Source organism: Streptomyces fractus, from assembly GCF_049844455.1.
In the GTDB taxonomy this organism is placed as follows: Bacteria; Actinomycetota; Actinomycetes; order Streptomycetales; family Streptomycetaceae; genus Streptomyces; species Streptomyces fractus.
The window spans coordinates 1,762,769-1,992,713 of the sequence record NZ_JBMYHI010000002.1 but is presented as its reverse complement, the minus strand read 5'-3'; the positions used below and the strand labels follow the sequence as shown (position 1 = coordinate 1,992,713).

Sequence of the window (229,945 nt, the reverse complement as noted above, 5' to 3'; positions counted from 1 at the left end):
GCCCTCGCGGGCAAGGAGAAGTGGCCCGGCATGTACTACTGGGCCTACCTGGCGATGCGCATCGCAGGAGTCGACGGCATGCGGAAGGCCGCCGACGCCAAGGACTTCACCGGCGAGGACTTCGTCAAGGCCGGCGAACGCCTCAAGGAACTCGTCGCCCTTCAGCCGTTCCAGAAGGGCTTCCTCGGCGCGGCGTACTCCACACCCAACGGCGAGGCCGCCACCATGGGCAACGGCAAGGCCGCGATGGAGCTGATGGGCCAGTGGGCGCCGGTCACCCAGGCCGACGCGGGCAAGGGCATCGGAAAGGACCTCGGGTTCTTCACGTTCCCGACGGTCGCCGGCGGCAAGGGCGCGGGCACCGACATCTTCGGCGGAGGCGGCGGTTACGCCGTGCGCAAGGGCGCGCCCAAGGCGGCCGTCGACTTCCTGAAGTTCTTCATGTCACCCGAGTCCGACAAGCTCCTCGTGAAAAAGGCCGACATGATGCCGGCCTTCAAGGGCGCCATCGGCACCCTCACCGACCCCAACCTCAAGCTCGTCTCCGCCGCCCTGGACAAGGCGACCGGCTTCCAGCTCTACCTCGACCAGGCCTACCCGCCCGCCGTCGGCCAGGAGATCAACGACTCGGTCGCCGCGCTCATCGCCGGCGCCAAGTCGCCCGAGCAGGTGTCCCGTTCCATCACCCAGGTCGCCAAGAGCCAGTAACCGACGATGACTTCCACTCAGATCAACGAAGCGCGGCCCGCTCCCGCAGAGGACCAGGCCGCCCCGGCACCGAACCGGCGCCCCCTGGCGCGCCGGGCCAGGGACTGGCTCACCGCCTTCTCGTTCACCGTGCCCGCCCTCATCCTCTTCGCGCTGTTCGTTCTCACCCCGATCCTCTACGCCCTGTACGTCAGCTTCTTCAACTGGGGTGGATTCGGGGCGCCTTCGGACTTCGCCGGCACCGACAACTACACCCGCCTCCTCGGCGACCCGGTCTTCCTCGGCGACCTCTGGCGCGGACTGCTCCTGGTGGTGTTCTCCATCGCCCTCCAGCTGCCGTTCGCGCTCGCCATGGCCGTCCTGCTCAACCAGAAACTGCGCGGCCGCGCCGTCTACCGGATGCTGTTCTTCGCCCCGTACGTTCTGTCCGAGGTCATCACCGGCGTCCTGTTCTCCATGATCTTCGCGCCGGACGAGGGGCTCGCCGACAAGGTGCTCGGCTCGATCGGCCTCGACAGCCTCGGCGGACTCTGGTTCGCCGACCAGGACTGGGTGCTGCCCACCCTGTTCCTCGTCATGATGTGGAAGTACTTCGGCTTCCACATGATGCTGTACCTCGCCGGACTCCAGGGCATCCCCGCCGAGCTGCACGAGGCCGCCCGCATCGACGGGGCGAACGCCTGGCAGCGCTTCCGCAGCGTGACGCTGCCGCTGCTCGGACCCACCATCCGCATCAGCGCCTTCCTGTCCGTGATCGGCGCCATCCAGCTCTTCGACCTGGTGTGGGTCACCACCCAGGGCGGCCCCGACCACCACTCCGAGACGATGGCCGTCTCCCTCTTCCAGTTCGGCTTCAAGCGCTACCAGATCGGCTACGCCAGCGCGATCAGCATCGCCATGTTCCTCATCAGCCTCGTCTTCGCCATCGCCTACCAGCGGTACGTGCTGCGCCGCGACACCGAAGGAGCCCTCACCAACATGCGAGCCACCCGATGAGCGCCCTGAGCCACACCGCGCGCCGACGCCTGCGCTCCACACCGCTGTACGTCATCGTGTGGCTGGTCGGCATCGTCATGGTCACCCCGCTCCTGTACGCGCTGGTGTCCGGGTTCAAGTCCACCGACCAGCTGTCCCGGAACGCCTTCGGGCTCCCGTCGCCCTGGATCGTGTCCAACTACACGGACATCCTGGCCTCCGGATCGTTCTGGCGGATGCTCGGCTCATCGACCCTCATCGCGGTCGGCACCACCGTCCTCACCGTCGGCGCGGCCGCGCTCGCCTCCTTCGCGCTGGCCCGATTCGCTTTCAAGGGAAGGGAGTTGATGTTCACTCTCTTCACCGTCGGCCTGATGTTTCCGTTCGCCGTGGCGATCCTGCCGCTGTTCGTCCTGCTGCGCACCTTCGGGCTCCTCGACAACCCGCTGGGCGTGATCCTTCCGCAGGCCGCGTTCGGGCTCCCCATGACCATCGTCATCCTGCGCGGGTTCTTCCGGCAGATCCCCGGCGAACTGGAGGAGGCCGCCACCCTCGACGGCTGCTCCCCGTTCGGCTTCTTCTGGCGGATCCTGCTGCCCATGGCGCGCCCGGCGCTCGGCACCGTCTCCGTCCTCGCCATCGTCACCAGCTGGAACAACTTCCTGCTGCCGCTGCTCGTGTTCAGCGAACCCGACTGGTGGACGATCCCCGTCGGCGTCCAGCAGTTCCAGGGCCAGTACGCCGCCGACATCGCCCGCGTCTTCGCGTACCTCGTGCTCGCGATGGTGCCCGCGCTCGCCTTCTACGCGGTCGCCGAGCGGCAGCTGATCGGCGGCATCACGATGGGCGCGACGAAGGGCTGACCACCCTGCCCGCCAACGACCGCAACGTGTCACGCACTTGAGGAGATCCATGGCTCAGCCCTGGCAGGACACCACCCTGCCCGCCCACACCCGGGCGGCGGACCTGCTCGCCCGGATGACCGCCGAGGAGAAGACGGCCCAGCTGTCCAGCGTGTGGCTGGGCGCCGACATCGAGACCGACACCGCCGCCGTCGCACCCGGACAGCACGCGTACGCCGCCGGGAGCGCCGCCCTCGACGCCCTCCTGCCGCACGGTCTCGGCCACCTCACCCGCCCCTTCGGCACCGTCCCCGTCGAACCCACTGAAGGCGCCGCCCGCCTCGCCGAACTCCAGCGCACGGTCCGCGCGGCCAACCGGTTCGGCCTGCCGGCGCTCGCCCACGAGGAGTGCCTCACCGGCTTCGCCACCTGGCAGGCCACCATCTTCCCGACCCCGCTCGCCTGGGGCGCCACCTTCGACCCGGCTCTGGTGACCGAGATGGCGCGGGCCATCGGTGCGTCGATGCGTGCGGTCGGCATCCACCAGGGGCTCGCCCCCGTCCTCGACGTCGTACGCGACCCGCGCTGGGGCCGCACCGAGGAGTCCATCGGCGAGGACCCCTACCTCGTCGGCACCATCGGATCGGCGTACGTGCGCGGTCTGGAGGCCGCCGGGATCGTCGCCACCCTCAAGCACTTCGCCGGGTACTCGGCGTCGCGGGCCGCACGCAACCACGCGCCCGCGCCGCTCGGGCCGCGCGAGCTGGCGGATGTCATCCTGCCGCCGTTCGAGCTGGCGCTGCGCGAGGGCGGCGCGCGCTCCGTGATGGCCGCGTACAACGACATCGACGGGCTGCCCGCCCACGCCCACCCGGGTCTGCTCACCCAACTCCTGCGCGAGGACTGGGGGTTCGCGGGAACCGTGGTCGCGGACTACTTCGGCGTCGCGTTCCTGGAGTCCGCCCACAAGGTCGCAGCGTCCGCGGCGGAGGCGGGCCGCCTCGCGCTCGCGGCGGGCGTCGACGTGGAACTCCCCGCCGCCCGCTGCTTCACCGACCTCCCGGAGGACCTCCTCGACCGGGCGGCGCTGCGCGTCCTCGCTCAGAAGTGCGAACTGGGCCTGCTCGACGCCGACTGGGAGCCGGTGGCCGGTGATGACACCATCGACCTGAACCCGCCGCACCTGCGGGAGTTGGCCGCCAAGGTGGCCGAGGAATCCGTCGTACTGCTCGCCAACGAGGCGGGGCTGCTGCCCCTGCCGGACGCCGACGGCCTGCGCCTGGCCCTCGTCGGGCCCCTCGCCGACGAGCAGGCCGCCATGCTCGGCTGCTACACGTTCCCCCGGCACGTCGGCGTCAACCACCCCGAACTGCCCGCGGGTGTCGACGTACCGACCCTCGCGGAGGCGCTGCGCGCGGAGCTGCCGGGCGCCCGGTTCGTCGCGGACCCGGCGGACGCGGATGTGTGCCTGGCCGTGGTCGGTGACCGCTCGGGCCTGTTCGGACGCGGCTCGTCCGGCGAGGGCTGCGACGCCGTGGACCTTGAACTGCCGTACGGGCAAGGCGAGTTGCTCGACGCCGCACTCGCCTCCGGGACGCCGACCGTCATCGTCGTGCTCAGCGGGCGGCCCTACGCGCTCGGCCGCTGGGCCGACCGGGCCGCCGCCGTCGTCCAGGCATTCTTCCCCGGGCAGGAGGGCGGCGCGGCGGTCGCCGGAGTGCTGTCCGGCCGGGTCGATCCGTCCGGGCGGCTGCCCATCGGCGTGCCCCGGGGGGACGGCGGCCAGCCCGCCCCGTATCTCGCGCCGCCGCTCGGCCGGCTCGGCGGGCCCAGCAACGTCGACCCCACGGCCCTCTACCCCTTCGGTCACGGCCTCTCGTACACGACGTTCGCCTGGGACGCCCCGCAGTGCGACACCCCCGAGTTCGGCACCGATGGCGAGGTGTCGCTGAGGCTCACCGTCCGCAACACCGGCGAGCGCCCCGGCACCGAGGTCGTCCAGCTCTACCTGCACGACCCGGTCGGCACCGTCGCCCGCCCCGAGGCGCGGCTCGTCGGCTACGCCCGGGTGCCGCTCGACCCCGGCGCCCGCGCCGAGGTCCACGCCACGTTCCCCGCCGACCTCGCCGCGTACACCGGCGCCGACGGCCGCCGCGTCGTCGAACCCGGCGCCCTCGAACTCCGCGTCGCCGCGTCCAGCGAACACGTCCATCACACGGTGCCGCTCACCCTGATGGGGCCGGTGCGCGAGGTCGGACACGACCGCCGGATGCGGTGCGAGCTGCGCGTGAAGTGACACCACCAGCGCATCCGGCTACTTCAGCGCATCCAGCTTCTCCGGCACCGCCCGCTACCTCCAACTATCCGCCAATGAACGACAGTTGAGGAGACCCGCTATGCGTACGAACCGGATCAGATCCGCCGCCCTCGCCGCCACCGCGACGGCCCTGCTGCTCGGCGGCCTGTCCGCCGCGCCCGCCACCGCCGACCCGGACCACGCCGGCAAGGACGCCGGCAAGAAGGCGTCCGCCACCCTGAACGACCTCGCCCGCACCCACGGCCGCTACTTCGGCTCCGCCGTCGACAACCCCGAGCTCGACGACGCTCCGTACGCCGACCTCCTCGGCAAGGAGTTCGGCCAGACCACGCCCGGCAACGGCATGAAGTGGTACGCCACCGAACCGCAGCGGGACGTCTTCGACTTCACCGCCGGCGACGAGATCGTGAACTACGCCCGCGCCCACCACCTCAAGGTCCGCGGCCACACCCTCGTATGGCACAGCCAGCTGCCCGACTGGCTGAGCTCCGGCACCTGGAGCGCCGGCGAACTCCGCTCGATCCTCAAGAACCACATCACCACCGAGGTGAAGCACTACAAGGGCAAGGTCTTCGCCTGGGACGTCGCCAACGAGATCATGAACGAGGACGGCACGTACCGCGAGAACATCTTCTACAAGACCCTCGGCCCCGGCTACATCGCCGACGCCCTGCGCTGGGCCCACGCCGCCGACCCCAAGGTCAAGCTGTACCTCAACGACTACAACGTCGAGGGCACGGGCCCGAAGGCCGACGCGTACTACACGCTGATCAAGCGGCTCAAGGCCGACGGCGTCCCCATCGACGGCTTCGGCATGCAGGCCCACCTCGCGCTCCAGTACGGCTTCCCGAACCAGATGCGGCAGAACATCCAGCGCTTCGCCGACCTCGGCCTCGACGTCGCCATCACCGAACTCGACATCCGCATGCAGCTCCCCGCCGACCAGGCCAAACTCGCCGAACAGGCCGACTGGTACGGGTAGGTGACCGACGCCTGCCTCGCCGTGAGGCGCTGCGTCGGCATCACGCTGTGGGGCTACTCCGACCGGCACTCGTGGATCCCCGCGGTCTTCGACGGCGAGGGAGCCGCCCTGCCCTGGGACGAGAACCTCCGGCACAAGCCCGCGTACGACGCGATCCGCGAGGCCCTGACCGACTGACGGGTCAGCCCTCGGCCCGCACGCCGAGGCGCGCCTGCTCCTCCTCGACGATCCGGCGCGCGATCTCCGCGTCGGACACGTCGACGGCGTCCGGCGTCGCCTCGGCCATCGAGCTGCGCCGGGCGTACGCGTCGAACAGGCGCGACTTGTTGGCGAGTATCTTCACCAGCCGCTCGTCGACCCCGCCGGTGGCCAGGAGGCGGTGCACGCGCACCGATCTGACCTGGCCCATGCGGTGCGCCCGCGCCACGGCCTGATGCTCCAGGGTCGGCTTGATCTGCGGCTCGCACAGGATCACGACCGACGCGGCCTGGATGTTGAGCCCGACGCCCCCGGCCTGGATCTGGGACACGAGGACGGCGGGCCCGGCCGTGTCCGCGAACTCGTCGACGAGCAGTTGTCTGCGCGCGGGCGGCACACTGCCGGTGAGCGGGCCGAACACCGGGCCGCCGACGGGCGGTTCGGTGTCGAGGGCGCCTCGGACCGCGCCGAGCACGTCGCGGAAGTTGGAGAACACGACGACTTTCTGGCCCGACTCGGCGGCCTCCCGGACCAGCTCGCGCAGCCGCTCCAGCTTGGCGGACTCCGCCGGGCGCGCGTAGGCCGCCCGGCGCATCGCCATGAAGTTCCCTGAGGCGACGGCCTCCCGATAGGCGGCCCCGTCCGCCTCGCTCAACTCCTCCCATTCGTCGGTGTGTTGGAGGCTGGGGAGCTCGGCGAGCACGTCGTCCTGGTTGCGTCGCAGATAGACCGGGGCGACCGCCGTGCGGAAGGCGACGGACCCGGCGAGGCCGTCCTCCTTGTCGAGCCGGTCTGCGAGCGAGGGGTCCAGCACGCGCACGAGGTTGCGGAACTCGCCGACGCGGTTCTCCATCGGCGTGCCGGTCATGAACAGGACCCGCTCGCAGTGGGCCGCCCACTCGGCCACCGCCTGCGAGCGCAGCGTCTCCGGGTTCTTCACCGCGTGCGCCTCGTCGACGACGAGCATCCCCACCTCGCCGCCACCGGGCGCGGGCAGCCCGCGCAGCGCGTCGTACGTCGTGACGGCGACACCGCCGCGGCCCTTCCAGTCCGCGAATGCCTCGGCGCGGTCCGGTCCGTGCACCGGGAGGACGCGCAGCGCGCTGCGGGCCTCGATCTCCCGCGTCCAGTTCACGAGGACGCTCGCCGGGCAGACGACCAGGAAGTGGCTCTGCCCCTCGGCTGCCAGGTGGGTCAGCGCGGCGATGGCCTGGACCGTCTTGCCGAGCCCCATCTCGTCGCCGAGCAGCGCGCGGCGCCGCGCGAGCGCGAAGCGGGCGCCGAACGACTGGTAGCCGCGCAGCGACACCCGAAGCCGTGACTCGTCGAGCTGCTGGGTCCGCACCTGCTCGGCGATGTCGGCGGGCAGGAAGCCCTCCGCGGCGTCCTTGTCGGGCGCAAGGCCCGCGATCTCGCCGAGGACGCTGTAGTACTCGGCGGAGCGCACCTCGAAGTCGACCCAGGCCGCCACGTCGCTCGCGGGGCCGCGCAGCAGGTCGACGGAGGCCTGCGCCAGCAGCGCGTGCGTCCCCGCGCGCTCGGCCTCGGCGACGAGTGCCCGAACCTGCTCGGCCGCGTCGAGGGCGCGGGCCCGACGGGTCCGGCCGGCGAACAGCATCCGCAGCCGCCCGGCGGCGGGCCGCGCCTCGTCGAGCAGCGGCCCGAGCCGCCGGTCAAGCCCGGTCGCGGTGTCGACCGCGTGCCGCGCGTCGGGGCCCGCTTCCACCAGCACGTGCAGCGCCGTGACCAGTGCGGTCGTCCGGGGCTCCGGCGCGTCCACGTCGAGCGGCACCGCCGCCGTCTGCCGCACGCGCTCGGCGAGCCGGCCCGCGGCGGCCAGCAGCTGCGTGGCGGTCTGGGGACCCACCCCGTGGATCTGGTGCAGCCGGGCGGGCCCCGCGTCGAGGACCTGCCGGACCGTGCGCAGCCCGTCCCGCTCCACGAGCCCGACGCGCACCCGCCCGTCCGTCGCCTCCTGCAACCGCGCCACCGGCATCGTGTCGAGGACCTGCGCCACCGACTCGTCGAGCAGCGGCGCGAGCGCCTCCCGCACGGTCCGCACGGCCCGCGCGTGGTCGTCGAGCAGGGCCCGCACTGCCGCATGGAGGCGTGCGCCGTCGGCGACCGCCTCCCGCTCACTGCGTCCCATCGGGCCTGCCCTCCTCTTGGCGCGTCCGGCTCCGGCCGGTTCCTGCATCTTCGCATCGGGGTGTGACAGAGAGCATGGCGTCCGGCAACGGGGTCGCGGTCCCGGGGCTCCGCCCCGGACCCCGCTGCTCAATCGCCGCAGGGGCTTCAAAAGACGGCAACCTTCCCCGTCCCCGCGGCAACAGCACACCAACACGTGCCGCCCGGCACGGATTTCCCCCACCACTCACGGAGTGCAAGCGCATGAGCGACACCCGCAGCAAACCCCGGCACCGCAGGCGTAGAACCCTCCTCGTCGCGGGGGCGCCGCTCGCCGTCGCCGCCGCTGCCGCCCTCGCCTACGGCGGCGGGGTGTTCGGCGCGGACGGCGGGGACACGGCGAGCGCCGCCACCGGCGCCACGGCCGCCGCTTGGGCCGACGACACCGCCGACGGCTTCGCCTCGGTCAACTCCCAAGGACAGAACGGGACATACGGCGGCCGCGGCGGCGAGACGGTCACCGTGAAGACCCTCGCCGACCTGGAGAAGTACGCGACCGCGAGCAAGCCCTACGTCATCGTGGTCGCCGGCGCGATCACGATGGACCCCGTCGGCAAGGAGATCAAGGTCGCCTCCGACAAGACGATCGTGGGCGCGGGGACGGCCGGGCAGATCGTCGGCGGCGGCTTCTTCCTCGGCACCGGTATCCACAACGTCATCATCCGCAACCTGACGATCCGGGACTCCTACCAGGGGACCTGGAACGACAAGGAGCACGACTTCGACGCGATCCAGATGGACGGCGCGCACCACGTGTGGATCGACCACAACGACCTGCGCAGGATGGCCGACGGGCTGATCGACGTCCGCAAGGACTCGACCGACATCACCGTCTCCTGGAACAAGCTGAGCGACGACAACAAGGCCTTCGGCATCGGCTGGACGGAGAACGTCGTCACCGACATCACCATCCACCACAACTGGATCCGCGAGACCGAACAGCGCAACCCCTCCACCGACAACGCCGCTCACGCGCACCTCTACAACAACTACCTCCAGGACGACCCGGGCACCGACATCACGTCCTCGTACGGGAACTACTCGCGCGGCAAGACGAAGATGGTCCTGGAGAACAGCTACTTCCAGGGCGTCAACAACCCCGTCATCAAGGACGCCACCGCCACGCTCGTGCAGCGCGGCAGCGTCTTCTCCGGCACCAGCGGACGCAACGAGAGCGGCGGCACCGCCTTCACCCCGTCCGACTTCTACGCCTACTCGCTGGACAAGGCGGCGGATGTGCCGGCGCTGCTCAAGTCCGGTGCCGGGCCGAGGAGTTCGATCGGCGTCAGTGCCACCACGAAGGCCGCCGCCGTGACCACCCTCACCGTCGCCGCCGACGGCAGCGCCCAGTACAAGACGGTGCAGGCCGCCGTCGACGCCGTGCCCGCCAACAACACCGCGCGCGTGGACATCAAGGTCGCGCCCGGCACGTACCGCGGCACGGTGACCGTCCCGGCGAACAAGCCGCACGTGACGATCGTCGGCACCGGATCGAGCCGCAAGTCCACCGTCCTCGTCGAGGGACACGCCGCCGGCTCGAAGAAGCCGGACGGATCGACGTACGGCACCTCGGGCAGCGCCACCGTCACCGTCCTCGCCACCGACACCCAACTGCGCAACCTGAGCGTCACCAACGACTACGACGAGAGCAAGGACACCTCCATCGCCGCGCAGGCGGTCGCGCTGCGCACCGGCGCCGACAAGGTCTTCCTCGACTCGGTCATCACCAGCGGCGACCAGGACACACTGCTGCTCGACGGCGCGGGCAAGCGCGTCTACATGAAGAACTCGTACGTCGTCGGCAACGTCGACTTCATCTTCGGCGGCGCCACCGCCGTGATCGACCAGTCCGTCATCACCCTGAAGAAGCGGTGGGACGGCACGTCGGCCGGCTACGTCATGGCGCCCAGCACCGCCGCAGGACAGAAGGGTCTGCTCGTCAACCGGACCACCATCAGCGGCGACGTCACCGCCGGCAGCTACCATCTCGGCCGCAACTGGCACGCGGGCGGCGACGCCTCCCTCGACCCGCAGGCCACCGTCCGCGATTCCACGCTCGGCGCCGGGATCAAGGCGAAGCCGTGGACGGACATGGGCGGCTTCTCCTGGAAGGACGACCGGTTCGCCGAGTACAAGAACACCGGCGCCGGATCCGGCCCCGCGAGCGCCGACCGGCCGCAACTGAGCGACTCCCAGGCCGCGTCGCAGGAGGTCACGGACTGGCTGGGCGACTGGACACCCAGCGCCGGGTGAGCCCGTGAGACGCGATCCCGACTCCCGGGTCACGGGCGGGACGTCGTGCCGTCAGGGGGTGACCGCCGCTGCCCGCTGCGCCAGGGCTTCGTTCATGGCGCGGAACTGGGGGAGCGTCGTGGACTTCAGCATGCCTTGAGCGAAGGGCACGGCGACGCCCGTGAAGCGTTCGTTCTGAGTCAGACGGACGCGATGGGGGCCGAGCTCCTCGATGGTGAAACGGTGCTCGCCGTCCGCTATCCAGCCCGGCCCCATCTTGCCCAGCCAGCGCAGTTCCTTGCCCGGTACGAAGTCCAGCACCTCTGGGGTGAAGGTCGAGTCACCGCTGGAGGCGTGCATGACGATGCTCAGGCGCGCGCCCTTGTCGATACGGCCCCCGGGCGACGTCACCTCCGCAGAGGTCATGAACGGGTTCCATCGCGCATACGCGGGGAGGTCCGTCAGAACCTGCCAGACCTGCTCGGGCGTCGCCTCGATCTCCACCGAGGCGGTCAGCCGCACCGGATGGAGGTTGGACCACGTCGTGTACCCGGCGAGAAGGGCGACGAGGACGGCGAGGGACGCGAGTATCCGGCGCCTGCGGCGGCGCGGGCGGCCGGGCACGGGGCGTGGCCGGGGCGCGGTGTCGATCGGTGTGCACGGTGCGGTGCTGGTCATCGTGGCTCCTCTTGCGTGCAGGCGACATGACGTGCAGGCGACGTGGGAACGGGATGTCAGGGGTGCGCGGACCGGATCAGGCGGCCGCGCCGCTCAGCGTGCTGTCGACGAGACGGTCGACGTACGCCGCGTCGATGGGTCGGCCGGTGATGACCAGCCGGTAGTAGAGGGCGCCGGCGAGCTGGTCGAACAGGACTTCAGGGTCGACGTCCGCGCGCAACTCGCCCTGGTCGCGGGCCTCTTCGAGCAGGGTCAGGGCCAGCGCGTTGCGCCGTTGGAACATGGCGTGGACGGCCTCGCCGACGTCCGCGTGGCGCGCGGCCGCGGCGGCGACCTCGGCGACGAGGCCCGCGGAGGTGTCCCCGGACGTCGTGGCGCGGCCGGCCCGTCGCATCCGGTCGAGGCCGGCGGTGATCTCGTTGAGGTAGCCGACGAGGTCGGCGCGCACGTCACCGCTGTACGCCACCGGTACGTCGTCCTGGATCCGGGCGACCACGGCGACGATCAGGTGGTCCTTGGAGGGCCACCTCCGGTACAGCGTGGTCTTGGCGACCTCTGCCCGCGCGGCGACCTCGTCGACGGAGAAGCGGTCGTATCCGCGATCGAGCAGCAGCTCCAGCGCCGCTTCGACGATGCTCTCGTCCGCCTTCTCGCTGCGCGGCCGGCCGCGCCGTACTGCCCGTTCCATGGGATCCTCTTTTCGCTACGACCGTTGCGTAATAGACGATACGGGGAGTCCCCGCATTACGCAACTGTCGTAGCGAAAGTCGGGCGGGTCCCGGGCCGGGCCCGCGAGGCGTCAGCGCGCCGCGTACAACTCCTCGACCTCCCGCGCGTACGCCTCCATGACCGCCGCCCTGCGCACCTTCAGGGACGGGGTGAGCAGGCCCTGCACGGCGCCGAACTCGTGCGGCAGGATGCGGAACGCACGGATCGACTCGGCGCGTGAGACGCGGGAGTTGGCACGTGACACCGCGCGTTGGATGTGGCCGTTGAGCTCCTCGTCCGCGACCGCCTGCGCAGGGGCGCTGGGGGCGCGGCCCTTGAGGACGTGCCAGCTCGCCAGGGCGTCCGGGTCGATGGTGATCAGCGCGGTGACGTAGGGGCGGTTGTCACCGATCACGAGGCAGTCGGAGATCAGCGGATGGGCGCGCAGCTCCTCCTCCAGGGTCTGCGGGGAGACGCTCTTGCCGCCGCTGGTGATGATGATGTCCTTCTTGCGGCCGGTGATCACCACATAGCCGTCGGCGTCGAGGCGGCCGAGGTCGCCGGTGGCGAACCAGCCGTCGCGCAGCGCCGCTTCGTTGGCCTTCCGGTTGTTGAGGTAGCCCGCGAAGACGACGTCGCCCGCCACCCAGATCTCGCCGTCGTCCGCGATGTACACGGCGTTGCCCGGCATCGGCTTGCCGACGGTGCCGTGCCGCACCGCGCCGAGGGGCTGCACGGTGACCGCGGCCGTCGTCTCGGTGAGGCCGTAGCCGTTGTACACGGTGACGCCGCAGCCCTGGAAGAAGAGGCCGAGGTCGCGGGAGAGCGGCGAGCCGCCCGACACCGCGTTGCGGACCCGGCCGCCGAGCACCGCCCGCACCTTCGCGTACACCAGGCGGTCGTACACCTTGTGCATGAGCCGCAGGCGCGGGCCGGGGCCCGCGCCCTCGCCCGCCGCGTGGCGCTGCTCCGAGGCCGCGTACCGGACCGCGGTGCGCACGGCCCGCTCGAACAGGGCGGTGTGGCCGCCGTCCTGGGCGTTGATCCGCGCCTTGGCGAAGACCCGCTCGAAAATGTACGGGACCGCGTACAGGAGCGTCGGCCGGAAGGCGGCGAGCGCGGGGAGCAGCGCGCTGGGCGAGACGTCGGGCTGGTGCGCGGTGTTGATCCTGCCGCGCACCGAACTGACCACGACCATCAGGCCGTAGCAGTGCGCGAGCGGCAAGAACGCGAGCAGGGACTGCTGTTCGCCGGGCGGCGTCAGCACGTCCGCCCAGCCGACCAGGAGGTTGTCCGACTCGGAGGCCAGGTTGCCGTGCGTGATGACGCAGCCCTTGGGGCGGCCCGTCGTGCCGGACGTGTAGCAGATCACGGCGGTGTCGCGCGGGTCCACCGAGGCCCGCAACTGGTGCACATCCTCGTCCCGCACCGCGGCGCCCGCCTCGACGAGCAGGTCGAGGCCGCCCGAGTCCAGCTCCCACAGGCGGGTCAGGTCGGTGCGCGCGCCGTAGGCCGCGGCCACCGTCATCGCGTTGTGCTCGTTCTCGACGACGACACCCACGGCGTCCGTGTCGTACAGGATCCACCGCACCTGCTCCGCCGACGAGGTCGGATAGACCGGCACCACCTCGGCGCCCACGGTCCACAGCGCGTACGCGATGAGCGTCCACTCGTAGCGGGTGCGCGACATCACGATCACCCGGTCGCCCATGCCGACCCCGCCGGCGAGGAAGCCGCGGGCCACGGCCAGCACGTCGTCACGGAACCGCGACGTGCTGACCTCCAGCGCCGGACGGCCGTCCTGGAGCAGTGTGAACTGCGTGAGGTGCGGGTCCTCCAGTGCCGCGCCGAAGACCGAGTCGGCAAGGCCGCCCGACACCAACGGCTGTGCCAGGCGGGGCGATGCGTATTGCCGCATGTGTCCGCTCATCGCTCCCTCTGGTAGACAAACCGGGTTGACGTTTCAACCTGAATGCGTCGGAACGGCAAGCTACATCCAAGGGGAACTTTTCGCCCCGGTGTTGCATAACGAATCGGCAGTCACCGGCGACGCTCGGTGACCCGCCGGCACGGCGTGGCGTTCTGGGCCGATGAACGGTGCGGAGATCGCCGTCCAAGCAGCGGCTGAGCTGGGCCTGTTCGTGTCGCCGGCATATCGCTCAGCCGCGACCGGGGCCCGCTGCGGCGGCGTGAGCCGTGGGCGGGCGCGTACGTCTACAGCGACCGGCTCGACGAGTAACTGCGGGACGTACTCGGCCGGTTCGCCCCGGCGCCCACCACGACCGCCCGGAGGCCATCGTGGGCGCGGCGGTGGCGGTGTTCGGGCAGGCGCAGGGCTGACCGGGCGAGGGGCGGTGCGTCCTCGGTGGCGGTGGTGCTTCCGATACGCTGCTGGCTCCCAATGGCATGTACACCTAGAGGAGCTATGTCCTTGAAGCGGCGGCGCCTGACCCTGGCCGGACTGACGATGGTGCTGGTGGTCGCGCTCGCGGCCTGCGGTGGTGGAACCGACAAGTCGGCCTCGGCGCACGGCGGCGGATCCACCGACAGCCGGTCGGTCGAGCAGCACGACGACAAGGTGACCGGGGTGCGCGACGGGGTGCGGCACGTGGTCCGCCGCACGACCCGCGCCACCCGGCCGCACCTGGTGAGGAAGTGCGACACCGACACCCGGAGGGTCCGGCACACCAAGCGCAGCAGCGGACGCACCAAGACGTACTACACGACCAAGAAGGTCCGCGACTGCCACAAGGTGCGCAAGGGCACCGAGCGGTACACGCGGGTCCTCCGGGCCGAGCGCTGGTGCGTCCGCCTCGACGACGTCAACGGCAAGCGCACCGTGGACGACCAGTGGTTCCGGGTCAACTCCACGGTCTACGGCAGGGTGCAGGGAGAGGACGACCGGGCGAAGGTCACCATCGAGCCGCTCCGCAAGGGCTGCTGAGCCCGGACCGGGCCAGGTGTCCGGACCGGGTCACGTGGCGGCGACCTCCGGGATGCGCTCCTTCACCAGCGCGTAGAGGACGACCGCCACGGCCATCACCCCGGCCGCGGTGAACACGCCCGCGGCCCAACTGCCCGTCGCGTCGCGCAGCACACCGCTGACGACGGGGCTGGCCACCGCGCCGATCTCCGCGACCAGGTTGAACAGGCCGAACAGCGAACCGCGGTCCTTCTCGGGCGCGAGGTCGCCGAGCAGGCTGTGCACGATCGGCTGGAGCGCGTTGAAGAACAGGCCGGAGCAGAACAGGATCAGGCCGAGCAGCAGCAGCGAGGGATCGCCGTTCAGGACGCTCGCGCCGAACGCCACCGCGAGTACGGTGTGCACCGCCGCGCAGATCACGGCGAGGGGCTTGCGGCCCTTGCCCGCGCGCACCCGCCGGTCCGCGATCCAGCCGCCGACCGGGAAGCCGATGATGCCCGCGCCCGCGTTGAACGCCGCGGTGAGCGCCGCCGCGCCGAGGCTGCTGTGCGCGGCCTCCGCGACGATCTGCACCGACCAGAACGAGAAGAACCACAGGTTCCACATCACGGCGATGAAGCCGATGTAGATCAACCACACGTTGCGGTTGAGGAGTTGGGAGCTGCGGCCGGTGCGGACGATGCCGCGGATGACGATCGTCACCATCACGAGGAACAGCACCCCGGAACCGACGGCCGTCAGCCAGTCCGGCCAGCTGAACTCGTCGGCGAGCAGGAACAGTCCGAGGATCGCGAGCGCCGCGGGGATCGAGTAGCCGATGAGGCGCAGCGTGGGCGGGCCGAGCCGCAGCGGCCTGTCGCCGCGCCCCCGGAAGAACGTCCACGTCGCCGCGGCCACGAGCAGGGACACGACCCCGAACACGTACAGCGGCATGCTCCACGCCCGGTCGCCCATGCCGAGCGTGCCGCCCCAGTCGATCAGGTGCGGGGTGGCGACGATGCCGACGGTCAGGCCGATGGACAGGCCGGACAGGACGACGCCGAGGCCGATGGTGCGGCGGGCCGCGGGCGTGTGATTGATGACCAGGACACGGTCGTTGGAGTAGAAGACGCCCTCGCCGAGACCGGTGAGCACGCGCGCCACGACGAAGCCGATGAGCCCGCCGGTCAGGCCCGACACGAGCGTCAGCAGGCCCGCCCACAGCAGCGAGACGACGAGCATCTCGCGGTGGCCGTAGCGGTCGCCGAGCCGGCCGCCCGCGTACTGCGTGAGCATGTAACCGGTGAAGAACATCGAGCCGATGAGCCCGCCGAGCGTCGCCGGGTTCGAGGCGTCGCCGATGAAGCCCGCCTTGTTCTCGATCATCCAGGCGACGACCGGCCCGGTGACGGTGCGGTCCGCGTAGCTGATCAGCCAGCCCGCGAGCAGGAAACCCCACAGGTGGGTGTAGTGCCCCGAGAAGAGCGCGCGGCCCTTGGTCTCGGTGGCGGTACGTGGTGGTGCGCCGGATTCCGACACTGGGTCCCCCTGGATACTGGATAGTCGGCAGCGGGAAAGCGCTTGCTAAGATCGCAGAGGCATGACGGCAGGTCAACGGGTCAGGGGCACCCAGTTGAGTTCACCGACGAGCGGCCAGCACGGCGGTGAGGCCCTCCCGAAGATCCTCGACGAAATACTCGGGTACTTCGAGAGCCGGAAAATGCCCTCCCTTTTCCGGCAGCGTCCACCGGACGATCTGCCGGTACCGTTCCCGCGCCCAGGGCCGCGGACACTTCTCGACGTCGCGGGGGTACATGGTCAGCGCGGACGGGACGTCGACCCGGAGTTCGGGGTCCAGCGCGTTGTGGCTCTCGTAGTAGATGCGGGCCGCCGACGCGCCGGTCCGCGTCAGCCAGTACAGGGTGACGTCGTCGAGGACCCTGTCCATCGGGATCGCCTCGAACGGGCTGTCCTCGGTGTCCGTCCATTCGGCGAACTTGTCGAGGATCCAGGCGAGAAGCCCGACCGGTGAGTCGACGAGCGAGTAGCCGATGGTCTGCGGCCGGGACGCCTGCACCTTCGCGTACGCCGCGCGCCGGAGCCAGAAGTCGCGGGTGTCCTCGGCCCATGCGCGCTCGACGGCCGTCAGGCCGTCCGTGCTCAACCCGGGCGGGCCCTCCGCGAACGTGGTGTGGATGCCGAGAACGTGCGCCGGGAACCTGCCGCCGAGGACCGTGGTGATGTTTCCGCCCCAGTCGCCGCCGTGGGCCAGGAACCTGTCGTAGCCGAGCCGGCCCATCAGCTCCACCCAGGCGGCCGCGATCTTCTCGGTTCCCCACCCGGTGGTGGCGGGCCTGTCGCTGTAACCGAAACCCGGCAGCGAGGGCGCCACGACGTGGAACGCCGGCGCGTCCGGGTCCTTCGGATCCGCCAACTCCTCGACGACGTCGACGAATCGGGCGACGCTGTCCGGCCAGCCGTGCGTCATGAGCAGGGGAGTGGCGTCCGCGCGCGTGGACCGACGGTGCAGGAAGTGGATGCCCAGACCGTCGATGGTCGTGCGGAACTGGCCGATCCCGTTGAGGCGCTCCTCGAACGCCCGCCAGTCGTACCCGGTGCGCCAGTGGTGCACGACATCGACGAGGTCGGCGAGCGGGACGCCCTGTTCCCATCGGCGGGGGCCCGGCCCGGCGCCACGGACCGTCTCGGCCTCCGGCAGCCGCGCCGTGGCCAGTCGTGCGCGCAGGTCGTCGAGCTCGGCGTCGGGCGCGTGGGCTTCGAATGCTCGCACGTCACTGGCGGGGCGGGGCATGAGACCTCCTGGCCACGATGGAACCGTCTAAGACGGTTCTAACAGTCCCCCGATCCGCGTCGCAACCCCCTAAGGTGGTTCCATGCGTGCTCGGTTCCCTGAATTCCGCCTCGGCAAGGTGCTGGCGACCAGCTTCACGGCGACCCTGACGGAACGTCAGGGCGAGCCTGTGGAGCGGATTCCCGTGCCCCACCGGCTCGTCGACTGGCTGGCGGTGAGCGGCCTCGCGGTGGATTCCTGCACCCTTGCCGAGCTCGACCTCGCCCGGGAGCTGAGGGAGGCGATCCACGCCGCCGCGACGGCGGCCGCGATCCGGGACCGCCTCCCCACGGCCGCGGTGCAGGTCATCAACGACCGCAGCGTTCACGGCCGGGCCGCGGCTGTCCTGACGCGCGCGGGGGAGCGGCGGTGGCGGCTCGGCGCGGAGTCCTGCGTGGAGGACGCGCTGAGCGTGATCGCCGCGGACGCGATCGGCGTGATCGCGGGCGAGCGGGACGGGAGGCTGGCCCTGTGCGCGTCGCCGACGTGCCGGGCCGCCTTCTTCGACACCAGCCAGAGCCGCACCCGTAAATGGTGCGACATGAACACCTGCGGGAACCGCCAGAAGAAGGCGCGCTTCCTCGCCAACCAGAGCGGAAGGCCCGGGTCGGCGAAGTGAGCGGCGCGTCGCTGAGTGGGGCGGATCAAGCTTCGGGTTCCGGCAGGCGTGGTTCTGGCTGCGGGGTAGAACCGGAGGCGTCAACCCCGCAGACGGAACCGGAGGCGCCGACCGCGCAGACGGAACCGGAGGCGCCGACCGCGCAGACGGAGCCGGCGGCTCGAACCGCCCGGCCAGAAGCGCAATCCCCCACCGCCCGGCCAGAACCGGAAGCACGAACCGCCCAGCCGGCTGGGCGGTTCACATCTCCGGTTCTGGCCGGGCGGTCACGCCTCCAGTTGGCGGGGCCGTCCCGCTCCCACGCCCGCGAGGCCCATCGGTACGCACAGCACCGCGAGCATCACCAGCGGTACCGTCCAGCCGCCCGTCGCGTCGTGCAGCGCGCCGAGCAGGAACGGGCCCGCCGCGGCGAGCAGATAGCCCACGCTCTGCGCCATGCCCGACATCTCCGCGGCGCGCGCCGCGTCGGGGGAGCGCAGCACGATCACGGCGAGCGCCGTGCTGATCAGCAGGCCGCAGCCGAAGCCCTGCATCAGCATCCACACGTACGCCCCGCCGACCGGCGCCGCGAGCAGGCCGAGCACGGAGCCGAGGACCAGCAGCGTGCCGGTGAGGGCGAGGGCGACCTGGTTCGACGACCTGCCGACGAGCGCCGTGAAGGCGAGCGAACCTGCGATGCCCGCGAGGCTCATCACGGACAGCATCCACCCCGCCTGCGTACCGTCCATGCCCTCGCTGGTGAGCATCGCCGGGATCCACGCGGCGCACGCGTAGTACTGGAGCGACTGGAGCCCCATGAGGAGCGTGATCTTCCAGGCGAGCGGTGAACGGCGCAGCGGTGTACGGGAGTCGGCGGCGCCGGGGGTCGTCGACGGCGGTGCGTCGGAGCGGCGCAGCTGGGGCACCCACAGGGCGAACGCGAGCGCGGACAGCACCGCCCAGACGCCGATCGCGCCGCGCCAGCCGAGCCCGAGCGCGTCCCCGAGCGGCACGGTCACCCCGGCCGCGAGCGCGGCGCCGCAGAACAGGGCCACCGAGTACAGGCCCATCATCAGCCCGGTGCGGTGCTCGAAGTTGCGCTTGATGACACTCGGCACGAGGACGTTCGAGAGGGATATCGCCGCGCCGACGAGCACGGTCCCCGCGAACAGCGCGGGCAGGCCGGGCGCGAGGCGCAGCGCGATGCCCGCCGTCAGGAGCGCCATCATCGCGCCGAGCGCCCGCGTCATGCCGATGCGCCGCGAGAGCTTCGCCGCGAACGGGGCGAGGAGGCCGAAACAGAGGATCGGCAGCGTGGTGAGCAGGCCCGCGAGCGAGCCGCTGAGCCCGGTGGAGCGGCGGATCGTGTCCAGCTCCGGCGACACGGACACGACGCCGGGCCGCAGGTTCATGGCGATGAGGAGGACGCCGGCGGCGAGCAGCGGGCCGGCGCCCCCGACTCCGCCCCGGACCCCGCCCCTCGAACGCAGGGGAGTCTCGGGAGTCTCGACTGGGGTGGCTGTGGATGCTGGATCACTCTGCGGCATGCGACCCAACGTAACATCCCATGTTTCGACATTGGAGGCCCGCAAAACGGGACAGACTGGGCAATACATGGCCTCACGTTCCACTCAGACATGGGATATTTTGAGTACGCAGCAGCCCGACCACCCGCACCAGAAAGGCCGCCCGTGCCCGAACCAGCCACCCTGGTCCAGCGCACCATCCGCCGGATCGAGGGCCGCATCGAGACCGGCGAGTGGTCCGTCGGCGACCGCATCCCGGCGGAGGGCCGGCTCGTCGAGGAGCTCGGCGTGGGCCGCAACACGGTGCGGGAGGCCGTCCGCGCCCTGTGCCACACCGGCCTCCTCGAGGCGCGGCGCGGCGACGGGACGTACGTGCGCGCCGCGAGCGACCTCAACGCGGCGCTCCAACGCCGCCTGCGCCGCGCCGAGTTGAAGCACATCCTCCAGGTCCGCCTCGCCATCGAACGCGAGGCGGCGCCCGCCGCCGCGGCGCACCGCGGCGAGGCCGACCTCGCCCGCATCCTGACCGCGCTGCTCGCCCGGCACCGCGCCGAGGAGAGCGGCGACCCCGCCGCGTACGTCGAGAAGGACGTGGAGTTCCACCGGGCCGTCGTCGCCGCGAGCGGCAATCCGCTCATGACCGAGCTGTACGAGAGCATCGTCGAATCGGTGCGCGACAGCATCGCCTCGCTGCGCCCGAACTGGACGCCGGAGCTGCCCGGCGCGAGCTCCCACGACGACCTGGCGGACGCCATCGCGCGCAGCGACCCCGAGGCGGCGGCCGAGGCGGCCTGGGCGCACACGCGGACCGTGGAGGCGGCGATGGAGCGGATGACGGCCGACGAGCGGGCGGAGGCGGCGGGCGGACGGCCCGAGGTGGTCGGTGGACGGTGAACCACCGTGGCCCCAGGGGGAATTGACCGCTCGTCGCCCCCTGTCGGTGCCACCGCCGCGCGCTCTACCCTGACGAGAGCCTCAACGGCCCTTGAGGGGGAGTCGCATGAGCGATGACAGCGAGCGCATCCGGGACGACGGACGCCGCCCCGACCCCCCGGGCTCCGGTGAACGCCTCGCCGACTGGGCGGACGGCCGGCTCGGGATCTACCAACTCGCCAAGTCCCAGATGCGCAAGGTCTTTCCGGACCACTGGTCCTTCATGCTCGGTGAGATCTGCCTCTACAGCTTCATCATCCTCATCCTCACCGGCGTCTACCTGACCCTGTTCTTCGACCCCAGCACCCAGGAGGTCGTCTACAACGGCACGTACGTACCGCTCAAGGGCATCACGATGACCCAGGCGTACGAGTCGACGCTGCGCATCAGCTTCGAGGTGCGCGGCGGACTGCTGATCCGTCAGATCCACCACTGGGCGGCGCTCGTCTTCGTCGCCGGCATGACGGTGCACATGATGCGCGTCTTCTTCACCGGCGCGTTCCGCAAGCCGCGCGAGCTCAACTGGGTGTTCGGCTGGACGCTGTTGTTCCTCGGCATCGTCACCGGCCTGACCGGCTACTCGCTCCCCGACGACCTGCTGTCCGGCACCGGCCTGAAGTTCGCGCAGGGCGCCGTGCTCTCCGTGCCGATCGTGGGCACGTACCTCGCGATGTTCCTGTTCGGCGGCGAGTTCCCCGGTGACGACTTCATCGCCCGGCTCTATCCGATCCACATCCTGCTGCTGCCGGGCATCATGCTGGGCCTGGTGGCGCTCCATCTGATCCTGGTCTTCTACCACAAGCACACCCAGTTCGCGGGCCCCGGCCGCAGCGAGAAGAAGGTCACAGGGGCTCCTTTCTTCCCCATCTACGTGGCGAAGGCGGGCGGCTTCTTCTTCCTCGTCTTCGGGGTGCTCGCGGTCCTCGGCGCGGTGGCGACCATCAACCCGGTGTGGGCCTTCGGCCCCTACAGAACGGATCTCGTCACGACGGGCGCGCAGCCCGACTGGTACCTCGGCTTCTCCGAGGGGCTGATCCGTGTGATGCCCTCGTGGGAGATCAACGCCTGGGGTCACACGCTGCAACTGGGCGTCTTCATCCCGTTCACGCTGTTCCCGCTGATCCTGTCCTTCATGGCGGTGTATCCGTTCCTGGAGTCGTGGATCACGGGCGACAAGCGCGAGCACCACACGGCGGACCGCCCGCGCAACAAGCCGGCCAGGACCGGTATCGGCGTGGCCTGGCTGACGCTGTACGCGGTGCTGCTGATCGGCGGCGGCAACGACATCGTCGCGACGAAACTGCACTTGTCGATCAACGCCATCACCTGGTTCGTGCGCATCAGCTTCTTCGTCGCGCCGGTCCTCGCATACGTCGTCACGCAGCGGATCTGTCTGGGCTTGCAGCACCGCGACCGTGACAAGGCGCTGCACGGCCGCGAGTCCGGCACGATCAGGCGGCTGCCGCACGGCGAGTTCATCGAGGTCCACGAGCCGCTCACGCGCGCCGAGCTGTACACCCTGAACCAGCACGAGCAGCCTCGCGCCTACGAGTTGGGGCCGCGGTTCGACAAGAACGGGGTGGAGCGGAAGTTCACCGTCCGGCAGCGGATGCGGGCCCGGCTCGCCAAGGCGATGTTCGGCCCCGGCACGTACGTGCCGAAGGCGACGCCCGAGGAGTACCGGGCGCTGCACTCGGGGTGGCACGAGTCGGAGCGGGTGGACTAGCGGGTGGACTGAGCGGACGGATCGAGCGGACGGGGCGGCGCCGGGTTTCGGCGTCGCCCCGCCGTGTGTCAGCTCACGCGCACCGTGAACGCCTTGTCCGTCGGCAGCGCCGCCGTGCGGACCGTCGTCACGTGCGTCTTCTCGTCGTACGACCATGAACTCCCGTCCAGCGGACGGCCGTTCACCGTCACCCGGTCGGGGGCCGTGCCGCCGTGCACCGTGAACGTGTACGCGCGCTCGCCCACCTTGCCCGCGTAACTGCCCTTGCTCGCACCGACGTTGATGATCGATCCGTGCTTGCCGGTGTCCACGGTCACGCGCTGCGTGGCCGACGCGCCCTCCTTGAACTTGCGGGTCACCCCGTCGTCCTCGTACAGGGTGTACGCGCTGTGGCCGGGCTCCGACGCGTAGACGTCATAGCCGAGTTGTCCCTTGTCGCGGTTCTTCCACGACGTGGTGCCCTTGGGCCACATCGGCACGATCGCCCCGGACTTCACGAAGAGCGGGAGCGTGTCGATCGGGGCGTGATAGCCGTCGATCGTGGTCGGGCCCTTGTACTGCTTGCCCGTCCAGTAGTCCGTCCACGTGCCCTTCGGCAGGTAGATGCCGTCGCGGGTGTCGGAGTCCTTGTAGACCGGAGCGACGAGGAAGTCGTCGCCCGCCAGGTACTCGTACTTGGCCTGCGCGCCGAGGGTGGCCGGATCCTTCGGGTACTCCAGCCACAGCGGCCGTACGCCGCCGACGCCGGTGTCCGAGGCCTGCTTGGCCAGCGTGTAGAGATACGGCATCAGGCGCTCGCGCAGCTGAAGATACTTGCGGTTGATGGACGTGTACGGCTCGCCGTCCACCCACGGCTGCTGGTTGATCTTCTCGCCGGTGGTGATGTCGCGGGCCCAGCCGTCCATCGTCATGACGGCCGGGAGGAACGTCTTGGCCTGGAGATCACGCGCGTACATCTTCGCGTCGTGGGAGTAGATCGAGCCGATGTCACCCGTGTTGTACGCGATGCCGGACATCGTCGCGCCCGCGTACGTCGGGATCTGCCAGCGGATGAAGTCCCAGGACAGCTTCTGGTCGCCCGACCAGAGCACCGCGCAGCGCTGGGCGCCCGCCCAGGACACCGGCATCCAGACGAAGCCGCGGGCGTCGCTGTTGTCCTCGATGCCGGCCTTCGCCTTGTCGCAGGCGTCGAGCGCCATGCCGTAGCCGTTGCCGACCCAGGCGACATCGAGCTTGGCGACGCGCTGGCCGGCCTTCACCTGGTCGGCGAGCTTGTCGATGCCGTCCTGCGTCCACAGTCCCAGTTGGGCATTGTGGTCCTGGAGGCCCTTGGCGGTCTCGGCGAGGTTCTCGTAACCGCAGCCGTAACCGTCGTTGACGAGCATCCAGCCGAGCGGCATCTGGTTGTTCACATACCCGTCGGCGACCTTCAGGGAGTCGAGGGTGTGGCGCTCGCCCTGGTTGGCGTTGTGCAAGTAGCAGTCGGCGTCGCCGGGTTCGAGGCCGTAGACCGGCGGCATGAACGGCTTGCCGACCAGGTTCGTGTACTCGCCGATGACCTGCTTGGCGTCGCCGACGAAGTAGTAGGCGTCCAGGCGGCGTTCCTGCTGGCCGGTGTGGACCGAGGGCCCGAAGTCGTAGACACCGGGGGCGAAGGTGTTCCGGTAGACGCCGTAGCCGGCCGAAGAGAGGTAGAACGGCTGGGAGTTGGGATATCCGCCCTCGTTCCAGTCGGTGTTGTTGGCGACGTACACCGTCTTGTCGCGGTGGGAGAACGAGCCGTTCTGCTCGCCGCCGCCGAAGAACTGCTCGTCGGCGCCACGCTCAAGACTCTGCCGCATCCCGCCGGTTGACCAGCGCAGCGGCCGGTCCTCCTGCCAGATCCGGGTCTTGTTGTCCGCCTTGTAGAGGCCGAAGCGGAGCGGCTTCTTGTAGACGCGCAGGACGGCGTCGGCGGACCGGATGCCGTAGTAGGCGCCAGCGTCGAAGGACGTCGTGTGCGGGTCGGCGGCGGGCTGCTCGCGCACGATCTGTGTGCCCGCCGGATCGCTGAAGTCGCCCGACGGGTCGGCCTGAAGCCGGAGCCCGCCGCCCTTAAGGAAGTCGGCCTTCGCCTTCAGGTCACCGGCGGCGATGGCGTAGCTGCCGTCGTCGCCCTTGAAGGAGGTGAGGTTCCCGGCGTCCGTCGTCTCCGGCAAATAGGCCTTGCCGACGAAGGAGTTGTCGTGCACGTCGTAGGGGACGACCACCACGTGGTACGTGCCGTCCGCCCGCGGGATCACGGTCGCCTCGGGGTCGGCGGTGCCCGCGCTCGACGCCACCTGCTTGCCCGCGTCGTCGTAGACGTACATGTCGAAGTCGTCCTTGGGCTGCTTCGCCCACTCGACCGAGACCGGAACCCCGCCCTCGGGGTTGTCGCTCCAATACCCGTCGGGCACCGACACCTTGAGGTCGAAGCGGTCGCAGGTCTTCCCGTCCGGGTCGTCCGCCGCCGACGGACACTTCTTCGGGTCGTCGACCGTGCCGGACGGATAGGTGGGGCTCTGCCAGGTGACGCTCTTGTGGTCGGCGTCGAGCACGCCGCCGCCCGGGGTGGCCGCGCCCGCGTCGTGCGCGGGAGCGGCGAGGAGCGCCGCCGCGAGCGCCGCGGTGGTCCACGCGGCCAGGGCGCGGGCTCTTCGGTGTGGTTGCCGTTGGTGCAGTCTTCGCATGAGGTGCGTCTCCGCTCAGAACGACCAGTCATTGTTTACTTGTGCGTGAAACTCCTTGCGCGCGTGCAGGATTGCGCACAGAGTCAGGGATGAAGATCCCGCTCGCACAGGTTCATGTCAACAGGAGGCACCGCCGCGTGACCGCCCACCCGTCCGGCTACCGCCCCACCCGCACCGCACTCGCCGCCCTCCTGCTCCTCGGCGGCGCCGGCCTCGCCGCCCCGCCCGTGGCGGCCGCGCAGCGACCCGCGTCCGACTACGCCGACGTCCTCGACCTGCACGGCACCCCGAAGGCCGCGCTGCCGGGTGACGCCGAGGACAACAACCCCATCAGCACGTTCTCGGACCGTGGCGCCTGGCACTCCTACGCCCTGCCGAAGGCAGGGGACCGTGCCGCGTACGGCGGGTTCAGCGGGCCGATGTACATCGCGCAGGAGTATCCGTGGTGGCTGAGCAAGTCGTTCAGCCGGATGCGGCTCACCGAGGGCGGTCGCACGCTCGACCTCGCCGCCGGGGGAACGCCCCGCTTCACCTCGCGGCCGGGGCGGCTGCACCAGTCGTACGACCTCGGGCGCGGCCTCACCCTCACCCTTGAGCTGCGGTTCGCCACCGACCGGACGGCGTTGGTGCGCGCGGAGGTGCGCAACACCGGCTCGGCCGCCCGCACGCTCGGCGCCGACTGGACCGGCAGCCTCCTGCGGCCGGAGAAGGCGCCCATGCACGACGCGCCCTCCCTGAAGCCCACCGGGCACGGCGTCGGCGTCGACTTCGCGAAGGTGCGCGAGAAGTGGGACTACCTCACCGACGGCACCGAACGCTTCGAGGTCACGCACAAGGACCCGGTGCGGACGACCGTCGACGGCGACGCGTACCGGACCGAGGCCGCCTCGCCGGTCACCCTCGCGCCCGGCGCCGCGCACCACTTCGACTGGACCGAGTCCTACACGTTCACCGACGCCGAGCGCGCCCGCGAGGCCCGGCGGGCGCGCGCCGTCCTGGCCGCCCCCGACGCGTACGCCGCCGCCGGTGACTCCCGGTGGCACGGCTACGTCGCCGGGGTCACGCGTGGGGTGCCCGCCGAGCGGCGCCGCACCGCCGTCAAGTCCCTGGAGACCCTCGTCACCAACTGGCGCTCCGCGGTCGGGCAGATCAAGCACGACGGCGTGACGCCCTCCATCTCGTACAAGTGGTTCACCGGTGGGCTGTGGGCGTGGGACAGCTGGAAGCAGGCCGTGGGCACCGCCCGCTTCGATCCCGCGCTGGCCGAGTCGCAGATCCGGTCCATGTTCGACTGGCAGATCACCCGCGACTCGAAGACCCGCCCGCAGGACGCCGGGATGGTCCCCGACGCCGTCTTCTACAACGACCCCGCGCGCGGCGGCGGCAACTGGAACGAGCGCAACTCCAAGCCTCCGATGGCGAGTTGGTCCGTGTGGGAGGTGTACCGCAAGAACGGCGACCGGTCGTTCCTGCGCGAGATGTACCCGAAGCTCGCCGCCTACCAGGCCTGGTGGTAACGCAACCGGGACCACGACCACGACGGCCTCGCCGAGTACGGCGCCACTGTGGATCCCGCCAACGACTCGACCGAGGAGCGCCGCCTCGCCGCCGCCTGGGAGAGCGGCCTCGACAACGCGCCGCGCTTCGACGCGAAACTCGGCACCTCTGTCGTCGCCAACCGCGCCGCCGACGGAACGCTGCTCGGCTACTCGCTGAATCAGGAGTCCGTCGACCTCAACGCCTATCTCGCCCAGGACCAGGGCTACTTGGCGCGCATCGCCGACGCCATCGGGCGCCCCGGCGAGGCCGCGAAGTGGCGGAGGAAGTCCGAGGCGACGAACGCCGCCGTGCGCTCCAAGATGTACGACCCGGCCGACGGCTGGTTCCACGACATCGCCCTGAAGAACGGCGCGCCGCTCACCGACCGCGGCCGCGGCATCGAGGGCGTCGTGCCGCTGTGGACCGGCGCGGCGACGAAGGAGCAGGCCGCACACGTTCGTCAACGGCTGGTGGATCCGGGGGAGTTCGCCACGCACGTGCCGTTCCCGACCGTGTCGAAGGCGTCCCCGTACTTCGAGTCGACGGCCTACTGGCGCGGACCCGTCTGGTTCGACCACGCGTACGCCGCGCTGAGCGGGCTGCGCCGCTACGGCTACACCAAGGACGCGAACGACCTCACCGGCAAGCTCCTCGCCAACTCCAAGGGGCTCACCGGTGACCGGCCGATCCAGGAGAACTACGACCCGCTGACCGGCGCCCCGCTCAACTCGCCGAACTTCAGCTGGTCGGCGGCGTCACTTCTGCCGATCCTGTCCGGCGAGCAGTGAGCCGCGAGGCCGTCAGGACGCCGCGTACGTCCAGAAGTCCCGCATGATCTGCGGCGGTGTCGGCCCGGCCATGCCGAGTTGGGTCATCAGGATCGACACCGTCCCGGTCGACGGGGTGAGGTGGGCGGACGTGCCGGTGCCACCCACCCAGCCGTAGCGGCCCGGCACGTTGTACGGGTGGGTGCGGGTGACGTCGACGGAGCCGCCGAAGCCCCAGCCCTCGCCCTCCGTGAACAGGCCGCTCGCCGCGCGCTGTTCGGCGGTCAGGTGGTCCGTGGTCATCAGCCGCACCGAGTCGGCGGACAGCACGGACCCGCCGCCGGCGAGCAGCATGCGGGCGAACGCCAGCCAGTCGTCGGCCGTGGAGGCGAGGCCGCCCGCTCCCGACGGGAACGCGGGCAGGCTGCTCCAGTCACCGTCCGGGGCGTCGACGAGTTCGGCGCCGCCGTCCGGCGTGGGTACGTAAGCGCTGGTGAAGCGGTCGCGCTTGGCGGCGGGGACCTCGAAGCCGGTGTCCACCATGCCGAGCGGCTCGAAGATCCGCTCGGCGAGGAAGTCGGGCAGCGAGTCGCTCGTCATCCGCGAGATGAGCACGCCCTGGATGTCCGAGCACGCGTTGTAGAGCCAGGCCTCGCCGGGCTGGTACAGGAGCGGCACCCCGGCGAGCGAGGCCAGCCAGGTGTCCGGCTCGGGCACCCGCTGCGGGTGGTTCGGGTCCATCAGCGCGAACAGGGGCTGCATGGCCGGGAGCGAGAAGTCCGAGGCGAAGCCCCAGCCGGCCCGGAAGGTGAGGAGGTCCTCCACCGTGATCGGCCGGGCAGCCGGGACGACGTCCTCGATCGGGCCCGCCGGATCGCGCACCACGTTCGGCGCGGCGAGTTCGGGCAGCCAGTGCGAGATCGGCGAGTCCAGGGCGATGCGGCCCTCGTCGACGAGCGTCATGAGGGCCGCCGCCACGATCGGCTTGGTGATCGACGCGATGCGGAAGATGGAGTCGCGGGCCATCGGCGTCCCACCGTCGGTGTCGGTGTGGCCGACGGCCGCCACCTCGACCCGGTCGCCGCGGGCCACGAGCCCGACGGCCCCCGGCACGGGTCCCTTCGACACGTGCGGGGCCAGGACGTCGGTCAGGCCGGTGTTCTCGGTCATCGGGCGGTCCTCCAATGGTTACTACGGGTGCGGTGGCGTCGTCCGCGTGAGCGTACAGAGGTGGACCGCCCGGGCCGGCTCAACTCATCGGCTCCCCGTCCCAGAGCGTGTCGTGCGCGCGGTGCGCGTCGGTGAGCCCGTTCGTGAAGAAGCGCTCGTAGTACTCGCCCTCCACGTGGTGCGCCTGGAGCCAGACCCCCGGCACATGGATGGCGTCCGTGTGCGCGGGGAAGCGGCGGTGCGTGGCCAGGATGTACGTACAGATGTCGCGGGCGCAGTCGATGACGCGCTCGTCGTACTCGCTGGCCTCGGCGAGATAGCGCTGCCCGTAGTCCTCCTTGTAGATACGGGCGAAGACGTCCTTGTCGCCGTAGGTGCCGCCGGTGCCGAACTTGGCGTTGACGATCGCGTCGACGGCGTCCGACATCGAGGCGTGCGTGGGCGGGCAGGCGGCGGCGATCAGCGGTTCGCCGGTCGCCGGGTCGGCCAGGCCCACCGGGTGCGAGCGCAGGTTGGCGTACTTGGGCAGCGGGACGTGCCAGCGCCACAGGTCGGCGAGGCGCCAGCGCGGCGTGACGAACGTGAAGCCGAGCATCCGCCCGTACGTCTTGGTGAACTTGGGGTCGCCGAGCGCGATGGGCGGGTTGAGCGACGCGTGGATCCAGGCGCCGAGGCCCATCGCCTCCGCCGTCAGCATCACCGTCTGGAGCAGGAGATCCGCCTCGATCTGCGTGCGCATCGGGCCGAGCGCGCCCAGCGGCAGCTTCAGGTCCTTGTTGAGGAACCCGTTGTCGATCCACTTCTTGACGCCCGCCGGACGGTAGAGGTTCCGGTCGTCGACCAGGGTCGGCCGGGCGCCGTCCGGCTGTGTGAGCAGGTACATCAGGGCGTTGATGTACTGGTGCGAGAGGTCGACGACCGGGAACAGGACGGTCGTGCCCGGCAGGTTGGACAGGAAGCGGTTCGAGTCCAGATAGGCCGGGAAGTCGCGCAGGCCCTCGGCGACGTCCAGGCGGTGGTCGAGGACCTTCACCTTCGCCTGCCGGGCCCGCTCCACCAGAGCCTGCGCGGTGAACGGCTCGTGCGGCGCGGCGGGCAGCTTGCGCAGGAAGTACGTACCGCTGTCGTTGATCAGGAAGAAGTACGTGCCCTGCGCGTTGTCGGGGCTGCCCGCCGTGCGGCCCGTCATCGTCAGGTTCGGCTTGGACATGATCGGTTTGCCGTCGCGCGGGTCCTCGAAGGGGCGGTCCGGCATCGTCAGGCCCGTCGAGCCGGTCACCGCGATCAGCAGCGCCTCCTCCAGCTCGCTGAGCGGCTGCGGCTCGTGCTTGGAGCTGTAGCTCATGGATCCGGCCGGCACCGACGCGCCGCGGGAGACCCGGTGGGTGCGGCGGCGCCAGACCGTCTTCAGGAACGGGCGGGCGAGCAGGTCGTCGAGGCCCTTGTGGCCCGAGGAGGTGTCAGCCATGCTCGCCGCCGTTCTCGGCCGGTGTCACGGGCCGCCAGGGCGCGAACGCGCTCGCGTCGCGCGGCAGCAGGCTCGCGAGGTCCGGGCAGTGCCGCATGATGACGGACTTCATGCCGCCCTTCTCCACCCAGTCGATGCCGAGCGGCGTGTAGATCTCCGGGCGGTAGTCGACGGTGAGGAAGCGGTCGCTCTGCAACCGCCGCGTCGCCATCAGGATGAAGATGCGGAACGCGGTGTCCGAGAAGCCGAAGCCGGTCGGCGGGTTCTCCGCGAACAGGCCGACGACCGTGTCGATCTCGTCGACGTTCCGGTACACCTCCTTGAGGCGCGACAGCGTCTCCGGCTCCTGCGTGAGGTCCTCGAAGCGGCGGATGCGCTCCTTGTGCAGGCCCGCACGGAAGTCGTTGTAGCGGGGCACGCCGCGCCTTCGGGTGCGCACCAGGTCGACCACCGACAGGTCGATGATCTCGCCATCGCGCTGGAAGTGCGTGAGCGACTGCGGGTAGTTGTGCAGCGTGATCGCGCCCGGGTGCGCGATACCGAACGAGTAGAGGGTGTCCGCCAGGCCCGTCTTGCGGATCTGGCTCTCGGCCGCCGCGCCCTGGATGTCGTTGAAGCCGAGCGTTTCGAGGCGCTGCCCGAAGCGGTGCTCGCGCAGCTCGTAGTCGTCGGGGATCAGCGGGTGCATGCGGTAGACCGTGACGAAGTCCTCGGTCAGCGAGTACGGGGCGCCGTGGTGGTCCGGCATCGTCTTCGGGATGCCCGTCAGGGAGTGCGATTCGAGCAGCCACAGGCCCAGCTGGTTCAGCCAATTCCGGGGCGGGCCCTCCCAGTTGGTGCGCAGGCCGATGTCGATGGCCTTCGTCGCGAGGATCGCCGGCGTCCACTCCACCGTGTGGATCTTCGCGATCAGCGCGGACACCACGAGCCGCGCCGTGTGGTAGATCCGCTCCTCGCTCATCGACGGGTACTCCGCGCGCAGCGCGTCGCACACCGCGTTGTGCTCGCGCGCGAACAGGGTGTGCATCGCGCTGAGGCCCATCCACCAGTTGTCCTTGAAGCCGGTGATCGGGATGCCGGTCCGGTCGATCGGGATGTGCCCGCCGTCCAGCAACAGGCGTGCCCCGCCCTCGGGTTCACGCAACTGTCGCGCGGTCTGCTCGTCGCCGCCGTACACCTCGGAGCCGTCCCACCAGTGCGAGGCCGTGTTGCCGAACAGGATCGGCGGCCGGTCGCCGGGCAGCTCGATGCCCTCGTTCTCGGCGAACCGCATCACGCTCTCCTGGGGCCCGCCGGGCGTGTTGACCCACGATCCGCCGCCCGGCGGCAGCGGCACCTCGACAGCCTTGTCGCCTGCCTTGTAGCGGCGGTGGTTGACCCAGTCGTGCACCTGGAACTGGATCCAGGCCGCCGCCAGGATGTTCAGCGAGGTCGCCGGGACGAAGCTGTCGCGGGCCAGCAGGCTGCGGCTGACCGTCACCGGGTTCGGGGTGTCGAAGAGGTCGGGCCGGTACACGGGCGTGAGATTGCGGCCGAACGCGGCGCCCACCGCGCCCATCTTCGGCTCGGACAGATCGTTGTACGTGCCGTCGTAGGAACGCTCCGTGCGCAACCGCTCGTCGACCGGGACCGGCACCGGCTCGGCCTTCGGCGGTGCCTCGTGGACGTCCGCGTCGATCAGGTTGAGGCGGCGCAGCACCTTCCGCAGGAACACCAGGTTGAGCAGGCTCAGCTCCAACGGCAGCCGGTGCCACGGGACATACCGGTTCAGGAGGCGGAAGGCGAAGCCGACGGGCGCGCCGGCGACCCGGTTCCTGAGCGGCTCGTGCGGGGTGAAGCGGGTGCCGTGCCGCTGCGCGCTGCTCGCCTGGTACGCCGCCTTGCGGGCCCGGTTGAGGTTGCCCAGCGGCCTGAACTCCTCGGTCGTGTACCAGGGGTTGAAGGAGAGCTCCTCGACCCGCCGGGCCGCCGACCCTGCCTCGGCCGTCGTGATGTCCTGCCTCGGAACGGTCAGCCGGGCCACGGGGATCGGAGGCGTGATCGCCTCCTTCCACTCCACGGAGCCGTCCTCGACGGGGGTGCGCCGCTCGTCGACGTAGCGCTGCACGCACAGGTCGAAGGCGACGTCGTCGCGGGAGAGCCGGCGGCCGAGCTCCCGGTGCAGGAAGTTCGGGTCGCGGCGGTCGGGGCGCGGCTCGGGCCCGCCGCCCACGGCGGGCCGCAGCAGGAAGCGGACCGGCCCCGCCTCGCTCCACAGCATCGCGCCGCGACTCCAATAAGTCTCGCGGGCAAGGCTGTTGACGGTGTGTCGGGTCGCGGCCTGGACGTTCTGGCGCATCCGGTTCGCGGTGCCGAGGCCGACGGCGAGCGGCAGCTTCACGAACAGACCGAACGCCTTCTGCAACGGATTACGGGCCCCGGCCATCGCCTTGGCGAACGCCACGAACTCGCGGGCGTCGCGGGCGTGCGACACCGGGAAGCCGGTCGCGAGCAGGTCGTGGCTCTGCTCAGCGGACACCCTTACGCGCACGGCGATCCCGTGCAGGTCGGGCGCCCCGTCGGGGCCGCGCATGCCGCTCGCGTTGGAGATCCGTACGGTCGCCGGATAGTCGGCACCGGGCTGGGCGAAGTCGCCGCGCAGCGCGGCCGGAAGGTCGTCGTTGAACCGCAGGCGGGCGTTCTCCACGCCGAGCGCGGCCTTCGCGTGGAAGGCCCGCTCGAAGCCCTGGGCGCCACTGGCCCGCCGGTTCGCGACCTGAACCTTCATGATCTCTCGCGCGAGGCGTTCGAACACGAGGCGCTCGGCCTCGGGACTGCCGCCCTCGTACCGCTCGTACTGCGCAGGCTTGTACGAAGCCTGCTCGTACTGTGGCTGACGTGCGTTCTCGGCCATCGGTTGCCGTCCCTGTCGGAGATACGTGGAGAAGGTTCCTGGAGCGGGGGCGTAGTGGGGCACAGAAGGGAGGGCAGCGACCGTATCGGCGCCGTCGGACCTGCCGCAGCGACCGTTCCCGCCATGTACGCGCGCGCGAACTCCCGTACGCACACCGGGGTTTGCGCCTGTCAGCGCCCGGCCGTCGCCGGGCGGGCGCACCGCCCGTCGCCCGCCCCTCTCCCGCCCCACCCGCGGGCCGCGCTCATGGCCGATCGACGACGCCTTGACGCTGCCGTGCGCCGGTGGTGTGCTGCACAGCCCGCGCTACGGGAGGTCCCATGCGGCAGACGATCGTGCACGGACCCGCCTTCGCCGACCTGCGCCCCCTGAAGGAGGCCACGTTCGTCGAACCGGGCAGGACCACCTTTCCCGTCCACCCCGAACTGCCGCGCCTGCTCAGGGAGGACAAGGAACACCCTGATCCGGCGGGCGTGCTCCCACACACGATGGCGACCCTGTCCGCGTACGCGTACGCCGGTGTCGAGGAGGGAGGCGACGCGGAGACCGTCGCGATGATGGCGACACGGCTCGGTCTGGAACGCAACCGGTGCCGCGTCTTCGAACAGCGCGTCGACGCGCTGTACATCGCCTCCGCGGCCTACCTGATCCAGGACGAGGACCGCAGGACCGCGATCCTCTGCTACCGGGGCACGCAGCCCGAGGACATCATCAGCATCCTCACCGACGCCGACGTCCGCCCCGAGACCCTCGCCGTCGACCTGGACGGCACCGACTACGCGGTGCACGCGGGCTTCTACCGCAACATGCGCGCCACCCGCTATCTGATCCTCCAGGCCCTGGAGCGCGCGGTGCGCGGCGAGTCCATCGACCCGGACGAGCCGGGCACCCGCGGCCCCGGCCTCGAAGCGCTCTACATCACCGGGCACAGCCTGGGCGCGGCCATGGCGGCCCTGATGGCGGTCACCCTCGTCCACGAGCCCCGCTACGCCCACATCGCCCGCCGGCTGCGCGCCGTCTACACGTTCGGGCAGCCCATGATCGGCGGCCCCGACCTGGCGAAGGCCTGCGTGGACACCGTCGACAGCAACGGCACCCACCTGCTGCGCGACCGCCTCCTGCGCTACATCTACGACCGCGACGTGGTGCCCGCGCTGCCGCCGCGGCCCGTCGGCCCCTACGCCCCGTTCGGCCGCGAGTTCCACTTCCGCAGGCCGCGCAGCGCGGTCGACGCGATGTTCACGGCGGCGGCCGACGCCGCGGCCGAGGCGGCATCCTTCCCCGGCGACCTCCTCACCGGCGCGAACCCCTTACGGAGGCTGCGCCGCGTGGGCGCGATACCGGGCCGCGCCCGTGAGGAGGGCTGGGTCGAGCGGGTGGAACCCGCCCTGCCCTACCCCCAGATGGACAGCCTCGCGGGCCTGGCGGTCGTGGCCCCGCTCGCCTTCTTCGCGGCACGCCTCGCCCTGACACGGACGCTCCCGTTCAAGTACTCCTTCGATGATCACGGTCCGGCGCACTACGTCAACGCGCTTGCTCCGCAAGGGGTGTTGAGCGAGTACGGGGATGTGCGGTAGGCCCTTCCGGCAGGCTCCGGCGTCGACTCGTCGGCGTCAACTCGTCGTCGTCACACCGCCGTCGGCCACGCGTCCCGCCACGGTGCCGCCTCCTCGTAGGCCGCGCACACGTCCAGGAGTGCGCCGTCCGCGAGGTGTCGGCCGATCAGCTGCACGCCGACCGGGAGGCCGGCGCGTGTGCGGCCCGCCGGGAGCGAGGCGGCGGGCTGGCCGGTGAGGTTGGCGAGCGGGGTGAACGACGTCCAGTGGTCCGTGGTCACCATCCGGCCGTCGATCAGCTCGGGGCCCTGTACGCCGACGGGGAACGCGGCGACGGAGGTGGTCGGCGTGAGGATCAGGTCGTACGTCGCCATCAGCCGGGCCATCTGGTTGGCGACCGCCTTGCGCACCAGGTTGGCGTCGGTGAACTGCTCGGCCGTCCACGGGGTGCGCAGGAGCGCCGCCAGGTGCGGGGACATGGCGGGTCCGAGCCGGTCGGCCATGGCCCGCATGCCCGTCAGGTCGGTCTCCGCGGCGACGATCGCCCCGAACGCCGCGCTATAGTCGGGGAGTTGGAGGTCGATCCGGTCGACCTCGGCGCCCAGGTCCTTCTCGAAGACCCGCGCCGCCTCGTCCGTCACCCGGCGCACCTCGGGGTCGACGGCGACGCGGCCGAGGTCCGGGCTGTAGGCGATGCGCAGCGGTCCGGTCGGCCGGCGCACGGTCCAGTCCACGTCGGCGCACGGGATCGAGTGCCGGTCGCGAGGGTCGGGCCCGGTGAGCACGGAGAGCATCAGGGCGGCGTCGGCGACGGTGCGGGTCAGCGGGCCGATGTGCTCGACCGACTCCCAGCCGGAGACGCCCGGATGGCGTTCGTCGCGGCAGCCCGGATACACCGGCACCCGCCCCATCGACGCCTTGAACCCGAAGATCCCGCACAGCGCGGCCGGTACGCGCACGGAGCCGCCGCCGTCGCTGCCGAGCGCCACCGGGCCGAGCCCTGCCGCGACGGCCGCCGCCGAACCGGCACTGGAACCGCCCGGGGTCAGGGCGAGGTCCCACGGGTTGCGGGTCGGCGGGAACAGCGGGTTGTGGCCGGTCGCGCTGTAGCCGAACTCGGTGGCGTTGGTCTTGCCGAGGACGACGGCGCCCGCCGCGACGGACCGCTCCACCACGATGTCGTCCTCGTCCGGCACGAAGTCCGCGTACGCGTGCGAGCCCGACGTCGTCCGGATGCCCTTCGTGGAGATCAGGTCCTTGACGCCGAGCGGGACACCGGCGAGCGGACCCGTCTCACGGCCCGCCACGATGTCGTCCGCGATCCGCCGGGCGGCGGCGCGGGCCAGGTCAGGCGTGGGCGTGCAGAACGCGCCCAGCTCCCCGTCCACGGTCTCCATCCGGTCGAGCACCGCGTCCGTGACCTCGACCGGGGACAGCTCCCGCGAGCGGATCAGCGCCGCGGTCTCGGTGGCGGACAGGCGGCAGAGCTCGCCGGCGTCGGTGGGGTTCACGTAAGGCCCTTCTCTGGTGTTGCGGTGCGGACGGTGGTGGTGCCGGCCGCGTCGACGGCGGGTCCGGCCGAGGTGTGCCGCGGTGTCGTGCGCCGCTCGACCAGCACGTGGACGCCCGCCGCGACCACTATGCCGAACAGCGGATCGACGGAGCCGGGCAGGAGGTAGTGCGCGAGGCCCGCGACGAGCGCCCCGGCCGCCCACGCGCCGAGCGCGCCCCACCGGTAGTCGCGGGCGACGGGCGCCCGGCCCCTGCGGCGCAGGTACTGGTCCGCGATGAGCACGGCGCCGATCGGCGGCACGAACACGCCGAGCAGGTTCAGCCAGTCGACGAAGTGGCCCCACACGCCGCTCAGCGCGAACAGCAGCCCCACCAGGCCGAGTCCGAGGGCGAGCGGGCGCATCTTCGCGGGGGTGAGCGCGGACCAGCCGACGGCGCCGTTGTAGAGGCAGTGCGAGGCGACGGAGCCGAGGTTGACGAAGACGAACAGCACCGCGAGCGCCGTGAGCAGCGGCCCGTGCCCGGTGAGCAGCGGCAGGAAGCCCCCGCCGTCGGCCGCGGGGTCCGCGGACCCGCCGATCGCGACGACGACGCCGCCGAGCGCGTACGCGACGAAATTGGCGAACGGGAAGGCGAAGGCCGTGGCGACGACCGCGCTGCGTCCGCTCCTGGACCAGCGGGTGAAGTCGGCCGTCATGGTGCCCGAGTCGGCGAACCCGGCGATGACGATGGCGACGGCCCCGCCGAACCCGAGGGTGCCGCCCGTGCCTTGGTAGGTGAGCGCGTCGGAGGGGGAGGTGTGGCCCGTGCCGTAGCCGATGGCTACCGCCGCGAGGATCACGAACAGGGGTGTCGCGACGGCGCCGACGAGGGCGAGGGCGCGGATCCCGGCGACGGTGAGCAGCGTGTAGACCGCGCAGCCGAGGAGCGCGCCCCACATGGGCGTCCAGCCGAGCGTGTCCTGGAGGGTCGTCCCGGTGAGGCCGACCTGGAAGCTGAACCAGCCGATGACGACGGTCGCGAGCAGCCCGGCCGCGGCGATCCTGCCGCGGCGCCCGAAGGTGTCGGCGGCCTGGAGCGCGAAGTTCTCGCCGGTGCGGCCCGCGTAGTGGCTCAGCGCGCCGACGTAGCCGAACAGGACGAGGTTGCCGGCGAGGATCGCGAGGAGGCCCTCGACGAGGCCGAGGTTGTAGACGATCACGCCGCCGAAGACGGCGTTGCCGAGGTTCATCGGGAAGCCGAACCACACGGCGGCCACCGACGGGAGGCTCTTGCGGGCGGTGGGCGGGACTGGTGCGTGTTCGTACTCTTCAGCGCTGGCCATGTGCCGCTCCGTGAGGGTGAGGAGGACCGGTTGGTATACCGCAAACGCGAGTGAAGGTAGAAGCCGCTTGTTACGCGGGAGGGCGCCCCGCGTTTCCGCTGGAGCGCCCCCCGTTGCCACCGTGTAAAGGATCAGCGCATGTCGGCGGGGCGCTCGGTGCCGCCGAACGGGAAGCGGCGCCGGAAGGCGTCGGCCGCGTCCTCCAGGGTCACGAACGACACGCCCTCGTGCCCGGAGACGTACTCGATGAAGCGCTCCAGCATCAGCAGGACGTTGGGGCGGCCCGAGACGTCCGGGTGGAGCGTGATGGGCAGCACGGCGTAGTCCAACTCACGGTGCACCCAGTCGAATTGGTCGCGCCAGTCCTGCTCCAGGGCGCGCGGCGAGACGTATCCGTGGCTGTTGTGGGCGTGCTTGTTGAACATCATGGGCGGCAGGTCGTCCACGTACCAGTTGCCGCAGAACTCGACGAGGTCGACCTCGCTGCCGTGCACGAGCGGCTTCATCCAGTCCTTGGCGTCGCCCGTGTAGTCGATCTTCGTCCAGGAGTCGCCGACGCGGGCGTAGAACGGCGTGAAGTCCCGGTAGTTCTGCGAATGGTCGTAGGAAAAGCCGTACTTGTGGAGCAGGGCCGCCGTCGACTCCGACATCTCCCACCAGGGCGCTACGTAGCCCTTGGGGCCGCGGCCGGTGAACTCCTCGATCAGCTCGACCGACTTGGCGAGGACGTCCTCCTCCTGCTGCGGCGACATCTCGATCGGGTTCTCGTGCGAGTAGCCGTGCGCGCCGATCTCGTGGCCCGCCTCCACGACCATCCGGGTCTGCTCGGGGAACGTCTCGATGGAGTGGCCGGGGATGAACCACGAGGTGCGGATCCCGTACCGCTCGAAGAGCTTGAGCAGGCGCGGGGTGCCTATCTCGCCGGCGAAGACGCCGCGCTGGATGTCGTTGGGGGAGTCCTGGCCGCCGTAGCTGCCGAGCCAGCCGGCGACCGCGTCGACGTCGACGCCGAGGGCGATCTGGATGTCCTTGGGCATGGGTGAACTGCTCCTTGCTAGCCGGGGATTCGGGCGGTGAGTTCGGCGGTGGCCGCGGCGAGGGACTGCCGGTCGGTGTCCGTCCAGTCGCGCTCGCGCGTGCTGTGCACGGAGATCCAGCCGGTGAGCGCGCCGCCGCTCTGCACGGGCGACAACATCTGGGCGCGTACTCCGTACACGTCCTTCAGCGCCTCCGGCGGGTGCGGGGCGTCGCGGAAGTGCGGCTGCACCAGCGGGCGGCGCTCGGCCTCGAGCCACTCGACGGTGCCCAGGCGGCGCTGGTCGAGGGAGGCGTCGCGGCGGATGGAGCGGATGCCGGGGGCCAGCGCCTCGCCCGCGGTGAGGTCGACGTGCAGGCCGTGTCCGGGCAGGTCGACGCGGAACGTCGTGCGGTCGGCGCCGGTCGCCTTCAGCAGCTTCTCCAAGGTGCCCTGGACGTCGGCGCGCAGGCTGCCGTCGCGCAGGAGCTGCCCGTGCCCGGACCACGACGGGCGCGCCCCGGCCAGGTCGAGCGCCCGCCACAGCGTGGCGCTCACGCTGTCGAACACCGGTATGTCCAGGGCCCGTTCGGGCCGCTCCGCCTCGAAGGCGCCGTACACGTTCGTGCAGACGACGGCGACGGCCTGCGCGCCGTCGGTGGCCGCGGCCTCGATCTGGCGGGCCACGTCGGCGGGCGCGATCCGGGCGAAGGCCTCGTTGTCGTCCTCGCCGAAGGGCTCCGCGAGCACGCACTCCAGGCCCTCCTTCGCGTACGTCGACACGATCGCGTCGGCGACGTCCCGGGTGTACGGCAGCGCGAGGCCGAGCCTGTCCACCCCGTAGGCGGCGCAGGCGTCGAGCAGCGCGAGCGTCGACGTGGTCGCCGGGATACCGGTCTCCGCGGTGAGCGCGGCGGCCAGGGCGCGGTCTCGTTCGACGCCGAGCCAGGACCCCGACGTCCCGTTCCACACCAGGACGTCGACCTTGGCGTCGGCGAGCTGCCGGGCCGCCGCCAGCATCGGCTCGGGGGCGAACTGGGCGTCGCTGCCCGTGTCGAGCGCGATCCGGGTGACCGGCACGCGCGCGAAGTGCGCGGTGGCCAGCCCCGGCCCCGCGCCCTGGAGCAGCCCGTACGTCACGGGTTCCAGGCAGGTGTTGGAGGACGGCGTGAGCATCCCCACGCGCAGCGGACGGTGATCGCTCGGCCGTTGGTTCTCACTCATCGGACGACGAGCCTCCTCGAGTAGTCGATGACCAGGGACGCGGCGGTGAACAGCAGCGCCGCGCCGACGAAGTACAGCAGCGCCCACGTGTAGGAGCCGGTGCCACCGACGATGAAGCCGACGGCGATGGGCGTGACGATCCCGGCGATGTTGCCGGACAGGTTCATGGCGGCGCCGACCACCCCCGCGTTGGCGCGCCCGCCGAGCGTGGAGGGCAGCGCCCAGTACAGGCCCGCCCAGCGCAGGAAGAACAGCACGACGGAGAGCAGCGCGACGGCCGTCATCGCGTCCGGCACCAGGACGACACCGAGCAGCCCCGCTGTCACGGCCGCGCCCGCGATCCCCATCAGGGTGCGCAGCACGGTGTTGGCGGCGGTGCCGCGCGAGCGCCAGTGGTCGGCGAGCCAGCCGCCGATCAGCTCGCCGACGAACCCGGCGCCGAAGATGACCAGCGTCGACCAGCCGATGGAGTCGATGTCGAAGCCCTTGGTCTCGGACAGGTACAGCGGGCCCCAGGTGAGCAGCCCGTAGAAGACGCCGTTGAAGCCCATCCAGCCCAGGCACATGCCCCAGAACGAGCGGTACTTGACGTAGTCGAGCAGCTTCGCGGGCCGGTCCTCGCCCGGCGCGGCCGCGTCCTCCTCGGCGTGCGCCTCCTCGATGTACGCGGCCTCGGCCTCGTTCACGCCCGGGTGCTCGCGCGGGGTGTCGCGCAGATAGCGCAGGGCCAGGAAGCCGACGGCCACGGTCACCGCGCCGGCGACGACGAAGCTGATCCGCCAGCTGCCCGTCCAGGCGATGAGGCCCGAGATGGCGATGCCGCCGAGCGCGGAGCCGAGCGGAGCGCCGCCGTCCATGAGGACCGCGCCGCGCCCGCGCTCCTTCGCGGGCAGCCAGTGCGCGTTGAGCTTGCCGCCGGCCGGCATCACCGGGGCCTCGACGGCGCCGAGCGCGAGCCGGGCCGCGAGCAGCGAGCCGACGCCGGTGGCCGCCGCCGTCGCACCGGTCGCGAGGCCCCAGCCGACGCAGGCGCCGCCCGCCATCCGGCGCGGCCCGAACCGGTCGATCAGCCGGCCGCCGGGGATCTGCATCAGCGCGTACGTCCAGAAGAACGCGCTCAGCACGAAGCCGGTGACCTCCTTCGACAGGTGCAGGTCGCGGGTGATCAGAGGCAGCGCCACGGACACGGAGCCGCGGTCGACGTAGTTGAGCGTGACGATGCCGAGGAGGAGCAGGAAGACCCTCCAACGCGTACGGCTGGGCGGCGACTTGATGCTTCTCGCGTCCGGGGCGGAGTCGGTGACGACCCGCTGCGGATGGGCTGACTGCATGGCAAACCCTCTGTTGACTGGACCCGAAGGCCCCCGGTCCGGACAGGTGGGCACGCTTGTGACGTGCAGTGCACGAGCTATGGCATACCAAAGAATGCGGATGGGGCACCGCCTCGTCAAGGCGTTGGTATACCGTGAGCGGTAATTGACGGGGAGGAAACATGGCACAGGCGGGGGCCGGCGAGGCGGGCTGGCTGCGCGATCAGGTCTGCGAGGGCATCAGGGACCGGATCATCTCCGGCCAACTGAGGCCAGGCGACCGGCTGTTGGAGCGGGACGTCGCCGAGGAGTTCGGGGTGTCCCGGATCCCGGTCCGCGAGGCCATCAGAGTGCTGCTCAGCGAGGGCTTCCTCGAAGCGGTCTCCGCCCGCAAGATCGTCGTCAAGCAGCTCGCGTTCCAGGACGTGCTCGACCTCTTCGACCTGCGCGAGGCCCTGGAGGTGCTCGCCGTGCGGCGCGCCACCGAGCGCGCGCAGAAACCACAGATCGCCGCCCTGGGCCGGCTCCTCACCAGCGCCGAGCGGGCCACCCGCACCGGGAAGCCCGCCCGCATCTCCCGCGCCAACACCGACTTCCACCACCACATCGTGGAGATCGCGGGCAACACCCTCCTCGCCACGACGCTCCAGCCGCTGGAGGGCCGGATGCGGTGGCTGTTCCAGCAGGTCGACGATCCGCACGCGGTGTGGGCCGAACACCGCGCCCTGTACGAGGCCATCGAGACCGGCGACGCGGACCTCGCGGCCGACCGCGCGCTGCACCACGTACGGCACTACCGGGAGGTGGCGATCCGGGTGCTGTTCGGGGCGCAGGCCACGGACGGTCGGGAGGAGCACAGCGGGGCCGGCCGGAAACCCTGACAAATGTCATGGGCGGGACGTGGACCGGCTCACTGCCGCCCGGGGTGGCCGGGCGCCGACCATGAAGACCATGGACACCATCCAGGCACGCACCGCCCAGGCCCTCCGCCCCGTCAAGCGGCTGGTCGCCTCGTACCTCGCGCTCAGTGCCGCGACCCTCGTGGCCGTGGTCCTGCTGCGCCACCACGCATCGGTCGTCGACGACGCCGTGTGGACGCGCACCGTGATCGTCGTCGGGAGCGCGCTGCTCACCTACCGCTTCGCCGCCCGCGCCGCCCAGGGCTCGCGCGGCGCCTACCGCCGGCTGCGCGTCGTCACGGCCGTGATGACACTGGCCATCGCCGTCATCGTGGTGCTGCCCGGCGTCTTCCCCGTCTGGCTGCGCGTCGAGCAGAGCGCGTGCGGGCTGCTGCTGCTCGCCGTCGTCGTCGCGATCAACGGCCGCGTCATCCGTTCCCTGTTCCGCCCCGTATGACGGCGCCGCAGGTCGCGGCCGGTGTTAGCGTGCCCGCCATGGAGACGCGGGGCACGCCGACGCCGGGCCGCGATCCCTTGCGCTGGTCCGAGGGCTGGCGGCGGATGGGGCTCGCCGCCGGGATGCTCGCGTACCCCGCCGTCGCCGCGGTCGGCGTCGCCCAGTACAGCTCCGGCACCGGCCGGCTCGTCGGACTCGGGCTCGTGGCCGCGTTCTGCGTCTGCTACGTCCTGGCGACCATCGACGTGGAGCGCGCCGGTCAAGGGCTGCGCCGGACGCTGCCGTTCGCGGTCCTCACCGTCCTCTTCCTCGCCGCGCTGCCCTTCGCCCACGAGTACGCGTTCTTCCTGTGCACCGTGATCGTCTCCTTCGCCGCGCTGCGCTGGCGCCGGTACGCGGGCGTCCTGATCTGCGGCGGCGCGCTCGCCGCACTCGTCGTGCCGTGGGCGGTGCGGCCCTGGCACACCGGGCCCGCCTGGTCGGAGGCCGTCGCCCTCGTCTTCACCGCCCTGACGGTGTACGCGTTCGGGGAGATCGCCACGTCCCATCGCGCGCTCGTCGAGGCGCGCGCCGAGGTCACCCGGCTCGCCCAGCAGGGCGAACGCGACAGGATCGCCCGCGACCTGCACGACGTGCTCGGCCACTCGCTCACCGTCATCACCGTCAAGAGCGGCCTCGCCCGCAAGCTGGCCGCGGTCGGCTCGGAGCGGGCCGTCGACGAGATCACCGAGGTCGAGCAGCTGTCCCGGCAGGCACTCGCCGACGTACGGGCCGCCGTGTCCGGCTACCGCGAGGTCACGCTCGCCGGTGAACTCGCCCGCGGGCGCGAGCTCCTGCGGGCGTCCGCGATCACGGCGGAGCTGCCCACGACGACCGACGCCGTCGGCGCCGACCACCAGCAACTCTTCGGCTGGGCCGTGCGCGAGGGCCTCACCAACGTCGTCCGGCACGCCCGCGCGAGCCGCTGCACCGTCACCCTGACCGCGACGTCCGTCGAGATCCGCGACGACGGGCACGGCGGAACTGCCGCCGCGGGCAACGGCCTGACCGGCCTGCGCGAACGGGCCGCCGCCACGGGCGCCACGGTGACCGCGGGACCCGTACGACCGCGCGGCTGGAGCCTGCGCGTGACGGTCCCGCCCGGCCCGTCCGCCGGCAGCACGCCCCCCGACACCCCCAGAAGGAACGCCGCATGACGACCGGCCCGATCCGGCTGCTGCTCGCCGACGACCAGGACCTGATCCGCGGCGCCCTGTCCGCGCTGCTCGACCTGGAGGACGACTTCGAGGTCGTCGCCGCCGTCGACAGCGGCGACCAGGTCCTCGCAGCGGCGCGCGCCCACCGGCCCGATGTCGCCCTGCTCGACATCGAGATGCCGGGCAAGGACGGGATCACGGCGGCGGCCGAGCTGCGGGACGGGCTGCCCGAGTGCCGCGTCGTCATCCTCACGACCTTCGGACGCGCCGGCTATCTGCGCCGCGCGATGGCCGCGGGGGCGGTCGGCTTCGTGGTCAAGGACGCGCCGCCGGAGGCGCTCGCCGACGCCGTCCGCCGCGTGATGCGCGGCGACCGCGTCGTCGACCCGGACCTCGCCGCGGCCACCCTGGCGGCGGGCGACTCCCCGCTCACCGCCCGGGAGCGCGACGTCCTGGAGGCGGCGCGGGCCGGAGGCTCGGTCGCGGACATCGCGGGGGCCCTGCACCTCTCGGAGGGCACCGTGCGGAACTACCTCTCCTCGGTCATCGCGAAGACCGGCACCCGCAACCGCATGGAGGCCCTCCGCACGGCCGACGAGCGCGGCTGGCTGTAACACCGGCCGCCGGCACTACGCCATCTGCCGCCGTACCAGCTCGTGCAGCCGCTCGGCCGGCATCACGATGACCCGGTCCGCGTCCATCACGGTCGACAGCCGGTGCGCGATGACGACCGGCGACGCCCGGAGGGCCTCCGCACAGCCGACGACCGCGGCTGGCTGTGACGCCGGCCGTCGGCGCTACGCCATCTGTCGCCGCACCAGTTCGTGCAGCCGTCCGCCCGTGTCCGCCAACAGTTCCGCGGGTGAGCCTTGTTGGACGACCCGTCCGGCCGACATCACGATGACCCGGTCCGCGTCCATCACCGTCGACAGCCGGTGCGCGATGACGACCCGTGACGCCCGGAGGGCCTTCGTGCTGTCGATGACGATGCGCTGGGTCTCGTTGTCGAGCGCGCTCGTCGCCTCGTCGAAGAAGAGGATGCGCGGGCGGCGGATCAGGGCCTGCGCGATCATCAGGCGCTGGCGCTGGCCGCCGGAGACCGCGCCGCCGCCCGAGATCATCGTGTGCAGGCCCATCGGCATCCGCTTGATGTCCTCGGCGAGGCCCGCCATCTCGGCCGCCGCCATCGCCTCCTCCTGCGTGAACGACTCGGCGCCGCAGATGCAGTCGAGGATCGACCCGCTCAGCGGCTGGGCGTTCTGCAGGACGACGCCGCACTGGCGCCGCACGGCCGCCTGGTCGAGTGCCGAGAGGTCCTGGCCGTCGTACAGGACGCTGCCGGAGGCCGGTGCGTCGAAGCCGATCAGCAGGCGAAGCAGCGTGGACTTGCCGCAGCCGCTCTCGCCGACCACCGCCACGAACTCGCCCGGCCGGACGGACACGTTGACGTCGTCGAGGACCAGCGGGCCGTCGTCCGAGTAGCGGAAGGAGACGCCGCGAGCCTCCAGCGCGCCGGTCAGCTCGCCCGGCTGCGTCGCCGCCTGGCGGACCTCGGGCTTCTCGTCGAGCACCGGCTTGATCTGCTCGAACATGGGCAGGACCGCCGCCGCCGAGATCAGCGCGCCGGTCAGCTGCGTGACGGAGGTCAGGAGCATCGTCACCGACGTGTTGAAGGTGAGGAAGGACGCTGCCGACATGCTGCCGCGGGCCGGCCCCGCGAGCAGCATGAACATCACGAGCGAACAGAGCGGGAGGTAGACCGAGTTGAGGACCGTCGTCGCGTTCTTGATGCGGCCCGCCCTGCGCTGAAGCTCCCGCGTGCGCGCGAACTCCTTGGCCCACGCCGCGTACGCGAAGCTCTCCGCGCCGGCGACCCGCAGCTTCGGCAGCCCGCGCAGGGTCTGGAACGCCTGGTTGTTGAGCTTGTTGCCGAGCTTCACCAGGCGCCGCTGCCAGCGCAGTTCGAGCAGGCCGAGGGTGAGGAAGACGGCCGCGACGAGGACCAGCATGCCGAGCGCCGCCATCGCCAGCGGGACGCTGTAGAGGAGGAGCATGACGAGGTTCATCGCGCCGACCGTCGTCGACTGGACGACGACCGGGCCGACGCCGGACAGCAGGCGCCGGATCGAGCTGATGCCCATCGCCGCGCTCGCCAGCTCGCCCGTCGAACGGGACGCGAAGAAGCGGGTCGGCAGCCTCAACAGCCGGTCCCAGACGGCCGGTTGGAGGACGCTCTCCACTCTGCCCTCGATGCGCAGCACCGTGAGGTTCTGCAACAGCATGAACGCCGCCGTCACGACACTGGTGACCACGACCGCCGCCGACACCTGCGCGATGAGGCTGGTCTGCGCGTTGGGGACATAGGTGCCGAGGACCTGGCCCGTCGCGACGGGGACGAGCGCGCCGAGGACGACCGTGACCAGGCCCGCGAGGAGCAGCCTGCGGATGTCCGTCGTCATCGACTGCATGCTGAAGCGCATGAGCCGCAGCGGAGTGAGATCCCCGTCGGGGAGCGGGCGGTAGAGCATGATCGCCCGCTCTTCGAAGTCGCCCGCGTTGTCCTCGTCGACGCGCGTACGCCGGTCGCCTGCCGGGTTCACCGTCTCGTAGCCGCCGCGCCGCCACAGCAGCGCGACCGGCGCCCCGGACGAGGCCCGGTAGCCGACCAGCGGGCCCGCGTCGCGGCGCCACCAGTCGCCCGCGAGCCGGACCGGGCGGGTGCGAAGACGGGAGGCCGTGGCGAGTTGCTCGACCGGGTCGAGGCGGTCGCTGACCGCGCCCACGTGATCGGGGTCGACGAGCCGGATGCCCGCCGCGTCCGCGACGACCTTGCAGGCCGCGTACGTGGCGTCGGCGCCCGTGTCGGCGGAGCCCCGGCGCCCGCGCTTGGTGCCCATGGAGGCCAGCAGCGTGCGGTCGGCCTGCTCGCGGACGGCCTCGCCCGCCCGGATACCGGCAGCGGCGCGGTCCTCGTGGGCGCTCTCCAGGCGCTCGATCCAGCGGTCGAGCGTGGAGAGCAGGCGCCACTGCTGGTTGACCATGCGCTGCCACAGGCCGGTGTCGATCAGCAGATCGGCCGCCGCGTCCGCCGCGTAGGCGGACCCGTACTGCACGCTGCCGGGGGCGAGTTGGGGCCACAGCACGTCGTCGTCGCCGACGAGGGAGTCCTCCTGCGCGTCCACGGTGCGCCCGTCCAGCGGCGCCTCGAACAGGATCCGCTGCCCGCGGCCGACGCCGAGCGCGAAGGCCTCCTCAAGGAGGCTCCACCCGTACGAACCGTCGGGGGCCGGCGGTGCGTACGGCAGCTCGCGCAGCGGGATGCGACGCACCGTGCAGCCGTCCAACGGCCGTCCCACGAGCGTGTGTTGAGTGCCCTCGACCGGACCGAGCAGCAGCGTGCCCGGCTCCAGGCGGCCCAGGAAGTGCCAGTGCCCCTGGCTGTGCGCGTCGACCGCGAACAGGTCGAGCGCGCCGCCCGCGACGAGCCACAGCACGTGCGGGCCCTCCAGCGGAAGGCTGCGCAGATCCGTGCAGTCGACCGGCGCGCCGAGCCCGCCGAACGCGGCGACGACCTGGTCCCCGGTGGTGAACTCCGGTTGTGTGTACGTCACGTCGGCTCTCAGTGCTCCTTGACCAGCTCTGCGTACGGCCCGCCGGCCCGCACCAGATGCTCGTGGCGGCCACGCTCGACGACCTGCCCGTGGTCCAGGACCACGATCTCGTCGCTGTCCCGCACGGTGCTGAGGCGGTGCGCGATGACGACGCAGGCGCAGCCGCGCCGCCGGATGTTGTCCATGACCGTCTGCTCGGTCTCCGCGTCGAGCGCGCTGGTGACCTCGTCGAGCACGAGGATCGACGGGCGGCGCACCAGCGCACGCGCGATCTCCAGGCGCTGGCGCTGCCCGCCGGAGAAGTTCCGGCCGTCCTGCTCGACCCGGCCGCGCACGCCGCCGGGACGGCGCGCCACCACGTCGTACAGGCACGCGTCGCGCAGCGCCTCCTCCACGGCCTCGTCGGAGATCGACGGGTCCCACAGCGCGACGTTGTCGCGGACCGTGCCCTCGAACAGGAACACGTCCTGGTCGACGAAGGAGACGGAGGCCGCGAGGGCGCCGCGCGGGATGTCGTCCAGGCGCCGGTCGTCGATGCGGATGACGCCCTCCCACGGCGCGTACAGGCCGGAGATCAGGCGGGAGACCGTGGACTTGCCGCTGCCGGAACCGCCCACCAGGGCGACCTGCTGGCCGGGCCCCACCGTCAGCGAGAAGCCGGACAGGAGCGGCTTGTCGAGCGGGCTGTAGCCGAACGTGATGCCGTCCAGCTCGATGTGGCCGCGCAGCCGGCGCGTGCTCTGCACCTGCTCCGGGCGCGCGTACAACTGGTCGACGGGGAAGTTCTCGACGTCCTTGAGGCGTGCCACGTCGGCGGCGAAGTCCTGGATGCGGCCCGCGACACCGTTCAGCCGGGTGAGCGGCGCGGTGAAGCGGGTCACGAGCGCCTGAAAGGCGACAAGGAGACCCACCGACAAATGGCCCTCGACCGCGCGCATGCCGCCGATCCACAGGATCAGCGCGCTGTTCAGCGTCGCGAGGGTCGGCGCGACGATGCCGAGCCACGCGCTCGGCACCCCGAGCTTCTGCTGCTCCTCAAGCGTCGTCGCGTGCTGGCCCGCCCACCGCCGGAAGTAGCCGTTCTCGCCGCCGGTCGCCTTCATCGTCTCGATGAGCTGGAGGCCCGTGTACGAGGTGTTCGTGAGCCGCGCCGTGTCCGCCCGCAGCTTCTGCGTGCCCGTCGCCCGCAGCCGCACGACCACCCGCATCGCCACCACGTTGAGCAGCGCGATCCCCACGCCGACCGCCGTGAGCTGCGGATCGTAGGAGTACAGCAGCGCCGCGTACAGCAGCACCACGATCCCGTCGACGCCCGCCGCCGTCAGGTCGCGGGCCAGGGTCTCGGCGACCGCGTCGTTCGACTGGAGGCGCTGCACCAGGTCGGCCGGGCTGCGCTGCGAGAAGAACGTGACGGGCAGCCGCAGCAGATGTCCGAAGAAGCGGGCGCTGCTCAGCGTCGAGGAGATGATGCGGCCGCGCAGCAGATTCGTCTGCTGCAACCACGTGAGCACGGCGGTCAGCGCCACCATCGCGCCCATCGACGTGAACAGCGCGCCGAGCAGCGAGGTCTGGTCGCCGATGAGGAACAGGTCGATGTACGTCTTGCTGAGCGCGGGCACCGCCGCGCCCACGCCGACGAGCAGCAGGCTCGCGAGCAGCGCCACGAGCATCGTGCCGGTGGTGCCGCGAAGCCGTGCGGGCATCGCCGTCATGATGCCCGGCTTGCGCCCGCCCGTACGGAAGTCGTCGCCCGGCTCCAGGACGAGGACGACACCCGTGAAGCTGGTGTCGAAGTCCTCCATCGGCACGAAGCGGCGGCCCTTGTCGGGGTCGTTGATGTGCACGCCGCGCCGCCCGAAGCGGCGCCCCATGCCGTCGTAGACGACGTAGTGGTTGAACTCCCAGAACAGGATCGCCGGGCCCTGCACCTCGGCGAGCGCGGCCGGCTCCATCTGCATGCCCTTGGCGGTCATGCCGTAACTGCGGGCCGCCTTGAGCAGGTTCGAGGCGCGCGAGCCGTCCCGCGAGACGCCGCACGCGATGCGCAGCTCCTCCAGCGGGATGTGCCGGCCGTGGTACGCGAGGATCATCGCGAGCGCCGCGGCGCCGCACTCGACGGCCTCCATCTGGAGGACCGTGGGCGTGCGCACCTTCCTGCGGCGCTTGGCCGGCGGGGGAGCGGGGCGCGCGCGGCGGCGGTCCGGGCGGTGTCCTGCGGGCGGGAGGGAGGTCGTGGTCACGGCTTCAGCCAATCGATCGGGCGCTGATCGGCGAGGTGTACGGAGCCGGAGGCGAGGGTCATGGAGGTGAGCGGATAGGGCGGCCCGCCGTCCGACGACCAGGCGTATCCGGACTTGGTGTCGGCCTTGGTGAGCTTGACGAGGACCGGGACCCGGGCCCCGCCCTTCGTGAAGCCGCCCGCCAGCGAGCTGTCCCCGATGAAGTCGGTGACCTGCCGCTTCGTCTGGGCGGCGCGGCCGACGGCCTGCACCTTCCCGCGCAGCACGCCGTACTGCTGCGCCTGCGGCACGTTCAGGTCGACGTCGGCGCCCGCGTCCACGTTCCCCGCGCTGGTGGCGGGCACGTACAGCATCGCGAGCAGCGGATCGTGGACCGAACCGGTCTTCTCGACCGTCGCCACGTCGGAGCCGGTCGTGACGACCGAGCCGATCCGTGCGACGAGCGCCGTGACCCGGCCCGCGTCGATGGCCCGAACGGCCCGGTTGCCTCGCGAGGTCTGCACCTTGAGGATCGGCGCGCCCGCGCGCACCCGCTGGCCCTCCTTCACGTACAGGCCGGTGACCTGCCCGGTGACGGGGGTCTGGAGGACGTAGCTGCCCTGTGCGTACGTGAGGATGCCGTCCGCCTTGAGCGTCGAGGTCACCGAACCGGTGACGGCCCAGACGCAGGCGGCGACCATCACGACGACGGTGACGGCGAGTACGAGCAGTCCCTGCGGTCGCGCGAGGCGCACCGGCAGATCGAGCTCCTCCGGCGACTGCAGCTTTGAGAGGGCCTGTTGGCGGAACTGCACGGAGTCTTTCCCTTACGTAGCTTCCTTGCCGGGCAGGACCGAAAGGCTTCGGTGCCCGGACGCCCCGAAAGCCCCGGGACGCGTGGTCCCGAGGCTTGGGGTGCGCCACCCGTCAGGAGGTGGCGCGGCGATCCCGTGGGATCGGATCCGACTCAGAGGCCGGAGGTCAGGCCACCGACGAGGCCGGTCACGGCGCCGGTGTTCAGGCCGGTGAGGCCCTCGACCGTGTTGGTCACGGAGGAGACGGTGCCCGAAACCGGGGCGATGCCGTCAACGGTGCCCTGAACCTGGCCGACGAGGCCGCCGACGAGGCCGCCGGAGACGTTGTCGAGCTCGGCGTCGGAGATCTCAACGGTCTCGATGTGGTTGCTCATAATGAGCCGCCCTTCTTGGGTATGTCCGGGTATTTCAAAATTCGCGGGGCGCGCTGGAAATCGGTGGCTGCGAATCCCTGCGGCCGTCATGCGATGCGGAGGATCAAAGCATGTTGACGCGTCGCACAGCTAATCGGATCGGGTCCATTCATAGGGGATCCGCGAGCTCAATTACCGTCATGTGCCGGGGTGTTCACAGCCGGGTGGCATGTCCTTCACATTCTTCACGGAGAGGTTTGTGAACTCGCTGTGTCCCAGGGCAGCAAAGGGGGACAGGACCGCATCAATGACGTGCGGTGCTTGTATGAGGCAATGTTTTTTTGCGAAGCTCCGTGACTGCCCTGCGCATTCGGTGTGCAGGTTTCTGGCACGCGACCGCCGCGGCGGCCAGGATCACCGGCGGCACGAATCCCCACGGCGCGGCGGCCTCCCGCACCCCGACGGCGCAGGCCGCGCCGCCGACCACGGCCGACAACCGGCCGGTCACCCACAGTTACTCCCGGCCCCGCCCCGACCCGTCGGCCACCCCGGTCACGAGTGTCGTGAGCGTCCCCGTGAAATACGTGGTGGGCGCGGTCCCGGCCCCCGCCGCGACCATCGCCGCGGACTGCCCGCCCATCGCGAGCGCGGCCACCACGAGCAGCACGGTCCGCCACACCCCGGACGGTTCCCCGCCGAGCAGGCCGCCCGCCACGGCGAGGAAGCCCAGCAGGACGCACTGCGCGGCGAGGCAGGCGACGACACGGCCCGGCCACCCGTTCGTCCGCGCCTCACGAACTCCCCGGCACGCGAGGGCGGTTGTCGCCGCCCCCACCGCGTACCCGCCGAGCGCGTACAGCGGCGCGGTCACGTCGTGCCCCAGGCCCTGGCCCGCCGAGATGCCGAGCAGTACGAGGTTGCCGGTCATCACGCCCGCGAACACGGTGCCGAGCGCCGTGAACGCGAGCGCGTCCACGGCCCCGGAGGCCCCGGCGAGCAGAACGAGGGACATTTGGGCGCGTTTGTTCATGCCTGAGAAGGTAGGCGCGGAACCGGCTCCGAAACGCTCAGCCGTCGGTGCGTCGCTCAGGCGCGGTCCTGGCGGGTTCCAGGTCCAGTGGTGTGAAGTCGAAGCCCTCCCACAGCAGGCGCGAGGTCTCCTCCGGGTACGGTGCCGTGCGCGAGGGTGCGTCGAAGACCCGCGTCGTCCGCTCGCCGACGGTGAACGGCGCCCACCCCGGATTCCCGTCCTTCGCGAACGCGGTCCACGCCGCGCCCATCTCCGCCGACAACGCCACGGCCTCGTCCGGGAGTTCGGGGCCGAGGAAGAGCCGGGCGAACTCGTTGTCGAGCGTCCCGAAGACCAGCGGCACGTCCAGGGCGTGGCTCGCCCCCATGGAGCCGCCGGCGCCGGGCGCCTGCCAGCACAGTTCGTACGCGTACGCGGTCCCGCCGCCCGCCACGTGGGCCTCGGCCAGGCGCAGCGTCGGGATCCGGAACAGCCAGTCGGACTGGACGAGTTCGTGCAGCCGGGTCGCGTCCGCGGACGGGTAAGCGGCCCGGTAGTCGGCCTCGGCGGCAGGGCCCGGACCGAACCGGGACAGCGCGTCGGACGCCTCCTCCTCGGTCGTCTTCCCGTAGCGGCCGGCCATGATGGTGAACAGTCGGAACTCGTCCCGGTTGTGCCCGACGAGCAGCTCGACGTCGCGCGCCGCGCCGCCCGCGAGCGCCTCCCACGGGGTGACCGGCAGCACCTCGCCGTCGACCACCGGTGAGAACGGCGTGGAGGTGTGGGCGACGCGGCCCCAGCGGTCCGCGTGCGCGGGCAGCTCGCGGATCAGGTCGTCGGTGGCGTCGCGCAGCGCCTTCGGCGCGCACGCGGCGAGTTCGGCGGCCCCCGCGCCCGGCACCCCGAGCCGCTCCCCGATCCGCGCGCCGATGTCCCGCGCGAGGTCGAGCGAGAAGAACGTGCCCGGCACGCTCTGCGCCACCGCGCGCCGCACCAGGCCCGCCGCCGACGGCATCGCGAGCAGCGCCGCCACCGAGCCCGCGCCCGCCGACTCCCCGAACACGGTGACCCGGTCCGGGTCGCCGCCGAACGCCGCGATGTTCTCCCGCACCCAGCGCAGCGCCGCCGCCTGGTCGAGCAGACCCCGGTTGGCGGGCGCGCCGTCGAAGACGCCGAACCCCTCGGCGCCGACCCGGTAGTTGAGGGTCACGACGACCACGCCGCGGGCGGCGAGGGCGGTGCCGTCGTAGGGCGGCCCGTCCGTGGAGCCGCTGAGGTACGCCCCTCCGTACACATAGACGAGGACCGGCAGGCCCGCGGCGCCTAGGTCGGGGGACCACACGTTGACGGTCAGCCAGTCGTCGCCCTCGGGGACCGCCCGGCCGGTGAGCCCGCCCACGAGGGACTGCGGTGGCGGCGGCCCGAAGGCGAACGCGTCCCGCACCCCGTCCCACGGCAGCGCCGGCTGCGGGGCCGCCAAGTGCAGGGCGCCGACCGGGGGTTGGGCGTAGGGGATGCCGCGGAAGACGCTCAGTGCGCCCTCCGTGAGCCCGCGGACGCGGCCCGACGCGGTGCGTATCGGAGCGGTGGGGGTGGCCTCGGTCATGCGTGTCCTCCCTGGTGGCTCGCCTGGTGCCGCCCGGGGCGTCGAAGCGCTTCGACGCACTTCTGGACAGGCACCCTGCGCAAATCATAGGGTCGGCATGCCGAACGACGGGCGGCTCCCGCCGACGCCGGCGCTGGACCCGCCCACCCTTCGGACCTGGCTCAGGAGAACAACATGGTCACCCTCGCAGAGGTCGCCAGGCACGCCGGAGTCTCCGCGAGCACCGTGAGCTACGTCCTCAGCGGCAAGCGGTCCATCTCGGCGGCCACCCGCGAGCGCGTCGAGACCAGCGTGCGCACGCTCGGCTACCACCCCAACGCAGGGGCCCGAGCCCTCGCCAGCAGCAAGTCCAACATCATCGCCCTGATGGTGCCGCTGCGCACCGACATGTACGTACCCGTGATCATGGAGATCGCGACGGCGGTCGCCACCGCGGCCCGCAGCCACGGCTACGACATCCTGCTGCTCACCGGCGAGGAGGGCCCCGAGGCCGTGCGCCGCATCGAGGGCAGCGCCCTCGCCGACGCCGTGATCGTCATGGACGTCGAGCTGGACGACGAGCGGCTTCCGCTGCTGCGCACCGCGAGCCGCCCCGCCGTCCTCATCGGCCTGCCCGCCGACACCACCGGACTCAACTGCGTGGACCTGGACTTCGCCGCCGCGGGCGCCGCGTGCGCCGAGCACCTCGCGGGCCTCGGGCACCGCGAGGTCGCCGTCATCGGAGAGGCCGCCGCCGTCTACGAGCGCCGCACCGGCTTCGCCGAGCGCACGCTGACGGGAGTGCGCGAGCGCAGCGCCGAACTCGGCCTGCGGCTCCTGCACCGCCCCTGCGAGGGCAGTTACGCCGCGGTGTCGGCAACGTTGTCGCGGATCTTCGACGAGCGCCCCGGCACCAGCGCGTTCGTCGTGCAGAACGAGGCGGCCATCGACCCGCTGCTCGCCCTGCTCCGCCAGTCCGGCCGCGCGGTCCCCGAGGACGTGTCGGTCGTCGCGGTCTGCCCCGAGCAGCTCGCCCGGCATGCGTCGGTGCCGCTCACCTCGGTCGCCGTGCCCGCGCAGGAGATGGGGCGGCGCGCGGTGGAGCAGGTCGTCGCGCAGATCGAGGGCCGCGGTGCGGCCGAGGAAGTCGTGCTGCTCGCGCCCGAGTTGACGATCAGGGAGAGCGCGGCGCAGGCGCCGCCCGCCGCATAGGATCGCCGTATCCGGTCCTGAAGCGTCAGAAAGCGAGCGTGCCCGTGCACCCGACGTACGTCCTCGTCCATGGAGCGTTCGCCAACTCCTTCTCCTTCGCGCCGCTCCAGGCGGAGCTCGGCCTGCTCGGCCACCGCTCGGCCGCCGTCGACCTGCCGGGACACGGCTTCGCGGCGACCTACCCGGCCGCGTACCAGGCCCCGCAGGACCCGGAGGGCCTCGCCTCGGCACCCGGCGCCATCAGGGGAGTCACCCTCGCCGACAACGCCGCGCACGTGATCGGCGCCCTGGAGCGGGCCAAGGAGAACGGGCCCGTCGTGCTCGTCTCGCACAGCCGCGGCGGCGTCACCGCCACGGCCGCCGCCAACCGGCGCCCCGACCTGATCGACCACATCGTCTACGTCGGTGCCTGGTGCCCGGTCGACCTCAGCGTGGGCGACTACCACGAGGAACCGGAGATGGCCTCGGTCGACATCGCCGCGCTCGGCCTCGCGATGGCGGGCGACCCGGCCGAACTGGGGCTGCTTCGCGTCAACTTCCGCACCGCGGACGAAAAGGCGCTCGACGCGTTCAGGTCGGCCTTCTTCGCCGACGGCACCGAGGACGAGTTCCGTACGTTCCTCAACACCTTCCAGCCGGACGAGAACCTCGACGTCGGCACCGGGGACGACCGCGCGCAGGCCGCCACGTGGGGCCGCATCCCGAAGACGTACGTACGCCTCACCCGTGACGCGAGCCTGCCGCCCGCCCTCCAGGACCGGCTGATCCGCGAGGGCGACGCGCTGACCCCGGACAACCCGTTCCGCGTCCGCAGCCTCGACAGCTCCCACCTGAAGTGGCTCGTAGACCCGGCGCCGGCGGCGCGGGTGCTTGCGGAGATCGCCGAGCTCACGGACGGGCCGGGTCGGGACTGACCGGTGCCTGGACTGACCGGTTACGGGGTAACTACCTGACAGGCAGCGTGAGTTCGTGCGCCTCGCCCGCCGACAGACGCAGGCGCCCGGCGTTGCCCGCGGGTGTCTTGAGGTCGACGTCCGTGTCCCGGTCCGGCCGGACGAGCGCCGTGCACGTGCCGCCGCCCCACCGCAGATCCACCCCCGCCCCGAACCGGGTGCGCAGGCCCCGCACCGTTCCCCGCCGCCAGTCGGCGGGGAGCGCGGGCAGCAGGACCAGGCGGTCGGGCGTGGATTGCAGGAGTGCCTCCGTGACGAGGGCGGGCAGGGTGTGCGCGGCGTCCGCGTTGTAGACGTCGCGGCGCGGATAGTGCGCGCTCATCAGCGAGGCGTGGAAATGGTCGCCGTTCAGGACGTGCCGCAGGCAGTCGGCGACGCGCGGCGCGTCCCGCAGCCGGGCCGCGATCAGGGCGTGGTGCAGGTGTCCGTGCGCCGAGTCGTTCTCGGCGCCGCGCAGTTCGAGCGCGCGCCGCGCCGCCTTCGCCAGGTCCGGGGTGTCGTACGGGGTGATGTCGTGGTGCGGCCACACCGGGTACAGGTGGCTGAGGTGCCGGTGGTCGTAGGAGTCGTCGAGCCCCGGCCACGCCCACTCGGCCAGCGCCCCGTCCTCGTTGACCCGGTAGTCGGGGAGCCGGCCGGCCAGCGCGGCCCAGCGGTCGCCGTCGGGGCCCGGGTGCCAGGCGGCGGCGGTGCGCAGCGCGTGCCGGGCGGCCGCGATGTCCATGGTGGCGTTGACGGTGCCCCAGCTCGCGTTCGCGGGACGGTTCTCCGGTGAGTAGGACGGCACGATCGCGATCCGCCCGTCGGGTCCGGTGCGCGTGAGGAAGTCCTCGTAGAACACGGCGAGTTCGGTGACGGCGGCCGCGAGCCACGCGGGTCGCTCACCTCGTGCCTCGGCCTGTTCGAGCAGGGGTGTGAGCAGCCAGTCGGCGCCCGCGGTCCACAGGTGCATCGGGTAGGCGCACTGATAGTGGTACGCGTGTCCCGACTCGCCGTCGGTGTGTGCGGGCGCGACGATGCCGCGGGCGCCGAAGACGAGCCGCGCGTTGTCCCGCCAATGCGCCAACTGGCCCCGAATGAGGGCGCCTTGGGCGTCGATGGTCTCGGGCAGGTCGCAGGTGACCGCCGACGCCGTCTGGAGGTTCAGGTTCGCGTCCGTGGTGAACGCGCCGGACCATGCCGTGTTCCACTCGCCGGTCCACAGCCCGGTCAGCCGGGGCGGCAGGGCTCCCGACGAGCTGAGCAGGTGGTAACGGCCGGCCGCGAACAGCCGCTCAAGGAGGGCCGGGCTGGACGGTCTGTCCAGCAACTCGGTGCCGGTCAGGCCGCGTTGGTGACGTGGGGCGTCGAGGTCGAAGGTGACACGTTCGTAAGCGGGGCGGTGCAGGGCCTCGTGGCGGGCGAGGAGGGTGTCGTACGTGGCATCGACGGAGCCGCCCGGATCCATCAGGTCCGCGAGCGCGCCCGCCTCGTGCGCGGCGTCCAGCTCCCCGACATGTCTGCGCACCCGTGTCAGGAGCAGCAGTTCGTTCGCGCCCTCGACGCGCAGGCCCGCGCCGCTCACCGAGGTGCGTCCGCCGCGCACCAGTGCGAGCGTCACACCGGTGAAGCCGAGGTCGCTGTCCGGGTAGCGGCAGCGCAGTGTGAGCCGGGCGCCGTACGGGGTCAGGACGACGCCGCGGCCGATGCCGAGCCCGGCGGGGGCGCCGCTGAGGTGCGGGTCGAGGGACACTTCGCCGTCGGGCCCGGCCCCGGTCACGTGCTGCACGACCACGTCGTCCGCGCGCGACACGAACACCCGGGAACGCCAGCCGCCGCACCGCGCCTCCACCACCCCCGTCGCGAAGTCGACCGCACGCCGGTAGCCGCGCCCCGCGGAGCCTCCCCGCACGAAGCGCACCTGGAACGCCGGATGGAAAGCGCGCACCCACCGCAGCGGCCGCCCGTCCGTGAACCGCTCCGCGGCCGTCACGTCACCGGTGAGCAACGCGTCCTGAAGCAGCGGGAGTTGGTGGGCGAGTTCGGGCGGCCCCGGCTGCGGGCCGCCGTCCGGGCGGACCAGGCTGTGATGGGTGACGATGACCCGGTCGTCGTCCGGGTCCCCGAAGACCAGGGCGCCGTGCCGCCCGTTCCCGCTGAGATAGCCGTCCTCCCACCGACCGGCGGGCGCGGTCTCCCAGGTGCCGTGGGGGTGCTCGGCGGTCATCCCTTCACGGCCCCCGTGAGCATGCCCTTCTTGAAGTGGCGCTGGACGAAGGGGGAGGCGAACGCGACGGGGATCAGGGCGAGCACCATCACGGCCATCTGGAGGCCCAGCGTGGACAGTTGGCCGGTGCGGACCGCCTGCTGCAATCCCGTAGGTGCCTCGGTGTTCTTCTGGACGAGCTGGATGAGCACGTTCTGAAGCGGCATCATCTTCTGGTCGCTCAGGTAGATGGAGGCGTTGAACCAGGCGCTCCAGTACCCCACCGCGTAGAACAGCGAGATGACGGCGAGCACCGCCCGGGACAGCGGCATGATGATGGTCAGCAGGATGCGCAGATCGCTCGCCCCGTCGATGCGCGCCGACTCGGTGAGTTCGGGGGAGATCCCCATGAAGAATCCGCGCAGCACAAGGATGTTGAAGACGCTCACCGCGCTCGGCAGGATCAGCGAGAAGTACGTGTCGGTCAGGCCGAGTGACTGCACCAGAAGATAGGTGGGGATGAGCCCGGCCCCGAAGAACATGGTCGCCATCAGGGCCATCAGCAGGAACCGGTGCCCGAGGCTCCCCGGGCGGGACAGGCCGTAGGCGGCGAGCACCGACACCGCCATCGAGAACACCGTGCCGACGAGCGTGACCCCGAGCGACACCATGATGGCCCGGCTGACCTGGCCGCCGCTCAGCAGCTCCGTGTAGTTGACGAAGGTGATGCCGTCGGGGAACACGACGAGCCCGCCGGCCCGGTCGATCACCGGTTTCGGGGAGAGGCTCGTGACGATCACGATCCACAGCGGGGCGAGCACCCCGAGGCAGCACAGGACGAGGAAGCCGCCCTTGACGGAGAGCCCCGTCCTGCTGGGCGCCTCCTCCCACGCGGGGCGCGGCGGGGCCTGGAGACTGCGGACGAGCTGGGTGTTGAGGCTCATTTCTGGTACACCCCCTGCTCGCCGAGCAGGTGCGCGAACTTGTTCGCGCCCAGCACGAGACACACGCCGATGGCGCCCTTGATCAGCCCGACCGCGGCCGCGTAACTGAAGTCGCCGTTCTGGATGCCGACGTTCCACACGTACGTGTCGAGGACCTCGCTGGCGCCCGCGCCGACCGCGTAGCGCTGGAGCAGGAACTGTTCGAAGCCGACGCTGAGCGCGTCGCCGACCCGCAGCACCAGCAGCAGCGCGATCACCGGGCGCAGCGCCGGCAGCGTCACGTGCCACATGCGGCGCCAGCGGCCCGCGCCGTCCATGGCCGCGGCCTCGTACAGGTCGGTGGAGACGGCCGCGAGCGCCGCGAGGAAGACGATGATCCCCCAGCCCGCGTCCTTCCACACGGACTGCGCGGTCACCAGGAACTTGAACAGGGACGCGTTCGTCATCAGGTCGAAGGCGCCCCACCCGTGCTTCTCCATGGTCTGCGCGATGATGCCCGCGCCACCGAAGACCTGCTGGAAGACGGTGACGACGAGGACCCATGAGAAGAAGTGCGGCAAATACATGATCGCCTGCGCCACCGCCCGCACCCGCGGCCGGATCACGCTGTTGATGAGCAGCGCGAGCGCGATGGGGATCGGGAAGAACAGCACCAGTTGGAGCAGGAACAGCACGATGGTGTTCTTCGCCGCACCCCAGAACAGCGGGTCGCTCAGCATCCGCGAGAACTGCTCGACGCCGACCCATGGGCTGTGGAAGATCGCCGTGATGCCGTTGCTCGACACGTACGGGTCGTAGTCCTGGAACGCGACGACGTTGCCGAGCAGCGGGACGTAGTTGAAGAGCACGAGCAGGCCGATGGCCGGCAAGGTCATCAGGATGAGTGCGCGGTCCCGGCGCAGCCGGACCCGCCACGGGATCCTGCCTGCCGCGCGCTTTTTGGGAGCGGCCTTCGGGGCGAGGACGGCCGTCGGCTCCTCGACGGCCGCCACCGGCCGTGTCCCGTCGGGCCGGCTCCCGGCCGTGAGAGACATCAGTTGCCGCTGCCGTTCTTCTCGATGAGCTTCTTGTACCAGTCGCGCGCCTTGTCGCCGCCGGAGGACTTCCAGGTGGAGATCGCCTGCTGCACGTCGGACAGCTTCTTGTTGCCGCGTACGTAGTCGATCTCCAGCTGCTCGAACTGGCTCCAGAGATTGGCGAAGCGCGTCGGCTCGACGATGTTCATGGCGTACGTCGACGTCTTCTTGGTGAAGGCGCCCATCCGCTGCTCGAACTCGACCTGCTTGCGGGCGATGGCCGGGTAGTCGGGGTGGGCGAAGTAGGGGGCCGGCGCGGCCAGCATCACCCAGGCGTTGATGACTTCCTGGTTGCCCTGGTCGGTCTTGACGGGGGCGCCGTCCTTGACCTTGTAATGGGTGCCCTCGACGCCGTAGTCGACGAGCATCCGCTCCTTGGTGTCGGGCGGCGCGGCCGCGAAGTTGGCGGCGGCCAGCGCGTTCTCGACGGTCTCCTTCGAGGCACCCTTGCGGATCAGCGACCAAACGGTGGCGGGCGAGGACGCCCACAACCGCGGGTCGCCGCCGTCGGGGCCGAAGATGTCCATGGCGTCCATCTCGAAGTCCGGGTTCGACTTGGCCTGTTCGGCGGTCTTGCCGTACCAGGCGGACATGTCGTTGTTGTAGACCAGGATCTGGCCCGCGCCGAACCGCTGCCCGGCGTCGCCCGTGCGCGCCTTGTCGTCGGGGTGCACGACGCCCGCGTCGAAGAGCTTGCGGGTCCACTCCAGGGCCTCGAGGTACTCGGGCTGCTCGACGCGGTACGTCAGCTTGCCGTCGTCGCCGATGTGCCAGCCGAGCGGTCCTGAGGGGCGGACACCGAAGACGTTGAAGCCCGTCCAGGACATGTCGCCGCAGGCGTACACCTTGGCCTTGGCGCTGGTCGCCTCCTTGGCCCAACTCAGGAACTCCGACGCCGACTTGGGGACGTCGTAGCCCTTCTTCTCGAAGATGTCCTTGCGGTAGTACGGCGGGTTGAACGTCGCCCGCGCGGACGGCATCGGGATGCCGCGCAGCGCGCCGCCGAAGATGCTCATGCGCCAGGAGTCGGAGGGGATCGCCGCGAGGTTCGGGTACTTCTTGACCTTGTCACCGGCCAGGTAGGGGCCGAGGTCCATGAACTTCGCGGTGACCGCGTTCGCGATCTTGCCGACGAGCTCCCAGCCCGGCACGACCACCATGTCCGGTATGGAGCTGGAGGCGAGGACGGCGCCGAGCTTCTGGCCGTAGGTGTTGCCGTCCTGGTTCTGCCAGGTGACCTTGGTGCCCGCCGCCTTGTCGAGCGCCGTGTAGTAGAGGCAGTCCGCCTTCGGCGCGGAGCCCCAGAACGGCGACATGATCTTCAAAGGGGCGCCGGTGCCGAGCGCCTTCGGGACCGAGGCGGCGAGGGACGCGAGTTCGACCTTGCCGGTGTAGCCCGCCGCCGAACCGTTCTTGGAGGCGAGGTCCGGCTGCGCGAACTTGCTGGCCACATACGTGGGCAGCAGCTTGTCGGCGTTCTTCCCGGAGGTGGTGCCCTCCCGGTCCTTGTTCTCCGTCCCGCCGCACGCGGTGAGCAGCGGCATCCCGCCCGCGACCGCGACGGCCGCCACGGCGCTCGAGGCGAGGAAGGTTCTCCGGCTGGGGGCGGAGGCGGAGGGCGAGTCAGGCGTCATTGCGGCAACCCTTCGAGGGAACGCGTCGCGCATTTGTCGAAGCGCTTCGATGTTGCAGCGAGGTTAAGGGAGCGCTCCCACCGTCACAAGACCGCTGCGTCACTTTCCTGAACGCGCTTTCTCTGCCGCCTACTTGACACCCGCTCATGCCAGTACTCAGCATCGAAGCGCTTCGAATACGATCCGACCCACTTCGCCAAGGGACGCGCACATGACGGAAAGACCCCTGCTCGGCGCCGACTCCGCCACCCCCGACGGCAAGCGCGTCGACGACCTCGTCGCCCGGCTCACGCTCGACGAACGCATCGCCCTGCTCCACCAGTTCGCGCCCGCCGCCCCGCACCTCGGCCTCGCCGCGTTCCGCACCGGTCAAGAGGCGCTGCACGGCGTCGCGTGGATGGGGGAGGCCACCGTCTTCCCGCAGGCGGTCGGCCTCGGCGCCACCTGGAACGACGAGCTGGTGCGCCGGATCGGCGACGCCGTCTCCGCCGAGGCCCGCGCGATGCGTCGGCGCGACGACCGCGTCGGCCTCAACGTGTGGGCGCCGGTGGTCAATCTGCTGCGCAACCCCCTGTGGGGTCGCAATGAAGAGGGCTACTCCGAGGACCCCCACCTCACCGCCGCGATCGCCACCGCCTACACCCGCGGCCTGCGCGGCGACCACCCGGCGTACTGGCGCACCGCCCCCGTCCTCAAGCACTGGCTCGCCCACAACAACGAGACGGACCGGGACACCTCCAACGCCTCCGTGCGCCCGCGGGTGCTGCACGAGTACGACCTCCGGGCGTTCAAGCGGCCCGTCGAGGCCGGCGCGGTGGCCGGTGTCATGCCCGCCTACAACCTCGTCAACGGCCGCCCGAACCACGTATCGCCGTATCTCCGCGAGGAGTTGAGAACCTGGACCGACCAGGCGCTCCTCGTCTGCTCCGACGCCGGCGCGCCCAGCAACCTCGTCGACTCCGAGCACTACTTCGACACGCACGAGGAGGCTGTCGCCGCCGCCCTGCGTGCCGGAGTCGACAGCTTCACCGACCACGGCACCGACTCCTCGACGATCGTGGGGCGGCTGCGGCGGGCGTACGACCAGGGGTTGATCTCCGAGTCCGACATCGACGCCGCCGTGCGCAGGCAGCTGGACGTGCGGGCCCGGCTCGGCGAGTTCGCCGACACCGACCCCTTCGCCGACGTGCGGGACTTCGACACCGACGCCCATCGCGCGCTCGCCCAGGAGGCCGCCGAGCAGGCGATCGTGCTGCTCAAGAACGACGGCCTGCTGCCGCTCGCCGGGGACACCCGGATCGCGGTCGTCGGCCCGCTCGCCGACGAGTGCAGGACGGACTGGTACAGCGGCACCCTCATCCGCCGCTCGACACCCCTCGACGGGCTGCGGGAGCGGTTCGGCGCGGAGCGTGTCACGTACGCGGAGGGCGCGGACCGGGTGCGGCTGCGGTGCGCCGAGGGGTGGGTGTGCGTTCCCGACGCAGGGCACGAGGCGGCGCCCGGTGTGTCCGGCGCGGCCCTCGATCCCGCCCTGATCACCGGCCGCACCGACCTGCCGCCGCTGCATGTCTCGTCGTCCGCCGACGGTACCGAACTCGCCCTGGCCGACTGGGGATCCGGCGTCCTCACCTTCCGCGCGCCCGACGGCCGCTACCTCTCGGTCGCCGACGACGGATACGTACGGGCCTCCGCCGAGCAGCCCGGCGGCTGGGTCGTCCAGGAGACGTACACACTCGAACCGCACGGGAACGGTCACCTCCTCAGGCACGCGGGGACGGGTCGCTACGTGTCGGTCGCCGCCGACGGCCTGAAGGTTGCCGACCGGGGCACGGTGTTCGAGGTCGAGGTCGTGGAGCGCGGCACCGACGCCGTGGCCGGGGTGGCCGCGGGCGCGGACGTCGTGCTCGTCCTCGCGGGCAACGACCCGCACATCAACGGGCGCGAGACCGAGGACCGTACGACTCTTGAACTCCCGCCGCACCAGGACGAGTTGTGGCGCACGGCCCGGGCCGCCAACCCGCGCACGGCCCTCGTGCTGGTCTCCTCGTACCCGTACGCCGTCCCCGAAGCGCACACCGAACTGCCCGCCCTGCTGTGGACCGCGCACGGCGGCCAGGCCGCGGGCCGCGCCCTCGCCCGCGTCCTCGCCGGCGACGTCAGCCCGGCGGGACGGCTCCCGCAGACCTGGTACGCGGCCGACACCGACCTGCCCGGCCTCCTCGACTACGACATCATCGGCTCGCGTCAGACGTACCTCTACTTCCAAGGTGCCCCGCTCTACCCGTTCGGACACGGCCTGTCCTACGCGCCGTTCACCTACGACGCGCTGTTCGTCTCCCGCCCGGACGACGCGACGGTGGAGGTCACCTTCACCGTCACGAACACGGGCCCGCGCACGGCCGACGAGGTGCCGCAGCTGTATCTGCGCGCGGTGGACGCCTCCGTGCCGCGCCCGCGCCGCCAACTCGTCGGGCACCGCCGCGTCACCCTCGGCGCGGGGGAGTCGGAGCGCGTCACCTTCGTCGTCCCGGTCGCCGAGTTCGGCCACTGGGACGTCGCGCGCGGCCGCTGGAGCGTCGCCGACGGACCGTACGAGCTGCTCGTCGGCGCCTCCAGTGCGGACATCCGCCTCGCCGAGACCCTGCGCGTGGGCGGCGACGGTCCCGCGCCGCGCTCCGTCCTCACCGAAGGGCTGGACGCGACGACGTACGACGAGCAGAGCGGCGGCATCGAGATCGTCGACCGCACGAAAACCCGCGGCGACGCCGTCACCGGCGAGGGCGAACTCCTCTACAAAGACTGCGACTTCGGGACCGATGGTGTCTCGGCCGTGCGCCTCGACGTCGCGGGCGAGGGACTCGTGGACGTGGCGGACGGGTGTCGCGTCGAGGTGCCGGCGACCGGCGGACCGTACGACTACGTCACGGTCGCCGCCCCCTTCACCGGCACGGGAGTGGGTGATCTGCGCGTCCGGCTGCACGGCGGTGTCCGCCTGGCGCGCATGACCTTCGTCCCACGGGGGACTGGTGCATGACGGTACGGGGGCCGGGGTGACACCACATCCCACGCACGAGTAAGGTGAGCCTTACCTAAGTTTGGAGTGGAGATGGTCAACCCAGTGGCGCACCAGGAGCTCACCACCGCCGAGCGGGCGCGGACGATCCTCGCCGCGGCCGACACCTTGACCCTGACCCTGACCACCACGACCGAGGCCCGGCTGCGGCTCGACTGCGTGGGGCTCTACGCCGTGGACGCCGCGTCCCGGCTCATCCTGCTCGACCCCGAGGACCCGCGGCTGACCGCGGCGCTCGCCACGGCGCCGCACTCGGGCCTCGCCGCGTACGCGGAGTTCACGGACGTGGCCCCCGTCGTCGTACGCGACCGGGTGCGGGCCCGCCTCGCCTTCAGCGGACGCCTCGGGAACGCGGGCCCCGACACCCTGCTGTTCCGTCCGGCGCGGGCCGCCTTCGCCGAGGACGACACGGTGCGCGTCCTGGATGTGACGGAACTCGCCGCGGCGGCGCCCGACCCGCTGGCCGGGGTCGAGGCGGAACTGCTCTCGCACCTCGACACCGGCCACGCGGACCTGCTCGTCGAACTAGCGGAAACGGTCGGCGGGTTGGACCTGTCGGACGTGGCGGACATCCGTCCCGTACGCCTCGACCGCAGGGGCCTCGTCCTGCGCCTCGAACGCGCCGCCGAGGAGTACGAGGATGCCCGCATCGCCTTCCACAGCCACGCGATCGGCCCCCACGAAGTGGGCCACCGCATCCAGGAACTCCTCGACTTCGCGGCGACCCGCTCCCACCGCTGAACGGAGGCGCCATGCAGCGCGGCAACATCACCCCCACCCGCGTCAGGCCCTCGGGCCTGCCTTCAACTCCCGTCTGCGCCGCGGGGCGTGGCACGCTCCGCGTCGCCGCCCTGCGGGCGACGACGGGAGCTTGAAGGCAGGCCCGACTCGGCTCGCCCCCTGCGCCTCCACGTCCTGCGCAGCGAACGCCTCTCGCCCCACTTCGTCCGCGCCACCCTCGGCGGCGGCGACATCGCGCACTTCCGGCCGATGGGGCACGATCAGTGGTTCCGCCTCTTCCTCCCGGCGGGCCCCGACGCGGTCGCCTCGCTCGGCCGGATCCCGGACCGGCTGGGCAGGCTCAGCTACCTGAAACTCCTCGGCGGCCCCAAGGGCACCCGCCCCGTCCTGCGCAACTACACGGTCCGCGCCCATCGGGCCGCACGGCGGCGCGGCCACGGCCGGCCCCGCCGAGACCTGGGCGCGCACCTGTGCACCCGGCGACACGGTCGTCCTCCTCGACGAAGGAACCGCTTTCAACCTGCCCGAGCGCGCCGGCCAAGTCGTCCTGGCCGCCGACGAGTCGGGCCTGGCCGCCGGGCTTGGTCGGCACTGGGTGGCTCAGGGTGTACCGAAGGGACGCGTCATGTTCTGCGGCTACTGGAAACGCTGACCGCCTGCGCCTGGTGGGCGCGTTGCAACTCCTCCAGGGCCGCCGAGACCGGGGCGGGTCTCCGGTCGGACGTGATGAGGCGCCGGTAGCGGTCGCGCAGCGCCTGGTACGCGGCGGCGGGGAACACTCGGCGCAGCACGGGGACGGCCACCTTCGCGACACCGTGCAGCGGGTGGTGGTGGACGTCGGATGCGGTCCGCTGCCGCTCGGCCGTCTCGGGTTTCGCGTCGGCCGGCACGGAGAGTTTCACCCCGGACAGGCGTGGCGAGCTGAGCCAGCCGCCCACGTTCAGGCGCAGGCACACGTGCCAGGCGCCGGGTTCCAGCGGCCCGGATATCTCGTCGACGCCGGCGGGGTCGATGGTGCACTCCGTCACCCAGTGCATCTCCCACAGGTCGGGGTCCGCCTCGTGCGGGGTGGGCCGGAGCTCGGAGGTCCCGGTGGTCACGACGAGTTCGGTGCCGCCCGCCTTGTGGTGCACGAGGCCCTGCGCCTTGGCGTGCTTGAGCGGCTGGGTGAAGTCGAGCGCGGGGGCGATCCCCGGCAGATCGTCGAGCGGAGCGGGCGGCTGCCAGATCCACCGCACCCGCTTCTTGCCGGACGGCGCCTCGTGCACCGCGCGGCGGAACAGGAGCGGGGTGCTCTCGCCCGTCTCCGGGTCGGTCCGCACCAGCGATGTGCGCGTGCGGACGTGGAGCGCCTCGTCCCGCCACGTCGCTTCCTGGACCTTCGGCAGATGCCCCACCTCGCTCTCGTACCGGGTGTAGGCGTGGATGCCCTCGTGGTCGCCGGAACGGCACAGCCGGGAGAGCGGGCGCAGACGCTCCGGCAGATGACGGTCGACGGCGTCCGGCAGGTCGGCGGCGAGCGCGATGACCTCCTGCCGCCAGGCCGCGCGACGCTCCTCGTCCTGACCGAGGAAACCCCTCCCGGTGAGCCGCTTCAGCGCCTTGCTGCCATACCAGTTGGCGGTGAACCGGTGCCGCAGGTCGTCGTCCGACACATGCGTGTCCGGGGCGTGCAGCAGCGCGATGATGCGCCGCACCGAGCCGATGTACGGGGCGGGCTCGATGGGGGTGTAGCTGATGTTGTGCTTGCCGTTGCGGTGCCGCACCCAGTGGTAGGTCGTGTAGTCCGGCACGGTGCTGACCTGCTTGGCCAGGAGGTAGGCCCGCAGCGTGAACAGATGGTCCTCGAGCCGTACCCGGCCCTCCTCGAAGCGCAGCCCGTGGTCGAGGAGGAACTGCCGACGGAACAGCTTGTGCACGGTCATGCTGCCCAGCAGCACCGGGTTCTCGCGCACCGACCCCCGCTCGAGCGGCCTCGCGAACGGGGCGCGCGGGGCGCCGCGTCCGTGTCCCGCCATGCGCCCGATCACGATGTCGGCGTCGGTTTCCTCGGCGCGGGCGTAGAGCCGCTCCAGCGCCTGCGGTGAGAGCCAGTCGTCATCGTCGACGAAGTGCACGTACTCGCCCCGGGCGCGGTCGACTCCGGTGTTGCGGGGGCGTCCGGGCCAGCCCGAGTTGGTCATCGGGACGACGTGCATGTTGTCCTCGTCGGCCAATTCCCTTTCCAGGAAAGCGACCGTGTCGTCCGTTGATCCGTCGTCGACGTAGAGAACTTCGAAGTCCGTGCGGGGCATGGACTGTTTCCGCAGTGCGGTGAGGCCCACCATGACGTCTTCGCCAGTGTTGTGGGTCGGAATGATAACCGTGACTTTTATGGGGGTCATGTAGGTGTGTCAATCCGTGCGCTCGGACCAGTTCCGAGGAGAGGGCTCGTGACCTAGCGGCGTTTACATCCTTCACGGGAAACGCTCTCCCATGGTCACTCGACGGTACGAATATCGCACGGAATGCGAAGGGTCACTGTTTCGAGTGACGCGGGCCGGGCCGTACCGGGGTTCCGGTCCGTTTCTGCGACGGTGTCGGCCATGGCTTCTCTGTACCGGACACTGCTGAACGGCCTCTCCCGGACCGGGGCCCAGATCATCGACCTCGCTCCCGGAGCTGCGGTCCTTGTGCACCGACGGCACGGGAGGTGGACCAGCACCGGCCTGGGCGGCGGCGTCCATCTCGTCGTGGACCAGCGGAAGTCGGGCATGGCGGAGCGGGACTTCCAGAAGGCGGCGTCCGACTATCTCTGCGGCCGCCACGTCGCCGAGATGCTCGACCACTACGGGGTGAACTGCGTATTCGACGTGGGCGCGAACGTCGGACAGTACGGAAAGCGTCTCAGGCAGTTCGGATACAAAGGCCGCATTGTATCGTTCGAACCCGTTCCGCGCTTCCTGGAGAAATTGCGGAAGCGTGCCGAAGGCGACCCGGACTGGCACGTCTTCCCCTGCGGACTCGGCCGTTCGGACGAACTCCGTCCCATGCACGTCGAATGGAACACCATGAACTCGCTGCTTTCCCCGAGCGACTACGGGAACGCGGCGTACAAGCGGTTCACGAAGGGCCGCACGGAGGACATCCAGGTCTGTCGCCTCGACGGCGTCATGGACCAGGCCCTCGTCGGCATCCAGGACCCCCGCCCCTACCTCAAGATGGACACGCAGGGCTACGACCTGGAGGTGTTCGCCGGGGCGGGGGAGCGCGTCGGCGATTTCGTGGGCCTGCAGTCGGAGGTCGCGCTCCTGCGGCTCTACGAGGGCAGCCCGCGCATGGAGGAGGCCCTCGCCGAGTACGAGGGCCACGGCTTCGAGGTCACCGGCATGTACCCGGTGACCCGCGAGAAGAGCACCGGCCGGGTGCTCGAGTTCGACTGCGTGATGATGCGCGCGGGAGCGGCCCCCGTGCCCGCCCCGGGGGAGCGGGGGCGGGCGGAAGCCGCCGGACAGGGATCCGGCGGCTGAACCGCCCTCAGCGATCGAGCTCCCGGTGCGCGCTCTCCGGGAGCCGCAGATACACGACCGAGGACACGAGGCACAGCACGGCGACGTACCACGGGAAGAGCCCGCTGTGCCCGAGATCCTTGAACAGCGTGCCCATGTACGGGGCCGTGCCCCCGAACAGAGCCACCGTCAGCGAATAGGGGAACCCGATCCCGGCCGCCCGCACCCGCGCCGGGAACACCTCCGCGTTGACCGCGGCCGAGATCGACGTGAAGCCGGTGAGTAGCACCATGCCGGCGCACTGCGCGAATAGCAGCGAGGCGAAGGAGCCCGTCAGCGAGTGCAGCAACGGCACGCTCAGCAGCGCGAATCCGAGCCCGAAGAACAACAGCAGCGGCTTGCGCCCGAACCGGTCGGACAGCATCCCGCCGACCGGCTGCAACAGCGCGAAGAACGCCAGCGAGATCGTTCCCACGGTCAGCGCCTGCGACTTGTCGATGTCGGTGTTCAGCTCCGCGTACGTCGGCAGGTAAGAGGTCCACGTGTAGTACGCCAGAGTGCCGCCGGCCGTGATGCCGCAGATGAGCAGCGACTGGCGCGGGTACTGGCGCAGCGCGTCGAACAGCCCCGGCCGCTCGTGCGCCTCGCTCCGCGTCTCCTGCGCGCCCTGCCGGATCCAGAACCCGACGAGGCTGAGCACCGCGCCCGCGAGGAACGGCACCCGCCACCCCCAGCCGTCCATCTGCCCCTCGGCGAGCGTGGCCACGAGCACCGCGGCGACGCCCGACGCGATCAACTGCCCGATGGACGTGGACACATACTGGAACGACGAGAACAGTCCGCGCCGCCCCGGCCCCGCGGACTCCACGAGAAACGTCGTCGACGCCGCGAACTCCCCGCCCACGGACAGCCCTTGGAGCAGCCGGGCGAGCACCAGCACGATCGGCGCGAGCACCCCCACCGACGCGTACGTCGGCGTGATCCCGACCAGCAGACTGCTCCCGCCCATCAGCAGAATGGTCACGGTGAGCGCGGCCCGCCGCCCCCGCCGGTCGGCGACGGCCCCCATCAACAGCCCACCCACGGGCCGCATGAAGAACCCCACCGCGAACACGGCGAAAGTGGCGAGCAACGGAACGAGCGAGTTGTCGGCGCCCTTCGGAAACACCTGATCGGCGATGTAGGTCGCCAGGAACGTGTACGCGTACCAGTCGTACCACTCGACGGCGTTGCCGACGGAGGCGGCCATCAGCTGTCGGACGGGGTGCCGGGGCGGCGCCGAGGTCTTGATCGTCTCTGTCATGATCCTGACGCTAACCCGGTAAATCCCCTGCTCACACGCGGTTTGACGGAGTCGAAACATTCCCGTCAACCGGGCCGTCCCACAGCGGACGACCGGACGTGCCGTTTGGTGCGGCCGTAGATCAAAACCACAATCACGGGCGCTGAGTCAGCAAAAAGTCAGCAAGAGCCCGAGGTCAGTACATTGCCTTCCATCCCCAAGCAGCTCGCTCGCGGCATGGGCACCTTCGCCAAGCCGTGCAGCTGCAGCTGCAGCCAGCCCACCCGCTGCCCGCACCCGTACTGGCCGTGACCACCGCCGCGGGTGCCGTCGAGGTCACCGCCCCGCGCGTGAGCGACAAGCGCGTCGATGCGGCCATCGGTGAACGCCAGCGGTTCTCCTCGAAGATCCTGCCGCCCTGGTGCCGCAAGTCCCCGAAGATCAGCGAGGTGCTGCCCCTGCTCTACCTGCACGGACTTTCCTCCGGCGACTTCGTGCCCGCGATGGAACAGTTCCTCGGCTCGACGGCCGGCCTGTCGCCGGCGACGGTGACCCGGCTGACCAAGCAGTGGCAGGCCGATCACGCCGCCTTCCAGGAGCGTGACCTGTCGGACGCGGCATGACGGACCCCGAACTCGTCGTAGGGGGCAGGGCGATGGGCCTGTGGAAGGCCCTGTCCGACGTGTTTCCGCAGGCCAGGCACCAGAGGTGCTGGGTCCACAAGGCCCGAAGTATGACGAATGTACCGCCGAAGTCCGCGCAGCCCGGCGCGAAGAAGGCGATGCAGGAGATCTACACCGCAGAGGACCGCAAGCACGCAGAGAAGGCGATCGCCGCGTTCACGAAGACCTACGGCGCGAAGTGGCCCAAGGCCGTCCGGAAGATCACCGACGACTCCGAGGGACTCCTGGCGTTCTACGACTTCCCGGCCGAACATTGGATCCACCTGCGGACGACCAACCCGATCGAGTCGACCTTCAGCTCGGTGAGACTCGGACGAAGGTCACTCGCGGCGCGGGCGGCCCGGCCGTTCGAGAACGGCATCCTCGTCGAGCAAGAACAGGCCACGGCAGCCTGGCTGCTCCTGCCTGTCACATCGCGAAGGGAAGAGAAGGACCAGTCAGTGCCCGAACCCACCGCACTTCTCACCGAGTTCATCCACGTCTACGAGCAGGCGACCAACAGTCACGACGTCACCCAGCTCGTCCCGCTGATCGCTCCAGAGGCCGTCTACTGGTTCTCCGAAGGGTCGCACCATGGCAGCGAAGCCGTCCTCTCCGCCATCGCCAAGACCTTCGCCACCATCCGCGACGAGATCTATCAGATAGACGACCTGGAGTGGATCGCTCACAGCGATGACTACGCGGTATGCCGCTACCGGTTCACTTGGACCGGGTCCGTCGACGGCCAACCGCGATCAGGAAGCGGCCGCGGCACCAACGTGCTCGTCAACAACGCCGGGACCTGGCAGATGCTCCACGAACACCTCAGCGCGTAACCAGGAGGCAGCGCCGATCCACAGGAACTGACAATTGCTCCGCCGGTCCCCCGGCGGCCTCGAGGGCCTCGTCGAGATCGTCGACGCCCCGCGCCCCGATAGTTTCGCCAACGCTGCAACGTCTCATGCCCCCCCCGACAGGACGAGAGCACCGCACCCATTAGGTCGTCGCATGGCTCGACGAAAAGAGCGAAGCGTCGGCCGACCTCGTCCCACGGCCCGAGCCCGCGCAAGGATCGCAGCACGGGGGCGGTGCTCATGTCCGTCCGTCTATCGCCGCAGTGTGCGGCGAAGGACGGCGCGGTGAACTGTCCTCCACGAACTGGTGGTTCGGGGGAGGCACGGATTCGGGATCGGCGATGCCCCAAGACCCCCGGCGCCGGCTCCTACCGGCTCAGCAAGTGGAACAGGGTCGCTGAGCCCTCGTGGCGCAGGTTGTAGCAGCGCGCCGTCTCAAGACCGAAGGTGAACCGGCGCTCGTGGCTGGACAGTCGGGGAAACTATTGCCTGGCGTGGATCTCGGGTGGGTCCGTGGGCGAGGTTCTCGTCTGCGCGTCGAGTGCGTCGAACTCGGCGATGAACTGGTCCCGTAGGGCGGTCTTGTCGGTGTCGGGCAGCCAGCAGGCGTCGACGCCGGCGAGTGCCCGGGCGCGCAGCCTCGGCAGACTCATGCCCAGGTCGTCGGCGGCGATCCGGTATTCGTCGGTGAGTGTGGTCGGGAACAGGCCCGGGTCGTCGTCGGCGAGGATCACGTTCAGTCCGGCGTCGACCATCGCCGCGATCGATGCCCGGCGCCAGGGGCGCCAGGACCGGCGTGAGGTGGTGAAGGCGACGACGAACGGCACCCGTTGGTCGCGGCAGCGGGCCACGACGTCGTCGTCCTCGAGTACGTAGTAGCCGTGATCGATGCGGTCGCAGCCGAGCAGGTCCAGGCAGGTGGTGGTGTTGGCTGCCACCGGGGCGTGTTCGGAGGCGTGCGCGGTGCGGTGCAGGCCTGCTTGTCCTGCGAGTTGGAAGGCATCCTTGAAGCGCTCCGGGGGGCCGGCTGTCTCCAAGTTGTCCAGGCCGATTCCGGCGACGTATTCGTGTGGGTGGTCCACGACCTCGCGTACCCATGCCAGGGCCTGTTCGGCGGTGGTGCTGCGGTCGACGGCGGCGATGAGGCGGCCGCTCATGCCGAAGTCGCGTTCGGCGAGCCGGATGCCCTCGGCGTACGCCTCGACCGCGCCCCGGTAGCCGAGCGAGCTCAGGTGTGAGGGCACCCGGTCGAAGGACACCTCCAGGTGCCGTACGGAGCTGGTGTGGTGGGCCGCCTCGAAGGCCTCGTAGGCGATGCGGGTCAGGTCGTCGGCGTCGCGCAGGGCCTCGACGACCCACTTCGACACCTGGAACAGGGGGTAGGACACTTCGGGTTCGTCGGCGGCGCGTCCACGGGGTACGGGGATGCGGGTGTTCTCGTAGAGTTTCGGGTCCGGCGGCAGGGAGTTGACGTCGCGGAAGATGGTCTCGGGGGCCGCGGGCAGGTCGAGCCCGCTTCGCCGGGCCAGGTCGGCGAAGGTCTTGGCCCGTACGGTGCCGATCAGGTGGCAGTGCAGGTCGGTCTTCGGCATCTGGCGCAGATAGCGGTCGCGTTCGATGAGCGTGGTCATGGTGTCCAAGCGCGGGTCAGGTGGAGGATGGGGGCTGCGGGGGTGCGGCCGGGCCGTCGGCTTTCCGGCCTGCGGCCGACGGTTACTTGGCGCTGACTTCGCGGGTGAACCGCTGGACCCACGCATCGCGGTGCTTCACGATCGGGCGGGGGTCCAGAGTGCGGAAGCCTGCGCCGACCGGGTCGGTCGCGGCTTTCCCGGCGACCTTGCCGAGTACCGAGGGGACCGTGGCGTGCGGGTTCACGGGCAGGTCGCCGATGACGTCCGCTGCCCGGGTCTGCGCCTTGGTGGACAGGTAGTAGTCGATGAAGGCGTTCGCGGCCTTCTGGTTCTGGGCGTCCTTGGGAATCATCAAACGGTTGGTCGCCATGTACTTGCCCTTGGCGGGTGGCACCCAGCTCACCGGTGCACCGGACTTGATGAGCGGGGTGGCGAACGCGCTGATCGCCGGGGCGGCGACGATCTCGCCCTGGGTGAGCAGGTTGGTCACCTCGGTCGAGGACGAGTAGAACTGCAGGGTGTGCGGGGCCCAGGCGCCGAGCTTCTTGTACGCGGTGTCGATGTCGTCGGGGCCGCTGCCGTACGTCGCGCCGATTCCGGAGGCAGTGAGCTGTCCCGAGGTGACCGAGATGTCGGGCAGGGCGGTCTTCTTGGCGTACTTCGTGTCCGCGTACACGGACCAGTCGGCGGCGGTCTTGGCGTCGAGCTTGTCGGTCCGGTAAAGGGTGCCGTTGAGCTGGTAGGTGTACGCGGGGCCGTCGTAGGCCTTGTCGACGGCGAAGCCGCGGAGCTTGGCCATGTTCGGCACGTTCTTGGCGCTGACCTTCTGGAAGAGGCCCTTCGACTGGCCCAGCGCGGCGTAGTAGTCGGACAGGACCATGACGTCCACGTCCGACTGGCCGCCGGCCTGTTCCAGGCGGGTCAGGCGGGTGGAGTTGGTGCCCGTGTCGAGTTCGACCTTGTAGCCCGTCTTCTTCTCGAAGGGCTGGATGACGGACTTCTTCAGCTCCTGCGATCCGAAGGGGAAGGTGCTGACGACGAGGGTCTTGCTGTCTTTCTTGCTGCCGGTGGCGGAGCAGCCGGCCATGGTCATGCACAGCGCGGTGGCGACGACGGCCACCGTGGCGCGACGGCGCCGAGGGACGGTACGCACGAAGGGATCCTTCCGAAGGGGCGAGGGGCGAGGGGCGAGGGGTGACGCCGAGCGGGAAAGAGGGGGGGCGGACGCCGGTTCAGCCGGCCAGGTCGACCACGTGTTCCGGCCGGGCGGACACTGTGACCTCGTCGCCCGGGCGCCAGTCGGCCCGGTCGTGGTTCGCGCGCACGGTCGCGATGAGGGTGACGTCGTCCTCACCGCCGCGCGCGGACACGGTGACGTGCCGGTCCACGCCGCGGTAGGCGATGTTGGTGACCGTGGCGGGCAGCGTCAGCCGGGCGCCGTCCGGTGCGGGCCCCTGAAGGACCTCCAGGTGCTCCGGGCGCACGGTAAGGACGGCGTCGCCGTCGGCGTCCACCGGACCGCCCGCCGCGCGGGCCGGGACGAAGTTCTCGTAGCCCAGGAACTCGGCGACGAAGCGGTTGGCGGGCCGCGGAAAGACGTCGGCTGGTGCGCCGCTCTGCATGACGTGCCCGGAACGCATCAGGACCATCACGTCGGACATCTCCAGCGCCTCGTCCTGGTCGTGGGTCACCAGGACCACGGTCAGGCCGGTTTCGGCCTGGATCCGGCGGATCTCGGCGCGCATCTGCACCCGCAGCCGCGCGTCCAGGTTCGACAACGGCTCGTCGAGCAGCAGCAGGGAGGGACGGATGGCCACGGCGCGGGCGAGCGCCACCCGCTGCTGCTGGCCGCCCGAGAGCTTGCGGGGTCGCTGCGCGGCGAGATGGCCGAGGCCCACGAGGTCCAGCGCCTCGGCCACCCGGCGTTGGCGCTCGTCAGCCGGGACCTTGCGGAGCTTCAGCCCGTAGCCGACGTTGTCCGCCACGCTCATGTGCGGGAAGAGGGCGTACGACTGGAAGACCATGCCGAGGTTGCGCTTGTCCGGCGTCAGCCGGGTGGCGTCCTTCCCTGCGATGCGGATGGTGCCCGTGGTGGGCATGGTGTAGCCGGCGAGCATCCGCAGGGTGGTCGTCTTGCCGCAGCCGCTCGGCCCGAGCAGCGTGGTGATCTTCCCTTCCGGGATGTCCAGGGTGAGCGACCCGACGGCGGTGAAGTCCCCGAAAGTCCGCGTGACGTCGATGAATTGGGCGGCGGCGGTCATCAGTTGATCCCCCCGAAGATCTTGGTGAAGCCGACGGTGCGTTCGGCGACGACGGCGACGACGATGGTGGCGGCCAGCACGAGTGTGGACATGGCGGCGATGAGTGGGTCGTAGGACTGCTGTACGTAGTCGAGCATCGTGACCGGAAGCGTCCCGGAGTCCCGGCTCTGGAGCAGCAAAGACAGCGGCACGTTGTTGAACGAGGTGATGAAGCCGAGCAGCCCCGCCGACATCACGCCGGGCCTCAGCAGCGGCAGCGTGACCGTGCGAAACGCCCGCCACGGACTGGCACCCAGCCCGCGCGCCGCCTCCTCAAGAGCGGGGTCCGCCAGGTTGAGGGCGGCTCCCGTGACACGCACCGCGTAGGGCATCAGCAAAACGGCGTGCCCGATCAGGAGGGCGACGAACGCGGTCTGCCCGAGCCCGATCATCAGCTGCTGGTACAGGGCGAGACCGATGACCAGTTCCGGGACCACCAGAGGGGACAGGAACAGCCCTTGCAGCAGGGATCGACCGGGTATCACCCCGCGCTGCAGGCCGAGGGCGACCGGGACACCGAGGGCCAGGGCCAGCGCGGTGGCGGCGCAGGCCAACAGGAGGCTGGTGACAAGCGCGCTGGTGAACGGCTGATAGGCGGCCGCCTTGCCGAACCAGTGGAGCGAGAACCCCTCGGGTGGGAACGTCAGGGTGCTGCTGGAGGTGAACGCGCTCGCCACGACGAACAGGATCGGCACCAGCATGATCACGTAGCCGAGGACGGCGAGCGCGGCGGCTATCGGACGTGCCTTCATGACACCCGTCCCTTCGCCCGTGCCACAGCCGATCCGAGCCCGGAGACGGCGAAGACGAGCACAGTCATCACGAGCGCCGTCGCGGAGGCCGCGGCCCAGTCGACGGTGACGTTGGCGTAGACGAACAGCTGAGTGGCGAGCAGCTGCTGCGACGACCCGCCCAGGAGATAGGGCGTGGTGTACGCGGTGATGCTCCCTGCGAACACCAGGGTGGCGGCGACGGCGATGCCCGGCAGCGACAGCGGGACCATCACGGTCCACAGCGTGCGCAGCCGGCCGGCGCCAAGACCTCGGGCGGCGTCGTCGAGTCCCCGGTCCACCTGGGCGACGGCCGAGTAGCAGGAGACGATGGCGAGCGGCAGGAAGAGCTGGACCAGGCCGAGCACGACGGCCAGCGGCGTGTACAGCAACTGCGGGGCCTGCTGCGCCAGTCCGAGGCCGGTGATGAGGCGGCCCAGCACGCCGTGGGTACCGAGAATCACCAGCCAGCCGAAGGTGCGCACGACATTGCTCAGCAGCAGCGGGAACACCGCCAGGGCCAGCCACACGCCCGCCCAGCGGGAGGTCGAGCGAACCAGCAGCGTGGCGATGGGGAACGCGATCACGACGCACAGGACGGTCACGATCAGCCCGAAGGCCAGCGTGCGCCAGATGACCTGGAGGTCGTAGCCGTCGGTGAGCATCTGCGCCAGACGGCGGAACACTTCGGGCGGACTGACCCCCGGTGGCGCGAAGAGCATCGCGACGGACGGCACCGCGAAGCCGAGCACCATCAGGAGCAGCCCGGGCAGCAGCAACAGCACGCCTGCTCGGGGCCTGTGGAACATAAGTGGAGTTCGATTCCTTTGACGGAGAGTGAGGGATACCCTCATGACAACCGGTTGCGGCAACCGGTTGCAGGCAACGTAGGCGACGAAGGGTCACCGTTGCTAGCCCGGAGGTGACGTTGATGTAAAAACTGTTACCTCAGGGGCCGCAGGCGTTCCGCGGGGATCGCGGACCGTGGACGGGCCGGTGGTGACCTTTCGCGGACGAGCTCCGGCCAGTTCCGGAGAACAGACGAGCTCCGGCCAGTTCCGGAGAACAGGAGTAGCGGTGAAACCCACAGGGGGCGCGAGCCCGGTGCCGACGCTCGGCGACGTGGCACGGCGCGCCGGAGTGGCCAAGTCGACGGCGTCACGCGCCCTGAGCCGGCCGCACCTCGTCGCCCAGGCGACCATCGACCGGGTCCATGACGCGGCTCAGGCGCTGGGCTTCGAACCCAGCTGGGTGGCGCGGGCGTTGGCACACGGTCGCACCGGCCTCATCGCGCTCGTGGTGCCCGACCTGGAGAACGGCTTCTTCACTCCGATCATCAACGGCGCGCAGGCCCGCGCGGCCGAGGCGGGTGTCCAACTCACGGTGGTGGTCCAACAGGCCGACGACCACGAAGCGTTCGCCCGGCTGGCCCGGCAGGTCGACGGATTCCTCGTCACCGCCCCGCGCGGCGGTGACGAGGACCTGCGGACCGTGGCCCGGCTCGCCCCCACGCTCCTCATCGACCGAGAGGTCCCCGGCCTGCCGTCCGTATCCGCCGATACCGCCCGCGCCTTCGGCCGGGTCATCGACCACCTCGCCCAGGCCGGCCACCGGCACATTGCGTACCTCGGCGGCCCGCACGGCTCCTGGCAGAGCCTGCGCCGCCACGAGGCGGTCCGTGAGGCTGCGGTCGGGCGCAGCGAACTGACCGTGCTCGGTCCGGTGCCGGCCACCTTCACCGCCGGAGTACACAGCGCGGAGTCCGTGCTCGGCAGCGGGGTCACCGCGGTGGTCCCCTACGCCACCTCGGTCGGGCTGGGGCTGCTGACGGCACTTGAGCGCCGAGGCGTACGAGTGCCGGACGACATGCTGATCAGCGCGGAACGCTCCGTTCTCGACGCACTCGGCATGAGCGGGGTGCCCTCGATCGACGTCGACGGCGAAGAACTCGGCAGGGTGGCGGCAGGGCAACTGGTGGAACAGATAGAAGGACGCGGGAGCGCCGACGGGATGGTAGCCGTGACACGCCTCGAGGTCGCGGTGCAGTTGCCCCGGGGGTGACATACCGGCCGTGGCCGGGCGGCGGGTCGAGTCGACCGCTACGCCTCCGGCAGGAGCAAGCAGAACGCGATTAAGGTCCTGGTGATCACTGATACCCAGGGGCAGTTGTTGTTCGGAGGCGCCCTGCGGCCTGGTAGTTGCCCCGACACCAGGCAGGCCTGCAACGCAGGGCTTGTGGAACTGCTCGACCAACGCCGTGACCTGCAGATCCTGGCCGATGCCGGTTACCAGGCGCTGGGCGCTCAGACCGGCCGGGGGCCCCGGAGTGTTCCCTGTTTGTCCGGTTTGATCATGTGGTGCCGTGCAGAGTGAGGATGGCGGCGGGGTCGGTGTGGGCGCGGCGTGCGCTGGCGGTGTTGATCCAGCTGACCGCGCGCAGGGCGCTGCGGACGGTGTCTCCCAGGGGGCCACTATTGCGGGGGAGTTGCGGGTTCGGATCTTGCGGGCGTCCTCGCCGAAGACGACGTCCCTGATCCAGTGGACGGAGTTCTCGATCTTCCAGTGATCACGGGCCCCCGCGTCGGCGATTTGCTCCAGTAGGGGCTGGAACTCGGGAATCTCGTTGGTCCTGGCCCCGACCTCGCGGGCCGCCGCTGTCAGTGTGTCGTGGTGGCGCACGGCGGACCGCAGGTAGGCCTGGCTGCCACCGGGGCGCTTGGTTCCGCGCAAGCACTTGCCGTCCGCGTCGAAGCGTCGGCGGCGCTGACGTGGGGCGGTTGCGGGGCCGCGGCGCGGTGAGCGCGGCCCCGCTCGCGTTCGGGCAGCCTGTGGGGCGTCAGCGCGCTCGGCTCGTCTGCGGTGTTCCGCGCCAGGGCGGCCAGGCGCTGGTCGCCGGCTCGAGTGAGTTCGCCAGGATCGACGTCGGCATGGGCGTCACGCAGTTCTCTGGGGGCGGCGTCTGGCCCATTCGCAGATCGTCACAAGGGAGTCGTGGCCCGGCGTGCTCGGTGGCGCACACCGCGTGGATCACGCCGGTCCGTCACCTCGGCCGGGACACAAAGAAGTCCCATGGGTACTGCGGATTCCGCGGGTGTGGAGGGCGCGGTCAGGCAAGGCGCGCACAGGGTTTGCCAAGGGCATGGGAGAGGATGGAGCGACGTGCACGGCGTCCTTGCTGGTCTTGAGTGTGAAGAGCTCGATGATCTCCAAGTACCCCGCACATGCCGGGTCCGGTCGACACTTCGATGAGCCGGACCGCAGTGGAGCGGGAGCGGGAGCTGGAGGGCACTCGAGCCGCGCCGATCAGCAGCTGAGGAAGGACAGAAGGGACAGCCATGGGTGAGTCCGAGCTTTGGGCGATGGTGCATGAGGAGAGAGCGGCGCTGGCGGAGGACCTGGCGGGGCTGAACCAAACGCAGTGGGATACGGGATCGCTGTGCACTGAATTCACGGTCCGCGAGGTCGTCGCGCATCTGACGTCAGGGGCGAGCCTGGGGCCTGTGCGCTGGATGGCGGGCGTGATCCGGTGCCGCTTCGATTTCGACGCCATGGTCGCCTACCGGCTCGCTGAGCAGCTCGGCGCTGACCACGGCGAGACGCTCGAGCGGTTTCGCTGCTCGGTCACCAGCAAGACCAAGGCACCGATTCCTGTCGTCGCGGCGCTGGGCGAGGTGATCGTGCACGGTGAGGATATCCGGCGACCGTTGCGGATCCAGCGCAACTACCCGATCGCGACGCTGATGTACGTCGCCCAGTACCTCCAACGCTCCAACATGACGGTGCCGAGCAAGCGACGGACGCGAGGGTTGCGTCTGTCTGCGACCGACGGTCCGTTTTCCGCAGGCTCGCAGGACGGTGCGCCTGTCAGGGGCAGTACGCTCGCCTTGATCATGGCGATGGCGGGACGGTCGGCCTATGGTGCAGAGTTGGCAGGCGACGGAGCGGGGACCATCGCGGGGTCAGCCTGAGGAACGCTCCTGCTGGTCATGCTGCGCGCGAGCTCCTTTCGATGACGGACGAGTCCTGGCCCGCCGATACGCGTGCCCACGGTGGTATGCAGCCCCATACCCTCCACATCGGCCGCCACCTTGGACCCAGTCTCCTGGGTGGCACAGCATCACATGATGCAACCGGACAACCAGGGAACGCTCCGGGGCCCTGCCAGGCCGGCGGCCAGGTGATGACGCCGCCGCACCGCCAGTTCAAGAGCATGCTCTGCTGACGCGGAAGCGCCCCCGCGCCGGGGCGAATTCGAGGGGGCGTCGAGCATCTGTCCAAAAACTACTCGCCACCACACGTCAGTGATCACGTGTTGCGAGACAGTGCGCTGCAACGGACCGACCAGACCGGGAACGGCGTTGACGAACTCGGACATCGTGTCGCTGCGTTGGCCAGTGTCACCGCGCTCGGGGTTGCTGTATACGAGGCTCTACGTCGGTGAGTAGATGGGGCATTGCTGGTGTCCGAGCCGTTTGTCCGCCTGGACACCAGCAATACACGCGGTGCCGAATTACCGGTCGAGCGCGTACATGCAGCTCTTGAAGACCTGGTCAGCCGGCATCCCGAAGTTCAGACCGGCCTGCACGCAACGTCGGTAGTCATCGCCATCGGACGGCTTCGAGGCGACGTGACCGGTTGCCGCGTGAGCCTGGGCGATCGCAGGCGAAGCGATGGAGAGAGCGGCTGCGGCCACGGCAAGGCCGGCAGCACGTAGAACGTGACGACGCATTCGGATGCTCCTTTCAGCGGGGGAATTGCTCACCACTTCGCAATGAAGTGGGAGCGGTCCCATCAACCCTTCATCAGTTCCCGCCCGCTGTCTCGTCAGGGAATTCATCCGAGGGACCCTGCCCTGGGGTACGAAGTCGCCAACTGAAGTAGCTCCACTCGCCTTCGGGCGGGAGGAGCGCTTCGTCATGCCCGGCTATCCGTCGAGAAACTCGGCGTCATGGGCTTGGGCGATGACGCCGATTCGGTGCGCCAAGTCGATGTCGGCGTGGTGTCGGCCAAGCTGTGCTGCAACCGTGCCGTTAGCAGTGGTGCAGGCCGGGAATAGTGCCCCCACACCTGCGGGGACGGTCCGGGGAACGTGTCGTCCGTCCGCGGGGCGGTGACGTGCTCCCCGCCCCGCGGGTAAGCCGTACGGGCCGCCCCGGAATCGCTAGGTTCGCCAAGCCTGGCGTCGAGTAGGACGAAACCTCTGCAGTCTTGCCTTGCCGCACCTGCAACCTCGACCCGGCAGGAGAATGTGTCCTGGCGCTGTCCGCGCGCCCGTTTCAGAGAACCAGTCGTACCACTCGACAGCATTGCCGACGGAGGCGGCCATCAGCTGTCGAACGGGGTGCCGGGGCGGCGCCGAGGTCCTGATCGTCTCTGCCATGATCCTGACGGTGGGTCAGAGCCCTTGTGCGGTCAGGCCACGTCCTTTCGCGTGGCCGCAACATAGCCGACGAAACCGAGGATGGCGATCAGCCAGTACAGGCTGACGGGGCCGGTGCCCAGGCCCAGGCCGCCGTGGGCGGTCGAGGTCGCCATCCAGTCCGCGACCGACGCGCCGAGCGGCCGCGTCACGATGTAGGCGAACCAGAACGCGGGAATGGCGCCCAGGCCGAGCTTCCAGTGGCCGAGAGCCGGCACGGCCATCGCGACGGCGAAAAGGACGATCGAACCGACGTAGCCGAGCCCCAGAGTTCCGGCCGTCATATCTCCGGCCGCGGTGCCGAGCGCGAAAGTCGCAAGAACGGTCGCCCAATAGAATCCCTCGCGGCGACGCGTGCGAATGCTGTGAATGGACAGCGTTTTCTCGGACGCGTACCAGAGGCAGAGAATTGCGGCCAGGATGACCAGGAATGCGGGGGCCGACTCGACGTAGGGGACGCCGAGGCCGACGTGCAGCACGTCGGCCGCCATGGTGCCGAAGACGCTCACCATCACGATCGTGGTCCAGTAGATCCAGGCGACGTAGCGGCGGACCGTGAACTGTACGACGATCATGACCAGGAGGGCCGCGCCCGCGAGGCAGACGGCGATCATCGGGTCGAGTATGTGGGCCAGATAATCCGAGAGTGTTTCGCCCATTCCGGTGGTCAGCAATTTGATGATCCAGAAGTAGACCGTCACTTCCGGAACCTTGCTCAGCGCATTTCGTGCAGGGGCCGATATCGGCAGGTCCTGCTGCAGTTGGCCTGTCGTCATGGTCGGTAGGATGGCATGGCGAGTTCGATTCTCGCCAATCAGGATTCGGGTGCCTGAGGAGGGTAAGAATTCAGTGTGAATTCAGGCGGTCAATGTGCGGGAAAATTCCATTTCGGCGCGGTTGACCGTCGTGGTACGGGGCGTGCGGCGGGCGTGATCGTCCGGGTTCGGCAAAGCGGCTGGACAGGCGCGCTCGCGTGCGCATTTACTCGGCGGCGGGACCGTTGACGGGTGGGTGGGGGCAGTGGAGCGGTATGAGATCGAGACGTTTCTGGCCCTGGCCGAGGAGTTGCACTTCACACGCACCGCCGAGCGTCTCCTCGTGTCGCCCGGCCGGGTCAGCCAGACCATCAAGCAGCTGGAACGCCGCATCGGCGGTGCGCTGTTCGACCGCGGCAACCGTCGAGTGGTGCTCACCCCGGTCGGCGAGCAGCTGCACGCCGAACTGCGCCCCGCCTACGAGCAGTTGCAGCAGGCCGTCGCCAACGCCTCGGCGGCCTGCCGGGGGATCGGCGGTGTGCTGCGTGTCGGGTTCACCGCTCCGTGGTCCGGGGCACTCCTCGTCGAGGCCGCGGACGCCTTCTCCGCCCTCCATCCCCGGTGTGGCGTGGAACTGCGGGGGGTGACGTACAACATCGCCGTCGCGGCGCTTCGGGACGAGGAAGTCGACCTGCTGGTCGCCGAGTTGCCCGTCGAGGATCCCGGTATCACGGTGGGGCCGCTGCTGTTCTCCGAGCGGCGCGCCCTGGTGGTGCCCGTCGCGCACGCGTTGGCGGCACGGGACACGGTGTCACTGGAGGACCTCGCCGCCCTGCCGCTGGTCACGGCGACAGGCGTGTCCCGGGCCTGGAGTGAGGCATTCTTCCCTCGCCGTACTCCCGCGGGGCGACGCATCGAGCACGGGCCGAGCGCGGTCGACTGGGAGGGGGTGCTCTCACTGGTCGGCGCGGGCCGCGGGGCCACGGTCGCCACCGTCAGGGCGGGGGAGTACTTCGGCCGACCCGAGCTGGTGTTCGTCCCGTTCGACGGCGCGCCGCCCGTCGAGTACGTGCTGATGTGGCGGGGTGCGGGGGACTCGGCCGTACTCCGGGCGTTCGTCGGCGCGGTCACCGCCGCGGCGACGCTGCCGCGGCTCGGTGATGCGGCAGCGTCAGCGTCGCCGCGGCGGTGACGGCGAGACCGGCCGCCGCGACCAGCATGCTCCACCGCATACCCGCCGCGAAGGCGCCCGCCCCCGCGAGCAGCGCGCCGAAGACCGCCACCGCGATCGCCCCGCCGATCTGGCGGCCCGTGTTGAGGACGGCGGAGGCGGTGCCGGCCCGGTCGGCGGGGACGGCGTCGAGGAGCATCGCGGTCAGGGCCGGGACGGCGAGCGCGCCGCCGAGGCCCACCGGCACCATGAGCGCCGCCACCGTCCACACACCGGTGTGCGGGCCGACGGTGAGGAGCGCCAACAGGCCCGCGGTTCCGGTCAGTTGGCCCGCCAGGATGGGGACGCGTGGTCCGAACCGCGCGGCGAGGCGCGCCGAGGCGAGGTTCACCACCGCGACCAGGGCCGTCATCGGAATGAACAGGACACCCGTGTGCAGGGCCGACTGCCCGCGCTGCTCCTGGAAGTAGAGGCTGAAGACGAACACCCCTCCGTAGTAGGCGGCGTTGAGCATGAAACCGACCAGCAGGGACACCGCCACCACCCGTGAGCGGAACAGCGGCAGGGGCAGCATGGGGTGGGCGCCCCTGGCCTGCGCGAGCAGGAAGACCGCGGCCGCCGCCACGGCCACGAGCAGCGACGCCACGACGAGCGGCCGGCCGAAGCCCTGGTCGCCGCCCTCGATCACCCCGAACGTCAGTGAGCCCATCGCGGCGACCGCCGTGATCTGCCCGACCGGGTCGAGGCGGGCGGGCCGCCGCGGGGAGGCCGGGACCCGGGTCAGCAGAGCCAGCGCCAACAGGGCCGCGGGCAGGTTGACGTAGAAGATCCACCGCCAGCCGACGGTCGCGGTGAGCGCCCCGCCGAGGACCGGTCCCGCCGCCACCGCGATGGCGCCGCCCACGGTCCAGACGGCGATCGCCCGGGCCCGCCTCGCCTGGTCGGGGAAGCCCTGGCGGACCAGGGCGAGCGAGGCGGGCATCATGACGGCCGCGGCGCCGCCCTGCACCAGGCGTGCCACGACCAGCACGCCGAGGTTCGGCGCGAGGCCGCAGGCGGCGGAGGCCAGGGCGAACAGGACGAGGCCGCCGCCGTACGCACGGCGCGCGCCGATGCGGTCGGAGAGGGCGCCCGCGGAGAGCATCAGCGCGGCGAAGAGCAGCGCGTATCCGTCGACCACCCACTGCAGGCCGGAGATGCCGCCGCCGAGGCTGCGGCCGATGTCGGGCAGGGCCACGGTGACGATCAGCGCGTCCAGCGAGATGAGGAAGAAGCCGAGCAGGGCGGCGCCGAGGACGACGCGGGAGCCGCCGGCCGGTGTCACCGGGGGAGCGGCTGCGGCCTCGGAAGCGGCAGCGGACGTGGGCGTGGGTTTCACCAGGGCACTCCTGAGGCGGGTTCGGTCGAGGCGCGTGTCAGCCGGCGGCCTGTGCGGAGAGGTCCTTGTTGCCGTCGCCCCACGTCGCCGTCATCACCACGGAGTTGATCAGCCAGCGGGCGCCGGCGCGGGTCAGTTCCCAGCGGTAGTCGCCGCCGAGCGTCCACAGCGGGGACCCGTGCGGGGTGGCGAGCCGATGGGTGGCCTGGAAGGAGGCCGTGCACACGGCGCGGTCGCCGTCCACCTGGACCAGCTGGTTGGCGATCAGGTGCTGGGTGGCGTCGTACCCGCCGAGCGTCGCCGACCAGGCGTCGACGATCTGGTCGGGGGTGAGCTGGACGGGTTCGCCGCCGCCCAGGCTCGTGTAGTCGAGGAGCACCTTGTCGGCGAACAGGCCGCGCAGCAGCCCCCATTCGCGGCGGTCCGCGTGCACGGCCATCCTGGTGCAGGTCTCGGCGATCGCGAGCTTGGTCTCGGACAGGTCGGACATGTCTTGCTCCTTGGGCTCGGAGGCGTCAGAGGGTGCGGGCGAAGTGCTCGGCGGTCGCGTCGGCGGCGAAGTCGACCTGGGGCGCCTGGTCGTAGAAGTCGAACTGGGTGCCCTCGGTCCACAGGAAGTCCCCCGGGCCCGCGAGCTGTTCGTGGAAGCGGCGCGCACCGTCCGGGATGGCGGCGTCCTCGCTGTGTACGAGCAATGTCGGAACGGTCACCCGCGGGGCGAGCGCGACGGCGTCCAGGTCCAGCCACTCGGTCCAGGCCATGACGGCGAACCGGTTGGGCCACCGCTCGATCCCGCCGCGCTCCGGGTTCAGGTAGAAGTCGATGTCGAACGGCATGGCCGCGTCCGGGTCGCTGCCGCTCACCACGGGCACGTAGGCGACCTCGCCACGCTCCTCGTACGCGCGCCGGGCCCCGGCGGCCGCCGCCTTCTTCGCCGCGATGCCCTCCGGACCGCCGTAGTTCTCCTCGCAGATGCGCCGGTCGTGGAGCCACGGTGCCACCAGGGCGAGCGAGCGGGCCCTGGGGTCCCCGGCGGCGAAGGCGCTCGCGTACATCGCGCCCGCGCAGACTCCGAGGACGCCCAACGGCCCCTCGGCCACGGCCGGGTGGCCGCTCAGGAAGTCGGCCGCCGCGCGCAGGTCCTGGACCTTCAGTGCGGCGGACTCGACGTCGCGGGGCTCACCGGAGGACGCCCCGTATCCGGTGAAGTCGAAGGAGAGGGCCGCGAAGCCGCGGCGGGCGAGTTCCTCGGCGTAGCGGTCGGCCATCTGCTCCTTGACGCTGGTCCAGGTGCCGGCGACCAGGACGCCGGGTGGTGGCGCGGCGTCGCCGTCGCCGGTGGACGGAGCGTCGGGCAGAAAGAGGTGTCCTGCGAGCTTGGCCGAATCGCGGGTGAAGCCGACCTGTTCGCGGCGGGGCATGGCGGGGCTCCTCGGGTGTCGGGGCGGGGAGGCGGTGGCCTCCTGCCCCGACACGCTGGCAGCCTCCGCCGGACGCCAACAATGATCGATCCCTAAAGGCACGTTGAGCGTGGCTAACGATGCCCCGCGGATCACCCGCGCGCGTAGGCGATCACGGCCGTCGTCACCAGGCACGGGGCCGGTGGGACCATCTCGACGCGGAGGGTCTTCCGTGTCGTGTCGTAGTCGATGCCCTCGGACTCGAACGTGCCCTTGCAGACGCTGCGTTGGGGAATGGCGAAGGCGGTGGTCACGTGGGCGGTGACCGGGGCGCCGTCGAGGGGGCGGTCGAGGGCGATGTCGAGGACCTCCTTGGTCGCCGCGTCGGACGAGCAGAGGAGATGGGTGGCGTCGGTGAAGTCGCAGCCCTGGATGTTCGTGACCGGTTTGTCGAGCGATATCCGGCCGGATTGCGGGAGATCGGAACCGGGTCCGGGCGCGGAGGGGTTCAGGACCGGCGTGGGGAAGACCTGGAGGGTGTCCCCCGTGCCCCATTCGCCGGACACCAGCCACTGACCGTCGGGCGAGACGGAGGCGAACGAGTTGTTGAGCAGTTCGCCCGGGTCCAGGGCGTGTTCGTAGGTGGTGCGCTTGCCCGACGGGGACGTCGCCGCGAACATCTTCGACGTCGCCGAGTCGCCGCCCTGGTACGCGTCGAAGGTGTAGCCCTGCGCCACGTCCGGGTCGCCCACGTGCGTCCAGCCCGCGACGCGCAGGGACAGCGGGATCGAGCCGAGGCCCCGGTACAGGAGCGTCCCGTCGGCGCGGGACGCCAGACCCTGGCTGCCCGTCAGCGAGTTCACGTGCGAGGTGCCGGTCTCGGTCCAGGTGGGGGCGGCCGACGCCGTGGTCGCGCCGAGCGTCAGAGCGCCCAGGGCGGTGGCGAGGGTCAGCGCGGAGCGTCTTTTGTGCCGTTTCTTGTGCCGGGTCATGGGATCACCCTGCCCCACGACCGGTGCGCGCAGGGGATGTTCGGACAGGGTGGCGGATTGTCGCCGTACGGCCGCGCCCAGAGATGTAAAGGGTTGTAAAGGCGCCGTATAGGTGGAGTGGCCGCAAAGCCCCTGCAATGCCCGGTCATTACCTGCCTGACGTTGCGTCATCACGCTGCGTGGCGGAATGAACTCCTCCTGGGTGTGACGCGTCTTACCCAAAACGAGACCGAGAAATTCGCTGGAGGTGTGACGTCGGAGAGTCACCATGCGCTTGACTTGGCGAACCCCCAACTAGGAGAGCTCATGCGACCGTTCGCACTGAACTATGCCCGCCCCACGCGAGAGGCAGAGGTCAGAGCGCCGTATATGTACGACGCGACACTGCAGTTGAACGTGCTGGCCGACGGCGCAGTGGCGGCACGTGACTACGCAGTGTTGCGGGAGTTCGCGGCCACCACCTCCACCGCGGGCTCGAAAACCCATTTCGACGACTGAACGGCCCTGCGGAAATGACCGTGCTGATCCTGACGAGTGAACAGGATGTGACGGCCGACATGGCCGTCGTCGAATTGAACGCCAATGGAATCCCCGTCCTGCGCCTCGACCCCGCCGAACTCCCGGGCGGCGTCGGTGTGTCGGGCGAGTTCGCGCACGGCGCGTTCCACGGCCATCTCTCGGTCGGTGGGCGGGTCGTCAGCATGAGCGGCCTGCGCTCGATCTGGGTGCGCCGCCCCGGCGTGCCCGCCGCCCGCGCGGAAGCCGCGTCGTCCTGGCTCACCGAGGAGGCCTCGCAGTCCCTGTACGGGATGCTGCGGTGCACCGAGGCGCGCTGGATGAACCACCCCGACTCCGCCCGCCAGGCCCGCTACAAGCCGTGGCAGTTATGGCTGGCGCGCGCCTGCGGCCTCCCCGTGCCCGCCACGCTGATCACCACCTTCCCGCGCGCCGCCCGTGAGTTCGCCGAGCGGTACCCCGACCTGATCGTGAAGCCGGTCTCCGGGAAGCACCCCGACGAGGCCGGGCTCGCCGTGCCGACCACGCGCGTGCGCCCGGGCGAGGACTACCAGGACGTCGCGAACGGGCCGACGTTGTTGCAGCGCCGGGTGCGCAGGGCCGCGGACATCCGCCTGACCTGCGTGGGCGACCGGCTGTTCGCGGCACGCGCGTCGAGCTCGCCGGAGGCCGAGGAGGCGCCGCACAGCGACGAGGCGACCGTGGACGACGTCCGCTTCGACGCCGCCGCGGGCCCCTGGCGCCCGATACCCGTGCCCCGGCGCGTCGCGGACGCGGTGCGGGCCTATCTGACCCGCGCCCAACTGGCGTACGGGGCATTCGACTTCGCCGAGGACGCCGACGGCATCTGGTGGTTCCTTGAGTGCAACCAGTCCGGCCAGTTCGGCTTCATCGAGATCGAGACGGGGCAGCCCATCGGCCGCGCCGTCGCCCAGTGGCTCGCGGGCGGCCCCTTCGGGCCCGTCACCGCGGCCGGCGAGGACGGCCGCTGCGCCCTCGGCGGCGCGGGGTGTGGCTGACACGACCCCGCAGTGATCTTTACGGGGCGGTGGCCTGGGGGTACGACAGGAGTGGCCGACCGCCCACCGGGCCGGCCGCCCGCCAGCGCCGAGGGAGCCGCACCGTATGACCGACGCCACCGCAGTCACCAGGCAGGGAACCGTGCGCGGCCGCATCGAGGACGGGATCGCCGCCTTCCTCGGAGTGCCGTACGCCGCCGCCCCGTTCGGCCCGCGCCGCTTCGCCGCGCCCGAACCCGCCGAACCGTGGACCGGGGAACGCGACGCCACCGAGTACGGGCCGACCGCGCCCAAGGCCCCGTACGCCCCGCCGTTCGACGCGCTGATCCCGGAGACCAGCCAGGACGGCGAGGACTGCCTCAACCTGAACATCTGGACCCCGGAGCCGGGCCCGGGCGCCGGCCTCCCCGTCATGGTGTGGCTGCACGGCGGGTCCTTCTCCAACGGCTCCGCGAACTCCTCCGGCTACCGCGGCGACGCCTTCGCCCGCGACGGAGTCGTCTTCGTCGGCGTCAACTACCGCCTCGGCGTGGACGGGTTCCTGCACCTGCCGGGGGCGCCCGACAACCGGGGACTGCTCGACATGATCGCCGCGCTGGAATGGGTGCGCGACAACATCGCGGCGTTCGGCGGGGACCCGGACCGGGTGACCGTGTTCGGAGAGTCGGCGGGCGGCGTGGCGATCGGCCGGCTGCTCGTCGAGCCGCGCGCCCGCGGCCTGTTCCGGCGCGCCATCCTGCAGAGCGGGGCCTGCCACCACTTCGTGCGGCCCGACACCGCGCGCCGCATCGGGGAGCGGCTGGCGGAGCGGCTCGGGGTGGCGCACACCGCGGAGGCCTTCGCGGCGGTGCCGCTGCCGGAGCTGGTGGCGGCGCAGGGCGCGTTGTCGGACGAGTTCCGGCGGCGGCCCGACCCGGCGGTCTGGGGCGACGCGGCGCTGAACGGGATGGTCTTCGAGCCGGTCGCGGACGAGCGCACGCTGCCGGGTCCCGACCTGGGCGTGGACATCCTCGTCGGCAGCAACCGGGAGGAGAACCGGCTCTACATGGTGCCGACCGGGCGCTTCACCACCATCAGCGAGGAGCGGCTCAAGCGGGGCGCCGAGGCCTTCGGCGCCGACCTCGCGGGGTACCGGGCGAGCCGGCCGGACGCGAGCCCCGGCGAACTTCTCGACGCCGTCGTCACCGACTGGTTCTGGCGGATCCCCGCGGTGCGGCTCGCCGAGTCCGTGCCCGGCTCGCACGTCTACGAGTTCGCCTGGCGGTCCTCGCAGTTCGGCGGCGAGCTCGGCGCCTGCCACGCCCTGGAGCTCGGCTTCGTCTTCGACCGCGTCGACGACCCGGACTACGCGGCGCTCGCGGGCAAGGACGCCCCGGCGGACCTGGCGCGCGCGATGCACGGCGCGTGGGTCGCGTTCGCCGCGTCCGGGGACCCGGGCTGGGCCGCGTACGACCCGGAGGGGAAGAGGTCGACCATGGTGTTCGACACGGGCGCCTGCCGCGTCGAGGACGACCCGCGGGCGGCGGAACGGGGGCTGTGGGAGGGGGTGCGCTGAGGCTGGAAGCGCCGGTGGGGCGGCGCGGTACTGTGCGTGGGTGACGACGCATTCGAACATCCCCGCAGGCTGGTACCCGGACCCGCAGGGAACGCCCCAGTCCCTGCGGTGGTGGGACGGCGCCCAGTGGACCGAGCACACGCACGCCGCCCCGGCACAGGCCCAGCCACAGGCCCCGGCGCAGGCAGCGGGCCAGGTGCCGCAGCAGCAGGCTCCCGCGCAGCAGCACGCGCAGGGCGGCGGCACGCTGTTCACCGAGCCGGTCCTCGTGGTGAACCAGAAGGCCAAGCTGATCGAGCTGACGAACGAGTACAGCGTCATGGATCAGCACGGCAACCAGCTGGGCTCCGTCGTCCAGGTCGGCCAGAGCGCCATGAAGAAGGCGCTGCGCTTCGTCGCCAGCGTCGACCAGTACATGACGCATCGGCTGGAGATCCGCGACGCGTACGGGCAGCCGCACCTGGTGCTCACGCGGCCGGCCAAGTTCATCAAGTCGAAGGTGCTCGTGGAGCGCCCCGACGGCTCGCCGGTCGGCGAGATCGTCCAGCAGAACGCCATCGGGAAGATCAACTTCGCGATGACCGCGAACGGGCAGCAGGTCGGTGCGATCAAGGCGGAGAACTGGCGGGCCTGGAACTTCGCGATCGTCGACCACGCGAACCACGAGGTCGCACGGATCACGAAGACGTGGGAGGGGCTCGCCAAGACGATGTTCACGACCGCGGACAACTATGTGCTGCAGGTGCACTATCAGTTGCCGGAACCGTTGCTGAGCCTGGTCGTGGCGACGGCGCTCACGGTGGACACGGCGTTGAAGCAGGACTCCCGCGGGTTGGGGTGACCGGTCCGCGTTGCGGTCCTACGGGGTCGCGGTCACGGGGCTCTGCCCCGGACCCCGCGCCTCAATCGCCGGCGGGGCTTGATACTGAGTGTGGGTCAGCAACACCACGCCGCCCGTTGCCAGGATCGCGCCCACCGCCGCGAGGCTCCAGCCCGCCGCGCCGCCCTGAAGGCGCTCGCCCAGCAGCGCCAGGCCGATGACCGATGCCGCCACCGGGTTCGCCAGGGTCACCATCGCGAGCGGTGCGCCGAGGCCGCCTTGGTAGGCCGTCTGCGAGAGCAGCAGGCCGCCCGCCGCGAACGCCGCGACCAGCATGGCCACCGCGATCACCCGCACGTCCAGGAGCGGACCCGTGCGGTCGGTGACCGCCACCGTCACGGTCTGCGTGAGCGCGGACGCGACGCCCGACGCGACCCCGGACGCGGTGGCGTGCCGCAGGCCCGGCTTCGCGCCGCGCCGTGAGAGCACGCCGATCAGCGCCGCCGTCACCCCGGCCACGCCGAGCGCCTCGGGCAGCGAGAGCGTGTCGTCGGGGGCGGGGCCCGACGCCGTCACGAGCAGCGCGGCGAGGCCCGCGAGCGTGAGCGCGGTGCCCCGCCACTCGCCCGCCGTGACATGCCGTCCGGCCACCCGCGCCCCCAGCGGCACCGCCGCGACGAGGGTGAGCGCGCCGAGCGGCTGGACGAGGGTGAGCGGACCGTACTTGAGCGCGGCGACGTGCAGCAGCGCGGCCGAGGCGTTCAGCCCGACCGACCACCACCAGGTGCCCGTCCCGAGCAGCCGCAGCACGCCCGCCCCGGACCTGGCGGCGAGGCGTTCCTGGGCCACGGCCGCGGCGGCGTAGGCGACGGCGGAGACGAGGGAGAGTGCGACGGCGAGGAGCGTGGCGGTCATCGTGCCGCTCCGGTCGCGAGGCTCGCGGCGGGCTCCGGGGCGTTCGCCGCCGAGGTGGAGGCCGGAGCGGGGATCACCTCGACGGGTACGTGTGTCGGCGTCGCCGAGCCGAGGACATCGGCGGCCGTGAGCGCGTCGGGCGGCGTACGGAACATGGTCGGCGTCGGCGTCCACGGCGTCGGCGTGCGGCGGGACTCCACGATGTGCGGCGCGGTCGCGGGCACCGGGAACAGGTGGCGCCAGAAGCCGGTCGCGTCGACCGCGCGCGGCAGCCGGATCACCGCGAGCGCGGCGCCGAGCAGCAGCGCCGCCACGATCGTGTCGAGCCAGTAGTGGTTGGCGGTGCCCACGATCACGAGCAGCGTGAACAGCGGGTGCAGCAGCCACAGCCAGCGCCACCGCGAGCGGGTCGCGGCGACCAGGCCGATCGCGACCATCAGGGCCCAGCCGAAGTGCAGCGAGGGCATCGCGGCGAACTGGTTGGCCATGGTGTCCGTGGCGGGCTTGGCGGCGTAGACCGAGGGGCCGTAGACCTGCGCCGTGTCGACGAGGTGCGCGGCGCCCAGCATCCGCGGCGGGGCCAGCGGGAACGTCAGATGCAGCACGAGGGCCGCCGCGGTCAGGGCGGCGAGCACGCGCCGCGTCCACAGGTAGTGGCGCGGGCGGCGCAGGTAGAGGAAGACCAGCAGCGCGATCGTCGCCGGGAAGTGCACGGACGCGTAATAGACGTTCGCGGCGTGCACCAGGGTGTCGCTGCTCAGCAGGACGTCCTGCACCGCGCCCTCGCCGGGCAGGTGCACGGCACGCTCGAAGCTCCACACGTGGTCGGCGTTGTGGAAGGCCTCGGCGGTGTGGCCGTTGGCCAGCTGCCGCCCGAGCTTGTAGACGAGGAAAAGTCCCACGATCAGCAAGAGCTCGCGTATCAGGGGTGGCCGGACGGCGTGCTGTTCCGGTTCCCGCATGTTCCCGTTCATCGATACGCCAGTGTACCGATACGATGGCGTACCGGTACACTGGCGTATCGATAGGCCGGTGTGATCTCATCGACACTGCCGCCGACCCGAGGAGTGAGGGCCATGACGACGCGAGAGAAGCCCACCGAGGCCGCGCCCACCGCCTCGCGCCGCTCGAAGATCAGCCCCGAGCGGGCCCAGGAGTTCTTCGACGTGGTCCTCGATCAGCTGCGGGAGCAGGGGTACGGGTCTGTCACCATGGAGGGTGTCGCCGCGCAGGCCTGTTGCAGCAAGTCCACGCTGTACCGGCAGTGGAAGACGAAGCCGCAGCTCGTGGCCGCGGCGCTGCGGGCCGGACGCTGCACCAAGTTCTTCACGGCCGACACGGGTACGCTCGCGGGGGACCTCGTGACCGCCGCGCGCAACGCGGCGTCGCAGGCCAAGCCGGACACGGTGCTCGTGCAGGCCCTCGGGCACGCCGCCCTCCAGGACGACGAGCTGAAGGGCGCCCTGCGCGAGGCGCTGATCGAGCCGGAGCTCGCGTCGATCGACGCGATGGTGAAGCGGGCGGTGGCGCGCGGCGAGATCGCCGCGGACCATCCCGCGCTGCCCTACCTGGCCGCGCAGCTCTTCGGAGTCATGCGCAGCCGGCCGATCCTGGAAGGGCGCGAGGCCGACGCGGACTACCTGGTCCGCTTCGTCGAGAGCGTGCTGGTTCCCGGACTCGGCCTGACCCGGGAGGGTCGGGCCACCTGAACGGTTGGCCGCCGGTCGCAGGGATGACCGACCGGTGGCCTGCCCGCGCCGCACCGTGGGGACGGGGGCGGCGCGCACCCCGGCCGGGCGGGTTCCTCCTTGAGCGGAGGGGGACCCGCCCGGCCGTATTACTGCTCAGACGTTCTTGCCCGCGTCGCCGTCGCCGGTGACCGAGGCCTTCTTGATGCCCTTGAGGATCTTGTCGATGGCCCCGGCGTCCGGGCCCTTCGCCTTGTCCGCGGCGGTGCGCGGCATGTCGACGCCGGCGCGCAGCACGACGAGCTTGTCCGGGTTGGCGGGCGAGGGGAAGGCGGCCGACTCCACCCACGCGTCGACGCCCGACTTCGTCTCGACGCTCCAGCGGATCCGGTAGCCCTTCTGTCCGGCGACCGTGACCGCCTTCGCGAACAGCTGCTTGTGTCCCGTGATCCCCTGGTAGATCTTGCCGCCGTAGGACGACTTCGCGTTCTTGGCGATGTCCTCCTTCGCCGCCGCCTTCGCCGTCTTCGCGTCGAGCTTGAGGCGCTTCGCCGACGAGGTGGAGGCGCCGCCCTTGACGCAGACGTCGTCCTTCGAGTTGGGGCAGGGGTACGGGCCGACCGTGATGCCGGCGACGCCCGCGCCGTCGGTGCCGGTCCAGTTCTTGATGACCGGGATCGCGACCCCGTTGGCGACGTCGGTGGCGTACCCCTTGTCGAGCGGCGCGCGCGGGGTGGCACCCGGCGCGTCGGGGGTGGGGCTCTCGCCGTCGCCGCCGCCGGGGCCGCCGGGCTTCTCGGGGTTCGCCTCCTTCGGGCTCTGCGACCGCGAGCCCGCCTTGTCGTTCTTGCCGTCGCCGCCACCGCCCGACGTGAGCGCGTAGACACCCGTGCCGATCCCCGCGAGCACCACGACCGCGATCCCCGCGGCGATCGCGATCCGGCCCCGGCCGCGCGACGTCGGCGGCAACTGGCCAGGATGGCCGGGGTAGTTGGGATATGCCGGATTCGTGCCACCGGGTGAGGCCTGCTGCTGCGGGAACTGTGCCGGGGGCTGGGGCGGTGCCTGCGGCTGCGGTGCCTGCGGCGGGGTGGTGGTGGCGGGGCGGGTCTGGTCGGTCCAGCGCGCGCCGTCCCACCAGCGTTCGGTGCGCGGGCCGTTGGGTATCTGCCCCGGGTCGGGATACCAGCCTGCGGGAGTCTGCGACGTCATGGACGGAACAGTATGAGGCCCGCCTGAAAAGGGGATGAGAGGGTCCGCCCCGCGGTCGGGATCGTTACCCGGCGGCCCCGGGCGACCGCCGGCGAACCCCCATCTCCGACCAAATGGCACCGGCTGCCGAGACGCCCCACGAAGGCGGGGCCTCGCGGACTAGTCTCGTGACCAGTACGCCGATCGCCCCATGTGACCGGCTGCGACCGGACACCGGGACACCACCGGGAACGACAACGGGAGGCTGCGGGATGACCCAGGGACGGCACGCCGACGCCGCGCCCTCTGGCCCTCACCTGTGGGAGAGAGAGTCCGAACTCGACGTCGCGGCGCGCGCTCGACGATCTGTACGGCGGCTCCGCGGCCGCCGGCAGCCTCGTCGTCTACAAGGGCGAGGCAGGCCTCGGCAAGACCGCACTGCTCGCCCACGTGCGCGAGATGGCGGCGGGCCGGGCCACCGTGTGGTCGGCCCGGGGCGGCGAGACCGTCACGTCCGTCCCCTTCAACGTCGTACGCCAACTCCTGCAGCCCGCCCTCGTGGCGCTCTCCAAGGAAGAGGCCCGCGAATACTTCGGCGACTGGTACGACATCGCGGGCCCCGCCCTCGGCATCGCCGAGCCCACCGGGCGCCAGGCCGACCCGCACGGTGTGCGCGACGGCCTCGTCGTCGCGGCGTCCCGACTGGCCCGCCTGCACTGGCCGTTGGTGCTCCTCATCGACGACGCGCACTGGGCCGACCTGGAGACCCTGGAGTGGCTCGCCTCGTTCGCCGAGCGCCTCGACGACCTGCCGGTGCTCGTCGTCGTCGCGCAGCGCGAGGCCGCGGACGGGCGCGCGGCCGCCTGCCTGGACGCGGTGGCCGCCGCCGCCCGCCCCGGCGCCACCAAGCTGCGCGCCCTGACCCCCGACGCCACCGCGAGCCTCACCCGCGCCACGGTCGGCGGGCACGCCGACGACCCGTTCTGCCGCGAGGTGTGGGCGGTCACCGGCGGAAACCCGTACGAGACCGTCGAGTTGCTGGCCAAGGTCCAGGACAGCGCGATCCAGCCCGACGAGAGGGCGGCCGTCGAACTGCGGGCGCTGAACCGGTCCGCCCGCGGCCGCGGCCTGGTCACCCGGCTCGAAGGGCTCGGCACCGACGCGACCCGGTTCGCCTGGGCCGCCGCCATCCTCGGCACCCGCATCGAACCGGGCCTCGCCGCCCTGCTCGCCGGCATGAACCCCGAGCAGGCTGGACGCTGCGCCGAGCACCTGCGCGCGGCCCGCATCCTGACCGACACGGTTTCCCCCGGGTCGGGGTACGGAGCCACCGACACCCTGGAGTTCGTCCACCCGCTGATCGCGTCCGCCGTGTACGACGCGATCCCCCCGGCCACCCGCACCGCCATGCACGGCCAGGCCGCGTGGGCGGTCACCGCCTCCGGGCACGGCCCCGCCGCGGCCTCCCGGCATCTCCTCGAGGTGCACCCGGACGACGACCCCGAACTCGTCGAGCAGCTGCGTGCCGCCTCCCGCGAGCACCTCGCCGTCGGTGCCCCCTCGGCGGCCCGTCGCTGCCTGGAGCGCGCACTCCAGGAGCCGCCGCTGCCCGAGATACGGCCGCACGTGCTGTACGAGTTGGGCTGCGCCACGCTCCTCACCTCGCCGTCCACCACCGTCGCGCACCTGCGCTCCGCTCTCGACTCCGCCCCCGGCCTCTTCGGCGAGCAGCGCGTCGACGCGGTGTGCCGCCTCGCCCAAGCCCTCGTCCACACCAACCAGTTGGACGACGCGCTCGCCGCCATCGACACCGAGATCGGCCAGTTGGACGAGGGGCCCCACCGGCTGCGCCTGCGGGCCACCCGCCTCTTCTGGGAGTGCATCTACGCCGGGGAGCACGATCCGCAGGACCGTTCCCGCACCCTTGCCGAACTCGCCGGCCGGGTCACCGGGCGCGACAACCCCGAGCGCGTCCTGCTGATCCTGCGCGCTTTCGACATGATGAACCGCGGTGAGAACGCCGAGGAGGTCGCAGAGTACTGCGACCGCTCCCTGGTCAATGGACGCCTCGCCCCCGGCCTCGGCTGGACCGACCCCGAGTGGGGCTTCGAGATCCTGATCGCGCTCGGCCTGTCGTACCTCTTCTCCGACCGGCTCGACCGCGCCGAGAGCCTGTTCACCGAGAGCATGCGGGCCTACGAGACCGCCGGCTGGAGCGGCGGCCACCTCTCCCTCGCGCACGCCTTCGTCGGCTACGTCCACCGCAGGCGCGGCCGGCTCAACGACGCGGAGGCGTTCCTGCGCGAGGCGCTGCGCCTGGCCGACCGGGTGGGCCACGGACTGCCCATGCACTGGGACGCGGCCGCCATGCTCATCGATACGCTCCTCGCCCGCGGCAAGCCCGACGAAGCGCTCCGGATCGCCGACCTGTACGGCTTCGCCGCGCCCTACCCGTCGATGATCCTGCTGCCCGACGCACACTCGGTGCGCGGCCGTCTGCTGCTCGCCGTCGGCCGCACCGAAGAGGGCATCAACGAACTGGAGACCGGCGGCAAGGTCGCCCTCGCCCGCGGCGGGCACAACACCATCGTCGCGTCGTGGGCCGGCGACCTGGCCCTCGCCCTCGCCGACACCGACCCGCGGCGCGCCGCCGAACTCGTCGCCCAGGCCCGCGTCCAGGCCGAGCGGTTCGGCACGGACACCGCGATCGGTGAGGCGCTGCGGTGCGCTGCCGCGCTGGCCACCGGGCGGGAGCAGCTCACCTTGTACGCGAAGGCGGTCACGTACCTCGAAGCGTCTCCCTGTGCGTACGAACACGCCCGGGCGCGCGTCGAGTACGGGATCGCCGCGCGGTCGCTGTCCGAGCTCAACCGCGGGCTTCAGTTGGCCCGTTCGTGCGGGGCGGACGCGTTGACGGCGCGGGCGCGGGAGGTGCTGGAGACGGGACGGGGTCTGCGCTGACCCGCCCCGTCTCGCTCCGGCTCGGTGGCAGTCCTACAGCCCGAACGGCCCGAGGATCCGGTCGAGTTCGGCGTCGAGGCGGTCCTGGATCTCTCGGTCGTACGTCTCCGCGTGGGCGAGCGTCGGCTGCTCGCCGTCGAAGAACCCGGCGGTGGCCTCGCCGCCCAACTCGCCGACGGCCAGGGCGAGTACGCCTGGCGCGCCGTCCTCGACGGTGTTCAGCGGGCCGACCCCGGCCTCGCGGACCATCGCCGTGTCCATGTACGTCGCCGGGTGGATGACGTTGACGTTGACGCCCGTGCCGGACAACTGGCGGGCCAGGGAGAAGGTGTGGGCGGCGAGGGCGAACTTGGAGCGGCAGTACGCCTCGGTGCCGCTGTAGTGGTCGGCGAGGTCCAAGTCGTCGAAGTCGAGCGGGGACTGGCCGAGCGAGCCGCAATTCACCACGCGCGACGGGGAGTTGTCGCGCAGCGTCGGCAGCAGGGCGCGGGTGAGGGCGACCGGGGCGAGCAGGTTCACGGCGAAGCGCAACTCGTGCCCGTCGGCGCCGAGTTCGCGGCCCGTGCCGGGGGCCCCGGTGCCGACGCCGGCGTTGTTGACGAGGACGTCGAGCTCCGGGTGGGCGGCGGCGACGCGGGCGCCGAGGTCGCGGACCCGCTCCAGGGAGGCGAGGTCGGCGACGAAGCCCTCGGCGCGCCCGCCGGTGGCCCGCAGCTCCTCGACGAGCGCATCCGTGCGTTTCTCGTCACGGCCGTGGGCGAGCACGACGTGCCCGCCGCGGACGAGCTCGAAGGCGAGGTACCGGCCGAGGCCGGAGGTGGCACCGGTGATCAGGATTGTGGCCATGCCTCCAGGCTAGGCGCCGGGTGCCGCGCGTGACGTGACCCCCCTGAACGTAGGCCTGCCAGGGTTACGCCAGGCCCTCCTCGGCGAGCACCCGCTGGGCGACGCCGAAGGCGGAGTTGGCGGCGGGCACACCCACGTACACGGCGCACTGCTGCACCACGGCGCCGATCTCGTCCGGGGTCAGGCCGTTGCGCAGGGCGGCGCGGACGTGCATGCCGAACTCGTCGAGGTGGCCGTGGGCGACGAGCGCGGTCATCGTGATCATGCTGCGCTCGCGGCGGGTGAGCGTCGGGTCGGTCCAGATCTCGCCCCACGCGTAGCGCGAGATGAAATCCTGGAACCGGGCCGTGAACGGCGTCTGCCGCGCCTGCGCCCGGTCGACGTGTGCGTCCCCGAGTACCTCGCGGCGCACCTCCATGCCGCGCTTCGCCGCCTGCCCGAGGTGGGTGCGCAGCAGCCCGACGACCGCCTCCGGCCGTTCGGCGGGGGCGAGGTGCGAGGCGCCCGCGAGTTCGACGAGCTCGGCGTCCGGCACGGCGTCGGCGATCTCGCGCAGGTGCGCGGGCGGGGTGGCGGGGTCCTCGCGGCCGGCGACGAGGAGGGTGGGCACGGTGATGTCGGCGAGCCGGTCCCTGAGGTCGAACGCGGCGAGGGCGTCGCAGCAGGCGGCGTAGCCCGCGGGGGCGGCGTCCCGGTTGTCCTGCACGAGGCGTTCCACGGTGAACCCGGGGGTGAACCAGCGGGACGGTGCGGTCTCGGCGACGCCCGCGGTGCCCTCCTTGCGGACGAGGGCGGCCCGGTCCTCCCAGTTCTTGGCGCCGCCGAAGTGGGCGGAGGAGCAGATGACGGCGAGGCGGGTGAGGCGTTCCGGGTGGTGCACGGCGAGGTGCAGGCCGACGGCGCCGCCGAGGGAGACGCCGGCGTAGGCGAACCGGTCGATGCCGAGGTCGTCGGCGAGCGCGAGCACGAGCTCGGCCAGGTCTCCGACGGTGGCGCCGGGTTCGATCAGGCCGGCGTCCGAACCGCCGTGGCCGGGGAGATCCCACCGTACGACGCGGTGGGCGGCGGACAGTTCGGGCGCGACGTCGTCCCACAGGGCGAGGCTCGTCCCGAGGGAGGGCCCGAGGATCAACGGGGGAGCGGTGGGCGCGCCCTCGGCGTGGTGGTGGAGACGGTGTGCGGTCATGGGGGGCTCCCGGTGGTTCGGGGTCGACGGATGTGCGGGTGCGGTCTCGCGGTTCCGGCGGAGGCGGCGCTGCGGCCACCCGCCCGCTCCGGCCACGCGCGCGCCCCTGGGGAGGCGGGGCTTGGGGTGCCGTCGGGTTCGGGTGGTGCGTGGTTGGGTGCGCAGTTCCCCGCGCCCCTGGGGGAGCGGGGTTGGGGGTGCCGTTCGGTTCGGGTGGTGCGGGGTTGGGCGCGCAGTTCCCCGCGCCCCTGGGGGAGCGGGGTTTGAGGCGCCGTTCGGTTCGGGTCGTGCGGGGTTGGGGGTGCCGTTCGGTTGCGGCGTCCGGGGTTGGGGGCGCCCCGCCGTGTGTAGTGGCGCGTACTCTCATGCGCCCGCAGGGATTTCGGGAAGGGGTGGGGTGGGGGACATGTCATGTGCGCGTGAGCGCCCGATCCACCAGCGCGCCCGCCGCCCCGGTGTACCGCGACGGATCGGCCAGTTCGGCCACGTCCACGTCGGCGTCCGCCAGGAGCGGCTCGGCCGCGAGGACGTCCGCGAGGGGGCGGCCCTCTTCGCGAGCCCGCCGCGAGGCGGACGCGAGGAGGTCCTTCGCGGGGCCCCGCCCGAGCAGCACCGAAAGCTCCGCCGAGAGCCGCTCCGAGACGATCGCGCCACCGGTCGCCGACAGGTGCGCGCGCATCACATCCGCCCGCACCACCAACCCGCCGACCAAAGCGGCAGCGTCCCGCGCCGCACCCCCCACCACCCGCAACAGCTCACGCAGCGTCGTCCATTCGGCATGCCACGCGCCCGCGGGACGTTCGTCCTCCGCGGGCAGCGACGCGTACAGCGTCGCGGCGAGCGCGGGCGCGCGGCGGGCCGCGGCGGCGATGAGGGTGGAGCGGACCGGGTTGGCCTTGTGCGGCATCGCGGACGAGCCGCCGCCCGCCCCCTCGGCCACCTCCCCGATCTCCGTACGGGAGAGAACCAGCACATCCGCCGCGATCTTGCCGAGCGCACCCGCCGCGAAGGCGAGCGCCCCCGCCAGATCCGCCACCGGCGTACGCAGCACATGCCACGGCAACTCCGGTTCCGCGAGGCCGAGTTCACGCGCGTACGCGCCCACCAGGGCGACCGGGTCCTCGGCCCCGTACGCCCCGAACGCGGCCAACGTTCCCGCCGCACCGCCCAGTTGAACCGGCAGCGCCGCCCGCACGCCCCGCAGGCGGTCGCGCGCGTCGAGCACCAGCGAGCGCCAGCCGGCGGCCTTGAGGCCGAACGTCGTCGGCACGGCGTGCTGCGTGAGCGTGCGACCCGGCATCACCGTGTCCCGGTGCTCCCGCGCCACATCCGCCAACGCGCTCTCCGTGCCCGCGAGTTCGTCGAGCACCGCGTCCAGCGTCCGCGCCGCGACCAGCATCAGCGCCGAGTCCAGGATGTCCTGGCTCGTCGCCCCCCGGTGCACGTACGGCGCACACTCCGCGTCCACCGCCGCCGTGAGGTCCGCGACGAGCGGGATCACCGGGTTGCCGCCACCGCGCGAGCGGCGCGCGAGGTCCCGCACGTCGAACCGCTCGGCGACGGCCGCCGCGGTGACGGCGCCGCCCGCGGACGCGGGCGCGAGGTCGAGCGAGGACTGCGCCCGCGTGAGGCCCGCCTCCGCGTCCAACAGGGCCTGAAGGAAGGCCTCTTCGGACGTGGTGCGCTCGGTGGGCGCACCCTCGCTGCCGGGGTCGAACAACGTCACGTGAACTCCAGGAAGACCGTCTCGCCCTCGCCCTGAAGGCGGATGTCGAAACGGTACGTGCCGTTGGCCTCCGGCTGTGCGATCAGCGTGTCGCGGCGCCCGGCGTCGACCTGCTGGAGTACCGGGTCGGCCGCAAGCCCCTCGTCACCGGCGAAGTAGATCCGCGTGTAGAGGTGATGCAGCAGGCCGCGGGAGAAGATCACCACGGCGAGGTACGGCGCCGATTCGCCCCGTGCGCCGGGGCGCAGGGTGCGTACGGCCCAGTGGCCGTTGGCGTCCGTCTCGATGCGGCCCCAACCGGTGAACTCCACGCCGTTGCGGCCCAGGTAACCGCCGGTGAACGGCTGGCGGCGCATCGAGCCGTCGACGGTGGAGGCGTTGCCCTCGGGGTCCGCGCCCCAGACCTCGACGAACGCGTCGGGGACGGGGTCGCCGTTGCCGTCGTAGACGTAGCCGTGCACGGCGACCGTGTCCGGGTGGCCGACCGGGGCGATGTCACCGCCGCCCTCGAAGGGCAGCGCGTAGCCGTACCAGGGGCCGACCGTGTGCGAGGGCGTGGGCCGCACGGTCTCGGGGTTGTTGATGTCGATCGTCGTCATGGCTGGTCAGCGCCCTTCTTCCATCCAGGTGGCGTTCGGGCCGTCGAGGACGATGTCCCACTGGTAGCCCATCGAGAACTCCGGCACCGACTTCTCGTGCACGTACGTGGCGATCAGGCGCTGCCGCGCCGCGTCGTCGGTCACCGACTGGAGGATCGGGTCGTACGGGAACAGCGGGTCGTTCGGGAAGTACATCTGCGTCACCAGGCGCTGGGTGAACGCGGAGCCGAAGACGGAGAAGTGGATGTGCGCGGGGCGCCAGGCGTTGGTGTGCTGGGCCCATGGGTACGGGCCGGGCTGGATGGTGGTGAACTTGTACCAGCCGTCGTCGTCGGTGAGGGTGCGGCCGACACCCGTGAAGTTCGGGTCGAGCGGCGCGTCGTGCACCTCGATCTTGTGCGCGTAGCGTCCTGCCGAGTTGGCTTGCCACAGCTCGATCAGCTGACCGCGCAGCGGCCGCCCGTCGCGGTCGACGAGCCGGCCCTCGACGGTGATGCGCTCGCCGATGGGCTTGCCCGGGTGCTGGATCGTCAGGTCGTTGTCGATCTTCGTGATGTCGCGCTCGCCGAACGCGGGCGCGGTCAGCTCGATCAGCTCCGGGTCCTTGGCGACGTCGATGTTGATCGGCGGCTGCTTGGGGTGCCGGAAGGTGGAGGAGCGGTACGGGGCGTAGTCGCGCCGCGGGTGGTGCTCGACGGGAGCGCCCTCGGCGAGACCCTTGTAGTAGGCCTCGCGGTTCGCGGCTATCTCCGCGTCGATGTCGTGCTGGGTGAGAGTCATGGGAGGGCGGTCCTTCCTAACGTTCCAGGACGAGGGCGAGGCCCTGGCCCACGCCGATGCAGAGCGTGGCGACGCCGACGCCGGAGCCCTCGCGGGCGAGCTGGTGGGCGACCGTGCCGGCGAGCCGGGCGCCGGACGCGCCGAGCGGGTGGCCAAGCGCGATGGCGCCGCCCTGCGGGTTGAGGACCGCCGGGTCGAACTCGGGCCATTCGGCGACGCAGCCGAGCACCTGCGCGGCGAACGCCTCGTTCAGCTCCAGAGTCGACAGATCGGCAAACCCCTTGCCCGCCTTGGCGAGCGCCCGGTTCGTCGCCTCCACGGGCGCGAGGCCGAAGTAGTGCGGGTCGATGGCGGAGACGCCCGTGGCGGAGATCCGGGCGAGCGGCTCGCGGCCCGTGGCCTTCAGGCCCTCCTCGTCGACGAGGAGCAGGGCCGCGGCGCCGTCGTTCAGCGGCGAGGCGTTGCCCGCCGTGACCGTGCCTCCGTCCTTGCGGAAGGACGGCTTGAGCTTCGCCATCGCCTCCAGGGTGGTGGTGGCGCGCACGGACTCGTCGGCGGAGACGACGGTCGGGTCACCCTTGCGCTGCGGGATGGTGACGGAGGCGAGTTCGGCGTCGAACAGGCCGTTCTTCTGCGCGGCGGCGGCCTTCTGGTGGCTGGCGAGGGCGAACTCGTCCTGCTGCTCGCGCGTGATGTGGTGCTTGTCGGCGATGAGTTCGGCCGACTCGCCGAGCGGCACCGTCCACTGCGGCTCCATCTTCGGGTTGACCATGCGCCAGCCCAGCGTGGTGGAGAACAGTTCGGTGCTCGCGGCCGGGAACGGCTTGTCGTTCTTCGGCAGCACGTAGGGCGCGCGGGTCATCGACTCGACACCACCGGCCACGGCGATCGACGCGTCGCCGACGGCGATGGCGCGGGCCGCCTGGACGACGGCCTCAAGTCCGGAGGCGCACAGCCGGTTCACGGTGACGCCCGGCACCGAGGTGGGCAGTCCGGCGAGCAGTCCCGCCATGCGGGCGACGTTGCGGTTCTCCTCGCCCGCCCCGTTGGCGTTGCCGAAGTACACGTCCTCGATCCGGGACGGGTCCAACTCGGGGGTGCGGGCGACCAGTTCACGGATCGCGTGCGCGGCGAGGTCGTCCGGGCGGACGGCCGCGAGGGCGCCGTTGTAGCGGCCGATGGGGCTGCGTACGGCATCGACGATGTAGACGTCCTTGACGTTGCGGCTCACTTGGCTCCCTCCGGGACGCGTACCTTGGCCGCGGTCTTCTCGATGACCTCGTCGGCGCTCACGCCGGGCGCCAACTCGACGAGTTCCAGGCCGTCTTCGGTCACGTCGAGCACGGCGAGGTCGGTGATGATCCGGTCGACGCAGCCCTTGCCGGTGAGCGGCAGCGAGCACTCCTCGACGATCTTCGGGGAGCCGTCCTTCGCGGTGTGCGTCATGGTGACCAGGACGGTACGGGCGCCGTGCACGAGGTCCATGGCGCCGCCGATGCCGGTGATCATCTTGCCGGGCACGGCCCAGTTGGCGAGGTCGCCGTTCGCGGACACCTGCATGGCGCCGAGCACGGCGACGTCGATGTGACCGCCGCGGATCATCCCGAAGGAGAGCGCGGAGTCGAAGAACGAGGCGCCCGGCAGGACGGTCACCGTCTCCTTGCCCGCGTTGATCAGGTCGGGGTCGACGGCGTCGTCGGCGGGGTACGGGCCGGTGCCCAGGATCCCGTTCTCGGACTCGAGGATCACCTCGACGTCGCCGCCGAGGTAGTTGGGGATCAGCGTCGGCAGGCCGATGCCGAGGTTCACGTACTGGCCGTCGCGCAGCTCGCGTGCGGCGCGGGCGGCCATTTCGTCACGGGTCCAGGACATCAGTTGCTCACCGTCCGCTTCTCGATGCCCTTGTCGACGGCCTGCTCGGGCGTCAGGGCGATGACGCGCTGCACGAAGATGCCCGGCAGGTGCACGGCGTCGGGCTCGATCTCGCCCGGCTCCACCAGCTCCTCGACCTCGGCGATCGTGATCTTTCCGGCCTGCGCGGCAAGGGGGTTGAAGTTCCGCGTGGACTTGTTGAAGACCAGGTTGCCGTGCCGGTCGCCCTTGGCGGCCCGGACGAGAGCGAAGTCCGTGCGGATGCCGCGCTCCATCACGTACTCGACGCCGTCGAACTCCCGGACCTCCTTGGGCGGCGACGCCTTCGCGACCCCGCCGTTGCCGTCGTAGCGCCACGGCAGGCCGCCGTCCGCGACCTGGGTGCCGACGCCGGCCGGGGTGTAGAAGGCGGGGATGCCGGCGCCGCCCGAGCGCAGCCGCTCGGCGAGCGTGCCCTGCGGGATCATCTCGACCTCGATCTCGCCGGCCAGGTACTGCCGGGCGAACTCCTTGTTCGCGCCGATGTACGAGCCCGTGACGCGGGCGATCCGTCCAGCGCTCAGCAGGACGGCGAGGCCGGAGTCCATGGCGCCGCAGTTGTTCGACACCACCGACAGGTTCCCCGTGCCCTGCTCGTACAGCGCCTTGATCAACACGTTCGGTACGCCGCTCAGGCCGAACCCGCCGACCGCGAGGGACGAACCGTCCCCCACATCGGCGACGGCCTGAGCGGCCGTGGCGACAACCTTGTCCATCCCTGCCAGCCCTCATCTCCGCGAAGTGCTCTTGACGTGCCACTGAACTGCTCCTGAAGTGCTCAGCACACTGAGCATTTTCTGGATGGCGCTCACGTTGCCACTGGGTGTGTGAACCGTCAAGAGTCCCAAGGGAAACGCGCGAATGGACTCGACAAGCGGGCGTCGGTTGCCGGATCCTTGCTCAGTGCACGGCCGTGTTCAGCGGCGCGACGACTGCAACGGAGGACCGCCATGGCCGCGGTGGACCTGACCACCCATCCCGGGCACCTCGCCCGGCGGCTCCAGCAGGCCCACTATCTGCTGTGGAACACGATGGTCTCCGAGGAGATCACGTCGCCGCAGTTCGCGGTCCTGAACGCGCTGGTGGCCGAGCCGGGTCTGGATCAGCGCACCGTGGGGGAGCGGGTCGGTCTCGACCGGTCCACCATCGCCGAGGTGATCACCCGGCTCACGCGGCGCGAGCTGGTCGACAAGGTCCGTGACCCGCAGGACGGCCGCCGCTGGTTGCTCCGCCTCACGCCAGGGGGGTTGCGCACGCACAAGAAGCTGGCGGTGCGCACGGCGCGGATGAACCAGATCTTCCTGGCGCCGCTGGACGCGGAGGAGCGGGGGATGTTCTTCGACCTGATCCAACGGGTGTGCGCCGAGGCGGAGGGCCTGCGGCGGGCGGGTGAGGTGGAGGTGGCGGGGGCGTGATCCGCCTGTCGCGCCCACCCGTGGTTGCGGCCTCGGGGCTCTGCCCCGGACCCCGCGCCTCAATCGCCGGCGGGGCTTGATTTGGTCCGCCTGGGGTGTGCGTCTCTGTCGATGGTGGGGCCTATTGGTATTTCAAGCCCCTGCGGCGATTGAGCAGCGGGGTCCGGGGCGGAGCCCCGTGGCGTCCACGCCGGGTGGGCTCTAGCGTTCGGTCAGGACTACCCACACGGGGCCCGGCGCGAACGGGACGTTGAAGGTCGTGCCGTCCGTGGGGGTCGGGCGGCGCCATGTCGCGTCGTGGGCTCGGCCACCACGGAGGACCACCGCCCCGCCGTCCCCGACCGTCCGCGACAGCGGCGACGTGTTGCCCGACCGGTCGTGGAAGCGGGAGGGGGATACGTCGACGTACTGGACGACGACCGTCGGGGCGCCGAGCCGTTTGCCGCCCGCCGTCGTCGCGGCGCGGCCGTCCATGCTCACGAGCCAACGGCCTTCCCGTGCCGACCAGTTGAAGGTGAACCGGGCGGCGGGGAAGCGCACCGTGTGCTCCGTCTCGGCCCGCCCGCCCTTCGGCGCCCGCTCGGCGAACTCGAACCCGGCCGCGTCCCCCGCGCGCACCCCCGCCGCCGGGTCGCCCAGTTTCGCGGGTCGCAGATACAGGTTGTGCGGCGCGGGCTTGTCCGAGCCGCGAAAGAAGGCCGCGCCGCCCTTGCCCGGCGGCACCGCCCGCAGCGGCGCCGCGTCGATGGCGGGCCGCAACGCGCTCTGCGCCCCCGAGTACGCGAGCGTCGGCCGGTCGAACTGGCGGAGCAGTTCGAGATCGGTCTCGCGGGCGCTGCGCACGGGACCGACCACCGCGGGCAGCCGCGAGCCGAACACCGCCATGAGCCGGCTCAGTCCGGCCTCGACCTGCTCCACGTACACGAGGTCCGCCTCGTCGAGCCCGGTCTGCGGTCGCGCCGCCCCCACGTTGTCGATCTTCACGGCGAGCAGCGGCGCGCGCGCCGACGCCGAACTCCCGCCCCCGGGCAGTCGACTCGCCGTACATGCCGAGGCGAACGCCCCGAGAGCCCCGACCACGACCGCATGCCTGCGCATATCGTTCACGCACTGTGGATACCCACGGTCGCGCCCCGCTCACCCGCGCGGTCAGCGCAGCACGTCCGCCAGGTCGAACTTCACCGGCTCCTCCAGCTGCGCGTACGTACAGCTCTCCGGCGTGCGGTCCGGGCGCCAGCGGCGGAAGCGGGCCGTGTGGCGGAAGCGCGCACCGTTCTCCATGTGCTCGTACGTCACCTCGGCGACCAGCTCGGGGCGCAACGGGATCCAGGAGAGGTCCTTCTTCCCGGTCCAGCGGCTGGTCGCGCCCGGCATTCGCCGGCTCTCGTGGGCCACCTCGTCGGTCCAGGCCGCCCACGGGTGTCCCTCGGCGGGCAGCTCCATGCGCAGCGGTTCGAGCTCGGCGACCAGTTCGGTGCGGCGCTTCATCGTGAACGCCGCGCACACCCCGACGTGCTGGAGGGCGCCCTCGTCGTCGTACAGGCCGAGCAGGAGGGAGCCGACGACCGGGCCGCTCTTGTGGAAGCGGTAGCCGGCGACCACGCAGTCCGCCGTCCGCTCGTGCTTGATCTTGAGCATGACGCGTTCGTCCTGCCGGTAGCGCAGGGTGAGCGGCTTGGCGACGACCCCGTCGAGGCCCGCGCCCTCGTACTGCTCGAACCAGACCTGGGCGAGCTGCGCGTCGGTCGTCGCCGGGGCCAGGTGCAGCGGGGCCGAGGCGCCCGCGAGGGCCTGTTCGAGGAGCGGTCTGCGGTCGGACAGCGGCAGGTCGACCGTGGACTCGGAGCCGAGCGCCAGGACGTCGAAGGCCACGAAGGAGGCGGGCGTGCGCTCGGCCAGGATCTTCACCCGGGAGGCCGCCGGGTGGATCCGCTCGGTCAGCGCGTCGAAGTCGAGCCGCCCGTCCCGCGCGATCACGACCTCCCCGTCGAGCACGCAGCGCTCCGGGAGCCGCTCGGCGAGCGCCGCGACCAGCTCGGGAAAGTACCTGGTCAGCGGCTTGGTGGTGCGGCTCGTGAGCTCGATCTCCGGCCCGTCGCGGAACACGATCGCCCGGAACCCGTCCCACTTCGCCTCGTAGTGCATCCCGGCGGGGATCTTGGCGGCGGACTTGGCGAGCATCGGCTTGACCGGCGGCATCACGGGGAGATCCATGCCCCCGATTCTGTCCTCTACGGTGGCGTATCGCCCGGTATGCGGTTTACGTCCTTTCGGCCTAGCGTGAGCGCATGGGTGGCAAGGGTGCGGCAGTGGAACTGGAAGCGGGCGGTCGGACGGTGCGTCTGTCCAGCCCCGACAAGGTGTTCTTCCCCGATGGCGGGACGGTGACGTACACCAAGCTCGACCTCGCGAACTACTTCCTCGCGGTCGGCGACGGCATCCTGCGCGCCCTGCGCGACCGGCCCACCACCCTGGAGCGCTACCCCGAGGGCGTGACCGGCGAGTCCTTCTACCAGAAGCGCGCGCCGAAGAACCTCCCCGACTGGATCCCCACCGCCACGATCACCTTCCCGTCGGGCCGGACGGCCGACGAGATGTGCCCGACGGAGGTCGCCGCGGTGATCTGGGCCGCCCAGTACGGCACCCTCACCTTTCACCCCTGGCCGGTGCGCCGCGACGACCCCGACCACCCCGACGAGCTGCGCATCGACCTCGACCCGCAGCCCGGCACCGACTACGCGGACGCCGTGCACGCGGCCAATGAACTCCGTTACGTGCTCCAGGAGTTCGGGGGTTTGCGCGGCTGGCCCAAGACCTCCGGCGGACGCGGACTGCACGTCTTCGTGCCCATCGAACCGCGCTGGACGTTCACCGAGGTGCGCCGCGCCGCGATCGCCTGCGGCCGCGAACTGGAGCGCAGGATGCCCGAGTTCGTGACGACGGCCTGGTGGAAGGAGGAGCGGGGCGAGCGCATCTTCGTCGACTACAACCAGACGGCCCGCGACCGCACCATCGCCTCCGCCTACTCGGTGCGCGCCCGACCGCACGCCCCGGTCTCCGCGCCGCTCGCCTGGGACGAGGTGGGCGACGCGCTGCCCCGCGACTTCGACATCGTCACCATGCCGAAGCGGTACGCCGAACTCGGCGACGTGCACGCCGACATGGACAAGGAGCGGCACTCCCTCGACGCCCTCCTGGAGCTGGCCGAGCGCGACGAGAAGGACCGCGGCCTCGGCGACCTGCCGTACCCGCCCGAGTACCCGAAGATGCCGGGCGAGCCCAAGCGGGTCCAGCCGAGCCGCGCCAAGCACGAGGAGGGCGAGGGGAGTTGAGCGGCTCTACAGCGACTCGTCCCGGTGCGTCACCCGGCCGCCGAGTACCGTCAACCGCACGGGTACGTCGGGGAGTTCGGTCGCCGGTGCGGCGGCCGGATCCACGGCGAACGCCGTGAGGTCGGCCCGGAACCCGACCGCGATCCGCCCCGCGCTCCGCTCCTCCCCGGCGGCGTAGGCGGCGTTCACGGTCATCGCCCGCAGCGCCTCCATGCCGGTGAGCGCCTGCTCGGGCCCGTGCGGCGGCAGCGTCAGATCGCGGCTCGGGCGACGGTGCCGGGCGCCTGCCAGCACCTGGAGCGGCGGGTACGGCGCGATCGGCCAGTCCGAACCGAGCACCACCGTCGCCCCCGCGTCCCACAGGTCCCGGCAGCGCCAGGCCCGCCCCGCCCGCTCCTCGCCGAGCCGCCGCGACCAGTTGTCGCTGTGGTCGGCCCGCGTGAAGTCGCAGCAGTGCGTGGGCTGCATCGACGCGACCACCCCCAGCTCGGCGAACCGCCGCACCGTGTCGTCCGGCACCGTCTCGATGTGTTCGACGCGATGCCGTACGTCGCCGGGGGCCCCGGCCCGCGCCTTCGCCACGGAGTCGAGCGCGTGCCGCACCGCCGCGTCGCCGATGGCGTGCGTCGCGGTGGGCACACCCGCGCGGTGCAGCGCGGCGATGACCTCGGTGTACGCGGCCGGGTCCGGCCAGAACGCGTGCGTCGACTCGCCGTGGCAGTCGGGGCGCTCCAGCCACGCGGTGCCGTTGTCGATGGTGCCGTCCATGAACAGCTTCACCCCGTCGACCGACCACAACTGGCCTCCCCGCTCCTGGAGTTGGATGAGCCGGTCCACGGCATCGGCGTCCGCTCCCGGCTGGCACCACGGCGCGACGCGCAGCCGCACGGACAGCTCGCCGGCCGCGTCCAACTCCTCGTACAACTCAAGGCTGTCGCCGCCCGCGTCCATGGCGTGCCCGCCGGTGAGCCCGCTCGCTGCCATCTCCCGCAGGGCCCGCGCGAGCCGTTCGCGGCGCTCGGTGCGGGTGGGCTGCGGCGCGGCCCGCTCGACCAGTTCGCACGCGGCGTCCTCCAGGAGCAGCCCGGTGGGCCGACCCGCCGCGTCGCAGACGATCTCGGCGGCCTGGTCGAAGGCGCGCGGACCGTCGACGCCGGCGAGTTCCAGGGCGCGGGGGCTCGCCAACATCGAGTGCGCGTCGAAGAGTTGGAGCAGCGCCGGGACGCCGTCGAGCACCGGCGCCAGCGCGGCGGTCTCCACGGCCCGCTCCCCGAACACGTTCGGGTCGAGCCCCCAGGCGTGCAGCCACGCACCGTCCGCGAGCGACTCCTTCGCGCGCCCCAGCTCGGCGCGCACGTCGTCGATGCTCACGCACCGCGACAGGTCGACCCCGGCGGTGAGCTCGGCGCCGGATGCGGGATGCGTGTGCCCATCGACGAGCCCGGGCGTCACGACGGCGCCCTTGAGGTCGACGACGGTGGTACGTGGCCCGGCGAGCGCGCGCACCTCGCGATCGCCGCCGAGCGCGGTGATGACTCCGTCGGCGCAGGCCAGCGCGGTGTGCGGCCCGCCCCCACCATCGACCGGATCGAGAAACCGGGCGTTGAGGAGGACCAGATCGGGGTGGTGCATGCTGCGGATCTCCCAGCGGAAGGTACGAACAGAACAAGTGGCGGGCCAACCAAGCCCGCCGGTGAGCGAGACGCGGGCAGCTCAAGCCCCGCCGGCGATTGAGGCGCGGGGTCCGGGGCAGCGCCCCGAGGCCGCAACCCCGTCCCAGGTCTACGAGTCCAACGCCCCCTCACGCAGCCCGAGTTGACTCTCGGCTACCCGGAACGCCATCCGCGCGACCTCCACCGGCAACGACTCCACGTCCGCACCCGCATTCGCCCCGAGCCCATCCAGCACGACCAGAATCTGCAGGGCCACGACCTCCGGCTCCCCCGAAGGGAACTCACCCCGCTCGACGCCCTCCGCGAGGAGCCCCGTGAGCCGCCTCCGCCAGTCCGCCTCCTGCGCCTCGACCCGCACCCGCAGCGAGTCCCGGTACCGGCTCAAGTGCCGCGCGTTGAGCCACAGCCGGCTGATGCCGTCCCACGCGGGCCCGGAGGCCCGCGCGAGGAACCCGGCGAGCCGCTCCACGGCGGACGTGTCCGCGCCCCCCTCGGGGAGGACCGCGTCCAGTTCCGCCGCTGCCGCGCTCCCGAACGCCTCCGCGACCAGCTCCTCCGCCGAGGGGAAGTAGTGGCTCACGAGGCCCGGACGCACGTCCAGGTCCTCGCCGATGCGCCGCAGCGTGATGCACTCCAGACCTTCGGAAAGCGCAATCGAGGCGGCCTGCGCAACGATTTCCGCACGTCTGGCGGCCGGAGATTTTCGGATTCGCTTGCGCTCAACGCTTGACGACATGCCGGTCACGTTATTGAGTGTGCGACCAATAAGCAAGCAGGTGGCACGAGACCAGCACCCCGGAGGGCCCCATGGCGTCCACGCTTCCCGACCCGTGTCCAGACACGGGCGGCACGGAAGTAGGCACCGCACACACGCCGCCCGTCGCAGAGCAGGCGACGGCCACCCGCATCGAGGCCCACGGCATCGACCACATCCCCGATTCCGAACGCCGCGGCAGAGCCCGCGAGTTGTTCTCGGTCTGGGCCGCGGGCGGCATCAACTACCTGAGCCTGGTGGTCGGCGGCGCCCTGATCCTGATGGGCCTGAACCTGTGGCAGGCCCTCGCCGTGCTGGTCGTCGGCAACCTGTTCTGGATCCTCACCGGCTGGCTCTCCGTCTCGGGCCCGGCGGCGGGCGCGCCCAGCGAGGTCATCACGCGTGCCCTCTTCGGCGTCATCGGCAACCGCGTGAACAACGCGATCGTCGGCTGGGTGATCTCCGTCTGCTACTTCGCGCTGAACTTGTCGGCCGCGGCCGTCGCCGCGTTCTCGCTGGTCGCGAGGGTCGGTATCCCGGTGAACACCGGAGTGAAGGCCGCCGTCATCGTGGTCATCGCGGCGCTCACGCTGACCATCAGCGTGTACGGCCACGCCCTGATCATGAAGCTGTACCTGCCGATCACGCTCGTCCTCGCCGCGGCCTTCGCCTTCGTCGCCGTCGTGGTCGTCCGGCACGCCGACTTCGGCTACGTACCCCAACACCGGCTCACCGGCGTCGACTTGTGGGCCACCGTGCTCGCGGGGATCACCCTCATCGCCTCGAGCCCGCTGTCGTACACCACCAGCGCGGACTTCTCCCGCTATCTGCCCCGGACCACGCGGAAGCGGGCGATCGTCGGCTGGACCGCGCTCGGCGGCTTCCTGCCGGGCGTGCTGGTCTCGGCCCTGGGTGTGCTCGCCGCGACGACCGTCGACATGACCGACCCGCAGGCGGCCCTGGAGAAGATCCTTCCCGGCTGGTTCACACCGGTCTTCCTGCTCGCCCTGGTCCTCGGCACCATCGCCATCAACGCCCTGACCGCGTACAGCGCGGGCCTCGCGCTGCAAGCCGTCGGGCTGCGCATCCGCCGCTCCGTCAGCGTCCTGTTCGACGGCACGGCCGCCGTCGCGCTGACCCTGTACGGGCTCCTCGTCTCGAACTTCCTCGACACCGTCAACAACGTGCTGGAACTGACCGTCATACTCCTCGGCCCCAGCATGGCGATCTACGCGACCGACATCGTGCTGCGCCGTAACCGCTACGACGGACCCACGCTCACCGACGAGTCGCCCTCCAGCCCGTTCTGGTACCGCGGAGGCGTCAACTGGGCGGGCGCGCTCTCCCTGTTGGCGGGCACCGCGCTGGCCGCGCTCTGCGTGGACACCCTCTACTTCACCGGCCCGATCTCCGCCGCCCTCGGCCACGTCGACCTCGCGCTGCCGGTCGGGATGGTGGTGTCGAGCGTCTGCTACGCGTTGACGGCTCGGCGCTCGGTGGCACTCCGGAACGTGACCGCCCCGTGACGCGATCCTCGCTCATCCCGCACAACCGGCTCTGGACACCGCCTACCGCGAAGTAGAGCATCGGTGCCACCTGTACCGGCATTGATCATCGAGGAGCCGCGTTGAGCAAGGACCGTACGTACGACTACGTCATCGTCGGGGCCGGGTCCGCCGGCTGTGTGCTCGCCGGGCGGCTCTCCGAGGATCCCTCCGTCAGGGTCGCCCTCGTCGAGTCGGGGCCGCGCGACCGCAAGACCGAGATCCGGATCCCGGCCGCGTTCCCGAAGCTGTTCAAGACGCCGTACGACTGGAACTACGCGACGACCAAGCAAACCGCTCTGGCCGACCGGGAGTTGTACTGGCCGCGCGGCCACACGCTCGGCGGCTCCTCCGCCATCAACGCCATGATGTGGGTGCGCGGCCACCGCGCCGACTACGACGCCTGGGGCGAGGCCGCCGGATCCCCATGGTCGTACGACGAGTTCGTGCGCTACTTCCAGCGCGCCGAGAGCTGGCAGGGCACGCCGCGCGCCGATTCCGTCTACGGCACAGAAGGCCCGCTGCGCATATCGCCGCCGCGCCACCCGAACCCGACCACGGCCGCGTTCCTCGACGCCTGCCGAGCTCAAGGGCTGCGCGAACTCGACGAGTTGAACCAGGCCGACCACTCCGGCTTCGCCCTCACTCCGCTCAACCAGTACAAGGGCCGCCGCTGGAGCGCCGCCGACGGCTACCTCAAGCCTGCAGCCCGCCGCCCCAACCTCGACATCTACACCGACGCCCGCGTCACCCGCGTCGACTTCGACGGCACCCGCGCCGCCGGCGTCGTCGCCTCCGGAGTGTCCGCCGGAACCCTGCGCGCGACCCGCGAGGTCATCCTTTCCGCGGGCGCCATCAACTCGCCGCAGCTGCTCCAACAGGCGGGCATCGGCGACCCGGAGACCCTCGCGGAGGCGGGCATCGACACCCTCGTCGCGTCGCCCGACGTCGGCCGCCACCTCCAGGACCACCTGGCGTACGCGGTGAACGTCCGCGCCGCGAAGCCCGTCACGCTCACCGGCGCCGACTCGCCCGCCAACATCGCCCGGTTCCTGCTCGGCGGCCGCGGACCGCTCACCTCGAACGTCGGCGAGGCCGTCGCCTTCCTCGCCACGAAGCCCGAACTCGACGCGCCCGACATCGAGTTGGTCTACGCTCCGGTGCCGTTCGTGAACCACGGCCTGGAGGCGCCGACCGAGCACGGCCTCACCCTCGGCGTGGTTCTGCTCCAGCCCAAGAGCGAGGGCCGGATCACCCCGGCGGGCCGCGACGCGCGGCCGCGGATCGACCCGGACTACCTGGCCCACGACGAGGATGTCCGTACGCTCGTCGCCGGTGTGCGCCGCGCCGAGGAACTGCTCGCCCAGAGCGCGCTCGCCGCGCACCACACCGAGCCGATGGGCGGCTACCCCGGCGTCGTCGACGACGAGACACTGACCCGCTCGGTGCGCGCGAGCGCCGAGACCCTCTACCACCCGGTAGGCACCTGCCGGATGGGCTCCGACGAGGGCTCGGTCACCGACCCCCGCCTGCGCGTGCGCGGCACCGAGGGCCTGCGCGTCGTGGACGCCTCGGTCATGCCGCGCATCACCCGCGGCCACACGCACGCGCCGACGGTCGCCCTCGCGGAACGGGCGGCGGACCTGATCCGCGAGGACGCCACCAAGTAGCGCCGCCTACAAGGGGGTTACGATCCGACGCTCACCGTGAACCGGCGCGGATTGCCGTCGTGTGCCGCGCCGGACACGTCCGGCTGACCCTCGGCCTGCACGTCGTCGTACGGGAAGGCGTAGCCGATGGGGGAGTTGGCGTGCAGGACGCGCGACCAGTGGTTGGTCGTGGCGTCCTGGTAGTAGTCGGCGGACGTCACGCCGTTCGGCTGCTCGGGATGCGTGAGCATGATGCTGCGGTTGAACCCGGCGGCGAGGCGGGACAGGATGCCCTTCTTGTCGTCGGAGTCGTCCGGGTTGTTGGCGAACGGCCCGTGGTTGCAGGTGAAGATGTCCTTCGAGGCGGGCTTGGTGAAGGTGTGGCCGCCGTTGAAGGTGAGCGTGTCGCCGCTGACCCGGCCCGTGAACACGCCGCGCCCGCCCTGAAGGTCGATCTTCAGATCGGTCGAGGAGTACTTCTCCCACACCTTGTCGATGTAGGCGCCCCACACATCGCGGAACGGCATCTCGTCCGGCTTGTCGAAGTACGGCGCCATGAGGTTCTGCGGGGAGATGACACGCAGCACCTTCCCGTCGTCGCCCTTGATGGCGAGCTTGTCCCAGGGCTGCCCGTCCTTGGCGGCCTGCGCCGCGAGATCCGCGGCGATCTTGTCGACGGCGCCGTCCGGGAGCGGGGCGACGGTGTGCGTGGCGTCGCCCTCGAGGGTCAGCCCGATGGGCAGGGCCGTGACCAGGTCGACGTAGCTGATGTTCGCGTACAACTGGTCGGAGTTGAAGGTGAATTCGCAGAACGACCAGGTCTTGCCGTAGTTCGCGTCCTCCTTCGTGGCGAAGGCCGGTTCGACCAGCGAGGGGCCGGGGTTGAGGAAGAAGTCGAGCGTGTCGTCGCGGACGAAGTAGACGCGCGCGCCGAACATCCGGGGCAGCGTCACGACCTTCGGGGCCGAGCCCGGGGCGCCGAGCGGGATGGCGCAGTCGACGGGGAGCGGGGTCTGCGGGGCGCCGGGCGACTCGGGGTGGTAGACGCTGCCGTCGGAGCGCAGCAGCACCCAGTTGCCGGACCCGTCCTCGTGGCCGGTGACGTACGCGCGCACCGTGCCGGTCAACGACTTGTTCTCCAGGGCGAGTTCACAGGTGGCCGGTGCGGCGCCCGCGGTCCAGGAGGGGACGGTGAGCGCCGCGGCGGTGGTGGCGATGCCCGCTCCGGCGCCGGCGAGAAATATTCTGCGCGAGATCACGATGGGCACTCCCTGAATGTGGGGGGTGTGTGGGGGAGCCCTACTGTGGCGAGAGGGGGAGGAGGCGTCAATACTTCGCGCATGGAGCGCTCCCACCATTTGTTTTCGTTCAATTGTTGAAGGTGGAGCGTTCGGTTCCTTTGGTCTGAACCAGCGCAGGTCAGCGTGGTGCGAGGGCGGTTGTCAGTGCCCGGTGCAAGACTCGGCAGTCCGGAAAAGAAACCCTCGACGAGGAGGGCAAGACCCATGATCACTACGGATTTCGTGGACGGCGCGCCGAACTGGCTGGACCTCGCTACGCCCGACATGGACGGCGCGATCTCGTTCTACGGCGGCCTCTTCGGCTGGACCTTCCAGTCGGCCGGCCCCGAAGCCGGCGGGTACGGAATGTTCCAGCTCGAAGGCAGGACGGTGGGCGGCGCGATGACCGTCACCGCCGAGCAGGGCGAGCCGGGCTGGACCGTGTACTTCCAGAGCGCGGACGCGGACGCCACGGCGAAGGCGGTCGAGCAGGCGGGCGGCAGCGCCGCGCTCCAGCCGATGGACGTGTTCGACCTGGGCCGGATGGCCGTCTTCGCCGACCCCGCGGGCGCCCACTTCGGCATCTGGCAGCCGGGGAAGAACAAGGGCCTCGAGTACATCAAGGACGACGGCTCGCTGAACTGGGTGGAGCTGTACGTCCCGGATGTCGCCGCCGCGAAGCGGTTCTACGGCTCGGTGTTCAGCTGGGGCACGTTCGACGTCGAGTTCCCCGGCGGGAGCTACACGACGATCAACCCTCCGGGCACGGACGAGAACGCGATGTTCGGCGGCGTGGTCCCGCTGGCCGCCGACCCGGTGGAGGCAGGGGCGGGCGCGCACTGGACGCCGTACTTCCACGTCCCGGACGTGGACGCGACGGCGGACCGCACCCAGGAGCTGGGCGGCACGGTGCGCTCCGAGCCGGTCAGCGTCCCCGGCGTCGGGCGGATCGCGAAGCTGGCTGATCCGTACGGTGCGGGGTTCGCGGTGCTCCGTGGGGACCCCGAGCAGCAGTGACCGTTCGGGCATCCGCGGCGTCCGTGGTGCCCGACTGCCGCCCGTTGATGGCACGTTGATCAAACGTTTTTCGGCGGGCGGCACACTGGCCACCATGTACGCGAACACGACCCTCACGCCTGCCGGCCCCACCTGGCAGGACCAGGCCCTGTGCGCCCAGACCGGTGCCGAGTTCTTCTTCCCCGAGCCGGGCAGCTCCGTCCGCGAGGCCAAGACGATCTGCGGCCTGTGCCCGATCCGGCAGAGCTGCCTCGAGTACGCCCTCACCCACGACGAGCGGTTCGGGGTGTGGGGCGGACTCTCGGAGAAGGAGCGGCAGCGGCTCCGGCGGACCCAGGGCCTGTCCTGACGGTCAGGCGCCGGCTGCCCGCGCCGCCATCCGGGCCTTGCGGGCCGCGAGCTTCTCGTCGAACTTCGAGGCCTCGGTGTCCAGGCCGTTCATGAACAGGCCCAGTTCCTCCTGCGCCTTGATGCCCTCGGGGCCGAGGCCGTCGATCTCCATGACCTTCAGGAAGCGGAGCACGGGGGAGAGCACGTCGTCGTGGTGGATGCGCATGTTGTAGACCTCGCCGATCGCCATCTGCGCGGCGGCCCGCTCGAAGCCGGGGATGCCGTGTCCCGGCATCCGGAAGTTCACGACGACGTCGCGCACGGCCTGCATGGTGAGGTCGGGGGCGAGTTCGAACGCGGCCTTGAGGAGGTTGCGGTAGAAGACCATGTGCAGGTTCTCGTCCGTGGCGATCCGGGCGAGCATGCGGTCGCAGACCGGGTCGCCGGACTGGTGCCCGGTGTTGCGGTGCGAGACGCGAGTGGCCAGCTCCTGGAAGGAGACGTACGCGACCGAGTGCAGCATCGAGTGCCCGTTGTCCGACTGGTAGCCCTCGCTCATGTGCGACATGCGGAAGGATTCCAGCTGGTCGGGGTCGACGGCGCGCGAGGCGAGCAGGTAGTCGCGCATCACGATGCCGTGCCGCCCCTCCTCCGCCGTCCAGCGGTGCACCCACGTGCCCCACGCGCCGTCGCGACCGAACAGCGAGGCGATCTCGTGGTGGTAGCTGGGGAGGTTGTCCTCGGTCAGCAGGTTGACGATGAGAGCGGTACGGCCGACCTCGGTGACCTTGGACTGTTCCTTGGACCAGGCCTCGCCGTCCTCGAAGAACTCGGGGAAGTTGCGGGCGTCGGACCACGGCACGTAGTCGTGCGGCATCCAGTCCTTGGCGACCTTGAGGTGCCGGTTGAGCTCCTGCTCGACGACTTCTTCCAGCGCGTGCAGCAGGCGGGCGTCGGTCCATGTGGTCGACGAGCCGAGGCGGGGGGAGATGACGGTCACGGGGGCTCCTGGGGGACGGAGGTACAGCGAGCGGAGATACCTACGGTGTCGTAGGTTACGTTGCCGTAGGTTAAGCGCCCCATAAAGATCGTGGTTACGCGTGGAGCTCCCGCAGGCGAACTGAGAGGCAGGTCACACAGCCCTCCAGCTTCTCGAACTCGGAAATGTCGACCAGAACCGGCTCGTATCCGAGATCGGCGAGCAGCTCCGCCGACTTCGGCGCGCTCTCCGCCATGAGCAGCCTGTCCTCGCCGAGCAGCACCACATGCGCCCCCGATTCCTCCGGCACCGGCAGGAAGCGCGGGAACAGCGAGGCGTGCTCGACCAGCGGCGGATACCCGATGACCGTGCCGTCGGGCAGCGCGGTCACCGCCGACTTCAGGTGCAGCACCTTGGAGAGGGGGACGGCTACCACGCGCGCGCCGAGCGGCTCGAAGACGGCACGCAATTGCGCCACCCCCGCCGCGTTGGTGCGCCCGCCACGTCCTACGTAGATCGTGTCACCGATCTTCAGTACGTCGCCGCCGTCCAGGGTGCCGGGCTCCCATACCCAGTTGACGGAGCAGCCGAGCCGCGCCACGGCCTCCTCGACGCCCGATGTCTCCGGTCGCCGCGACTCGGCGCCGGACCGGGTGATCAGGGCCACGTTCCGGAAGACCACGACCGCGTCCTCCACGAACACGGCGTCCGGGCACAGGTCGACCGGCTCCACGAGGAACGTCTCCCAGCCGTGCGCCTCCAGCGCGTCCACGTACCCCTTCCACTGCTCCTGCGCCTTCGCGGTGTCGACCGGGGCCCGCTCGATGTGGGTGACGAGGCCGTCCGCGATGCGCGGTCCCGGGCGGCGGACGAGGGCCTTCTTGCTGGGCACGGTGGACTCCATGGCGAAAAACGGGGGGTGACGGTGCGCACATCATGCACAAGGTGACACCTGTCACGGAATCCCCTGTCACGCGGCCGTCACTTCCCCCTCACCGGGCCCGTCCGCGCCCGCGACGGCCCGCCGCAGGTGCTCGGCGGTGAACGAGCCCTCCGCGTCGAGCAGTTGGGCCGGTGTGCCCTCGAAAAGCACCTCGCCGCCGTGCCGGCCGCCCTCGGGCCCCAGATCGATGATCCAGTCCGCCCGCCGGATCACATCGAGGTTGTGCTCGACGACGAGGACGGTGTTGCCCGTGTCGACGAGCCGGTCGAGCAGCGCCACGAGCCCGTCGACGTCCGACATGTGCAGCCCGGTGGTCGGCTCGTCCAGGACGTACGTCGCCGCGGTGCGGTGCAGCTGCGTGGCCAGCTTGATGCGCTGGCGCTCGCCGCCGGACAGCGTGCTCAGCGGCTGGCCGAGCGTGAGATAGGTGAGACCGACGTCGCGCAGGGCGCGCAGCCGGCGGCGTACGCCCTTGTCGTCGAGGTCGGCGAAGTAGTCGAGGGCCTGCGCGGCCGTCATGTCGAGCACGTCCGCGACGCTGCGGCCGCGCACGGTGAGCGCGAGCACCTCGTCCTTGAAGCGCCGCCCGCCGCAGGCCTCGCACACCGTGGTCACCGGGTCCATGAACGCCAGATCGCTGAAGATCACGCCGCGTCCCTCGCCGCGCTCGCAGGCGCCGCCCGAGTTGAAGCTGAACAGGCCCGGCTCCGTGCCCGTCTCGCGCGCGAACACCTTCCGCACGGTGTCCATGATCCCGAGATACGTCGCCGGGGTGGAGCGCCCGGAGATCCCGATCGACGACTGGTCGACGACCACGGCCTCCGGGTGCGCGGCGCGGAACGCCCCCGACACCAGGGAGCTCTTGCCGGACCCGGCGACCCCGGTGACGGCGGTCAGCACCCCGGTCGGCACGCGCACGGTGACGTCCTTGAGGTTGTGGACCCGGGCGCCCTCGATCGATACGTGGCCGGTCGCCGCGCGCGGCTGCTCCTTCACCCCGCCCGCGCGGCGCAGACATCGGCCCGTGAGCGTGTCCGCGCGCCGCAGCGCGCCCGGCGTGCCCTCGAACACCACGCGCCCGCCGTCGGCGCCGCCCGCCGGGCCCATGTCGACGACGTGGTCGGCGACGGCGATGACATCGGGGTCGTGCTCGACGACGAGGACGGTGTTCCCCTTGTCGCGCAGGCGCAGCAACAGCTCGCCCAGCCGTCCCACGTCGCGCGGGTGCAGGCCCACGCTCGGCTCGTCGAAGATGTACGTCATCCCCGTCAGGCTGGAGCCCAGGTGCCGCACGGTCTTCAGCCGCTGACCCTCGCCGCCGGACAGCGTCGACGTCTCCCGGTCGAGGCTGAGATATCCGAGGCCGATCGCCTCGATGCGCTCCAGGGCGGTGACGGCGGCCTCGGCGATCGGCCCGGCCACGGCGCCCCTGATGCGGCGCAGCACCGGGATCAGCTCGCCGACCTCCATGCGCGTGCACTCGGCGATGCTCAGGCCCTCGACGCGGGTGGCGAGCGCGGCAGCGTTCAGGCGCGCCCCGTCGCACGCCGGGCAGGTCCCCTCGGTCAGGTACCGGTTCACCAGGTCCTGGGTGCGCCGGCTCAGCGTCGACAGATCCCGGTTGAGATACAGCCGCTCGAAGCGGTCCGCGAGCCCCTCGAAGTCGATGTCGCGGCGGCCGCCGGTGTTGGCGACGTTCACCGACGTACCGCGCCCGCGCATCAGGAACTCCCGCTCGGCGGCGCTGAACTCGCCCACGGGCTTCGTCGTGTCGAGGTCGGTGGTGTTGGTGTACGTCTGCCCCTGCCAGGTCCCGGCGGCGAACGGCGGGAAGAGCACCGCGCCGTCCGCGAGGGACTTCGACGGGTCGAGGATGCGCCCGTAGTCGGGGCGCACGGTGCGCCCGAGCCCGTCGCACTCCGGGCACATCCCGCTCGGGTCGTTGAACGAGTACGCGGTCGCGCCGCCCGCGCTCGGCGTCCCGTACCGCGAGAACAGCACGCGGATCACCGAGTACACGTCGGTCATGGTGCCGACCGTGGACCGGGAGTGCCCGCCGATCGGCTTCTGGTCGACGACGATCGCGGGCGTGAGCTCCTCCAGGGCGTCCGCGTGCGGCTTCTCGTGCTTGGGCAGCCGGTTGCGGACGAACCAGGTGTACGTCTCGTTGAGCTGGCGCTGCGACTCCACGGCGATGGTGTCGAAGACGACGGACGACTTGCCCGACCCCGACACCCCGGTGAAGACGGTGAGCCGCTCCTTGGGGATGCGCAGGGAGACGCCTTGGAGATTGTTCTCGCGGGCGCCGACGATGCGGATGTGGTCATGACCGGGGCCGCTGCCGGTTCCGGTGGCTTTGGTGCGCTGCATGTCAGCGACGCTAGGCGGGATACCCGACACCTTTTGTCAGGTATCCCGCCGGTTTCTGGGCTAGGCGGCCCGCACCTCCTCCAGCGTCGTGTCCCGCAGCGTCCCGTCCATCAGCAGCCACCGCGTCACGCCGATCGACTCCAGGAACGGCAGGTCGTGACTGGCCACGACGAGCGCGCCCTCGTACGACTCCAGGGCCGAGGTGAGTCGGCGCACGCTCGCGATGTCCAGGTTGTTCGTCGGCTCGTCCAGCATCAGCAGCTGCGGCGCGGGCTCGGCGAGCATCAGCGCGGCGAGCGCCGCGCGGAAGCGTTCGCCGCCTGACAGGGTCGCCGCCGGCTGGTCGGCCCTCGCCCCCTTGAACAGGAAGCGGGCGAGCCGGGCCCGCACCCGGTTGTTGGTGGCGTGCGGCGCGAACCGTGCCACGTTCTCGGCGACGGTCAGCTCCTCGTCGAGCACGTCGAGACGCTGCGGCAGGAAGCGCAGCGGCACGTGCGCCGTGGTCTCGCCCGCCACCGGGTCGAGCTCGCCCGCGATGGTGCGCAGGAGCGTCGTCTTGCCCGCGCCGTTGCGCCCGACGAGCGCGATGCGTTCGGGCCCGCGCAGCTCCCACTCGCCGTCCACCCGTGCCCCGTAGGCCAGTTGGAGTTCGCGCAGGGTGAGCACGGAGCGGCCCGGCGGCACGGCCGTGTACGGCAGGTCGACGCGGATCTCGTCGTCGTCGCGCACCGCCTCCACCGCCTCGTCGAGCCGCTCCTTCGCCTCGGCGAGCTTCTCCTCGTGCAGGATGCGGTGCTTGCCGGCGGAGACCTCGGCCGACCGTTTGCGCAGCTTCATCACCGCCCTCGGCTCGCGCTTGATGTCGTACATCTTCTGGCCGTACCGCTTGCGCCGGGCCAACTTCACGTGGGCCTCGGTCAGTTCGTGCTTCTGCTTCTTCAGGTCGGACTCTGCGACCCGCACCATCCGCTCCGCCGCCTCCTGCTCGGCGGCGACCGCCTCCTCGTACGCGGAGAAGTTCCCGCCGTACCAGGCGACCTCCCCGTCGCGCAGATCGGCGATCTGGTCGACGCGGTCGAGGAGTTCACGGTCGTGGCTGACCACGATCATGACCCCGGACCAGGCCTCCACCGCCGCGTACAGGCGCTGCCTGGCGCGCAGGTCGAGGTTGTTGGTTGGCTCGTCGAGCAGCAGCACGTCGGGGTGGCGCAGCAGGAGCGCGGCGAGCCGCAGCAGCACGGACTCGCCGCCGGAGACCTCGCCGATCGTGCGGTCCAGGTCGATGTGGCCGAGCCCGAGTTCGCCGAGCATGGCCTGCGCCCGCTCCTCGACGTCCCAGTCGTCGCCGACCGCGGTGAAGTGCTCCTCCCGCACGTCGCCGGACTCGATGGCGTGCAGGGCGGCGCGGGTGCCGGCGATGCCGAGCGCCTGGTCGACGCGGAGTGCCGTGTCAAGGGTGACGTTCTGTGGCAGGTGGCCGATCTCGCCGGACACCCGCACGGTGCCGTCGGTGGGCGTGAGTTCACCGGCGATCAGCTTCAACAGGGTTGATTTTCCTGACCCGTTGAGGCCGATGAGTCCGGTGCGGCCGGGGCCGAAGGAGACCTGGAGGCCGTCGAAGACGCCGGTGCCGTCGGGCCAGGCGAAGCCGAGGGCGGTGCAGGCGACGGAGGCGGGGGCGGCGTGCGAAAAACTCTGGGGATGTGACATGAGGTGGCCTCGCGGTTGCTCGGTGCGAACGGTGGGATGCAACGCGTTCGAGACACCGCGGGGGCACGGAAGGCCAGCTGCGGGGGGACGGCTCGGGGATACCGAGGTCGCGCACACGGCGGCACGGACACGCGAGGGCGTGTCATGCGCGGTGTCTCAGGACCTCAGTCGAGCAACGTCCTTCTCCTATCGACGGCAACAGAACCGTCAACCAAGGTAGAAGCACCTGCCGGGGCCGTCAAAGGATTTAACAGGCGTCGCGCAGCAGCTCCTCGAGATCGGCGTCCACGTCCACGTGCGTCGCCTCCTGGCCGACCGGCACCAGGTCCGTCGTCTCCGCCAGGAAGCGGCGCAGCTCGCCGGTGCGGATGTGGACGACAGCCGTGCCCTCCGACGCGTGGAACTCCAGGACCGTGCGGTCGTACCCGTACGGCTTCACCCGCACGTCACCCGCGCCCGCCGGGCAGCTCACCCCGCTGGCGAGCAGCTCACGGGCGAAGGTCCAGCTCACGGCGACGCCCTCGAGAGTGGCCGGGGCCGGGAAGGACATGCGCACGGCGAACGGGTCGCGCACGTCGTAACGCAGAGTCGCCGGAATGTGCGCCATGCGCGGCGCGGCGGCGACGAGACGGGCCTCGACGGCTTGCTCGATGACGGACAACGCCTGCTCCCTTGTGACGGCTGGACGGTGGGACCACTGCACGGCCTCATATGAATAGACGGCGGAATGAGGGAATCCGTGCGCCTGAAGTCGGTCGAAATTCGAGTGACCTCTGTCACCGGTTTCAACCGCGGTACGGATGTGACCGTCGGCACCCTCTGAGCAGCGGGGGAGGGGTGCGGTCGGGGTGTCATCGGCTTCTATGCGTCAATTCCCGCATAAATGCGATCAGTGGACCCCGCATCCCCCTCGACCCCTTGTGGCCGCCGTTGAAGTGTGCATGATCTACGGCTATGGCTATCGCCGAGGAGAGCGCAGCGGTCGGGCTGCGGGGGCTGCGCAAATCGTTCGGCGGGGTGCGCGCCGTCGACGGGATCGAGCTCGACGTCGCCGCGGGCGAGTTCTTCTCGCTGCTCGGGCCCTCCGGATCCGGCAAGACGACCGTATTGCGGCTCGTCGCCGGTTTCGAGACCCCCTCGGACGGCACGGTCCACCTCGCCGGCGAGGACGTGACCCGGCGCGCGCCCTTCGAACGCGACGTCACCACCGTCTTCCAGGACTACGCCCTGTTCCCGCACATGAACGTCGAGCAGAACGTCGGCTACGGGCTCAAGGTGCGCGACGTCCCGCGCCGGGAGCGGGCCGAGCGGGTCCGCGCCGCCCTCGCGTCCGTGCGGCTCGAGGACTTCGGCGGGCGCCGACCGGGTCAGCTCTCCGGCGGCCAGCGCCAACGCGTCGCGCTGGCAAGGGCGTTGGTGGTGCGCCCCCGCGTCCTGCTGCTCGACGAACCCCTCGGCGCCCTCGACCTGAAACTGCGCGAACAGATGCAGGTCGAGCTGAAGGAACTGCAGCGCGAGGTCGGCATCACCTTCGTCCTCGTCACCCACGACCAGGCCGAGGCCCTCGCCCTCAGCGACCGCGTCGCCGTCATGAACGCGGGACGCATCGAACAGGTCGGCACACCAAGGGAGTTGTACGAGAAGCCGGCCTCCGCCTTCGTCGCGTCCTTCGTCGGCACCTGCAACACGCTCACCGGAGCCGCCGCCGAACTGCTCGTGGGGAAACCAGGGACGTTCGGCGTCAGACCCGAGAAGATCCGGGTCCTCGACCCCGCGGCGGAGCACGATCGCGACGACCACAGCGAGGTGCGCGGCACCGTGGCCGATGCCGTGTACCTGGGGGACAGCACCCGCGTCCTCGTCGACACCGACGCGGGTGTGCGCTTCGTCGTCGTACGCCAGAACACCGGCCCCGGTGACGGCACGGCGGACGCGCCCGCGCCGCCCGGCGCCCGCGTCCTGCTGCGCTGGCACCGGCAGCACAACGTCCCCCTGCACCAGCCAAGTTGAGTCACCCCGACAGACAGGGAGTGTTCACGTGCGCGCAACCCGGACCCTGATGGCCGCCACCGCGCTCGGCGGGCTGCTGCTCGCCACCGCCTGCGGCTCCTCCGACGACGACGGCGGTGGCGGCGCGAAGGGCGCGCCCGGCGGACAGGGCTTCACCCCGCCGAAGATGTCCGCCCCCAAGTCCCTCGGCAAGACCGAGGGAAAGCTCAACCTGATCGCCTGGGCCGGCTACGCCGAGGACGGCTCCAACGATCCGAAGGTCGACTGGGTGCACCCCTTCGAGAAGCGGACCGGCTGCCAGGTCTCCACCAAGGTCGCCGGGACGTCCGACGAGATGGTCAACCTGATGAAGACGGGCCAGTACGACGCCGTCTCCGCGTCCGGCGACGCCTCGCTGCGCCTGATCGCGTCAGGCGACGCGGCGCCCGTCAACACCAAGCTCGTCCCCAACTACAAGGACGTCTTCCCGGGGTTGAAGATGCAGCCCTGGAACTCCGTGAAGAACGTCGCGTACGGCATCCCGCACGGCCGCGGCGCCAACCTCCTCATGTACCGCACCGACAAGGTGAAGCCCGCGCCCGACTCCTGGAAGGCCGTCTTCGGCGACGCCGGGCGGCACAAGGGCCATGTCACCGCCTACGACTCGCCGATCTACATCGCCGACGCCGCGCTGTACCTGATGAAGACCGAGCCGGACCTCGGCATCAAGGACCCGTACGCGCTCGACCAGAAGCAGTTCGACGCGGCGGTGAACCTGCTGAAGAAGCAGAACGCCGACGTCGGCGAGTACTGGAGCGACTACCTCAAGGAGGTCTCCGCGTTCAAGAGCGGTGACTCCGTCGTCGGCACCAGTTGGCAGGTCATCCTGAACACTGCGCAGGGCGAAAAGGCCCCCGTGAAGGCGGTTCTCCCCAAGGAGGGCTCCACCGGATGGTCCGACACCTGGATGGTGTCGGCGAAGGCCGAGCACCCCAACTGCGCCTACAAATGGCTCGATTGGATCGTCTCGCCGAAGGTGAACGCCCAGGTGGCCGAGTACTTCGGCGAGGCCCCCGCCAACGCCAAGGCCTGCGAGGAGACCAGCGACCCCAAGCACTGCGCGACGTACCACGCCGACGACGCCGCGTACTGGAAGCAGGTGCACTTCTGGACAACGCCCATCCCGCAGTGCCTCGACGGCCGCACCGACACCAAGTGCGTGCCGTACGCGAAGTGGGTGCAGGCGTGGACCGAGATCAAGGGGTGACGTGGCGCTGACGAACGGATCGCTGAAGCGGGCCGCCGGGGTACTGCACCGCAGCCCCCGGCTGCGCCTGTCCCTGCTGCTCGCCGCGCCCCTGACCTGGCTGGTCGTCGCCTACCTCGGCTCGCTCGCGGTCCTGTTCCTGTCCGCGCTGTGGACCACGGACCCGTTCACGTCGGACATCGTGCGGACGTGGACGCCGGACAACTTCAAGGCGCTGTTCACGACCGCCGTGTACCGCCAAGTCGCCCTGCGCAGCGTTGCGGTCGCCCTCGGTGTGACGGCGCTGTGCGTGGTCATCGCGTTCCCCATCGCCTTCTTCACGGCGCGCGTCGCGAAGCCGCGATGGCGCCCGCTCCTGGTCGTCGCGATCCTCACGCCCCTGTGGGCGAGCTATCTCGTCAAGGCCTACGCGTGGCGCGTCATGTTCGCCCAAGGTGGCCTGCTGGACTGGCTGTTGAAGCCCTTCGGCCTCGACGCCCCCGGCTACGGGCTCGTCGCGACGGTCCTCGTCCTGACCTATCTCTGGCTGCCGTACATGATCCTGCCGATCCACGCCGGCCTCGAACGCGTCCCCGACAGCATGCTCGACGCGTCCGCCGACCTCGGCGCCCGCGCCTGGCGCACCTACCGCACGGTGCTGTTCCCACTCGTCCTGCCGTCGGTCGCGGCCGGCTCCGTCTTCACGTTCTCGCTCAGCCTCGGCGACTACATCGCGGTGCAGATCGTGGGCGGCAAGACGCAGTTGATCGGCAACCTCGTCTACGCGAACATCACGCTCGACCTGCCGCTGGCGGCGGCGCTCGGCACCGTGCCGGTCGTCGTCATCGTCCTCTACCTGCTGGCGGTGCGCCGCACGGGCGCGCTCGCCGGCCTGTGAAGGGAGTCAGTGATGCACCTGTCCCGCCCCGCACGCATCGCGCTCCGCGTCGGCGCCGCCCTCGGCTTCGCGATCATCTACGTCCCGCTCCTCCTGGTCGTCGTCAACTCCCTCAACCCCGACCGGAGTTCGGGCTGGCCCCCGCCCGGCCTCACCTTCGACTGGTGGCGCGACGCCTGGCACAGCGCGGGTGCGCGGGACGCGCTGTGGACGTCGGTGAAGGCCGGAGTCGGCGCCACGGCGATCGCTCTCGTCCTCGGCACGCTCGTCGCGTTCGCGGTGTCCCGCTACCGGTTCTGCGGCCGCGAGGCGATCTCCTTCGCGGTGGTCCTGCCGATCGCGCTGCCCGGCATCGTCACCGGCGTCGCCCTCAACACGGCCTTCCGCACGATCCTCGAACCGCTCGGCGTCGGCCTCGGCCTGTTCACGGTGATCGTCGGCCACGCCACGTTCTGCGTCGTGGTCGTCTTCAACAATGTGGCGGCCCGCCTGCGCCGCCTGGCCGGCTCGTACGAGGAGGCGGCGATGGACCTCGGCGCCGACACCTTCCGCACGTTCCGCGACATCACGTTCCCGCTGATGCGCTCGGCGCTCGCGGCGGGCGGCCTCCTCGCGTTCGCGCTGTCCTTCGACGAGATCGTGGTGACGACCTTCACGGCGGGCGCGGGCGTCCAGACCCTTCCCATCTGGATCTTCTCCAACATGGCCAGGCCCCAGCAGGCGCCCGTGGTCAACGTGGTAGCCGTCGTCCTCGTCCTGCTCTCCGTGATCCCCGTGTACGTGGCGCAGCGGCTGTCGTCGGACACGGCGGCGGGCAGCCGGGTGTGACCGAGGGCTTGTAAGGTGACCCTAACTTAACGTCGTATAAGGTGCGGGAATCAACCACCCCGGACCCAGGAGTCGGCTTGTCGCACGTCACGGACGCGTACGAGTACCAGGAGTTGCGCTCTCCGGAGCAGCTGCGCGAGATCCTCGGCGAGCCGTGGCCCGTCGTGATCGAGAAGGTGCACGCGGAACTCACCGGGAAGGACCGGGAGCTGCTGGCCCGCTCGCCGTTCTGTCTGGTCTCCACGTCCGACGCGGACGGCAACTGCGACACGTCGCCGCGCGGCGACGGCCCCGGCTTCGCGCACGTCGTCGACGAGCGGACGATCGCGCTGCCGGACCGCCCGGGCAACCGCCGGGGCGACAGCTTCCACAACATCCTTGAGAACCCGCACGCCGGCCTGCTCTTCCTGATACCCGGCTCCAAGGACGTCCTGCGCGTCAACGGCAGGGCCCGCATCCTCACCGCCGCCCCCTTCTTCGCGGACATGGCGGTCAAGGGCGAGCCCCCGAGCCTGGCCCTCCTCCTGCACATCGACGAGATCTACCTCCATTGCCCCCAGTCCCTGCGCCGCGCGGGCCTGTGGCGGCCGGAGACGTGGGAGGGCGCGTCCTGAGCCCGCCTAGACTTGACCCCGTACGAAGAGTGGGAGTGCGGCGCGGGACGGGAGAAGGTCAGTGGTGGCAGGGGCTGGGCGGTTCGAGGATCCGTCGGCTGATGTGCTCGCCGAAGCGGCCGAGGCGTTCGCTCTGCTCGCGTCGCCGGTGCGGCTGCACATGGTGTGGGCCCTCGCCCAGGGCGAGAGCGACGTGAGCGGGCTCGCCGAGCGGGTGGGCGGCGCGCTGCCTGCCGTCAGCCAGCACCTGACCAAGCTGAAGCTCGCCGGTCTCGTCCGGTCCCGGCGCGAGGGCCGGCGGCAGGTCTACTACGTCGACGATCCGGAGGTCGTGAGCGTGGTCCACCTCATGATCGGCCAGCTCGCCGAGCGCGCCGGGCAGGCGGAGGCGCCGGTGCGCCGCCTGCGTGGCGCCGGGGCCTGAAGGCCGGCCCGTGGCCGTTTCCGACCAGGCCGAGCGGCCTCAGACGCACACCGCCCTCGCTGCCGCCCCCGGTGGCCCGACCGCCCTTCAGACACTGCGCGCCCTCGACACCGGCCCGCGCGGACTGACCACCGACGAGGCGGAACGGCGCCTGGCCCGGCACGGCGGCAACACCCTGCCCACCGCTCGGCAGCCGTCCTGGCCGCTGCGGATGTGGCGCAGCCTGCGCGACCCCTTCACCACGGTCCTGTTCTGCCTCGGACTGGTCTCCGCGCTCGTCGCCTCCTGGGGCACGGCCTGCGTCATCCTCGCCCTGGTGATCGTCAGCAGCGTGCTGCGCACGCACGGCGAGTACCGGGCCGACCGGGCGGGCGCCGGGCTGCGCGAACTGGTCGCGGGCACCGCGAGCGTGCAGCGCAGGGAGGAACCCGGCGACGAACCACGCGTGCGCGAGATACCGGTCGACGACCTCGTGCCCGGGGATGTGGTGCGCCTCGCGCCCGGCGGCCTCGTGCCCGCCGACGTACGCCTGCTGAAGGCGCGCGGCCTCACCGTGCACCAGGCCGCCCTGACCGGCGAGTCCGCGCCCGTGCCGAAGGAGCCGGCCGACCTGCCGGACGGGGACGGCGAGGGGCACCTGGTGTTCCAGGGCAGCAGCGTCGCGTCCGGCAGCGGCACCGCGGTCGTCGTCGCGACCGGCGCCGACACCCGGTTCGCCGCCGTGCACGGCACCCGCCGCGACCGCCCCGCGAGCGCGTTCGACCGCAGCGTGCACGGCATCTCGTGGGTGCTGATCCGCTTCATGCTGCTGACCCCGCCGCTGGTCCTCATGGCGAACGCGGCGGTGCGCGGCCGGGGCCTCGAGACCCTGCCGTTCGCGGTGGCCGTGGCGGTCGGCCTGACCCCCGAGATGCTGCCGGTCATCGTCACCATCTGCCTGGCCCGCGGCGCCGCCCTCCTCGCCCGCTCGCACGGCGTCATCGTGCGCCGCCTGCCCGCCCTGCACGACCTCGGCGCCGTCGACGTGCTGTGCGTCGACAAGACCGGCACCCTCACCCGCGACGACCCGGCCGTCGACCCCGAGCGCACCGATCCCGAGGCCCTGCACTGGGCGGGCGCATCGGCCTGGTGGACCCTCCAGACCGCCGAACTCACCGACCCCGACCCGCTCGACGAGGCGCTGCTCGCGGCCACGGGCCCCGAGGACTGGGAGGCGTACGACGGGATCGACGCGCTGCCCTTCGACCCGGTACGCCGCCTGGCCACCGCCGTCGTCAAGGAACCCGGCACCCTGGGCGTGCACGTCCTCGCCGTGAAGGGCGCCGTGGCGGAGGTCCTGGAGCGCTGCGCGCTCGACGAGGACGAGCGGGCCGCGGCGCACAGGCGCGCGGACGAACTCGCGGCCGGTGGTGTCCGCCTGCTCGCCGTGGCCACCGCGCGGCGCACGGCCCGCACCCGCGGCTACACCCCGGCCGACGAACGCGGCCTGACCCTCCGCGGCTTCGTCGCCTTCCACGACGCCCCGGCCGACACCGCGCACGACGCCGTACGCGCCCTCGGCGAGCGCGGCGTCACCGTCAAGGTGCTCACCGGCGACCACCCGGCCACCGCCACCCGCGTCTGCCGCGACGTGGGCATCGAGCCCGGCGACGTCGTCCTCGGCGCCGACATCGAGCACCTCGACGACGCGCGGCTCGGGGAGCTCGCCGCCCGCACCACCGTCTTCGCCCGCTGCACCCCCGACCACAAGGCCCGCGTCATCACAGCCCTGCGCGGCCGCGGCCACACCGCCGGATTCCTCGGCGACGGCGTCAACGACCTGCCCGCCCTGCGCGCCGCCGACGTCGGCGTCTGCCCCGCCGGCGGCGTCGACGTGGCCCGCGAGAGCGCGCACGTGGTGCTCGCCGACAAGGACCTCACCGCGCTCGAACACGCCGTCGTGGCGGGCCGGCACTCCAGCGCCAACATCGCCTCGTACCTGCGGATCACGCTCTCCTCCAACCTCGGCAACGTGATCGCGATGCTCGCGGCGGGCCTGCTGCTGCCTTTCCTGCCGATGCTGCCGCCGCAGGTCCTCGTCCAGAACCTGTGCTTCGACGCGGCCCAGCTCGCCCTCGCCTTCGACCGGCCGCGACCGGCCGCGCTGCGCCGCCCCACCGTGCTGCGGCCCCGGCCCTTCCTGCGTTTCATCACCGGATTCGGCGTGCTTGGCGCGCTCGCCGACATCGCGACCTTCGGCGCGCTCGCCCTGTGCCTGCCCGGCGCGCTCGACCTCGGTGACCAACAGGGCTTCCACGCCGGGTGGTTCACGGAGAACCTGCTCACCCAGGCCCTCGTGATGCTCCTGCTGCGCACGGGCCGCCAGACCGCCGAGGGCCGCACGCCGGGCCCCGTGCGCTGGGCGGCGACGGGGCTCGCGGCCGTCGGCATCCTGCTGCCGCTGACCCCGCTCGGCCCGTGGCTCGGCGTCTCGGGCCTGCCACCGCTCTACTACCCGCTGCTCGCGGCGATCCTCGTGGCGTACGGGCTCGCGCTCGCTCTGCTGCGCCGGCGAGGGCTACGGGACGTTCACTCGTAGGACAGGTGGGAGCTTCGGCTCCGAGAAGCTGCCGGACACCGCACGCTCCATGGGCAATTCCGTCTGGTCTAACGCGGCTGCCCCGTCTGCCCCTTGGCGGTCGCCCGCTGCGCCTGGGGTGAGCAGCCGAACCAGCGGCGGCAGGAGCGGCTGAAGCTGCTCTGCTCGCTGTACCCGAGCACGTCGGCGAGCTGCGCGAGCGGCATCGCCGTCGTGCGCAGATACCGGTCGGCCAGTTCGTGGCGCACGTCGTCGACGATCTCCTGGAACGTCGTCCCGTGCGCCGCCAACTGCCGTTGCAGCGTGCGCGGATGGAGGGCGAAGCTGTCCGCCACGTCCTCCAGGCTGAACCGCCGAGTGGGCAGCGCGCGCTTGACCGTGCTGCGCACCTCGGCGGGCAGCCCGCTGCCGACGGCGCCGCCGACCACCCCGCTCAGATACTCCAGGGCGAGCCTGCGCACGGCCGGATCGCTGCCCTCGACGGGCCGGCTCAGGACGTCCGCCGAGAAGCGGAATCCCCAGTGGTTCTGCTCCACCGCCACCGGGCAGCCGAACCAGTCCTCGTACGTGCTCATGGGGGCCGCGGGCCGGTGCAGGAAGGAGACGGCGGACGGGGTGAACTCCTGCCCGATCAGCATCCGGTAGATCTGGAGGCTGGTGCCCAGGGACAGTTCGCCGATCTGGGCCGTGTCGATCAGCGTGCGCTGCACGCGCGGGCGGATGCGGAAGTGGTACTCGGCCTCCGCGCCCGCCGTCTCCACGATGATCTCGATCGCCGGGCTGTACTGGTACAGGAACCGGGCGATGCCGTCGAGTGCGTCACCCACCGAGGTGGCGTGCCGCGCGATCACGCCGACCGGGCCGAGGATGTCCAGGCCCTGGTGCGCGGAGAGCCGCAGCCCGAAGTCGGGGCAGTCGTGCCGCCGGGCCGCGAGGTCGAGGGCCGTGACGATCGCCCGGTACGGGACGTACTCGTCCGGGTCGCCGACCGCCTCGGGGTGGATGCCGGCCTGCCGCAGCAGCGGTTCGGCCTGCCCGCCGAGCGAACTCACCAGCGTGGGAAAGCCGGTGAGGGAACTGGAACGGATCAGCGAGCTCATGTCGCCAAGTGTCAAATTCTTGTCGCCCCACGTCAAGACTTGGCGGGCGCGGGATCGCAAGCTGGAGCACATCACCGTTCCGGAGCAAGGGAGCCCTCGGATGCCCGTCGACTTCGACGTGTCAGGCAAACATGTCCTCATCACAGGTGGCCGCGGCGGGATCGGCGGCGCGATCGCGGCGGCCTTCGTCGACGCCGGCGCGCACGTCATCGCCACCGATGTGTCCCCGGTACCGGCCGACCCCCGCAAGGGCATCGACGACCGTGTGCTCGACGTGCGGGACGCGGACGCCGTACGCGCCCTCGCCGAGGACCTGGACCGGCTCGACGTGCTGGTGCAGTGCGCGGGCCGGGCCGCGCCCATGGAGGAGTACGAGCTCGCCACCTTCGAGGAGATCGTCGGCATCCACCTCACCGGCTCGTTCTCGATGGCCACCGCGCTGAAGCCGCTGCTCGCCGCGTCCGGCGGCAGCATCGTCAACGTCGGCTCCATGTACAGCTACTTCGGCTCCCCGCTGGTGCCCGCCTACGGCGCCGCCAAGGCCGCGATCGTGCAGCTCACCAAGACCCTCGCCCTCACCTGGGCGGGCGACGGCGTCCGGGTCAACGGCATCGCGCCCGGCTGGATCCGCACCGCGCTGACCGCGCCGCTCGCGGACCTGCCCGGAGCGACCGAGGCGATCGTCGGCCGCATCCCGAGCGGGGAACTCAGCGAGCCGGAGGAGCTGGCAGGGACCGCCGTGTTCCTGGCCTCCCCGGCCGCCCGACTGATCAACGGCGTGACCATCCCGGTGGACGGCGGCTACAGCGCCAGTTGACCAACCCCCTGTTCCATCAGCACCGTGAGGAACCCCTATGACGATGCAAGCAGTGGTCCTGGAGAACGGCGCTCTTGACGTCGCCGACATCCCGATGCCCGAACCCGGACCCGGCGAGGTCCTGGTCAAGACGCTGGCCAACGGCATCTGCGGCTCGGACCTGCACTGCGTGACGCACAGCCACGCACTCGCCGCCGGTGTGAAGGCGGTGACCGGGGGCGACCTGCTCGACCCCGACAAGCCGGTCGTGCTCGGCCACGAGTTCTGCGCCGAGGTCGTCCGCCACGGACCGCAGACGCAGGGCACGTTCGCGCCCGGCGCCCGCGTCGTGTCGCCGCCCATGCTGATACGTCCGGCGCCGGTGAACCTCGGCTTCGGCGGAGTCGACGCGCCGGGCGGCTTCGCCGAGTACATGGTGCTGTCCGAGGCGCTGCTGATGCCGGTGCCCGAGCACCTGTCCAGCGAAGTCGCCTCGCTCACCGAGCCGTTGGCGGTCGCGCTGCACGCCGTCAACCGCGGCGCGCTCGGCGCGGACGACGTCCCCGTCGTCGTCGGCTGTGGCCCCATCGGCCTCGCCGTGATCGCCGTACTGAAGATGCGCGGCGTCGGCCCGATCATCGCCGCCGACTTCTCGCCCGCGCGCCGCGCGCTCGCCGCCGAGCTGGGCGCCGACATCGTGGTCGACCCGCGCGAGAACTCGCCGTACGACTCCTGGCACGAGGTCGCTGCCGTCGACGACCCGGGCCGCTACGGCCGCCAGACCGCGCTGTTCCCCGAACTCCCGTACCGACCCTCGGTGGTGTTCGAGTGCGTCGGCGTACCGGGCGTGATCCACCAGATCCTCGCCGGGGCCCCGGCCTGCTCGCGGGTGGTCGTCGCCGGTCTGTGCATGGCCGAGGACACGTTCCTGCCCACCTTCGGCGTGCTCAAGGAGATCGACCTGGTCTTCTCCCTCTACTACACCGTCGAGGAGTTCGCCCAGACCCTCGGACACCTCGCGGCGGGCGAGCTGCGCGCCGAGCCGCTCATCACGAGCCGGGTCGGCCTGGAGGGCGTCGCGGACGCCTGCCGGGGGCTCGCCGACCCCGAGAAGGACGCCAAGATCCTCATCGTGCCCGGACTCTGACGACCAGTCAGGTTACGCACATCCAGGTCACGTACATCCCACCGAACAACCAAGGAGACAAGAAGATGGCCGACCAGACTTCCGCCGCCAAGCTTCCCGTCATGTCGCTCCCGCAGGGCGAACTGCTCACGCTGAACGTCAACGACATCCCCGTCATCAAGGACTCCCTCGGCCCGGGCATCCACTACCAGCCGCTCTTCCTCGACCCCGAGGTCGGCGTCTGGGTCGTGCTCGCCCACTTCGCGCCCGGCGCGGAGCTCCCGATCCACCTGCACACCGGCGCCGTGCACGCGTACACGCTGAAGGGCTCGTGGGCGTACCGCGAGTACCCGGACCAGCCGCAGACCGAGGGTTCGTACCTGTACGAGCCCGGCGCCTCGGTGCACAAGCTGTACGCGTCGGAGGAGAACACCGAGGACACCGTCGTCCTGTACGTGGTCTACGGCGCCAACATCAACTTCACCGACGACGGCCAGTTCCACTCGGTCCTCGACGCCGTCACCATCCAGGGCCTGACCCGGCAGCTCTCCGCGGCGCAGGGCCTGGACGTCAACTACCTGACGGGCGGCGCCGCCCGCTACGCCGCCGACAAGGGCGACAAGAAGGAGTGACCCGGTCCGTGAGCCACCAGAACCCGACGCCGGAAGCCGCGCACCAGGTGGGAGGAGTCCCACCGGGCACGGTGGTGACACCGGAGTTCGCGCGGCTGCTCGCGCGCGACGTGTACGTGTGGGGCTGGCCGATCGTCAACGCGTTCCACCGCCGCGCCTCCTTCGCCGCGGCCCCGGAACGCGGGCTCGTCGGCGGCGTCCTGCCGGCGGCCCCCACCGGCTACGTCACGATGCTGAGCGGGTACGTCGACCCGGCGCAACGGTGGGTGGCCCACCCCAACCAGGACGTCGTCTACGGCTTCGGCTACGGAGCGGTGGACGACGACCCGGTGGTGCTCCAGCTGCCGGACTTCGGCGACCGTTACTGGGTCTGCTCCCTGTACGACGCCCGCAGCGAGGAGTTCTCCCGGCTAGGCCGCCAGTACGGCACCGAGCCGGGCAACTACCTTGTCGTAGGCCCCCGTTGGGACGGGAAGGTGCCCGACGGCATCGCCGGCGTCCTGCGCGCGCCCACCGAACTGGTGGCCATGGGACCCCGGGTGTTCCTGGACGACACCGCCGAGGATCTGGAGGCCGTACAGCCGATCCTGAACCGGCTGGTCATCCACCCGCTCAGCACCCACACCGGCAGCCCCCAGACGGTGGACTGGCGCAACGTCCCGCACTTTCCCGGCGGGGGAACGGCGGCGGGCGAACACCAGTGGGTCGACCCCGGGACGTTCTTCGACGAGCTGCCCGGGATCCTCGACCTCGTCCCGCCGCTGCCGGGCGAGGAGTCCCGGTACGCCATGATGCGGGCGCTGCTCGCCGCGGCCTCCACGGACCCCGCCGTCGCGGCGGCGCTGACGGAGGCCGCAGTCGAGACCGAGGAGTCGGTGATCGCGCCGCTCTTCGACTTCCGTACCAACGGGACGCGACTGCCCGGAGGCTGGAACTCGCCGATGAACGTGGCGAGTTGGGGCTTCGACTATCTGACGCGCACCGCGACGGCGAAGTCCAACATGTACGTGAACCAGGCCGAGGAGACCCGCTACTTCTTCCTGGAGCACGACAGCCAGGATCGCCGCCTCGACGGCGACCGGCGCTACACGCTCACCTTCCCGCCCGGGCAGGTCCCGCCGGTGCACGGCTTCTGGTCGCTCACGCTCTACAACCCGGAGCACTTCTTCGCCCCGAACGGCCTCGGCCGCTACTCGATCGGGACGAAGAGCCGGGACCTGACGTACGAGGCCGACGGCTCCCTCACGCTGCACATCCAGCATGAGCCGCCTGCCGAGGGGCGCGAGGCGAACTGGCTGCCCGCTCCGCGCGGCGCCTTCGAGCTGACGGTCCGCGCCTACTGGCCGGGAGCCGAGATCGCCGAGGGGGACTGGACACCCCCGCCCGTGCACGAGGTGTGAGACCCGGACGAAGCCCCCGTACGCGCAAGTGGCGTACGGGGGCTTCGCGTTGAGTGCCGAACCGCCGGCTCTACTGGAGTGACGCCTTCGCCCGGGCCTCGCCCATCGGGTCCTCGTGCGCGTCCTCACCGGAGGACAGGACGACCTTGTGGATACGGCCGCCGGTGAACACACCACGCGTCGTCCCGTAGTCGTCGGTGACCGGGTTGCCGTTGTCCTCGCCGATGTCGAGGCCATCGGTCATGTGGTAGATGAACGGCACCGTGTGGTCGAGCCGCACGGACCCGGCCGGCTTGCCGTCGACGAACAGCTCGCCGAGACCGCCCTTGCCCACGCCGCCACCGTCGTACGTGAAGAGATACGTCAACTGGTGGGCACCGGGAGCCAGTTGCTCGGGCGCCGCGATCTCGTAGCGCTCGACGTCGACCCAGTTGTAGTGGAACACCGGGATGCCGGCACGCAGATACAGGGCCCAGCCCGCGAAACGGCTGCCCTGCGCGGCGACGACACCACGCGCGGGCGCGTCCGTGATGGTGATGTCCGCCGTGAGCGACCACGACCGGTTGCGCGTCGACGGCAGCACCGACTCGTGCAGCGCCCGCATACCGGGGTACAGGGCGACGGTGTCCGTGCTGCCGACGGCCGGGCGGCCCACCTCGTCGCCGTTGACCCGGACCGCCTTGCGGTCGTCGAGCGGGAAGACGTTGTACTTGGCGCCCTCGATGAGGAACAGCTCCTTGAGCCGCTCCAGCTTCTCGGGCATCTCGGCCGCGAGGTCGTGCGTCTGGGCGTGGTCGCCGGGCGCGTACAGCTCCCACACGTCCTCGCTGAACGGCCGCTGCTCGCCGTTGAGTTCCCACGGCACCGCGTGCTTCGTGCACGCGGACCAGCCCTCGTGGTAGATGCCGCGGTTGCCGAAGATCTCGAAGTACTGGGTGGTGTGCCGCTCGGCCGCGGCCCCGTCGTTCAGCGCGTACGCGAACGAGACACCCTCCATGGGCTTCTGCGCCACACCGTTGACCGACGTCGGCTCGGGGATGCCGGCCAGGTCGAGCAGCGTCGGCGCCACGTCGTTGACGTGCGTGAACTGCTCGCGGATGCCGCCGGGGGAGTCGATGCCCGCGGGCCAGTGCACGATGGTGCCGACCCGGGTGCCGCCCCAGTGCGAGGCCATCTGCTTCGTCCACTGGTACGGGGTGTTCATGGCGTGCGCCCAGCCCACCGGGTAGTGGTTGTAGAGCGTTGGACCGCCGAGCTCGTCGACGCGCTCCAGCATCGACTCGACCGTCGCGGGCACGATGTTGTACGTCGCGTACTCGTTGACGCAGCCGTCGGGACCGGCCTCGGCGCTCGCCCCGTTGTCACCCATGATGTACAGGATCAGCGTGTCGTCGAGGAGGCCCATCTCCTCCAGGGCGTCGACGACCCGGCCGACCTGCGCGTCGGTGTGCGTCGCCATCCCGGCGTACGCCTCCATCATGCGGGAGTACAGCCGCTTGGCGTCGTCGGACTGCTCGGCCCACGCCTCGATCTCCTCGGGGCGCGCGCTGAGATCGGCGTCCTCGGGGACGATGCCGAGCTCCTTCATCTTCGCCAGCGTCCGCTCGCGCTGCTCGTCCCAGCCGTGGTCGAACTGCCCGCGGTACGCGTCGACGTACTCCTGCGGCGCCTGGAGCGGCGAGTGGCAGGCGCCGAACGCGAGGTAGCCGAAGAACGGCTGGTCCGGGGTGACGGCCTGCTGCTCGCGGATGTCGGCGATGGTCCGGTCGGCGAGGTCCTCGCTGAGGTGGTAGCCCGGCTCGGTCGGCGTCGGGATCGGGGTGGTGCCCTCGTAGAGGTTCGGGTACCACTGGTCGGTCTCGGCGCCCATGAACCCGTAGAAGCGCTCGAAGCCCTCACCCGTCGGCCAGCGGTCGTACGGGCCCGAGCGGGAGGTCTCCCAGGTGGGCGTCTGGTGCCACTTGCCGAAGGCGAAGGTGTTGTAGCCGTTGCGGCGCAGGATCTCCGGGATCGGCGCGCACGAGTCGGGGCGCGCCGAGGTGTATCCGTCGTGGCTGGTGGCCAGTTCGGTGATGCCGGCGGCGCCGACGGTGTGGTGGTTGCGGCCGGTCAGGAGCGAGGCGCGGGTGGGAGAGCAGATCGCGGTGGTGTGGAAGCGGCTGAGGCGCAGTCCGCCCTCCGCGAGCCGCTCGGCGGTCGGCATGGAGCACGGGCCGCCGAAGGAGGACGAGGCGCCGAAGCCCATGTCGTCGACGAGGATCATCAGCACGTTCGGGGCGCCCTTGGGCGGGCGGAGCCGCTCAAGAGGCGCGGGCTGCTCGGCGTCGCGGACGTCCACCGGTGTGGCGTGGGAGCGCTTCGGCTGCTGGATCGGGAGGGTGGCGCGGTAGGCCGGATTCACCACGGAAGTGGTCCTTTCGGGATGGTGCGGGTGGTGCGGGTGGTACGGGTCAGGCCTCGGTGGGGCTGACGGCAGCGGTGCCGAGGGCCTGACCGGCGACGGCGCGGCGATAGCGCAGCACCAGCGGGAAGGTGGTCAGGAGGAGCAGTGCGGGCAGCGCGGAGTAGGCGAGGCGGATGCCTTCGAGCGCCGTCGCGGACTGGGTGACGGGGCGGTCGAGGGTCGAGGACGCGTAGCCGGTCAGGGACAGGACGAGGGTGTAGGCGACGGGGCCGAGGGCGTGCCCGGCCGTGTCGACCGCCGTCCACACCCCGGAGAGCACACCGGCGCTGTCGTGTCCCGTGCGCTCGGCCTGGAAGCGGATGCAGTCGGTGAGCAGCGCGTACATCGCGACGAGCCCCGCCGCCTGCCCGAGGGCGACCACGACACCGGCGGCCGAGGTGGCCGCGACGCCGATCCCCGCGGTGACGTACAGGACGAGGCCGCCCACGACCCACAGGACGAGCCCGGTCAGCAGGAGGGGCACGTTGCCGTACCGCCGGGCGAGCGCGCCCGCGCCGGGCACGGCGAGCGCGGAGCTGAGCGCGAACACCAGGAAGACGGTGGCCTGTTCCTTCTTTCCGCCGAGGAAGTACGTGGCCACGTACGGCAGTCCGGTCAGGATCATCACGGTGAAGACGTAGTAGAGGAACAGCACGCCCGACAGCAGGACGAACGGCCGGTTGCCGCGCGCCGTGCGGAACGCGGCGCGCAGCGAGGGCGCTTCGGCGGAGGGCCGCGAACGCACCGCGCGCGTGGACATCACGGGGACGAGCAGCACCACGAGCAGCACCACACCGATGATCACGGCCATGGTCCGGTACGCGGCCGGGGTGCCGTCCTTCGTCAGCAGCGGCCCGGCGACCCCGCCCACGAGCATGCCCAGTGTGAAGAACAGGGTCCGCCAGGTCATCATCCGGGTCCGCTCCCGCGGCGAGTCCGACATCTCGGCGGGCAGCGCGGTGAACGGCACCTGGAAGCACAGATACGCGGCGGACGCGACGAGGAACGCGGCGAACACCCACAGGGCCGCGGCGTCGCCGCGCACCGGCGAGCTGAAGGTGGCGACGAACGCGAACGGAAGGATCAGCGCGCCGGACGTCATCAGCCGCCGTCGCCGTCCGGTGCGCGTCGCCTCGCGGTCGCTGACGGCGCCGAACCACGGGCTCGCGATCAGGTCGAACAGCTTCGGTACGGCGACGACGGCGCCGGCGAGCGCCGCCGGAACGCCGAGGGCGTCCGTCATGTAGATGAGCAGCAGCAGTCCGGGGAGGGTGTTGAAGGCGTTCGACGCGAAGGCGCCGATACCCCAGCCGGCCATTCGGCGGGCGGTCAGCGGCCGCATGTTGTTCATGTCGTGGGACCGTTCTTCGGCGGGGGCCGCGGGGCCCTGGAAGCGTGCTGCGCCTCACGATCGCTCTCTCCGCCTGCCCGCGGCTTGTCACACGACGTCAAATAACTGTCGTCCTATGACAAGTAATTAGGCGATGGTGACGTGTCATGCCAAGACTTTGTCGCGCACGGTCAAGACCGGGCGGGAACCGTTGCGGCAACGTACGTCCTGTCCCACCCGGAACATCCCGCAGGAAAGAGGTCGACGGTGACCAATCTGGCCCGCAACCTGGCGCACACCGCCGAGACCCACCCCGAGCGGCCCGCGCTGCGCCTCGACGACCAGGTGCTCGACTACCGCACGCTGGACGAGCGCAGCGCACGCGTGGCCGCCTGGCTCGCCGGCGAGGGCGTCGAACCGGGTGACCGCGTCGCGGTCGTGCTGCCCAACGTTCCGGACTTCGCGGTGGCCTACTACGGGGTGCTGCGCGCGGGCGCCGTCGTCGTCCCGATGAACCCGCTGCTGAAGGCGGGCGAGATCGGCTACAGCGCCGGGGACTGCGGCGCCCGGGCGATCCTCACCAGCGGCCCCTCCCTGCCCGAAGCGGCGTCGGCCGCCGCCCAGTTGGGCATCACCTGCACGGACGTCACCGGCGACGACTTGGCGGCAGCCCTGGACGCGGCGCGCCCGCGCGCCGGGACCGTCGAGCGGGCGGACGGCGACGCGGCCGTGATCCTCTACACCTCGGGCACCACGGGCCGCCCCAAGGGAGCCGTCCTCACCCACGGCAACCTGCGCAGCAACACGGAGACCGTCTCCAAGCTGCTCGGCATCACCGGCGACGACACCGTCTTCGGCGGCCTGCCGTTCTTCCACGTCTTCGGCCAGACCTGCGGACTCAACGCCGCCGTCCTCACCGGTGCCTGCGTGACGCTGCTGCCCCGGTTCGACGCCGCCGCCGCGCTGCGCGTCCTGAGCCGGGACCGGGTCACCGTCATGGAGGGTGTGCCCACCATGTTCGTGGCGCTGCTCGCCGCGGCGGAGGCGGCCGGCGAGGCGGGTGTCGAGACCGTCCGGGTCGCGGCGACCGGCGGTTCCGCGATGCCCGTCGAGGTGCTGCACCGCTTCGAGTCGGCGTTCGGCTGCCCGGTCGTCGAGGGCTACGGCCTGTCCGAGACATCGCCGGTGGTCACGCTCGGCGCGGTCGACGGCGTGCGCAAGCCCGGCTCCATCGGCACCCCGGTCGAGGGTGTCGAGGTCCGACTGATCGACGACGAGGGCAAGGACGTCGCCCCTGGTGAGGTCGGCGAGATCGCGGTCCGCGGCCCCGATGTCATGCGGGGCTACTGGAACCGCCCCGAGGCCGACGCGGCCGCCTTCACCGACGGCTGGTTCAGGACCGGCGACCTCGCCCGCCGCGACGAGGACGGTCACTACGTCATCGTCGACCGCAAGAAGGACCTGATCATCCGCGGCGGCTACAACGTCTACCCGCGCGAGATCGAGGAGGTCCTCTACACGCACCCGGACGTCGCCGAGGCCGCCGTCATCGGCGTCCCGCACGCGCTGCACGGCGAGGAGGTCCGCGCGGTCCTCACCGTCAGGCCGGAGGCGACGACGACGCCGGACGAGCTGCGCGAGTACGTCAAGGCGCGTGTCGCCCCGTACAAGTACCCGCGCACCGTCCGCATCGTCGACACCCTGCCCAAGGGCCCCACCGGAAAGATCCTCAAGCGGGAGCTGTCCGCGGAGGCGCGGGCGGAAGCCTGACGGCAGGGCCCGGCGGCCCCACGGCGGCGGTCAGCGTTCGGCCGCGACCCGGAACGTGATCCCGGCCGACCGCAGCCGCTCGATGAGGGCGTCGCCCATGGCCTCCGCGGTGGTCACCTGCCCCGCGGTGTCCGGGAGTTCGTCGCGGACGAGGCACATCGCGGACTCGGCGAGCATCTTCGCGGTCTCGGCGTAACCGGGGTCACCGCCGGACACCTCCGTGTAGACGCGGCGCCCGCCGCCCTCGCCCACGAACCGCACCGAGAACCAGCTCTTGGCCCGGCGCGCCTCGTCAGGACCGTCCCCCGGCTTCAGCCGCCCGCCCAACCACCGCCGCACCGGCGGCACTTGGGCCGCGGCGAACAGCGTGCTCATCCCCACGACCCCGCCCAGCGCGAACGGCAGCGTCTTCACGGCGGCGTAGTGCCGATAGCGGAAGTCGGGGCCGTAGCACTCCATCGCCCGCGCCGATCGCTGCACCACCTGGGGGTCGATCGTCGGCAGCGGCAGGGCCCACGCGCCGACCTCCTTGGCGTAGCGCGGGGTGCCGGTCGGCGCGTACGCCGTGCGGTCGAGGGGGCGGGGCTCGTTGCGGCGCCGCTCCTGCTGCGCGGCGAGCATCTGCCGGGCCCGCGAGAACTGGTTCAGGGCGGACGCGAACGTGCCGCCCGAGAGCGTCGCGTTCGACCGTACGAAGCCGTCGACGCGCACCGGCACGCCCTGCGGCAGCTGCTTGACGGTGTAGTACGCGCCCAGGTCGTGCGGAATGGAGTCGAACCCGCAGGCGTGCACGATGCGGGCGCCGGTGTCGCGCGCGCGGGCGTCGTAGCGCACGTACATGAGGTCCACGAACTCCGGCTCGCCCGTGAGGTCCACATAGTCGGTGCCCGCGTTCGCGCAGGCGGCGACGAGCCCTTCGCCGTACTCCAGGTACGGGCCCACGGTCGTCGCCACCACGCGCGTGTTGACGGCGAGTTCGCGCAGCGAAGCCCGCTCGGCGACGTCCACGCGCACCAGCGGGAGCACCGCGCACTCCGGGTTGATCTCGGTCAGCCGCTCGCGCAGCCGCTCCAGCTTCGTGGTGTCACGCCCGGCGATCGCCCACCGCAGTCCCTCGGGCGCGTTGGCCGCGAGGTACTCGGCGGTGAGCACCCCCACGAACCCCGTCGCCCCGAACAGCACCACGTCGTACGTCCTGCTTGACTCGTTCATGCCACCCCTCACCCGCGTCGCGCGCCGTTGTCGGTGGCCGAGGCTAGCGCGAAGGGGTGAGCGGGGTCGTGGGGGCCCCTGGGGTCGGGCGGCGGTTCCGGTTCAGGTCCGCTGTGCCGCGCTCGCGACACCCTTGAGGTCGACGGTCTCGTCGGCCCCGGGTTTCTGCGGGCGCACCGCCTTGTCGTAGTCGCTGAAGGTGGCACTGTTCGGCGTCTTGCCGCCGCTCGCCGTGGAGCGCAGGATGTACGGCTTGCCCTCGGTGGCGACGTACAGCGTCAGTGTTCCGCTTCCGGGCGACTTCTTCGTGAGGCGGATCGCCTTCTTGCCGTCGACGCTCGTCGTCCCGCTCTTCTTCATCCCCTGGCGCTCGGACTTGTCCTCGTCCATCGACGCGACCAGCCCCTGCTTGTCGCACAGACCCTGGGTCATGGAGTCGTCCGCCGGGACCTTCACCCACTTGTCCTTGAGCTTCGGCACCACCTTCGCGGCCCCGGGCTGCTGCTTCAGGGTCGCCTGCCAGTACTTCTCGTCGCCCCGTAAGTAGAGCGTGCCGTCGAGGTGGCGCACGTCGGCCGTCGTCCCGGCCATCTTGACGGTGCCTTCGCAGTTCTTGCTCTGGTCCACGGCGAGATCGACGGTGACCTTCCCGCCCGCCTTTTGCTGCGTGGTGCCCTTCACGTGCATCGATTCGGCCTGCCGCGTGGCCTTCACCGCGTCGGCCGCGATCCGGTCCGCGCTCTTGCCGGCAAAGGGTTCGTCCGATGCCTCCTTGTCGCCTCCGCAGCCCAGAAGTCCCAGAGCCGTGATCCCGGTGACCATCGTCAGTGCCATCAGTCGCCTGCTGTGCCCCACTTCGCATCCCTCCGCAGTTCGGGCAACTTCCGTGCGAAATCACCGAATACCCCTTTCATTCGGGTGGTCACCGGAAGGGAGACCGCCACTTGGGGCGCGCGGGGCGGAACGGCCGGTACCGCCGCCCGCGGACGGCGCGAAATTGGCTAAGCGCTTGCTTGCCGGGGGCTTGTGCTGAGCGGAACGGGTTCATAGCATCACTGGTGTTACATCAGTTGTGTCACAAGCTGGGGGCGTGGCGGGATGGCAGTGGCAGGCACGGAGAACGGCGGCCGGCGCGGTGGGCCGCTCGCCGGGGTGCGCGTGGTGGAGCTGGCCGGGATCGGCCCGGGCCCTTTCGCCGCGATGCTCCTGGCCGACCTCGGGGCCGACGTCGTACGCGTCGACCGGCCGGGTGGCAACGCGCTCGGGGTGCCGCCCGAGTACGACGTCACGAACCGCAACAAACGCTCCGTGGTCATCGACCTGAAGGCCGGGGACGGCGCCGAGCGGGTGCTGCAACTCGCCGCGCGCGCCGACGTGTTGATCGAGGGATACCGGCCGGGAGTCGCCGAGCGGCTCGGCGTCGGGCCCGCGGACTGCCACGCCCGCAACCCGAAGCTGGTCTACGGCCGGATGACCGGCTGGGGGCAGGAGGGCCCGCTCGCCCAGCGCGCGGGCCACGACATCGGCTACATCGCGCTGACCGGCGCCCTCGGCATGACCGGCGAACCGGACCGGCCGCCGGTGGCCGCCGCGAACCTGCTCGGCGACTACGCGGGCGGCTCGCTCTACCTGGTCGTCGGCATCCTCGCCGCCCTGCACCACGCCCGCGACACCGGCACGGGACAGGTCGTCGACGCCGCGATCGTCGACGGCGCCGCGCATCTCACCACGATGATCCACGGGATGCTCGCGGCCGGCGGCTGGCAGGACCGGCGCTCCGCCAACCTCCTCGACGGCGGCGCCCCGTTCTACGGCACGTACGAGACGGCCGACGGCAAGCACATGGCGGTCGGCGCCCTCGAGCGGCAGTTCTACGCCGAGTTCGCCGAACTCCTCGAACTCGGCGAGGTGGCCGACGCCCGGAACGACCTGGGGCGCTGGGACGAGCTGCGCGAGGCCGTCGCCGCCCGGTTCAAGGAGCGCACGCGGGACGAGTGGGCGGCCGTATTCGAGGGCTCCGACGCCTGCGTGGCGCCCGTCCTCTCCCTCGGCGAGGCCCCGCACCACCCGCACCTCGCCGCCCGCGGCACCTTCGTCGACCACGGCGGCCTCACCCAGCCGGCGCCCGCGCCCCGCTTCTCCGACACCCCCACCAGCGTCCACTCGGGCCCCGCCCAGCCCGGCGCCGACACCGCAGGCGTCGCCCGCGACTGGGACGTACCGGCCTTGAACGAGCCCAACGAGCCCACCACGAAAGGCAGTTGATCGCGAGCATGGAACGACGCCTGTTCAGCGCCGAGCACGAGGCGTTCCGCGAGACCGTGCGCACCTTCCTCGCCAAGGAGGTGACACCGCACTACGAGCAGTGGGAGAAGGACGGCGTCGTCTCCCGCGAGGCCTGGCTCGCCGCCGGGCGCCAGGGTCTGCTCGGGCTCGCGGTGCCCGAGGAGTTCGGGGGCGGCGGCAACGCCGACTTCCGCTACCCCGCCGTGCTCGCCGAGGAGTTCACGCGCGCGGGCGCCTCCGGTCTCGCCGTCGGTCTGCACAACGACATCATCGGCCCGTACCTCACCTCCCTCGCCACGGAGGAGCAGAAGCGGCGCTGGCTGCCCGGCTTCTGCGAGGGCTCGATCATCACCGCCATCGCCATGACCGAACCCGGCGCCGGATCCGACCTCCAGGGCATCAGGACCGCCGCCGAGGACAAGGGCGACCACTGGCTGCTCAACGGGTCGAAGACCTTCATCTCCAACGGGATCCTCGCCGACCTCGTCATCGTCGTCGCCAAGACCACCCCCGAGGGCGGCGCGCACGGGCTCTCGCTGCTCGTCGTCGAGCGCGGCATGGAGGGCTTCGAGCGCGGCCGCAACCTCGACAAGATCGGCCAGAAGGCCCAGGACACCGCCGAGCTGTTCTTCAACGACGTCCGCGTCCCGAAGGAGAACCTCCTCGGCGAGCTCAACGGCGCGTTCATCCACCTCATGACGAACCTCGCGCAGGAGCGCATGGGCATCGCCGTCGCCGCGATCGCCGCCGCCGAGCACCTCCTGGAGATCACCACGCAGTACGTGAAGGAGCGCGAGGCCTTCGGTCGCCCGCTCGCCGCGAAGCAGCACATCCGCTTCGAGATCGCCGAGATGGCCACGGAGTGCGCCGTCACCCGTACGTTCCTCGACCGCTGCATCGAGGACCACTCGGACGGGCGACTCGACGCCGTGCACGCCTCGATGGCGAAGTGGTGGGCGACCGAACTGCAGAAGCGGGTCGCCGACCGCTGCCTCCAACTGCACGGCGGCTACGGGTACATGACCGAGTACGCCGTCGCGAAGGCGTTCACCGACGGCCGCATCCAGACCATCTACGGCGGCACGACCGAGATCATGAAGGAGATCATCGGACGCTCGCTGCTGTCCTGACCGCTCACCTCGGCCCACTCACCTCCCGCCTCGACCCCCAGCACGGCACCCTCAGTGAAAGGCACCTCCCGTGACCACAGACGCGTACGTATACGACGCGATCCGCACCCCGCGCGGCCGCGGCAAGGCCAACGGCTCCCTGCACGGCACCAAGCCGATCGACCTGGTCGTCGGCCTGATCCACGAGATCCGCGGCCGCTTCCCCGACCTCGACCCGGCCGCCATCGACGACATCGTGCTCGGCGTCGTCGGCCCGATCGGCGACCAGGGCTCGGACATCGCGCGCATCGCCGCCATCGCGGCCGGGCTCCCGGACTCGGTGGCCGGCGTGCAGGAGAACCGCTTCTGTGCCTCGGGCCTGGAGGCCGTCAACCTGGCGGCGATGAAGGTCCGTTCGGGCTGGGAGGACCTCGTCCTCGCCGGTGGCGTCGAGTCGATGTCGCGGGTGCCGATGGGCTCGGACGGCGGTGCCTGGGCGATGGACCCGATGACCGCCTACGAGACCGGGTTCGTGCCGCAGGGCATCGGCGCCGACCTCATCGCCACCATCGAGGGCTTCTCGCGGCGCGACGTCGACGAGTACGCCGCCATGTCGCAGGAGCGGGCCGCCGCTGCCGTGAAGGACGGCCGGTTCGCGCGCTCGATCGTGCCGGTCAAGGACCGCAGCGGGCTCACCGTGCTCGACCACGACGAGCACCTGCGGCCCGGCACGACGGTCGATTCGCTGGGCAAGCTCAAGCCGTCGTTCAAGGACATCGGCGACCTCGGCGGCTTCGACGCGGTCGCGCTGCAGAAGTACCACTGGGTCGAGCGGATCGACCACGTGCACCACGCGGGCAACTCCTCCGGCATCGTCGACGGCGCCTCGCTCGTCGCCGTCGGCTCCCGTGAGGTCGGCGAGCGCTACGACCTCACGCCGCGCGCCCGCATCGTCTCCGTCGCGGTCTCCGGCTCCGAGCCGACCATCATGCTCACCGGCCCCGCGCCCGCCTCCCGCAAGGCGCTCGCCAAGGCCGGGCTGACCATCGACGACATCGACCTCGTCGAGATCAACGAGGCGTTCGCCGCGGTCGTGCTGCGCTTCGTGAAGGACATGGGCCTGTCCCTGGACAAGGTCAACGTCAACGGCGGCGCCATCGCGCTCGGCCACCCGCTGGGCGCCACCGGCGCGATGATCCTCGGCACCCTCGTCGACGAACTGGAGCGCCAGGACAAGCGGTACGGCCTGGCCACGCTGTGCGTGGGCGGCGGCATGGGCATCGCCACCATCGTCGAGCGCGTCTGATCACCCGGCCTCAACCCCCTTACGGAGCACCCGAGATGACCGAGAGCACCACCATCCGCTGGGAGCAGGACGAGACCGGCATCGTCACGCTCGTCCTCGACGACCCCAACCAGTCCGCGAACACCATGAACCAGGCGTTCAAGGACTCCATCGCCGCGATCGCCGACCGCGCGGAAGCCGAACTCTCCGCGAACCCCGACTCCATCCGCGGCATCATCTACACCTCCGCCAAGAAGACCTTTTTCGCGGGCGGTGACCTCAAGGACATGATGAAGGCGGGCCCCGAGGACGCCCAGGCCGTCTTCGAGACCGGCATCGGCATCAAGAACTCGCTGCGCCGCATCGAGACGCTCGGCAAGCCCGTCGTCGCGGCCATCAACGGCGCGGCCCTCGGTGGCGGTTACGAGATCGCGCTCGCCAGCCACCACCGCGTCGCCCTCGACGCCCCGGGCTCGAAGATCGGCCTCCCCGAGGTCACGCTCGGCCTGCTCCCGGCGGGCGGTGGCGTCACCCGCACGGTGCGCCTCATGGGCATCGCCGACGCGCTCCTCAAGGTGCTGCTCCAGGGCACCCAGTACGCCCCGAAGCGCGCCCTGGAGAACGGCCTGGTCCACGAAGTGGCCGCCACCCGCGAGGAGATGATCGAGAAGGCCCGCGCCTTCATCGACGCGAATCCGGAGTCGCAGCAGCCCTGGGACAAGCCCGGCTACCGCATCCCCGGCGGCACCCCGGCCAGCCCCAAGCTCGCCGCGAACCTGCCCGCCTTCCCGGCCAACCTGAAGAAGCAGCTGAACGGCGCCCCCTACCCCGCGCCGCGCAACATCCTCGCGGCCGCCGTGGAGGGCTCCCAGGTCGACTTCGAGAACGCCCTCGCCATCGAGGCCCGCTACTTCACCGAGCTGGTCACCGGGCAGACAGCGAAGAACATGATCCAGGCGTTCTTCTTCGACCTCCAGGCCGTGAACTCGGGCGCCAACCGCCCCAAGGGCGTCGAGCCCCGCAAGGTCCGCAAGGTCGCCGTCCTCGGCGCCGGCATGATGGGCGCCGGCATCGCCTACTCCTGCGCCCGCGCCGGCATCGAGGTGGTCCTCAAGGACGTAACCGACGAGGCCGCGGCCAAGGGCAAGGCCTACTCCGAGAAGCTGTGCGCGAAGGCCGTCAAGCGTGGCCGCACCAGCCAGGAGAAGGCGGACGCGCTGCTCGCCCGCATCACGCCCGCCTCCGACCCGCAGGCCGTGGCCGGCTGCGACGCCGTCATCGAGGCCGTCTTCGAGGACCCGGCGCTCAAGCACAAGGTGTTCCAGGAGATCCAGGACATCGTCGAGCCGGACGCCCTGCTCTGCTCCAACACCTCGACGCTGCCCATCACCGCGCTCGCCGAAGGTGTGGAGCGGCAGCAGGACTTCATCGGACTGCACTTCTTCTCGCCCGTCGACAAGATGCCGCTCGTCGAGATCATCAAGGGCGGGCGCACCGGCGACGAGGCCCTCGCGCGTGCCTTCGACCTCGTCCGACAGATCAACAAGACGCCCATCGTGGTCAACGACTCGCGCGGCTTCTTCACCTCGCGGGTCATCGGGCACTTCATCAACGAGGGCGTCGCCATGGTCGGCGAGGGCGTCGAGCCCGCGTCGGTCGAGCAGGCCGCGGGCCAGGCCGGCTACCCGGCCAAGGTCCTCTCCCTGATGGACGAGCTGACCCTCACCCTGCCCCGCAAGATCCGCGAGGAGACGAAGGCCGCGGTCGTCGAGGCCGGCGGCACCTGGGAGACGCACCCGGCCGAGGCGGTCATCGACCGGATGGTCGACGAGTTCGGGCGGCCGGGCCGCAGCGGAGGAGCGGGCTTCTACGAGTACGGCGAGGACGGCAAGCGCGCCGGCCTGTGGCCGGGTCTGCGTGAGCACTTCACCAAGAGTGGCACGGAGGTTCCCTCCGAGACGGTGCCGTTCAAGGACATGCAGGAGCGGATGCTCTTCTCGGAGGCCCTCGACACGGTGCGCCTCCTCGAGGAGGGCGTGCTGACGTCCGTCGCCGACGCCAACATCGGCTCCATCTTCGGCATCGGCTTCCCCGGCTGGACCGGCGGCGTGCTCCAGTACATCAACGGCTACGAGGGCGGCCTGCCCGGATTCGTCGCCCGCTCGCGCGAGCTGGCCGGGCGCTACGGCGACCGGTTCCTGCCGCCCGCGCTGCTCGTGGAGAAGGCCGAGAAGGGCGAGACCTTCAAGGACTGACGCCCGGCGGTCCGGTCACCGGTCACTGCGGGAGGCGCTCCGTACGGAACGCCTCCCGCAGCTCCTCCTTCAGCGAGCGCTGGAACGCCGTCAACAGCGCCTGAACGACGAGTGGTTGCATATGGGCCGACAGCGACTTCACGTCCTGCTCGGCCCGTTGCGACACCTCGTCACTGAAGAGGCGGGCCAGCTCCTGCGCCGCGCCCCGCGAGTGCTCCACCAGCACTTCGCGCGAGGCCAGGATCGCGTCCAACGACAGCGGTACGTCGAGGAGTTGGACGCCGAGCCGCAACTGCCCGGTGTCACAGCGGTACGTGTCGTCGCCCTCCCGCGTCAGCACGTCCATCGCGGCGAGCCGCGCCAGGTTCTCCTCGGTCAGCTCCCGGCCCGCCCGCCGGTCGAGCTCACCCCGGGTCAGTGTCTCGACCGTGTCGGGGGCCCAACTCGCCACCACCGCCCGGTGGATCGCCAGATCCTGCGCGCTCAGATCCGCCGGCAGCTGCTCCAGATAACGCTCGATCGCGGCCAGTGTCATGCCCTGGTGCTGCAACTCCTCGATCAGCGCGAGCCGCGCGACGTGGTCGGGCCCGTAGTGCCCCACCCGGCGCGGCCCGATCACCGGCGGCGGCAGCAGGCCCCGCGTGCTGTAGAAGCGGATGGTGCGGACCGTGACGCCTGCGTGGGCCGCGAGCTCGTCGACGGTCAGCGTGGGGGCCTCGGTGTCCGTCGTCATCTCCGCCTCTCGCCGCGATCCGGGTGCAACAGTATTGCTGACACACCGACGTTGTGAAACCCAAGGGGAGTGGAAAGAAGTGTGGTCGACGCGCCATACGCCCCATCCGGTTCCACGTCCAGAGCCGTTTTGCCATGTGAGAAGCGACGCTATGTGATCTCCGCCACCGCATCCTGGAGGATCTTTGGGGGAAGGTGCACCTCGGTCCGCACGCCGTCAGGGGTGATGCGGACCGAAGCACGTTCCGGACCCCGGGGACCCCCACGTCTCCGGGCACCACAGAGTGGACACCCCCTCGTGAGCAAGGACGCCCTCAACACGGCCACGGACGCATCCCGCACAGATGCCTCCCAGTCGCCCGCCGACGCGGGCGACGCCGGCTACAGCAAGGCCCTCAAGAGCCGCCACATCAACATGATCGCCATCGGCGGCGCGATCGGCACCGGGCTCTTCCTCGGTGCCGGCGGGCGGCTGCACGACGCGGGCCCCGCCCTCGTCTTCGCCTATCTGATCTGCGGGATCTTCGCGTACCTGGTGGTGCGCGCCCTCGGCGAGATGGTCGTCTACCGGCCCTCGTCCGGTTCCTTCGTGTCGTACGCGCGCGAGTTCCTCGGCGAGAAGGGCGCCTACGTCGCCGGCTGGATGTACTTCCTGAACTGGTCGATGACGGGCATCGCCGACATCACCGCGGTCGCGCTCTACACGCAGTACTGGAGCGCCTTCACGAGCATTCCGCAGTGGGTGCTCGCACTGATCGCGCTCGCGGTCGTGCTGTCCGTGAACCTCGTCTCGGTGAAGTACTTCGGCGAGATGGAGTTCTGGTTCTCGATCATCAAGGTGGCCACCCTGGTGGCCTTCCTGTTCGTGGGCATCTTCCTGGTCGCCACGCAGCACCCGGTCGACGGTCACACACCAGGCCTGCACATGATCACGGACAACGGCGGCTGGATGCCCAGCGGCACCATGGCCGTGGTCCTCGTGATGCAAGGTGTCATCTTCGCCTACGCCGCCCTGGAGCTGGTCGGCGTCGCGGCGGGCGAGACCGCCGAGCCGCAGAAGGTCGTCCCGCGCGCGGTGAACTCGATCATGTGGCGCGTCGGCCTGTTCTACTGCGGCTCGGTGCTGCTGCTCGCGCTGCTGCTGCCCTCCACCTCGTACAGCTCGGCCGAGAGCCCGTTCGTGACGCTGTTCTCGAAGCTGGGCGTCGGCGGCGTCGGCGACATCATGAACCTGGTCGTGCTGACCGCGGCCATGTCCTCGCTGAACTCCGGCCTCTACTCCACGGGCCGCATCCTGCGCTCCATGGCCATGTCGGGCTCCGCGCCGAAGTTCACCGCCAAGATGAACAAGAACCAGGTGCCCTTCGGCGGCATCCTGCTCACCGCGGGCGTCGGCGTCCTGGGCGTCGGCCTGAACTACCTGCTGCCCGCCGACGCGTTCGAGATCGTCATCGAGGTCTCCTCGATCGGCATCATCGGCACCTGGGTCATGATCATGGTCGCCCACCTGGCGTTCGTCCGCCGGGCCAAGCAGGGCCTGGTCGAGCGCCCGAAGTTCCGCCTGCCGTTCTCGCCGGTCACGGAGATCGTCACGATCGTCTTCCTGCTGGCCGTGCTCGCGCTCATGTGGAACGACGCGGAGACCGGCCGCAAGACGCTCATGCTGATCCCGGTCGTCGCGGTGCTGCTCTTCATCGGCTGGTTCCGGGTGCGGCGCAACGTCGACCGCATGGCGTCGGACGAGCTGACGAAGGTCGCCGACGGCAACTGAGCCCGCCTTCTCCGCACGCCACGGGGCCCCGACGCGCACGGTGCGTTGGGGCCCCGTGCCGTACGGGTAGGACACAGGCATGCCGCTGGTTCCGTGGGACGTACAAGTCAAGATCGGGCAGCTGGCCGCATTCGTCGCGGCCCTGGCGTCGGCGTTGATCACCGCGGCCCGGGGGCCCCGCCCCACGCCGCCCCCGCCGAAGGAACCACCGCCCCCGACTAGGCCCCCGCTCCCCGCGCACGTCGTCCCCTGCCGCTCCGCCCCGACCACGGCCGCCGTCACCGACCTGTGCACCTGCGTCTCCGAACTCGCCTCCGACCTCGCCAAGCGCTACGCGGACGACGGCACGCGGACACGCCGTACACAATGAGACGTATGAAGCAGTACGACCCGGACCCGCCACCGCCCCCGCCCGGCGGCATCCTCTGGGACACCGCCGGCGACATCCGCGCCCTGCTCGCGCTGCCCGCCGCGTTCGTGCTCCAGGTCGCGCACCCCGCCGTCGGCGCGGGCGTCGACGACCACTCGGTGTTCCGCACCGACCCCTGGGGCCGCGGCGAACGCTCACTGACCTCGGTCATGCTCTGGGTGTACGGGGGAGAGGCCGCGGCCGAAGAGGGCCGCCGCCTGCGCCGCCTCCACCGCGACATCCGGGGGACGGACCCGCACGGCCGCCGCTACCACGCCCTCACTCCGACCTACTACGCCTGGGTGCACGCCACCGGCTACCCCGTCTCCCGCTACGCGCGCCGCTACTTCGCCACCCCGTTCACGCCCGAGGAGGACGAGCGGTTCTACGCGGAGTGGCTGATGGTCGGCCGCGTCCTCGGCATCCACGACCGGGACATGCCGCAGACGACCGAGGAGTTCTGGCCGTACTACCGCAAGATGCTCAAGGAAGAGATCGGGCGGAACCCGGTGGTGGACGAGCTGACGGCCGCGCACCGCGCGCTCCCGCCCCCACCGGCCCCCGCCTGGGTGCGCCCGCTGTGGCCCCTCCTGCGCCCGGCCCTGACCCGCACGATGCGCTTCCTGTCGATCGGCCTGCTCCCACCCGAGGCGAGGGACGCCATCGGCCTCCCCTGGACCCCCAAGCAGGAACGCCGCCTCCGCCGCTTCGCGGCACTGGTGCGCCGGCTGGCGCCCAAGCTCCCGGAGCGTTTCCGGTTTCTCCCCCTGGCGCGCCAGGCGCGAGCATCAAGACCAAGCCGGCCGGGTACATCAAGCCCCTGCGGCGATTGAGCAGGGGGTACGGGGCAGAGCCCCGATCCTTTCAACCGTGCACCCGGTTCGTGGCAACAATCTGCTTCCACGACTTGGGCCGCACCGGATCACCGGCCCCCCGCGCCGCAGGCGCGCTCGGCCTCGACGGCTGATACAGCCACGTATCGAACAACCCACCCAGCGCCTCACCGGAAACCTTCTCCGCGTACCCGATGAAGTCGGAGACACTCGCGTTGCCGTACGCGTGCTGCTTCGGCCACCCCTTCAGGATCGCGAAGAAGTCCTTCTCGCCGACCTTGTTCCGCAGCGCCTGGATCGCCAGCGCCCCCCGGTCGTACACGGCCGCGTCGAACTGGTTCTCCGGACCGGGGTCGCCCGGCTTCACCGTCCAGAACGCGTCGTCCGCGGGGTGCTGCGCGTACGTGTAGTCGGCGAGCTCCTGGGCCGTGCCCTCGCCCTCCTTCTCCGACCACAGCCACTGCGCGTACCGGGCGAAGCCCTCGTTGATCCAGATGTCCTTCCAGCCGCGCACGGAGACGCTGTCGCCGTACCACTGATGCGCCAACTCGTGAACGACAACGGACACGTTGGACCCATTGGCGAACTGCTTGGGGGAGTAGAACGGCCGCGTCTGCGTTTCGAGCGCGAAGCTCGACGGCACGTTCGGCACATACCCGCCGAGTGCCTCGAACGGGTACTTGCCGTAGATCGACTCCAGCCACTCGGCGACCTCGGTCGTCCGCTCCACGCTCGCCTTCGCCGCGCCCTCGTTCGCGCCGAGGTCCTTGCTGTACGCGTTGATGACGGGCAGCCCGTCGGCGGTCCTGTCGGTGGTGATGTCGAACTTGCCGATCGCCAGGGTGGACAGATACGTGGCCTGCGGATGGCTGGACCGCCAGTTGAACCGCGTCCACCCCAGCTTCGAACTCTGCGACTGCAACGTCCCGTTGGAGATCGCCTGCGTCCCGTCGGGCACCGCGACCGACACGTCGTACGTGGCCTTGTCGAGCGGGTGGTCGTTGGAGGGGAACCACCAGGCCGCCGCCTCCGGCTCGTTGGCAGCGACGCCGCCGTCCGGGGTGCGCTGCCACGACGTGAAGCCCCACAGTTTGACGTCGGAGGGCTTGCCCGCGTACTTCACCACGACGGTGAACGGCGTGCCCTTCGGCAGCCCGGCCGCCGGCGTCACCTCCAGCTCCTGCACGCCGGACTTGGCGAACTTCGCCTTCTTGCCGTTGACCCGGACCTCGCTCGCCGTGAGCCCGAAGTCGAGGTCGAAGCGGGACAGGTCCTGCGTGGAGGAGGCGAGGATCGTCGCCGTGCCCTCCAACCGGTCGGTCTTCGGCTGGTACTTGAGGCGCAGGTCGTAATGGGAGACGTCGTAGCCGCCGTTCCCGTACGCCGGGTAATAGGCATCACCGATGCCCGGCGCCCCCGGTTCGAAGTCCGCGGCCGATGCCGGGATCGCCAGCAGCAGAGAGGCCGCGAGTGCGCCGGGGGCGATGAGTCTGCGGTACACGAGAACTCCAAGTCGTAGGGGACACCAGGCAGTTGCCGACCCCGTACGGATCACGTCCGTGGCCGGCACAGCGACCCTATTCAGCACCCGGCGCCCCGGTCATGTCCATGGCCCCACCAGCCACACGATCGTCATCCGGCCGACATGTGTCTTCCGGCCCCATGGGCCTGTCCTCCGCGCCTGCGGCCCTCTGTCGCAAGCCAGTTGACCCGTGTACCTTCCGCGCCATGCCGATACCTGTCAGACGCAGCCACCACAGACCCAGCCGCTGGAGAACCCTCGCGGTCGCGGTCGTCACCGCACTGCTGTCCGCACTCGTCGCATCCGGCACCGCCGCGTCGGCCGCCCCCGCGAAGCCGACCGAATCCAAGCCCGTCTACTCCTACGCCGACGCCGTCCGCGAGTCCGTCTGGGTCGACACCCGCATCGACGGGGACGACAACGGGAAGTCCGACCGCGTCGCCGTCGACATCGTCCGCCCGCGCGAACCCGCGGCCCAGGGCCGCAAGATCCCCGTGATCATGGACGCCAGCCCGTACTACTCCTGCTGCGGGCGCGGCAACGAGAGCCAGAAGAAGACGTACGACGCGCACGGCAACGTCGTACAGATGCCGCTCTTCTACGACAACTACTTCGTGCCCCGCGGCTACGCCTTCGTCGGCGTCGACCTCGCCGGGACGAACCGCTCCGACGGCTGCGTCGACGTCGGAGGACGCTCCGACATCCAGTCCGCCAAGGCCGTCGTCGACTGGCTGAACGGCCGCGCCAAGGGCTACACCACCCGCACCGGAGGCGAACGCGCCCGGGCGAACTGGACCAACGGCCGCACCGGCATGATCGGCAAGAGCTACGACGCCACCGTCGCCAACGGCGTCGCCGCCACCGGAGTCGAAGGCCTGGAGACCATCGTCCCCATCGGCGGGATCTCCTCCTGGTACGACTACTACTTCCAACAGGGCGCCCCGCTCTACGACTCGGGCCCCGAGTGGCTGTCCGACTACGTCGAGAGCCCCGAGGCGCGGGCCCGCTGCGCCGCCGTACAGAAACGACTGGTCGACGAAGCGCCGCGGACCGGCGACTGGACCGGCCTCTGGCAGGAGCGCGACTACGTCAAGGACGCCGGCCGCGTGAAGGCCAGCGTCTTCGTCGTGCACGGCATGCAGGACCTCAACGTCCGCGCCAAGCACTTCGGCCAGTGGTGGGACGCGCTCGCGAAGCACGGCGTCGACCGCAAGATCTGGCTGGCGCAGACCGGCCACGTCGACCCCTTCGACTTCCGCCGCGGCGCCTGGGTCGACACCCTGCACCGCTGGTTCGACCACGAACTCCTCGGCTACGCCAACGGAATCGACCGCGAGCCGATGGCCGACATCGAGCGCGCCCCCGACCGCTGGACCACCGACAAGGTGTGGCCGCCGCGCACCACCGCGACGACCGCGCTGCGCCCCGCCAAGGGCGACAAGGCGGGCGTCGGGACGCTGGGCCTGAAGACCGGCTCCGGCACCGAGACCTTCACCGACGACCCGGCGCTCGGCGAGCTCGACTGGGCCGAGAAGATCCAGCAACCGACCGCGGAGAAGGCCGGGTTCCTCAGCCGCCCGCTGACCGAGGACCTGCGCCTGTCCGGCTCCTCGAAGGTGACCGTCACCGCGACCCCGACGACGTCCAGCGCCCACCTCAGCGCCGTCCTCGTCGACCTCGGCCCCGCCACGATCCGCGACTACGCGGGCGCCGGTGAAGGCATCACGACCGGCACCGACCGCAGCTGCTGGGGGCCGAGCAGCACCGGCGACAGCTCCTGCTTCCTGACCACGGCGGCCGCGACCACCGACGTCAACTCGACCGTGTTCAGCCGCGGTTGGGCCGACCTCGGCACCTCCACGAACCCGGAGCACGGCACCGCGCTCACCCCCGGCAAGCCCTATACGCTCACGGTCGACCTCGCCGCGAGCGACCACGTCGTACCCAAGGGGCACCGGCTCGCCCTCATCGTGGCCGGCACCGACAAGGACCTGATCGACCCTCCGTCCACCAAGCCGACCCTCGCCCTCGACCTCGCCCGCACCGCGGCCCGCGTCCCCGTCGTCGGCGGCGCCGACGCCTTCGCGGCCGCCACCTCCGGCTCCGCCACCGCCACGCCCCGGTCGTCCGCGGCCGACGGCGTGAGCCCGTACCGCCTGGACCGCCCCGTACCGGGAGGCAGCACCCGATGAGAGCACGTCCCCGCACCCTCGCCCTGGCCACCGCCGTCGTCGCGCTCACCGCGCCCCTCGTGGTGGCGGCCCCGGCCGGCGCGAGCGGCGCCACCACCCCGCCCCGCACCGGCTTCGAGGAGACCCACGGCGCCCGCTGGACCACCCAGCCCGAGGAGAAGCGGCTCCTCGAAGCCGTCGACAAGGCCTCCGACCGGGTCTCCGTCTCCCGCATCGGCGAGACGAAACAGGGCCGCCCGCTGAACCTCGTCCGCATCGGAACCCACCGCACCGCCAACACCGTCCTGCTGATCTGCTCCCAGCACGGCGACGAACCGTCGGGCCGCGAGGCCTGCCTGACGAAGATCCGCGACCTCGCCTACACCAAGGACAAGGCGACGCGGGCGTTCCTGTCCCGCACGACCCTCCTCGTCGTGCCCACCGCCAACCCCGACGGCAACGCCGCCGACACCCGCGGCAACTCCGACGGCATCGACATCAACCGCGACCACATCGCCCTCAAGACCGCCGAGGCGCGCGCGATGGCCGCCGTCATCCGCGACCGGCAGCCCGACGTCATCTACGACCTGCACGAGTACGGGGCCACCCCCAAGTACTACGACAAGGACCTGTTCGACCTCTGGCCGCGCAACCTCAACACCGACCCCGCCGTGCACGACCAGGCCGAGTCGCTCTCCCTCGACCACGTGCGTCCCGCCGCCAACGCCGCCGGGTACTCCACGGGCACGTACGGCATCTGGACCGACCCGGAGACCGGCGATCCCGTCAAGCAGACCGCGGGCGACGGGCAGGAGCGGATCCTGCGCAACGTCGCCGGCGTCAAGAACTCCGTCGGGCTGCTCATCGAGAGCCGCGTCGACCCCGGCACCCCCGCGGAGGAGGCCGACCCGGCGCTGGTCAACCAGCGGCGTCGCGACTCCCAACTCGCCGCGCTCGGCGGCCTGTTCCGGTACACGTCCGAGAACCGCGGCGCGATCGAGGCCGCCACCACGGCCGCCCGCGCCAAGGGCTTCACCGACCACGGTCCGATCTACCTCGGTGGCGCGGACAACGACCCCGCGGAAGCCTCGGAGATCATCAAGGATCCGCCGTGCGGATACCGGCTGGACGACAAGCAATACGCCGAATTCAAGGACGAATTGGCGCTGCACGGCATCACCGTCCGCACGTCGGGCAGCGGCGCCTACGTCCCCCTGCGGCAGTCCGAACGGGCCCTGGTCCCCCTGCTCCTCGACGCGCGCGCGGCCTACCACTTGACGGAAGGGGAGCCCGACACACGCTGCTGATCGGGTTACGGGAGTGTCAGGTGTGGTAGGTCGTAGTGGGTGACAAGCCCTCAGAAACCCCCCACCGATACTCCCGTCCCCGAGGAGGGAGCGACCGCGGAGCAGAGCCCCGCCACGGACCGGATCGTGTTCGGCGTCACCGCCGTGCTCACGCTGGCGTTCGTGGTCTGGGGCGCCGTGGCCACGGACAATCTCGAGAGCGTGTCCAACACGCTGCTCGGCGGCCTGATGCACAACGGCGGCTGGGCGTTCGTCCTTGCCGCGACCGGCTTCGTGGTCTTCGCCCTCTGGCTCGCCATGAGCCGATACGGCAAGATCCCCCTCGGCAAGGAGGGCGAGGAGCCGGAGTTCCGCACGGTCTCCTGGATCGCGATGATGTTCAGCGCGGGCATGGGCATCGGCCTGATGTTCTACGGAGTGAGCGAGCCGCTCGCGCACTTCACGACGCCGCCGCCGGGCACCGACCCGGCCGACGACGCCGAGGCCATGGAGACCGCCATGGCCACCACCCTGTTCCACTGGACGCTGCACCCGTGGGCGATCTACGCGGTCGTCGGACTCGCCATCGCCTACAGCACCTTCCGGCGCCGCAGGCGGCAGACCATCTCGTCCGTCTTCGTGCCCCTCATCGGTGAGAAGCACGCGCACGGGGCGTGGGGCCGGGTCATCGACATCCTCGCGATCTTCGCGACGCTGTTCGGCTCGGCCGCCTCCCTCGGACTCGGCGCCCTCCAGATCGGGGCCGGGTTCCAGGCGGCCGACTGGATGGACGACGTCAGTACCGGGCTGCTCGTCTCGATCATCGCGGTGCTGACCGTCGCGTTCGTCTTCTCCGCCATCTCCGGTGTGGAGAAGGGCGTTCAGTGGCTGTCGAACATCAACATGGTGCTCGCGCTGCTCCTGGTGGTCTTCGTGTTCATCGCGGGCCCGACGATCATGAACCTGGATCTGCTGCCGACCTCGCTGGGCGCATACCTCGACAACTTCCCGCAGCTCATCGGCCGCACCGAGGCGTCCAGCGGCAAGGGCGTCGCCGACTGGTTGAGCAGTTGGACCGTCTTCTACTGGGCCTGGTGGATCTCCTGGTCGCCGTTCGTCGGCATGTTCATCGCGCGCATCAGCAAGGGCCGGACGATCCGTCAGTTCGTCGGCGGCGTCATCCTCGTGCCCTCGACGGTCAGCCTGATCTGGTTCGCGATCTTCGGCGGTTCGGCGATCAGCCTCAAGGAGGGCGGCGCCCTCAAGGGGGCGGACACTCCGGAGACCCAGCTCTTCGGTGTGCTTCAGGAGTACCCGATCGCCTCGGTGACGGGACTGCTCGTGATGATTCTCGTCGGCATCTTCTTCGTGTCCGGCGCGGACGCGGCGTCGATCGTCATGGGCACGCTCTCGCAGAAGGGCGCGCTCGAACCCGGAAAGTTCGTCGTCGTCTTCTGGGGCGTCGTGACCGGTGCGGTCGGCGCGATCATGCTGATGATCGGCAACGGTTCCGGGGACGCGCTCACCGGCCTGCAGAACCTGACGATCCTCGTGGCGGCACCGTTCGTCATCGTCATGATCGGCATGTGCTGGGCGCTCCTGCGCGACCTGCGCCAGGACCCGCTCATGGTCCGCGGCGAGATGGGCATCGAGGTCGTCGAGCAGGCGGTCGTCGCCGGTCATGAGAAGTACGGCGGCGAGTTCGAGATCCGCATCGGCCCCGGCAGCAGCCTGGAGACCGAGGGCGACCCGATCGGCAAGCACCACGACGACTGAGACGGTACGCACGGCATATGAGGCGGGGTACGTGCCGGCATGTGAGGCGGTACGTACCGGTATGGGGGCGCGGTCCGATGCGGGCCGCGCCCCCGACCCGTTCCCCGCTCAGCCGGCCTCGACCAGCCCCGCCGCCTCCTCGGCGCAGCCCCACGCCACGGTCACCCCGGCGCCGCCGTGCCCGTAGTTGTGCACCAGCACCCGCCCGTCGCCCCTGGCCTCACGCTCGATGCGCACGGCAGGGCGTGCCGGGCGCAGGCCCACGCGGTGGTCGAGGATCCGCGCGCCCGCGATCTCGGGGCGCACCTGGGCGCAGCGCTTCACGATCTCCTCGGCGGTGGCCGGGTCCGGGTCGAGCGACCACGCGTCGTCCTCGGCGGTGCCGCCGAGCAGCAGGCGCCCCGGCTGCGGCAGGAAGTACGTCGTCCCGTCGGAGGCGGGGTCGACGGTGGTGAACCACGTGTCGACACCCGGGTTCTCGACGATCACCAGCTGGCCGCGCACCGGGCGCACGGAGTCGTCCGGCACCAGTTCGCGGGCCGCGAGCCCCGTGCAGTTCACGACGGTCGGCGCGGCGTCGAGCGCCTCGTCGAGGGAGGCCACGGTGCGCGCCTCGACGGTGATGCCCGCCTGGGTCAACTGCCCACGCAGCCACGCCAGATGGGCGGGCATGTCGATCAGCGGAAGACGCGCGGCGAGACCCTGCGGGGTGTCACGCAGGCTCGACACCTCCGTCGCCCATGCGCCGAGCCCCTCCAGACGCGAGTCCCCGTGCACGCCGTCGACCAGGCGCACCCCGGTCTCCTCGGGGCGCGCCGCCCACTCCTCGTACCGCCTGAGCGAGCGCAGCGACCACGCGCCCACCTTCGCTATCGGGTCGATCCGGTACGGCCACCACAGGCCGCCCGCGACCGCCGATGTCGTGCGCTCGGCGACGTCACGCGACCACACGCGCACCGGGCGCCCGCGCCGCGCGAGTTCCAGGGCGGTGGTCATGCCGATGACCCCGCCCCCGACCACGATCACTTCACTGCCGCTGCCACTGTCACTGATCATCCATGGACGCTAACGGACGCAGGCGGAATGCGTCATGCAGCGCTCACGGCGGGAATGGGCGGGAATACTCGCCCCATGGCAGCAGACGACTGCGCGACCTTCGGCCTGGCACCGGCGATGCGCGCCGGGGGCGTCCTCGCGGACGGGGACTACCAGGTCCACCGGGACTTCGTCGACTTCATCGTCGACGGCCGCCCGCTGCTCTTCCAGCTCTCCGACCTGGACGCCGTGTCCCCGCTCGCCGCCGACATCCCGCCCGCGATCTTCGCGCACCACGTGAAGCGCCTGCTCCTGGAGGCGGAGGCGCCGCTGCCCGGCGGGCGCTGCGTGATCTACGGGTGCCCGGAGTGCGAGGGGATCGAGTGCGGTGCGGTGACGGCGGTGATCGAACGGGAGGGTGATGCGGATGCGGATGCGGATGCGGATGGGGGTGCGGGTGCGGATGGGGATGAGGCGGCCGGGGCCTATGTGTGGCGGGACTTCGCCTGGCAGACCGACGAGCGGGTCGACCTGGAGCTGAACGGCTATCACGGCATCGGCCCGTTCCGCTTCCGCGCCGCCGAGTACCGGGACGTGCTCGGCCGGCTGCTGAGCGGCGAGGGCCCGCACGTGCCGCCGCGCCGCAAGGTGCTGCTGATCGGCGCCCGCGTCGCCGTCCTCGCCCGGCTCGCGGCGGCGCTGCGCACCATCGGGGTCGGCGCGGACATCACGCACGACGCGTCCGGCGTACCGCCCGAGGAGCTGCGCACGTACGCGGTGGTGGCCTTCGGCCGGGCGGTGGAGGACGAGCAACGGGCGGCGGTACGCGGCGAGTTCGAGAGGGCCGGAGCCGACGTCGCCTACGTGGACGGCTACGCGCCGATCGTCCCGCTCCTGGTGGCGCAGATCGAGAGCGCGCTGGACCGCGGCCCGCTGGCTCAGCGCCGGCTGACGCGGCTGGTCGCCGCCGACGGCGAGGCGGGCGTGGAGGTCACCTCGACGTGCCGCGTCCGCATCACGGCGTACCGCATCGACCGCCTCTACCGCGCGCACACGCAGGACGTCCTCGACGCGGTCCTGGACCCGGGGCGCCACCGAATCCCGCTCGACAGCAGGGCGACGAGGGGCCAGTGCTTCCTCGTGGCACGAACGACGGGGAGCGTGCTGGTGGCCCGGATGGAACGGTGACAGGTCTCTTTCCGGGCGTCGTGGTTCCGCTCCCGGGGCCTCCGCCCCGAACCCCGCTCCTCAATCGCCGGAGGGGCTTGAAATGCCAAGCTGCCCCGCATCCGCACCCCCACGTAGGATCACCCCCCTGATGACTGCAACGCTCGTAGCCAAGAATCTCGCCGCGGGACACGGTGACCGCTCCCTCTTCTCCGGTCTGGACCTCGTCGTCGCCCCCGGCGACGTCATCGGCCTCGTCGGCGCCAACGGAGCCGGAAAGTCCACGCTCCTGCGCCTCCTCGCCGGCCTCACCACCCCCGAGGAGGGAGACGTACGGCTCTCCCCGCCGACCGCCACCGTCGGCCACCTCCCGCAGGAGCCCGACCGGCGCCCCGGCGAGACGATCCGCGAGTTCCTGGCCCGCCGCACCGGCGTGACCGAGGCGCAGCGCACCATGGACGAGGCCACGCAGGGCCTCGTCGACGGCGCACCCGGCGCCGACGACGCGTACGCCACGAGCCTGGAGCGCTGGCTGGCCCTGGGCGGCGCCGACCTGGACGAGCGCGCCGAGGAGGTCGCGGAACAACTCGGTCTGGACGTCGGCCTCGACCAGGCGATGACGTCGCTGTCCGGCGGCCAGGCGGCCCGCGCCGGACTCGCCTCCCTCCTCCTGTCCCGCTACGACGTCTTCCTCCTCGACGAGCCGACCAACGACCTCGACCTGGACGGCCTGGACCGCCTGGAGACCTTCGTGCGCGGACTGCGCGCCGGCACCGTCGTCGTCAGCCACGACCGTGAGTTCCTCACCCGCACCGTCACCAAGGTCCTCGAACTCGACCTCGCGCAGCAGGAGATCAACCTCTACGGCGGCGGGTACGCCGCCTACCTGGAGGAGCGCGACGTCGCGCGCCGCCACGCGCGCGAGGAGTACGAGGAGTACGCGGACAAGAAGTCGGCCCTGGAGGGCCGCGCCCAGATGCAGCGCACCTGGATGGACAAGGGCGTCAAGAACGCGCGGCGCAAGGCCACCGACAACGACAAGATCGGCCGCAAGTTCCGCAGCGAGGCGAGCGAGAAGCAGGCCGCGAAGGCCCGGCAGACGCAGAAGATGATCGAGCGCCTCGACGTCGTGGACGAGCCCCGCAAGGAGTGGGAACTGCGCATGGAGATCGCGGCGGCGCCCCGCTCGGGCGCGGTCGTGGCATCGCTGCGGGACGCCGAACTACGCCGCGGAGACTTCTCGTTCGGACCCGTGACGCTCCAGATCGACTGGGCGGACCGCGTCGCGATCACCGGCGCGAACGGCTCGGGCAAGTCCACCCTGCTCGCCACGCTGCTCGGCCGCGTCCCCCTGGACTCCGGCCACGCGACGCTGGGTTCGGGCGTGGTCGTCGGCGAAGTGGACCAGGCCCGCGCCCTGTTCCACGGCCCGGAAACGCTGCTCGACGCCTTCGGCGCGGCCGTCCCCGACACGGAACCGGCCGAAGTCCGCACCCTGCTCGCCAAGTTCGGCCTCAAGGCGGACCACGTGCTGCGCCCCGCGGCCACCCTCTCCCCGGGCGAACGCACCCGCGCGGCCCTCGCCCTCCTCCAGGGCCGAGGCGTCAACCTCCTGGTCCTGGACGAGCCGACGAACCACCTCGACCTCCCGGCGATCGAGCAACTGGAGTCGGCACTGTCGACCTACGAGGGCACCCTCCTCCTGGTCACCCACGACCGCAGGATGCTGGACGCGGTCCAGACGACCCGCCGCCTCGAGGTGACGGAGGGAAAGGTGACCGAGGTCTGAGGGGCGCGCCCACCCACGGTCGACCCGTTTGGGGGGCACGGGGCCGTGTCGTTTGGGGGCGCGGGGAACTGCGCGCCCAGCCACGATGGGGCGCACAGTTCCCGCAGACATCAACCTCGGGTGCCTACGCCAGCCCCGCCTTACGCAACGCGTCCGCCATCGCCGAGTTGGCCGGCGCGGCAACGGGCTTCCCCTTGCCGCCACTCTTGCCACCGCCGGAGGCACCCTGCCGGGACTGCCGCGGCGGCTTCCGATCGCTACCCCGCTCACCCCGCGGACCGCGATCCCGCTCGCCGCGTTCACCACGCCCCCCGCCCCCGCCGGAGGCCCCGTCGTCGAGGCGCAGCGTCAGCGAGATCCGCTTGCGCGGCACGTCGACATCGAGGACCTTCACCTTCACGATGTCGCCGGACTTCACGACGTCCCGCGGGTCCTTGACGAACGTACGGGACAACGCCGAGACGTGCGCGAGCCCGTCCTGGTGCACGCCGATGTCGATGAACGCCCCGAAGGCGGCCACATTGGTGACGACGCCCTCCAGGATCATCCCCGGCTCCAAGTCGCCGATCTTCTCGACGCCCTCCTTGAAGGTGGCCGTCTTGAAGGCGGGCCGCGGGTCGCGCCCCGGCTTCTCCAGCTCCTTCAGGATGTCGGTGACGGTCGGCAGGCCGAACGTGTCGTCCACGTAGTCGGCCGGCTTGAGCGAGCGCAGCGTCCCCGTGTCGCCGACCAGCGAGGCGACCTCGCCGCCGGTCGACTTCGCCATCCGGCGCACCACCGGGTACGCCTCCGGGTGCACGGACGACGCGTCCAGCGGGTCGTCGCCGCCGCGGATCCGCAGGAAGCCCGCGCACTGCTCGTACGCCTTCGGGCCGAGGCGCGCCACGTCCTTGAGGCCCTTGCGGTTGGTGAACGGGCCGTTGGAGTCGCGGTGCGTCACGATGTTCTCCGCGAGCCCCGCGCCGATGCCGGACACGCGCGCGAGGAGCGGCGCGGAGGCGGTGTTCACGTCCACCCCGACACCGTTCACACAGTCCTCGACCACCGCGTCGAGCGAACGGGACAGCTTCACCTCGCTCAGGTCGTGCTGGTACTGACCGACACCGATGGACTTCGGGTCGATCTTGACCAGTTCGGCGAGCGGGTCCTGGAGGCGCCGCGCGATGGAGACGGCCCCGCGCAGCGAGACGTCCATGTCGGGCAGCTCCTGCGAGGCGAAGGCCGACGCCGAGTACACCGAGGCGCCCGCCTCGCTCACCATCACCTTGGTGAGCTTCAACTCCGGGTGCTTGGCGATGAGTTCACCGGCGAGCTTGTCGGTCTCGCGGGACGCCGTGCCGTTGCCGATCGCGATCAGGTCGACCGCGTGCTCCTTGGAGAGCTTCGCGAGCTTGGCGATCGCCTCGTCCCAGCGGTTGGCCGGGACGTGCGGGTGGATGACGTCGGTGGCGACGACCTTGCCGGTGGCGTCGACGATCGCGACCTTCACACCCGTACGGAAACCGGGGTCGAGCCCCAGCGTCGCGCGCGTGCCCGCGGGGGCGGCGAGCAGCAGGTCGCGCAGGTTCGCCGCGAACACCTTGACCGCCTCGTCCTCGGCGGCCGTGCGCAGCCGGGTGCGCAGGTCGAGGCCGAGGTGCACCAGGATGCGCGTGCGCCAGGCCCAACGGACCGTGTCCTGAAGCCACTTGTCGCCGGGACGGCCCTGATTGCGGACCCCGAACCGGTCGGCGATGATCGGCTCGTACGAGGACGTGGCGTCGCGGTCCTCCGCGGCGGCCGGCTCCTCCGGCTCCAGGACGAGCTCCAGCACGTCCTCCTTCTCGCCGCGCAGCATCGCGAGGACGCGGTGCGAGGGCAGCTCGGTGAAGGGCTCCGCGAAGTCGAAGTAGTCGGCGAACTTGGCGCCCGCCTCCTCCTTGCCGGGCTTCACCTTCGCCGCGAGCCGGCCGCGCCCCCACATGCGCTCACGCAGCTCGCCGATCAGGTCGGCGTCCTCGGAGAAGCGCTCGGTGAGGATCGCGCGGGCCCCGTCGAGCGCGGCCTGCGCGTCCGCGACGCCCTTCTCGGCGTCCACGAACGCGGCGGCGGCGGCCTGCGGCTCCACCGACGGGTCGCCGAGCAGCCCCTCCGCCAGCGGCTCGAGCCCCGCCTCGCGCGCGATCTGCGCCTTCGTGCGGCGCTTGGGCTTGAAGGGCAGATAGATGTCCTCCAGGCGCGCCTTGGTGTCGGCGGCGCGGATCTGCGCCTCCAACTCCTCGGTCAGCTTGCCCTGCTCGCGCACCGAGTCGAGGACGGCGGTGCGCCGCTCCTCCAGCTCGCGCAGATACCGCAGCCGCTCTTCCAGGGTGCGCAGCTGGGCATCGTCGAGGGACTCCGTCGCCTCCTTGCGGTAGCGGGCGATGAAGGGCACGGTCGCGCCGCCGTCGAGCAACTCGACCGCGGCCTTCACCTGCCGCTCCCGTACGCCTAGTTCCTCGGCAATCCTGCTCTCGATGGACCCGAGCCCGGATCCAGCAGTGGTGCCAACTGTGGGTGTCGCCACGATCCCGTACCGCCTATGTCGACTGAGGTTGCGCCGCAATTGTGGCAGGTGGCACCGACACTCGGGGATCAGGGAGGTCAGACGCGGTGCGCGCGGCCGGACCGGGAGGCTCCGCCGAACAGCCGGGCGAGCGCCCGGAACGGCAAGGTCACGACGGTCGCGATGGCGCCGGCGATCTGACGCAGAATGTCGGCGATGGCACGGAACATGCGGTTTCTCCTCTCGTGTGTCCCGGCCACATCCATGGCCGGGACACACGAGTACCTCGCCCGCGTCGGATGAGTCCTCAGGCGGCCTTGCCGATCAGGTCCGCGGGGAAGGCGCCGTTGCCGAGTGCCGCGCCGACGAAGACCGTCGCCAGCTCGGTGAGCCGGGCGAGGCCCGCCTCGCCGAGGTGCTCGTAGGGGGCGCGATCGAGCGCGTCGGTCCGGTGCTCGAGCTCGGCGCGCAGCGTCGCGCCCTGCTCGGTGAGCGTCAACTCCTCGTCGGCGGTGAGCAGTCCACGCGCGCGAAGGCGCTCGGCGGCCGCGTCGTACTCGGCCTTGTCCCAGCCGCGCGTGGCGAGCAGCCACTTCGGGGCCATGCCCTTGCCGGTCGCGACGTGGCTCACGAGGGCCTCGACCGGGTCGAGTTCGGCGCCGAGCAGCGCCGCGATGTGGCCGTCGCCGCGGTGCTCGCGCAGCAGCGTCGCGGCGTGCCAGTACGCCAGGTGCGGCGCCTCCGGGACGTCGAGGTCGGCGTGGGCGGCGTACAGGGGGCGGGCGTGTCGGGTGCACGCCTCGGTGGCGCGCAGGGCGAGCTCGGCGGCCTCGGCCATCTCCTTGGAGGCGAGCGCCTCCTCGCCCAGCAGGCGGCGCAGCGTCGAGTCGACGGCACGCGCGCGTGCCGCGAGCACCGCCTCAGGGGACGCGGTCTCCCACACGGCCGGTACGTGCCGGGCCACCAGCTCGTGCTTGAAGTTGTAGAACGCGGCGCTCACGGTCCCGGCGCCGACGGCCCCCATGGGCGCGGAGCGCGCCGCGAAATAGGCCGCGCGCGAGTCCTTCACGCCGATGGCGGCCAGTTCCTTGCCGAGGTCGGGCGAGAAGTAGTGCGTCGAGTGGAACGGATTGAGCACGTTGTGGCAGTGGCGGGCGGCACGCAGGCGGGTGTCCGAAGTCATGCGCCCACGTTACCGACCGGTCGGTACGGATGGCAGTACCGGGCGCCGGGCCATGGCAGAAAAGGTGGGGTATTCGTCATTGCAGCCATGCGACTGCCGCCGAAGAATGACCCGCATGCCGCCGCACACCGTCCTGGTCCTCGTCTTCGACAACGTCCAGAACCTCGACGTCACGGGCCCGGTCGAGGTCTTCTCTGGCGCGGCGCTCGCCGCGGGCGACGGGGCCGGGTACCGGATCAGGACCGCGTCGCCCGACGGGGCGCCGGTCCGCACCTCCAGCGGCCTCACCCTGGTCCCGGACCACGCCCTCGCCGACGCCCCGGCCGCGCACACCCTGCTCGTCCCCGGCGGCCGGGGCACCCGCGCCCCCGACCCGCACCTGATCGACTGGCTGCGGGAGCGGGCCCCGTGCGCGGAGCGGCTCGTCTCGGTCTGTACCGGGGCGATCCTGCTCGCCCGCGCCGGGCTCCTCGACGGTCGCCGCGCCACGACCCACTGGGCGTACTGCGACCGCCTCGCCCGCGACCACCCGGAGGTCGACGTGGACCCGGACCCCATCTACGTACGCGACGGGAACGTGGCGACCTCCGCGGGCGTCACTGCGGGCATCGACCTCGCCCTGGCGCTCGTGGAGGAGGACCCCGGCCGGGACGTCGCGCTGACGGTCGCCCGCCACCTCGTCGTCTTCCTCCGGAGGCCGGGCAACCAGGCCCAGTTCAGCGCGCAGCTGTCCGCCCAGACCGCCCGTCGTGAGCCGCTCCGCGAGGTCCAGCAGTGGATCACCGAGCACCCCGACGACGACCTCGCCGTGGAGTCCCTCGCAAGCCGTGCCCGTCTCTCGCCCCGCCAGTTCGCCCGCGCGTTCCAGTCGGAGACGGGACTCACGCCGGGCAAGTACGTCGAACGCGTCCGGGTGGAACACGCCCGCCGCCTCCTGGAGGACACCGCGGACGGTGTGGAGGAGATCTCCCGCGCCAGCGGCTACGGCACCCCGGAGGCGATGCGCCGCGCCTTCCTCAAGACCCTCGGCACACCCCCGGCGGAGTACCGCCGCCGATTCCACGCGCCACTGGGCTGACCATCGCCCGCCCGACCCGTCCGAAAGGCCGTCCCATGCAGATCGCCATCGCCCTCTACGAACGTTTCACCGCCCTCGACGCCATCGGGCCCTACGAGACTCTCGTACGCCTCCCCGACGCCGAGGTGGTGTTCGTCGCCGAGCGGCCCGGCCCCGTCCGCACCGACACCGGGGCCCTCGCTCTCGTCGCAGACAAGGCATTCGACGAGGTGCCGAACCCGGACGTCGTCGTCGTGCCCGGCGGGCCGGGGCAGTCTGACCAGATGGAGAACCGGGTGCTGCTCGACTGGCTGCGCGCGGCGGACGCCCACAGCACCTGGACGACGTCCGTGTGCACCGGGTCCCTGCTCCTTGCCGCGGCGGGCCTGTTGAAGGGCCGGCGCGCCGCGTCGCACTGGCTGGCCCTCGACGCCCTGGCGGGGTTCGGCGTCGAGCCGACAGGGGAGCGCGTGGTCACCGAGGGCAAGTACGTCACCGCCGCCGGGGTGTCGGCCGGCATCGACATGGGCCTCACCCTCGTAGGGCGGATCGCGGGCGACGAACACGCCCAGGCCGTACAGCTGTTGACCGAGTACGATCCGCAGCCGCCCTACGACGCGGGGGCGCCGCACAAGGCGCCCGCGCACCTCGTCGAGAGGTTCCGTGCGCAGAGCCGGTTCATCCTGCGGTAGGCGCTGACCCCACCGTCCACCCGAACTCCGGCACCCGCCGCTCCAGGAACGCGGCGACGCCCTCCGCGCTCTCGCCGCCCGCGCGCGCCTGCTCGGCCCAGTACGCGTCCCGGTCCGTGCGACCCGTCACGAACTCCTTCGCCGCGGCCTGCGTGAGCTGCGAGCGGGCGGCGAGGGTGCCGGTGAACTCGGCGACCCTCCCGGCCAGTCCGTCCTCGGGCAGCACTTCGTCCACGAGCCCGGTGCGCAGCGCCCGTTCCGCCCCGATCAACTCACCCGAGAACAGCAGGTACTTGGCCGTCGCCGGGCCCACCAGCGCGGCGAGGCGGCGCGTGGAGGAGGCCGGGTAGACGATCCCGAGCTTGGCCGGGGTCACCCCGAACCGCGCGCCTTCGGCGGCGAAGCGCAGATCGCAGGCCGCCGCCAACTGGCTGCCGCCGCCCACGCAGAACCCCCGCACCACGGCGAGCGTCGGCTTCGGGAAGGCGGCGAGCGCGTCCTCCGCCGCGACCGCGAGCCCCTGCGCCGCGCCCTCCCCGAGAGTCGATATGTCGGCCCCGGCGCAGAACGTGTCCCCGGCTCCGGTGAGCACGAGAACCCGTACCTCCGGATCGGCCGCGAGCCGTTCGAGGAGCGGCGGCAGGGACGCCCACATGGCGTCGGTCATGGCGTTGCGCTTGGCCGGATGGTCGATCACGACGGTCGCGACGCCGTCGGCGACGGCGTGCGTGAGCTGCGACGGAGAGACGGAAGACATGGGCGGGATGCTAGCCCGGCGGCCAACGCGCTCGGCGTGTCGGGCAGTTCGTAGAACAAGCTTAAGAAGGTGTAAGTCGGGCGCAATGAGGTCACGAGCGATCAACTCTCTGGCCCGCTCGGCCATCAACGGTCAAATGTCGTCGATACCTGCTGACTTCTGGTCAGTAGTACGGCCCGGAGCAGGTGATTCCCAACACTCGAAGCGTGGTGACAATCGAGCGCAAGGGCGGCGACCTGACAATGAGCGACCACGGGCGGGAGTCCCGCCCACGTCCTCAGGGCAGCGGGGGAGCGCCCCCCGATCTTCCCGCGGACGGGCCGCTCCCGTACGAGGGAGTGTGGCGGTTCACGACGCAGGCGGTCGAGGCCTCCGTGCCGCAGGCCCGGCGCGCGGTGCGGGAGTTGCTCACCCGGCAGGGCGTGCCCGCGCCGGACGACCTGGTGCACGGGCTGCTCGTGATCGTCTCCGAGCTCGTCACGAACGCGGTGAAGCACGCCGCCGTGGTGTCGCCGATGCTCGCCGTGGAGGTCGCCGTGGGGCCCGAGTGGGTGCGGGTGTCCGTGGAGGACGAACACCCCTACAAGCCCACCGCACTCGAGGCCACCAGCGGTCAGACCGGCGGCCGCGGCCTGCTGCTCGTCCGCGAGATCACCGCGGAGGCGGGCGGCGTCTGCGACGTCGCGGGAACCGCGAGCGGGGGCAAGGTGATCTGGGCCGCCCTGCCCCTCAAGCCCGAGACGGTCACCAACCCGCCGACTGGCCTGTCAGCTCCCTGACCGCGGGCCGCGCCGCGTCGAGGACCGTCATGAACCACGCCGAGAACGGGTCCTTGGCGTGCCGCTCGGCCAGCTCGTCGGCCGTCACGAACGCCGTCGCCCCGACCTCCTCCGGGTCGGGGTCCAGTGACGCCTGCACGAGGCCCACGAAGAGGTGGTTGTACTCCTGCTCCACCAGGCCCGACTCCGGGTCCGGGTGGTTGTAGCGCACCGTGCCGGCCTCGGCCATCAGGGACGGGGAGACGCCGAGCTCCTCGAAGGTGCGCCGCGCGGCCGCCGCGAACGGGGCCTCGCCGGGGTACGGGTGGCCGCAGCAGGTGTTCGACCAGACGCCGGGGGAGTGGTACTTGCCGAGCGCCCGCTGCTGGAGCAGCAGTCGGCCCTGTTCGTCGAAGAGGAACACGGAGAACGCTCTGTGCAGCTGCCCGGGCGGCTGGTGCGCCGCGAGCTTCTCCGCCGTGCCGATCGTCCTGCCGTCCTCGTCGACGAGTTCCAGCAAGATCGCTTCCGCGGTGCCGTTCGACGAGCTGTTCGTCGTGGGGGCAGGTGTGATCGGCATACCCATCCTTCGTTTCGGTCCTCGAACCAAGTCTGCCGTACGGGACCGACAGCCCCCGCGCTGTCCGTGTCCCGCAAGTCCCGGCCGGCCTGGCGGCCGGGCGGAACAACCGTAGGCGTCGGGTCAGACGCCGAACGCGGCCGGGTAGGTGATCGTGCCCCGCGGGAGTCGCCCGGAATCGTCGCTTTCATCCAGAACGAGGGCCATCATCGCCTCGTCCGGCACCTCGAAACCCGGCCGGATGCCGTACCCGGAGGCGGGCGTGAAGCCGAACCTCGGGTAGTACTCCGGGTGTCCGAGCACCAGCACAAGTCGCTCTCCACGCGCGCGTGCCGCGTCCAGCACCGCACGGACGACGGCCGAACCGGCCCCGGTGCGCTGGTATCCCGGCAGCACGGCACAGGGCGCGAGCGCCGCGGCGGGCGCGCCGTCCACGGTGCAGCGGGTGATCAGCGCGTACGCGGCGACCGTGCCGTCCGGGGCCTCGGCCACGTAGGCGAGCCCCTCGAGCCACGCGTCCCGGTCGGCGCGCAGGGCGTCGACGAGGTCGGCCTCGGCCTCGGTGGGGAAGGCGGCGGCGTTGACGGCGTGCACGGCCGCCCGGTCGGCCCCGGTCTCAGGGCGCGGATGCCACGTGTGCGTCGTGTCGTCGGTCAAACCATGAACCTTTGAGTGAAGGGGCGTCGCTCAGTGGCACAGTCGCGCCTCGTGCTCGGCGTGCCCGGTGGGCTCCAGCTGGAACGTGCAGTGCTCCACGTCGAAGTGGTCGCCGAGGCAGCCCTGCAGCTCGTGGAGCATCTTCTCGTGGCCGATCGAGCCCAGCATCTCCGTGCTGACGACCACGTGCGCCGAGAGCACCGGCATCCCCGAGGTGATCGTCCAGGCGTGCAGGTCGTGCACGTCCTCGACGCCGGGCAGCGCCAGTATGTGGGCCCTGACCTCCGCCATGTCGACGCCCTTGGGGGCCGATTCGAGCAGCACGTTCAACGTCTCGCGCAGCAGCTTCACCGTACGCGGGACGATCATGAGGCCGATGACGAGCGAGGCGATCGGGTCGGCGGGCTGCCAGCCGGTGGTCAGGATGATCACGGCGGAGATCAGCACCGCGAGGGAGCCGAGCGCGTCGGCGGCCACCTCAAGGAAGGCGCCGCGCACGTTCAGGCTCTCCTGCTGGCCCTTCACCAGGAGGGACAGGGAGATCATGTTCGCGACCAGGCCGATCAGGCCGAAGACGATCGTCTGCCCGCCCGCCGTCTCGGCCGGCTCCATGAACCGCTCGATCGCCTCGTACAGGACATAGCCGCCGACGCCGAGCAGCAGCAGGCAGTTGGCGAGCGCGGCGAGGATCTCGGCGCGCGCGTAGCCGAAGGTGCGCTGGTCGCTGGCCGGGCGGTTGGCGAAGTGGATCGCGATCAGGGCCATCGCGAGGCCGAGCGCGTCGGTCGCCATGTGGGCGGCGTCGGCGATCAGGGCGAGCGAGTCGGCGACGATGCCGCCGATGATCTCCACCACCATCACCGTCAGCGTGATCGACAGGGCGACACGCAGCCGCCCGCGGTGCGCGGCGGCGGCCGTCCCGGTCGTCGGTCCGTGACTGTGCCCGTGGTCGTGATCGTGCCCGAGGCCCATCGAAAACCCCCTACGTATCGATCCGGCGCGACGCCCTGGTCGGGAGCGACGATCACAGTGAACTACGGGTAGGGGGTATCCGCAAACATGGCGGTGAACACCGTTGTCATGTGCCCTGACCTGCGGAAACGATGTACCGCTTGTACGCAGGTCAGGGCGCCGCGGTGATCACTTACCGGTCGCCTCGGGGTGCCGCAGACACCAGCCGGCCCAGGCCGACTCGACCATCTCGCGCACCGCGCGCCGCGCCTTCCAGCCGAGCTCCTTCTCGGCGAGCGCCGAGGAGCCGACCGCGCGCGGCGCGTCGCCGGGGCGGCGCGGCTCGACGATCGCGGGGGTGTGGTCCCCGGACACCTCCGCGATCAGGTCGATCAGCTCGCGCACGGAGGCGCCCTGCCCGGTGCCGATGTTGAGCGTCAGGTCACCGCTCGCGCCGGGCACGGACAGCCGGCGGGCCGCCGCAACGTGCGCCTCGGCGAGGTCGGCGACGTGAATGTAGTCACGTACGCAGGTGCCGTCCGGGGTCGGGTAGTCGTCGCCGAAGATCCGCGGGGCCTCGCCGCGCGACAGCCGGTCGAAGACCATCGGGATCACGTTGTAGACGCCGATGTCCGCGAGCTCGGGCGCGGCGGCGCCCGCCACGTTGAAGTAGCGCAGGCAGGCCGTCGCCATGCCGTGCGCGTGCCCGGCCGCCCGCACCAGCCACTCGCCCGCCAGCTTCGTCTCGCCGTACGGGTTCACGGGCTCGGTGGCCGTGGACTCGGTGATGAGGCCCACATCCGTGTTGCCGTAGACGGCCGCCGACGAGGAGAACACGAAGCGGCGCACCCCGGCGGACGCGACCGCCTCCAGGAGGGTGGCGAGCCCGCCCACGTTGTCCCGGTAGTACAGCTCGGGCTTCTCCACCGACTCGCCGACCTGCTTGTGCGCGGCGAGGTGGATCACGCCCGTCACCTCGTGCTCCGCGCACACCCGGGCCACCAACTCGGTGTCCAGCGCCGAGCCGCGGACCAGCGGGATCGCCTCGGGAAGCCGCTCGGGCACCCCCGAGGTCACGTTGTCGAGGACGACGACCCGCTCGTCCGCTTCCGTCATAGCCCGCGCCACATGGGCCCCGATGTATCCGGCTCCGCCGGTGATCAGCCACGTCATGGCGCACCACCCTATGACCGAACCGGCATCTGGCCGGTTCGCGTTACCTGCTACCCCCGGTTACGGGCCCGGGCGGCCCCTGGTTTGTGGCCCGAGTACTTGATCGTCAATGATGAGCGCGCGGTCGGCCCTGCGCGGACCGCATGAGACAGGGGCCAATCGGTCGGTAAACGGGCAGCGAACACCCGGTTGCGCCATCCGATAGCCTCTGCCGACATGCCGCCCGGCCGCGCCTCAGGGACCGCGCCGGGTGGCCCGCCTGCGTCGCGGCGTGTGGCACGCGCGCTCGCTGTGTTGCCGAAAGGCCCGAGTAGCTCCGCTACCGGGACCTTCCGGCGCCTTGCGATCGCACGCACCAGACGCCGTGACGCCCGCCCTTCGGGCGGACGACGGGCCACCCGGCGCAGCCCCTGGCCGCGCCGGGCACCCCACCATGCATGAGCCCGGCGCGCCCCCGCGTCGGCACCCAAGGAGTGAGTTCGTCTGTCGACCGCCATCGTCACCGGATCGCCGGTTCCCGGATCGTCCCTGGAGGGCGATCTGCGGGCACTCGGCTTCGACGTGCGGCTCGCCCCGGACGCCGCGGACGCCGAAGCGGCGCTCGCCGCCGTCCCCGGCGACCAGCGGGTCGCGGTCGTCGACGCGGGCTTCGTGGGCCATGTCCACGCCCTGCGTCTCGGCCTGACCGACCCGCGTTTTCCCGCGGCGGCGATCCCCGGCGCGCTCACCGCGCAGCCCGCCGCCCGCCAGGCGCTGACCCGCGCGGTCGCGCGGACCGGCGTCGACCCGGACGTCGTGGCCAAGAGCCTGGAGGCGGACGGCACCGACGTGCACCGCCCCGAACTCGGCGAGCTCGTCGCCGCGGTGCCCGCCGACCCGCAGACCCGCAACGAGGCCCGCCAGGCCCTCGCCGCGGTCGACGACGAGGCGATCCGGCTGCGTACGGCGGTCAAGGCGCGCGACGGCTTCTTCACGACCCACTGCATCAGCCCGTACTCCCGCTACATCGCGCGCTGGTGCGCACGCCGCGGCCTGACCCCGAACCAGGTCACCACCGCGTCGCTGCTCGTCGCCCTGATCGCGGCGGGCTGCGCGGCGACCGGCACGCGCGTCGGGTTCGTCGCGGCGGGCGTCCTGCTGCTCGCCTCCTTCGTCCTGGACTGCACCGACGGGCAGCTCGCCCGCTACTCGTTGCAGTACTCGACGATGGGCGCCTGGCTGGACGCGACGTTCGACCGGGCCAAGGAGTACGCCTACTACGCGGGCCTCGCGCTCGGCGCCGCCAACGCGGGCGCCGGGGACGACGTCTGGGCCCTCGCCCTCGGCGCGATGGTGCTGCAGACCGGGCGGCACGTGATCGACTTCTCGTTCAACGAGGCGAACCACGACGCCGAGGCGCTGGGTGAATTGGCGGGGGCCAGCCCCACCGCGTCGCTTTCGGGCAAGCTCGACTCCGTCGGCTGGACCGTCTGGGCCCGCCGCATGGTCGTGCTGCCGATCGGTGAACGCTGGGCGCTGATCGCTCTCTTCACCGCGCTGACCACCCCGCGCATCACGTTCTACATGCTGCTCATCGGCTGCGCGCTCGCCGCCTGCTACACGACCGCGGGCCGCGTCCTGCGCTCGCTGACCCGCAGGGCGCGCCGCACGGACCGGGCCGCGCAGGCGCTCGCCGATCTCGCCGACTCCGGCCCGCTCGCCGAGGTGATCGGGAAGACCCTCAAGGCGAAGGCCGCCCCCGTGCTCGCCGCCGTCGGTGCCGCCGCGGTCGTCGCTGTGAGCGCCCTCACGGACGTCGGCAGCGGCTGGCCGATCCTGGCCGCCGCCGTGTACTGCGTCACGTCGGGCCTCGCGGTCTCCCGCCCCCTCAAGGGCTCCCTCGACTGGCTCGTGCCCCCGATCTTCCGGGCCGGCGAGTACCTCGCGATCCTCGTCCTCGCCGCCCGCGCGGACGTACAGGGGGCGCTGCCCGCGGCCTTCGGGCTTGTCGGCGCGGTCGCCTACCATCATTACGACACGGTGTACCGCATTCGCGGCAACGCCGGGGCGCCGCCGCACTGGCTTGTGCGGACGATCGGCGGGCACGAAGGCCGGACCCTGGTGGTCACGGTCCTCGCCGCGCTGCTCGGCCCCACAGATTTCCCCGTCGCGCTCACGGTGCTCGCCGTGGCCGTGGCACTCGTGGTGCTCGCAGAGAGCATCCGTTTCTGGGTCGCCTCCGCTCAGCGCGGAGCGCCCGCCGTACACGATGAAGGAGAACCCGCATGATCGGCCTCGTCCTGGCCGCCGGCGCCGGCAGCCGGCTCCGTCCCTACACCGAGACGCTCCCCAAGGCGCTCGTGCCCGTCGTGGGCGAGGGGACCGAGAACGAGCTCTCCGTACTCGACCTCACGCTGAAGAACTTCGCGGAGATCGGTCTCACCGAGGTCGGCATCATCGTCGGCTACCGCAAGGAGGTCGTCTACGAGCGCCAGGCCGCGCTCGAGGCGAAGTACGGCCTGAAGCTCACGCTCATCGAGAACGACGTGGCCGAGAAGTGGAACAACGCCTACTCCCTGTGGTGCGGCCGTGACGCCATGAAGCACACGGTGATCCTCGCCAACGGCGACACCGTGCACCCGGTCTCCGTGGAGAAGACGCTGCTTGCCGCCCGCGGCGAAGGCAAGAAGATCATCCTCGCGCTCGACACGGTCAAGGATCTGGGCGAGGAGGAGATGAAGGTCGTCGTGGACCCCGACAAGGGCGTCCAGAAGATCACGAAGCTGATGGACCCCTCCGAGGCCACCGGCGAGTACATCGGCGTCACCCTCATCGAGGGCGAGGCCGCCGACGAGCTGGCCGACGCCCTGAAGGCCACGTACGAGCGTGACCCGCAGCTGTACTACGAGGACGGCTACCAGGAGCTCGTGAACCGCGGCTTCAAGGTCGACGTCGCGCCCATCGGCGATGTCCCGTGGGTCGAGATCGACAACCACGACGACCTCGCCAAGGGCCGGGAGATCGCGTGCCAGTACTGACGAGACTCATTCCCTCGCCGGTCGTCGTCGACATTCGGCCGGGGGCGCTCGACGACCTGGCCAAGGTCCTCGCCGACCAGAGGATCTCGTCGTCCACGGGGCGCCTGGCCATCGCGATCAGCGGTGGTTCGGGCGCCGCCCTGCGGGCCCGCCTCGAGCCCTCGCTGCCCCGCGCCGAGTGGTTCGAGGTCGGCGGCGGCACCATCGACGACGCGATCAAGCTCGCCGACGACGTCAAGAAGGCCGGGCGCTACGACGCCCTGGTCGGCCTCGGCGGCGGCAAGATCATCGACTGTGCGAAGTTCGCGGCCGCGCGCGTCGGCGTGCCGCTGGTCGCCGTCGCGACGAACCTGTCGCACGACGGCCTGTGCTCGCCCGTCGCGACCCTCGACAACGACGCGGGCCGCGGCTCCTACGGTGTGCCGAACCCGATCGGCGTCGTGATCGACCTCGACATCATCCGCGAGGCCCCGGTGCGTTTCGTGCGCTCCGGGATCGGCGACGCCCTCTCCAACATCTCCGCGGTCGCGGACTGGGAGCTGGGCGCCCGCGAGCGCGGCGAGGACATCGACGGCCTGGCCGCCGCCATGGCACGCCAGGCGGGCGAGGCGGTCCTGCGCCACCCCGGCGGCGTCGGCGACGACGACTTCCTCCAGGTGCTCGCCGAGGGCCTGGTCCTCACCGGTATCGCCATGTCGGTCTCCGGTGACTCGCGGCCCGCCTCCGGCGCCTGCCACGAGATCAACCACGCCTTCGACCTCCTCTTCCCCAAGCGCGCCGCCAGCCACGGCGAGCAGTGCGGCCTGGGCGCGGCGTTCGCGATGCACCTGCGCGGTGCCCGCGAGCAGTCCGTGTACATGGCCGAGGTGCTGCGCCGGCACGGCCTGCCGGTGCTGCCGGATGAGATCGGCTTCACCGTGGACGAGTTCGTGAAGGTCGTGGAGTTCGCTCCGCAGACCCGTCCGGGCCGCTTCACGATCCTCGAGCACCTCGACCTCTCCACCGATCAGATCAGGGACGCCTACGCCGACTATGCAAAAGCCATCGGTAGCTGAACTCCGCCCGGTCGTTCACCCCGCCGGGGTGAAGGACCGCAGGAGCGGTGAGCACTGGATGGGCCGGCTCTACATGCGCGAACTGTCGCTGCGTGTGGACCGCCACCTGGTGAACACCAAGGTCTCGCCCAACCAGCTGACCTACCTGATGACCGTCTGCGGTGTCCTCGCGGCGCCCGCGCTCCTGGTGCCGGGCATCTGGGGCGCGGTCCTCGGTGTCGTCGCGGTGCAGCTGTACCTGCTGCTCGACTGCGTCGACGGCGAGGTGGCGCGCTGGCGCAAGCAGTACTCGCTGACCGGCGTGTGGATGGACCGGGTCGGCGCGTACCTGACCGACGCGGCCGTCCTGGTCGGCTTCGGGCTGCGCGCCGCCGACCTGTTCGGCTCCGGCCGCATCGACTGGCTGTGGGCATTCCTCGGCACGCTCGCCGCGCTCGGCGCCATCCTGATCAAGGCCGAGACGGACCTCGTGGGCCTGGCCCGCGCGGCCGGCGGCAAGGAGCAGGTCAAGGAGTCCGCGTCCGAGATGCGCTCCTCCGGCATGGCCCTGGCCCGCCGGGCCGCGGCCATGCTGAAGTTCCACCGGCTGATCCTGGGCATCGAGGCGACGCTCCTCATCCTGGTCCTGTCCGTCGTGGACCAGATCCGGGGCGACCTGTTCTTCTCGCGCCTGGGCGTGGCCGTCCTCGCGGGCATCGCGCTCCTGCAGACCCTGCTCCACCTCGTGTCCATCCTCGCTTCGAGCAGGCTCAAGTGAGCGCCGGGACACAGCAGTTGAAGGTCGGCGCGGTTGTCATCACCATGGGCAACCGGCCGGCCGAACTGCGCGCCCTCCTCGACTCGGTCGCCAAGCAGGACGGCGACCCGGTCGAGGTGGTCGTGGTCGGCAACGGCTCCCCGGTCCCGGACGTCCCCGAAGGCGTCCGCACCATCGAGCTGCCCGAGAACCTCGGCATCCCCGGCGGACGCAACGTCGGCATCGAGGCCTTCGGGCCCTCCGGCTCCGACGTCGACCTCCTGATGTTCCTGGACGACGACGGGCTGCTGCCGCTCACGGACACCGCGGAGAAGTGCCGCGCCGCCTTCGCCGCCGACCCGAAGCTCGGCATCGTCAGCTTCCGCATCGCGGACCCGGACACCGGCGAGACCCAGCGCCGGCACGTGCCGCGCCTGCGCGCCGCCGACCCGATGCGCTCCTCGCGCGTGACGACCTTCCTGGGCGGCGCCAACGCCGTCCGTACGCGGGTCATCGCCGAGGCGGGACCGCTGCCCGCGGAGTTCTTCTACGCCCACGAGGAGACCGACCTTGCCTGGCGTGCCCTCGACGCGGGCTGGATGATCGACTACCGCGCCGACATGGTGCTGCACCACCCCACCACGGCCCCGTCCCGGCACGCGGTCTACCACCGCATGGTGGCCCGCAACCGGGTCTGGCTGGCCCGCCGCAATCTGCCCGCGCTCCTGGTGCCCGTGTACCTCGGCGTCTGGCTGCTGCTCACCCTGGCCCGCCGCCCCTCGGGCCCGGCGCTGAAGGCCTGGCTCGGCGGCTTCAAGGAAGGCTGGACGACCCCCTGCGGGCCCAGGCGTCCCATGAAGTGGCGTACCGTGTGGCGGCTTACCCGACTGGGCCGACCCCCTGTCATCTGACAAGCTCGTGCCTGACGGCAGGCCGTGCATTTGAAGACGAAAGTTCCTCTTGTGAGTGAGACAACGCATGACGCCGGAGTCGCGGTGACCGCGACCCCGTCGCCCGATGACGGGCTCTCCCGGCGCGAACTCGCCGCCAAGTACGGCTTGACCGTCAGCGGGGCCCGACCGGGCCTGTTCGAGTACGCACGGCAGCTGTGGGGCAGGCGCCACTTCATCCTCGCCTTCTCGCGGGCGAAGCTGACCGCCCAGTACAGCCAGGCGAAGCTCGGCCAGGTGTGGCAGGTGGCGACGCCGCTGCTGAACGCGGCGGTCTACTACTTCATCTTCGGCAAGCTGCTCGGCACCGACCGTGGCATGGGGCAGAACGTCTTCATCCCGTTCCTGGTGACGGGCGTCTTCGTCTTCACCTTCACGCAGTCCTCGGTGATGTCGGGCGTCCGCGCGATCTCCGGGAACCTCGGCCTGGTGCGCGCGCTGCACTTCCCGCGCGCCTCGCTGCCCATCTCCTTCGCGCTCCAGCAGCTCCAGCAGCTGCTGTTCTCGATGATCGTGCTGTTCGTCATCGCGATCGCCTTCGGCAGCTACCCGTCGCTGTCCTGGCTGCTCATCGTGCCGATCCTGGCCCTGCAGTTCCTGTTCAACACGGGACTGGCGCTGATCATGGCCAGGGCGGGCTCGAAGACCCCGGACCTCGCGCAGCTGATGCCGTTCGTCATGCGTACGTGGATGTACGCCTCGGGCGTCATGTTCTCCATTCCCACGATGCTCGCGGACAAGGACGTCGCGCCCTGGGTCACGGACCTCCTGCAGTGGAACCCGGCCGCGGTCTACATGGACCTGATGCGCTTCGCGCTCATCGACGGGTACGACCGGGGCAACCTGCCGGACCACGTCTGGTTCATCGCGCTGGGCTGGGCCCTGGTCGTCGCGGTCGGCGGCTTCATCTACTTCTGGAAGGCAGAGGAGCGTTACGGCCGTGGCTGAATCCGACAAGACCACCGACTCCCACATCCCGACGGTCATCGCCGACGAGCTGCACATCGTGTACCGCGTCAACGGCGCCAAGACCGGCAAGGGCAGCGCCACCTCGGCGCTCAGCCGGATCGTCAAGCGCGGCGACGAGCGCGGCGTGCGCAAGGTGCACGCCGTCAAGGGCGTCTCCTTCACCTCGTACCGCGGCGAGGCCATCGGCCTCATCGGGTCGAACGGCTCCGGCAAGTCGACCCTGCTGCGCGCCATCGCGGGCCTGCTGCCGCCCGAGAAGGGCAAGGTCTACACGAACGGCCAGCCCTCGCTGCTCGGCGTGAACGCGGCCCTGATGAACGACCTCACGGGCGAGCGCAACGTCATCCTCGGCGGTCTCGCCATGGGCATGTCCCGCGAGGAGATCAAGGAGCGCTACCAGGACATCGTCGACTTCTCCGGCATCAACGAGAAGGGCGACTTCATCACGCTGCCGATGCGGACCTATTCGTCCGGCATGGCCGCGCGTCTGCGCTTCTCCATCGCGGCCGCCAAGGACCACGACGTGCTGATGATCGACGAGGCCCTGGCCACCGGCGACCGCAAGTTCCAGAAGCGCTCCGAGGCCCGCATCCGCGAGCTGCGCCAGGAGGCCGGTTCCGTCTTCCTGGTGAGTCACAACAACAAGTCCATCCGCGACACCTGTGACCGCGTCCTGTGGCTGGAGCGCGGGGAACTGCGTATGGACGGTCCGACGGCCGAGGTACTCAAGGAGTACGAGAAGTTCACAGGCAAGTAACCGCCCGCCTCTGGACCACGTCATATGAGGCCCCACCGGCTTCCGTCCGGTGGGGCCTCTGATATGCCTGTAGGCACCAAGTAATTGACGATCACGGTCAAGGACAGGTCAACTTCCTTGCCCTGAAGGAATCTTGGCGTCAATCGGTGTGTTGTTGTGATGTGCAGAACACCCCGACGTGAGGGCGGGCGTTGTACAACGTAAGCTGTACCGGCCTCAATCGCGGCATGTGGGGCGATAAGGCGCGACATCCCGGCCCCCGCGGGCTGGGCGGCCGCGTGGGCGGCCGGGCGGCGTGTCCGAAATGGGATGCATTGGGTCCGCAGTGTAGAACGGGAGTTGTGACGGCAATGGCTATGGAAACTCTCCAGCTCCGCGAGGCTTTCGCCGTCCTCGGGGAAGCGGGCCGCACCCGGTGAGCGCGCACCCCCGAGTGCGCCCCGAGAGCCCTGATGAAACAGCGAGCCCGGTGAGCGCCACCCTCGACAAGGCCGCCGAGGAGAACTTCCCGGTGGCCCCCTTCTTCCTGCCCCGGGCCTGGCGCGACGACCTGATGGCCGTGTACGGCTTCGCGCGCCTCGTCGACGACATCGGCGACGGCGACCTCGCCCCCGGCGGCGCGGACGCCCGCTTCCTGGGTGTCTCACCCGATCGGGCGCACGACCGGCTCGCGATGCTGGACGCCTTCGAGGCCGACCTGCGCCGCGTCTTCGACGGCTCCGACGGCTCCGACGGCCCGCCCCGCCACCCGCTCCTGAAGGCCCTCCAGCCCACCGTCCGCCGCCGCTCGCTGACGCCCGACCCCTTCCTCGGCCTCATCGCCGCGAACCGCCAGGACCAGCTGGTCACGCGCTACGAGACGTACGACGACCTGCTCGCCTACTGCGAGCTGTCCGCCAACCCCGTCGGCCGCCTCGTCCTCGCCATCACCGGCACCGCGACCCCCGAGCGCATCCGCCTCTCGGACGCGGTCTGCACCGGGCTCCAGATCGTCGAGCACCTCCAGGACGTGGCCGAGGACCTGGAGCGCGACCGGATCTACCTGCCGGCCGAAGACCTGAAGAAGTTCCACGTCGACGAAACGGACCTCGCCGCGCCGACCGCGGGCGCATCGGTGCGCGCGCTGGTCGCGTACGAGGCCGAACGCGCCCTGAACCTGCTGAATGAAGGCACCCCCTTGGTGGGTAGCGTCCACGGCAGGCTGAAGCTGCTGCTGGCAGGGTTCGTCGCAGGGGGGAAGGCGGCGGTCCACGCGATCACCGCCGTTTCGTACGACGTGCTTTCGGGACCGCCCAAACCCACCAAGGCGCGATTGCTGCGCGAGGTGGGCGCGACTCTGCGAGGAGAGGGGTGAGCAAGACCGTGGAGTCTGACCAGACCGTGTCGGCGCCGGTGCTCGCCGCATACAGCTACTGCGAGACCGTCACCGGGCAACAGGCCCGCAACTTCGCCTACGGGATCCGGCTGCTGCCGACCGCGAAGCGGCGCGCCATGTCGGCGCTGTACGCGTTCTCGCGCCGCGTCGACGACATCGGCGACGGCGGCCTGGAGCCCGACATCAAGGCGCACCGGCTCGACGAGACCAGGGCGCTGCTCGGCCGCGTCCAGGACGGCAAGGTCGAGGAGGACGACACCGACCCGGTGGCCGTCGCCCTCGCCGACGCCGCGGGCCGCTTCCCGATCCCGCTCGACGCGCTCGACGAGCTGATCGACGGCGTCCTGATGGACCTGCGCGGCGAGACCTACGAGACCTGGGACGACCTGAAGGTCTACTGCCGGTGCGTCGCGGGCGCCATCGGGCGGGTCTCCCTCGGCGTGTTCGGCACCGAACCGGGGGCGCGCGGCGTCGAGCGGGCGCCCGAGCTGGCCGACACGCTCGGCCTCGCGCTGCAGCTCACCAACATCCTTCGCGACGTGCGCGAGGACGCCACCGACGGGCGCACCTATCTGCCCGCCGACGACCTCGCGAAGTTCGGCTGCTCCGCCGGGTTCCACGGGCCCGTGCCGCCGGCCGGCTCGGACTTCGCCGGGCTCGTGCACTTCGAAGTGCGGCGCGCCCGCGCCCTGTTCGCCGAGGGCTACCGCCTCCTTCCCATGCTCGACCGCCGCTCCGGCGCCTGCGTCGCCGCCATGGCCGGCATCTACCGCCGGCTGCTCGACCGCATCGAGCGCGACCCCGAGGCCGTGCTCCGCGGCCGGGTCTCGCTGCCCGGACACGAGAAGGCGTACGTCGCCGTGCGCGGCCTGTCCGGTCTCGACACCCGCACCGTCGTGCGCGGCGCCACCCGCGGCACCACCAGGAGGCGCGCCTGATGGGAAGCGCGGGACAGAGCGACGTGGCCAGACCGAAGCGGCGGGCAACCCTCCGCCGCGACGCGGCGTCCCTGCATGCAACGGTCGGTCGCATGTTCGCCACACCCGTCGAACCCGGCCCCACACAGGCCGTACGCACCACCGAAGGCACAACCCAGGGGGAGGGCGCATGAGCGAGGGGACCACGTCCGGCGACGTGCGCCAGGCGGAACCCGCCGGGGACCGCGCACGGCCCACAGCCGTGGTCGTCGGCGGTGGGCTCGCGGGAATCACCTCCGCGCTCGCCCTCGCCGACGGCGGCATGGACGTCACCCTCCTCGAAGGGCGGCCCCGGCTCGGCGGCCTCGCGTTCTCCTTCAAGCGCGGCGACCTCACCGTCGACAACGGTCAGCACGTGTACCTGCGCTGCTGCACCGCCTACCGCTGGTTCCTCGACCGCGTCGACGCCGCGCCGCTCGCGCCTCTGCAGGAACGACTCGACGTGCCCGTACTCGACGCCGAGAGGAACCGGCTCGGCCGGCTGCGGCGCACCGCGCTGCCCGTGCCGCTGCATCTGGCCAAGAGCCTCGCCACGTACCCGCACCTCTCGCTCGCCGAGCGGGCGGCCGTCGGCCGCGCCGCGCTCGCCCTCAAGGGCCTCGATCCCGTCGATCCGGCGCTCGACAAGCGGGACTTCGGCTCCTGGCTGGCCGAACACGGTCAGACGCAGCGGGCCATCGAGGCGCTGTGGGACCTCGTCGGCGTGGCGACCCTGAACGCCGTGGCGGGCGAGGCCTCGCTGGGCCTGGCCGCCATGGTCTTCAAGACCGGGCTGCTGTCCGAGCCCGGCGCCGCCGACATCGGCTGGGCCAAGGTGCCCCTCGGTGAACTCCACGACACTCTCGCCCGCAAGGCGCTCGACTCCGCGGGCGTACGCACCGAACTCCGTACACGCGTCACCTCCATCTCCCGTACGGACAACGGACGTTGGGCCGTCGAGGTTCCCGAAGGGGCGGACGGTTCCGGCCAGATCCTCGCCGCCGACACCGTCGTGCTCGCCGTACCGCAGCGCGAGGCGCACGACCTGCTGCCCGCGGGAGCCCTCGACGACGCCGGCCGGCTGCTCGACATCGGCACCGCGCCGATCCTCAACCTGCACGTCGTCTACGGCCGCAAGGTCCTCAAGCAGCCCTTCTTCACCGCGCTCGGCTCGCCCGTCCAGTGGGTCTTCGACCGCACGGACGCCTCCGGGCTTGCCCGCACGCTGCCGGGCGCCCAGTACCTCGCCGTCTCCCAGTCGGCCGCCCAGGACGAGATCGACACACCGGTCGCCACCCTGCGCGAGCGGTACCTGCCGGAGCTGGAGCGGCTGCTGCCCGCCGCGCGCGGCGCCACGATCCACGACTTCTTCGTCACCCGGGAGCGGACGGCGACCTTCGCGCCGACCCCCGGAGTCGGCGCGCTGCGGCCCACGGCCCGCACCAATGCCCCCGGCCTGTACCTGGCCGGCGCGTGGACCGCCACCGGGTGGCCCGCGACCATGGAAGGCGCTGTCCGCAGCGGCACCAGCGCCGCCGACGCGGCACTCGCCGCGTTCGGCCGCCCCCGCGGCCATCTGTACCGGGAGGCGGCGTGACCAGCGAACTTCCCACGGTGAACGTGACCAGCGACCCGCGCCAGGTCGACAAGCCGACAACGCTGTATCCGGTTACACAAGGAGAGACTGTGCCACCTGTGCCCTCGGCCCCAGAGGCTGCCGACGCGGTGGACGTGACCGCGCTTTTGGAGCGCGGCCGAACCCTGGCCACCCCCGTACTGAAGGCGGCGGTGGACCGCCTGGCATCGCCGATGGACACCGTCGCCGCCTACCACTTCGGCTGGATCGACGCCGAGGGCAACCCGGCCGACGGCGACGGCGGCAAGGCCGTGCGCCCCGCCCTGGCCGTGCTCTCCGCGCAGGCCGCGGGCGCCGACCCCGAGGTCGGCGTGCCGGGCGCCGTCGCGGTCGAGCTCGTCCACAACTTCTCGCTGCTGCACGACGACCTGATGGACGGCGACGAGCAGCGCCGCCACCGCGACACCGTGTGGAAGGTGCACGGTCCCGCCCAGGCGATCCTCGTAGGCGACGCCCTGTTCGCGCTGGCCAACGAGGTCATCCTGGAGCTGGAGACCGTCGACGCCGGCCGCGCCACGCGCCGCCTCACCACCGCGACCCGCGCCCTCATCGACGGCCAGGCGCAGGACATCGGGTTCGAGCACCGCGAGCGCGTCAGCGTCGTGGAGTGCCTGGAGATGGAGGGCAACAAGACGGGCGCCCTGCTCGCCTGCGCCTCCTCCATCGGCGCGGTCCTCGGCGGCGCCGACGACGCGACCGCCGACGCCCTGGAGAAGTACGGCTACCACCTGGGCCTCGCCTTCCAGGCCGTCGACGACCTGCTCGGCATCTGGGGCGACCCCGAGTCGACCGGCAAGCAGACCTGGAGCGACCTGCGCCAGCGCAAGAAGTCCCTGCCGGTCGTCGCCGCGCTCGGCGCCGGCGGACCGGCCTCCGAGCAGCTCGGCGAGCTCCTCGCCGCCGACGCCAAGGACGTCGACTTCGACACCTTCACCGAGGCGGACTTCGCCGCCCGCGCCGCCCTCATCGAGGAGGCCGGCGGGCGCGAGTGGACCGCCGAAGAAGCGCGGCGCCAGTACGCCGTCGCCCTCGAAGCCCTGGACTCCGTCCAGATGTCAGCCACGGTGCGCGCCCAGTTCGTGGCGCTCGCCGACTTCGTCGTCGTACGAAAGAGATGATCACTATCGGCCGCATATGACGTCGCCGGCCGGTGTCCCGCCAGGGCTCCGGCCGACGGTTACCCAGCAGAGAAGAAGTACTGCATGAAGGGATAGCCATGACAGCGACGACCGACGGAAGCACCGGCGCCACGGCGCCGCAGGCAACCTCGGCCACCACTGCCCAACTGACCGACACGACCCCCGAGGCGGCAGGGACCCAAGCCGCCGCCGGCCGAGCCATACAGCGCGCCACGGACTTCCTGCTCGCGCGGCAGGACGACCGGGGCTGGTGGAAGGGCGACCTCGACACCAACGTGACGATGGACGCCGAAGACCTGCTGCTGCGGCAGTTCCTCGGCATCAGGGACAAGGCCACCACCGACGCCGCCGCCCTGTTCATCCGCGGAGAGCAGCGCGACGACGGCACCTGGGCCACCTTTTACGGAGGCCCCGGCGATCTGTCCACCACCATCGAGGCGTACGTCGCGCTGCGCCTGGCAGGTGACTCCCCGGACGACGCGCACATGGCCAGGGCCTCCGCGTGGATCCGCGAGCGCGGTGGCATCGCCGCGAGCCGCGTGTTCACCCGGATCTGGCTGGCCCTGTTCGGCTGGTGGAAGTGGGACGACCTCCCCGAACTCCCCCCGGAGCTCATCTACTTCCCCAAGTGGATGCCGCTCAACATCTACGACTTCGGCTGCTGGGCCCGGCAGACCATCGTGCCGCTCACCATCGTGTCGGCGAAGCGCCCGGTGCGCCCCGCGCCGTTCCCGCTGGACGAGCTGCACACCGGCGCCCGCGACCCGAATCCGGCCAAGCCGCTTGCTCCGGTGGCGAGTTGGGACGGCGCGTTCCAGCGGCTCGACAAGATCATGCACGGCTACCGCAAGGTGACCCTGAAGCGGCTGCGCAAGGCCGCGATCAACTCGGCGGCCCGCTGGATCATCGAGCGGCAGGAGAACGACGGCTGCTGGGGCGGCATCCAGCCGCCCGCCGTCTACTCCGTCATCGCGCTCCACCTGCTCGGCTACGACCTCGAACACCCGGTCCTCAAGGCCGGGTTGGAGTCCCTCGACCGGTTCGCCGTGTGGCGCGAGGACGGGGCCCGGATGATCGAGGCCTGCCAGTCGCCGGTGTGGGACACGTGCCTGGCGACCATCGCGCTCGCCGACGCAGGACTCCCCGCCGACCACCCGGCGCTCGTCAGGGCCGCCGAGTGGATGATCACCGAGCAGATCGACCGGCCCGGCGACTGGTCCGTGCGCCGGCCTGCCCTCGAACCGGGCGGCTGGGCCTTCGAGTTCGACAACGACAACTACCCCGACATCGACGACACCGCCGAGGTCGTGCTCGCGCTGCGCCGCGTCGCCCACCCCGACAAGGTGCGCGTCGAGAAGGCCATCGAGCGCGGCGTGCGCTGGAACCTCGGCATGCAGTCGAAGAACGGCGCGTGGGGCGCCTTCGACGTCGACAACACCAGCCCGTTCCCCAACCGGCTGCCGTTCTGCGACTTCGGCGAGGTCATCGACCCGCCGTCCGCCGACGTCACCGGGCACGTCGTCGAGATGCTCGCTGTCGAGGGCCACACACGCGACCCGCGCACCCGGCGCGGCATCGAGTGGCTGCTCGCCGAACAGGAGGACAACGGCGCCTGGTTCGGCCGCTGGGGCGTCAACTACGTATACGGAACAGGGTCCGTGGTGCCCGCACTCGTCGCGGCCGGCCTGCCCGCCTCGCACCCCGCGATCAGACGGGCCGTCAGCTGGCTGGAGTCGGTCCAGAACGAGGACGGCGGCTGGGGCGAGGACCTTCGCTCGTACCGCTACGAGGACTGGAAGGGGCACGGCGCCTCGACCGCCTCACAGACCGGCTGGGCGCTGCTCGCGCTCCTCGCGGCGGGGGAGCGGGAGTCGAAGGCCGTCGAGCGGGGTGTCACGTACCTCGCCGACACCCAGACCGAGGACGGCACCTGGAACGAGCCGTACTTCACCGGCACCGGCTTCCCCTGGGACTTCTCGATCAACTACCACCTGTACCGGCAGGTGTTCCCGCTGACCGCGCTCGGCCGGTACGTCCACGGCGAGCCCTTCAGTGACAAGAGCGCCGCCACCAAGGGGAGCTGATGACCGCATCGCCGGTGGCCCGCCCACCGGAGACCGCGCCGCTGCTGGTCGCCTGTGCGCTCGGCATCGAGCACCTCGCGCTGCGCAGCGGCAGCCGGGCCGGGGCCACGAGCCCCGTGACCGTGCTGCGTACGGGCATGGGCCCCAGGGCCGCCGAGCGCGCCGTGACCCAGGCGCTCGGTGACACCGTGCTGCGCGACGCCGCCGTCGTGGCCACCGGGTTCTGCGCCGGGCTCGCGCCCGGCATGCACCCCGGCGACCTCGTCGTGGCCGAGGAGACCCGCGACACGCACGGCTCCACGCCGTGCGCGGGCACGGATCTCCTCGTCAAGGAGCTGGTCAGGGCCGTGCCCGGCAGGACCGTGCACACCGGGCCGCTGACCGGCTCGGACCATGTGGTGCGCGGTCACGAGCGGGCCGACCTGCTCGCGACCGGCGCGATCGCCGTCGACATGGAGTCCGCCGCGACCCTGCGGGCGGCCGGCGGCACCGGGAAGCGTCCGGTTGCCGCCGTCCGAGTGGTCGTGGACGCTCCAGAACATGAACTCGTCAGGATCGGCACGGTTCGCGGTGGACTATCGGCTTTCCGTGTCCTTCGTGCCGTCCTTCCCGCTTTTTTCGAATGGCACCGTTCTTTGCTGCTCCCTCGGAGGTGAGCCCAGATGGCCATGCCGCTTCGCCAGTCCATCAAGGTCGCGACATATCTCGCTGAACAGAAGATCCGCCGGCGGGACAAGTTTCCGCTCATCGTCGAATTGGAGCCCCTCTTCGCCTGCAACCTGAAGTGCGAGGGCTGCGGAAAGATCCAGCACCCGGCCGGGGTGCTCAAGCAGCGCATGCCGGTCGCCCAGGCCGTCGGCGCCGTCCTCGAATCGGGCGCGCCGATGGTGTCCATCGCGGGCGGCGAGCCGCTGATGCACCCTCAGATCGATGAGATCGTGCGGCAGTTGGTGGCCAAGAAGAAGTACGTCTTCCTGTGCACCAACGCGATGCTGCTGCGCAAGAAGATGGAGAAGTTCACGCCCTCGCCGTACTTCGCCTTCACCGTGCACATCGACGGCATGCGCGAGCGGCACGACGAGTCCGTCGCCAAGGAAGGTGTCTTCGACGAGGCGGTCGAGGCGATCAAGGAGGCCAAGCGGCGCGGCTTCCGGGTCACCACGAACTCGACCTTCTTCAACACGGACACCCCGCAGAACATCATCGAGGTGCTCAACTACCTCAACGACGACCTCCAGGTCGACGAGATGATGATCTCGCCCGCGTACGCCTACGAGAAGGCGCCCGACCAGGACCACTTCCTGGGTGTCACGCAGACCCGTGAGCTCTTCAAGAAGGCGTTCACGGGCGGCAACCGGCGGCGCTGGCGGCTCAACCACTCGCCCCTGTTCCTCGACTTCCTCGAGGGCAAGGTCGACTTCCCGTGCACCGCGTGGGCCATCCCCAACTACTCGCTGTTCGGCTGGCAGAAGCCCTGCTACCTGATGGCGGACGGGTACGTGCCCACGTACAAGGAGCTCATCGAGAAGACCGACTGGGACGCCTACGGCCGCGGCAAGGACCCGCGCTGCGACAACTGCATGGCGCACTGCGGCTACGAGCCGACCGCCGTGCTCGCCACCATGGGGTCGCTGAAGGAGTCCATCCGCGCCATGTCCGAGACCGTCGCCGGGAACCGTGGGTGAGCGTGTCATGAACGGAGAGCCCGTTTCTCTGGGCCTCCCCGAGGTGCCGGTCCGACCCATCGCTGAACGGCGAGTCAGCCGTCAGATCCAGGTCGGACCGGTGGCCGTGGGAGGCGGCGCACCCGTTTCCGTGCAGTCGATGACCACGACGCGCACGTCCGACATCGGCGCGACGCTCCAGCAGATCGCCGAACTGACCGCCTCCGGCTGCCAGATCGTGCGCGTGGCGTGTCCCACGCAGGACGACGCGGACGCGCTCGCGACCATCGCGCGCAAGTCGCAGATCCCCGTGATCGCGGACATCCACTTCCAGCCGAAGTACGTGTTCGCCGCGATCGACGCCGGATGCGCGGCGGTGCGCGTGAACCCGGGCAACATCAAGCAGTTCGACGACAAGGTCAAGCAGATCGCGCAGGCCGCCTCGGACGCGGGCACGCCGATCCGCATCGGGGTCAACGCCGGCTCGCTGGACAAGCGCCTCCTCCAGAAGTACGGGAGGGCGACCCCCGAGGCCCTCGTCGAGTCGGCGCTGTGGGAGGCCTCGCTCTTCGAGGAGCATGGCTTCCGGGACATCAAGATCTCGGTGAAGCACAACGACCCGGTGGTCATGGTCAACGCGTACCGGCAGCTCGCCGCGCAGTGCGACTACCCGCTGCACCTCGGTGTCACCGAGGCGGGCCCCGCCTTCCAGGGGACCGTCAAGTCCGCCGTGGCCTTCGGGGCGCTGCTCTCGGAGGGCATCGGTGACACCATCCGGGTCTCGCTGTCCGCGCCGCCCGCCGAGGAGTGCAAGGTCGGCATCCAGATCCTGGAGTCACTGGGCCTGCGGCAGCGGCGCCTGGAGATCGTGTCGTGCCCGTCCTGCGGGCGCGCCCAGGTGGACGTCTACAAGCTCGCCGACGAGGTGACCGCCGGGCTCGACGGCATGGAGGTGCCGCTGCGGGTGGCCGTCATGGGGTGCGTGGTCAACGGTCCGGGCGAGGCACGCGAAGCGGACCTCGGTGTCGCGTCCGGCAACGGCAAGGGCCAGATCTTCGTCAAGGGCGAGGTCATCAAGACCGTCCCCGAGTCGAAGATCGTCGAGACCCTCATCGAAGAGGCGATGAAGATCGCGGAACAGATGGAGAAGGACGGCGTCGCGTCGGGAGCGCCCGACGTCACGGTGAGCTGAGTTCTTAAGTGCTGATTTCTTGAGTACGGACGGGAAGGGGGCTCGAGCGTGACGATTCTGGAAACCATCCGGGGGCCGCGCGACCTGAAGGCACTGAGCGAGGAGGAGGTCGGTGAACTGGCCCTGGAGGTCAGGGAGTTCCTCATCCACGCGGTCGCGAGGACGGGGGGTCACCTCGGGCCGAACCTGGGCGTGGTGGAACTGTCCATCGCGCTGCACCGGGTCTTCGAATCACCGGTCGACCGCCTCGTGTGGGACACCGGCCACCAGAGCTATGTGCACAAGCTTCTGACGGGCCGACAGGACTTCTCCAAACTGCGCGGCAAGGGCGGCCTGTCCGGCTACCCCTCGCGTGAGGAGTCCGAGCACGACGTCGTGGAGAACTCGCACGCCTCCACGGCGCTCGGCTGGGCCGACGGGCTCGCCAAGGCGCACCAGGTGCAGGGCGAGCGCGGGCACGTCGTCGCCGTCATCGGCGACGGCGCGCTGACCGGCGGCATGGCCTGGGAGGCACTCAACAACATCGCGGCCGCCAAGGACCGGCCGCTCATCATCGTCGTCAACGACAACGAGCGCTCCTACGCGCCCACCATCGGCGGCCTCGCCAACCACCTGGCGACGCTGCGCACCACGGACTCGTACGAGAAGGTGCTGGCCTGGGGCAAGGAAGTGCTGCAGCGCACACCCGTCGTCGGGCACACCGTGTACGAGTCGCTGCACGGCGCGAAGAAGGGCTTCAAGGACGCGTTCGCGCCGCAGGGCATGTTCGAGGACCTGGGCCTCAAGTACGTCGGCCCCATCGACGGCCATGACGTGGGCGCCGTCGAATCCGCCTTGCGACGTGCGAAACGCTTCCACGGCCCGGTACTTGTGCACTGTCTCACCGAGAAGGGGCGCGGCTACGAGCCCGCGCTCGCCGACGAGGCCGACCGCTTCCACACCGTCGGCGTGATGGACCCGCTCACCTGCGAGCCGCTCGCGCCCTCCAACGGCCCTTCGTGGACCTCGGTGTTCGGCGACGAGATCGTCCGCATCGGGCGCGAGCGCGAGGACGTCGTCGCGATCACCGCGGCGATGCTGCACCCGGTGGGACTCACCAAGTTCGCGGCGGAGTTCCCCGAGCGGGTGTGGGACGTCGGGATCGCCGAACAGCACGCCGCCGTGTCGGCCGCCGGGCTCGCGACGGGCGGACTGCACCCGGTCGTCGCGGTGTACGCGACCTTCCTCAACCGGGCCTTCGACCAGCTCCTGATGGACGTCGCGCTGCACAACTGCGGAGTCACCTTCGTGCTCGACCGGGCCGGCGTCACCGGCGCCGACGGGCCCTCCCACAACGGCATGTGGGACATGTCCGTGCTCCAGGTCGTGCCCGGCCTGCGGATCGCCGCGCCGCGCGACGCCGACCAGCTCCGCTCCCAGCTGAGGGAGGCCGTCGCCGTCGACGACGCGCCGACCATGCTGCGGTTCCCCAAGGAGTCGGTGGGCGAGCCGATCGCGGCGGTCGACCGGGTCGGCGGCGTCGACGTACTGCACCGGGCCGAGGAGCCGCGGGTGCTGCTGGTCTCGGTCGGCGTCATGGCGCCGGTGTGCCTGCAGACCGCGGAACTGCTGGAGGCACGCGGCATCAACTGCACGGTGGTGGACCCCCGTTGGGTCAAACCCGTCGATCCCGCCCTCGCACCGCTGGCCGCCGGGCACGAGCTGGTCGCCGTCGTGGAGGACAACAGCCGGGCGGCCGGCGTCGGTTCGGCCGTCGCGCTGGCGCTGGGGGACGCCGAAGTCGACGTGCCCGTACGGCGGTTCGGGATCCCCGAGCAGTTCCTGCCGCACGCCAAACGCGGTGAGGTGCTCGCCGACATCGGTCTGACGCCCGTGGAGATCGCGGGGCGGATCAGCGCCTCCCTGAACCTGAAAGCCGGCAAGTCCGCAGGGGCTGGCAAGGAGAACGACGCATGAGCAAGGAGTTCGACCTCGGCACGCTGCTCGCCGAGCGCGGCGCCGAACGGTACGAGCTGCACACCAAGTACCTCAACCACCAACTGCCGAAGATGCTCCACACCATCGGCTTCGACAAGGTATACGAGCGGGCCGAGGGCGCGCACTTCTGGGATGCCGACGGCAACGACTACCTGGACATGCTCGCCGGATTCGGTGTCATGGGCCTCGGCCGGCACCACCCCGTCGTACGCAAGGCGCTGCATGACGTCCTCGACGCCTCGCTCGCCGACCTGACCCGCTTCGACTGCCAGCCGCTCCCGGGCCTGCTGGCCGAGAAGCTGGTGGCGCACAGCCCGCACCTGGACCGGGTGTTCTTCGGCAACAGTGGTACGGAGGCGGTCGAGACGGCGCTGAAGTTCGCGCGGTACGCGACCGGCAAGCCGCGGATCCTGTACTGCGCGCACGCGTTCCACGGCCTGACGACCGGATCGCTGTCGGTGAACGGGGAGGACGGCTTCCGCGACGGCTTCGCCCCGCTGCTGCCCGACACCCCGGTCCCGCTCGGCGATCTCGACGCGCTGGCAAGGGAGTTGAAGCAGGGCGATGTCGCCGGGCTCATCGTCGAACCGATCCAGGGCAAGGGCGTGTACGAGTCGCCGCCCGGCTATCTGCTCGCCGCGCAGGAACTGCTCCGGAAGCACAAGGCGCTGCTGATCGCGGACGAGGTGCAGACCGGGCTCGGACGCACCGGTGACTTCTACGCCTACCAGCACGAGGAGGGCGTCGAGCCGGACCTGGTGTGCGTCGCGAAGGCGCTGTCGGGAGGGTATGTGCCGGTCGGCGCGACGCTCGGCAAGGACTGGATCTTCAAGAAGGTCTACTCGTCCATGGACCGGGTCCTCGTCCACTCGGCGAGCTTCGGCTCCAACGCGCAGGCGATGGCGGCGGGCCTCGCCGTGCTGTCGGTGATGGAGGACGAGGAGACGGTCGCGAACGCACGGGCGATGGGTGACCTGTTGAAGTCGCGCCTCGGTGAACTCGTGGACCGTTATGAGCTGTTGAGTGACGTGCGCGGGCGCGGGCTGATGATCGGCATCGAGTTCGGACGGCCCAAGTCCCTGAAACTGCGTAGCCGTTGGACGATGTTGCAGGCGGCGCGCAAGGGCCTGTTCGCGCAGATGGTCGTGGTGCCGCTGCTCCAGAAGCACCGGATCCTGACCCAGGTTTCCGGCGACCACCTCGAAGTCATCAAACTGATCCCGCCGCTCGTGGTGAACGAGGCCGACGTCGAGCGGTTCGTCGAGGCGTTCACGGCGGTCATGGACGACGCGCACAGTGGGGGCGGGCTGATGTGGGACTTCAGCAAGACGCTGATCAAGCAGGCGGTGGCGAACCGCTGACGCTTCGCGCGGTGGCTGTCCGCTGAGCCCGCTCGCTCCGCCTTCGGGCGGCGGGTCTTTGCCTCTGAGGCAAGAAAGTTGCCGGAGGGGCATGGCTCTGGCTGAATCGAGAGCATGAGCCCTGCCCTCTCGCCGGACGAGGCGGACGGTGCGGAGGTTCCGGAACCCCCGGAACTTCCCGCCGTCGCGCCCCAGCTCCGCGCACTGCGCCGCCGCGCGGCCCTCACGCTGGAGGCCGCCGCCGGATCCGCCGGTCTGTCCCCGGCGCACCTCTCCCGCCTGGAGACCGGGCAGCGTCAGCCTTCGCTGCCGATGCTGCTCTCGCTCGCCCGTATCTACGGTACGACCGTATCCGAACTGCTCGGCGAGACGCCCGCCGGCCGGGACGCGGTCGTGCGCGGCGGCGCGCTGGAGCCCACCGAAGCCGGTGGCTGGACGTACCGGCAGGCCGGGTCGCCCGGCCGCGGCATGCAGGCGTTGCAGGTCCACGCGCCGTACGGGTCCCAGGGCGATGTCGTGCGCGTGCATCCGGGGGAGGAGTGGCTGTACGTCCTGTCGGGCCGCCTGCGGCTGCGGCTCGGGGACACGTCCTACCGGCTGGATCCGGGCGACAGTTCCCACTTCGACTCCCTCACCCCGCACCGGATCGCCGCCGTCGACCCGGGCGGCGTCGACTTCCTCTTCGTCCACACCCTGCTGCAGAGCCCGACGGCCGCGTTGTGCCTCGGGCCGTCGGCGGGGCCGGTAAAGGAGACCCGCCATGGCTGAATCGGCTGACGCCGCTGACTCCACCGAATCCGCCGAATCCGCAGACAGAGCCGTCACGGCTGACACGGTCGGTGCGGTCGGCGCTGCTTACGTGGCTGACGCGACCGCGGCGGCCCCGGGCCCCGCCCGCCGCCAGATCGAGGACAAGCTCCCGCGCGGCATCCTGATCCGGGTCCTCGTGTACGTCTTCGCGGGGCATGCGGTGGCGGGGTTCATCTACTTGCTGTTCACGCTGGGCGGGAACCAGTGAGGCGGCACCCCCTACTGCGGTAGCACCTCCATGTTGGCTCCCCGGTATGACGCCAGGCGCCCGGCCGTTCTCGCACACTCCTCTCCGTCAGAACGAACGACGGTGAGTACGAGAGGGCGGGGACAGGGCCATGAGGCTACGCAGGGGCAAGCGGCGGACGACGGAGGACAACGGGCCGGAGGCACCGGCCGCGGCCGGCACGCCTGGGCTCGCTGTTGAACTGCGCGGTGTACGGCGGCATTACGGGCGCGGGGCTGCGGCGGTGCACGCTCTCGCGGGCGTCGACCTCGCGCTGCCGCGCGGCACGTTCACGGCCGTGATGGGGCCGTCCGGGTCCGGCAAGTCCACCTTCCTGCAGTGCGCCGCCGGGCTCGACCGGCCGTCGGCGGGTTCCGTGCGCCTCGGTGGCACGGAGATCACCGGCATGAGCGAGAACAGCCTCACCGAGCTGCGCCGCAGCCGCCTCGGCTTCGTCTTCCAGGCGTTCAACCTGCTGCCGTCGCTGACCGTGGAGCAGAACGTGCTGCTGCCCATGCGTCTCGCCGGCCGGCGCCAGGACCGCCGCCGGGCATCGGCGATGCTCGCGCAGGTCGGGCTCGCCGACAAGGCGCGGCGCCGCCCCGGCGAGCTCTCCGGTGGCCAGCAGCAGCGTGTGGCCGTCGCCCGCGCCCTGGTCACGAGCCCCGACGTGGTGTTCGCCGACGAGCCGACCGGCGCCCTCGACACCGGCACCGCCGCGGAGGTCCTCGGCCTGCTCCGCAACGCGGTGGACGCCCTTGGTGCCACGGTTGTCATGGTCACCCACGATCCGGCCGCGGCCGCCTGGGCCGACCGCGTGCTGTTCCTCGCCGACGGCGCCTTCGCCGACAGCCTGGAGCGCGGTTCGGCGGAGCGGATCGCGGCGCGGATGGCGACACTCGCCGCCCGGACCTCCCGCGCGGGCGCGATGGCGGGGGCGGCGGCATGAGGAGCCTCGCCCCCAACGGCCTGGCGCGGGCGGCCGTGCGCTTCAAACCCGCCTCGTTCGTGGGCACATTCGTCGCGCTGCTGATGTCGGCGTTGATCGTCGCGGCCTGCGGCACCCTGCTGGAGACGGGCGTACGCGCCTCGGTTCCGGCGCAACGGTACGCGAAGGCGCCGGTCGTTGCGGCGGCCGAGCAGTCCGCGCGGGTCGTCGCCGACACCGTCGACGGCCCGGAGACAACGACGTATCCGCTCCCGGACACCGCGCGCGTGGACGCGAGACTCGCGGCGAAGGCCGCCCACGCGCCGGGAGTCGGGGCCGCGGTGGCGGACTTCACCTTCCCGGTGCGGCAGGGCGCCGGAGCGCTCACCGGCCACGGCTGGGACTCGCACGCCTTCACCGGCACCGTGCTGTCCGCGGGCGCCGCGCCGCGCACGGGCGAGGTGGTGCTCGGCGCCGCCGCGGCCCGCACCGCGAAGGCCGGCGTCGGGGACACCGTCGCGCTCGAAACCGCCGCGGGGCGCACGGAGTTCCGGGTGTCGGGCCTTGCCGAGGTCGGGGCCGGTGACGCCGCTGCGGCAGGTTCGGCGGCCGGCGGCGGGGACAGCGGCGGGGCCACGGCCTGGTTCGCCGACGCCGAGGCCCCCGCGCTGTCCGGTCACCCCGGCAAGGCCGACGCCATCGCCGTTCTGGCCAAGGACGGCGCCGACACCGGCGCCCTGGCCGCAGCCGTCGAGAAGGCGCTCGCGGGCTCCGGCGCGCAGGTGCTGACCGGCGACGGCCGCGGCGAGGTCGAGGACCACGGCCTGGCGTACGCCAAGGAGACCCTCACCGCGCTGGGCGGCTCCTTCGGCGGGATCGCCACGCTGGTGGCCGTGTTCACCACGGCGGGCACGGTCGCCCTCTCCGTCGGGCAGCGCACCCGCGAGTTCGCGCTGCTGCGTGCCGTCGGCGCCACCCCGCGGCAGATCCGCCGGGCGGTCGCCTCCGAGGCGCTGCTCGTCGCGCCGCTCGCCGGGGTGCTCGGGTGCCTGCCGGGCATCGGGCTCGCGCACTGGTGGTTCGGGCAGCTGAAGGACCGCGGGGCCGTTCCGCAGGCGGTCGAGCTGCACGTCTCGTGGATCCCGCTGGTCGCCGCCGTCGGGACCGGGCTGCTCACCGCGCTCGGTGCGGGCTGGATCGCCGGGCGCAGGCCCGCGCGGATCAAGCCGGGGCAGGCGCTCGCCGAGGCATCGGTGGAGCGGCTGCGGCCGGGCGTCATCCGTACCGTGCTCGGCCTCGCGGCCCTCGGTGGCGGCTCGGCGCTCGCCGGTGTCGCCGCCTCCACGGCCGGCGCCGACGCGGCGAACGCCTCGCTCGGTGTGGTCATGCTTCTCATGCTCGCCGTCGCCCTGCTCGGCCCGCTGGTTGCCCGGTTGTGCGCGGCGCTGTTCGGCCTGCTGCTGCGTGGAGGAGGCGCCTCGGCCTCGCTGGCGGCCGCCAACTCCCGGACGAATTCCCGCCGGTTGGCGTCCGCGATCACCCCGATCGTGCTGGCGATGGCCTTCGCCTCGACGTTGGTCTTCATGCACACGAGCGAGAGCAAGGTGGCCGCGGACCAGCTGCGCGACGGCATCACGGCGGACCACGTCGTCACCAATCCGGCAGGCCTCCCCGCCGGCGCCGCAGGCCGGGCCGCCCGCGCCCCCGGCGTCGACGCGGCCGTGAGCCTGCTCGACACGCAGGTGCTCGTACCGGTCGCCTCGGGAGGGGAGACGTCGCTGCAGGCGACCGCGACCCAGGGCATCTCGGGCACCGGAGCCGAGCTCGCCAAGGTGCAGGACCTGGATGTACGCGGCGGCCGCCTGGACCGGGTGGGCGCGGGCCGCATCGCCATCGACAAGACCCTCGCCACGGCGGCGACGGTGAAGGTGGGCGACAAGCTGCCGCTCTATCTCCCCGACGGCACGAAGGCCCGTCCGGAGGTCGCCGCGGTCTACGGCCGGGGCCTCGGCCTGGCGGGGGTGACCATGGACCGTGCTTCCCTGGCAGGCCATGTCACATCGGGCTTCGACGACACGCTGCTGGTGCGCGGCGGAGACGCCGCGCCGCTCACCGCGTTCGGCAAGGTCACCGACGCTTCGGGGTACGCCGTCGCGCGGAGCGTGGACAGTGAACTGGGCGCCTGGTCCAACTACATGATGGCCGCGGTCCTGGGCGGCTTCGCCGCCGTCGCCGCGGTCAACACCCTGGTGATGACGGTCCTGGACCGCCGTCGCGAACTGACCGTGCTCCGCCTCGTCGGGTCCACGCGCCGCCAGGTGCTGCGGATGCTCCGCTGGGAGAGCCTGCTGGTATCGGCGGCGGGGGTGGCGCTTGGCACGGCCATCGCGCTGATCACGCTGACCCCGATGATGCGCGGCATGACGGGAGAGTCCCCGTACATACCCCCGCTGCTGTACGGCACGTTCGCGGCGAGCGCGGTGTGCCTCGGGCTGCTCGCCGTGACCCTCCCTGCGCGCGCGGCACTCCGCGACAGGGAGGGGTGACGGATGACGTCAGGCATCGGTCGACCGTGTGACGCCCGGCGTCATGTGATGCCGGGCGTCAGCCGAGAGAGCGGGTGTCTGTCGAGAAAGCCGGGTGTCAGTCGAGAGAGCGGGTGTCAGTCGAGGAGGCGCTCGCGCAGTCGCTCGCGCGTCGCCGCGGTGAACTTCAGGCCCTCTTCGAGGTAGCGGTCCGTGCCGCCCCAGACCTCGTCGATGGTCTCGAGGCCGGCGTTGAGGTACTCGACGCGGGCGTCGAAGAGCGGGCTGAGCAGCTCCATGATCTCGGGGGAGTAGGCGTCCTTCGCGGTGGCCGTGCGGCGCACGTTGTAGCGGCGGTGCTTCTCGTTCGACTTGAGGTAGTCGGCCTCGATGGCCTCGCGCTCCACGCCCACCGCGAGCAGCGTCACGGCGATCGAGAGGCCCGCGCGGTCCTTGCCCGCCGCGCAGTGCATCAGCGCGGGCAGGCTGTCCTCGGCGAGGGAGTGCAGCACGCGGCTGTGCTCGGCGGTGCGCTCCTTGATCATGGTGCGGTAGGACTCGACGAGCCGGTTCGCCGCGCGGCCCTCGGAGAGGATCTGACGCAGCTGGTCGATGTTGCCGTCGCGGACCATGGTCCAGAATTCGGCGCCGTCGGCCGGGTCGTTGAGCGGCAGGTTCAGATTGCGCACGCCGGGCAGTTCGACGTCTGCGCCCTCCAGCTTCTGGTCCGCGGAGTTACGGAAGTCGAAGACCGTATGCAGACCGAGGGAGGAGAGGAAGGTCGCGTCCTCGGCCGTGGCGTGGGCGAGGTGACCGCTGCGGAACAGTACGCCCTGGCGCACGCGCCGGCCGTCCACGGTGGGCAGGCCGCCCACGTCTCGGAAGTTGCGCACTCCGGTCAGCTCGGGCTCGGTGGACGGTGCGTGCTGCGTCACAGGGGCTCCTCCCAATCGGTGCACCGGCGTTGGGTCGCCGGTGGGCGCGCTCCTGACGATACGACATCGGTTCCACAGGCAACCATCTGTCCGATTCGCCCTGTTCTGTAGCAACTGTGCATGGATCGAAGGGGCTTGTGGGCGTGTGCGTGACCGGCTTCATGTTCGTGACGCTGTGTGGCGGGCGGCCCGGATTGGCCGCCCAGTAATCCCCGAAGGTATGGCGTTGGTAAAGCGGGGAATGTCGACGGAGGGTTACGCAGGGATGCCTCAGAAACCCAAGGAATTGCCCCCGCAAGCGAATTCGGGGTTTGTCGCCGCCATTGCCGTTCGCCTACGGTCACCAATCAATCCGGTCGGAACGCCTAGTCCTGCCGCCGCCCGGGTTCCTTTCGACTACCCGTCACGGCAGGAGCGGGGGACCCACACGCAGTGCGCCGCGCAGGGATTTCCCCAAGCGGCTAGGGGTGAAGCCGTGCCCGTTCCCCGGGCGCGGCCGGGCATCTCCAGCCCGAACCCGACAGCTCACCTCGTAGGCGACGGAGAGGAAATTCAGCATGCCCGCAAAGGGAAAGCACCGCCTTTCGACCTCCCAGCGCATCGCCCGTGTCGCCGCCGTCGCCTCCGCCGGTGGAGCCGCGCTCGCGCTGCCGCTCATGGGCGCTACCGGCGCGCAGGCCGCGACGTCCGACGGCACCGCCGACGCCACGACGTACACCGTCAAGGCCGGTGACACGCTCTCGAAGATCGCCAAGGCGCACGACGTCGACGGCGGCTGGAAGAAGCTCTACGAGGACAACAAGGACGCCGTCGGCTCGAACGCGGACCACCTCAAGATCGGCGTCAAGCTCGACCTCGGCGGCGCGGCCGGCAGCGACAGCAGCTCCGGTTCTGGTTCCGGTTCCGAGGGTGCAGCCACCGCCACGCAGGCGAGCGCCAAGACCACCGCCTCCGGCGGCTACGTCGCGCCCGTCGACGGCGCCAAGGGCACCGGTTACGGCAACTCCGGCTCCATGTGGTCCAGCGGCAGCCACACCGGCGCCGACTTCTCGGTACCGACCGGCACCTCCGTGAAGTCGATCGCCGACGGCACCGTCGTCTCGACCGGCTCGGGCGGCGCATATGGCAACGAGGTCGTCATCGAGCACGCCGACGGCCACTACTCCCAGTACGGCCACCTGTCCTCGATCGGCGTCGCGCAGGGCGACACCGTGACGGCCGGCCAGGAGATCGCCAAGTCCGGCGCGACGGGCAATGTCACCGGACCGCACCTGCACTTCGAGGTCCGCACGACCGCGGACTACGGCTCGGACATCGACCCGATCGCGTACCTGAGCGAGCACGGTGTGAACGCCTGAGACGTCCCGTAGCGGTCGAGGCCGCTCGCTCCCTTCGGCGCCTGGGGTCGTTCCCCGGGCGCCGAATCGCGTTCGTGCGCTTATTCCCCAGGTGGCGAGTGGGTTATCTCACCACCCGTCAACCCCTGGCTACGGTCGCGTAGGTCACACCCGAGGGTGAAAGATGTGTGGTCGTGGCAAACGAATCGAGAGCACTCAGGGACTCACTCAACGGCACGATCCGGTCCTACGCGGCCGTGGGCGACAGCTTCACCGAAGGAGTCGGCGACCCCGGTCCCGACGGAAAGTTCGCGGGCTGGGCCGACCGGCTCGCCGTCCTCCTGGACGACCGGGTGCCCGAGGACACCTTCAAGTACGCGAACCTCGCCGTGCGCGGCAAGCTCCTCGACCAGATCGTCGCGGACCAGATCCCGAAGGCGGTCGAGCTCGCCCCCGACCTGGTGACCCTGGTCGCCGGCGGCAACGACATCATCCGCCCCGGCACCGACCCGGACGACGTGGCCGAACGGTTCGAGAAGGCCGTCCTCAAGCTCACCGACGCGGCGGGCACCGTCATGGTGGCCACCGGCTTCGACACCCGTGACGTGGCCGTGCTCAAGCACCTGCGCGGCAAGATCGCCACGTACAACATGCATGTGCGGGCGATCGCCGACCGTCACGGCTGCCTGATGCTCGACCTGTGGTCCCTGAAGTCCATCCAGGACCGCAGGGCCTGGGACGACGACCGCCTCCACCTGTCGCCCGAGGGGCACACGCGCGTGGCGCTGCGCGCCGCCCAGGCGCTCGGCGTCGAGGTGCCGGCCGACCCCGAGCAGGCGTGGCCGCTGCTGCCGCCGCGCGGCACGTTCGAGGTGCGGCGCGACGACATCCACTGGGCGCGCGAGTTCCTGGTGCCGTGGATCGGGCGCAGGCTTCGCGGCGAGTCCTCCGGCGACCGGGTGCAGGCCAAGGGCTTCGTCGACCCGCACGCGGTGAAGGCGCACCTGGAGGCGGCGTCCTGACGCGTTGAACCTCGGCGGAGCGGTGGCGCTGACGGCCTCCCGTCAGCGCCCCGCCGCGGTCAACTCCGCGCGCTCGAGCCCCAGTTCGCGGGCGAGCGCCTCATCCACCCACTCCTGCATGCGGGCCCGCGACACCGCGGCCGCCCTGGCGCGCCCGTCGTCGTACGCGGTCATCTGCACGGCGAGCCCGTCGAGCAGTGCCGTGAGCCGCAGCGCCGCCGCCATCGGCTCGGGGCAGCCGAACTCGCCCGCCGCCACGCCCTCGGCGATCACCTCCGCGAGCGCCGCCTTCCACTGCCGGTCGAGGTCCCGCGTGACCTCCCGCAGCGCGGGCTCGCGCAGCGCCGCCGCCCAGCCCTCGATCCACAGCCGCCACCCCTTGGCCTGACCCGTCGGCGCGTACCAGCGCACCGCGGCGCGCAGCCGCTTCAGGGCCGTCGTGCGGCGGCCGAGCAGCTTGCGCAGATGGGCCAGGTCACTCTCGGCGGCGTGCGCGAACGCGGCCGCGACGAGCTTCTCCTTCGTCGAGAAGTGGTACAGCACCAGCGCGTTGCTCACGCCGAGCGCCGACGCCACGTCGGCGATGCGCACGGCGGCCACCCCGCGCGCCTCGATCTGCTCGATGGCGGCCCCCAGCAGCTCTTCGCGCCGCTCGGCCACGCTCAACCGGACTCTGGTCACGCCGCAAGCCTAGTTGTTCCCGGGGCTCGACTCGTTCACGCGCAGGACTCTTGACGCCTCGCCGTCGGACAGGTCACAGTCACGTCACGTTCCACTACTGACTGGCCGTTCAGTCAATAAGTCGGTCGGTCGGGGGTAAGCGCGGCCTGGGCAGGCCCCAACGCCGTCCATGTCGTTCGTGAAGTCTTCGTGCTGTTCTCGCCAGGAGCAATCGTGACCCAAGCGCCATCCCTCTCGCCGACCCCGCCCGCCGGGGACGAGCCCGACCTCTCCGAAGGCTGGGGCGAGCAGCGCTCACGGCTGCGCAAGGACCTGCGCCGGCTGGACGTGCTGTTCTTTCTCATCTGCACGCTCGTCGGCCTGGACACCATCGGCTCCGTCGCCGCACAGGGCCCGCAGGGCCTCACCTGGATGGTCATCCTGGCCGTCCTCTTCTTCCTCCCCTACGGGCTGCTCGTCGCCGAACTCGGCTCCGCCTTCCCCGTGCAGGGCGGCCCGTACGTGTGGACGCGCCTGGCCTTCGGCCGGCTCGTCGCGGGCGTCAACCAGCTCCTGTACTGGATCTCCAACCCGGTCTGGGTGGGCGGCAGCCTGTGCATCATCGCGCTGACCACCTGGGAGGAGTTCTTCACGCCGCTGCCCGGCGTGTGGAAGTACGTCGCCGGGTTCGTGTTCATCTGGGGCGGCGCGCTCGCCGTGGTGCAGTCCGTGCGCATCGGCAAGTGGGTGCCCATCGCGGGCGCCGTCGCGCGCGTGGTGCTGCTCGGCTTCTTCCTCGTGTCCGTCGTCGTGTACGCCGCCGAACACGGCGTGCACGCCCTGCCCGCGGGCGAGTTCACTCCTACGTATGCCGGATTCGTGGCGCTCGTCCCGGTGCTCATCTTCAACTACGTGGGCTTCGAACTGCCCAGCTCCGCCGCCGAGGAGATGAAGAACCCGCGCCGCGACATCCCCCTGTCGATCCTGCGCTCCGGCCTCGCCGCCGTGCTCCTCTACGGAGGGCCCATCCTCGGCATCCTGTTCGTTCTGCCCAGCCAGGAGATCGGCAGCCTGGGCGGCTTCATCGACGCCTGCAAGGCCGTCTTCACCGTCTACGGCGGTTCGATCGCGGCCGACGGCACGGTCACGCTGACCGGGCTCGGCTCCGTGTTCGGCGGGGTCGCCGCGGCCGGCCTCATCGTCGGCCTCCTCACCTCCGGTGTCACCTGGGCGATGGGTGCCCACCGCGCGCAGGCCGTGGCGTGCGCGGACGGCGCGGGGCCGGCCTGGCTGGGCCGCATCTCCGAGAAGCACGGCACCCCGGTGCGGGTCAACATCCTGTCCGCCGTGCTCGGTTCGATCCTGTTCGTCGTCGCCCTCAACCTCACCGGCGGCGACGGCGAGAAGTACTTCGCGGCGGGCCTCGGCCTGACCATCAGCACGACGTTCATCTCCTACGTCATCACGTTCCCGAGCCTCTCCGTGCTCCGCCGCAAGTACCCCGACCAGGAGCGGCCCTACGCCGTGCCGGGCGGCCGCGTGGGCGCCTGGATCGTGTCCGCGCTCGCCACCGCATTCGTGGCGTTCACCGTGGTCGTGCTCGTCTGGCCCGGCTTCGGGGTGGGCTGGTTCGGCACGGCGGGCAACCCGGCGGACTCGCTGCCCGAGTCGTTCGCGGGCCAGCGGCTGCCGTACACGTTGAGCCAGGCGCTGCCGCTGCTGCTGTTCGTCGTGATCGGGTTGGTGTTCTACGCGTGCGGGGCGCCTGGCCGGCGTCGAGCCCGCAGTGGTGGGGCCGAGGGGCTCTGAACGCGACGGGCTCCCGCCTCACTCGGGCGGGGGCCCATCGCGTGTTCCGGTCACCGTGGTTGACGACTCGGGGCTCTGCCCCGGGCCCCGCTCCTCAATCGCCGGAGGGGCTTGATCGCGCGTTCAGTGTCGCGTGGGCGTCCAGTGCGATGGTGCCGCCGGGGTGTACCAGGAGGGGGTTGACCTCCAGGTCGGTCAGTTCGGGGTGGTCCGCCGCGGCCCGGGCCACCGCGCACACGGCCGCCGCGGCCGACTCCAGGTGGACGGCCGGTGCTCCGCGCCACCCGGTCAGGAGCGGCGCGTGCCGCAGTTCGAGGAGCAGGGCACGCGCGCGTGACGGGGTGAGCGGGGTCAGGGCCAGCGCCGTGTCGGCGTGCAGTTCGGCGGTGACACCCCCGGCGCCGACCATGACGACCGGGCCGAACGCCGCGTCCTTGCGTACGCCGACGATGAGTTCGCGCGCGTACGGAGGCGTGGCCATCGCCTCGACCGCGTACCGGAGCGCACCCGTGGCCTCCCGCATCCGCGCGAACGCGGCCCGCAGGGCGGCTTCGTCCGCGATGTGCAGGGCGACACCACCGGCCTCGGTCTTGTGGGCGAGTCCCATCGCCTTGAGTACCAGGGGGTAGCCCGTGCGGTGGGCGGCCTCCACCGCCGCGTCCGCGTCCGTCACGAACTCGGCGGTGGGGAACGCGACTCCGTAGGACGCCAGCAGCTCACGCACCCGCTCGTAGCCGCCGTCCTCGACCTCGTACGCCGCCGGGGGAGCGGTCGCCTCCTGCGGCAGGCGAGGCGTGGCGGCGGCCAGTCGCACGGCGCCCGCGAGCGCCGTCGCCGCCTGCTCGACGCGTTCGTGGACGGGGACGCCGCGCTCCCTGAGGACGGTGAGGGCCGGGGTGTCGCGGGCCATCGTGTGCACGACCAGGGACCGCCCCGCGGCGCCGGCGGCGTCGGCGAGGGCGTGCGCGATCTCGCACTCGCGCCCCACCTGAGCGGGGTTCGCGCTCGCGTAGTCCCCGAAGTAGCCGGTGAGCACGACCGTGTCCGCGTCGCCGCTGTGCAGCAAAGTGGTCGCCACGCGCGCGTAAGCGGCCAGATCCTGCTCGCCCGCTCCGGCCAGGTCGACCGGGTTCGCCCGTCCCGCGCCCGGCGGCAGATGGGCGCCCAGGGCGTCGACGGTGTCCGCGGAGAGCTCGGGCACGGTGAAACCGCACGCGGCGAACGAGTCGGCGGCCAGGGCGCCCTGCCCGCCGCTGTCCCCGATCACGGCGATCCGGTGCGGTGGGGGTGGGGTGGCGCTGGGGTGGTCGGGGGTGGGTGTGGGGGTGGTTTCGTGGCGTGGGGGGTGGGGGCGGGAACGTACGAGGGGGAGGGAGGGGGACGTCAAGTGCAGGGCGGTGTCGACGAGTTCGCCCGCGGAGTTCAGGAGGAGGGCGCCCGCGTCGCGGCAGACCGCCGCGACCGTGGCGTGCGGGCTGACGAGGGCGCCCGTGTGGGAGGCGGCGGCGCGACCCGATGCCGCGCTGCGGCCCACCGTGAGCAGCAGGACCGGCTTTCCCGCGGTGTGAGCGGCCGCCAGGACGTCCGCGAGGCGGCGGCCGTCCCGGAAGTCCTCCACGTACGCCGCGATCGCTCTCGTGGGCTCGTGGGCGATCAGCGACTCCAGGGCGTCGGTGGCGTCGATGTCGCGCTGGTTGCCGAGCGATACGAAGCGCGAGAAGCCGGCGCCCGCGCGGGCGAGATGGCGGCCGATCTCCAGGGCGAGGTTGCCGCTCTGGGAGACCAGGCCGAGGGCGCCGGTCGGGAAGTCGCCCCAGGAGAGGCGGAGTTGGCTGGTCGTGTCGACGATGCCCATGCAGTTCGGGCCCAGCAGGCGGGCGCCCCGCGAGGTGACCAGGTCCGCGAGGGAGTCCTCTTCGGCGGTGCCCGACGTGATCACCGTGAAGCAGCGGGCGCCCGTCTCCAGTCCTTCCTGGACCACCGGGCGCACCTGGTGCGGCGGGACCGCGACCACCACGTGCTCGGGCGGCGCGGCCAGTGCGGACAGCGCGGGGCGGAACGGTTCGCCCTGGAGGTGGCCGCCCTTGTGGTTGACCAGGTGGACCGCGCGCCGGGCGCGGCCGGTCAGCGCGCCTGCCGCGAGCCAGTAGCCCCACTTCTCCGGGTTGTCGGACGCGCCGACGACCGCGACGGACGCCGGGTCGTACAGCGCGTCCAGGCCTGTTGTCGTCGTCACCTGTACCACCCGAACCTCGCCGCGAGGATCGGCAGGCGGTCGGCCACGATGGCGTGCGCCGCGGCCCTCGGGGTCGTTCCGTCGCCCTCCGCGCGCGCGAGCATCTGGTCGATCAGGGAGCGCATCGAGCGCCGCGTGTAGGCGAACGCCTCGTCCGCGTCCGCGCCGATGTCGCCGAACAGGGTCCACCACCACCAGGCGTTCGTCCCGGAGTTGACGACCACGTCCGGCAGGACCGTGATGCCGCGCCGGGTCAGGAGTTCCTCGGCGTCCGCGAGGACCGGCATGTTCGCCGCCTCGACGACCCAGCGGGCCGTGATCCGCTCCTGGTTCGACGCGTCGATCGCGTACGAGACCGCGGCCGGGATCAGCACGTTCGCGTCCGCCGACAGCCAGGCGTCACCCGGCAGTTCACGGTCCTCGGGGCGCAGCACCTCGCGGTTCACCGTGCCGTAGGCGTCGCGGGCCGCGAGCAGCGCGTCCACGTCGAGGCCCGCGTCGTTGGCGATGGTGCCCTTCAGGTCGGCCACCGCCACAACGGTGAGCCCCGCGCGCGCGAGGAAGCGGGCCGTGGCGCCGCCCATGGTGCCCAGGCCCTGGAGCGAGACACGGGTGCCCTCGTAGGAGCGTCCGGCGCGGTCCAGCGCGACCAGGACGGCCTCGGCGACGCCGCAGCCGCCCACCAGCTCGTCGAGACCGATGCCGTCGACGTCCACCGCGAAGGCGTCCGCGAGCCGCTGACGGGCCGTCTCCTCGTCGTCCAGGAGCGGATACACGGCCTGGATGGACGACACGAGGCCCGCCTCGGCCGCCGCCTTGTCGACCAGGTCCTGGGTGAGGCCCAGGTCCTCGCCCGTCGTCCAGAATGACTCGATGTAGGGACGCATCGCCTTCAGGTAGCGCACCAGGATGCCGTACGCCTCCGGGTCCCGCGGGTCGCAGTCGATGCCGCCCTTGGCGCCGCCCAGCGGGATGTAGCGGCCCTCCGGGTTGTAGTGCAGCGCCTCCTTCATCGACATGCCGCGCGCGAGCCCCGCGACCTCGGTGAGCGTGCAGCCGGCCCGCATGCGCAGGCCGCCGCTGGAGACGCCGCGCACAAGGCGGTCGATCACCAGGTAGCCGTGGCGGCCGGTGACGTGGTCGGTCCAGGTGAGTTCGGTGAGGGGGGCCGTCGGGGGCGTGGCGGTGCCGGCGGGCGTGGGGGCGGTGGTCATGCGGACTCCTCGGGAACGACGATCAGGGTGGGGGCGGGGGTGGTCAGGGCGGTGCTCAGCAGCTTCGCGAGCTCCTCGGGGGAGTGGGCCGTCGCGCCGTGGCCGCCGTAGGCGCGGGCGAGGGCGGGCAGGTCCACGCGCGCGTGGTCGACCGCGAGCGGTGCGCCGCCGCGGGCCTTCATCTCGTCGCGGATCTCGCCGTAGCCCGAGTTGTCGAACACGACGACGGCGAGCGGCTGTTGGAGCGCTGCGGCCGTGGCCAGCTCCTGGATCGAGAACTGCAGCCCTCCGTCGCCGCTGAGCGCGACGACCTGGCGGTCCGGGCGGGCGGCCTTCGCGCCGATCGCCGCGGGCAGCGCGTAGCCGAGCGTGCCGAAGCCGGTGGGGTGCAGATAGCGGGCGTCCGACCCCAGGGTGAGGTGGGGCAGCGCGCCGTAGTAGCAGCACTGGGCGCTGTCCGAGGTGACGACGGCGTCCGGGGCGAGGGTGCCGCGGATCGCCTCCAGGTAGGGCAGCCAGTGGGCGTCGCGGGGGCGGGACTCGTCGTCGCGGGCCGCCTTGAGGGCGGCGGTTTCGGCGTGGGCGGGGGTGGCGTCCGCGGTGGTGGTGTGCGGGGTGGTGGCTGAGACTTCGAGGGCGAGCGCGTCGAGCGTGGCCCGCGCGTCGCCGACCAGGGGAACGTCCGCAGGGACGCCCGTGTACATCTGCGCCGGATCGAGATCCACACGGATCAACCGGCCCTGAAGAGCGAGGGGTTCGGCGATCCAGATGTCGGACTCGGCGAGCTCCGTGCCGACCGCGAGGACCACGTCACGCGTCGCGAGCCACTCCTGGACCGCCGGGCTGTGCAGCGACACGCCCAGGGAGAGCGGGTGGCTCTCGTCGACGATCGCCTTGCCGTTCGCCGTGGTGGCCACCGGCGCGGCCAACCGCTCGGCCAGGGCGAGACATTGGGCCGCCGCGCCGCGGGCTCCGCCGCCGAGGAGCAGGGCCGGACGCTCCGCCCGGGCCAGGAGGGCGGCGGCCTCCTCGACGCGTGCGGCGTCGGGGACGCGCGGCGCGGCCGGGGGAGCGGTGCGGGCCGGGCCCGCGGGCTCCGTCGCCTCCAGGAGGTCGAGCGGGATCTCGATGTGCGCCGGGCGCGGCCGTTCCGAGCGGAACAGCGTGAACGCGCGCGCCACCGCCGCACCGATCTCCGCCACCGACGACACCCGGTGACTGAAGGCGGCCACGTTCCGCAACGCCTCGCTCTGGCTGCGCATTTCGTGCAGCAGGCCCGTCGACTGGCGCGGGTGGCGCAGCGGCATGCCCGGCGAGATCACCAGCAGCGGCACGCTGTCCGAGTAGGCCTGGCCGACGGCCGCCGCGATGTTCAGCAGGGCGGGCCCCGTGGTGGTGATCGCCACTCCGGGCGTGCCCGTCACGCGCGCGTAGGCGTCCGCCGCGTATCCGGCGCCCTGCTCGTGGCGGGGCGCGACGTGCGCGATGCCGTAGGCCGTCAAGTGGCGGTAGATCTCCAGGTTGTGGGTGCCGGGGATGCCGAAGGCCTGGGTGACGCCGTGGGCGGCCAGGGCGCGGGTGAGGGCCTCCCCTCCGGTGAGGTGGGCGCGGTCCGGAGGTGGCTCGGGACTGTGACGCGTAACGACGGCGGATTCGGCGACAGACGTCACAGTGACCTCGCAATGATCAGGCGCATGATGTCGGAGGTGCCCTCTTCGATCTCCTCCAACTTGGCGTCGCGCATCCACTGTTCGACCGGGAACTCGCGCGAGTAGCCCCAGCCGCCGAGCGTCTGCACGGCCGCCCAGGTGCAGTACGCGGCCGTCTCCGACGCGGTGAGCTTGGCCATGGCCGCCTCCGTGGTGGCGGTCAGGCCCGCGTCCAGGCGGCGGGCCGCGCGCCACGTCATCAAGCGCGACTGCTCGATGCGCGTACGCATGTCGGCGAGGCGGAACGCGACCGCCTGGTGCTCGATGACGGGCTTGCCGAACTGTTCGCGCGTGCGCGCGTAGTCGCGTGCGTACTCGTAGGCGGCGCGGGCGACACCGGTGGCGGCGGCGCCGAGGACGGCCCGGGAGATGTCGAAGGTGCGCATCAGGCCGGTGAAGCCCTGGCCCTCGTCGCCGAGCCGGTTCTCCTCGGGGACGAACGCGTCGGAGAAGAAGATCTCCCGGCACACGATGGCGCGTTGACCCATCTTGCGCATCGGTTCGCCGAAGGTGACACCTTCGGTGTCCTTGCGCAGGAGGAAGGCGCTGACGCCGCGCGAGCGCCGGGTCGGGTCCGTCTTGGCGAACACCACGTAGCGGTCGGCCTCGCCCGCGTTCGAGATCCACGCCTTCTGGCCGTTGAGCAGGTAGCCGCCCTCGGTGCGGCGGGCCGTCGTCGTGATCGACGCGGCGTCGGAGCCCGCGCCCGGTTCGGTGGTCGCGAGCGACGTCATGGGGGTGTCGGGGCCGGAGAGCGGGGTGAGCCAGGTGCGCTGCTGCTCCTTGGTGCCGAGGGCGAGCACGGGGTCGGCGAAGAAGCCGTTCGAGCAGAGCAGGTTGCCGATGCCCAGGTCGCCGACGCACAGCTCCTCCTGCACGAGGACCTGCGTGAACACGTCGGTGAAGCCGCCCCCGCCGAACTCCTCGGGGAGCATGAACCCGGTGATGCCGACCTTGGCCGCCCTGCGCCACAGGTCCCAGGGCGTCTCGACGTCGGCCTCGTCCACGGCACGCGCGCGTGGCCGGATCTCCTCGGCCGCGAACGTCCGGGCGAGCTCGACGACGGCGTGCTGTTCGGGAGTGAGCGGGACCAGTTCGGTGGGGAGTTCCGACACGGTGCCTCCAGATGGCTTTACTGAATCGTCGGTCAGTATCCGGAGTCGTCGAGAGTGCTGTCAATCGAACTGTTACTGAACGGTGGATCAGTTTGTGGGGAGACGGGGCGGGAGAGGGCGGGGAGAGGTGGTGGGCGGCGGGGAGGGACGTCGGTCACACGGCCGGGGACTCGGGCACACAGGAGGCGCTCAGCGCGTTGTCAGTGGTGCCGCACATAATGGGAAGCCTGATCGATCAATGGGAGGCGCCGTGTCACGTTCTCTGACGTCCGGATTGCGCTCGCTCCAGCCCGATGCCTTCGGCGCCGAGCCCGCGGGGGCGCGACTGGACCGGATCCGCCGTTCACCGAACTTCGCGGACGGGTCCTTCCAGAACCCGGAGGGGGCGCGCACCCGGCCGGACGGCTCGATGATCGAGTTCGCGAAGAACTACTTCCGCAAGGACGAGCGCGCCCGGCGGGCCCCCACGGGCACGGTGCCCGTGCATGCCACGACCCTCGCCGACCTGTCGAAGCCGCCGGTGAGCGGCCTGCGGATCACATGGATGGGGCACTCCAGCGTCCTCGCCGAGATAGACGGGGTGCGGGTGCTGTTCGACCCGGTGTGGGGCGAGCGCTGCTCACCCTTCGCCTTCGCCGGGCCCAAGCGGCTGCACCCGGCGCCGCTGCCGCTCGCCGCGCTGGGCCCGGTCGACGTAGTGGTGATCTCGCACGATCACTACGACCACCTGGACATGCCCACCATCAAGGCGCTCGCCCACACGGACACGGTGTTCGCGGTGCCGCTCGGCGTCGGCGCGCACCTGGAGCACTGGGGCGTGCCCGCGGACCGGCTGCGCGAGCTGGACTGGCACGAGTCGACGAACGTCGCCGGGGTGACGCTGACCGCCACCCCCGCCCGCCACTTCTGCGGCCGCGGCCTGCGCAACGCGCAGCACACCTTGTGGGCGTCCTGGGTCGCCGCAGGGCCCGAGCACAGCGTCTTCCACAGCGGCGACACCGGGTACTTCTCCGGGTTCAAGGACATCGGCGCCGAGCACGGGCCGTTCGACGTCACGATGATCCAGATCGGCGCCTACTCCGAGTACTGGCCGGACATCCACATGACCCCGGAGGAGGGCATGCGCGCCCACCTCGACCTACAGGGCGGGCCCGCGGCAGGGCCGATGCTGCCGATCCACTGGGGGACGTTCAATCTGGCGCCGCACGCCTGGACCGAGCCCGGCGAGGGGACCGTCGCCGCGGCCCGCCGAGCCGCCGCGCGCGTCGCGCTGCCGCACCCCGGCGAGCCCTTCGAGCCCGGCGCGGAGGCGCTGCCCACGGAGCAGTGGTGGCGGGCCGTCGCGGCGGTGCCGCACGGCGGGTGGCCGGTGACGGCCGGGCTCGTGGCGGGGGCGGAGGGGACGGAGATCGTGGTCGCCGGGTAGGCGGGTAGCTGGGTAGGCGAATGAGTGGCGGGTGGGTTCGTGGCAGCCGTAGCGGCTACGGCTACGGCTCCGGCTCCGGACTTCGGGGTTCCGAATCCGAATCCGTACGGGCTGCGGCCTACGCCGTGCGCTGTGCCCGCAGGATCGTGTCCCGGTGGTGGTGTGTGCCGGGCGGGGCCGGGGCCGTGCGCGGGCGGGTCTCGTTGACCTCGATCTTCCAGGCGCCTTCACCGTCACCGCCACCGTCCGCGTCGAGGAGTGCGGCGATGTCGTCGGCCCAGTAGTAGTCGGCGGGGTCGAATTCGGCGGTCGCCTCGGTGTGCTCCGCCAGGTCCGCCAACGCGTGCGTGACGAAGAGCAGCGTGCCGCCGGGTGCGACGGCGTCGACGATCCCGCGCAGCGCCGGCAGGCCCGAGCTGCGCAGCAGCGGGAAGTACTGGAGGGTCACCAGGTCGAAGGCGCCCGCCGGCGGCGGGGAGACGGCCAGATCGGCCCGCGCCCAGGCGACCCTGCCCGCCACGTCGGCGCCCGCCGCGGCGGCGCGGCGCAGGGCGACCTCGGAGACGTCGACCGCCGTGACCTGCCAGCCGCGACGGGCCAGCCAGAGCGCGTCGCCGCCCTCGCCGCAGCCGACGTCGAGCGCCTGGCCGGGCGGCAGGTCGCCGGCCTCGGCGACCAGCACACCGTTCGGGTTGCCGCTGAAGAGCTGGTCGCGGCTGCGGTAGCGCTCGTCCCACTCCTGAGCGGTGGCGGAGTGGGTGGTGGCGGGCTGAGCCGAGTCGGCGGGCTCGGTGTCGTTGTCCATGGCGTGCGGTCCTGTCTCTCGTCCGTTCGACGGTGACCCCGTCGACGCCAAGGTCGCGCCACGCGTGCGTACGGGCAAACTTCTTTGCAGAAAACGCAAAACGCGGGCACGGTGGACGGATGAGCGACGACGTCGACGGGGTACTGGCCGCGGTCGGGCCCAGGCTGCGTGAGCTGCGCCGGCGCAGGGGCGCCACCCTGACAGCCCTGTCGGAGACCACCGGCATCCCGATCAGCACCCTGTCCCGCCTCGAGTCCGGGCACCGCAAGCCGGGGCTCGAACTCCTGCTGCCCCTGGCCAGGGCCCACCAGGTGTCGATCGACGAGCTCGTCGGCGCCCCGGCCGACCTCGACCCGCGCGTGCACCCGCAGCCGATCACGCGGGGCGGCGTGACGATCGTGCCGCTGACCCGCAAGCCCGGCGGCCTTCAGGCGTTCAAGCAGATCCTGCCCGCGGGCCTCACCGACGGCCGGGAGCCCGAGCCGCGCTCGCACGAGGGCTACCACTGGCTGTACGTCCTCAAGGGGCGGCTGCGCCTCCTGCTCGGCGACCAGGACGTCGTCCTCGCGGAGGGCGAGGCCGCCGAGTTCGACACCCACCTCCCGCACTGGTTCGGCAACGCGGACGAGCGCGCCGTGGAGTTCCTCAGCATCCTGGGGCCGCAGGGCGAGCGGATGCACATCAAGGCGCGTTTCCGGCCGGACGAGAGCTAGGTACGACCGCCACGGCCCCTGGAACGGCCGCTGAGGCCGGCCTGGCGAACGTGCGTGCGGGCGGATCGCGTGCGCTTATTCGGTCGTAGGTGCGGGGGCTCATACCAGAGTGGGACCTCGGCCGCCGGAGTTTGTCAACTGCCCCTCGCGTATATGCCGTTGGCGACTACCGTGTGTGCTCGTCGTGCGACGCCCGGTCGTGCTGCCTGCTGTCTCCTCATCCGCCGAGCCACCCTCTGAACGCGCAGAACTCCTGAAATCAGAACTCAGAACTCATAGAACCGAGGACGAGGTCGTCGTATGTCCCAGCTCCGTCAGCCGGCCGCCCGCGCAGACCGCCGCGAAGGCGGTCGGCACGGCAGGCCGGCCGGGCGGGCCGCGCCACAGCCGACCGAGACCCACATACGGTCCCAACTCCTGCGCATCGCCGTCCTTCCGCCGCTCGCGGTGGCCCTCGGCGCCAGCGCGGCCGTGCTGTTCGTCCTCCAGCACACGGGGGTGCGGCCCAGCCCCGCTCTGTGGGCGGTGCTCGGCGGCGCCTGCCTGGTGACGGTCGCGGGCATCGTGATCGCCGCCATCGCCGCGCGGCGCGCCGCGGCCGTCGTACGCGACCGGGTCCTCGCGCTGCGTCAGAGCGCCGCGCACCGGCAGTCCGAACTGCGCGCGCTGGTCGAGCAGTTGCGCAAGGGCGAGGCCCCGCCGCCGCGCCGTGCGCCCGTCGTCGGCGCGCCCGGAGGCGACGACTTCGACCGGCTCGCCGTCGACCTCGCGCGTGGCCACGATGTCGCGGTGACCGCCGTCGTGCAGGCCACCCAGCTGTCCAGCCAGGCGGGCAGCCGGCAGAAGGTCGAGGTGTTCGTGAACCTCGCCCGGCGCCTGCAGTCGCTCGTCCACCGGGAGATCAGCCTGCTCGACGAGTTGGAGAACCAGGTCGAGGACCCCGACCTGCTCAAGGGCCTCTTTCACGTCGACCACATGGCCACGCGCACCCGTCGGCACGCAGAGAACCTCGCCGTGCTCGGCGGCGCCGTATCGCGCCGCCAGTGGAGCCACCCCGTGTCCATGACCGAGGTGATGCGCTCCGCGATCGCCGAGGTCGAGCAGTACTCGCGCGTCAAGCTCGTGCCGCCGATCGACGGCACCCTGCGCGGGCACGCCGTCGCCGACTGCATCCACCTGCTGGCCGAACTCGTCGAGAACGCCACGGTGTTCTCCGCCCCGCACACCCAGGTCCTGCTCCGCGCCAACCAGGTGACCTCCGGGCTCGCCATCGAGGTGGAGGACCGCGGCCTCGGCATGCCCGTCACCGAGCAGAACAAGATGAACACGCTGCTCAGCGACCCCGACCAGGTCAACGTCGCCAGCCTCCTCGCGGACGGACGCATCGGCCTGTTCGTGGTCTCGCAGCTCGCGCGGCGGCACGGCATCACGGTGCGGCTACAGACGAATATCTACGGGGGAGTGCAGGCGGTCCTCGTGCTGCCCCAGGACCTGCTCGGCGGGGACGGCGACACGGACGCCGCGGGCGTGCGCATCCCGCACGTGCGCAAGGCCGCCGCGGCGGCGACCGCGAACAGCGTGCTCGGCGGCGAGCCGGAACCGTCGGCGAACGGCCACCGGGCGGGCCCGCCGCAGCAGCCCGGCCAGGACACCAACGGCACACGGCCCGCACCGGCCAACGCCCCGGCCCCGGCGCCCCCTTCGCCCACCCCGCTGCACGGGGCCGTCGCCGTGGTCCCTCGCCAACCGCACACGGGAACGCCCCCTGCGGGCACGCCCATGAGCGCACCTCCCGCCCCCACCGGCACCCCCGTCACGGGAACGCCTCCCACCGGCACACCGACCCACACACCCGCCACCGGCACGCCACCCAACGGCACACCCCCCGCCACCCCCCGCCCCGGAACCCACGCCGCCCCCCTCCCGCAGCGCATCGCCGACGACTCCCGCCCCACCCCCGCCGACGCCCTCCCCGGCATCCGCCCCGAGGCCCGCGAGGCCGCGGCCCACGCCGGGCCCCCGGTCGCCCGGCCCGAGGGCGTCGTACGGGGCACCATGGGCCGCCCCCAACTGCCGCGCCGCAGGGCCCAGGAGCACATCGCCCCGCAACTGCGCGGCGGCCCCGCGCCGCGCAATGAGGACGCGGCCCCGTCCGTGCACGACCCCGGCCTCATGGCCGCCTTCCAGCGCGGCATCACGCTCGCCGAGTCGGCCGAACCCCGCGCCCCCGGCGACGAGGGACCGGACGCTCAGCGGCGGGACCAGGGCCCCGACGACCGAGGCGGCGCCCCCGCATGACCACCGTGACGCCACACACGCGCCCGCCCCCGGCCCCGGTCTCGTACACGAACTCGCACGCCTCCACGCGCGCGTACCCGCCAGAAACCCCACACCGCACCCGCACCCGCATCCCCATTCGCACCCGCATCCGCCCCAGCCGATCCCCCACCCCTTCGCACCACACCCAGCAGTCCACCAAGGAGTCGATCCCCCATGGCGAGCGATGTGCCGACGGGTCATGTGTCCGATCTCGACTGGCTGATGAGCGGCCTCGTCCAGCGCGTTCCTCACACCAACAGCGCCGTGCTGCTGTCCTCCGACGGTCTCGTCAAGTCCGTGCACGGGCTCGACGCCGACAGCGCCGACCATATGGCGGCCCTCGCCTCGGGCCTCTACTCGCTCGGCCGCAGCGCGGGCATCCGGTTCGCCGACGGCGGCGACGTACGGCAGGTGGTGGTGGAGCTCGACTCGGCACTGCTGTTCGTGTCGACCGCGGGCTCCGGCACCTGCCTCGCGGTCCTCGCCGGGCGCGACGCGGACGCGGCCGTGCTCGGCTATGAGATGGCCATGCTCGTCAAGAGCGTGCGCCCCTACCTGGTGACCGCACCCCGGCAGCCCTCCGCCGAGCCCACGGCGATGAGGAATTGACGGTGGCGGCCCCGCAGGACGGGCCATGGCTGGACGGCGCCGCGGGCCGGCTCGTGCGTCCGTACACGATCAGCAACGGACGCACCAGGCCGAGCACGTCGATGGATCTGCTCACCCATGTGATGGCCACCGGGGCGACCCCCCTCGGCTATCTGGGGCCGGAACACAGCCAGGCGCTCGATCTGTGTGCGCAGCCCACATCGGTCGCGGAGATCGCCGGTCATCTGAAGCTCCCGGCGGGCGTGACCAAGGTGCTCCTCTCCGACCTCGTCGACTGCCAGGCGATCACCACCAAGCCCCCCACGTTCCACGACAACCCCACTGACCGGTCCCTACTGGAGGCAGTGCTCGATGGACTACGACGCCAGCTCTGACCCTTTCCCCACCGCACTGAAGATCTTGGTCGCGGGCGGGTTCGGGGTCGGCAAGACGACCTTCGTAGGGGCCGTCAGCGAGATCGCTCCGCTCAGCACGGAAGAGCTGCTCACCACGGTCAGCGCGGACACCGACGACCTCGACGGCATCGAGAACAAGGTCGAGACGACGGTCGCGATGGACTTCGGGCGGATCACCCTGGACCCCGAGCATGTGCTCTATCTGTTCGGCACGCCGGGCCAGGAGCGCTTCTGGTTCATGTGGGACGAGCTGTCCGAGGGCGCACTCGGAGCGGTCATCCTCGCGGACACGCGCCGCCTGGAGGACTGCTTCGCCGCCGTCGACTTCTTCGAGGAGCGCGGCATGGGCTTCATCGTGGCGGTCAACGAGTTCGACGGCGCCTACCGCTACGAGGCCGAGGAGGTCCGCGCCGCCATCGACCTGGACCCGGCGGTGCCCGTCGTGCGCTGCGACGCGCGCATCTCGAGCTCCGGCATCCAGACGCTGCTCACCCTCGTACGCCATCTGCTGGCCCACGCACCCGCGACCGCCTCAGGGTTCGGAGCCCACACGTGACGTACGACGGGACGAGGAGGCTGTTGCTGACCCCGCAGGACAAGGAGGGCGCCGAGCGGGCCCGGCGGCTGCGCAGGCTCGACCTGGGGCAGCGCGCGGAGCCGGTGTTCGACCGGTTCGCGGACCGGCTCGCCGAGGTGACGGGCGCGCCGTACGCCATGGTCAACATCATTGACGAGAACCGGCAGTTCTTCGCCGGGCTGCACACTCCCGACGGCGACCACCGGGGCGGCGAACTGGGCGCGGTGGCGGCCTCGGCCGCCAGGGCGACGTCCACGGAGGGCGAAGTGGCGCGCTATATGGCGCGCGATCACGGCTATTGCCCGCATGTGGTCGTGCGGCGCAAGGCGCTCGTCCTTGAGGACGTGTGCGACTACCCGCGGTTCGCGGGCAATCCTGTAGTCGACGAGATCGGCATCCGCTCCTACTTGGGCGCGCCGCTGATCGACGAACGTACGGGGCTCGCTCTCGGCACCGTGTGCGCGGTCGCGACCGAGCCCCGCCCGTGGGGACAGGCGGGGCTCGCGACCATCAAGGGGATGGCGGGTGAACTGATGGAACTGGTGCGGGGCCGGGGCGATCTGCTCGGTTAGACCTGTGCCGCGCGTGCGTCCCTGCGCTGCTTCACGTAACCGCCCGCGGCGAGCGCGAGCACCAGGATCGCGGAGACGAACAGCTGGTTGCGGCCGTCGGCGGTGGTGGCCATCACGATGAAGACGCCCGCGATCGCCGCCAGGGCGAGCCAGGTCAGATACGGGAAGCCCCACATCTTCACGGTGAGCAGCTCGGGCGACTCGCGCTCCAGGCGGCGGCGCATCTTCAGCTGCGCGAGGCAGATGAAGACCCAGCCGACGAGGATGGCGACACCGGTCGTGTTCATCAGCCAGGTGAACACGGTGTCGGGCCACCAGACGCCGGCGAACACCGCGAAGAAACCGAACAGGCAGGACGCCACCACAGCGGCCACCGGCACGCGACGGTGCACCCGGCCCAAGAAGCGCGGGCCGAGGCCGCGGGAGACCAGCGAGTAGGCCATGCGGGACGAGCCGTAGATGTTGGCGTTCATAGCGGAGAGCAGGGCGACCAGGATGACGACCTGCATGATGGTGCCGGCCGCCGGGATGCCGAACTCGTCCAGCACGGTGACGTACGGGCCGTCGGTGGCGACGTTCGGGTCGTTCCACGGCACCAGGGCGACGACCAGCGCCATCGACCCCACGTAGAAGAGCGCGATGCGCCACACGGCGGTGCGCACGGCGCGCGCCACGTTCTCGCGCGGCTTGTCGGACTCGGCGGCGGCGATGGACACCGTCTCCAGGCCGCCGTACGCGAAGACGGCGGTGAGCAGTCCGGCGATCAGGCCGGACGAGCCGGTGGGGAAGAAGCCGCCCCGGCCGGTGAGGTTCGAGGCGCCGGGGGCGTCACCGAAGACGCCGAAGATGCCAAGGACGCCGAGGACGAGGAACGCGCAGATCGCGGTGACCTTCAGGGCCGAGAAGAAGAACTCGAACTCGCCGAAGTTGCGCACGGCGGCCAGGTTGCTCAGGCAGAAGAACACCATGAAGACGGCGACCCACCCGTACGCGGGCAGGAACGGCACCCAGCCGTGCATGATCTGCCCGGCCGCCGTCGCCTCCGCGGCCACGCCGCAGGTCAGCATCACCCAGTACATCCAGCCGGAGGTCGCCCCCGCCCAGGCGCCGAGTTCACGCTCGGCGTGCACGGAGAACGAGCCGGTGGCCGGCCGCGCGGCGGACATCTCGCCGAGCATCCGCATCAGCAGCATGACCCCGGCACCGGCGCCCGCGAAGAGCAGGACGACCGCGGGGCCCGCGGCGGCGATCCCGGCACCCGACCCCACGAAGAGGCCCGCGCCGATGACGCCGCCGAGGGCGATCATCGAGAGGTGCCGCTGCTTGAGGCCGTGGCCGAGTTCCGTGCCGGTGGAGGCGTACTCGCCGTCGCCCGGGGTGGCGCCGACGTCGGACCCGGCCTGCGGCCGGTCGGTGACGGTGGTCCGTGTCATGGTCGTGCCTGTTCGCTATCTGAGACGGGTGGAAGTGCGGCGACAGTATGCGACCAAGTGGGACGTGACGCGTCGGCTGTCCGTTATTCGGACACCCTGTTCGGTGGGCGGGTCAACGGGTCTGTAGGAAACCTGGGGCGCCGCTTAAGAAATCCTCGATGGACCGAACGCGCCCCGTACGGAAGAGTCTGCGGTGTCGGCGGACCGCATACGGGACGTATCCGGATCACTGCCGCAGTACGCCCCCACCACCCACTCTCCCTCGCACGCGGGCCGGTTCGCCCTGCCCGCATGCGCGACGACAGGAGTCGAACCCTTGAAGGCACTGGTCAAGGAGAAGGCCGAACCGGGTCTGTGGCTCACCGACGTCCCTGAGCCCGGCGTCGGCCCCGGGGACGTACTGATCAAGGTCCTGCGCACCGGGATCTGCGGCACCGACCTGCACATCCGCAGCTGGGACGGCTGGGCGCGGTCGACCATCAGCGCGCCGCTGGTCGTGGGCCACGAGTTCGTCGGCGAGGTCGTCGGGACCGGCCGCGACGTGAGCGACATAGCCGTCGGCGACACGGTCAGCGGCGAGGGCCACCTGGTGTGCGGAAAGTGCCGCAATTGCCTGGCCGGGCGCCGCCACTTGTGCCGCGCGACGGTCGGCCTCGGCGTCGGCCGCGACGGCGCGTTCGCCGAGTACGTGGCACTGCCCGCCTCCAACGTGTGGGTGCACCGCGTCCCCGTCGACCTCGACGTCGCCGCGATCTTCGACCCGTTCGGCAACGCCGTGCACACCGCGCTGTCCTTCCCGCTCGTCGGCGAGGACGTACTCATCACGGGGGCAGGGCCCATCGGCCTGATGGCGGCGGCCGTCGCCAAGCACGCCGGCGCCCGCAACGTTGTCGTGACCGACGTCAGCGAGGAGCGCCTGGAGCTGGCGCGGAAGGTGGGCGTGAGCCTCGCCCTGAACGTGGCGACCTCGACCATCGCCGAAGGACAGCGCGGACTCGGCCTGCGCGAGGGCTTCGACGTGGGCCTGGAGATGTCCGGCAACCCCGTCGCCATGCGCGACATGCTCGCGAACATGACCCACGGCGGCAGGATCGCCATGCTCGGCCTGCCGTCCGAGGAGTTCGCCGTCGACTGGGCGCGGATCGTCACCTCGATGATCACCATCAAGGGCATCTACGGCCGCGAGATGTTCGAGACCTGGTACGCGATGTCGGTCCTCCTGGAGGGCGGCCTCGACCTCTCGCCGGTGATCACCGGCCGCTACGCCCACACCGACTTCGACGCGGCGTTCGAGGACGCGGCGAGTGGTCGCGGCGGCAAGGTGATCCTGGACTGGACCGCCTGAGCGCCACCACCTGCCGGTCAACTCCCCACCGCTTATAAGGACTTACGCCATGTTCGACAACGTACGCGCCGACTTCCGGACCACCCTCGACGAGATCGTCGCCGCGGGCCTGCACAAGCCCGAGCGGGTCATCGGCACCCCGCAGTCCGCCACGGTCGACGTCACCGCGGGAGGCCGCCCCGGCGAGGTGCTGAACTTCTGCGCCAACAACTACCTGGGCCTCGCCGACCACCCCGAGGTGATCGCGGCGGGCCACGCGGCCCTCGACCGCTGGGGCTACGGCATGGCGTCCGTCCGCTTCATCTGCGGCACGCAGGAGGTCCACAAGGAGCTGGAGGCGCGCCTGTCGGCCTTCCTCGGCCAGGAGGACACGATCCTGTACTCCTCCTGCTTCGACGCCAACGGCGGCGTCTTCGAGACCGTCCTGGGGCCCGAGGATGCGGTGATCTCCGACGCCCTCAACCACGCCTCGATCATCGACGGCATCCGGCTGTCCAAGGCGAAGCGCTTCCGTTACGCCAACCGCGACATGGCCGACCTGGAAGCCCAGTTGAAGGCGGCGAACCAGGCCGGCGCCCGCAGGAAGCTGATCGTCACGGACGGCGTCTTCTCCATGGACGGCTACGTGGCGCCGCTCGCCGACATCTGCGACCTCGCCGAGCGCTACGACGCCATGGTCATGGTCGACGACTCGCACGCGGTCGGCTTCGTCGGCCCCGGCGGCCGCGGCACCCCCGAGCTGCATGGCGTGATGGACCGCGTCGACATCATCACCGGCACCCTCGGCAAGGCCCTCGGCGGGGCGTCCGGCGGCTACGTCGCGGCGCGCGCGGAGATCGTCGCGCTGCTGCGCCAGCGTTCGCGCCCGTACCTGTTCTCGAACAGCCTCGCCCCGGTGATCGCCGCGGCGTCCCTGAAGGTCCTGGACCTCCTGGAGTCGGCGGGCGACCTGCGCGAGCGCCTCGCGGCGAACACCAAGCTGTTCCGTACGCGGATGACGGAGGAGGGCTTCGACATCCTTCCCGGCGACCACGCGATCGCCCCGGTGATGATCGGTGACGCCTCCGTCGCGGGCCGCATGGCCGAACTCCTCCTGGAGCGCGGCGTCTACGTGATCGGCTTCTCGTACCCGGTGGTCCCGCAGGGCCAGGCCCGCATCCGCGTCCAGCTGTCGGCGGCACACTCCACGGGGGACGTGAACCGGGCGGTGGAGGCGTTCGTGGGGGCGCGTGCCGAGCTGGGCTGACGGTCTCGTACGGGACTGTTCCGTACGGGACTGTTCCTGTCGTTGTCAGACCCGTTTGGGAGAATCGGCACATGATCGAAGCGCGGCGGCTGCACATCCTCCGTGCGGTGGCCGACCACCGCACCGTGACGGCTGCGGCCGCCGCGCTGTACCTGACCCCGTCGGCGGTCTCGCAGCAGCTCACGGCCCTTGAGCAGGAGACGGGCCACAAGCTGGTCGAGCGCGGCGCGCGCGGGGTCCGCCTGACGTCGGCCGGCGAGATCCTCCTCACCCATACCAACGCGGTCCTCGCCCAGTTGGAGAAGGCCGAGGCAGAGCTGGCCGCGTACAGCAACGGCGAGGCGGGCACGGTGACGCTCGCCTCCTTCGCGACGGGCATCGGCCTCGTCGTGGGGCCCGCGCTCTCCTTGTTGTCGAAGGCCGCGCCCGGCATCCGGGTCCGCGTCCAGGACGCCGAGGGCGACGCCAGTCTGCCGATGCTGCTCGACCGCGAGATCGATGTGGCGGTCGCCGTCGAGTACCGCGGCGCGCCGGGCGCCGACGACGACCGGATCACGCGCGTCCCGCTCTACGCGGAGCCGTTCGACGCGGTCCTGCCGGTCACGCACCGCCTCGCGGCCGCGGAGTGGGTGCCGGTCGCCGACCTCGCCAAGGACACCTGGATCGGCCCGTACCCCGGCAACCCCTGCCACGACGTGGTCGTCCTTGCCTGCGAACACGCCGGTTTCTTCCCGCAGTTCGAGCATTCCTCGGACGACTTCCGCGCCGTCGTCGCCCTCGCCTCCGCAGGCGCGGGCGTGGCGCTGGTCCCGCGCTCGGCCCTGCACGGCGTGGACCTGAGCCAGGTCGTGGTCCGGCCGATCGACGGTGCGGCGCCGGCCCGGAAGGTCTTCGCGGCGGTGCGGCACGGGGCGGAGGAACATCCACTGATCCGGCCGGTCCTTGAGGCGTTGGGGGAGGCGGCGGAGGGCTGAGGCGGGGAGCGCTACTGGGCCTCACCCATCCACCTGGCCCGGGGCGCGCAGCGCTCGTCAGGGCGCTTACACCTGCGCGTAGCCGCCGTCGGCGAAGAACTCGGCGCCGTTGACGAAGCTCGACGCGTCCGAGGCAAGGAATGTCGTCACCGCGGCGATCTCCTCGGGCTCGGCGAGCCGACCGAGAGGGATGCCCTCCCCGGTCTGCTCGAGCATCTCTGGCGGGAGCAGCTCGAGCAGCCCCGGGGTGCGTGTGCCGCCCGGGGACACGACGTTGACCCGGAAGCCACGGGCGCGCGAGCTGTGGGCCCAACCGCGCGCGAGATTGCGGATTGCGGCCTTGGAGGCGCCGTAGACCTCCAGCCCCGGGTCGGGCCGGGTGCCGGCGGTCGAACCCGTCAGAATCACCGACGCACCGTTGGTGAGGTGGGGCAGCGCCTGCTGGAGAGTGAAGATCGTTCCCTTGACGTTGGTGGCGAACATGGAGTCGATCACCTCCTCGGTCACCTCGCCGAGCGGAGCCACTGTGCCGATGCCGGCGTTGGCGACCAGCACATCGATGGGTCCGGCCTGTTCGCGCACGCTCTCGTAGAACGCGTCGAGCTGCGAGGGATCCGAAACATCGCAGACCGTGCCGGTCACGCCGCCGCCGAGTTCGGCGAGCGCGGCGTCGAGGGCGTCCTTGCGGCGTCCGGTGATGAACACGTGGGCGCCCTCGTCGCGGAACGCGCGGGCGGTCGCGAAACCGATGCCGCTGCTGCCTCCGGTGGTCACGGCGACCTTGTCCGACAAGACGGCCATGCCGTCCTCCTTCAAGTTATGGACCGATGCGTCAATAACTATCTCCGATATGGACCGTGTGGTCAAGAACGTGTGTGGCGCGTGCGAAGGCCGCGGCAGTGCTCGTCCTGCCGGGAAAGGGCGACGATCGGTGGGTGAGGGCTAGCGCACGGGGGCGGGCAGAAGCCGCGCCAGGGTGGACTGCGCCGCCGCGGTGAGCCCGTCGATGTCCATGCCGGTTCGTCCGAGCGCGATGAGGCCGAGCTGGGCGACGAGGACGGCCCGGGCGGTCTCGGCGGGGTCGACGTCGGTGGCGAGGTCGCCCTCGCGCTGGGCGCGCTCCAGTGCCGCGGTGAGGATGACGGTGATCGCGTCGTACGTGCGGCGGGCCTCGGCGGCCACGTCCGGGGTGCTGCTCGCGAGCTCGGCATTGCTGTTGGCCAGCAGGCAGCCCCGGCGCGCTACGCCGCCGGTCGGGTCGGCGGTCGGTCCGAGCACGAACTCGCGCACCAGGTCGATCCCTCGCGCCGCGGACTCCAGGCGCTCGCGCAGCACCGCCAGATTCGCGTCGTCGTACTCGCGCAGCGCCCGCAGGAAGAGGCTGTGCTTGTCGCCGAACGCCCCGTACAGGCTGCCCTTGCCCAGGCCGCTCACGCGCAGCAGATCGTCCAGCGATGTCGCCGCGTACCCCTTGTTCCAGAACTCGTCGCGGACAGCGAGAACCACGCGGTCTTCGTCGAACTTGCGGGGGCGGGCCATGCCGCTCACGGTACTGGTTCTGGACCGTGCGGGCCGTAATGGGTGGGCGGCTCCTGATCGAGGAAGGCGGGGCGACGTAACATGTTCGTCTCATATCTGGGATACCGTGCCGAATATGAGACGCGAGAGTGGTGTGCCGCCGCGTGACGCCAATGATCAGGAACCGGACCCCGTGGACGCCCGGCTTGGCGCCCGGCTCGCCGAGCTGCGATCCGAACACGGCCTGTCTCTGGGCGAGTTGGCGGACCGCAGCGGCGTGAGCCGGTCCACCCTGTCGCGGGCCGAACGCGCCGAGATCAGCCCGACCGCCGCCCTCCTCAACCGCCTCTGCGCGGTCTACGGGCGGACCATGTCGCAGCTCCTGAGCGAGGTCGAGTCGGCCCCCGCCCAGGTCGTACGCGCCGCGGACCAGCCCCTGTGGCGCGACGACTCGACCGGCTTCGCGCGCCGCTCCGTCTCCCCGCCGCAGGCCGGACTGCGCGGCGAGGTGGTGGAGGGCACCCTCGAGCCGTACGCGGACATCGCCTACGACCGACCGCCCGTCCCCGGCCTCGAACAGCACATCTGGGTGCTCGACGGACTCCTCGACCTCACCGTCCAGGGCACGACCCACCGCCTGGAGACGGGCGACTGCCTGCGCTTCCGCCTCTGGGGCCCCACCCACTTCCACTGCCCTGGCCCCGATGCGGTGCGCTACGCCCTGGTGGTGGTGCTCCCGTGACGATCACCTGCACACGTCTTGCGCCCTCGGAATTCCCCGCCTACGTAGACGCGTTGGGCGCCCTGCTGGCCGACGTCGTACAAGGAGGCAGCTCGCTCGGCTTCCTGCGCGGACTGACTCCCGGCGAGGCGGCGGCCTGGTGGCGCGACTCGGTGGGCCCGTCGGTGGCGCGCGGCAGCACGGCCGTATGGGTGGCGTCCGGGACGGACGAGGCCGGCCGGTCCCGCTGCCTCGGAACCATCTCCCTCGCCTTCACCGAGAAGCCCAACGGCCGCCACCGCGCCGAAGTGGTCAAGGTGATGGTGCACGGCAGCACCCGCGGCACCGGCCTCGGCCGCACCCTCCTTGCGACTGCGGAGCGCGCCGCGGCGGAGGCGGGCGTGACGCTCCTGGTCCTCGACACCGAGACCGGCAGCCCCGCCGAGAACTTCTACCGCAAGGCGGGCTGGGACGAGGTCGGCGTCATCCCGGACTACGCGGCCGACCCGGCGGGGGTGCTGCACCCCACGACCCTGTTCTGCAAGCGCCTCGCACCGCTCGTGCCGGTCGGCGATTGCCAGGAATGAGGACCTACGGTGCGGGGGAGGTGCAGGTCGGCACGCACGCGTACCCGCACCTGCACCGCCCCGCCCACAGGGCCGTACGGACTGTCCGAGAGGAAGCCGCCAGATGACCGCCACAGACCCGACGTACACGACGAGCGCGCTCAGCACCGGCGACGGCGCCGCCGTGGCCACGTACACCTGGCTGCCCGAGGGCGGCAGGCCCCGCGCCTTCGTGCAGATCGCGCACGGCGCGGCCGAGCACGGCCTGCGCTACGACCGCTTCGCCCGCCACCTGACCTCGCACGGTTACGGGGTCATCGCCTCCGACCACCGCGGCCACGGCGCCACCGCCCAGTCCACGGGCGGCTACGGGGTCACGGACGACGGCGACCCCGAGACCGTCGACGCGTGGGTGTCGATCGTCGAGGACCTCAAGGCGATCGGCGACCAGGCGCGCGCCCTCCACCCGAACGTCCCGTTCGTGCTGCTGGGCCACAGCCTCGGCTCGCTGCTCGCGCGCGACTACGCGCAGCGGTACGCGGACGACCTGGTGGCCCTGATCCTCTCCGGCACCTTCCGCTCCCTGCCGGGCGCCGACAATGAAGGTGACATCGCGGCCCTGGAGGCCGAGGTCGCGAAGGGCGGCCGGGCCGCCGCCTCGCCCTACGTCGGCAACCTCTTCTCCTCCTTCAACGACCCGTACGAGCACCGCACCGGCTTTGAATGGCTCTCGCGGGACGAGGCGGAGGTCGACAAGTACGTCGCCGACGAACGCTGCGGCTTCGACTTCTCGGCGGGCCTGTCCCTGGACTGGGTCCGCGCGGTGCGCCGCATCAACGACCCGGCGAACCTCGCCCGCATCCCGGCCGACCTGCCGATCCACATCGCGGTCGGCACGGAGGACCCGTGCAATCAGCGCATGACGCTGGTCCACGAACTCCTGGAGGACTTCCGCTACTTGGGCGTCGAGGACCTCACCTGGAAGGGCTACGAGGGCGCCCGCCACGAAATCCTCAACGAGACGAACCGCGACGAGGTCCAGGCGGACCTGGTGGCGTGGCTGGACAAGCGGGTGCCGTGACCCCGAGCGGGGCGCCCCACGCGGCTCCCGGCCATTGTCAGTGGCGTTGGCTACGGTTCGTTGCATGCTGGACGCCGAGGATGTACGCACCGTAGCCCTGTCCCTTCCGGACACGACCGAGAAGGTCGCCTGGAGCATGCCCACGTTCCGGGTGGCGGGGAAGATGTTCGCCACGCTGCCCGAGGACGAGACGTCGATAGCGGTGCGCTGCCCGAAGGAGGAGCGCGACGAACTGGTCCTGTCCGAGCCGGACAAGTTCTGGATCGCGGACCACGAGGCGTCCTTCGCGTGGGTCCGGGCCCGCCTCGCGGGCCTGGAGGACACGGCCGAGCTGCGCGACATCCTCGCCGACTCCTGGCGTCAGGCGGCCCCGACCCGACTCCTGGACGCACACCCCGAGTTGGGCGTTCCACGTGCAGGATGAAACCAGGTGAGCCGCCGCCCGTCCGCATGGCATCATCCGCTCGCGAGGGCCCACCGCG

The 229,945-nt window shown here is 71.2% G+C and carries 187 protein-coding genes, 5 pseudogenes and 1 riboswitch (1 of these 193 only partly in view); of the genes and pseudogenes, 107 read left to right on the top strand and 85 right to left on the bottom strand.

Features of this window, described 5'->3' with window-relative positions; translation table 11 throughout:
• From ACP4E5_RS10965 to ACP4E5_RS10945, 5 genes and pseudogenes are all read left to right on the top strand, one after another.
• Positions 1-708 carry the 3' portion of an extracellular solute-binding protein gene (locus tag ACP4E5_RS10965; protein WP_425827434.1) on the top strand. 633 nt of this gene lie to the left of the window's left edge, so the window shows 708 of its 1,341 coding nt (coding positions 634-1,341); its start codon lies beyond the left edge, outside the window; it ends in the stop codon at positions 706-708.
• 6 nt (positions 709-714) lie between these two features.
• The gene (locus tag ACP4E5_RS10960) at positions 715-1,704 is read left to right on the top strand and encodes a carbohydrate ABC transporter permease (protein ID WP_425827432.1); all 990 of its coding nucleotides are present in this window, start codon (positions 715-717) and stop codon (positions 1,702-1,704) included.
• Positions 1,701-2,546: a carbohydrate ABC transporter permease gene (locus tag ACP4E5_RS10955; RefSeq protein WP_425827430.1), complete on the top strand. Its 846-nt coding sequence runs from the start codon at positions 1,701-1,703 to the stop codon at positions 2,544-2,546. The genes ACP4E5_RS10960 and ACP4E5_RS10955 overlap by 4 nt, the downstream gene beginning before the upstream one ends.
• A 49-nt stretch (positions 2,547-2,595) precedes the next feature.
• Positions 2,596-4,821: a glycoside hydrolase family 3 N-terminal domain-containing protein gene (locus ACP4E5_RS10950; protein WP_425827428.1), complete on the top strand. Its 2,226-nt coding sequence runs from the start codon at positions 2,596-2,598 to the stop codon at positions 4,819-4,821.
• Positions 4,822-4,921: 100 nt separating this feature from the next.
• Positions 4,922-6,001 (top strand): annotated as a pseudogene (locus ACP4E5_RS10945) (endo-1,4-beta-xylanase).
• 4 nt (positions 6,002-6,005) lie between these two features.
• Here ACP4E5_RS10945 and ACP4E5_RS10940 read toward each other — a convergent pair.
• Positions 6,006-8,171 carry a DEAD/DEAH box helicase gene (locus tag ACP4E5_RS10940; RefSeq protein ID WP_425827426.1) on the bottom strand — a complete coding sequence of 722 codons (2,166 nt, stop codon included), beginning with the start codon at positions 8,169-8,171 and terminating at the stop codon, positions 6,006-6,008.
• 242 nt (positions 8,172-8,413) lie between these two features.
• On the opposite strand from ACP4E5_RS10940, the gene ACP4E5_RS10935 reads away from it, so the two are divergent.
• Complete coding sequence (locus ACP4E5_RS10935; protein WP_425827424.1) at positions 8,414-10,462, top strand: pectinesterase family protein; 2,049 nt, start codon at positions 8,414-8,416, stop codon at positions 10,460-10,462.
• 51 nt (positions 10,463-10,513) lie between these two features.
• Here ACP4E5_RS10935 and ACP4E5_RS10930 read toward each other — a convergent pair whose 3' ends face one another.
• From ACP4E5_RS10930 to ACP4E5_RS10920, 3 genes are all read right to left on the bottom strand, one after another.
• The gene (locus tag ACP4E5_RS10930; protein WP_425827422.1) at positions 10,514-11,119 is read right to left on the bottom strand and encodes an SRPBCC family protein; all 606 of its coding nucleotides are present in this window, start codon (positions 11,117-11,119) and stop codon (positions 10,514-10,516) included.
• A gap of 76 nt (positions 11,120-11,195) precedes the next feature.
• Positions 11,196-11,807: a TetR/AcrR family transcriptional regulator gene (locus ACP4E5_RS10925; protein WP_425827420.1), complete on the bottom strand. Its 612-nt coding sequence runs from the start codon at positions 11,805-11,807 to the stop codon at positions 11,196-11,198.
• 111 nt (positions 11,808-11,918) lie between these two features.
• Entirely contained in the window at positions 11,919-13,745 is a 1,827-nt protein-coding gene (locus ACP4E5_RS10920; protein WP_425827418.1) for an AMP-dependent synthetase/ligase, read from the bottom strand.
• A gap of 507 nt (positions 13,746-14,252) precedes the next feature.
• Here ACP4E5_RS10920 and ACP4E5_RS10915 point away from each other — a divergent pair.
• Positions 14,253-14,771 (top strand): hypothetical protein, encoded by a 519-nt coding sequence (locus ACP4E5_RS10915; RefSeq protein ID WP_425827417.1) that lies wholly within the window; start codon positions 14,253-14,255, stop codon positions 14,769-14,771.
• Between the two features lie 30 nt (positions 14,772-14,801).
• On the opposite strand, the gene ACP4E5_RS10910 is transcribed toward ACP4E5_RS10915, so the two are convergent.
• Both ACP4E5_RS10910 and ACP4E5_RS10905 read right to left on the bottom strand, forming a co-directional pair.
• Positions 14,802-16,268 (bottom strand): MFS transporter, encoded by a 1,467-nt coding sequence (locus ACP4E5_RS10910; RefSeq protein WP_425827416.1) that lies wholly within the window; start codon positions 16,266-16,268, stop codon positions 14,802-14,804.
• 100 nt (positions 16,269-16,368) lie between these two features.
• Positions 16,369-17,541 (bottom strand): epoxide hydrolase family protein, encoded by a 1,173-nt coding sequence (locus tag ACP4E5_RS10905; RefSeq protein ID WP_425827414.1) that lies wholly within the window; start codon positions 17,539-17,541, stop codon positions 16,369-16,371.
• An 82-nt stretch (positions 17,542-17,623) separates the two neighbouring features.
• On the opposite strand from ACP4E5_RS10905, the gene ACP4E5_RS10900 reads away from it, so the two are divergent.
• Positions 17,624-18,199 (top strand): CGNR zinc finger domain-containing protein, encoded by a 576-nt coding sequence (locus ACP4E5_RS10900; RefSeq protein WP_425827412.1) that lies wholly within the window; start codon positions 17,624-17,626, stop codon positions 18,197-18,199.
• A 266-nt stretch (positions 18,200-18,465) separates the two neighbouring features.
• Here ACP4E5_RS10900 and ACP4E5_RS10895 read toward each other — a convergent pair whose 3' ends face one another.
• Entirely contained in the window at positions 18,466-19,725 is a 1,260-nt protein-coding gene (locus tag ACP4E5_RS10895; protein ID WP_425827410.1) for a CynX/NimT family MFS transporter, read from the bottom strand.
• A gap of 144 nt (positions 19,726-19,869) precedes the next feature.
• Between ACP4E5_RS10895 and ACP4E5_RS10890 the strand changes: the two genes are divergently transcribed.
• Both ACP4E5_RS10890 and qcrB read left to right on the top strand, forming a co-directional pair.
• A complete protein-coding gene (locus tag ACP4E5_RS10890; protein ID WP_425827408.1) occupies positions 19,870-20,598 on the top strand; it encodes a FadR/GntR family transcriptional regulator in 729 nt (242 codons plus the stop codon).
• Positions 20,599-20,704: 106 nt separating this feature from the next.
• Positions 20,705-22,363: a cytochrome bc1 complex cytochrome b subunit gene (gene qcrB / locus ACP4E5_RS10885; RefSeq protein WP_425827406.1), complete on the top strand. Its 1,659-nt coding sequence runs from the start codon at positions 20,705-20,707 to the stop codon at positions 22,361-22,363.
• 68 nt (positions 22,364-22,431) lie between these two features.
• Here the strand turns inward: qcrB and ACP4E5_RS10880 are convergent, their stop codons facing one another.
• Entirely contained in the window at positions 22,432-25,074 is a 2,643-nt protein-coding gene (locus ACP4E5_RS10880) for a glycoside hydrolase family 31 protein (protein ID WP_425827404.1), read from the bottom strand.
• 89 nt (positions 25,075-25,163) lie between these two features.
• Here ACP4E5_RS10880 and ACP4E5_RS10875 point away from each other — a divergent pair.
• Positions 25,164-27,401 (top strand): annotated as a pseudogene (locus tag ACP4E5_RS10875) (MGH1-like glycoside hydrolase domain-containing protein).
• Between the two features lie 12 nt (positions 27,402-27,413).
• On the opposite strand, the gene ACP4E5_RS10870 reads toward ACP4E5_RS10875, so the two are convergent.
• The 3 genes from ACP4E5_RS10870 to ACP4E5_RS10860 all read right to left on the bottom strand — a co-directional run bounded on the left by ACP4E5_RS10870 (position 27,414) and on the right by ACP4E5_RS10860 (position 32,911).
• Complete coding sequence (locus ACP4E5_RS10870; RefSeq protein ID WP_425827402.1) at positions 27,414-28,550, bottom strand: serine hydrolase domain-containing protein; 1,137 nt, start codon at positions 28,548-28,550, stop codon at positions 27,414-27,416.
• A gap of 79 nt (positions 28,551-28,629) precedes the next feature.
• The gene (locus ACP4E5_RS10865) at positions 28,630-30,018 is read right to left on the bottom strand and encodes a hypothetical protein (RefSeq protein ID WP_425827400.1); all 1,389 of its coding nucleotides are present in this window, start codon (positions 30,016-30,018) and stop codon (positions 28,630-28,632) included.
• A complete protein-coding gene (locus tag ACP4E5_RS10860) occupies positions 30,011-32,911 on the bottom strand; it encodes a peroxidase family protein (RefSeq protein ID WP_425827398.1) in 2,901 nt (966 codons plus the stop codon). The genes ACP4E5_RS10865 and ACP4E5_RS10860 overlap by 8 nt, the downstream gene beginning before the upstream one ends.
• 320 nt (positions 32,912-33,231) lie before the next feature.
• Here ACP4E5_RS10860 and ACP4E5_RS10855 point away from each other — a divergent pair, with 320 nt between their 5' ends.
• Positions 33,232-34,488 carry a lipase family protein gene (locus ACP4E5_RS10855; RefSeq protein ID WP_425827396.1) on the top strand — a complete coding sequence of 419 codons (1,257 nt, stop codon included), beginning with the start codon at positions 33,232-33,234 and terminating at the stop codon, positions 34,486-34,488.
• A 50-nt stretch (positions 34,489-34,538) separates the two neighbouring features.
• Here ACP4E5_RS10855 and ACP4E5_RS10850 read toward each other — a convergent pair whose 3' ends face one another.
• The 5 genes from ACP4E5_RS10850 to ACP4E5_RS10830 all read right to left on the bottom strand — a co-directional run bounded on the left by ACP4E5_RS10850 (position 34,539) and on the right by ACP4E5_RS10830 (position 40,873).
• The gene (locus tag ACP4E5_RS10850; protein ID WP_425827394.1) at positions 34,539-35,978 is read right to left on the bottom strand and encodes an amidase; all 1,440 of its coding nucleotides are present in this window, start codon (positions 35,976-35,978) and stop codon (positions 34,539-34,541) included.
• Positions 35,975-37,303, bottom strand: a complete 1,329-nt coding sequence (locus ACP4E5_RS10845; protein WP_425827392.1) for a purine-cytosine permease family protein — start codon at positions 37,301-37,303, stop codon at positions 35,975-35,977. The genes ACP4E5_RS10850 and ACP4E5_RS10845 overlap by 4 nt, the downstream gene beginning before the upstream one ends.
• Before the next feature lie 131 nt (positions 37,304-37,434).
• Positions 37,435-38,340 carry a polysaccharide deacetylase family protein gene (locus ACP4E5_RS10840; RefSeq protein WP_425827391.1) on the bottom strand — a complete coding sequence of 302 codons (906 nt, stop codon included), beginning with the start codon at positions 38,338-38,340 and terminating at the stop codon, positions 37,435-37,437.
• A gap of 17 nt (positions 38,341-38,357) precedes the next feature.
• Positions 38,358-39,542: an aspartate racemase/maleate isomerase family protein gene (locus ACP4E5_RS10835; RefSeq protein WP_425827389.1), complete on the bottom strand. Its 1,185-nt coding sequence runs from the start codon at positions 39,540-39,542 to the stop codon at positions 38,358-38,360.
• Positions 39,539-40,873, bottom strand: coding sequence for an MFS transporter (locus ACP4E5_RS10830; protein WP_425827387.1), 1,335 nt, complete (start codon positions 40,871-40,873; stop codon positions 39,539-39,541). The genes ACP4E5_RS10835 and ACP4E5_RS10830 overlap by 4 nt, the downstream gene beginning before the upstream one ends.
• Before the next feature lie 161 nt (positions 40,874-41,034).
• Here ACP4E5_RS10830 and ACP4E5_RS10825 point away from each other — a divergent pair, with 161 nt between their 5' ends.
• The 4 genes from ACP4E5_RS10825 to ACP4E5_RS10810 all read left to right on the top strand — a co-directional run bounded on the left by ACP4E5_RS10825 (position 41,035) and on the right by ACP4E5_RS10810 (position 44,018).
• Positions 41,035-41,733 carry a GntR family transcriptional regulator gene (locus ACP4E5_RS10825; protein WP_425827385.1) on the top strand — a complete coding sequence of 233 codons (699 nt, stop codon included), beginning with the start codon at positions 41,035-41,037 and terminating at the stop codon, positions 41,731-41,733.
• Positions 41,734-41,803: 70 nt separating this feature from the next.
• Entirely contained in the window at positions 41,804-42,208 is a 405-nt protein-coding gene (locus tag ACP4E5_RS10820; protein WP_425827383.1) for a hypothetical protein, read from the top strand.
• Positions 42,209-42,246: 38 nt separating this feature from the next.
• Positions 42,247-43,404 (top strand): sensor histidine kinase, encoded by a 1,158-nt coding sequence (locus ACP4E5_RS10815; protein ID WP_425827381.1) that lies wholly within the window; start codon positions 42,247-42,249, stop codon positions 43,402-43,404.
• Positions 43,401-44,018 carry a response regulator gene (locus tag ACP4E5_RS10810; protein WP_425827379.1) on the top strand — a complete coding sequence of 206 codons (618 nt, stop codon included), beginning with the start codon at positions 43,401-43,403 and terminating at the stop codon, positions 44,016-44,018. Before ACP4E5_RS10815 ends, ACP4E5_RS10810 begins: the two co-directional genes overlap by 4 nt.
• 183 nt (positions 44,019-44,201) lie before the next feature.
• On the opposite strand, the gene ACP4E5_RS10805 is transcribed toward ACP4E5_RS10810, so the two are convergent.
• From ACP4E5_RS10805 to ACP4E5_RS10780, 6 genes are all read right to left on the bottom strand, one after another.
• Positions 44,202-47,015, bottom strand: a complete 2,814-nt coding sequence (locus tag ACP4E5_RS10805) for an NHLP bacteriocin export ABC transporter permease/ATPase subunit (protein ID WP_425827377.1) — start codon at positions 47,013-47,015, stop codon at positions 44,202-44,204.
• An 8-nt stretch (positions 47,016-47,023) separates the two neighbouring features.
• Positions 47,024-49,255 carry an NHLP family bacteriocin export ABC transporter peptidase/permease/ATPase subunit gene (locus tag ACP4E5_RS10800; RefSeq protein WP_425827375.1) on the bottom strand — a complete coding sequence of 744 codons (2,232 nt, stop codon included), beginning with the start codon at positions 49,253-49,255 and terminating at the stop codon, positions 47,024-47,026.
• Positions 49,252-50,049, bottom strand: a complete 798-nt coding sequence (locus tag ACP4E5_RS10795) for a DUF2118 domain-containing protein (protein WP_425827373.1) — start codon at positions 50,047-50,049, stop codon at positions 49,252-49,254. Before ACP4E5_RS10795 ends, ACP4E5_RS10800 begins: the two co-directional genes overlap by 4 nt.
• A 152-nt stretch (positions 50,050-50,201) precedes the next feature.
• Complete coding sequence (locus ACP4E5_RS10790) at positions 50,202-50,423, bottom strand: type A2 lantipeptide (RefSeq protein WP_425827371.1); 222 nt, start codon at positions 50,421-50,423, stop codon at positions 50,202-50,204.
• Positions 50,424-50,916: 493 nt separating this feature from the next.
• Positions 50,917-51,432 carry a YoaK family protein gene (locus tag ACP4E5_RS10785; protein ID WP_425827369.1) on the bottom strand — a complete coding sequence of 172 codons (516 nt, stop codon included), beginning with the start codon at positions 51,430-51,432 and terminating at the stop codon, positions 50,917-50,919.
• Between the two features lie 37 nt (positions 51,433-51,469).
• Positions 51,470-53,017 (bottom strand): carboxylesterase/lipase family protein, encoded by a 1,548-nt coding sequence (locus ACP4E5_RS10780; RefSeq protein ID WP_425827367.1) that lies wholly within the window; start codon positions 53,015-53,017, stop codon positions 51,470-51,472.
• A gap of 174 nt (positions 53,018-53,191) precedes the next feature.
• On the opposite strand from ACP4E5_RS10780, the gene ACP4E5_RS10775 reads away from it, so the two are divergent.
• A complete protein-coding gene (locus ACP4E5_RS10775; RefSeq protein ID WP_425827365.1) occupies positions 53,192-54,208 on the top strand; it encodes a LacI family DNA-binding transcriptional regulator in 1,017 nt (338 codons plus the stop codon).
• Between the two features lie 44 nt (positions 54,209-54,252).
• Entirely contained in the window at positions 54,253-55,122 is an 870-nt protein-coding gene (locus tag ACP4E5_RS10770; protein WP_425841201.1) for an alpha/beta fold hydrolase, read from the top strand.
• A gap of 31 nt (positions 55,123-55,153) precedes the next feature.
• On the opposite strand, the gene ACP4E5_RS10765 is transcribed toward ACP4E5_RS10770, so the two are convergent.
• Genes ACP4E5_RS10765 through ACP4E5_RS10750 form a run of 4 tightly spaced genes read right to left on the bottom strand, consistent with a single transcriptional unit; the run spans position 55,154 to position 61,000 of the window.
• Complete coding sequence (locus ACP4E5_RS10765; RefSeq protein ID WP_425827363.1) at positions 55,154-57,367, bottom strand: glycosyl hydrolase family 95 catalytic domain-containing protein; 2,214 nt, start codon at positions 57,365-57,367, stop codon at positions 55,154-55,156.
• Positions 57,364-58,290: a carbohydrate ABC transporter permease gene (locus tag ACP4E5_RS10760; RefSeq protein ID WP_425827361.1), complete on the bottom strand. Its 927-nt coding sequence runs from the start codon at positions 58,288-58,290 to the stop codon at positions 57,364-57,366. Before ACP4E5_RS10760 ends, ACP4E5_RS10765 begins: the two co-directional genes overlap by 4 nt.
• Positions 58,287-59,324 (bottom strand): ABC transporter permease, encoded by a 1,038-nt coding sequence (locus ACP4E5_RS10755; protein WP_425827359.1) that lies wholly within the window; start codon positions 59,322-59,324, stop codon positions 58,287-58,289. Before ACP4E5_RS10755 ends, ACP4E5_RS10760 begins: the two co-directional genes overlap by 4 nt.
• Positions 59,324-61,000, bottom strand: coding sequence for an extracellular solute-binding protein (locus tag ACP4E5_RS10750; RefSeq protein WP_425827357.1), 1,677 nt, complete (start codon positions 60,998-61,000; stop codon positions 59,324-59,326). Before ACP4E5_RS10750 ends, ACP4E5_RS10755 begins: the two co-directional genes overlap by 1 nt.
• Positions 61,001-61,211: 211 nt before the next feature.
• On the opposite strand from ACP4E5_RS10750, the gene ACP4E5_RS10745 reads away from it, so the two are divergent.
• The 4 genes from ACP4E5_RS10745 to ACP4E5_RS10730 all read left to right on the top strand — a co-directional run bounded on the left by ACP4E5_RS10745 (position 61,212) and on the right by ACP4E5_RS10730 (position 65,555).
• Positions 61,212-64,034: a glycoside hydrolase family 3 C-terminal domain-containing protein gene (locus tag ACP4E5_RS10745; RefSeq protein WP_425827355.1), complete on the top strand. Its 2,823-nt coding sequence runs from the start codon at positions 61,212-61,214 to the stop codon at positions 64,032-64,034.
• A 72-nt stretch (positions 64,035-64,106) separates the two neighbouring features.
• Positions 64,107-64,814, top strand: coding sequence for a DUF2470 domain-containing protein (locus ACP4E5_RS10740; RefSeq protein WP_425827353.1), 708 nt, complete (start codon positions 64,107-64,109; stop codon positions 64,812-64,814).
• Positions 64,815-64,825: 11 nt separating this feature from the next.
• Complete coding sequence (locus tag ACP4E5_RS10735; protein WP_425842177.1) at positions 64,826-64,948, top strand: hypothetical protein; 123 nt, start codon at positions 64,826-64,828, stop codon at positions 64,946-64,948.
• Positions 64,902-65,555 (top strand): siderophore-interacting protein, encoded by a 654-nt coding sequence (locus ACP4E5_RS10730; protein WP_425827351.1) that lies wholly within the window; start codon positions 64,902-64,904, stop codon positions 65,553-65,555. The genes ACP4E5_RS10735 and ACP4E5_RS10730 overlap by 47 nt, the downstream gene beginning before the upstream one ends.
• On the opposite strand, the gene ACP4E5_RS10725 is transcribed toward ACP4E5_RS10730, so the two are convergent.
• Positions 65,438-67,198: a glycosyltransferase family 2 protein gene (locus ACP4E5_RS10725; RefSeq protein WP_425827349.1), complete on the bottom strand. Its 1,761-nt coding sequence runs from the start codon at positions 67,196-67,198 to the stop codon at positions 65,438-65,440. The genes ACP4E5_RS10730 and ACP4E5_RS10725 overlap by 118 nt on opposite strands.
• 201 nt (positions 67,199-67,399) lie before the next feature.
• On the opposite strand from ACP4E5_RS10725, the gene ACP4E5_RS10720 reads away from it, so the two are divergent.
• Positions 67,400-68,323 carry an FkbM family methyltransferase gene (locus ACP4E5_RS10720; protein ID WP_425827347.1) on the top strand — a complete coding sequence of 308 codons (924 nt, stop codon included), beginning with the start codon at positions 67,400-67,402 and terminating at the stop codon, positions 68,321-68,323.
• 7 nt (positions 68,324-68,330) lie between these two features.
• Here ACP4E5_RS10720 and ACP4E5_RS10715 read toward each other — a convergent pair whose 3' ends face one another.
• Positions 68,331-69,605, bottom strand: coding sequence for an MFS transporter (locus ACP4E5_RS10715; protein ID WP_425827345.1), 1,275 nt, complete (start codon positions 69,603-69,605; stop codon positions 68,331-68,333).
• Positions 69,606-69,892: 287 nt separating this feature from the next.
• Between ACP4E5_RS10715 and ACP4E5_RS10710 the strand changes: the two are divergent.
• Together ACP4E5_RS10710 and ACP4E5_RS10705 are read left to right on the top strand one after the other, a co-directional pair.
• A pseudogene (locus tag ACP4E5_RS10710) lies at positions 69,893-70,613 on the top strand (transposase); the annotation flags it as partial.
• A gap of 94 nt (positions 70,614-70,707) precedes the next feature.
• Positions 70,708-71,082: a YybH family protein gene (locus tag ACP4E5_RS10705; RefSeq protein WP_425827343.1), complete on the top strand. Its 375-nt coding sequence runs from the start codon at positions 70,708-70,710 to the stop codon at positions 71,080-71,082.
• 500 nt (positions 71,083-71,582) lie between these two features.
• Here ACP4E5_RS10705 and ACP4E5_RS10700 read toward each other — a convergent pair whose 3' ends face one another.
• From ACP4E5_RS10700 to ACP4E5_RS10680, 5 genes are all read right to left on the bottom strand, one after another.
• Positions 71,583-72,731, bottom strand: a complete 1,149-nt coding sequence (locus tag ACP4E5_RS10700; RefSeq protein WP_425827341.1) for an adenosine deaminase family protein — start codon at positions 72,729-72,731, stop codon at positions 71,583-71,585.
• Positions 72,732-72,813: 82 nt separating this feature from the next.
• On the bottom strand, positions 72,814-73,884 hold the full coding sequence (locus ACP4E5_RS10695; RefSeq protein ID WP_425827339.1) for an ABC transporter substrate-binding protein: 1,071 nt from the start codon (positions 73,882-73,884) through the stop codon (positions 72,814-72,816).
• A gap of 79 nt (positions 73,885-73,963) precedes the next feature.
• Positions 73,964-74,992 carry an ABC transporter ATP-binding protein gene (locus tag ACP4E5_RS10690; protein WP_425827336.1) on the bottom strand — a complete coding sequence of 343 codons (1,029 nt, stop codon included), beginning with the start codon at positions 74,990-74,992 and terminating at the stop codon, positions 73,964-73,966.
• Complete coding sequence (locus ACP4E5_RS10685; protein WP_425827334.1) at positions 74,992-75,783, bottom strand: ABC transporter permease; 792 nt, start codon at positions 75,781-75,783, stop codon at positions 74,992-74,994. The genes ACP4E5_RS10690 and ACP4E5_RS10685 overlap by 1 nt, the downstream gene beginning before the upstream one ends.
• Complete coding sequence (locus ACP4E5_RS10680) at positions 75,780-76,610, bottom strand: ABC transporter permease (RefSeq protein WP_425827332.1); 831 nt, start codon at positions 76,608-76,610, stop codon at positions 75,780-75,782. The genes ACP4E5_RS10685 and ACP4E5_RS10680 overlap by 4 nt, the downstream gene beginning before the upstream one ends.
• A gap of 268 nt (positions 76,611-76,878) precedes the next feature.
• Between ACP4E5_RS10680 and ACP4E5_RS10675 the strand changes: the two genes are divergently transcribed.
• The 4 genes and pseudogenes from ACP4E5_RS10675 to ACP4E5_RS10660 all read left to right on the top strand — a co-directional run bounded on the left by ACP4E5_RS10675 (position 76,879) and on the right by ACP4E5_RS10660 (position 80,515).
• A complete protein-coding gene (locus ACP4E5_RS10675; RefSeq protein ID WP_425827330.1) occupies positions 76,879-77,862 on the top strand; it encodes a LacI family DNA-binding transcriptional regulator in 984 nt (327 codons plus the stop codon).
• Positions 77,863-77,919: 57 nt separating this feature from the next.
• Positions 77,920-78,174: pseudogene (locus tag ACP4E5_RS10670) on the top strand (transposase family protein); the annotation flags it as partial.
• A gap of 962 nt (positions 78,175-79,136) precedes the next feature.
• Positions 79,137-79,769 (top strand): maleylpyruvate isomerase family mycothiol-dependent enzyme, encoded by a 633-nt coding sequence (locus ACP4E5_RS10665; RefSeq protein ID WP_425827329.1) that lies wholly within the window; start codon positions 79,137-79,139, stop codon positions 79,767-79,769.
• A 491-nt stretch (positions 79,770-80,260) separates the two neighbouring features.
• Entirely contained in the window at positions 80,261-80,515 is a 255-nt protein-coding gene (locus tag ACP4E5_RS10660; RefSeq protein WP_425827327.1) for a hypothetical protein, read from the top strand.
• Between the two features lie 698 nt (positions 80,516-81,213).
• On the opposite strand, the gene ACP4E5_RS10655 is transcribed toward ACP4E5_RS10660, so the two are convergent.
• A complete protein-coding gene (locus tag ACP4E5_RS10655) occupies positions 81,214-81,996 on the bottom strand; it encodes a COG4705 family protein (protein WP_425827325.1) in 783 nt (260 codons plus the stop codon).
• A gap of 244 nt (positions 81,997-82,240) precedes the next feature.
• Between ACP4E5_RS10655 and ACP4E5_RS10650 the strand changes: the two genes are divergently transcribed.
• A complete protein-coding gene (locus ACP4E5_RS10650; protein WP_425827323.1) occupies positions 82,241-83,167 on the top strand; it encodes a LysR family transcriptional regulator in 927 nt (308 codons plus the stop codon).
• Here the strand turns inward: ACP4E5_RS10650 and ACP4E5_RS10645 are convergent.
• The 4 genes from ACP4E5_RS10645 to ACP4E5_RS10630 form a co-directional block, all read right to left on the bottom strand.
• Positions 83,103-84,524, bottom strand: a complete 1,422-nt coding sequence (locus ACP4E5_RS10645) for an MFS transporter (protein ID WP_425827321.1) — start codon at positions 84,522-84,524, stop codon at positions 83,103-83,105. The two genes, ACP4E5_RS10650 and ACP4E5_RS10645, sit on opposite strands and share 65 nt — an antisense overlap.
• Before the next feature lie 37 nt (positions 84,525-84,561).
• The gene (locus ACP4E5_RS10640; RefSeq protein WP_425827319.1) at positions 84,562-85,014 is read right to left on the bottom strand and encodes a nuclear transport factor 2 family protein; all 453 of its coding nucleotides are present in this window, start codon (positions 85,012-85,014) and stop codon (positions 84,562-84,564) included.
• 25 nt (positions 85,015-85,039) lie between these two features.
• Positions 85,040-85,945, bottom strand: coding sequence for an alpha/beta hydrolase (locus ACP4E5_RS10635; RefSeq protein WP_425827317.1), 906 nt, complete (start codon positions 85,943-85,945; stop codon positions 85,040-85,042).
• A 131-nt stretch (positions 85,946-86,076) separates the two neighbouring features.
• Positions 86,077-86,916 carry a hypothetical protein gene (locus ACP4E5_RS10630; protein WP_425827315.1) on the bottom strand — a complete coding sequence of 280 codons (840 nt, stop codon included), beginning with the start codon at positions 86,914-86,916 and terminating at the stop codon, positions 86,077-86,079.
• Positions 86,917-87,222: 306 nt separating this feature from the next.
• Here ACP4E5_RS10630 and tgmA point away from each other — a divergent pair, with 306 nt between their 5' ends.
• The 4 genes from tgmA to ACP4E5_RS10610 all read left to right on the top strand — a co-directional run bounded on the left by tgmA (position 87,223) and on the right by ACP4E5_RS10610 (position 90,847).
• Positions 87,223-87,414 carry a putative ATP-grasp-modified RiPP gene (tgmA, locus tag ACP4E5_RS10625; RefSeq protein ID WP_266715696.1) on the top strand — a complete coding sequence of 64 codons (192 nt, stop codon included), beginning with the start codon at positions 87,223-87,225 and terminating at the stop codon, positions 87,412-87,414.
• A gap of 14 nt (positions 87,415-87,428) precedes the next feature.
• A complete protein-coding gene (gene tgmB, locus ACP4E5_RS10620) occupies positions 87,429-88,451 on the top strand; it encodes an ATP-grasp ribosomal peptide maturase (RefSeq protein ID WP_425827313.1) in 1,023 nt (340 codons plus the stop codon).
• 106 nt (positions 88,452-88,557) lie between these two features.
• On the top strand, positions 88,558-90,006 hold the full coding sequence (locus tag ACP4E5_RS10615) for a carboxylesterase/lipase family protein (protein WP_425827311.1): 1,449 nt from the start codon (positions 88,558-88,560) through the stop codon (positions 90,004-90,006).
• Positions 90,007-90,046: 40 nt separating this feature from the next.
• Positions 90,047-90,847: an LURP-one-related family protein gene (locus ACP4E5_RS10610; protein ID WP_425827309.1), complete on the top strand. Its 801-nt coding sequence runs from the start codon at positions 90,047-90,049 to the stop codon at positions 90,845-90,847.
• Positions 90,848-90,865: 18 nt separating this feature from the next.
• Here the strand turns inward: ACP4E5_RS10610 and ACP4E5_RS10605 are convergent, their stop codons facing one another.
• The gene (locus ACP4E5_RS10605) at positions 90,866-91,741 is read right to left on the bottom strand and encodes a DMT family protein (RefSeq protein ID WP_425827307.1); all 876 of its coding nucleotides are present in this window, start codon (positions 91,739-91,741) and stop codon (positions 90,866-90,868) included.
• On the bottom strand, positions 91,738-92,715 hold the full coding sequence (locus tag ACP4E5_RS10600; protein ID WP_425827305.1) for a phosphatase PAP2 family protein: 978 nt from the start codon (positions 92,713-92,715) through the stop codon (positions 91,738-91,740). Before ACP4E5_RS10600 ends, ACP4E5_RS10605 begins: the two co-directional genes overlap by 4 nt.
• A 102-nt stretch (positions 92,716-92,817) precedes the next feature.
• On the opposite strand from ACP4E5_RS10600, the gene ACP4E5_RS10595 reads away from it, so the two are divergent.
• Positions 92,818-93,450: a TetR/AcrR family transcriptional regulator gene (locus ACP4E5_RS10595; RefSeq protein ID WP_425827303.1), complete on the top strand. Its 633-nt coding sequence runs from the start codon at positions 92,818-92,820 to the stop codon at positions 93,448-93,450.
• 135 nt (positions 93,451-93,585) lie between these two features.
• Here ACP4E5_RS10595 and ACP4E5_RS10590 read toward each other — a convergent pair whose 3' ends face one another.
• Positions 93,586-94,641 carry a DUF2510 domain-containing protein gene (locus ACP4E5_RS10590; RefSeq protein ID WP_425827301.1) on the bottom strand — a complete coding sequence of 352 codons (1,056 nt, stop codon included), beginning with the start codon at positions 94,639-94,641 and terminating at the stop codon, positions 93,586-93,588.
• Positions 94,642-94,892: 251 nt separating this feature from the next.
• Here ACP4E5_RS10590 and ACP4E5_RS10585 point away from each other — a divergent pair.
• A pseudogene (locus tag ACP4E5_RS10585) lies at positions 94,893-97,581 on the top strand (ATP-binding protein).
• 33 nt (positions 97,582-97,614) lie between these two features.
• On the opposite strand, the gene ACP4E5_RS10580 reads toward ACP4E5_RS10585, so the two are convergent.
• The 8 genes from ACP4E5_RS10580 to ACP4E5_RS10545 form a co-directional block, all read right to left on the bottom strand.
• Complete coding sequence (locus tag ACP4E5_RS10580; protein WP_425827299.1) at positions 97,615-98,427, bottom strand: SDR family NAD(P)-dependent oxidoreductase; 813 nt, start codon at positions 98,425-98,427, stop codon at positions 97,615-97,617.
• A 64-nt stretch (positions 98,428-98,491) separates the two neighbouring features.
• Entirely contained in the window at positions 98,492-99,613 is a 1,122-nt protein-coding gene (gene pcaDC / locus ACP4E5_RS10575; protein ID WP_425827297.1) for a bifunctional 3-oxoadipate enol-lactonase/4-carboxymuconolactone decarboxylase PcaDC, read from the bottom strand.
• Positions 99,614-100,022: 409 nt separating this feature from the next.
• Positions 100,023-101,339: a 3-carboxy-cis,cis-muconate cycloisomerase gene (pcaB, locus tag ACP4E5_RS10570; protein WP_425827295.1), complete on the bottom strand. Its 1,317-nt coding sequence runs from the start codon at positions 101,337-101,339 to the stop codon at positions 100,023-100,025.
• The gene (pcaG, locus tag ACP4E5_RS10565) at positions 101,336-101,938 is read right to left on the bottom strand and encodes a protocatechuate 3,4-dioxygenase subunit alpha (protein WP_425827293.1); all 603 of its coding nucleotides are present in this window, start codon (positions 101,936-101,938) and stop codon (positions 101,336-101,338) included. Before pcaG ends, pcaB begins: the two co-directional genes overlap by 4 nt.
• A 6-nt stretch (positions 101,939-101,944) precedes the next feature.
• Positions 101,945-102,718 carry a protocatechuate 3,4-dioxygenase subunit beta gene (pcaH, locus tag ACP4E5_RS10560; protein ID WP_425827291.1) on the bottom strand — a complete coding sequence of 258 codons (774 nt, stop codon included), beginning with the start codon at positions 102,716-102,718 and terminating at the stop codon, positions 101,945-101,947.
• 16 nt (positions 102,719-102,734) lie between these two features.
• Positions 102,735-103,949, bottom strand: a complete 1,215-nt coding sequence (locus tag ACP4E5_RS10555) for a thiolase family protein (RefSeq protein ID WP_425827289.1) — start codon at positions 103,947-103,949, stop codon at positions 102,735-102,737.
• Positions 103,946-104,590 carry a CoA transferase subunit B gene (locus tag ACP4E5_RS10550; protein ID WP_425827287.1) on the bottom strand — a complete coding sequence of 215 codons (645 nt, stop codon included), beginning with the start codon at positions 104,588-104,590 and terminating at the stop codon, positions 103,946-103,948. The genes ACP4E5_RS10555 and ACP4E5_RS10550 overlap by 4 nt, the downstream gene beginning before the upstream one ends.
• The gene (locus ACP4E5_RS10545) at positions 104,590-105,345 is read right to left on the bottom strand and encodes a CoA transferase subunit A (RefSeq protein ID WP_425827285.1); all 756 of its coding nucleotides are present in this window, start codon (positions 105,343-105,345) and stop codon (positions 104,590-104,592) included. The genes ACP4E5_RS10550 and ACP4E5_RS10545 overlap by 1 nt, the downstream gene beginning before the upstream one ends.
• A gap of 234 nt (positions 105,346-105,579) precedes the next feature.
• Here ACP4E5_RS10545 and ACP4E5_RS10540 point away from each other — a divergent pair, with 234 nt between their 5' ends.
• On the top strand, positions 105,580-106,044 hold the full coding sequence (locus ACP4E5_RS10540; RefSeq protein WP_425827283.1) for a MarR family winged helix-turn-helix transcriptional regulator: 465 nt from the start codon (positions 105,580-105,582) through the stop codon (positions 106,042-106,044).
• A 201-nt stretch (positions 106,045-106,245) separates the two neighbouring features.
• Here ACP4E5_RS10540 and ACP4E5_RS10535 read toward each other — a convergent pair whose 3' ends face one another.
• Together ACP4E5_RS10535 and ACP4E5_RS10530 are read right to left on the bottom strand one after the other, a co-directional pair.
• Positions 106,246-107,142: a DUF3048 domain-containing protein gene (locus ACP4E5_RS10535; RefSeq protein WP_425841198.1), complete on the bottom strand. Its 897-nt coding sequence runs from the start codon at positions 107,140-107,142 to the stop codon at positions 106,246-106,248.
• A gap of 51 nt (positions 107,143-107,193) precedes the next feature.
• Entirely contained in the window at positions 107,194-108,258 is a 1,065-nt protein-coding gene (locus ACP4E5_RS10530) for an ATP-dependent DNA ligase (RefSeq protein WP_425827281.1), read from the bottom strand.
• A gap of 74 nt (positions 108,259-108,332) precedes the next feature.
• Between ACP4E5_RS10530 and ligD the strand changes: the two genes are divergently transcribed.
• Positions 108,333-109,376 (top strand): non-homologous end-joining DNA ligase, encoded by a 1,044-nt coding sequence (gene ligD / locus ACP4E5_RS10525; RefSeq protein WP_425827279.1) that lies wholly within the window; start codon positions 108,333-108,335, stop codon positions 109,374-109,376.
• 6 nt (positions 109,377-109,382) lie between these two features.
• Here the strand turns inward: ligD and ACP4E5_RS10520 are convergent, their stop codons facing one another.
• Both ACP4E5_RS10520 and ACP4E5_RS10515 read right to left on the bottom strand, forming a co-directional pair.
• The gene (locus tag ACP4E5_RS10520) at positions 109,383-111,008 is read right to left on the bottom strand and encodes an amidohydrolase (protein ID WP_425827277.1); all 1,626 of its coding nucleotides are present in this window, start codon (positions 111,006-111,008) and stop codon (positions 109,383-109,385) included.
• A 150-nt stretch (positions 111,009-111,158) separates the two neighbouring features.
• Positions 111,159-111,785 (bottom strand): TetR/AcrR family transcriptional regulator, encoded by a 627-nt coding sequence (locus ACP4E5_RS10515; RefSeq protein ID WP_425827275.1) that lies wholly within the window; start codon positions 111,783-111,785, stop codon positions 111,159-111,161.
• A 71-nt stretch (positions 111,786-111,856) separates the two neighbouring features.
• Here ACP4E5_RS10515 and ACP4E5_RS10510 point away from each other — a divergent pair, with 71 nt between their 5' ends.
• Positions 111,857-113,329 carry a purine-cytosine permease family protein gene (locus tag ACP4E5_RS10510; protein ID WP_425827273.1) on the top strand — a complete coding sequence of 491 codons (1,473 nt, stop codon included), beginning with the start codon at positions 111,857-111,859 and terminating at the stop codon, positions 113,327-113,329.
• Between the two features lie 101 nt (positions 113,330-113,430).
• The gene (locus ACP4E5_RS10505) at positions 113,431-115,017 is read left to right on the top strand and encodes a GMC family oxidoreductase (RefSeq protein WP_425827271.1); all 1,587 of its coding nucleotides are present in this window, start codon (positions 113,431-113,433) and stop codon (positions 115,015-115,017) included.
• Positions 115,018-115,034: 17 nt separating this feature from the next.
• On the opposite strand, the gene ACP4E5_RS10500 is transcribed toward ACP4E5_RS10505, so the two are convergent.
• On the bottom strand, positions 115,035-116,255 hold the full coding sequence (locus tag ACP4E5_RS10500) for a glycoside hydrolase family 64 protein (protein WP_425827269.1): 1,221 nt from the start codon (positions 116,253-116,255) through the stop codon (positions 115,035-115,037).
• A 246-nt stretch (positions 116,256-116,501) separates the two neighbouring features.
• Between ACP4E5_RS10500 and ACP4E5_RS10495 the strand changes: the two genes are divergently transcribed.
• Positions 116,502-117,293, top strand: a complete 792-nt coding sequence (locus ACP4E5_RS10495) for a VOC family protein (protein ID WP_425827267.1) — start codon at positions 116,502-116,504, stop codon at positions 117,291-117,293.
• Between the two features lie 94 nt (positions 117,294-117,387).
• Positions 117,388-117,642: a WhiB family transcriptional regulator gene (locus ACP4E5_RS10490; protein WP_425827265.1), complete on the top strand. Its 255-nt coding sequence runs from the start codon at positions 117,388-117,390 to the stop codon at positions 117,640-117,642.
• A gap of 3 nt (positions 117,643-117,645) precedes the next feature.
• Here the strand turns inward: ACP4E5_RS10490 and ACP4E5_RS10485 are convergent, their stop codons facing one another.
• The 5 genes from ACP4E5_RS10485 to ssgD all read right to left on the bottom strand — a co-directional run bounded on the left by ACP4E5_RS10485 (position 117,646) and on the right by ssgD (position 124,232).
• Positions 117,646-118,623 (bottom strand): acyl-ACP desaturase, encoded by a 978-nt coding sequence (locus tag ACP4E5_RS10485; RefSeq protein WP_425827263.1) that lies wholly within the window; start codon positions 118,621-118,623, stop codon positions 117,646-117,648.
• 94 nt (positions 118,624-118,717) lie between these two features.
• Positions 118,718-119,494 (bottom strand): dimethylargininase, encoded by a 777-nt coding sequence (gene ddaH / locus ACP4E5_RS10480; RefSeq protein WP_425827261.1) that lies wholly within the window; start codon positions 119,492-119,494, stop codon positions 118,718-118,720.
• Positions 119,495-119,572: 78 nt separating this feature from the next.
• Positions 119,573-121,915 carry an ATP-binding cassette domain-containing protein gene (locus ACP4E5_RS10475; RefSeq protein WP_425827259.1) on the bottom strand — a complete coding sequence of 781 codons (2,343 nt, stop codon included), beginning with the start codon at positions 121,913-121,915 and terminating at the stop codon, positions 119,573-119,575.
• A gap of 60 nt (positions 121,916-121,975) precedes the next feature.
• Positions 121,976-123,625, bottom strand: coding sequence for an ABC-F family ATP-binding cassette domain-containing protein (locus ACP4E5_RS10470; RefSeq protein WP_425827257.1), 1,650 nt, complete (start codon positions 123,623-123,625; stop codon positions 121,976-121,978).
• 247 nt (positions 123,626-123,872) lie between these two features.
• Complete coding sequence (ssgD, locus tag ACP4E5_RS10465; RefSeq protein ID WP_425841196.1) at positions 123,873-124,232, bottom strand: spore wall synthesis regulator SsgD; 360 nt, start codon at positions 124,230-124,232, stop codon at positions 123,873-123,875.
• A 347-nt stretch (positions 124,233-124,579) separates the two neighbouring features.
• Between ssgD and ACP4E5_RS10460 the strand changes: the two genes are divergently transcribed.
• The 7 genes from ACP4E5_RS10460 (at position 124,580) to mgtA (ending at position 132,202) form a co-directional block, all read left to right on the top strand.
• On the top strand, positions 124,580-125,635 hold the full coding sequence (locus ACP4E5_RS10460) for an ABC transporter ATP-binding protein (RefSeq protein ID WP_425827255.1): 1,056 nt from the start codon (positions 124,580-124,582) through the stop codon (positions 125,633-125,635).
• Positions 125,636-125,663: 28 nt separating this feature from the next.
• On the top strand, positions 125,664-126,881 hold the full coding sequence (locus ACP4E5_RS10455) for an ABC transporter substrate-binding protein (RefSeq protein ID WP_425827253.1): 1,218 nt from the start codon (positions 125,664-125,666) through the stop codon (positions 126,879-126,881).
• Position 126,882: 1 nt separating this feature from the next.
• Positions 126,883-127,758, top strand: coding sequence for an ABC transporter permease (locus tag ACP4E5_RS10450; RefSeq protein ID WP_425827251.1), 876 nt, complete (start codon positions 126,883-126,885; stop codon positions 127,756-127,758).
• A 12-nt stretch (positions 127,759-127,770) separates the two neighbouring features.
• Complete coding sequence (locus tag ACP4E5_RS10445) at positions 127,771-128,586, top strand: ABC transporter permease (protein WP_425827249.1); 816 nt, start codon at positions 127,771-127,773, stop codon at positions 128,584-128,586.
• A 77-nt stretch (positions 128,587-128,663) separates the two neighbouring features.
• Positions 128,664-129,200 carry an MSMEG_1061 family FMN-dependent PPOX-type flavoprotein gene (locus ACP4E5_RS10440; protein ID WP_425827247.1) on the top strand — a complete coding sequence of 179 codons (537 nt, stop codon included), beginning with the start codon at positions 128,664-128,666 and terminating at the stop codon, positions 129,198-129,200.
• A 61-nt stretch (positions 129,201-129,261) separates the two neighbouring features.
• Entirely contained in the window at positions 129,262-129,624 is a 363-nt protein-coding gene (locus ACP4E5_RS10435) for an ArsR/SmtB family transcription factor (RefSeq protein ID WP_425827245.1), read from the top strand.
• A gap of 10 nt (positions 129,625-129,634) precedes the next feature.
• Complete coding sequence (gene mgtA, locus ACP4E5_RS10430; protein ID WP_425827243.1) at positions 129,635-132,202, top strand: magnesium-translocating P-type ATPase; 2,568 nt, start codon at positions 129,635-129,637, stop codon at positions 132,200-132,202.
• 68 nt (positions 132,203-132,270) lie between these two features.
• Here mgtA and ACP4E5_RS10425 read toward each other — a convergent pair whose 3' ends face one another.
• Entirely contained in the window at positions 132,271-133,302 is a 1,032-nt protein-coding gene (locus tag ACP4E5_RS10425; protein ID WP_425827241.1) for an AraC family transcriptional regulator, read from the bottom strand.
• Between the two features lie 100 nt (positions 133,303-133,402).
• Here ACP4E5_RS10425 and ACP4E5_RS10420 point away from each other — a divergent pair, with 100 nt between their 5' ends.
• The 4 genes from ACP4E5_RS10420 to ACP4E5_RS10405 all read left to right on the top strand — a co-directional run bounded on the left by ACP4E5_RS10420 (position 133,403) and on the right by ACP4E5_RS10405 (position 137,256).
• Complete coding sequence (locus ACP4E5_RS10420; protein WP_425827239.1) at positions 133,403-134,119, top strand: SDR family NAD(P)-dependent oxidoreductase; 717 nt, start codon at positions 133,403-133,405, stop codon at positions 134,117-134,119.
• Positions 134,120-134,156: 37 nt separating this feature from the next.
• Complete coding sequence (locus ACP4E5_RS10415) at positions 134,157-135,245, top strand: zinc-binding dehydrogenase (protein WP_425827237.1); 1,089 nt, start codon at positions 134,157-134,159, stop codon at positions 135,243-135,245.
• 65 nt (positions 135,246-135,310) lie between these two features.
• The gene (locus ACP4E5_RS10410; protein ID WP_425827235.1) at positions 135,311-135,856 is read left to right on the top strand and encodes a 2,4'-dihydroxyacetophenone dioxygenase family protein; all 546 of its coding nucleotides are present in this window, start codon (positions 135,311-135,313) and stop codon (positions 135,854-135,856) included.
• An 8-nt stretch (positions 135,857-135,864) separates the two neighbouring features.
• Positions 135,865-137,256 (top strand): DUF1214 domain-containing protein, encoded by a 1,392-nt coding sequence (locus ACP4E5_RS10405; protein ID WP_425827233.1) that lies wholly within the window; start codon positions 135,865-135,867, stop codon positions 137,254-137,256.
• Between the two features lie 70 nt (positions 137,257-137,326).
• On the opposite strand, the gene ACP4E5_RS10400 is transcribed toward ACP4E5_RS10405, so the two are convergent.
• Both ACP4E5_RS10400 and ACP4E5_RS10395 read right to left on the bottom strand, forming a co-directional pair.
• Positions 137,327-139,660 (bottom strand): arylsulfatase, encoded by a 2,334-nt coding sequence (locus ACP4E5_RS10400; RefSeq protein WP_425827231.1) that lies wholly within the window; start codon positions 139,658-139,660, stop codon positions 137,327-137,329.
• A 46-nt stretch (positions 139,661-139,706) separates the two neighbouring features.
• Positions 139,707-141,050: an MFS transporter gene (locus ACP4E5_RS10395; RefSeq protein WP_425827229.1), complete on the bottom strand. Its 1,344-nt coding sequence runs from the start codon at positions 141,048-141,050 to the stop codon at positions 139,707-139,709.
• Positions 141,051-141,296: 246 nt separating this feature from the next.
• On the opposite strand from ACP4E5_RS10395, the gene ACP4E5_RS10390 reads away from it, so the two are divergent.
• Positions 141,297-142,799, top strand: a complete 1,503-nt coding sequence (locus ACP4E5_RS10390) for a long-chain-fatty-acid--CoA ligase (RefSeq protein WP_425827227.1) — start codon at positions 141,297-141,299, stop codon at positions 142,797-142,799.
• 30 nt (positions 142,800-142,829) lie between these two features.
• On the opposite strand, the gene ACP4E5_RS10385 is transcribed toward ACP4E5_RS10390, so the two are convergent.
• Together ACP4E5_RS10385 and ACP4E5_RS10380 are read right to left on the bottom strand one after the other, a co-directional pair.
• Complete coding sequence (locus tag ACP4E5_RS10385) at positions 142,830-144,011, bottom strand: saccharopine dehydrogenase family protein (protein ID WP_425827225.1); 1,182 nt, start codon at positions 144,009-144,011, stop codon at positions 142,830-142,832.
• Between the two features lie 102 nt (positions 144,012-144,113).
• Entirely contained in the window at positions 144,114-144,845 is a 732-nt protein-coding gene (locus tag ACP4E5_RS10380) for a hypothetical protein (RefSeq protein ID WP_425827223.1), read from the bottom strand.
• A gap of 264 nt (positions 144,846-145,109) precedes the next feature.
• Between ACP4E5_RS10380 and ACP4E5_RS10375 the strand changes: the two genes are divergently transcribed.
• The 4 genes from ACP4E5_RS10375 to ACP4E5_RS10360 all read left to right on the top strand — a co-directional run bounded on the left by ACP4E5_RS10375 (position 145,110) and on the right by ACP4E5_RS10360 (position 150,946).
• On the top strand, positions 145,110-146,276 hold the full coding sequence (locus ACP4E5_RS10375; protein WP_425827221.1) for a CaiB/BaiF CoA transferase family protein: 1,167 nt from the start codon (positions 145,110-145,112) through the stop codon (positions 146,274-146,276).
• A gap of 8 nt (positions 146,277-146,284) precedes the next feature.
• The gene (locus ACP4E5_RS10370) at positions 146,285-147,427 is read left to right on the top strand and encodes an acyl-CoA dehydrogenase family protein (RefSeq protein WP_425827219.1); all 1,143 of its coding nucleotides are present in this window, start codon (positions 146,285-146,287) and stop codon (positions 147,425-147,427) included.
• A gap of 70 nt (positions 147,428-147,497) precedes the next feature.
• Entirely contained in the window at positions 147,498-148,712 is a 1,215-nt protein-coding gene (locus ACP4E5_RS10365) for an acetyl-CoA C-acetyltransferase (protein WP_425827217.1), read from the top strand.
• A 35-nt stretch (positions 148,713-148,747) separates the two neighbouring features.
• Complete coding sequence (locus tag ACP4E5_RS10360; RefSeq protein WP_425827215.1) at positions 148,748-150,946, top strand: 3-hydroxyacyl-CoA dehydrogenase NAD-binding domain-containing protein; 2,199 nt, start codon at positions 148,748-148,750, stop codon at positions 150,944-150,946.
• Between the two features lie 22 nt (positions 150,947-150,968).
• On the opposite strand, the gene ACP4E5_RS10355 is transcribed toward ACP4E5_RS10360, so the two are convergent.
• A complete protein-coding gene (locus tag ACP4E5_RS10355) occupies positions 150,969-151,679 on the bottom strand; it encodes a MerR family transcriptional regulator (RefSeq protein WP_425827213.1) in 711 nt (236 codons plus the stop codon).
• 297 nt (positions 151,680-151,976) lie between these two features.
• Between ACP4E5_RS10355 and ACP4E5_RS10350 the strand changes: the two genes are divergently transcribed.
• From ACP4E5_RS10350 to ACP4E5_RS10340, 3 genes are all read left to right on the top strand, one after another.
• The gene (locus tag ACP4E5_RS10350; RefSeq protein WP_425827211.1) at positions 151,977-153,449 is read left to right on the top strand and encodes an amino acid permease; all 1,473 of its coding nucleotides are present in this window, start codon (positions 151,977-151,979) and stop codon (positions 153,447-153,449) included.
• Positions 153,450-153,528: 79 nt separating this feature from the next.
• Positions 153,529-153,819 (top strand): hypothetical protein, encoded by a 291-nt coding sequence (locus tag ACP4E5_RS10345; protein WP_425827209.1) that lies wholly within the window; start codon positions 153,529-153,531, stop codon positions 153,817-153,819.
• Positions 153,820-153,824: 5 nt separating this feature from the next.
• Positions 153,825-154,691 (top strand): oxygenase MpaB family protein, encoded by an 867-nt coding sequence (locus ACP4E5_RS10340; RefSeq protein ID WP_425827207.1) that lies wholly within the window; start codon positions 153,825-153,827, stop codon positions 154,689-154,691.
• Positions 154,692-154,722: 31 nt separating this feature from the next.
• On the opposite strand, the gene ACP4E5_RS10335 is transcribed toward ACP4E5_RS10340, so the two are convergent.
• Positions 154,723-156,192, bottom strand: a complete 1,470-nt coding sequence (locus ACP4E5_RS10335) for a M1 family metallopeptidase (RefSeq protein ID WP_425827205.1) — start codon at positions 156,190-156,192, stop codon at positions 154,723-154,725.
• 227 nt (positions 156,193-156,419) lie between these two features.
• On the opposite strand from ACP4E5_RS10335, the gene ACP4E5_RS10330 reads away from it, so the two are divergent.
• From ACP4E5_RS10330 to ACP4E5_RS10320, 3 genes are all read left to right on the top strand, one after another.
• Complete coding sequence (locus ACP4E5_RS10330) at positions 156,420-158,405, top strand: Xaa-Pro dipeptidyl-peptidase (RefSeq protein ID WP_425827203.1); 1,986 nt, start codon at positions 156,420-156,422, stop codon at positions 158,403-158,405.
• Positions 158,402-159,691 carry a M14 family metallopeptidase gene (locus ACP4E5_RS10325; protein ID WP_425827202.1) on the top strand — a complete coding sequence of 430 codons (1,290 nt, stop codon included), beginning with the start codon at positions 158,402-158,404 and terminating at the stop codon, positions 159,689-159,691. Before ACP4E5_RS10330 ends, ACP4E5_RS10325 begins: the two co-directional genes overlap by 4 nt.
• 126 nt (positions 159,692-159,817) lie before the next feature.
• Positions 159,818-161,446, top strand: a complete 1,629-nt coding sequence (locus ACP4E5_RS10320) for a BCCT family transporter (RefSeq protein ID WP_425841193.1) — start codon at positions 159,818-159,820, stop codon at positions 161,444-161,446.
• 108 nt (positions 161,447-161,554) lie between these two features.
• Here ACP4E5_RS10320 and ACP4E5_RS10315 read toward each other — a convergent pair whose 3' ends face one another.
• Positions 161,555-162,502: an NAD(P)/FAD-dependent oxidoreductase gene (locus ACP4E5_RS10315; RefSeq protein WP_425827200.1), complete on the bottom strand. Its 948-nt coding sequence runs from the start codon at positions 162,500-162,502 to the stop codon at positions 161,555-161,557.
• Positions 162,503-162,577: 75 nt separating this feature from the next.
• Between ACP4E5_RS10315 and ACP4E5_RS10310 the strand changes: the two genes are divergently transcribed.
• Together ACP4E5_RS10310 and abc-f are read left to right on the top strand one after the other, a co-directional pair.
• Positions 162,578-163,669: an oxidoreductase gene (locus ACP4E5_RS10310; RefSeq protein WP_425827198.1), complete on the top strand. Its 1,092-nt coding sequence runs from the start codon at positions 162,578-162,580 to the stop codon at positions 163,667-163,669.
• Positions 163,670-163,799: 130 nt separating this feature from the next.
• On the top strand, positions 163,800-165,437 hold the full coding sequence (gene abc-f / locus ACP4E5_RS10305; protein WP_425827196.1) for a ribosomal protection-like ABC-F family protein: 1,638 nt from the start codon (positions 163,800-163,802) through the stop codon (positions 165,435-165,437).
• A gap of 124 nt (positions 165,438-165,561) precedes the next feature.
• Here abc-f and ACP4E5_RS10300 read toward each other — a convergent pair whose 3' ends face one another.
• The 3 genes from ACP4E5_RS10300 to ACP4E5_RS10290 all read right to left on the bottom strand — a co-directional run bounded on the left by ACP4E5_RS10300 (position 165,562) and on the right by ACP4E5_RS10290 (position 169,144).
• On the bottom strand, positions 165,562-167,982 hold the full coding sequence (locus ACP4E5_RS10300) for a Tex family protein (protein WP_425827194.1): 2,421 nt from the start codon (positions 167,980-167,982) through the stop codon (positions 165,562-165,564).
• A gap of 77 nt (positions 167,983-168,059) precedes the next feature.
• Complete coding sequence (locus ACP4E5_RS10295; RefSeq protein WP_267068424.1) at positions 168,060-168,191, bottom strand: LPFR motif small protein; 132 nt, start codon at positions 168,189-168,191, stop codon at positions 168,060-168,062.
• A 77-nt stretch (positions 168,192-168,268) separates the two neighbouring features.
• Positions 168,269-169,144 (bottom strand): SCO6745 family protein, encoded by an 876-nt coding sequence (locus tag ACP4E5_RS10290; RefSeq protein WP_425827191.1) that lies wholly within the window; start codon positions 169,142-169,144, stop codon positions 168,269-168,271.
• 115 nt (positions 169,145-169,259) lie between these two features.
• Between ACP4E5_RS10290 and ACP4E5_RS10285 the strand changes: the two genes are divergently transcribed.
• A complete protein-coding gene (locus ACP4E5_RS10285; protein WP_425827189.1) occupies positions 169,260-170,222 on the top strand; it encodes a GlxA family transcriptional regulator in 963 nt (320 codons plus the stop codon).
• A 35-nt stretch (positions 170,223-170,257) separates the two neighbouring features.
• A complete protein-coding gene (locus tag ACP4E5_RS10280) occupies positions 170,258-170,893 on the top strand; it encodes a DJ-1/PfpI family protein (RefSeq protein WP_425827187.1) in 636 nt (211 codons plus the stop codon).
• Here ACP4E5_RS10280 and ACP4E5_RS10275 read toward each other — a convergent pair.
• A complete protein-coding gene (locus ACP4E5_RS10275; protein WP_425827185.1) occupies positions 170,880-171,650 on the bottom strand; it encodes an enoyl-CoA hydratase/isomerase family protein in 771 nt (256 codons plus the stop codon). The genes ACP4E5_RS10280 and ACP4E5_RS10275 overlap by 14 nt on opposite strands.
• Positions 171,651-171,892: 242 nt before the next feature.
• Here ACP4E5_RS10275 and ACP4E5_RS10270 point away from each other — a divergent pair, with 242 nt between their 5' ends.
• Positions 171,893-172,429, top strand: coding sequence for an ATP-binding protein (locus ACP4E5_RS10270; protein WP_425841190.1), 537 nt, complete (start codon positions 171,893-171,895; stop codon positions 172,427-172,429).
• On the opposite strand, the gene idi is transcribed toward ACP4E5_RS10270, so the two are convergent.
• The 4 genes from idi to galE form a co-directional block, all read right to left on the bottom strand.
• Positions 172,395-172,988 carry an isopentenyl-diphosphate Delta-isomerase gene (idi, locus tag ACP4E5_RS10265; RefSeq protein WP_425827183.1) on the bottom strand — a complete coding sequence of 198 codons (594 nt, stop codon included), beginning with the start codon at positions 172,986-172,988 and terminating at the stop codon, positions 172,395-172,397. The two genes, ACP4E5_RS10270 and idi, sit on opposite strands and share 35 nt — an antisense overlap.
• 123 nt (positions 172,989-173,111) lie before the next feature.
• On the bottom strand, positions 173,112-173,645 hold the full coding sequence (locus ACP4E5_RS10260) for a GNAT family N-acetyltransferase (RefSeq protein WP_425827181.1): 534 nt from the start codon (positions 173,643-173,645) through the stop codon (positions 173,112-173,114).
• A 30-nt stretch (positions 173,646-173,675) separates the two neighbouring features.
• Positions 173,676-174,617, bottom strand: a complete 942-nt coding sequence (locus tag ACP4E5_RS10255) for a cation diffusion facilitator family transporter (protein WP_425827179.1) — start codon at positions 174,615-174,617, stop codon at positions 173,676-173,678.
• A 168-nt stretch (positions 174,618-174,785) separates the two neighbouring features.
• The gene (gene galE / locus ACP4E5_RS10250) at positions 174,786-175,769 is read right to left on the bottom strand and encodes a UDP-glucose 4-epimerase GalE (protein ID WP_425827177.1); all 984 of its coding nucleotides are present in this window, start codon (positions 175,767-175,769) and stop codon (positions 174,786-174,788) included.
• Positions 175,770-176,252: 483 nt separating this feature from the next.
• Here galE and ACP4E5_RS10245 point away from each other — a divergent pair, with 483 nt between their 5' ends.
• From ACP4E5_RS10245 to ACP4E5_RS10145, 21 genes are all read left to right on the top strand, one after another.
• Positions 176,253-178,037 carry a DUF5941 domain-containing protein gene (locus ACP4E5_RS10245; protein WP_425841187.1) on the top strand — a complete coding sequence of 595 codons (1,785 nt, stop codon included), beginning with the start codon at positions 176,253-176,255 and terminating at the stop codon, positions 178,035-178,037.
• Positions 178,034-178,786 carry a phosphocholine cytidylyltransferase family protein gene (locus tag ACP4E5_RS10240; protein ID WP_425827175.1) on the top strand — a complete coding sequence of 251 codons (753 nt, stop codon included), beginning with the start codon at positions 178,034-178,036 and terminating at the stop codon, positions 178,784-178,786. Before ACP4E5_RS10245 ends, ACP4E5_RS10240 begins: the two co-directional genes overlap by 4 nt.
• Entirely contained in the window at positions 178,774-179,841 is a 1,068-nt protein-coding gene (locus ACP4E5_RS10235) for an iron-containing alcohol dehydrogenase family protein (protein ID WP_425827173.1), read from the top strand. Before ACP4E5_RS10240 ends, ACP4E5_RS10235 begins: the two co-directional genes overlap by 13 nt.
• Positions 179,819-180,598 (top strand): CDP-alcohol phosphatidyltransferase family protein, encoded by a 780-nt coding sequence (locus ACP4E5_RS10230; protein WP_425827171.1) that lies wholly within the window; start codon positions 179,819-179,821, stop codon positions 180,596-180,598. Before ACP4E5_RS10235 ends, ACP4E5_RS10230 begins: the two co-directional genes overlap by 23 nt.
• A 17-nt stretch (positions 180,599-180,615) precedes the next feature.
• Positions 180,616-181,488, top strand: coding sequence for a glycosyltransferase family 2 protein (locus ACP4E5_RS10225; protein ID WP_425841184.1), 873 nt, complete (start codon positions 180,616-180,618; stop codon positions 181,486-181,488).
• Between the two features lie 51 nt (positions 181,489-181,539).
• Positions 181,540-182,475 (top strand): ABC transporter permease, encoded by a 936-nt coding sequence (locus ACP4E5_RS10220; RefSeq protein ID WP_425827169.1) that lies wholly within the window; start codon positions 181,540-181,542, stop codon positions 182,473-182,475.
• Positions 182,468-183,253, top strand: a complete 786-nt coding sequence (locus ACP4E5_RS10215; protein ID WP_425827167.1) for an ABC transporter ATP-binding protein — start codon at positions 182,468-182,470, stop codon at positions 183,251-183,253. Before ACP4E5_RS10220 ends, ACP4E5_RS10215 begins: the two co-directional genes overlap by 8 nt.
• A gap of 433 nt (positions 183,254-183,686) precedes the next feature.
• On the top strand, positions 183,687-184,607 hold the full coding sequence (gene hpnC, locus ACP4E5_RS10210; protein WP_425841181.1) for a squalene synthase HpnC: 921 nt from the start codon (positions 183,687-183,689) through the stop codon (positions 184,605-184,607).
• Positions 184,604-185,566 (top strand): presqualene diphosphate synthase HpnD, encoded by a 963-nt coding sequence (hpnD, locus tag ACP4E5_RS10205; RefSeq protein ID WP_425827165.1) that lies wholly within the window; start codon positions 184,604-184,606, stop codon positions 185,564-185,566. Before hpnC ends, hpnD begins: the two co-directional genes overlap by 4 nt.
• 169 nt (positions 185,567-185,735) lie before the next feature.
• The gene (gene hpnE, locus ACP4E5_RS10200) at positions 185,736-187,181 is read left to right on the top strand and encodes a hydroxysqualene dehydroxylase HpnE (protein ID WP_425827163.1); all 1,446 of its coding nucleotides are present in this window, start codon (positions 185,736-185,738) and stop codon (positions 187,179-187,181) included.
• Positions 187,182-187,204: 23 nt separating this feature from the next.
• Positions 187,205-188,338 carry a polyprenyl synthetase family protein gene (locus ACP4E5_RS10195; RefSeq protein ID WP_425841178.1) on the top strand — a complete coding sequence of 378 codons (1,134 nt, stop codon included), beginning with the start codon at positions 187,205-187,207 and terminating at the stop codon, positions 188,336-188,338.
• 98 nt (positions 188,339-188,436) lie between these two features.
• Positions 188,437-190,443, top strand: a complete 2,007-nt coding sequence (shc, locus tag ACP4E5_RS10190) for a squalene--hopene cyclase (protein WP_425827161.1) — start codon at positions 188,437-188,439, stop codon at positions 190,441-190,443.
• Positions 190,443-191,099 carry a phosphorylase family protein gene (locus tag ACP4E5_RS10185; RefSeq protein WP_425827159.1) on the top strand — a complete coding sequence of 219 codons (657 nt, stop codon included), beginning with the start codon at positions 190,443-190,445 and terminating at the stop codon, positions 191,097-191,099. The genes shc and ACP4E5_RS10185 overlap by 1 nt, the downstream gene beginning before the upstream one ends.
• Positions 191,100-191,105: 6 nt before the next feature.
• Positions 191,106-192,128, top strand: coding sequence for an adenosyl-hopene transferase HpnH (hpnH, locus tag ACP4E5_RS10180; protein WP_425827157.1), 1,023 nt, complete (start codon positions 191,106-191,108; stop codon positions 192,126-192,128).
• A gap of 7 nt (positions 192,129-192,135) precedes the next feature.
• Positions 192,136-193,299 carry a flavodoxin-dependent (E)-4-hydroxy-3-methylbut-2-enyl-diphosphate synthase gene (gene ispG / locus ACP4E5_RS10175; RefSeq protein ID WP_425827155.1) on the top strand — a complete coding sequence of 388 codons (1,164 nt, stop codon included), beginning with the start codon at positions 192,136-192,138 and terminating at the stop codon, positions 193,297-193,299.
• A 48-nt stretch (positions 193,300-193,347) separates the two neighbouring features.
• Complete coding sequence (dxs, locus tag ACP4E5_RS10170) at positions 193,348-195,255, top strand: 1-deoxy-D-xylulose-5-phosphate synthase (protein WP_425827153.1); 1,908 nt, start codon at positions 193,348-193,350, stop codon at positions 195,253-195,255.
• Positions 195,252-196,637 (top strand): aspartate aminotransferase family protein, encoded by a 1,386-nt coding sequence (locus tag ACP4E5_RS10165; RefSeq protein WP_425827151.1) that lies wholly within the window; start codon positions 195,252-195,254, stop codon positions 196,635-196,637. The genes dxs and ACP4E5_RS10165 overlap by 4 nt, the downstream gene beginning before the upstream one ends.
• Before the next feature lie 114 nt (positions 196,638-196,751).
• The gene (locus tag ACP4E5_RS10160) at positions 196,752-197,405 is read left to right on the top strand and encodes a helix-turn-helix domain-containing protein (protein WP_425827149.1); all 654 of its coding nucleotides are present in this window, start codon (positions 196,752-196,754) and stop codon (positions 197,403-197,405) included.
• Positions 197,398-197,655 carry a DUF6126 family protein gene (locus tag ACP4E5_RS10155; RefSeq protein ID WP_425827147.1) on the top strand — a complete coding sequence of 86 codons (258 nt, stop codon included), beginning with the start codon at positions 197,398-197,400 and terminating at the stop codon, positions 197,653-197,655. The genes ACP4E5_RS10160 and ACP4E5_RS10155 overlap by 8 nt, the downstream gene beginning before the upstream one ends.
• Before the next feature lie 130 nt (positions 197,656-197,785).
• A complete protein-coding gene (locus ACP4E5_RS10150; protein ID WP_425827145.1) occupies positions 197,786-198,622 on the top strand; it encodes an ABC transporter ATP-binding protein in 837 nt (278 codons plus the stop codon).
• The gene (locus ACP4E5_RS10145) at positions 198,619-201,147 is read left to right on the top strand and encodes an ABC transporter permease (RefSeq protein WP_425827143.1); all 2,529 of its coding nucleotides are present in this window, start codon (positions 198,619-198,621) and stop codon (positions 201,145-201,147) included. The genes ACP4E5_RS10150 and ACP4E5_RS10145 overlap by 4 nt, the downstream gene beginning before the upstream one ends.
• A gap of 116 nt (positions 201,148-201,263) precedes the next feature.
• Here the strand turns inward: ACP4E5_RS10145 and ACP4E5_RS10140 are convergent, their stop codons facing one another.
• The gene (locus ACP4E5_RS10140) at positions 201,264-202,061 is read right to left on the bottom strand and encodes a tyrosine-protein phosphatase (protein WP_425827141.1); all 798 of its coding nucleotides are present in this window, start codon (positions 202,059-202,061) and stop codon (positions 201,264-201,266) included.
• Between the two features lie 387 nt (positions 202,062-202,448).
• A riboswitch (cyclic di-AMP (ydaO/yuaA leader) is annotated at positions 202,449-202,615 on the top strand.
• A gap of 3 nt (positions 202,616-202,618) precedes the next feature.
• Between ACP4E5_RS10140 and ACP4E5_RS10135 the strand changes: the two genes are divergently transcribed.
• The gene (locus ACP4E5_RS10135; protein ID WP_425827139.1) at positions 202,619-203,419 is read left to right on the top strand and encodes a M23 family metallopeptidase; all 801 of its coding nucleotides are present in this window, start codon (positions 202,619-202,621) and stop codon (positions 203,417-203,419) included.
• A 218-nt stretch (positions 203,420-203,637) separates the two neighbouring features.
• Positions 203,638-204,420, top strand: coding sequence for an SGNH/GDSL hydrolase family protein (locus tag ACP4E5_RS10130; RefSeq protein ID WP_425841176.1), 783 nt, complete (start codon positions 203,638-203,640; stop codon positions 204,418-204,420).
• A gap of 42 nt (positions 204,421-204,462) precedes the next feature.
• On the opposite strand, the gene ACP4E5_RS10125 is transcribed toward ACP4E5_RS10130, so the two are convergent.
• On the bottom strand, positions 204,463-205,101 hold the full coding sequence (locus ACP4E5_RS10125; RefSeq protein ID WP_425827137.1) for a TetR/AcrR family transcriptional regulator: 639 nt from the start codon (positions 205,099-205,101) through the stop codon (positions 204,463-204,465).
• 213 nt (positions 205,102-205,314) lie between these two features.
• Between ACP4E5_RS10125 and ACP4E5_RS10120 the strand changes: the two genes are divergently transcribed.
• Entirely contained in the window at positions 205,315-206,889 is a 1,575-nt protein-coding gene (locus ACP4E5_RS10120; RefSeq protein WP_425827135.1) for an APC family permease, read from the top strand.
• Positions 206,890-206,983: 94 nt separating this feature from the next.
• Here ACP4E5_RS10120 and ACP4E5_RS10115 read toward each other — a convergent pair whose 3' ends face one another.
• The 4 genes from ACP4E5_RS10115 to ACP4E5_RS10100 are packed head-to-tail and all read right to left on the bottom strand — an operon-like array spanning position 206,984 to position 213,163.
• On the bottom strand, positions 206,984-209,125 hold the full coding sequence (locus ACP4E5_RS10115; RefSeq protein WP_425827133.1) for an acetate--CoA ligase family protein: 2,142 nt from the start codon (positions 209,123-209,125) through the stop codon (positions 206,984-206,986).
• Entirely contained in the window at positions 209,122-210,339 is a 1,218-nt protein-coding gene (locus tag ACP4E5_RS10110; protein ID WP_425827131.1) for a Glu/Leu/Phe/Val dehydrogenase dimerization domain-containing protein, read from the bottom strand. The genes ACP4E5_RS10115 and ACP4E5_RS10110 overlap by 4 nt, the downstream gene beginning before the upstream one ends.
• Positions 210,336-212,009 (bottom strand): 5-guanidino-2-oxopentanoate decarboxylase, encoded by a 1,674-nt coding sequence (locus ACP4E5_RS10105; protein WP_425827129.1) that lies wholly within the window; start codon positions 212,007-212,009, stop codon positions 210,336-210,338. The genes ACP4E5_RS10110 and ACP4E5_RS10105 overlap by 4 nt, the downstream gene beginning before the upstream one ends.
• Positions 212,006-213,163 (bottom strand): acyl-CoA dehydrogenase family protein, encoded by a 1,158-nt coding sequence (locus tag ACP4E5_RS10100; protein WP_425827127.1) that lies wholly within the window; start codon positions 213,161-213,163, stop codon positions 212,006-212,008. The genes ACP4E5_RS10105 and ACP4E5_RS10100 overlap by 4 nt, the downstream gene beginning before the upstream one ends.
• 238 nt (positions 213,164-213,401) lie before the next feature.
• On the opposite strand from ACP4E5_RS10100, the gene ACP4E5_RS10095 reads away from it, so the two are divergent.
• Positions 213,402-214,589 (top strand): MBL fold metallo-hydrolase, encoded by a 1,188-nt coding sequence (locus ACP4E5_RS10095; protein ID WP_425827125.1) that lies wholly within the window; start codon positions 213,402-213,404, stop codon positions 214,587-214,589.
• 118 nt (positions 214,590-214,707) lie between these two features.
• Here ACP4E5_RS10095 and ACP4E5_RS10090 read toward each other — a convergent pair whose 3' ends face one another.
• Entirely contained in the window at positions 214,708-215,394 is a 687-nt protein-coding gene (locus ACP4E5_RS10090; RefSeq protein ID WP_425827123.1) for a class I SAM-dependent methyltransferase, read from the bottom strand.
• 119 nt (positions 215,395-215,513) lie between these two features.
• Here ACP4E5_RS10090 and ACP4E5_RS10085 point away from each other — a divergent pair, with 119 nt between their 5' ends.
• From ACP4E5_RS10085 to ACP4E5_RS10060, 6 genes are all read left to right on the top strand, one after another.
• Entirely contained in the window at positions 215,514-216,107 is a 594-nt protein-coding gene (locus tag ACP4E5_RS10085) for an XRE family transcriptional regulator (protein ID WP_425827121.1), read from the top strand.
• A 300-nt stretch (positions 216,108-216,407) separates the two neighbouring features.
• Positions 216,408-218,405 (top strand): sensor histidine kinase, encoded by a 1,998-nt coding sequence (locus ACP4E5_RS10080; RefSeq protein ID WP_425827119.1) that lies wholly within the window; start codon positions 216,408-216,410, stop codon positions 218,403-218,405.
• A gap of 195 nt (positions 218,406-218,600) precedes the next feature.
• The gene (locus tag ACP4E5_RS10075) at positions 218,601-219,035 is read left to right on the top strand and encodes a roadblock/LC7 domain-containing protein (protein WP_266722430.1); all 435 of its coding nucleotides are present in this window, start codon (positions 218,601-218,603) and stop codon (positions 219,033-219,035) included.
• A gap of 2 nt (positions 219,036-219,037) precedes the next feature.
• Positions 219,038-219,409, top strand: coding sequence for a DUF742 domain-containing protein (locus ACP4E5_RS10070; protein WP_326017958.1), 372 nt, complete (start codon positions 219,038-219,040; stop codon positions 219,407-219,409).
• A complete protein-coding gene (locus ACP4E5_RS10065) occupies positions 219,387-219,986 on the top strand; it encodes a GTP-binding protein (RefSeq protein WP_425827116.1) in 600 nt (199 codons plus the stop codon). The genes ACP4E5_RS10070 and ACP4E5_RS10065 overlap by 23 nt, the downstream gene beginning before the upstream one ends.
• Entirely contained in the window at positions 219,983-220,579 is a 597-nt protein-coding gene (locus tag ACP4E5_RS10060; protein WP_425827114.1) for a GAF domain-containing protein, read from the top strand. Before ACP4E5_RS10065 ends, ACP4E5_RS10060 begins: the two co-directional genes overlap by 4 nt.
• On the opposite strand, the gene ACP4E5_RS10055 is transcribed toward ACP4E5_RS10060, so the two are convergent.
• Positions 220,576-222,012: an amino acid permease gene (locus tag ACP4E5_RS10055; RefSeq protein WP_425827112.1), complete on the bottom strand. Its 1,437-nt coding sequence runs from the start codon at positions 222,010-222,012 to the stop codon at positions 220,576-220,578. The genes ACP4E5_RS10060 and ACP4E5_RS10055 overlap by 4 nt on opposite strands.
• 316 nt (positions 222,013-222,328) lie before the next feature.
• On the opposite strand from ACP4E5_RS10055, the gene tdh reads away from it, so the two are divergent.
• The 3 genes from tdh (at position 222,329) to ACP4E5_RS10040 (ending at position 225,577) form a co-directional block, all read left to right on the top strand.
• Positions 222,329-223,357: an L-threonine 3-dehydrogenase gene (gene tdh, locus ACP4E5_RS10050; RefSeq protein WP_425827110.1), complete on the top strand. Its 1,029-nt coding sequence runs from the start codon at positions 222,329-222,331 to the stop codon at positions 223,355-223,357.
• 49 nt (positions 223,358-223,406) lie between these two features.
• A complete protein-coding gene (locus ACP4E5_RS10045) occupies positions 223,407-224,603 on the top strand; it encodes a glycine C-acetyltransferase (protein WP_425827108.1) in 1,197 nt (398 codons plus the stop codon).
• A gap of 71 nt (positions 224,604-224,674) precedes the next feature.
• Positions 224,675-225,577: a LysR family transcriptional regulator gene (locus ACP4E5_RS10040; protein ID WP_425827106.1), complete on the top strand. Its 903-nt coding sequence runs from the start codon at positions 224,675-224,677 to the stop codon at positions 225,575-225,577.
• Positions 225,578-225,643: 66 nt separating this feature from the next.
• Here the strand turns inward: ACP4E5_RS10040 and ACP4E5_RS10035 are convergent, their stop codons facing one another.
• Complete coding sequence (locus ACP4E5_RS10035) at positions 225,644-226,378, bottom strand: SDR family NAD(P)-dependent oxidoreductase (RefSeq protein WP_425827104.1); 735 nt, start codon at positions 226,376-226,378, stop codon at positions 225,644-225,646.
• A 141-nt stretch (positions 226,379-226,519) separates the two neighbouring features.
• On the bottom strand, positions 226,520-227,116 hold the full coding sequence (locus tag ACP4E5_RS10030; protein WP_425827102.1) for a TetR/AcrR family transcriptional regulator: 597 nt from the start codon (positions 227,114-227,116) through the stop codon (positions 226,520-226,522).
• A gap of 115 nt (positions 227,117-227,231) precedes the next feature.
• Between ACP4E5_RS10030 and ACP4E5_RS10025 the strand changes: the two genes are divergently transcribed.
• The 4 genes from ACP4E5_RS10025 to ACP4E5_RS10010 all read left to right on the top strand — a co-directional run bounded on the left by ACP4E5_RS10025 (position 227,232) and on the right by ACP4E5_RS10010 (position 229,887).
• Positions 227,232-227,837 carry a helix-turn-helix domain-containing protein gene (locus ACP4E5_RS10025; protein ID WP_425827100.1) on the top strand — a complete coding sequence of 202 codons (606 nt, stop codon included), beginning with the start codon at positions 227,232-227,234 and terminating at the stop codon, positions 227,835-227,837.
• Positions 227,838-227,839: 2 nt separating this feature from the next.
• The gene (locus ACP4E5_RS10020) at positions 227,840-228,403 is read left to right on the top strand and encodes a GNAT family N-acetyltransferase (RefSeq protein WP_425841173.1); all 564 of its coding nucleotides are present in this window, start codon (positions 227,840-227,842) and stop codon (positions 228,401-228,403) included.
• Positions 228,404-228,506: 103 nt separating this feature from the next.
• Positions 228,507-229,463 carry an alpha/beta fold hydrolase gene (locus tag ACP4E5_RS10015; protein WP_425827098.1) on the top strand — a complete coding sequence of 319 codons (957 nt, stop codon included), beginning with the start codon at positions 228,507-228,509 and terminating at the stop codon, positions 229,461-229,463.
• Between the two features lie 64 nt (positions 229,464-229,527).
• The gene (locus tag ACP4E5_RS10010; protein WP_425827096.1) at positions 229,528-229,887 is read left to right on the top strand and encodes an MmcQ/YjbR family DNA-binding protein; all 360 of its coding nucleotides are present in this window, start codon (positions 229,528-229,530) and stop codon (positions 229,885-229,887) included.
• Positions 229,888-229,945 lie beyond the last annotated feature (58 nt).

Excerpts from the sequence above, each read along its gene's own strand:
- ACP4E5_RS10725 (WP_425827349.1), bottom strand. The coding sequence starts at position 67,198 with ATGACCCCCATAAAAGTCACGGTTATCATTCCGACCCACAACACTGGC.
- ACP4E5_RS10550 (WP_425827287.1), bottom strand. The coding sequence starts at position 104,590 with ATGTCCTGGACCCGTGACGAAATGGCCGCCCGCGCCGCACGCGAGCTG.
- ACP4E5_RS10290 (WP_425827191.1), bottom strand. The coding sequence starts at position 169,144 with ATGACTTCGGACACCCGCCTGCGTGCCGCCCGCCACTGCCACAACGTG.
- ispG (WP_425827155.1), top strand. The coding sequence starts at position 192,136 with ATGAACGGAGAGCCCGTTTCTCTGGGCCTCCCCGAGGTGCCGGTCCGA.
- ACP4E5_RS10380 (WP_425827223.1), bottom strand. The coding sequence starts at position 144,845 with ATGGCACTGACGATGGTCACCGGGATCACGGCTCTGGGACTTCTGGGC.
- ACP4E5_RS10640 (WP_425827319.1), bottom strand. The coding sequence starts at position 85,014 with ATGTCCGACCTGTCCGAGACCAAGCTCGCGATCGCCGAGACCTGCACC.
- ACP4E5_RS10425 (WP_425827241.1), bottom strand. The coding sequence starts at position 133,302 with ATGAGCTCGCTGATCCGTTCCAGTTCCCTCACCGGCTTTCCCACGCTG.
- ACP4E5_RS10385 (WP_425827225.1), bottom strand. The coding sequence starts at position 144,011 with ATGAACGAGTCAAGCAGGACGTACGACGTGGTGCTGTTCGGGGCGACG.
- ACP4E5_RS10745 (WP_425827355.1), top strand. The coding sequence starts at position 61,212 with ATGACGGAAAGACCCCTGCTCGGCGCCGACTCCGCCACCCCCGACGGC.
- ACP4E5_RS10150 (WP_425827145.1), top strand. The coding sequence starts at position 197,786 with ATGAGGCTACGCAGGGGCAAGCGGCGGACGACGGAGGACAACGGGCCG.
- ACP4E5_RS10900 (WP_425827412.1), top strand. The coding sequence starts at position 17,624 with ATGCGTGCTCGGTTCCCTGAATTCCGCCTCGGCAAGGTGCTGGCGACC.
- ACP4E5_RS10700 (WP_425827341.1), bottom strand. The coding sequence starts at position 72,731 with ATGACCACGCTCATCGAACGCGACCGCTATCTGCGCCAGATGCCGAAG.
- ACP4E5_RS10410 (WP_425827235.1), top strand. The coding sequence starts at position 135,311 with ATGGCCGACCAGACTTCCGCCGCCAAGCTTCCCGTCATGTCGCTCCCG.
- ACP4E5_RS10045 (WP_425827108.1), top strand. The coding sequence starts at position 223,407 with ATGTTCGACAACGTACGCGCCGACTTCCGGACCACCCTCGACGAGATC.
- ACP4E5_RS10475 (WP_425827259.1), bottom strand. The coding sequence starts at position 121,915 with ATGCAGCGCACCAAAGCCACCGGAACCGGCAGCGGCCCCGGTCATGAC.
- ACP4E5_RS10845 (WP_425827392.1), bottom strand. The coding sequence starts at position 37,303 with ATGGCCAGCGCTGAAGAGTACGAACACGCACCAGTCCCGCCCACCGCC.
- ACP4E5_RS10860 (WP_425827398.1), bottom strand. The coding sequence starts at position 32,911 with ATGGCCGAGAACGCACGTCAGCCACAGTACGAGCAGGCTTCGTACAAG.
- ssgD (WP_425841196.1), bottom strand. The coding sequence starts at position 124,232 with ATGGCGCACATTCCGGCGACTCTGCGTTACGACGTGCGCGACCCGTTC.
- ACP4E5_RS10760 (WP_425827361.1), bottom strand. The coding sequence starts at position 58,290 with ATGAGCCTCAACACCCAGCTCGTCCGCAGTCTCCAGGCCCCGCCGCGC.
- ACP4E5_RS10515 (WP_425827275.1), bottom strand. The coding sequence starts at position 111,785 with ATGTCGTCAAGCGTTGAGCGCAAGCGAATCCGAAAATCTCCGGCCGCC.
- ACP4E5_RS10510 (WP_425827273.1), top strand. The coding sequence starts at position 111,857 with ATGGCGTCCACGCTTCCCGACCCGTGTCCAGACACGGGCGGCACGGAA.
- ACP4E5_RS10940 (WP_425827426.1), bottom strand. The coding sequence starts at position 8,171 with ATGGGACGCAGTGAGCGGGAGGCGGTCGCCGACGGCGCACGCCTCCAT.
- ACP4E5_RS10715 (WP_425827345.1), bottom strand. The coding sequence starts at position 69,605 with ATGACAGAGACGATCAAGACCTCGGCGCCGCCCCGGCACCCCGTCCGA.
- pcaG (WP_425827293.1), bottom strand. The coding sequence starts at position 101,938 with ATGACGACGATCGACATCAACAACCCCGAGACCGTGCGGCCCACGCCC.
- ACP4E5_RS10545 (WP_425827285.1), bottom strand. The coding sequence starts at position 105,345 with ATGGACAAGGTTGTCGCCACGGCCGCTCAGGCCGTCGCCGATGTGGGG.
- ACP4E5_RS10960 (WP_425827432.1), top strand. The coding sequence starts at position 715 with ATGACTTCCACTCAGATCAACGAAGCGCGGCCCGCTCCCGCAGAGGAC.
- tgmB (WP_425827313.1), top strand. The coding sequence starts at position 87,429 with ATGACCGTGCTGATCCTGACGAGTGAACAGGATGTGACGGCCGACATG.
- ACP4E5_RS10665 (WP_425827329.1), top strand. The coding sequence starts at position 79,137 with ATGGGTGAGTCCGAGCTTTGGGCGATGGTGCATGAGGAGAGAGCGGCG.
- ACP4E5_RS10840 (WP_425827391.1), bottom strand. The coding sequence starts at position 38,340 with ATGCCCAAGGACATCCAGATCGCCCTCGGCGTCGACGTCGACGCGGTC.
- ACP4E5_RS10030 (WP_425827102.1), bottom strand. The coding sequence starts at position 227,116 with ATGGCCCGCCCCCGCAAGTTCGACGAAGACCGCGTGGTTCTCGCTGTC.
- ACP4E5_RS10815 (WP_425827381.1), top strand. The coding sequence starts at position 42,247 with ATGGAGACGCGGGGCACGCCGACGCCGGGCCGCGATCCCTTGCGCTGG.
- ACP4E5_RS10925 (WP_425827420.1), bottom strand. The coding sequence starts at position 11,807 with ATGGAACGGGCAGTACGGCGCGGCCGGCCGCGCAGCGAGAAGGCGGAC.
- ACP4E5_RS10025 (WP_425827100.1), top strand. The coding sequence starts at position 227,232 with ATGAGACGCGAGAGTGGTGTGCCGCCGCGTGACGCCAATGATCAGGAA.
- ACP4E5_RS10580 (WP_425827299.1), bottom strand. The coding sequence starts at position 98,427 with ATGGCCACAATCCTGATCACCGGTGCCACCTCCGGCCTCGGCCGGTAC.
- ACP4E5_RS10775 (WP_425827365.1), top strand. The coding sequence starts at position 53,192 with ATGGTCACCCTCGCAGAGGTCGCCAGGCACGCCGGAGTCTCCGCGAGC.
- ACP4E5_RS10685 (WP_425827334.1), bottom strand. The coding sequence starts at position 75,783 with ATGAAGGCACGTCCGATAGCCGCCGCGCTCGCCGTCCTCGGCTACGTG.
- pcaH (WP_425827291.1), bottom strand. The coding sequence starts at position 102,718 with ATGACTCTCACCCAGCACGACATCGACGCGGAGATAGCCGCGAACCGC.
- qcrB (WP_425827406.1), top strand. The coding sequence starts at position 20,705 with ATGAGCGATGACAGCGAGCGCATCCGGGACGACGGACGCCGCCCCGAC.
- ACP4E5_RS10085 (WP_425827121.1), top strand. The coding sequence starts at position 215,514 with ATGAGCGACGACGTCGACGGGGTACTGGCCGCGGTCGGGCCCAGGCTG.
- ACP4E5_RS10740 (WP_425827353.1), top strand. The coding sequence starts at position 64,107 with ATGGTCAACCCAGTGGCGCACCAGGAGCTCACCACCGCCGAGCGGGCG.
- ACP4E5_RS10750 (WP_425827357.1), bottom strand. The coding sequence starts at position 61,000 with ATGACGCCTGACTCGCCCTCCGCCTCCGCCCCCAGCCGGAGAACCTTC.
- ACP4E5_RS10420 (WP_425827239.1), top strand. The coding sequence starts at position 133,403 with ATGCCCGTCGACTTCGACGTGTCAGGCAAACATGTCCTCATCACAGGT.
- ACP4E5_RS10930 (WP_425827422.1), bottom strand. The coding sequence starts at position 11,119 with ATGACCAGCACCGCACCGTGCACACCGATCGACACCGCGCCCCGGCCA.
- ACP4E5_RS10015 (WP_425827098.1), top strand. The coding sequence starts at position 228,507 with ATGACCGCCACAGACCCGACGTACACGACGAGCGCGCTCAGCACCGGC.
- ACP4E5_RS10135 (WP_425827139.1), top strand. The coding sequence starts at position 202,619 with ATGCCCGCAAAGGGAAAGCACCGCCTTTCGACCTCCCAGCGCATCGCC.
- abc-f (WP_425827196.1), top strand. The coding sequence starts at position 163,800 with ATGACTGCAACGCTCGTAGCCAAGAATCTCGCCGCGGGACACGGTGAC.
- tgmA (WP_266715696.1), top strand. The coding sequence starts at position 87,223 with ATGCGACCGTTCGCACTGAACTATGCCCGCCCCACGCGAGAGGCAGAG.
- ACP4E5_RS10295 (WP_267068424.1), bottom strand. The coding sequence starts at position 168,191 with ATGTTCCGTGCCATCGCCGACATTCTGCGTCAGATCGCCGGCGCCATC.
- ACP4E5_RS10720 (WP_425827347.1), top strand. The coding sequence starts at position 67,400 with ATGGCTTCTCTGTACCGGACACTGCTGAACGGCCTCTCCCGGACCGGG.
- ACP4E5_RS10095 (WP_425827125.1), top strand. The coding sequence starts at position 213,402 with ATGGGAGGCGCCGTGTCACGTTCTCTGACGTCCGGATTGCGCTCGCTC.
- ACP4E5_RS10375 (WP_425827221.1), top strand. The coding sequence starts at position 145,110 with ATGGCAGTGGCAGGCACGGAGAACGGCGGCCGGCGCGGTGGGCCGCTC.
- ACP4E5_RS10415 (WP_425827237.1), top strand. The coding sequence starts at position 134,157 with ATGACGATGCAAGCAGTGGTCCTGGAGAACGGCGCTCTTGACGTCGCC.
- ACP4E5_RS10470 (WP_425827257.1), bottom strand. The coding sequence starts at position 123,625 with ATGTCACATCCCCAGAGTTTTTCGCACGCCGCCCCCGCCTCCGTCGCC.
- ACP4E5_RS10035 (WP_425827104.1), bottom strand. The coding sequence starts at position 226,378 with ATGGCCGTCTTGTCGGACAAGGTCGCCGTGACCACCGGAGGCAGCAGC.
- ACP4E5_RS10495 (WP_425827267.1), top strand. The coding sequence starts at position 116,502 with ATGATCACTACGGATTTCGTGGACGGCGCGCCGAACTGGCTGGACCTC.
- ACP4E5_RS10065 (WP_425827116.1), top strand. The coding sequence starts at position 219,387 with ATGGACTACGACGCCAGCTCTGACCCTTTCCCCACCGCACTGAAGATC.
- ACP4E5_RS10920 (WP_425827418.1), bottom strand. The coding sequence starts at position 13,745 with ATGCGGCAATACGCATCGCCCCGCCTGGCACAGCCGTTGGTGTCGGGC.
- ACP4E5_RS10285 (WP_425827189.1), top strand. The coding sequence starts at position 169,260 with ATGCCGCCGCACACCGTCCTGGTCCTCGTCTTCGACAACGTCCAGAAC.
- ACP4E5_RS10010 (WP_425827096.1), top strand. The coding sequence starts at position 229,528 with ATGCTGGACGCCGAGGATGTACGCACCGTAGCCCTGTCCCTTCCGGAC.
- ACP4E5_RS10820 (WP_425827383.1), top strand. The coding sequence starts at position 41,804 with ATGGACACCATCCAGGCACGCACCGCCCAGGCCCTCCGCCCCGTCAAG.
- shc (WP_425827161.1), top strand. The coding sequence starts at position 188,437 with ATGACAGCGACGACCGACGGAAGCACCGGCGCCACGGCGCCGCAGGCA.
- ACP4E5_RS10540 (WP_425827283.1), top strand. The coding sequence starts at position 105,580 with ATGGCCGCGGTGGACCTGACCACCCATCCCGGGCACCTCGCCCGGCGG.
- ACP4E5_RS10600 (WP_425827305.1), bottom strand. The coding sequence starts at position 92,715 with ATGAACGGGAACATGCGGGAACCGGAACAGCACGCCGTCCGGCCACCC.
- ACP4E5_RS10355 (WP_425827213.1), bottom strand. The coding sequence starts at position 151,679 with ATGACGACGGACACCGAGGCCCCCACGCTGACCGTCGACGAGCTCGCG.
- ACP4E5_RS10340 (WP_425827207.1), top strand. The coding sequence starts at position 153,825 with ATGAAGCAGTACGACCCGGACCCGCCACCGCCCCCGCCCGGCGGCATC.
- ligD (WP_425827279.1), top strand. The coding sequence starts at position 108,333 with ATGGGTGGCAAGGGTGCGGCAGTGGAACTGGAAGCGGGCGGTCGGACG.
- ACP4E5_RS10330 (WP_425827203.1), top strand. The coding sequence starts at position 156,420 with ATGCCGATACCTGTCAGACGCAGCCACCACAGACCCAGCCGCTGGAGA.
- ACP4E5_RS10165 (WP_425827151.1), top strand. The coding sequence starts at position 195,252 with ATGAGCAAGGAGTTCGACCTCGGCACGCTGCTCGCCGAGCGCGGCGCC.
- ACP4E5_RS10895 (WP_425827410.1), bottom strand. The coding sequence starts at position 19,725 with ATGCCGCAGAGTGATCCAGCATCCACAGCCACCCCAGTCGAGACTCCC.
- ACP4E5_RS10780 (WP_425827367.1), bottom strand. The coding sequence starts at position 53,017 with ATGACCGAGGCCACCCCCACCGCTCCGATACGCACCGCGTCGGGCCGC.
- hpnH (WP_425827157.1), top strand. The coding sequence starts at position 191,106 with ATGGCCATGCCGCTTCGCCAGTCCATCAAGGTCGCGACATATCTCGCT.
- ACP4E5_RS10825 (WP_425827385.1), top strand. The coding sequence starts at position 41,035 with ATGGCACAGGCGGGGGCCGGCGAGGCGGGCTGGCTGCGCGATCAGGTC.
- ACP4E5_RS10785 (WP_425827369.1), bottom strand. The coding sequence starts at position 51,432 with ATGAACAAACGCGCCCAAATGTCCCTCGTTCTGCTCGCCGGGGCCTCC.
- ACP4E5_RS10605 (WP_425827307.1), bottom strand. The coding sequence starts at position 91,741 with ATGACCGCCACGCTCCTCGCCGTCGCACTCTCCCTCGTCTCCGCCGTC.
- ACP4E5_RS10735 (WP_425842177.1), top strand. The coding sequence starts at position 64,826 with ATGCAGCGCGGCAACATCACCCCCACCCGCGTCAGGCCCTCGGGCCTG.
- ACP4E5_RS10855 (WP_425827396.1), top strand. The coding sequence starts at position 33,232 with ATGCGGCAGACGATCGTGCACGGACCCGCCTTCGCCGACCTGCGCCCC.
- ACP4E5_RS10530 (WP_425827281.1), bottom strand. The coding sequence starts at position 108,258 with ATGGATCTCCCCGTGATGCCGCCGGTCAAGCCGATGCTCGCCAAGTCC.
- ACP4E5_RS10680 (WP_425827332.1), bottom strand. The coding sequence starts at position 76,610 with ATGTTCCACAGGCCCCGAGCAGGCGTGCTGTTGCTGCTGCCCGGGCTG.
- ACP4E5_RS10240 (WP_425827175.1), top strand. The coding sequence starts at position 178,034 with ATGATCGGCCTCGTCCTGGCCGCCGGCGCCGGCAGCCGGCTCCGTCCC.
- ACP4E5_RS10755 (WP_425827359.1), bottom strand. The coding sequence starts at position 59,324 with ATGTCTCTCACGGCCGGGAGCCGGCCCGACGGGACACGGCCGGTGGCG.
- ACP4E5_RS10690 (WP_425827336.1), bottom strand. The coding sequence starts at position 74,992 with ATGACCGCCGCCGCCCAATTCATCGACGTCACGCGGACTTTCGGGGAC.
- ACP4E5_RS10110 (WP_425827131.1), bottom strand. The coding sequence starts at position 210,339 with ATGACCACCGCCCCCACGCCCGCCGGCACCGCCACGCCCCCGACGGCC.
- ACP4E5_RS10460 (WP_425827255.1), top strand. The coding sequence starts at position 124,580 with ATGGCTATCGCCGAGGAGAGCGCAGCGGTCGGGCTGCGGGGGCTGCGC.
- ACP4E5_RS10915 (WP_425827417.1), top strand. The coding sequence starts at position 14,253 with ATGTCCTTGAAGCGGCGGCGCCTGACCCTGGCCGGACTGACGATGGTG.
- ACP4E5_RS10955 (WP_425827430.1), top strand. The coding sequence starts at position 1,701 with ATGAGCGCCCTGAGCCACACCGCGCGCCGACGCCTGCGCTCCACACCG.
- ACP4E5_RS10590 (WP_425827301.1), bottom strand. The coding sequence starts at position 94,641 with ATGACGTCGCAGACTCCCGCAGGCTGGTATCCCGACCCGGGGCAGATA.
- ACP4E5_RS10635 (WP_425827317.1), bottom strand. The coding sequence starts at position 85,945 with ATGCCCCGCCGCGAACAGGTCGGCTTCACCCGCGATTCGGCCAAGCTC.
- ACP4E5_RS10345 (WP_425827209.1), top strand. The coding sequence starts at position 153,529 with ATGCCGCTGGTTCCGTGGGACGTACAAGTCAAGATCGGGCAGCTGGCC.
- ACP4E5_RS10655 (WP_425827325.1), bottom strand. The coding sequence starts at position 81,996 with ATGACGACAGGCCAACTGCAGCAGGACCTGCCGATATCGGCCCCTGCA.
- hpnE (WP_425827163.1), top strand. The coding sequence starts at position 185,736 with ATGAGCGAGGGGACCACGTCCGGCGACGTGCGCCAGGCGGAACCCGCC.
- ACP4E5_RS10055 (WP_425827112.1), bottom strand. The coding sequence starts at position 222,012 with ATGACACGGACCACCGTCACCGACCGGCCGCAGGCCGGGTCCGACGTC.
- ACP4E5_RS10615 (WP_425827311.1), top strand. The coding sequence starts at position 88,558 with ATGACCGACGCCACCGCAGTCACCAGGCAGGGAACCGTGCGCGGCCGC.
- ACP4E5_RS10535 (WP_425841198.1), bottom strand. The coding sequence starts at position 107,142 with ATGCGCAGGCATGCGGTCGTGGTCGGGGCTCTCGGGGCGTTCGCCTCG.
- ACP4E5_RS10075 (WP_266722430.1), top strand. The coding sequence starts at position 218,601 with ATGGCGAGCGATGTGCCGACGGGTCATGTGTCCGATCTCGACTGGCTG.
- ACP4E5_RS10810 (WP_425827379.1), top strand. The coding sequence starts at position 43,401 with ATGACGACCGGCCCGATCCGGCTGCTGCTCGCCGACGACCAGGACCTG.
- ACP4E5_RS10275 (WP_425827185.1), bottom strand. The coding sequence starts at position 171,650 with ATGTCTTCCGTCTCTCCGTCGCAGCTCACGCACGCCGTCGCCGACGGC.
- ACP4E5_RS10870 (WP_425827402.1), bottom strand. The coding sequence starts at position 28,550 with ATGACCGAGAACACCGGCCTGACCGACGTCCTGGCCCCGCACGTGTCG.
- ACP4E5_RS10445 (WP_425827249.1), top strand. The coding sequence starts at position 127,771 with ATGCACCTGTCCCGCCCCGCACGCATCGCGCTCCGCGTCGGCGCCGCC.
- ACP4E5_RS10905 (WP_425827414.1), bottom strand. The coding sequence starts at position 17,541 with ATGCCCCGCCCCGCCAGTGACGTGCGAGCATTCGAAGCCCACGCGCCC.
- ACP4E5_RS10270 (WP_425841190.1), top strand. The coding sequence starts at position 171,893 with ATGAGCGACCACGGGCGGGAGTCCCGCCCACGTCCTCAGGGCAGCGGG.
- ACP4E5_RS10935 (WP_425827424.1), top strand. The coding sequence starts at position 8,414 with ATGAGCGACACCCGCAGCAAACCCCGGCACCGCAGGCGTAGAACCCTC.
- ACP4E5_RS10370 (WP_425827219.1), top strand. The coding sequence starts at position 146,285 with ATGGAACGACGCCTGTTCAGCGCCGAGCACGAGGCGTTCCGCGAGACC.
- ACP4E5_RS10865 (WP_425827400.1), bottom strand. The coding sequence starts at position 30,018 with ATGGCTGACACCTCCTCGGGCCACAAGGGCCTCGACGACCTGCTCGCC.
- ACP4E5_RS10040 (WP_425827106.1), top strand. The coding sequence starts at position 224,675 with ATGATCGAAGCGCGGCGGCTGCACATCCTCCGTGCGGTGGCCGACCAC.
- ACP4E5_RS10325 (WP_425827202.1), top strand. The coding sequence starts at position 158,402 with ATGAGAGCACGTCCCCGCACCCTCGCCCTGGCCACCGCCGTCGTCGCG.
- ACP4E5_RS10520 (WP_425827277.1), bottom strand. The coding sequence starts at position 111,008 with ATGCACCACCCCGATCTGGTCCTCCTCAACGCCCGGTTTCTCGATCCG.
- ACP4E5_RS10835 (WP_425827389.1), bottom strand. The coding sequence starts at position 39,542 with ATGAGTGAGAACCAACGGCCGAGCGATCACCGTCCGCTGCGCGTGGGG.
- ACP4E5_RS10765 (WP_425827363.1), bottom strand. The coding sequence starts at position 57,367 with ATGACCGCCGAGCACCCCCACGGCACCTGGGAGACCGCGCCCGCCGGT.
- ACP4E5_RS10630 (WP_425827315.1), bottom strand. The coding sequence starts at position 86,916 with ATGACCCGGCACAAGAAACGGCACAAAAGACGCTCCGCGCTGACCCTC.
- ACP4E5_RS10360 (WP_425827215.1), top strand. The coding sequence starts at position 148,748 with ATGACCGAGAGCACCACCATCCGCTGGGAGCAGGACGAGACCGGCATC.
- galE (WP_425827177.1), bottom strand. The coding sequence starts at position 175,769 with ATGACGTGGCTGATCACCGGCGGAGCCGGATACATCGGGGCCCATGTG.
- ACP4E5_RS10490 (WP_425827265.1), top strand. The coding sequence starts at position 117,388 with ATGTACGCGAACACGACCCTCACGCCTGCCGGCCCCACCTGGCAGGAC.
- ACP4E5_RS10880 (WP_425827404.1), bottom strand. The coding sequence starts at position 25,074 with ATGCGAAGACTGCACCAACGGCAACCACACCGAAGAGCCCGCGCCCTG.
- pcaDC (WP_425827297.1), bottom strand. The coding sequence starts at position 99,613 with ATGACCGCACACCGTCTCCACCACCACGCCGAGGGCGCGCCCACCGCT.
- ACP4E5_RS10950 (WP_425827428.1), top strand. The coding sequence starts at position 2,596 with ATGGCTCAGCCCTGGCAGGACACCACCCTGCCCGCCCACACCCGGGCG.
- ACP4E5_RS10315 (WP_425827200.1), bottom strand. The coding sequence starts at position 162,502 with ATGATCAGTGACAGTGGCAGCGGCAGTGAAGTGATCGTGGTCGGGGGC.
- idi (WP_425827183.1), bottom strand. The coding sequence starts at position 172,988 with ATGCCGATCACACCTGCCCCCACGACGAACAGCTCGTCGAACGGCACC.
- ACP4E5_RS10145 (WP_425827143.1), top strand. The coding sequence starts at position 198,619 with ATGAGGAGCCTCGCCCCCAACGGCCTGGCGCGGGCGGCCGTGCGCTTC.
- ACP4E5_RS10310 (WP_425827198.1), top strand. The coding sequence starts at position 162,578 with ATGGCAGCAGACGACTGCGCGACCTTCGGCCTGGCACCGGCGATGCGC.
- ACP4E5_RS10230 (WP_425827171.1), top strand. The coding sequence starts at position 179,819 with ATGCAAAAGCCATCGGTAGCTGAACTCCGCCCGGTCGTTCACCCCGCC.
- ACP4E5_RS10830 (WP_425827387.1), bottom strand. The coding sequence starts at position 40,873 with ATGCAGTCAGCCCATCCGCAGCGGGTCGTCACCGACTCCGCCCCGGAC.
- ACP4E5_RS10090 (WP_425827123.1), bottom strand. The coding sequence starts at position 215,394 with ATGGACAACGACACCGAGCCCGCCGACTCGGCTCAGCCCGCCACCACC.
- ACP4E5_RS10255 (WP_425827179.1), bottom strand. The coding sequence starts at position 174,617 with ATGGGCCTCGGGCACGATCACGACCACGGGCACAGTCACGGACCGACG.
- ACP4E5_RS10155 (WP_425827147.1), top strand. The coding sequence starts at position 197,398 with ATGGCTGAATCGGCTGACGCCGCTGACTCCACCGAATCCGCCGAATCC.
- ACP4E5_RS10395 (WP_425827229.1), bottom strand. The coding sequence starts at position 141,050 with ATGAACAACATGCGGCCGCTGACCGCCCGCCGAATGGCCGGCTGGGGT.
- ACP4E5_RS10790 (WP_425827371.1), bottom strand. The coding sequence starts at position 50,423 with ATGAGCAACCACATCGAGACCGTTGAGATCTCCGACGCCGAGCTCGAC.
- ACP4E5_RS10595 (WP_425827303.1), top strand. The coding sequence starts at position 92,818 with ATGACGACGCGAGAGAAGCCCACCGAGGCCGCGCCCACCGCCTCGCGC.
- ACP4E5_RS10185 (WP_425827159.1), top strand. The coding sequence starts at position 190,443 with ATGACCGCATCGCCGGTGGCCCGCCCACCGGAGACCGCGCCGCTGCTG.
- ACP4E5_RS10280 (WP_425827187.1), top strand. The coding sequence starts at position 170,258 with ATGCAGATCGCCATCGCCCTCTACGAACGTTTCACCGCCCTCGACGCC.
- ACP4E5_RS10160 (WP_425827149.1), top strand. The coding sequence starts at position 196,752 with ATGAGCCCTGCCCTCTCGCCGGACGAGGCGGACGGTGCGGAGGTTCCG.
- ACP4E5_RS10080 (WP_425827119.1), top strand. The coding sequence starts at position 216,408 with ATGTCCCAGCTCCGTCAGCCGGCCGCCCGCGCAGACCGCCGCGAAGGC.